Source organism: Scopulibacillus darangshiensis, assembly GCF_004341035.1.
GTDB lineage: Bacteria > Bacillota > Bacilli > Bacillales > Sporolactobacillaceae > Scopulibacillus > Scopulibacillus darangshiensis.
This window is the reverse complement of record NZ_SLXK01000001.1, coordinates 1-230686: the sequence shown is the minus strand read 5'-3', so window position 1 is coordinate 230686 and position 230686 is coordinate 1. Positions and strand designations below refer to the sequence as shown.

Genomic DNA, 230686 nt, shown 5'->3' with positions numbered 1-230686 from the left:
CATCATAGGAGAGCAGTGGAAATTCCGTTACCCACAGGAAATTTAGCGCCTCTTCGTTAATTAGCCCAAGCTCTTTACCTAATTTTAAGCGGAGCGCCCCGAGACTGTCGGCCACAACTTTGGGTGAATCAGCACAAAATAATAGTAAATCACCGTCCTTAGCACCCATTTTTTCGATGATGGCGGCAGACACTTCTTCTTCAAGAAATTTTGCAATCGGCCCTTTTAGACCTTCACCTTCAACCTTTAACCATGCCAAGCCCTTTGCACCATATGTGGAGATAAATGCAGCCAAATCATCAATCATTTTTCTTGAATATTTCGCTGCTTGGCCTTCCACATTCAAAGCCTTGACTTGACCGCTGTTTTCTATAGCCTGCTTGAAGACTTTAAACCCGCAGCCCTTTACTGCTGTGGATAGATCAATCAATTCCATACCGAACCTTGTATCAGGTTTGTCACTGCCATAACGCCCCATCGCTTCTGCATAGGTCATGCGTTGGAAAGGCTTTTCAACAGATTTTCCTTTTATCTCAGCAACAAGCTCTGTCATCATTTTTTCAATCATGGCGATGAACGGCTCCTGTTCAAAAAAGGACATTTCAATATCCACTTGAGTAAATTCAGGCTGACGGTCGGCTCGCAAGTCCTCGTCCCTAAAACAACGGACAATCTGATAATATTTCTCCATACCGGCAACCATTAACAGTTGCTTAAAGATCTGCGGTGATTGTGGAAGCGCGTAGAATTCACCCGGGTGGACGCGGCTAGGCACCAAGTAATCCCGCGCACCTTCAGGCGTGCTTTTCGTAAGCATTGGTGTCTCGATTTCTAAGAATGCTTCATCATCAAGAAAATCACGAAGTTTTTTTGTGATCTTATGACGCATTTTAAATGTTTCAAGCATTTCTGGTCGCCTTAGATCCAAATAACGATACCTTAACCGGACATCCTCTGCTGTATCCGGCTGATCTTTAATAGCAAAAGGTGGGTTTTTGGCTTTATTTAAAATGGCAACCTCTTTTGCGGCGATTTCAATTCGTCCTGTTGCCATTTTGTCGTTAACCGATGATTTGTCCCTCAGAATAACATCACCTGTCAGCTCGATAACAAATTCGCTCCGAATCTTGTCAGCGATATCCATCGCTTGCTTAGATCCCTCAGGGTTGAATACAACCTGGACGATGCCTGAACGATCTCTGAGATCAATAAAGATCAATCCGCCTAGATCTCTTCTTTTTTGGACCCAACCGGCTAGTTTAACGGTTTTACCGACTTGTTCTTCTGTTAATTCCCCACAATGTGCTGTGCGATACATGAGATTCACCCCTTATATATGTTGTCCGATATAGGCGGAAAGCTCTTCAAGTTTAACTTCTTTCTGCTCTCCTGATGTCATATTTTTAACATTAATGATTTGCTTATCAAGTTCTTCTTCGCCTAGAACGGCGACAAATGTGGCATTTAACCTGTCCGCCTGCTTAAATTGTCCTTTCACCTTGCGATCCATATAATCCATGTCGGCCGTTATGCCTGCTTTTCTGAGATTATATAAAATGGCAGGCGTCTTTTCTTTTGCTTTATCACCAATCGCAGCTATAAAGCAATGAACACCTTTGTTAACAGGCAAGCTAACCTTCTCAGCCTCAAGTGCGAGCAAAAGCCTTTCAATACTTAACGCAAAACCAATGCCAGTTGACTCCGGACCGCCGAGCTCCTTAACAAGTCCATTGTAACGGCCGCCACCGGTTAAAGTTGTAATAGCACCGAATCCCCCGCCCATGATTTCAAATGTTGTGTGATTATAATAATCCAACCCTCTGACTAGATTCGGATCGAGCTCGTAGGAGATGTCCATATTATCAAGCAAATTCTTAACCTTATCAAAGTAATCCCTTGACTCTTCGTTAAGAAAATCGACAATGGAAGGTGCCGTTTCCATTAGCGGATGGCCGCTGTCAACCTTGCAGTCAAGGATCCGAAGCGGATTCTTTTCTAGACGGTTCTGGCAGTCTGAGCAAAATTCATTTATAGACGGCTCAAAATGTGCAATCAATTCATTTCGGTGGACTTCTCTGCTTTCCGGATCCCCAAGGCTATTCAAAACAAGCTTCAAGTTCTTAAGCCCAAGGTCCTGATAAAATGTCATAGCAAGCGCGATCACTTCCGCATCAATGGCGGGGTCAGCGCTGCCGATGGCCTCGACGCCAAATTGAGTGAATTGACGGGTCCGACCAGCTTGTGGCCGTTCATAACGGAACATTGGGCCAATATAATATAGTTTGGCCGGCTGATCAGGCAAACCATAGAGCTTATTTTCCACAAAAGACCGAACAACAGAAGCAGTTCCTTCAGGACGTAACGTTAAGCTCCTTCCGCCTCTGTCTTCGAAGGTGTACATTTCCTTTTGTACGATGTCTGTCGTATCACCGACTCCCCTTTGAAATAAATCGGTTGATTCAAACATCGGCGTCCGAATTTCGTCGTAATTATAAAGCTTGCATATACGTTTGGCTGCATCTTCAATCACATGCCATACTGCAACATCCTTTGGCAAAATATCCTGTGTCCCCCGTGGGATTTGAACGCTCATAAATTACCCTCCTTTTTAAAACAAACAAAAAGTCCCCTGCTCATCATCACATGATGAACAAGGGACGTGATTACTTAAAATCCGTGGTGCCACCCTAATTCGAAGCTCACATACGCTTCCTTAATTAAGCTGCAGTTAACGCCTGCCAACGTTCTCCCCTACTCTATCCAAAAATATTTCGGAGAGACACCTCCTGAAGTGTCCTTCATTAGCGCTATGCGGAAAATACTCTCAGCCTTAGATATTTCCTCTCTTAACACACGCTGTAGCTAACTACTTTTCTTCGTCACTGGTTTCTCGTAAATAATTATTATTTTCCTATCATACGGATTAGAAAAAAATTTGTCAATACTTTTTTCATTAACGGGTAAATTTCCTTTTAATCGCTGTAACATTTTCCCGCTCTTGCCTCATTGGATCTAAGGCTTCTTCACCTGATTCCATTAAGAGTGCCGCTTCTTTTTCAGCGTGCTGCTTATGATAAGTTCTAGCCAGATGTGTTGGGCTTAACCTCATAGAAAACGATCCCTTCTTTTTCCCTAGGATCGCCTAATGCCTCACAAAATAAACATATTTTTTACCCCTTGCTTTCAACGATGATGGTGACTGGTCCGTCATTCGTGAATGACACGTCCATCATTGCGCCGAAGATCCCGGTCTCAACCGTCAGCCCTTTCTCCGCAAGAAGCTGATTGAAAGCCTCGTAAAGAGCTTTGGCCTGTTCCGGTCTCGCAGCTTCGGTGAAGCTGGGACGACGGCCTTTGCTGACATCACCATATAACGTGAATTGGGATACTGATAAAATGTGACCCTCAACATCAATAACAGAATCATTCATTTTGCCGTCCGCATCCTCAAAAATTCTTAGACCGGCGATTTTGTCAGCGACATATTTTAAATCTTGTTCGTTATCATCGTGTTTAAAGCCAACAAGAAGCATCAAGCCGTGTTCAATTTGGCCAACAATTGTTTTCTCAACGGAAACCGAAGCATTCTTCGCTCGCTGTACGACAACTCTCATGTTATCTCCCCTTTATACTTCCTTATTGCATCACGCGTTTAACAGCATAAATATCAGGGATCTTCTTGATTCGTTCAACGACCCGCTTAAGGTGGCTGATATTATTTATTGATATCGTCATTTGAATATGAGCAACTTTGTTCTTGTCTCCTCTTCCGGAGGCAGCATTAATCATTGTATGTGTTTCAGCCACAGACTGAAGGACATCGTTTAGCAGACCGCTCCGGTCAAAACCAGTAATCTCTATGTCTACATTGTATTGCTTAGACTTTTCGGTATCATTTTCCCATTCCACCTCAAGAAGCCGCTGATCAGCATTTTCATGGGCTATATTTGGACAATCCGTGCGGTGAATTGAAACGCCCCGCCCCTTAGTAATATAGCCAATAATGTCATCACCGGGCACCGGATTACAGCATTTTGACAGACGGATTAAAAGATTGTCAACACCCTTTACCCTTACGCCTGAATCTGCCCTCCTTTTGGATGTATAGCTTTTGACATCGGGGAAGGATTTCAGAATTTCCTCGGCACTTTCCTCCTGCTCTTTTCGTGCCTTTTCCGTTAAGCGCGTGACAACCTGCTTTGTGGTAATGCCGTTGTATCCAACCGCTGCATAGATTTCTTCCTCGGACGTAAAATTGTATTTGTTTGCAACGTTTGAGATGTTTTCTTCAGTTAATATTTCCTTTGGATCATAGCCTTGTGCTTTAAGTTCTTTCTCAATGGACTCACGGCCCTTAATAACATTTTCCTCACGGCGCTGTTTCTTGTACCATTGACGAATTTTGTTTTTTGCCGCTGAGCTCTGGGTGATTTTAAGCCAATCCTGGCTTGGACCATATGAATGCTTGGATGTCAGCATTTCAATGATATCACCTGTTTTTAATTTATAATCCAATGTCACCATTTTACCGTTTACTTTAGCTCCGACGGTCTGATTACCGATTTCTGTATGAATACGGTAAGCAAAGTCGATCGGCACTGAGCCTGCCGGCAATTCAATGACATCACCTTTTGGTGTAAAAACAAACACCATGTCGGAAAATAAATCAACCTTTAATGACTCCATAAATTCTTTGGCATCTTCAGCATCATTTTGCCATTCAAGGATTTCACGGAACCATGCGAGCTTGTCTTCAAATTTATTATTATACCCCTTACTTTTGCCTTCCTTGTAAGCCCAGTGCGCGGCAATACCGTATTCTGCCACCTTATGCATCTCTTCTGTACGAATCTGAACTTCCAGTGGATCACCTTTTGGGCCAATGACCGTCGTATGAAGTGATTGATACATGTTGGCCTTTGGCATAGCGATATAGTCTTTGAAGCGGCCTGGCATTGGTTTCCAATGTGTATGAATAATGCCTAAAACAGCATAACAATCTTTAATGCTCTTAACTATTATTCTCACTGCAAGCAGATCATAAATTTGATTAAATTGTTTGTGTTGATATTCCATTTTCCGATATATACTATAGATATGTTTGGGCCTGCCTGATATTTCCGCCTCAATATTGACTTCTTTTACCCGTTCAGTTATCTCGTCTGTGACTTCAGATATATATTCCTCACGCTCATTGCGCTTTCGTTTCATTAAATTAACAATTTTATAATACTGTTGAGGATTTAAATAGCGCAGCGCAATATCCTCCAGCTCCCATTTAATAGCGGAAATCCCGAGTCTATTGGCCAAAGGAGCAAAAATCTCCAATGTTTCATTTGCTTTTTGCACTTGTTTCTCTGCAGACATATATTTCAGTGTCCTCATATTGTGCAGCCTGTCGGCAAGCTTAATTAAGACACAGCGAAGGTCCTGAGCCATGGCTACAAACATCTTCCGGTGATTCTCCGCCTGCTGATCTTCTTTGGATTTAAATTCAAAGCGCCGAAGCTTTGTTACACCATCAACTAGCAACGCCACTTCACCGCCGAACTTTTCTCTAATATCATCAAGAGACACAGATGTGTCTTCAACGACATCATGTAACAGTCCGCTGATAATCGTCGTCGGATCCATTTCCAAATCTGCAAGGATGCAAGCAACCTCCACCGGATGCATTATATAAGGATCTCCTGATTTACGATATTGGCCATCATGCGCCTTTTTGGCAAAATTATAGGCCCGTTCAACATTATTCACTTGTTCAGGGCTAAGGTAGGATCCCGCCTTGGCCAATAAATCTTCTATAGTCATATACCCATCACCTTATAAGGAAACTCATAAACATTATGATATGATTTCTTCTATTATCAAAGAAATTGCAGTTAATGTAAAGCAAAGTAAGAAAAATGTCGAAAATTGGTCCCAATCACCATTTGTCTATTCTTTTTCAATTAAACAAAGAGCGCTCAGTTTAACGAGCACTCCGGGATCCATTAGTATTGCATCAATGTGAAGATATCATAATTTTTCAACTTCTCTCTGCCTTTAAGATTAGTTAATTCAATCATAAAGACGAGACCGACAACAACACCGCCCAACTGTTCTACCAGATCAATAGTCGCTTCAATTGTTCCGCCTGTTGCCAATAAATCATCGGTTATGACAACCTTTTGACCAGGTTTAATAGCATCCTTATGCAGAGTCAGGACATCTTTTCCATATTCTTTGCCATAATCGACTTTAACAACCTCACGAGGCAGCTTCCCTTGTTTTCTAACAGGAACAAAACCCAAATCAAGCGCATAAGCAACCGGGCAGCCAACTACAAAGCCTCTAGCCTCAGGTCCGACAATCACATCGGCATTCTTTTGTCTTGTATAGACAGCAATGTCCTCAATAGCTGCCTTATACGCTTCACCATTTTGCATCAATGGTGTAATATCTTTAAAAACGATGCCTTCTTTTGGAAAGTTTTCAACAATGCTTATATATTCTTTATAATTCATTTACGTGCAAGCCTCCTCAGGGCGCTCTCCGTCAACCAGCTTTCGATCCAGCCATGTTTTTAACGATTGATAGGAGGAGTAACATAATATATCTTCTAATTCCATTTTTTCCTGCTTTTTCTGGTATGCTTTAGAAGCCGTCAATGGCTGTTTCCCTGACTCCTTATTTATCGTCACGACACCATCATCTATTTTAACAAAATCTAAATCAAAAAACACCTCTGCCATAAATTTAATCATATCCGGATGCCAGCCTTTATGCCGTGCAATTTTATTTAGCATCTGCTCAAGGTGAAAGGGCTGCTGCTTATTGATTAAACCATAAAGCCATTTAAAGTGATCTCTAGTAGGAAACGAAGAGAAGTAATTTTCATCATTGTGATGAAAGACAGTATAAATCCTTTCTGGAAATGCGCCATTTTGCAATAACATTTCCAAGTTTGCTTTATGATCAGGTAAATCTAGCAAAATGATATAACTGTTTTCAATTAATGATGGTGTGATGTCTTTAGCATCTTTAACCTCATCCTTCAATTCTTTCAAGCCTAATTGATCCACTGTATCAGATTGAAAAGCAATGATAACCCTCTTGCTTTCAGGAAGCTGTCGGATTCGTTGAATTAACTTTTGTTCATTCCGCAAATCAAACAGTTGCCACCCATTGACGCTAAGGTCGCGAATCATTAATTGTGGTTTTCTAAAACCGTTCCATTCATTTATTGATAATTCACCTACGGCTGAGATGAGGGCATCCGGAGTGATGTGATTATATTTATCACCCATTCGAAACCCAACACCGTCCAGTTTTGCACCATTATTTTCAAAAACAATTTTAATATGATTATTATCTCTGCCTATTTGTTTCATTTGGGAAAAGGCTGTATCCCGTACAACAAACTGGGGTTTAGGATTCGCAACCCCAAATGGTGCCAGCTTGTTTAATGTTTCAATAAGCTCAAGATTAATATTTTCGACGCAGCAATCAACATCGACTGCCGTCACTGGTGTCAGTATGTCCTCCGTCAGGACGTGTTTTGCAAACTCATTGAGTCTTTCCTGAAGCTGCGGTAAATCATCAGCTTTTAAGGTCATGCCCGCGGCCATAGGATGCCCGCCAAAATGAGGGAGGATATCCCGGCAGCTTGACAGCGCCTCGAAAATATCAAATCCTTCGATGCTGCGGGCTGACCCCTTCGCAAGGCCCGTTTCTGAATCAATGGCCAAAATGATTGTTGGTCTATAATACTTTTCCACAATTCGTGATGCTGTTATACCGATCACCCCTGCATGCCAGTCATGCCCGGCTATAACAAACACACTTTGGCCGCTTTTTGATAATGCTTCAGCCATGTCGGAAGCTTCAGCAGTCATTTGATCAACGATGGTTTTTCTTTCACTATTCAAATTATCCAGCATTCCTGCAAGCTCTCCCGCTTCTACTGGATCATCAGAGAGCATTAGGTCAACGGCGGGGCCGGCATGATCCATTCTTCCCGCGGCATTCAGCCTTGGACCAATGCCAAAACCAATGTGATCAGCATCAACAAGACCGTTATCTATGCCGCAAACAGCTGTGAGCGCTTCGATCCCAATATATGACCCCTTGTTAATTTCATTTAACCCCCATGAGGCGATTAAACGGTTCTCATCTATCAACGGCACGAGATCGGAAATTGTGCCGATCGCGGCCAAGCTTAAAAGCTCATGGGGCAATTCCCCACCCTTTAATGCTTGGATAAGTTTAAAAGCCACCCCAACGCCGGCTAATGATTTAAAAGGGTAGTGGCACCCAGGTTTTTTTGGATTAATGATACTGTAAGCTTCCGGTAAAATCGGCGGCGGTTCATGGTGGTCAGTGATGATATAGTCCAGTCCCAATGCCTTGGCATAATCTGCCTCTTCACAGGCGGAAATGCCTGTATCGACAGTAATAACCAAATCTATTCCTTTAGATTTGGCTGCCTCTAAGGCCGGCTTATTTGGGCCATAGCCTTCGGTGAATCGGTTTGGCACATAGTAAGAGACGTCGGCGGCCATAGCCCTTAATGCCCTGACCATAAGAGACGTTGAACTGACGCCGTCAGCATCATAATCGCCGAAAATCAATATTTTTTCATTTCCATTAATGGCACGTTGGATGCGCTCAGCCGTTTCTTTCATCCCATCCATTAACATGGGATCGTGACATGTCCCTTCATTTGTATGTAAAAAATCAGCAGCCTGGTCAACCTCTGTCAAGCCGCGCCCAACAAGCAGGGCCGCAATAATCGGGGAAATGCCGAGTGAACGGGCGAGTATGTCCGCTTTTGATTTATCGATATCTTTGACTTGCCATCTGGAATTTGCCTTAAGCATGTTATCACCTCATATAAAAACAATAATAATTATACATGAGGTTTATTTTTATTTAAACAGCAAATTAACAGCGACACTAGGTATTCGCCTTCAGGCCGCTGTTATTTTTTTCTTGACCGGCGGGATACCTGTGTCTGTTCATTACTTTCCTCTATCTCAAAGTTTTCCGGTATATGTTGGTCAATATTAGGTTCTGAAGACTCATTTTCGTTTTGGGCTTTCTTTAACGCCCGCTGCAGACGATAAATCTTAACCATCCCAATTGATCCGACAAATAAAGCGCCCAAAATAACAGAACTAATGATAACGAGAATCAACGGCCATTCAGCTGTTCCAAACAAATAGTTTACTGAAACAGGATCAACATTAATAACGGAAAAAATCGCGATAATCAAAATAAAAATAAGTGCTAAAATCAATCCCCATTGCCCTTTCATCGGCTCCACCTCTTTTTTAGTTAATCAGAAAGTATAACTTTCTGACGCACATAAGTGCAACTACGCCTCTGGCTTCGCCAATCGGCGAGTTTTCTTTAGTTAATCAGAAAGTATAACTTTCTGACGCACATAAGTGCAACTACGCCTCTGGCTTCGCCAATCGGCGAGTTTTCTTTATGATATTCTGTCTGTTTAGAAATATATTCCCCTAGTTTATTGCAAATAAACAATGAAAAGAGCCAACCCTTTGAAAGAGATTGGCTCAGTAGAAATTAAGTTTGCGGCTGCGCCGCCTTTTTCTTTTGTTTTCTTTTTATATGACCGGCTTTCATAATGGCCCACAGCGGTGAAGCAATAAATATAGATGAGTAGACACCTATTAACAGACCAATGAACAGTGCTATAGTAAAGGTTCTGATTGATTCACTGCCAAAAATCAACAAGGCAATAACCGGAAGCAATACAGTTAAAACGGTATTGATTGAACGTGTGAGCGTCTGACGAATACTGTTATTGGCGATCTCGCTGAATTCCTCGAAAGTCTTAGGCTTTTTCTTTCTGAGTTTCGTATTTTCCCTAATTCTATCAAAGGTTACTATTGTATCATTAATCGAATAACCGACAATTGTTAGCACTGCCGCAATAAAGACAATGTTGACTTCAATTTGCAGCAGACTGAATATCGTAATGATAAAAAAGGCGTCATGCAAGAGCGCAATTATCGCCGTCAGCCCTTGCAGAAACTCAAACCGAATCCACACATAGATGATAATAAAGATCGATGAAATGATCACGGCATAAAAGGCATTTTTAGCCAAATCACGGCCAACTTGGGGAGATACCGTGCTGATATTGACATTATTTTTATCTACGCCTACTGAATCTTTGAAGGCCGTTTTCATTTCTGCAATCTGTTCTTTGTCAAGAACCTCATTCAACCTAATCGTCACGATATCCTTGTTGTTTCCTGAAAGAATCGTTTCTTTAGGTTTGTACCCAAGCTTCTGAACTTGCTGGTCCACCTTTTCTGTTGAGAGGGCATGCGTTCCTTTAATATCAATTCGTGTCCCCTTTGAAAAATCGATGCCAAGATTCATGCCGAAAACAAAGAGGAAGATGATACCAATCACTGTTAATACAGATGAAAAGATAAAAAACTTATTACGGTGTTTGACAAAATCAAAATTTTTAAAGATCACTGATATCACCCTTTTTCACACCAAAGTAACCAGGCTTTTTGTTAAGTGCTTGACTTTGAACCCACAGCCACAGAAAAAGTCTTGCCCCATAGACAGCGGTAATAAAGCTGACAACGATACTGACAATCAGCATGACAGCAAACCCCTTAACAGCGCTTGTTCCATAGACAAACATAACTGCAGCTGCAATGATTGTTGTCAAGTTCGCATCAAAAATCGTTCCGAGCGAACGCCGGTTACCAGCTCTAAAGGCTGATAAGATTGTTTTGCCTGACCTAATCTCTTCCTTAATTCTCTCCAGCGTAATGATATTGGCATCAACCGCCATACCAACCCCTAGAATCAATGCCGCAATACCCGGCAGGGTCAGCACCGCCTTCATGCCGACAAAGACAGCAAGCACAAGGTAAATATAGACAATTAGCGTAAGAATGGCAATGAATCCGCCAAACCGATAGAACAATAACATAAATAAGAAAATCGCTGCAATGCCAATGATTCCGGCGAAAACTGTTTTCTGCATCGCATCTTGACCAAATTGTGCTCCGACAGAAGTCGAATAGATTTCCTTCATCTTGACCGGAAGTGAACCGGCATTAAGTAAATCCTTCAGTGTTGTCGCCCGCTCCATTGTAAATTGGCCTTCGATGACAACGTCTTTCGTGTTAAGGACTTTATTTACACTAGGAGCCGATATATATTTGGGATCCTTTTTCTGTGATTCTTCTTTATAAGAATCACCCTTATTATAGTCAAGCCAAATGACCATAAGATTTTGCCCCGGCGGCATCGAGGAAATTTTCTTAGTCACTTTGGCAAACTTATCGGCGTCCTTAAGCTTCAAGGACACGATTGGCTTGTTAAGATCATTAAAAACAATCTTTGCCTTTCCGGCTTGCAAATCGGAGCCATCGAGCACAACGTTGTCATTAACATCCCGGAAGGTTAGGTTGGCTGTCGTTGACAAAAGCTTCCTTGCTTTTTTTTGATCTTTGACGCCCGGAAGCTGCACCCTTATGCGGTGGCCTTTTTCAATTGAAATTTCCGGTTCGCTGACACCAAGGACATTGATCCTTTTATTGATCGCAGCGACGGCGTTCTTCAGTGTATCATTCGTAACCTTCTGTCCTTCTTTCAGCGGTTTGACTTGATAAAGCACCTCAAATCCGCCTTTTAAATCCAATCCAAGCTTTACGTTATGTATAATGGGCTGAATGGTAAAACCAATAATGACAGCCAGTACAACAAGGATTGCGAAAAAGGATACAATCCGTCCTTTTTTCACCATATGTCATGTTCTCCCTTCTGTAAACCCCACCCTATGTATGTTTATTATAGCTATTTTTGAATTTTTATGTCAATTTGAATTTAATTGAATAAATGACCAATGTTCGTAAGATCAGCGTCTTTAAACATTTCCATTCGAATCCGATTCATATAGTCATTGACTGACAGCGACATAACGAAATTAACAAATTGATTCAACGACAACTCATTTTGTTCTTTTCTCTTAGCCAGGCTTTCGTTAATAAAAAGCCATAGTTCATCTATTGTCAGACGTTTCAGCCCAAAATGATGAAATTCTTCAAGCTTGCTTTGAAGAAAAGGCCCAATATGCTCCCGCCATTTACCGTAACTATTCTCTTGTGACATGTCCACCACTCCCAAGTTCCATCATAGCATATCTTGCTTGATTACAAAATAACTGAAAACATGATCCGGCAACTCCTTGTCATGCTTTGTCCCCTTTTAGGCATATACATGTTATCAATGAAGTTGTAATTCCATATAAAGGGCGTGACAGGTCATGACAAAACAATCCTTTTTAAAAGGTACTTTTATATTAATGGCAGCGGGGATGATCACCAAAATACTTGGCGTAGTTAACAAAATTGTCATTGCCCGAATTATCGGTGATGAGGGAGTCGGGCTGTATATGATGGCTTACCCGACACTGATCTTAACAGTCACGTTAACCCAAATGGGACTGCCGGTTGCAATTTCCAAAATGGTCGCGGAAGCGAGTGCATTGAACGACCGAAATAAAATCAAACGCATTCTCACCGTTTCCTTTATGGTTGTCGGTGTTTTAAGCGTTGTTTTTACAACTGTTATGGTTCTGTTGGCGCCATTACTTTCAAGAACTGTCTTTACCGATGAACGCACATTGTATCCACTCATTGCGATTGCCCCGATTGTGCCGATTGTCGCTGTTTCTTCAGTCCTGCGCGGATACTTTCAAGGACTCAGCAATATGAAGCCTTACGCCTATTCTCAGGTCATTGAGCAGGTTGTCAGGATATCCCTCGTTGCCTTTTTAGCCACATCATTATTGCCTTTAGGCATTGAATACGCGGCAGGGGGAGCAATGATTGCCGGGGTGATTGGCGAGTTCGTTTCATTGATATACATGCTGACAATGTTTAAAGTCAATAAGAAAATTAAAATCCGAAAAGGGTTTTGGAATTATATCAATCGCGGGAGGGAAACCTTCAAACAGCTCATGAATATTGCCCTGCCGACAACCGGAAGCAGGCTGATTGGCTCCCTATCCAATTTTCTTGAACCCATTGTCATAGCTAATAGTCTGACATTGGCGGGGGTATCAACGGCATTAGCTACAAGGCAATACGGTGAACTTGCGGGATATGCGATTCCACTTTTGCTCTTGCCAAGTTTTATTACGCATGCCCTGCATGTCTCACTTGTTCCATCAATTAGTGAAGCCCATGCAACAAAGCGATTTCAAGTGATCCATTACCGGCTGAATCAGGCGCTGAAAATCGCGATGATCACCGGTGGGATTACCATCGTGATATCGTACATTTTTGCCAAGCCCATCATGACATTGATGTACCATTCTCCTGGATCAGCTGTTTATGTCTATGTGATGGCCCCATTCTTTTTCTTATTTTACTTCCAGGGACCTCTTGCAGCTGTACTCCAGGCCCTGGACCTTGCGAAGGCGGCCATGATTAACAGCTTTATTGGCGCTGCCTTGAAAATCGTTACTATAATCGCACTCGCTTCCCGGCCTGATTTAGGGATCATCGGCGCTGCCTTAGGATTTGTTGTCAGCGTCGTCCTCGTAACGTTATTGCACTTTGCGACTGTCATTAAAACAATTGGTTTTTCCTTAGTTGTAAAGGATTTTCTCAAAGGCGTCATATGCATAATTTTGACCGGTCTCTTTGCTGGTTTTCTTATGAAGAACACACTGCTTGAATGGCCGCTTCTTATTAGAACGGCAAGTCTCATCATCATTGTGCTTGTTTTCTATTTTGTTCTGATTGTCTTATTTAGACTTTTAACTAAAGATGAACTTAGGCATTTTCCGATAATAGGTAAATCGCTTAAATAAAAGATGGGAATACTCTTCCTCCTTATTTGGCGTTTTAGAACCGTGATCGCCAATTGATGATTTATTCTAAACAATAAAAAAACCCACGCCGCTTGTGTCAAATACGCGGCATAGGGTTAAAATTCATCCTTTAAATCTATATAGAATGTGCCATGACTATCTAAAATACAGTAGGATATCTCCTTTATGTCGCGAAACCCTAATTTCCTTAACTCCTGTCTTAACCAAAGGGGTGTTTTATCAATTTTATCCAGGTTCCCCTCCTGAACCTTACCATCTAAAATCAATGGAAATGGCATGTCTTCCTCTTTTTCCTGATCCTTTTGGTTGCCTTGATCTGTTTTTAGAACCGATAAATTCCCAGTTGGTTCTAATACAGCAAATTCGACATCACTGATATTCTTAACATTTTGTTCTCTTAATTGGGTGAGCAGGTCATCAAAATTATAACGTTGTTTCCTCATTTCATGCTCGTCGATTTTCCCTTTTTTAATAATCGTAGCGGGCCGCCCATCGATGATATGGCGTAAGGGATTGCTTTTCAGCGAAACGAAGGCTAATAGCAGCTGGATGACAATGAGTAAACCAATTGGAACAATGCCCATCCAAAGCGGCTTATCCGGGTCTTCTATCGAGACAACTGCAAGTTCGGCAATCATAATCGACACAACAAAATCAACAACGCTCAGCTGACCGATTTCTCTTTTTCCCATAAGGCGAAAGGTCACAAGAATGATGACATACAGAAATATGGTTCTTAAGATAACGGTCGCCAATCCAACATCCCCTTTCATCACTTAGCCACTCTGTTAGTATGAGCAGAAACATAAGGAATCATGAATCAAAAAGATTAGCAATTAACTGTTAAAGACATGTTTTGCTTCTAAAATGGCCAAGCGTGAATAAGCATAATTAAAAAAGGAATATAAGGGGTGTTTTGATGACTAGACGATTATTCACCGCCGCCTGCTACGGTATGATTACTTCTTTTATCATTATTATAATCTCGGCATTAGTTCTTGCCACATTACTTAAGCTAACGACCATTTCCGAGTCATCTGTTAATTTAATGCCAACAATCATTTCGTTTACTGCATTGTTCATCGGCGGGCTTATCGCAGGTGTAAAGATGAAAGAAAAGGGATTGATGATCGGAGCGGTTACCGGCATACTTTATTGCTTTCTTATTTTTGCCGTAAAATTTTTGGGTTTTGACAACTCCGGTTCATCCCAACAATACCTCTTTTACGGTGCTAATATCGTTGTAACGGCACTAGGCGGGGCCATTGGCGTCAACCTCTTTGTGCGGAAATACTAAAAAGCTTGCCAAAGAAAAAGCGCGCCCCATATATAATAAAGGCACGCTTTTCTTTCTATTCTTGTTCTTTCACCTGAGTTTGTTCAACGACATCGCGAATCGCCGCGCGATCAAACGTTAGCTTGGAAGTATGACACTTCATTGTCACCGATTGATCATCAATCGTGTCGACGATACCATGCAGTCCGCCGATCGTTACAATCTTGTCGCCTTTTTTCAAGCTTGACTGCATTTCACGCGTTTTCTTTTGACGCTTTTGCTGAGGTCTGATCAGCAAGAAATAAAAGATAACGAAAAAGATAATAAGTGGTCCAATCGTTGTTAACCAGCTAGATCCCATATACAACCCTCCTTTAAAAAATTAAAAATTTCTGGCATTAGGCTTATTAAAACCATATTGTTCAAAGAAAGCTGCCTTAAAATCAAGCAAACGGTCTTCTTTAATGGCTTGTCGGACTTGCCCCATCAATTTTATCAAAAAATAAAGATTATGGTAAGTTGTAAGCCTAAATCCAAATGTTTCATTCGCTTTGACCAAGTGCCTGATATAAGCTCTTGAATACGTTTGGCAGACATGGCAATCACAAGCCTCATCTAACGGGCCAAAATCCCTGGCATATTTGCTGTTTCTGACAACTAAGCGCCCGGTGCTTGTCATGCATGTCCCATTTCTGGCAATCCGCGTGGGCAAGACACAATCAAACATATCGATGCCACGAATCACGCCATCAATAAGCGAGTCAGGTGAACCAACTCCCATTAAATACCTTGGCTTATTTTGCGGCAATAGCGGTGTTGTGAATTCTAGGACACGATTCATGACGTCCTTCGGCTCACCAACCGACAAGCCGCCGACAGCATAACCCGGAAAATCCAGTGACGTCAGATCAGCTGCTGATTGCTTCCGCAGCGCCTCATATTCTCCCCCTTGTATAATGCCAAATAATGCCTGGCGATCAGGGCTTTTGTTTGAATGAAGGCATCTTTCTGCCCAGCGGCTCGTCCTTTCCACAGAGGCTTTCATATAATCAAATTCGGCTGGGTACGGAGGGCATTCATCGAAGGCCATCATTATATCAGACCCTAACGCATTTTGTATCGCTATCGACTTTTCGGGGCTTAAGAACAGCTTTTCACCGCTGAGATGATTCCGAAAGTGAACCCCTTCCTCAGTGATTTTTCTTAAATCACTAAGACTGAAAACCTGGAAGCCGCCAGAATCGGTCAAGATACCCCGGTCCCAATTCATAAATTGATGAAGGCCGCCAGCTTCTTCAACAATGTCCTCACCGGGACGGAGCCATAAGTGGTAAGTGTTGCTCAAAATAATACCGGCGCCCATCTCTTTCAGTTCTTCAGGACTCATTGTTTTAACTGTTGCCAGTGTTCCAACCGGCATGAACATTGGGGTGTCAAACGATCCATGGGGGGTATGGATTTTGCCCAGCCTGGCACCCGATTGTCCGCATTCCTTTATTAATTCATAGGTCACTGCGCTCATTCTTCTAAATCCTCTCTGTTATTAACATAGCATCCCCAAAGCTGAAGAAGCGGTATTTCTCCTCCACCGCTTGCTTATATGCTGAAAGTAAGAAATCCCTTCCTGCAAAAGCACTGACAAGCATAATCAGCGTTGATTTTGGCAAATGGAAATTTGTTATCATGCCATCGATCGCTTTATATTTATAGCCGGGATAAATAAAGATATCTGTCCAGCCTGATGCTTCTGTCAGCCTGCCATTAGACTTAGCTGCAATGGTTTCCAGAGTGCGAATAACAGTTGTCCCGACAGCAATAACCCGGCCGCCCTCTTCTTTTGTACGATTTAAAAGCTCCGCGGTTCCCTTAGTCATTTGATAAAATTCAGCATGCATCGAATGCTCTTCGATCTTTTCGGCTTTTACAGGGCGAAAAGTGCCGAGCCCTACGTGTAGCGTAATAAAGGCAACAGTGACGCCTTTTGCCTTGAGGGCGTCCAATAGCTCATCTGTAAAATGAAGCCCGGCGGTTGGTGCAGCCGCTGAACCGCGATTTTTGGCAAACACTGTTTGGTAACGGTCCTGATCTTCTAATTGTTCTTTAATATAAGGCGGCAAAGGCATTTTACCCAATTCATCCAATACTTCATGGAATATTCCTTGGTAACGGAATATCATCATCCGCCTGCCCTCGTCCTTTACACCAGTGCACTCCGCCTGCAGTTGCCCTTCACCGAATACAACGGTTGAACCAACCTTTATCCGTTTTGCCGGTTTCACAAGGCATTCCCATTCATCACCAACTGTTTGTTTCAGCAATAAGACCTCAATCTTGGCGCCTGTATCCTCTTTCACACCAAGGAGTCTTGCCGGCAGAACTTTCGTATCATTCAACACAAGACAATCTCCGGGATTAAGGTATTGGGTCAAATCCGTGAAATGGCGATGCTGAACCGTCCCATTTTCAGGGCTTAGAACCATTAGTCTTGAAGCCGTCCGTTCCTTTAATGGGGTTTGGGCTATTAATTCTTCTGGTAAATCAAAATCAAACATTGAAACATCCATTTCTGCAACTCACCTTTTTATTAGCGAAATCGATTAATAATATAAAAAATAAGCGATAAAACAATACTAATCAACAAAGACGTGACAATCGGAAAATAAAACGTTGTGTTTCCTTTTTTTATGAATATATCACCGGGAAGTTTTCCGATAAACTGCCATAATAGCCCGATAAAAAACACAACGATGCCGATAATCATAAACATTTTTCCGAAATCAGACATGTCCTTCCGGCCTTTCAATATTAAAATGCTCATAGACAGCAGCCGTTGCCATACGTCCTCTTGGTGTCCTTTGAATAAAACCAATTTGCAGGAGATAAGGCTCGTAGACATCCTCAATGGTATGTCTCTCCTCCCCTATAGTTGCTGCTATCGTATCCAAACCAACCGGACCGCCGTTAAACTTTTCGATGATTCCTCTTAGCAGCTGATGGTCGATATGGTCGAGTCCGCGTTCATCGACCTGCAATCTCTTCAAAGCTTCTCGGGTCACGATTTGGTTAATCACGCCATCATTTGTAACCTGGGCAAAATCGCGGATACGCCGCAGCAATCGGTTAGCAATTCGCGGTGTGCCCCTGGCTCTCCTGGCAATTTCGTAGGCAGCCTCATCCTCTATCGGTGCACATAATACTTGAGCCGTTCGTTTTACGATAAAGGCGAGCTCTTCCGTTGTATAATATTGCAAACGGCTGACCACACCGAACCGGTCCCTTAACGGGGGTGATAAATAACCTGCCCTGGTTGTTGCTCCAATTAATGTAAATGGCGGCAGGTCAAGTCTGACCGAATGGGCTGTATCGCCTTTCCCAAGAACGATATCAAGGCAAAAATCTTCCATTGCCGGATACAAGACTTCTTCGACATGCCGATTCAGACGATGAATTTCATCAATGAAAAGAACATCACCCGCCTCCAAAGCGGTTAAAACCGCAGCGAGGTCCCCGGGCCTCTCTATTGCCGGTCCAGAAGTTGTACGAATATTAACGCCCATTTCATTGGCAATAATCATCGAAAGTGTAGTCTTGCCAAGTCCAGGCGGGCCGTACAGCAAGACATGATCCAAGGGCTCCTGCCGTTGTTTTGCAGCTTCGATAAAGACACTCAGATTTTCTTTTACCTGTTCTTGGCCAATATATTCGGCCAATTTTTGCGGCCTGATCGATCCTTCCATCACTTCCTCTTCAGGAATCGACTCTCCTGAAACCATGCGTTCTTCCATCGTCAGGCTAACCTCCCTATTCGTTTAACATTAACCTCAGGGCTTCTTTGATGTATTGTTCGGTTGTTAACGATTGATCCTTCAATTTAGGCAAAAGGCGTTTGATTTCCCGCTCGGAATAGCCAAGCGCGCCTAATGCCGCAACGGCTTCATCCAATGCACTGTTAACAGGTTCTTCGGTTTCTGCAGGCGAGAACAAACCAAATTGATCATTAAACTTGCCTTTAAGATCCAGAATGATTTGCCGTGCTGTTTTTTTGCCGATCCCTGGGAATTTTATAAGCACTTTTTCATTTTCATTCTCAATAGCCTTGATGATATGTTCAGGCTGTCCCGAGGCGAGGATGGCGAGCCCCCCTTTTGGACCTATACCTGAAACACTTAAAAGCTGGATAAAAAGCGAGCGCTCCGCTCTTGTCTTGAATCCGTATAAGGCTAAAATATCTTCCCGGACATATTGATATGTATAGATCGTTGTTAGCTGATCAAGGTCTTTCTGATATGCGTATGGATTGGCGCAAATGATCTGATATCCAATCCCATTATTTTCAACCACAATATTATGGCTTGATATATATTTAATAACACCTTGGATATAATCGATCAAAACACGTTTCCCCTTTTTTATTTACCTAATAAAAAATTCCTAAGATCTATCATACCATATAAATCATGTTTCTGATACACTTTACCCTGGGGAAACCCAAACGGACATTCGAAAGCTCGAATGCCCATTAATGTTTCTCATATTTCGCAAGCGACTTCATAATAGCCGTAAAATGCTGCTTATCCTTCACTGGAAAGCCCTTAAGCAATTTCTGTACGTCAGCTGCCTCTAGCGCTTGGGTATCAATTTGAAAAAATGTTTGGATGATTTTATGGTTGTTCGGATCGCCTTTAAAAATGGTTAATGTTGTATGATCGGTTAAGCCAAAAATCCCCTTTGTCTTAGCGATCGGCGAGATATCATTGATTTTCTTTTTTAAATAAATTTGTCCGTCACTTTTCTTTACCATAACCCAATCTTTATATGACTTCCAAAAAACCTCCATTGATAATGGATGTTCTTCTTTGGATTCTTCTATTGAAATACCGTCCAAAAAAATCTTTTCCAAATGGACATGAACGATGTGCGGCTTTTGTGTGTAAGACTGACCTGCTGCTGCAATTCCGCCATTTGCAGCCAGAAGACCAATTATACTTAAGATTAGAAATAAGGGCCGTATCATTTCACATCACCTCTAACTTCAGGTTGTTTTTACATTATAATTATTACCTGAATAAATAAATGTTATGCAAAACTTGAGCAGGGGTCATATCCCCTGCTCAATACATTTATTTAGAGTTATTTTGAAACGGACGTTTCGCTGCATCAGCAACATCATTGATAATCCCTTGGACATCAGATTGGACCTCGTTGCCGTTATTTCCATTTACTATCTGATTATTTACGTTTGTGATCCTCTGAACCAAACGTTTGTCTGTCACAATATGAAGTTCCTTGTTGCCAGTCGTCTGATTTTTGACGATGGTATCAATTTTTGATCTCAGCTTTGCTTTGTTCATATCCTTATCGGCATCAAGACCAACGACAACATAATTTTGGGTAATCAAAACGTGAGCATCGCGTACACCGCTTAATTTTTTTACTTGATCGGCAATTGACCGTGAATTTCGCGTGCCATTTACACCATTATTATTGTTGTTATCATTGATATCCAAATTATCGTTATTGTTCCTGACGCGGTCGGCTACATTATAGCGGTCATTACGATTATTTAAATCATTATAACCGCGGTTATGATCTGTATAGTAACCGACATCGCGCATCCCCATTTTATTGCCTCTGCCGTTATCGCCGTTGTTAGCTGTACAGCCAACAAGAGCACCGCTGAACATTAAAGCTGTGGAAAGTGTCAAAATTGATTTTTTCACATTAAAAACCCCCTTTCACATATATCTTGTGTGGAGGAGGCTTGACTTAAACTGTTACATAGAGGTGATACTGTCAAAATTTTGATAGCCATATCCTAATATTATCCGTCTTTTTAGCATAAACTTGGGACGTCATACCTATTCGGAAGTTTTTTGATCAAAAAGAAAAAAGTGACGAGATGGTCGTCACTCCTCTTCATTATTTTTGATTGGAAAACCAGGCTGATACGGTGGTTCCTCGTAATTAGCATAACTGTCCCAGCGTTGATTGGCACTTGCTCGCCACATATCTTGTTGTGGATAGGCCGGGTAAGGTGTTTGCGATTGTGGAACGAGTTGTTGATCAGGTTGGTACATTGGCTGAAACCCGGGCTGCATGAAATCAGCTGCGTTGTATCCTTGTTGTTGGTATCCAGGCTGTTGGTATCCAGGCTGTTGGTATCCAGGCTGTTGGTATCCAGGCTGTTGATATACAGGCTGTTGATATACAGGCTGTTGTGGGTATACCGGTTGTTGCTGATATACAGGCTGTTGAAAGCTCGGTTGCTGATACTCGGGCTGTTGAAATTCAGATAGCCCTTGGTAATCCTGCCAATCATCCTGCGGTTGGTGATATTCTTGATGCATATACTCCTGATAAGGCTGGTCGTAGGCAGGCATTGGCTGATAGGTTTGCGGTGGCATATAATCTGTGCTCGGATAACTCCCCTGTATCCCTTCAAGTGCTGTATAACCATAAGGCATCATAGCTTTTCCACCGCTGTCACATCCGCATGGCGAATAACCATAATAAGGGGGTGGAGCCATTGGCATTTGCTCGGCAGGCATTGTCGCCTCAGGCATCATATGTTGCTCATGATTTGGCCACTCATTGCTGCTCTGGATTGGAACTTCATGCCATTTAGGAGATGGCATTTTATTTTGCTCGGCATTCTCCAGATGCTCATGATGCTCATTTACATTTCCAGCATTCGGCCAATCCCACATCGGCATGGTATTCAAACTATCCTGTTTGTTAGCCTTTTGATTAATCGGCATTTGATGATCGGGTTTTGGCATCATCACATTTGGGAAATTATTATCCATCAATGGCAAATTCTGCTTTTTGTTTTCCATGCCAGCAAGATTTTCACTAATGTTTTCATCCATCATTGGAAAGGTCGGAGCCGTTTTCTTTGAATGTTTGTATTTTGGCACTTCCTTTTCTTCCATTTCCATCATAGGCATTTGCTTCTTGACTGGTGCCTTCTTAACAGGAACCTCCTTTTTAGTTATTGGTGCCGTTTTTTTAGGCAATGGTTTTTTTTGTTCTTCCTTAATTGGCATCTCTTTTTTCTTTTCTTTTACTGGCATTTTGTTGTTAGGAGCGATATTTTCCTTTTTTCCTTTTTTTATTTGTGCTTCCTTTTTCACCTGCTGTTCTTTCTTTTTTGCAGGCCCGCCGGCAACAGGCACCTTTATCTTCATTCCGGGCATGATCATATCCGGATTCTTGAGCTGTGGGTTCATTTTTTTCAGATCAGCTAAGGAAATCCCGTGCTTTTGGGCGATTTCATATAACGTATCACCCTTTTGGACAACATAAATTTTCACAATCTCATCCCTCCTGCACAAAGTCATTACAGTATATGGTGAGATTGGGCGATTTGCCACTCTTTTTTTAACCCTGCAAAACGTCCCTATTTTCAATTATAATAAAAAGAAACTTGTTGAAAAAATGGAGCTGGCATAATGAAACAAAATAAAAAAATCCTTGGAGAAGATAGACGCGCTTTCATCCTGAGGCATTTATTGGATAGTAATCAGCCTATAACAGGAAGCGACTTAGCCAAACAAACAAATGTGAGCAGGCAGGTCATTGTTCAAGACATTTCATTATTAAAAGCTAAAAATCATCCCATCATAGCAACCGCCCAAGGCTACATTTATATAAAAAAGACGAACAGCACCACTCAAACAAAAGTGATTGCCTGCCGTCATTCGGAGGCTGATACTGAAGAAGAATTAAACATCATTGTGGATCATGGTGTGTTGGTTAAAAATGTGATAGTTGAGCATCAGGTATACGGCGAGATTACCGCTTCCCTCATGCTTCAAAACCGGCGGGATGTGGAGCTGTTTATGAAAAAGAAAAAGGAGACAAATGCACAGCTTCTTTCCGCACTGACGGAAGGCATCCATCTCCATACCATTGAGGGGGCGAATGAAAACATTCTTGAGGACGTTTGTCATGCCCTTAGTCAGGCGGGCTATTTGTTATAGCCGCCTGATCCGATAATATCCACTTGATCAACCGCGTCAAGCTTTAGTAACCGATCGATAACATCATTGAAGTCAATGGTTATAGAACTTGTATCAATTGATAACGTGACATTTGCCCTTCCTTGAAGTGGAATCGTTTGATGTATAGTGAGCACATTACACCCTGCTTTTGCAACGATATCTAGAAGCAGCGATAATGTGCCGCTTCGATCTTCAAGATGCAAAAGGAGGGTGACGATGTTTTCTTTTACAATCTTATGGAAAGGAAAAATGCCGTCCCGGTATTTGTAATAGGCGCTTCTGCTGAGCCCCACCCTTTTGACTGCATCCGTTACACTTTCTGCCTTACCCCGCTCAAGCAATGTTTTTGCTTGAAGCACTTTAAGCATTGATTCTGAAAGAACATCTTCACGAACTAAAAAGAACTGCTGCTTATTATCCATTGGATTCCCCTTACCCGATTCTAATCCATAAACTCAAACTCAAAATCCAGGATCCGAACAATATCCCCGTCTTCAATGCCTTTAGCACGCAGAGCATCATCAATGCCCATGCTTCTTAGTTGACGGGCAAATCTGCGCACGGCTTCGTCATGATTAAAATCAGTCATTTTGAACAGCTTCTCAACCTTCGGACCGCTGATAACATATGACCCATCATCGTCACGGTTAATGACAAAAGGCTTTTCTTCTTCCTCGAAACGGTATGTTACATGACCCGTTTCCTGCTCAATTTCTTCTTCGTAAATTGGGAATAATGGTGTTTTTTCCAGAAGATCTCGAACAGTGTATAGAAGTTCATTGATTCCTGCCTTTGTTACGGCTGAAATAGGGAAAATTGGTATATCCTTATCCAACTTTTCCTTAAAAACAGATAATTGCTCTTCGGCACCCGGCATATCCATTTTGTTTGCCGCAATAATCTGCGGCCTCTCTAGTAAACGCCATTGGTATTCCTTTAACTCATCATTAATTTTAACATAATCCTCATAAGGATCGCGTCCTTCAGTTCCCGCCATGTCGATGACATGAATGATGACACGGGTTCTCTCAATATGACGCAAAAATTGATGGCCAAGCCCTGCGCCCTGGCTTGCACCTTCAATCAAACCAGGCAGATCGGCGATGACGAAGCTTCCAGCATCCTCAAGGGATACAACGCCAAGATTTGGTTTAATTGTTGTAAAATGATATTCGGCAACTTTTGGCCTTGCTGCTGTCACGACCGATAGAAGCGTTGATTTTCCAACACTTGGAAATCCGACTAACCCGACATCCGCGAGAAGCTTCAATTCCATAACAATTTCCCGATCTTCACCTGGTTCCCCATTTTCCGCGATGTGCGGTGCTGGATTTGCCGGTGTTGCAAACCTGGTATTCCCTCTGCCGCCTCTGCCGCCTTTCGCAATGACCGCCTTTTGTCCTTGTTTAGTTAAATCGGCGATATTCTGATTGGTTGCTTTATCAATAACAATAGTTCCAGGGGGAACCTTAACGACCATATCTTTCGCGTTCTTTCCATGCTGGCTCTTCGATCGCCCATTTTCTCCTCTTGGCGCCTTAAAATGCCGCTGAAAACGAAAATCCATTAAAGTTCGAAGCCCTTCATCTACTTCAAAGACAACGCTAGAACCATCTCCTCCGTCACCGCCAGCCGGCCCGCCGTTCGGTTCATATTTCTCTCTTCTAAAGGCTACCATTCCGTTTCCGCCATCGCCGCCTTTTACATATATGCTAACATGATCGACAAACACATGCTCCACCTCAATACTTTAATTAATTTCAAACGTGATTACTGCCTCATTTGTCTTTATGTAGTGTTCAACCAAATGAATAGATTGATTCAATTCTTCCTTTTCTACTTCTACGAATTGTTCGATTTGTTCGGGATAATTTAACTGCCCCGTGAAATCAAGTGTTAAGCATGCTGATGTGTCCATAATATGGATCAACAAAGCCATTGTATTTTCGGTACGGTTTGAAGCATGTTCATCGAAAACATGAAGCATGTTCTGGAGCAGTGATGCCAGCTGACGATCATAGACCGATAGCCTGAATCCTTCACCAGTAACCTCTAGGTCAAGCTTAAAGGTATGTTGATACCAGTTAAACGTCAGAACCAAGGCCGAGAGAAGCGGGATATCCTGGTTTGATAATTTGGCCTCATTTCTAGATTTCATAATGAGTCCTTCAATAATACCTTCAGCATTGTCTAACTGATTTAATGTAAGGTATCCTTTTATAACCTGCAGTTCGTTCAGCCACTCATGCCGGGCGTTACGAATAAGATGAATCAATTCAGTCTCGCTTATCATGATATGACTCCTATGTTTGACTTCATTGAAAGAACAGCTTTATTTCCCATTATACCAAAAAATACTTAACGGATTGGAAAAATATAAAAAGACAGTGAATTAATTCCTTGTAGAGAATCATCCACTGCCTTTATTAAGATCACTTGGTCAATAGCTTAAGCTTCTTGTGCTACAGGATAGACACTCACTTGTTTACGATCGCGGCCGACGCGTTCGTATTTTACAACGCCGTCAACTTTTGCGTAAAGCGTGTCATCACCGCCACGGCCTACGTTAGTACCAGGGTACACCTTAGTACCGCGTTGACGGTAAAGGATTGATCCGCCGCTGACAAACTGACCGTCTGCACGTTTTGCGCCAAGGCGTTTTGCGATTGAATCACGGCCGTTCTTGGTACTACCTACACCTTTTTTTGAGGCAAAAAATTGAAGATCGAGTTTAAGCATCCTTTCCACCTCCTTGATCATTAATCTGAATATGTTCACCATAAGACGCTTCAATTGTCTGAAGGGAGACAATCATGCCTTCCAATAAAATTTGGACCTTCCGCTGTGTTTCTAGATGTAATGTCATGGGAAGCTGGCAGCGAAGATAGCCGCCTTCAGGAGCTTGCCAGACATCAAGTTCAATACCTGCTATAGCTTGAACAGCGTTAAGCGATCCAAATGAAACAGCCGACGCGCCGGCACAAACAAGGTCGAAGCCATGTGGCCCGCTGTCAGCGTGTCCCTCCATTGTGAAGGATTCAATGTTGCCTCTATGGTCACGATGAACGTTTACCTTAATCATGTATAAAGGTCCTAAGCATTAATTTTGTCAATCGTTACTTTTGTGAAAGGCTGACGATGACCTTGCTTACGGCGATAATGCTTTCTGCGTTTGAATTTAAACACAACAACCTTCTTGCCGCGGCCATGTGCTTCGACCTTTGCAGTAACTGAGGCTCCTTCAACCGTCGGTGCGCCGACTTTAACATTGTCGCCGCCAACAAAAAGAACTTTGTCAAATGTTACTGTTTCGCCTTCTTCAGCTTGAAGCTTCTCAATGTAAAGAGCTTGGCCTTCTTCCACTTTAAGCTGTTTTCCACCTGTTTCAATAATCGCGTACATTTCTGCACCTCCTCAAGTTCTCAGACTCGCCAAAATAGGCAGCATGTCGCATTTTAAGGCCTATTTTTGTGCGGTTGGAGCGGGTGCGCTTTCGCACTGCATCCAATAGACTAACAGAAAAATCATACCATAAATGAAAAAGCCATGTCAATCAGGTTTTGATAAATCATTGATCACAGCATTTTGTAAGCTGTATCGTTGTTTTTTTCTTGTCATCTCGAATAAACCAAGATTAGTAAAACCAAAAAGCTTTACCGTAACAAAATCATCTGCCAGCGATGCCGCCATTTTTTTCGACACCTTTTCTCTATGTTCCGGATCCTTCATATTAACAAAATCAATAAGAATGATGCCGCCGATTTGCCGCAAGCTTAGCTGTCGGCAGATTTCTTCGACAGCAGCCATATTCGTTTGAAAAGCGGTCGTTTCCCAATCGGCATCCCCCGTAAACCCCTTAGTATTAACATCGATTACGGTCAAGGCCTCTGTGTAATCAATGACAATTGACACGCCTAACTTAAGGTAGACAGTCCGTTTCAATGCGCTTTGATAGTCCTTTTCAATACCATACATTGAAAAAAGATCCGGTTTCACTTGCTGAGTGATTTTAGGTTGGGGTTTTGTAAAACTAATATCAGGCATCGCGTTCAGATCGACGCCGTTGTTCAGAATAATTTCATCAATTGTTCCAAATCTTTGTCCCTCATTTAGCACCTCAGCCAAAAAGTGCTCTTCAGTATATAGTGCTTTAACTAACTGATCCTCTTCGCAGCCTGATGTCAACCTTCCCCATTCGGTGCGAAGCCTTTGCAGTTCCGCTTTTAGCTTTACATCGGTTTGCTTCGCTGCTTTTGTCCTTACTATGACACCCTCAGAACCTTGACAGGCTTCCTCCATGACATCCCTTAGACGTTCTTTTTCCGTGCCAGCTATTTTTTTGGAAACCCCGATATAACAACTATAAGGGAGATAAATAAGATCTTCTCCCCGAAGCTGAACATGCTGGGTTAACTTAGGGCCTTTACTGCCCATGGCTTCTTTTTCAACCTGAACAACCACGAAGTCGCCTTGCTTCACATTGTTAAAAGGCACAGACACCATATCGGATTTATTAATAAAACCGTGTTTTTTTGTTCCGATATCTACAAACAATCCTTGAAGTCCCTTGTGAACGTCCGTGACTCTTCCAATATATATATTTCCTGCCGCATGGTCTTTATTTTTATTTTTTATATAAAAAGTTATCGGGGAATCATCCCGCAAGAAAGCAGCCCTGGCTCGCGATCCGCAGGATTCAAACAAAATTCTGTTCATTGACGAACCTCCGGAGAATGCGAATCTTAAATGACTTATATTCTATTTAAAGCATTCTCCTATCGGTTTGTCAAAGCATTTTCCGCTGAAAAAAGCATTTAATATATCTTTTTCTTCGATGTGACGACGTGTTTCCTCGATTATAACGGGATGGAGGGAGCCTTTTTTAAATAACCCTAAGACGGTCGCCACAGGCATTTTTGCTGTTACAACAATTGGGGTTGTTGAATGAAAGGGCACAGGGTCTCGCCAGCGTGATAATAAGAAACGCATAAAAACATAGCGCCTTTCCTTCCATTCTTTAATGATTGAGAAGCAAATAAAGCTGCCTACAACAAAATAGTTTAAGGTGAATGGTGTAGCCACGCCAACGTAGATTGAGAGAATAATTAAGATAAAGCAAGATAGAATGAGTGTTATGTCGTAAGCCCGTTTGAAAGGGAAAGCTTTTAATAATAGTAAAAACATTAGCTTGCCGCCATCGAGCGGCCAAATCGGCAGGCTGTTAAAGAGGAGGATCATAAAATTATAAGTTATAAATATCTGATGATTGGTTTGATCCCAGTAGTCGGTTAATAAAAATAAGTAGGATAATAGCGGCAGCCAGAGATGTTGAACGGGACCCGCCAAGGTTACGATGAGATCCTCATGCATCGGGCGATTGCCATGATCATCAACCTTTGCCACACCGCCAAAAGGCAATAATTGAATTTCTCTCACTCGCCATCCTAATAACAATGCAGCAATGGCGTGTCCGCATTCATGGATGAAGACGATGAAAAAGACACTGGCAACCTCCCAAAAATGACCTGTAATCAAACCCGCTGCAACAACAAACCAGAACACCGGATGAATTTTAATTTTTAGAAGTGAAAATCTGCCGGTATTCTGAATCATATTAGGAATTTTATTCAAATTTAAACACCTGAACAGGATCAATAAACTTCTTATCTTCTTTTAATGCAAAATAGAATGATCCGGATTTCCCCTTTTCAGCATCAGAAACCTTGCCAATTTTTTGGCCCTTTTTTACGAAATCATAATTTTTCACATTAACCTCTGATAATTTTCCATACCATGACTCAGTGCCGTCACTATGTTGGATCACGACTGTTTCCCCAGTTTCATCCTTCTTACCTACGAAGGTAACGAGCCCATCCTGAACAGCGGTCACTGAAGAATTAGCTGCCGTCCGAACCATCACACCTTTCTTGGCTTTGGAAAATTCCTGTACCCGACCGCTGACCGGTGCGGCAAAATCGGCACCCTTTTTTTCCTTTTCAGCTGCCTTATCTTCCTTTCCTCCTATAACCGGCAGAAAGGCCATTGGCTTTCCAAAGATATCCTCATACCAGTTAGACACGCGGGCAAATTTAAAATCATTTGACAAACTGCTGGCAACAGCAGTCTGTATCGGTTTAAAACTTGCACCAGACTGTTTATACACGATCCCCACGGCTAGCACGAGGCACGCCGCAACCATACATTTAAGAATGAAGATATTCGTTCGAAACAAAGGATGCGGTCCCTCCGAATCACCCCGATCTGGTCTCGGTTCCGGCGGATGGTGATCATAAGAATCGGAGCTGTCCCCATTCAAGGGATACCTGCTTCTGCCTTCCTTTTTACGGTTTTGGTGTCTCCGCTTAATCTCATCAATACGGCTCATAACTTCCCTTCCTTTGCAAAAGAGATAGCATCCCCAAAAGTAAGAATGCCGCTTGTTTTTTCTATATGTATGTCCAAGGGAGACAAGTTATGATAAAGAAAACTTGCCGATTAACAAGCCTTTGGCGAGCCTTTGGCAAAGAAACGGACCAAACTAAAAACCCCGGATCATGGTCCGAGGTTTATCTCATGCCTAACAAACGTTTAATTTTTACAATGAAGCTTGGTTTATCGTCAAGCGACATTAAAGGTACGGATTCGCCAAGAATTCTCCGGCCAATGTTCCTGTAGGCAATAGAGGCTGCAGTGGAAGGATTTAAGGAAATCGGTTCCCCTTTGTTTGCTGCTGAGATCACGGCATCATCATCCTTAACAATGCCAAGCAAGTCGATTGCAAGAACATTCATAATCTCGTCAACATCAAGCATGTCGCCATTTTTCATCATATGGCTGCGAATCCGGTTGATAATTAACCGCGGTGATTTGAGTCGGTCATCCTGCTCAAGAAGTCCGATAATACGATCAGCGTCCCTAACAGACGATATTTCAGGTGTGGTGACAACAATCGCCATATCGGCACCGGCAACAGCATTCTTGAATCCCTGCTCAATCCCAGCGGGACAGTCAATAACGATATAGTCATAATCGCGTTTGAGTTCATCAATGATTTCCTTCATTTGTTCGGGACTAACGGCGGATTTGTCTCTTGTTTGCGCAGCAGGCAATAGACTCAAGTCATCAAAACGCTTGTCTTTAATGAGAGCTTGATTAAGCTTGCAACGTCCATCGGCAACATCCACGAGATCGTAGATAATTCGGTTTTCGAGTCCCATCACGACATCAAGATTACGCAAACCAATATCTGTATCTATAAGACAAACTTTTTTCCCTTGCAGGGCAAGAACCGTCCCAATATTCGCCGATGTTGTTGTCTTCCCGACGCCCCCTTTTCCAGATGTTACTACAATTGCTTCCCCCATTTGTCAACACCTCACTAATGTTTACAACCTTGCTAACTGTTTAGATCTCTTAAAATACGATTGGATGCGATCAATGGCGATTTTTTTATAGGATGAGTCAAGAAAGGCGCATGCCATCGTTTGTTCAGGATTGCCATACTCAATCATATCGTCAGTCGAACGGCTGATAACATCTCCAATTCTCAGCTGTGTCGGTTTCATGAGAGATGCCGCAATGATGGCGTCATGATCGCCTTCAACGCCGGCATGGGCGATCCCGCCAAGCGAACCCAAAACGTATATATTTCCTGTCGCTGTGATTTTTGCCCCAGGGTTAACATCACCAATAAGTAAAAAGTCCCCTTCTATCTCTAAAACCTGACCGGAGCGAACAACCTGCGTCAGCGATGTAAGCTGACCTTTTCTTTGCTTTTCTTCACACTCATCTTTCGTCATAACGTTCGTTTCAATATCAGCAACAAAGAGTTTTTTTTGCGAACGAATAATCTCGGTGATTTCTGCCCGCTGTTCTTTTGACAGATACCTGTTGCCGCCTTGGACCTTTACAGAAATAAGCGGGCCTTCTTGGTAATGCTTTTTATTTACAGACAGCTTCTCCCTTAATTCTGCAATTAAATGATGGTATGAACACATATCATTTAATGAAAGGATAAGGCCGTCTTTAGTTCCCTTAATCGTTACGAGCGGCTGTGTCTTTGACATAGGATATCGTTCACCTCAACATTGTTATATTCCACATCAAAGTTGCGGAATCCTTTTTCACGTCATCATTCTTCTGAAGAGTCCGTTTCCACTGTCTCTAAAAAACGGCGCAGCGGATAAAAAACAATGACAGCAAACACGCCGTTTAATATCGCTGTCGGGGGCAGGCGCCATTTAACAAAATTAGAAAAGCTTTGGTCCGCCATGCCAATTAAAGAATAAATGCTGTAAACTTCCAATTCCAAAAGTGAAACGCCAAACATGCAAACAAATAGAACAACATATATGTTCATATGAAAAGCTTTCGTTAGATAAGACAATATGTAGGCCGTTAAACCAATGCAAAAAGCATAAACACCTAAAACGGTTGTATAAACTAAATCAATCATAAAACCAAAGATAATACCATACTTTAGGGCCTGCCCCCGATTAACAAAAAAGGCAATAAAAAGCACAGTTACCATAATGAAATGAGGAATCATAGGGATATGATAGCCAAACCATTCAGGGGAAAAAACGGTCATCACTGTCCCCTGAACAATGAATAAAAGAAAGAGGATAAGAAATAATTTCACCTTTTTCAAGACTTATCCCCCTTCTTATCTAAATTGTTGGCAGCAGGTGTTCCCGCTTCCCTTTCTACAATGACGACGTGGGTCAGGTCATTGAGATTGGCTGCCGGCTCCACTTCTGCAATTTTTGTTAAACCATATTGATCAGTCGTTACCTTTTTAACTTTCCCTATAGGAAGACCCCTTGGGAAAATTTGGCCTAGACCAGATGTAACAACCATTTGTCCTTTTTTGATCTTAGCTTTCACTGGGATTTTCTTGAAAAGAAGGACGTTTTTCTCAGGATCATACCCTTCAATCATGCCGTAAATTCTGGACCCTTGTACCATAGCGGCTATTTGATTGGCATTTCTCGTATCGGTCATAAGAATGACTTCACTCGAAAATTGGCCCGCTTTTCTTACCTTGCCTATGAAACCGTCCGGTGTAATAACAGCCATGTCGGGTTTGATCCCGTCCTGTTCACCTTTGTTAACTGTGACGAGCTGATTCCATTTATCATAGGAACGGCCAATAACAAGCGCCGGGTGTTTCTTATACGCACTTAAATCGGGATCATTTAATAAATCCAATTCCTTCTTAAGCTCTTGATTATCGTGCTTAATTTCTTTGTTCTCTTGTTTGACTTTGGCATAGTCTTCCAGATCGGCTTTTAAGGCCTTGTTTTCCTTATATGCGTTCTCGATATCATCAATTGTCTCAAAGAAACCCGCTACGTATTGAGCGGGTCTATTGAATATGACCTGAAACCATCCGACTGTATCATGGACGAATTGCTCCGGCCATGTCATTTGTTTTCGTTCTTTGATGGAAAAACCGACGAGAGCCACGAGGACGATAAGACTTGCCAAAAGGATGATTAACTTTTTGTTTGAGAAAAATGGCGGCATAAAGACACCTACTTATTTGACGTTACTTTGAACGAGATCTCGATGTAATTCCTGCTTTAGACTTAAAAAGGTGTAAATTTTCAAGCGCACGGCCAGTTCCGATTGCAACACAATCCATTGGATTTTCTGCAACAATAACCGGCATTTTCGTCTCTTCACTAATGACATGATCTAAATTGCGCAAGAGTGCGCCGCCGCCTGTTAACACAATGCCGCGATCCATAATGTCCGCCGCTAATTCAGGCGGGGTCTTTTCTAATGTTACTTTCACAGCTTCAATGATTTGATTAACCGTATCGCCGAGGGCACTCGAAATTTCCTCAGCGGTGACATCAATGGTTTTTGGCAAACCAGTTAGCAAATCACGGCCGCGTATTTCCATGCTGTCAAATTCCTCAGGCTTGCCTGCGGATCCGATCTGAAGCTTCAGGGCTTCCGCCGTGCGTTCACCAATCATCAAATTATACGTCTTTTTGACATATTGAATGATGGCTTCATCAATATCATCACCGGCGATGCGGATCGACTGGCTTGTCACAATTCCGCCGAGTGAGATAATAGCGACTTCGGTTGTTCCGCCGCCAATATCAACAACCATGCTGCCTGTCGGTTCCCAAACAGGCAAATCGGCACCGATGGCTGCGGCAAACGGTTCCTCAATCGTATAGGCTTCCTTAGCGCCTGCTTGCTTAGTGGCATCTTCTACCGCACGCTTTTCAACAGCGGTAATACCCGATGGCACACAAACCATGACATTTGGTTTGCGTGAAAAAACAGAACGTGTTTTTTGTGCCTCCTGGATGAAATACTTCATCATTGTAGCCGTTGTTTCAAAATCGGCGATGACACCATTTTTCATAGGCCGAACAGCAACAATATTGCCCGGTGTTCTGCCTATCATATTCTTTGCTGAATTACCTACAGCTTCAATTGTGTCAGTGTCCGTGCGCAAAGCAACAACGGAAGGTTCTCTGACAACAACACCTTTACCTTTGACGTAGACGAGCGTATTCGCCGTTCCAAGGTCGATTCCCATATCTCTAGAAAATCCGCCAAACATCTATGTAATCTCCCTTCATGATGCAAAACTCATAAATTTTATTATATCTTAAAGCTTAGCAAAAAAATAGTGTTAAACAATACCTTTTTCTTTCAAACTAACAAAACTTTGGTCACCTATAATAATATGGTCAAGAACGTCAATGCCAAGCATTTTTCCGCATTCGACTAATCGCTTGGTTACCTCAATATCCTCGCGGCTCGGCGCTGGATCTCCGCTCGGGTGATTATGAAAACAAATGATTGAGGCCGCCGAGCGCCGGAAGGCTTCCTTAAAGACTTCACGCGGATGGACGATGGATGCGTTCAGGCTTCCTATAAACACAGTTTGTTGATGCAGCACTTGATTTTTTGTATTTAAATACAAACAAACAAAATGCTCCTGTGTCAAAAACCGCAAGTCTTCCATCACGTAATTTGCACCATCTTCCGGAGAACGAATGACGTGGCGATCACCATATTTCATTTGATTGATTCGTCTGCCGAATTCGAGGGATGCCATAATTTGAACCGCCTTAGTCATGCCAATTCCCTTTACCTTCTTCAGTTCTTCAACACTTGCGTCTTTCAAAAGCCTAAGTCCTTCAAAGTCATGAAGCAGGCGTTGGGAAAGCTGAAGGACTGATTCTTGTTGGCTTCCGGTTCGGAGGACAATAGCAAGCAGCTCTTGGTTGGATAAAACATGTGCACCTTCTCTAATTAATCGTTCTCTGGGCCGGTCTTCCTTTGGTACATCACGGATCATTAACACATCACTCAAAACATTCATTCCTCCTCTAATTTTTTTCCGTGACTGACAATGATGATGACACAGCCTTGTACCTCAAACCAACGATAGGCGTAATGACATATCATCCATCCGAATATGATTCAGACCACTTTAAGCACATACCTCGGCTAGGCTGCAGCAGGAGAACATGTATGATCAGTGCACAATGAAAAAATAGGAGGAAATGCATCAGGATGGTTAAATCGAGGATTTCAGCAGGTCAAACGAGGCCATTTTGACTGGTATAACTTCAATTTAGCATAACCCAAGTGACCTGTCATCAAAAAAATCCCATCCATAATGTCCCAATCCGAACAACTTGACATAGTAACCTAATACAATTTATTCGACAAATCTAACGGGTTTATGACAGGTCTCAAGCAAAAAGGTTGAATTTCTAAAATTTAAATGACAAAACGGCGACCTAACACAATGCAAGCTTCTACTCATTTTATATAGGACTCAGATTCCGCTATTTGTACGAAAAGAGTCACTTTTTCGATGTTATAGGACTTAATAAACAAGGAGCTTAAACTTTGCTCCCCGCTGCAGTTTAAGCTCCCTTATTAATAAAAGTAAAACCTTCTTTTGACACAACCTTTTGAGGGATTTTAGCCGTCTTCTTTCTTCGTTCCTTCTTGATTTGTATCCCGTTTGGCAGTGAGGCTCTGATCCCTTCAAGCATAAAGTTTAATGCGAGAATGAGGAAAGCAAAGGCAAACAATGGCACGAGAACGATCCACGGTGAGATAAAGATATATTTGAAGCTATTGCCGATTAATCCCGACCATTCGCCGCTTATCGAAATAAACTTAGGTGGTGAATCACCTATCGCACTTCGTATGACTTGTGTTCCGCCAAACAATAAATGGAACAGGCCCAAATGGACCAATAATATTAAGGTTTGAATCATTTGCTCAAAAAAACTGATAATTAGTTTGGGCCAAAGTAAAGGTAAAATATGTTTTTTCGTAATATAAAGCCGATTTCCCCCTAATAGCTTCGCTGAGGTAATAAACTCATTTTTATTAATTTGATTAGTTTCAGCGGCAAAGTACACAGAAAGTGTTGGCATCGCGATCACCGCCAAGATAATAAATTCAAATATGATCCGCGCAGTGAAGCTGTATGTGAAATTCATCTCTAAGCCATGGCTGAACAGGACATTGATCAATAGCAGATATGCTGCAAGCGATATGGGAACATAATGAAAGGCATCGATTATTCCTGAAACATATTTATTAAGTCGCATCAGAAAATTGCTGTAAAACAAACCTATAATTAATGACAAGAAAACTCTTAGTCCCGCAACAACAAAGGCAATGGTGATTGTATACTTTGCGCCTTGGATCAACTCCACAAAAAGATTATTTCCAGAGCTGTCCGTTCCAAGAGGGGGAATGACAGATGGAGGAAAGGCCGGCATGCCGACGAACTCACCATTGTGATCATATAGCATCGTCTTTTTTGGAACATAGCCATCAAAAAAGACAGCATGACAGATGCTTGCAATCAGTAAAATGGTGATGAAAGTAAAACCGATTAAAAACAATGGGTGCTTGAATAACTTTTTTATCATTAGAAGTCCACCTTCTGTCTCGTGAACCATTCAATGAGCAGCTCCCCGATTGAGAAGATAAGGAAGATAGGCAGAAAAAGCATGAACAAACCCATTGTAAAAAACAGCGCTTCTGTGTTATCCATCAGAAAGTTAAGTATGCCCTCGATGTTAAATAGGAATTCAACAACCAATAAGTTAGACAGCATGAACCACAAACTAAGTTTGGAATGAGAAAAAATGCTGATTAGTGCGTTTCGGGAAATATGTACGATAAGAATTTTGTGCCTTTGAAGCCCTTTACTTTGCGCCAACTCAACATAAGGCTTCGTCGCTTCATTTTCAGCATCGAGAACCATCATCCGGTAAAAGAGTACGATGGGCAGCAGCGTTAAAGCGATGATTGGAAGCCCGATCGCGTTTTCCTCACCGAAGCTGGCAATATTGAAGAATAGGACCCCTGTTTTTTGATAAATCCAAATAACAGTCAACTGGAAAATGCCAATGACCAGAACATCCGGCATTGACTCCAAAACAAAGAGGACAAACTTTATGCTCCTCCTTATTTTATTGGGAAGCAACATAGTCAAATACGTCAATATAAGACTTATTGCCAAGGCAATAATGAAAGATGGCAACAGAAGCAGCATGCTCGTCTTCCAGCCTTCATATAAAGCGGGCAAAAGCGGCCGTTCCGTTCCGACTAAATTGTAAGTGAGTGAAAAAGGATGGAACAAGTCTTTTAAAACCTGAACAATCGACTGAAAATAAACAGGAAAATCCGGTGTCATGCCATCGAACAATGAAGGAACCGAGCCGATCAGCAAGAGGCCAATACATATTAACACAAACTTCAGTGATAACCGAGTCACACTTTGAACCAAACAAACTCCCCCTTTTTATGTCTGCTCTATCTATATATTTAAGCATAACCAATTTTTAGATAATTTTAAATAGAATATAAAAAATAGCCACTTCATCTTTAACTAGAAATGACCTTTAATGTTGTAAATTTATTGGTTTTATTTTCCCAATCAAAAAAAAGAGCAATCCATCGATCACTCTTTTCCTCCCACCAAGTCTTTATATAGTTTAACAGCATCCATCAGGTTTTGCTCCAATGCCGAGACTTTCTCCTTTGTCGCCTTGTTTTCCAGTTTGTTTGCTGCCATGGTCGCGTCTGACAATGTGCTGTGGAAATCCCGTACCTTGGCTCTTTCCTTTTTGGATAACCCGCTCATTTTGTTGTCATCGATCATGTCCCAGCCGACTTTTATTTTATTGATGTCCTTCAACCGGCTGTTTTTTGGATGATCACCTGAAACCATCACTTTATTATTTAAGGTTAAAAGTTTCCCGAGCAATTCTTTGCCCTGATAGAAAAATTGATTTAAGGGCGCTTCTTTTGCCCAAGACTTTGTTGACTGTATATCCCATGTCTTTGCATAGACATCGATACCCTGATTTTTGAAGTATTCTTTCAATCCGTCGACTTGATCCGCATCACTTGCCAAACCGGCAAAAACATAGAAGTTATCATTCTTTGTTGTTAATGACGCTAGCCCTTTATCTTCTAGTTTGTTGGCCAGTTCCTTAGCTTGATCTTGCTTTGAAAACGCCCCAGCCTGGATCACATTGAGGTCAAGCTCGAGATTTTTTGCCGCCTCTTCGGATGGCTTTGATGTTGTGTTTTCCGATTTCACCGCACTGTTTGCCTGGATTTTAGATGTTGTTTGTGCTTTGTCATCCCCTGAAAATAACAGGAGGATCGTAAAGCCGAGTCCAAGCCCGACAATGACAGCGGAAAGGAGTGGAATCCAAATATTTTTTAAGATAATAATGAGCTGGGGGCTTGACTCCCTGTTGTTTTTACTTGCAACCGTCCGTTTTTTCTTCTTTTTCTTTTTCTTTTTTCCTTTGGGAAAGTATATGGGATCGTGCCCGGCGGCATGCTGCATGTCATCTTCTTCAACGTCATGAATCGACTGCTTATCGGCCGTTTTTGGAAAAGTGTCACGCCAATTCAGCATCTTATCTTTATCAACAGCTGCTACCTTCGATTGATCTTTCTTTTCTTCAAGCTTCCGTTCTTCCCCATTGAAGCTGACTTTCATATGATTGTTACTATGATGTTTCTCAGTCACCGTTCGGGTCCCCCTTTCTAATGGTGTCTATTAATCCGAAGAATATCATAAGAACACAGAAAAAGGACAAGACTTTTGTCGTCTCGCCCCCAATTCTTTTCGTCAATTTTTTTAAATTCATCTCTGAACATAACGCAAAAGTTTTTAGATACAACACTATCATATGCCCAAGATACCATGCACATTAACTAGGCAGGGAACATAAATAATTTAAATGAATATTTTAATAAGGACAATAAATATAGGGGGAATGTTCATGGCAAATGTTAAATATATCCCGCTCCACGATATGAATGAATTAAAAAAACATCTTAATAAACCTATAAAATTGAGTACGGTTGACGGGAAACTTTTTGATGGCATTCTTGGCCATGTTGACGGGCAAAACATTCATATCGTTGTTCCAATAAATATTGGCAGCAATCATGTCGGTAACATAGGGACTGATCATGTTGGTGATATTTATGAAACTAGGCCTTACGGAACCCCATATGCAGGAGGGTATAGTGCCAGGGGCAACAGTACCGGTTATTATTATGGAAATTTAACGCTGCCGCTTGCATCACTTGCGGGTCTTTCTACATTATATTAAGAGATAAAATTGATATTTCGCTGGGGTCCGAGGTCTATAACAGGATCCCTCTCACGTCCTTAACCAAGAAAGGAAATATACCATTCAAGAAAATGCTCACCAAAGAAATAACAAATGACACTTCCTGCGAAAATGAAGGGGCCAAAGGGGATGGCCTGCTTGCTTCTAAAGCGTCCAGAGGCGAGCCCAACCAGGCTGAACATTGTCCCGCAAATAACCGCGAAGAAGAAAATGAGTAAAACCTGCTGCCAGCCTGTTAAAATACCAATGACAGCAAAGAGCTTAATATCCCCACCGCCAATATTCCCCCTGCTAATAATGTAAATAAAGTTCAACAGCAAAAAACCTGCACAAAATCCCAAAATCGGCCCCCACCATGGCGTCATGGGTATGATGATGCGGTAAAAGATAAAAATCAAGAGAAAGACGAATAGGACCTTATCTGGAATCATCATGGCTTTAAGATCCGATACTGTAATGATGAGCAGCAATGAAAAAAGCAGCCAGCCTAAGTACATATAGGATAAGGAGTCAGCGGCTACAAAAACAACCGCAAATAGGAGCCCTGTTAAAAACTCTAGTATGGGATAAAGCGGGGAAATCTTAACGTTGCAGCTTTTACACTGACCTTTTAAAAGAAAATAAGAAAAAACCGGGACCATTTCCAAATAAGTCAACTTGCGGCCGCAGGAATAACAATAGGAGCCAGGGAAGATAACGGATTCGCCCTTCACAGACCGCAGACCGACAACATTATAAAATGAGCCTAAGACCAATCCCACGAGGAAAATCGACATATAGTTAATAATCATCAAACTAGCCGGCATATATACCCTCCTTTTTTCCTATTCCCATTTTTCAAAAAGTCCGACTAATTAACTATTAGATCTATCATACAAATTAATCTAGAAAATTTAAATACCTTTAGGGAAGTTTTTTTAGGTTTAACAATTTACAGCTCGAGGAATGATTCATATATAACGCATTAGCAAAATTTAGACTAGGAGTGATTGTTTGTGAAAACATTGTATACAGCAGTTTCCACTGCGCAAGGGGGCCGAGATGGCCACGTCGCATCCGATGATAGGGTTATTAATATGTCACTTGATACTCCTGAAGGTCTCGGGGGTAAGGGTGGAAGCGGGACAAACCCGGAACAATTGTTTTCCGCAGGCTATGCCGCTTGTTTTGACGGCGCATTAAACCTCATGGCAACCCAAAAGAAAATTGATGCCGGCCAAACAGAAGTGACAGCCAATGTGTCAATTGGAAAGCAATCAGATGGGCTCGGACTTGCCGTACAGCTTGATGTGCTCGTGCCCGGTGTCGATCAGGAGACAGCAGAAGGTTTAGTCGAAGCAGCACACCAATTTTGCCCCTATTCAAAAGCGACAAGAGGGAACATTGATGTGACTTTAAACACGAGGACAAAATAGCAATGGCAAAAGCCGTTATCTTTTATGATAACGGCTTTTCGCTTTTTAGAAGATATTGCCGGGCTTCTGATATAAAATACAGTGAACCCGTAATAAGAATCACGCCATCCTTTGATGTTTGAGCCCTCGCCTGATCAATCGCTTCCTTCCAATTTTCATTGGACTCCTTGTTTGTATGATCACATAGGCTATACAAATCATCAGGTAAAGCTGCCCTAGGGAAATCAAAAGTGGTAAACACCATTTTACTTGAAATCCCGGCAATGTTCCTGGTCATGGCATCATTATTTTTATCTGCAAGAGAAGCAAAAATTGTCGTGACATCCTTGCCTTTATAATACCTATTCATCGCACTGGCAAGAGCTTCGGACCCTTCAGGATTATGGGCCCCATCAAGCACAATTTTGGGTGTTTGTGACACCGCTTCAAACCGCCCTGGCCAAACGGTGTCCTCGAGACCTGCAAGAATATCAGCCTCGTCAACCCAGACAGCAAAATACATATTTAGGACATCAACAGCCATCAATGCGCAAGCCGCATTTCTTAATTGATGCGCACCTATAAGCCCGATTTTCAGATTATCATGGTGATGAAATACTGTATGACAATCGAATGCTTGAAAATCCTCAGAGAATTCTCCTGTATCAATCTTAATTTCTTTGCCGAACTCATAGAGCTTGGCCTGCTTTTCTTTTGCTTTTTGGCGAATGACCTCAAGCGCCGGAGCTTGCTCAACAGCGGTGATTACGGGAACACCCGATTTGATAATACCCGCTTTTTCAGAAGCAATACTTTGAATCGTATCCCCAAGCTGGGCCATATGGTCCATCCCAATGCTCGTTATGATCGAAACCAAAGGGGTGATGACATTCGTGGAATCGAGTCTCCCGCCCAAACCAACTTCATAGATGACGAGATCACAGCGTTTGATTTTTGCAAAGTAAACAAAGCTAAGCATGGTGACAACTTCAAATTCTGTTGGTGTCCCCATATCTGAGTCTTCAAGTTCTTTTACAAGAGGATAGACGATGTTTGCGGCTTTAATAAGGTCCTCATCACTTATCCACTCCCCGTTTACCGCAATCCGCTCGTTAAAATGCGTTAAGTAGGGTGATGTAAATGTGCCAATAGTGTATCCCGCTTTTTGATAGATGTGCTTTAGAAAGCTGACCGTCGACCCTTTTCCATTCGTTCCGGCGACATGGATCGTCCGTAATTTCCGTTCCGGGTGATCCAGCTGTTGAAGCATCCACTCCATCCGTGTTGTACCCGGCTTAATACCATGTGGAAGCAGATCATGGATCCAGGAAAGTGTTTCTTCGATTGTTGATAACATCATGCATTCCTCCAAAAGGGATGGCGGACTGGGTTGTCCGCCATCCGCTAAGCCATTTATGCGTTAAGTTCTTTTATCCTGACCTCGACCTTTTGCCGTTTGTCAAGGTAGTCTTTTTCCTTCGTTCTTTCCTCATCGACTACATGTGCCGGCGCTTTATTAACAAAACCGGGATTATTCAGCTTTTTCTGTACCCGCTCAACTTCAAACGTCAATTTCTCATGTTCCTTCTTAAGACGTTCAATTTCTTCATCAATGTTAATCAAGCCTTCAAGCGGCAAGTAGATTTCCGCCCCTGTAACAACAGAGGAAACGGACTTTTCCGGTACTTTGACAGCCGTGCCGATTTCTAAACTTTCCGGATGGCAAAATTTCTCCAAATAAGCTCGATTTTTCGATAAAATGTCCTGTTCTTTATCTGATGCCGCCATGATCCGGATGTCAATCGGTTTGCTTGGGGCAACATTCATTTCAGCCCTTATATTACGGATTGAACGGATGATATTCTGCAGCAGGGTCATTTCTTGAACAGCCGTGTCATGTTGATGCGATATTTTTACCTCTGGCCAATCAGCTAAAAGAATCGTTTCACCTTTATGCGGAATATGCTGCCAGATTTCCTCTGTGACAAAAGGCATTAAAGGATGGAGCAGTTTTAAGATTTTGTCTAAAACATAGGCTAAAACAGACTTCGTTGTCCGCTTCGCTTCTTCATCTTCTCCATAAAGGGGCAGCTTTGCCATTTCAATATACCAATCACAAAAATCATCCCATATAAAGGAATAAAGGTGTCTTCCAGCTTCACCGAAATCGTAGGCGTCGAAGAATCGCGTCACCTTTTCGATCGTGTCGTTCAATCGGGAAAGAATCCATTTATCACTCACCGACTTGTCACCTGACAAGTCGATATCATCAAAGGTGAAGTCTCCAAGGTTCATAATCGTAAAGCGTGAGGCATTCCAAATTTTATTGGCAAAGTTCCAGTTGGCCTCAACCTTTTCCCATTGGAACCTGAGGTCCTGACCAGGCGTCGTGCCCGTTGCCAACGTATATCTGAGAGCATCGGCACCGTATTGATCAATGACTTCCATCGGGTCAATGCCGTTCCCGAGTGACTTACTCATTTTACGTCCCTCAGCATCACGGACCAGCCCGTGGAACAGCACGTCAGCAAACGGTTTTTCACCAGTAAACTCGAGTGATTGGAAGATCATTCTGGCCACCCAGAAGAAAATGATGTCATAGCCGGTGATGACGACATTAGTCGGGAAATACCGCTTAAAGTCAGGATTTTCTTCATCAGGCCATCCTAAAGTTGAGAAAGGCCACAAAGCGGAACTGAACCAAGTATCCAGGACATCCTCATCTTGTGTCCAATGCTCTGGATTCTCAGGTTCTTCTATACCGACATAGACTTCTCCTGTCTCCTTATGATACCAAGCTGGAATGCGATGTCCCCACCACAGCTGTCTGGAAATACACCAGTCGCGGATGTTATCCATCCAATGAAGGTAGGTGTTGTTGAACCGTTCAGGGACAAAATTGACTTTCTCTTCTGTTGCCTGTTGCTTGACGGTTGCATCCGCCAGCGGCTCCATTTTAACAAACCACTGTGTTGATAAATAAGGTTCAACAACAGCCCCGCTTCGCTCCGAATGGCCGACAGAATGGGTGTGCTCTTCGATTTCTTTCAGAATACCATCCTTTTCAAGATCCTTTATGATTTGTTTGCGGCACTCGAAGCGATCAAGACCTTTATATTTGCCGGCATTGTCATTCATTGTTCCCGATTCGTCCATAACCAGGATTCGGGATAAATCGTGGCGATTGCCCAAATCAAAATCATTAGGATCATGTGCCGGCGTAATTTTAACAGCGCCCGACCCGAACGACATATCCACATAATCATCCGCGACAATCGGAATCTCACGGCCCACTATTGGCAAAATCGCCTTTTTCCCTACCATTTCTTTATAGCGGTCATCATCTGGATGGACCGCGATGCCGCTGTCACCAAGCATCGTCTCTGGACGCGTTGTGGCAATCTCAATTCTCCCTGAGCCATCAGCCAAAGGATAGCGTAAATGATAAAGCTTTCCTGGAACTTCTTTATAGATAACCTCAATATCCGATAAGGCGGTCTTTGTTGCAGGGTCCCAGTTAATGATATATTCCCCGCGGTAAATCAAGCCTTTTTTATACAACTTAACAAAAACTTCCTTTACCGCCTTTGACAACCCCTCATCCAGGGTAAACCGCTCGCGGGAATAATCGAGCGAGAGGCCAAGCTTTGCCCACTGTTTGCGAATAAATTCCGCATATTCCTTTTTCCATTCCCATGAGACGTCAAGGAATTTCTCGCGTCCTAAGTCATAACGTGATGTGCCTTGTTCTCTCAACTTTGCATCAACCTTTGCTTGGGTTGCAATCCCCGCATGGTCCATGCCAGGGAGATAGAGAGCATCATAGCCTTGCATCCGCTTAAAGCGCGTCAACAAATCCTGCATCGTTGTATCCCAAGCATGCCCCAAATGAAGCTTTCCGGTAACGTTTGGAGGCGGAATGACAATGGTATAAGGCTTCTTCTCTGGGGCATTGCCAGCTTTAAAATACCCCTTTTCCTTCCATATATCGTACCACTTTTCTTCAGTTTGGCCAGGGTTATACTTTGTGGCCATCTCCTTCGTATCTGTCATTTTATCTCCTCCTAAACCTTTATTTCATGGCAGTAAAAAAAGCCCTCTTGTCTCGAAGGACGAAGAAAGCTCCGCGGTACCACCCTTATTTGCATAGGCTTATAAAAAACCATGCACTCTCAAACTAAGATAACGGCTAAACCGGCTTTTTCTACTTAGACGGTCATGTCCGTTCAAAAAAGCTGCTCAAAGGGCGACTTCCACCTCTGTATTAGCTAAAGAGACCTTCCAGCCTTTCGGTCTCCCTCTCTGGTAGCACCAGATGATGTACTGCTCCCTATCAATGCATTTATTCACTTAATTTATTTCAGTATATATAAAACTATGGCAGATCGTCAACATTGGTTCATATTATTTATTGCCCATTATAAAAAAATATATCCCTTCACCAAATAGCTTGAAATTAATAACATAATATTAATAAGTAAAATAGGAGGAGATATTGTGTTCAATCGTCACCGGATGCCACCATGGTTAAGGCGATGCAGGGACGGATTGGAAATTATTATCCTGCCATTGTCCATTTTTCAATTAATGAGAACCCTTTTGCTGCCTACAACCTTTGATGTCATTTTGCTCGCATTGCTCGCCCTTTGTTATATTTCCTTTCTCAAAAGATGGTTATGAATCATCAGGATTGTCATCATCCCCGCCCGCGCTGTTTGCTTTACTTTGGAAAAAGCTTATGAGTGCTTGATGCTTTGCGAAGGCATCCGTCCATTTTTCTATGGCACCCAAATCATCTTTTTGATCTTCTTGGTACCGATGAAGGATATTATAAAGCTGCCTTGGACGGTATAAAAAACTGCCGAGCAGCACAAGTTCATGGGTTGTTAATGGAAAAGCCGACTCATAGTCGTCAAAAAAGCGCCGCCACTCTTGACTATCCAATGGCAAATCATAGCCTGTTTGCTGCATGACAAGAGCCAGCTCCCTAGATGGATGTGTTACTCCACCCCCGCGGGAGCCGCTATTGCCGTTTTGAAAAGTGTAAACAATTCGTTCCTCGTTTTTACTTTCAGATTTCCACCGGTCTAGATTGTTTTTTGCTTCTTGATAGTTATTCATAAGATGTGAAAGTGTTTCCAGAAAAAATTGTTCAAACGGCGAAGGATAGACCCGATGTTCAGCCTGCTCAGTAAATTGCTCAAAAAATTGCTGTTCTGAAATCAGTTCTTGTAAATAGTGTTGATACATTTGGTCGTGAAATGCGCTATCCCAAGGGGTATTCTGAACCGTTTGCCGATGAAATGCCCCCGTGTCCATATATAGCTGGTGATATCTTTGATGGATTTGGTTTCTCCCTTCCTGGTTCATAACTTTTAGTAGCCCCCTGAATTTTTGGCTATTTTAACTCTTCGATGTTACAGGAATGTAGAGGACTTGCCCTTCATCTATAACATCTGAATCAAGTTGATTTTTCCTTAGAATACTGGACACAGGAACTTTGTAGCGTTCAGAGATTGTTTCTAAAGAATCACCGCCCTGAACAATGCACATTTTCACTCTTGAAAACCGTTCATTTTCATTTGTTAACATACTGGTCAGATATAAGGCATTTTCTTCTCGCCTTCCAGGCTTTTTGGCACTATTTTCAGGTTCGTTTTCTAATTCAGCCTGATCTGCTCCGCTATCCGCCTTTTCCTCTAACTCGTGCTCATACATATCAGTCGTATCTGAGACTGGGACTGCAGGTGTTGGGATTGTCTGATATGGATGTTTGGTTTTCTCTTCCCTTGCTTCCTCAAATTCATTCAAGCTAACGTCATCATCCTCTTTTCTTTTCTTTAAATCAATATGCGGACCTTCTGCCGCTTCTTCTTCTTCCGGATCACGATAGGCTTCATATTGAAACTTATCCTGAAATGGAAATTGTGTAATATTATGACTTAATTGCCCGTCATCCTCATCGTATGGATCGTCCTCCACACTGTCATTCTCCCCAAATTGAACCGTTTCATCTTCATCACCATCATCGGCATCACTATATCTCATGTTAATCTCTGGTGAAATCTCGTCTTCATACGTATTTGTTCCACTATCTTCATGATCATCAATAGCCTCTGGGTAGGCGCTATCCGCGCTATCCTCTTCTTCTTCCTCTACAATTTCTTCATTTTCTTCATTGTATTCATCATAGCGCATTGTTTCATGCCCATACTCAATTTGTTCAGCTAGACCTGTAATAGCGATATCAGCCTCTAACTGGATGCAGCCTCTTTCGGGTAAACTGTAATCAAAAGATTCAACTGTGACAAAGATATTTTCAATGTCACTGATCCTGTTTGATGGAATGGTGATATCGACAGGAAAATGGTGGTCCATCAGGGCTGTTCCGACATCCGTTTCTGTGATATCATCCACCGTCCTTACCCCTGGAGCATGCGAATAATCGCTTGCCTCTGCTCCTTCTACAGGTTTATACTCCCCTGATAATTTTAGACCGCCTTTTATTGTGGCGTAATTCCGATTCTCCTCTATCGTGATGTCCGGTTCCAGAGCCATCGAAAGGATCTCCTCCGCGAGCTCTCCATCCTTTAACCAAATCGTTTCGTTGATTGAGAATTGCAAACTTCCGTTCGAAGATTGGGACACCTATCTCACCCTTTCAGTGTTTATCATTAAAGGTCTATGCTGCTAGTCTGCTTTTATGCCAATATATGAAGAAATCTATTAATAGTTATTTCTATGATCTGACATATAAAAAAAGAACTCCAGATCCGTTACGGCCTGAAGTTCCTTTTTCATATTGGTTATCCTATTTTGCCATTGACCTAAACGAATTTTCCGCCGATTTGATTGTAGCCTCAATATCATCCATCGTATGAGCAGTTGAAAGGAACAATCCTTCAAATTGGGATGGGGGAAGGGAAATCCCCTGTTCGAGCATCGCTTTAAAGTATTGTTTAAAGTAATCTAGGTTAGCACTCTTAGCTGTGTCATAATTAACAACATCTTGATCGGTAAAGAAAACCCCGATCATAGAGCCAGCTTGATTAACAGTTAAAGGAATGCTGTATTTTTCAGCCGCCTGAGTATAACCTTCAGCAAGGCGGTCGGCAATGTTCTTAAAAGCAGTGTAGTTATCCTGGCCTAATTGTGATAGTGTCATATAACCCGCAGCCATAGCGAGAGGATTGCCCGAAAGTGTTCCGGCTTGATAGATAGGTCCTTCAGGCGCGATTTGTTCCATAATTTCCCGCTTCCCGCCATAAGCACCAACTGGTAAACCGCCGCCGATGACTTTTCCGAGGCAGGTCAAATCAGGCGTGACATTGAAATAGCCTTGGGCACAGTTATAATCAACCCTGAAACCAGTCATAACCTCATCAAAGATCAATAGTGAGCCATGATCCTCAGTAACAGCCCTAAGTCCTTCAAGGAAACCAGGCTGAGGCGGCACCACGCCCATATTTCCAGCGACGGGTTCCACGATGACCGCTGCTATTTCTCCACCAAATTGTTCAAAAGCAAGCTTAATACTGTCAAGATCATTATATGGGACCGTAATCGTATTTTCAGCAACACCTTTAGTGACACCTGGGCTGTCGGGAAGGCCTAATGTTGCCACTCCTGATCCTGCTTTGATCAACAGTGAATCACCATGACCATGGTAACAGCCTTCAAATTTAATGATTTTATCACGGCCTGTATACCCGCGCGCAAGCCGTAAGGCGCTCATTGTTGCTTCCGTGCCTGAGTTTACCATTCTGACGACTTCTATGGACGGAACGCGGTCAATGACGAGCTCAGCAAGCTTAGTTTCAAGGACATGCGGACTGCCGAAGCTTGTCCCTTTTTCAGCTGTTTCCTTTAGAAAATCAATGACTTGATCATCAGCATGCCCTAGAATTAGCGGTCCCCATGAAAGTACATAATCAATGTATTCGTTGCCATCGATATCATAAATCTTTGAACCCTTACCCTTTTCCATATAGATAGGATTCATATCAACAGAACGAAACGCCCTGACTGGACTGTTCACCCCGCCTGGCATAAGACGCCTGGCTTCTTTAAATGCTTGAACTGAACGTTCATTATTCATCCCGTTTTGCCTCCTTTAAGTCTTATTATTGATTCAGCCACCTTGCAGCATCCTTAGCATGATAAGTCATTATTAGGTCTGCGCCAGCCCGTTTCATACTGATCAGTTTCTCAAGAACAACGGCTTTTTCGTCCAGCCATCCTTCTCTGCTTGCCGCCTTGACCATCGCGTATTCACCGCTGACGTTGTATGCAACAAGAGGCAAATTGAAGCGATCTTTGACTTCGCGCATCACGTCTAGATAAGAAAGGGCCGGTTTAACGATAAGAAAGTCCGCGCCTTCCACCACATCGGACTCCGCCTCCCTTAACGCTTCCAGACGATTAGCCGGATCCATTTGATATGTTTTCCGATCACCGAATTGTGGTGTGCTTTCGGCAGCATCGCGGAATGGCCCGTAGAATGCCGAAGCGTATTTTACCGCATAGGACATAATCGGAATATGTTGGTACCCTGCTTCATCTAATGCAGCGCGGATGGCTATCACAAAGCCGTCCATCATATTGGAAGGTGCAATGATATCAGCTCCGGCTTCCGCTTGGGATACGGCAGTCTTGGCAAGCAGAGAGAGGCTTGCATCATTATCTACATCACCGTCTTTGATCACACCGCAATGCCCATGATCCGTATACTCGCATAGGCACGTATCCGCTACGACCACCAACTCGGGAAAGCTTTCCTTGGTAAATCGAATCGCTTCTTGAACGATGCCATGCGGATGATAGGCGCCCGAGCCGACATCATCCTTTTCATTCGGAACGCCGAAAAACATGATAGATGGTATACGCAATGCCGTCACTTCGGCCAGCTCTTCACCAAGTCGATCCATCGAGAATTGGAAAACACCGGGCATTGAAGGGATTTCTTTCTTAATATTTTCTCCTTCAGCAACGAATAAAGGATAAATAAAATCATCTGCTTTAAGGGACGTTTCCCTTATCATATTTCTTATCGCAGCAGTTTGACGCAGTCTTCTATGACGATCGAAAGATAAAGGGTTCATTTTCATTCCTCCATGTAAAATTTTGCAACAGCTTGAATGAGTTCTTTTCCTGTATAATGTTCCGGCACAACACTTGGTCTGAAACCATAACTTGCCGCCTGTTCGGCTGTAACCGCCCCAATACAGGCAATCACTTTATTTCTAAGCAAGTTGTGATAATCATATCCCTTTAAGAGTTCAGTAAAAAAGGTAACAGCAGAGGGACTGGCAAATGTAATGACATCAATTTTATCCCCGAAAACCAGGTCGGTTAATAATTGTTGTGATGCTTTGTTAATCATCGTATTGTAGACAACTTTTGTTTTAACCTTAAAGCCAGCTTCAGTTAATTGGCTTTTTAGCTTTGCCTTAGCCAGCTGACCCATTGGAATAAAGACCGATCCCCTTTTGGATCCGTCCTTGCAAAAGATGTCAGCTAGGGCATCTGCCGTGAAGGTATTTGGCACGAAGTCGACCTTCAGGTCATATGTCTCAAGTACGGCTTTTGTCTTTACGCCAACAGCCGCTATTTTCACCTGGTGCAAATCCTTTTGTGGATCTACTAGGTCAAAAAAGAACTTGACAGTATTGCCGCTTGTAAAGACTAGCCAGTCGCTGGACTTAATATCATTCAAAAGCTGGCATTTATCATTTTTATCGAATAACACCGGCTCATAAGTCATCAAAGGGACTTGGACAGGCTCGCCTCCATAATCAAGAATCATCTGCTCCATATCACGGGACTGCCTGGCGTTCCGAGTAATCATGATTCTCTTCCCTTTTAGTACCTGCGTCACGATTGATCAAGGTCCTCTTTAATTAGATCAAGAATGTCCTTTGCTCCGCGCGACATTAGACGGCTCGCCAATTCGGTACCCAGTTCAACCGGCTCCCTGCCGGATAAAGTCTCTTTTAAAATCGTCTTCCCATCGGGAGTGCCAACAAGGCCTGTTAATTCAAGCAAGTCGCCATCTATTTTGCGGCAGAATGCAGCAATCGGCACCTGACACCCGCCTTCAAGTGTTTTCAAAAAGGCACGTTCTGCCTGCACTGTCACATATGTCTCCTCATCGTGAAGTGCGCTTAACAGCCGATGGATCACGCCATCATCCGCCCTGCATTCGATCGCTAAGGCACCCTGTCCAACTGCGGGCAACGAAGTTTCCACAGAAAGATATTCTGTCACAATGTCGTCGGACCAGCCCATTCGCTTTAAACCGGCCGCCGCCAGAATGATCGCATCAAAATCTTCTTCTTGAAGTTTTCTTAACCTTGTGTCGATATTTCCCCTTATTGAACGGATTGTTAAATCTGGTCGATCAGATAGAAGCTGTGCCGACCTTCTAAGGCTGCTCGTTCCGACGACAGCCCCTTCCGGAAGATCTTTAAAGGCAACATGTCCTTTGGAAATAAAAGCGTCCCTAAAGTCTTCTCTTACAGGCACGCAGGCAATCGTAAGCCCGTCCGGGAGAATTGACGGCATATCCTTCATACTATGAACGGCGAAATCAATCTCTTTATCAAACAGGGCTTGTTCAATTTCCTTAACAAACAGTCCCTTGCCTCCGACTTTTGAAAGGGTGACATCTAATATCCTGTCCCCTTTCGTGACGATATGCTTCAAATCAAACATTAAATCATCATTTTGCTCTTTTAATTGATTAATGACCCAATTCGTTTGCGTCAAAGCAAGCTTGCTTTTTCTTGATCCAACCTTTATCCTTTGCATCATGCACCTCCGGTTAACTTGAACACATTTACCATAAATGAAAGTTTGTTAGCGCCTCTGATAAAAACACGTTAATTAGAACTAATAAAAAACCAAGAGTGTTCCAAAAAGTTAATGGCTTCCCATAGACATTCTTACCTAGACGGAGGTAGAGATACAAGCAATAGATTCCGAATACGATAAAAGAAACAATGACTTTAGGGTCAAACCAATTAAAATCCGGATAAATAGAATAGGCTCGCATAATGCCTAAAACAAGACTTGTTAGTAAAAGAGGAACACCCACAAGGTTACAAAAAAATGAAAGCTGGTCGATTTTAGATAAGCTTCCGAATCTGACAAGCCGCTTGCCCCATTTCTTTTTCTTCAGCATGTTGTACTCGACGAGATACATGAGTGATAAAATAAATGAAATTGTAAAAGCGGCATAAGAAATAAAAGCGATTGTAATATGTATAACTAACAGATCGGACATTAAGTGCTGGGCCAAAACACCGGATATCCGGTCCTTCGATTTAAATAAATTGATTGCCATGATAGTAAATCCAATTAAATTGGCAAAGAAAACAAAGAAATCGACACGCAGCAACCTATTGATTAATAGAGACAAAGTAACAATTAGCCATGACAGAAAAAACAAACCGTCTTTTGTGGTCAAGATTGGGAATTCCCCGACATGGTAAGCTTTTGCAAAGAAAATAACCGTTTGTAAAAGCCATACAATAGAAAGCAACCAGAAGGCAATGCGATTGACCCTCCGGTTGTTCTCCAGGAAATCTATAAAATATCCGCAAACGCTTAAAGCGTATAGGACGATTGTCACATCATACAGCCAGTTGATTGTCATAAAGATGTGAACTCCTCTCTAGGAGCTTTTTTGCATGATCAGTATACCTTAGCTGCATCTGATTCTGCAGTCTTGGGCTTTGAGGTGTCCAACGTCACTTGCTTGGCCCGCTCTTTCCGATCCTGCAAATCCTTTTCTTCCTGAACATCATCCTCGATCGCGAATATGTCAATTAACATTTGCAGGGAAGCATTAGCATCAGGTCCGGCTGCCAACTCTTTTGCTTTTTGTATCGGATCTCTAAGTAATTGATTGACAATGCTCTTGGTATGCTTATTAATAACTTTCCGTTCTCTATCGCTCAGATCAGGAATTTTCCGCTCTATGCTTTTCATCGTTTCCGCCTGTACATTCAAGGCCTTTTTTCTTAATGCTGAAATTACTGGAACAACACCCAAAGTTTGCAGCCATTGCTTGAAAGTCATGAGCTGTTCTTCTATAAATAATTCGATTTGGAGGGCGGCTTCTTTTCGATCCGCCAGATTAGCCTGGACGATCCCTTCCAGATCATCAATGTCATATAAAAAGACACCGTCAATATCATTTATAGCCGGTTCAATATCCCTTGGCACGGCGATATCAACCATAAATAACGGTCTGCCCTTACGCTGTTTCACCGCTTTTTTGACAAAGTCACTATGCAAAATGGTGTCCCGCGAACCGGTCGAACTAATTAAAATATCAGCATCAGCGAGTGTCTCAGCCATCTCCGACATCTTAGCGGCTTGTCCCGAAAACCTTTTTGCCAATTCAAGCGCTTTTTCGACAGTCCTATTCATTACCGTAATTTTTGACACACCTTGGCTGTCAAGATGTTTTGCTGTTAACTCACTCATCTTGCCCGCGCCAACAATTAGAATATGCTTGTCATCCAGCCGGCCAAAAATCTGCTTTGCCAACTCTACAGCGGCATAGCTAACCGATACGGCATTATCGTTAATAGCTGTCTCGGAATGAGCCCGTTTGGCAAGTGTAATGGCTTCCTTAAACAACTCATTGAATATTGTCCCTGTTGTCTGATGACCTTGGGCGGTTAAGAAGCCGTCCCTAATTTGCCCAAGAATCTGTGTCTCGCCGAGAATCATGGAGTCTAGGCCACAGGTGACCCTGAATAGATGTTCAATCGCTCCCTCATCCTCTTTAATAAATAGGAAAGGTGTCAGTTGCTCTTTCTCGATGCCAAACCATTCGGCCAAAAATGTTTTGGTATAATGGCGGCCGGTGTGGAGCTGATCAGCAACGACGAAAATTTCCGTCCGATTGCATGTTGAAACAATGACATCTTCAAAAATGCTTTTGGTATGGCGAAGCCTGATCAGCGCTTCATGAAGTGTCGATGCATCAAAAGTGAACTTTTCCCTTATATTGACAGGGGCTGTCCTATGATTGATTCCGATTGAAAGGATATGCATTTATGGTCCCCCCATAATAATCCAAATAACCCTCTTCATTATAACATGTCCCAAAAAAAACAAATAATAAATGATGTGAACAGTATATGAAAGTATTATGATATGATAAAAATAGACATCAAACTCTCTAAAAGTATAGCAAAAGTATAGCAAAAAAAATGGTCAAAATCAAAATGTTGGTTTAAAGAAAAGAGGGAAAAGATGAAAAAACAAAATCTCTTTATTGGGGTTATTATTATAGGCATTGGGCTGTTATTTTTGTTTGACCAATGGCAGATCCCTTTTCTTCAAGAACTTAATTACTGGCCCATGTTTCTCGTGATCGTGGGACTCGCCTTTCTCATCCAGTCACTATTCAGCAAGGATAAAAACAACATTTTTCCCGGAGTCATTTTGCTTGGCCTTGGTATTCACTTTTACTTCAGAGCGTTCATTCCTATTTGGCCTGACAGCTGGGCCGTCTATACGCTGATCATTGGCGTTGCCTTCTTGGCGCTCCACTTTGGAGCAAAAAAGAAAGGGCTGTTTACAGGGACCGTCTTATGTTTACTTTCCTTACTCGTTCTCCTCGCAGAAATGAGCTCTATGGTTTTCCATCGTTATTTGCCATCCATCACCCAGCTTTGGCCGGTCGCCCTCATCCTTGTCGGACTGTATTTTCTGTTCGGGAAGAAAAAACACTAAACTGCAAGGTTCCCTTCCTTACAGTTTAGTGTTTTCTTTATAATATAGAATTCAAAAAGTCTTTGGTCCGCTGTTCTTTGGGATTGTCGAACACATCATTAGGATGGCCGCGCTCCACAATCCTGCCATCATTCATATACACGACCCAATCGGCGACCTCACGTGCAAATCCCATTTCGTGGGTCACGACAACCATCGTCATCCCCTCCTTGGCAAGCTCCTTCATGGTAGCCAGCACTTCGCCGACGAGCTCGGGGTCAAGGGCTGATGTCGGTTCATCGAATAACATCACATCTGGTTTCATTGCTAATGCCCTCGCTATCGCAACACGCTGTTTTTGCCCTCCCGACAATTTTGACGGATAGACATCAAGCTTATCGCCAAGACCGACTTTATTAAGGAGCTCTTTTCCTTCTTTTATTGCATCTCCTTTTTTGACGCCTTTTACCTTAACGGGTGCTTCAATGATATTTTCCAGCACCGTTTTATGGGGGAACAGATTGAAATGCTGGAACACCATCCCTACCCGCTCGCGCACCTTATTTAAATTGTGCGTTGATTTTTCTACCTTTTCACCCTCGATGATAATGTCACCGCTATTTTTCATTTCCAGGAAATTCAGGCAACGAAGCAGGGTGCTTTTGCCGGAGCCGCTTGCCCCGATCAACACAACAACATCGCTTTCCTTTACCGTCAGATCCACATCCTTTAATACGTGCAGATCCCCGAAGGATTTATTTAATTTATCAACTTTAATCATGAGATTATCTATTGTAGTCAAAGTGTCAACCTCCTATTTTTCACTGGCAGCTAATTTCCGTTCAATCAGATTAACGAAAAGCGTTAATAAAAGAACAAGCACCAGATAATAAACGGCAACAATAAGAAGATATGTTAAGGTATCGAACTTAGCAGATCCAAGGGTTGTTGCAATGTTAAACAGTTCGCTCATACTTATAAATGCGGCAAGTGAGGAGTCCTTCAAACCTATGATAAATTGGTTTCCAAGCGGCGGCAGGGCTCTGCGGAATGCTTGCGGAAGAACGATTCTTCTCATAGTAAGCGATGTGCTCATACCTAGCGAACGACCTGCTTCCATTTGGCCGCGGTCAATCGATTGAATTGAACCTCTGAATATTTCAGCAATATACGCGCCATTGTGGAAGGCAAGCGCTATACTTGCTGCCCAAAAGGCGTCCATTTGGATCAGCTTTGTTATACCAAAAAAGAGGACAAAGATTTGCACGATTAATGGCGTGCCCCGGACCAAATAAACATAGATATTAGAAATCCATTCCAATATTTTTATATTAGACAACTTAAGGAGGGCAAAGACAAGCCCGATGACAATCGCAAATAAAATTGATACGACTGTTAGTTCTAAAGTCAACCACATTCCTTTAAGAAAAATTGGGTACGAATCAATAAAGGCATTAAAAAAGTGGGTGAGTGATTCCAAGTAAATTCAATCCCTTCTCTCTTGCAAGATGTGCGCCGACATGAGCCGGCGCACAAGCTAAAAGTTGTGTGTTATTATTTGTCTACTTTTTGTTCCTTCGTAATATCGGAGCCAATGAATTTCTTACTAAGCTCAGACAATTTACCGGATTCTCTTAGACTCTTAAGTGCTTTATTAATGTCTTTTAACAGCTTTTCTTTCTTTTTGGAAACAGCAACAGCTTGTTTGCTTGAACCGAGGCGATCTTGCGCTTTAATTTTAAAACCCTCTTTGATCGCTAATTGCCCTGTGACAAAATCGGTGACAACCGCATCATGTTTGCCTTTGGACAAAGCCTCTAATGCAGTAACATCGCTATCATATGTTTTAATATTATTCGTATATTTTTTCACCATACTTGCATAAGTGGAACCTTTGGAGACAGCGACTTCCTTGCCTTTTAAATCTTCAGCACTTTTAATGCCGCTATCAGGGCGTGTGTAAATTTGTGGGCCAGAATAATAATATGGGGTACTAAAATTGGCATGTTTCTTTCTGTCGTCGGTCACAGTGTGACTAGCTACAGCTGCATCAAAACGACCGCTTTCGATACCGGCAATTATACTGCCAAACTTGTATTTAACAGGATGGGGCTTCAAACCGAGCTCCTTAGCAATTGCCTTACCAACAGCGATATCAAAACCAGTCATTTTAGTCGGGTCATCCGGATCTGGATAACTAAATGGTTTGAACTCACCGGAAGCCGCAAAAGTAAACTCCCCGGGGTTCACTAAGTCATATTTTTTGTCTGCTTTGCTCGATTTGTCAGCTTTATTGTCACTGTTCCCACAGGCAGCCAAAGCAAAAACCATACTCAATACAAGCGCTAATAAAATTGTCATCTTTTTCTTCATGTTTTAGAAATCCTCCCCTTTTTTTGTTAATAAGAAAGTTTAAACTTTCTTACGCACATAAGTGCAACTAGCCTCTGGCTGCGCCTATTCAAGGCTTGCCAATCGGCAAGTTTTCTTTAAGTGTTAAAAAAATGCCGTTTTGAGCGGCATATACATATATAATTTTAACAAGTCGAAAAATTCAAGACAAACTCATTATAGTTGGTTATTAAAGCAAATATTGGCTCTAGGACTGCTCATTGCCATTTATCAAGGATATTCACCCATTTACGCGTGAATATATACAAACCCCATGTGTCTAGACTAAAAAAAAGAGAAAAACCCCAAAGGATTTTGTCCAATGAGGTTAAGATTTAAATATAAGAATTGATGGCTCGCCATAATTGATCTTTTCCGTAGCCAGATTGTGATGAAAAAAGGATGATCGCGTCTTCCTTATCCATCTGTAAATCTGTTTTGATCACTTTTTTATGTTTTTCATATTTCCCTTTTGATATTTTATCAGCTTTCGTTGCCACAACGATGGTTGGCCGATCAAAATACTTAAGGTAATGGTACATTTGAATATCTTCTTTTGACGGAGGATGGCGAAGATCAACAATTTGAACAACTGCTTTCAATTGCTTGCTCGTCGTAAAAAAAGTTTCAAGCATTTTCGCCCAAGCCTGCTTTTCTGATTTAGACACTTTGGCATAGCCGTAGCCTGGGACATCGACAAAGTAAAAAGCGTCATTGATTTTATAATAATTTAAAGTTTGGGTCTTACCAGGCCGCTGCGAGGTTCTGGCCAGACTTTTGCGGTTAAGCAGTCGATTAATTAATGATGATTTCCCGACGTTGGATCTGCCGGCAAGCGCAATTTCCGACAATCCATCATCAGGGTATTGTGAGGGCGCTACGGCGCTGATAATAAATTCTGCCTGATTGACCTTCATTTCCGCGCCACATCCTTAAGTGCTACTTTTAAAACTTCATCCAAATGAGCGGCAGGGATAAATGTCAAATCATCTTTCACACTTTCAGGAATATCATCCAAATCCCGTTCATTTTCTTTTGGTATTATGATTGTCGAAAGTCCCGCTCTATGAGCGCTTAATGTTTTTTCCTTTAAACCGCCAATCGGCAATACCCTTCCTCTTAGCGTAATTTCACCAGTCATCCCCACCTCTTTTTTGACCGGCTTATTCGTTAATGCAGAAACAACCGCGGTGGCGATCGTTATCCCTGCGGAGGGACCATCCTTAGGTGTTGCCCCCTCAGGGACATGGATATGAATATCGTATTTCTCATGGAACTTCGGATCAATTGTTAGCTCTTCCGCCTTTGACCGAATATAGCTGAATGCCGCCTGGGCAGATTCCTTCATAACATCCCCGAGTTTTCCCGTTAAGGTTAATTTCCCTTTGCCAGGTGAGAGGGATACTTCGATCGATAATGTATCACCGCCAAATGCCGTATAGGCAAGGCCTGTTGCGACGCCAATTTGATCTTCCGTTTCTGCAAGTCCATACCTGAATAATGGTTTACCCAAAAGATTTTCGACTTGCTTGTCCGTGATCGTCATGCTCTTCTTTTTGCCTGAAACGATGATCTTAGTCACCTTGCGGCAAAGGGAAGCAATACGCCGTTCCAGATTTCTGACACCTGCTTCTCTTGTATAATGACGAATCAAAAACAAGACGGCATCATCGCGAAATTTCAACTGACTCTTTTTCAAGCCGTGTTCTTCCAATTGCCTAGGAATTAAATGCCCTAGGGCAATATGCTGTTTTTCCACTTCTGTATAACCGGCAATTTGCAATATTTCCATTCTGTCAAGAAGCGGCCTAGGAATTGTTGCGATATTATTTGCTGTTGTGATAAACATCACTTTACTTAAATCATAAGGTTCTTCGATATAATGGTCACTAAATGTATTATTTTGTTCAGGATCCAATACTTCCAGCATGGCGGATGCTGGATCGCCCCTAAAGTCATTCGACATTTTATCAATTTCATCAAGGAGGAAGACTGGGTTTATCGTTTCCGCTTTTTTCATGCCCTGAATGATACGCCCTGGCATTGCACCAACATATGTCCGCCTATGACCGCGGATTTCCGCCTCATCCCGAACCCCGCCAAGCGAGACACGGACGAAATGGCGCTGCAAGGATTTGGCTACAGATCGTGCCAGCGATGTTTTACCTACCCCTGGCGGCCCTGCCAAACAGAGAATCGGCCCTTTCATGGAACGTGTCAGCTTCTGGACAGCCAGGTATTCTAAAACTCTTTCTTTTACTTTTTCCAAACCGTAATGATCCTGATTGAGAATCTCTTCAGCATGATTGATATCGAGATCATCCTCAGTCTGATTTGTCCATGGCAAACGGAGAAGCCAATCTATATAATTGCGAATAACGCCGCTTTCAGCGGAGCTTGACGGAATCTTTTCATACCTATTCAATTCTTTAAGTGCGGTATCCTTCACATTTTGGGGCATTTCCGCCGCCACAATCTCTTCCCTTAGCGATGTCACTTCGCTATCCTTGCCTTCTTTTTCCCCTAGTTCCTTTTGGATCGCCTTCATTTGTTCCCTTAAATAATACTCTTTTTGGGTGCGTTCCATGGACTTCTTAACCCGCTGGCCGATCTTTTTTTCAATGCCCAAAACTTCTTGTTCGTTCGTTAATATTTCTATGAGTTTCTGTAACCGGTCTTTAACATTAATGACTTCGAGAATCTCTTGTTTTTCTTTTATCTTTAAAGACAAGTGTGAGGCAATGACATCGGCCAACCTGCCTGGCTCCTCTATATCAGACACAGTTGCAAGCGTTTCCGGCGTCATCTTTGAGGAAAGCTTGATATAGCCATTAAATTGGTCTAAAGCATTCCTCATTAAAGCCTGTGTTTCAATATCTAATTCTTCTTCATCTTCAATAAGATCAACATTCACTTCAAAATAATCATCCGTTTTATCAAAAGATGTTATCTGCGCTCTCTGTTCACCTTCAACAAGAATGCGAATGGTTCCATTCGGCAGTTTTAACATCTGTTTCACCATTGATATTGTCCCAACCTCATAAATATCCGAAGACTCTGGGTCTTCCAAAGAAATTTCCTTCTGAGCAGCAAGAAAAATGCGGTGATCATTAACCATGACTTTTTCTAGCGCTTCAACTGATTTATCACGACCAACATCAAGGTGAAGCACCACCGATGGATAAATCAGCAGCCCACGCAGAGGAAGGAGGGGGATTGTAAGATTTTTTTCATTATTCATTGGAAAAATTCACCTCCAGGACATAACCTCTGTACAATTCTATCCTATAAGGCTGTGGATTGTCTAATTTTAAACGACATTTTTCCACAAATTATACCGATTCCGGAGGTATATAAGACCTTAGGCCGGCAGCAGGTATGGATGGTTTTTCGATCACTTCCTGCAACAGTGTTTTATCAAGAACTTCCTTCAAGTGGGTCACCGAAATAATATCAATATCCGTTATTTCACGAAGAATTTCCTGATCATTTTCTTTAGGAATAATCACCCGCTTTGCCCCTGCTTCCTTCGCGGCGATAATTTTTGCAATGACTCCGCCGATTGGTTTAACCGCTCCATGAATGCTTAACTCTCCAGTCATAGCAAGCTCTGGATCCGTAGGGACATCTTTTATAGCGGAATATACTGCTGATGCAATAGCGATGCCAGCGGAGGGCCCATCCACTGGTGCGCCTCCCGGAAAATTGATATGAATATGGTATTGATAGGCTCTGACACCCATTTTATTTAATACCGTTAAAACATTTTCAACCGAACTTTTGACAAGGCTTTTGCGCCGAATCGACTTACTTGAAGAACCCATTGTTTCTTCTTCTACAATCCCGGTAATTGTTAGGCTGCCTTTTCTGCTTTTAACCGCTGTGACTTCGATTTCTAAAAGGGCGCCACGGTTTGGGCCATAAACTGCCAATCCGTTAACGAGCCCAACCCTGGCTTCATTTTCGATTTTTTTGTTTGGCTTAGGCGTCAACTGGCTTGAGTGAATGACCCATTCGATATCTGCGAGCCGGATCTTTGTAGATTTTTTCGACAAAGCCATCCCTGCCGAAATCTGCATAATATTCACCGCTTCACGGCCATTTCTTGCATATTCAGCTATTTTTTCAATACAATTGGGGGCAACATTTAGTTTCAATTTTTCCGCAGCACGCTTAGCAATAATCTCAATATCATTATTTTTTAACTCGTTAAAGAATACTTCCAGACATCTCGAACGAATGGCTGGAGGGATCTCCTCCGGGGACCTTGTTGTAGCACCAATTAACCTGAAATCAGCAGGCAAGCCATTTTGAAATATATCGTGAATGTGCGATGGAATCTGATTGTTTTCTTCGCTGTAATAAGCGCTTTCCAAGTAGACTTTACGGTCCTCCAAAACTTTTAGCAGCTTATTCATTTGAATAGGGTGCAATTCCCCTATTTCATCAATAAATAGGATACCGCCGTGAGCATGGGTGACGGCTCCTTGTTTTGGCTGGGGAATTCCAGCCTGCCCCATAGCACCAGCCCCCTGATAAATCGGATCATGAACCGAACCGATAAGGGGATCAGCAATCCCTCTTTCATCGAAACGAGCAGTTGTTGCGTCAAGTTCCACAAAAACAGAAGAAGGCTTAAACGGGGATTGGAAATTCTTCTTCGCTTCTTCGAGAACAAGTCTGGCAGCTGCAGTCTTACCTACTCCCGGAGGGCCATAAATCAGCACATGTTGAGGGTTTGGCCCGCATAAAGCTGCTCTTAATGTTTGAATACCATCCTCTTGACCAACGATATCCTTCATTGATTTAGGGCGAACCTTTTCGGCCAGCGGTTCTGTCAGTGATATACTTCTTAGTTTTCTAAGCTGTTCCATCTCCTTTTTGGATTCACGATCTATCGAGACTTTCTGTGTATGCTGATTCCGTAGCAAATTCCAAAAATAAAGTCCGATAATAATGCCAAAGAAAATTTGTATAAAAATTAACAAAGTCGTCCAATTCATGTCCTAACCTCCCTAATTGCTTCTTTCGGTTAGTATCTCCGACCATGGATTGGACTAAACAAAAATTAAAGGAATTCATGGGGAAATTATCATTTTCTTTTTTGCATAAATGCAATAAAGAAAACTCGTCGATTGGCGATCCTTTGGTGAAGACAGAGGCGTAGTTGCACTTACGTGCGTCAGAAAGTTATACTTTCTGATTAACCTAAAAGAACGGCTGCTTTCAAAGCAGCCGTCCCTTATATTTTTTTATTCAAATTAAATTATAATCTTGATTATGCACTTTCTTTTGGTGTTTCCAGATTCTTTACTACAGTGCCATCATTCATAATTAAAGTTGGTGCTTCCTTGTCTGTCACTGTTTCTCCGGTAATAATGCATTTTTCAATGTCATCGCGGGATGGCAGTTCATACATAACATCCAGCATCATGCCTTCGATGATTGAACGCAAACCGCGGGCTCCCGTCTTTCGTTCGATGGCAAGTTTGGCGATTTCCCGAAGCGCCTTTTCTTTAAATTCCAGCTCTACATCATCAAGTTCCAAGAGTTTTGTATATTGCTTGACAAGAGCATTCTTTGGCTTAGTTAATATTTCAACAAGAGCTTGCTCATCTAATTGCTCAAGGCTTGTGACAACTGGAAGGCGGCCGATAAATTCAGGGATTAAACCGAATTTAAGCAAGTCTTCAGGCAATACCTGCTTGAGATATTCATCTTTATGGAGCTCTTTCTTCTTAGCATCAGATCCAAAACCGATGACTTTCTTTCCAAGACGGCGCTTAATAATCTGCTCAATCCCGTCAAAGGCACCGCCGCAGATAAAGAGTATATTTGTTGTATCGATTTGGATAAATTCCTGATGAGGATGCTTTCTGCCCCCTTGCGGCGGAACACTTGCAACCGTTCCTTCAAGAATTTTCAACAGCGCCTGCTGTACGCCTTCACCCGACACATCTCTTGTAATCGAAGGGTTTTCGGATTTTCTGGCAATCTTATCAATTTCATCAATATAAATAATGCCCTTTTCCGCTTTTTCAACATCATAATCCGCGGATTGGATCAGCTTAAGCAAAATGTTCTCAACATCTTCACCAACATAACCAGCTTCTGTCAGGGAGGTCGCATCAGCGATAGCAAAAGGCACATTCAATATTCTTGCCATTGTTTGCGCGAGCAAGGTTTTACCGCTACCTGTCGGACCGATCATAACAATGTTACTTTTGGCGAGCTCAACATCATCGTTCTTTTGCTTTGCATTGATCCGTTTGTAATGGTTATAAACTGCCACAGACAGGTTTTTCTTTGCCTCTTCCTGTCCAATGACGTAATCCTCTAAGATCGAACGGATTTCCTGCGGTTTTGGGATATCCTTAAATTCAACTTCCTCTTCAGCACCCAATTCTTCCTCAACGATTTCTGTGCATAATTCAATGCACTCATCACAAATATAGACACCTGGTCCAGCAACAAGTTTACGGACCTGATCTTGTGTTTTTCCACAAAAAGAACATTTTAGTTGTCCTTTTTCTTCATTAAATTTAAACATGTTTTCACCCCTAAACAATTCTGTCTTTGACTTTTAAAGCAGACAAGAGCGAAGCATTATTATCTATAGCATAACGAATTGTCATCAACCACTTCAAATCTTTGACCTTCCACTTTAACTGGTATATGTACGCATTGTATCACAAATGGTTCGATGAAATAAAATATTTACTATTACAAGGTTATGTATGATCTACACAAAATAAACGCTTTTTTGAAGTGACAGCATAAAAAATATGTATTGTATGAAACAAGGCACGAATCCTCGCGCCTTGTTTTAGTCATTATGCTGCTTTTACTTTGCTGTTGTCAACAAGAAAGTCTAAAGCTTTGCGAAGCTTAAGGTCAGATTTAATAACATCGCTTCCGCCTTGCATTGCTATCATTTGCTTCACTTGATCAAGTTCTATTTTATAGCTTTCTGCCATTTTCTCTAGTTCTTTTTCAACTTCTTCTTCACTTACTTCAATGTTTTCCGCTTTGGCTATAGCTTCCAAAGTTAAGTTGGCACGGACGCGTTTCTCGGCATCATCCTTCATTTGGTCTTTAAGACCATCTTGATCTGTGCCTGAGAACTGATAGTACATATCCATTGTTAAACCTTGTGATTGTATGCGCTGTTCAAATTCACGAAGCATGTTCTCAAGTTCATTTTCAACCATAACTTCAGGAAGGTCGATCTCAGCGTTTTCAGTTGCCTGTTCTACGAGAGCATCGCGCTTGCTGTTATCCGCATTCGTTTCTTTTTGTTCCTTTAATCGCTTTTCAAGCTTTTCATTTAATTCGTCCAGTGTTTCGACTTCTTCATCAACATCTTTCGCAAACTCATCATCAAGTTCCGGAAGCTGCTTTTCTTTGATTTCGTGAATCTTCACTTTAAACGTTGCCTCTTTACCTTGAAGTTCTTCAGCATGATAATCTTCAGGGAAGGTTACGACAACATCTTTTTCCACATCAGTTGAAAGCCCGATGACCTGCTCTTCAAAGCCCGGGATAAAAGTATTTGAACCTATTTCAAGGGAGTAATTCTCAGCTTTTCCGCCCTCAAACGGCTCATCATCTACGAATCCTTCGAAGTCCATGACAACGGTATCGCCTTCTGCAACTTCTCCGTCTTCTTTAACTGCAAGCTCTGCAAAGCGTTCTTGAAGTTGTTTGATCTCGTTGTCCACATCTTCCTTTGTGACTTCAACATCTTGCTCTTCAACCTCAAGACCTTTGTAATCCCCTAATTTCACTTCAGGTTTTACAGTGACTTCCGCTTTAAAAATAAGCTCCTTGCCTTTTTCAACTTGTTCAACATCCACATCTGGACGGTCAACAGGTTCGATGTTCGTTTCCTCAATCGCTTTGGAATAGGCTTCAGGAAGGACAATATCCAGAGCATCCTGATAAAGTGATTCAACACCAAAGCGCTGTTCAAAAATCATGCGTGGAACTTTCCCTTTACGAAAGCCTGGGACATTGACCTTCTTTACAACTTTTTGGAAGGCCTGATCAAGCGCTCCTTTAAAAGTCGCCGCATCAACTTCAATCGTCAATGTGCCTTGGTTTCCTTCTTGTTTCTCCCACTTTGCGTTTACATCCATTTATTCTTACCTCCAACATGTATCTTCATACTATATTTTTCTTGAACGGCAAACTGCCTTTTCCCCTGATATACGGCGGATATTAGCCGGTCAAGTTTTTTACAGCCCACTTGCAACCACTTCATTATAACATAATAGATTCCTATTTCAAAAATCAAATCAAACGGCTTCTACAGTTTTTTCCCTGAGGCACTTTCCTCAACCCGTTTAATCAATCCGACCGCATTTTGAACGTCTCTCTCGAAGACATTTAGCAATTGGATCAAAGCGTCCTGATTCGTCTCGATCCCGTTAATTTGGTATGTATACAAAGAACATGCCGCAGCCCAAACGTCGGTATTGTCGGGCTCGAGCGGTTTTGGGTAGACGGCCACGATAAAATGCTGCCAGATTTGTTCAGCCAGATCACAAAGGGTCGGATTATCGGAGGCGAGCACTTCTTTTATCTTCACCTTGACTTCATCCGAGAACCCTTCATAAAAAAGGATATCAATTTCTGGTGTTAACTCATATGTATCGCCAAACTTTTTTACCCTTATAATGCCATTAAATCCACTGTCCTTTATTGTTTTAAGAACAATACTTTTAATAAAGGGATCGCCTTCATCCGATGTTAAGAAATCTTCCAATTGAGGATAATCCTCAGGTGAAAGAGAGTGCTGGAGCTTTTGAATGGTCAGCCATTGCTGCTCAGGGTCAATACTGCTTAAACCTGACAGATCGATGTTGTCACGCGGCTCCCTTCCAATATGCGGAGCATGACCTTCATCCTGAATCACCTCGCTAGTTGTCTTCTCTTCCATCCTAACCTTGGAAAATTCGGCAAGCTGCTGAAATGTGACTTCCAAATCCGGTGGGACATCACCCTCTTCCAAAACCGCCTCGATCATTTCGATAACCTTCTTATAACGGCGCTTCTGAATGAGGACAGTGATGTGGAGCCTAAGGACATCGAAGTAGTCGCCAACATCCCTCTTTAACATATCTTCCGTAAGAGCTTCCGCACGCTCATATTCACCAAGCTCAACATAACAGATTGAAAGCCCATAAGCCGCTTGCGGATGGTCAGCATCCAATTCATGCAGCTGTTCAAACAAGTCCCGCGCCTGCACATATTGCTTGTTTTTTAACGCCTGAACACCCTTTTCCACAAGCCTTTCATCTAATTGCGGGAAAAAGAATAGATTATCTTGTCTCCTTCGTCGCGAGTTATCATTTCGTCTCATGTTATGGCCGTCCTATCCTTATGTACTTCTCTATAGTTTAGCAGGTCACTTGTGAGTTGACAAATGAGATATATTTTTTAGTAAAAATGCAAAAATCCCCCTTATTGAAAGGAGGAATTTTGTCATTTATGTACGGATCATTTTAATTCACAGATGGCGTCCCAGGAGGACGTATATAATAGGAAGAAACACGCCTGTTTTATAGGGTTTTACGATCATCACGTGTAAAATATGTGTAAAAAGGTTTTTTTAGGTGAAAAAAGCAGCAAGGAGGATCAGTGCCCTCTTTGCTGTTTATATTTTTATTTATGCCGATACATTCAACCTGTCAGTCTTTTTAGCAACCATCATAATGCCAGCGATTAGAAGTAGTATTCCTGGTACAAAATAAACGGACAGAGTATAAAGGACTCCCATTACCAGGATAAAAATTCCCCATCCCTTACTGTTGTTTTTTATCTTAAACGTAGCCATCCAGATTAGCACCAGCAACGGAATAGATAATAAGGTGTAAACCATCAGGTATATAAACCAACCGTATCCGTCTGTGGATGGCGTGAAGCCTACTAAAATCGTGACGACGCCAGTAAAGACCCATCCAATCGTTAAAAATATTGTCGCTATAAGCGATAAGGTAAACTCAGCATTCCTTTTCATTAATCATTTCCCCCTATTTAATATATTCTTAATGTACTCTATACGGAAATACTTGGCAAGATGTTTCAGGAATTAAAAATTATTTTAACTCAGGATACCTTCTAAATCTCTCTTCCATCACTCTTATATATTCTGTCTCCTTTTCTAAATACTCCGGGAAGGGTGTAACTTTAATAGCGAAGTGATCCAGGCAATAAATAAGGAAACAATCCTTGTGAAATGGCTCACGTTCGTCACTTATAACAACATCATCTTGTTTCTTAAAACCACATTTACAGTGTTCACATATAATAGATAATTTGCTTTCTACCTTATTTCCATAAACCTTTTGGCCTTTATATTTAATCATTTTAAAATCCTCCCTTATAATTCAAATTAATAACTCAATTTCGTCCTCATCGTCGATTTCCCTAACATCACCATCATCAATGTAAAAAGATTCATCAATAGGGTCGTAAATGACATAATCGCCTTCTGGTGTAGCTATGAAGTAAGTGCCGTCAAAATCTTTCTCACCTTCGTTTTTAAATCGTTCTCGAAGATCCACGCAACCACTCCCTATATAATGTCATCCCGCAAGAACACTTTAATTTTAAGTTTTAATTTATTTGCCGCAGCTTCCAGGCGTTCCCGCCGAACATTAGAGATAGTGAGCCAAACAATCTCCGGGAAATAGCCAAACTGTTTGTGGACTGCTCTACTATCACTTAATTGTTTATAACGTTCAAGCTTTTTTACATTTGCTACCATATACTGCGTGTGGTCAATTTCCACAAACATCCGCTGACCCGTACGGTCGTGTTTAAAAAAGGCATCGGGCTGAACAATCAATCCCTGTTCGACTACTTTAAACCGCGGTTCATTTTTCCATAGATCAGGCTGCCCATAGTATATATAAAGGTCATTCCGCATAAGTGTGTGAGTATAGTTCATTTTTTTAGACATTGCCGCGCCTGGGTGCCCTATCACCTGAGCGCCTTTTTTATTTAGGTAAAAGATTGATTCACCGTCCACAAACTTATTGACATACTGCTTTAACTCGCTCATGACGCGACAGGCATTGCGGTCACTCCCTAAACTGTGGACTTTCTGAAGCTGACTCCGGCTGGCAAACCCTAAACTACTCAATGACAAGAGTATTTGCTCCTGGCGTGTTATCTTTATGGCTGACGAATGGTGCATCATGATCCTCCTTAAGATGGTCTTTAGTTAATTCTAAGATCTGGTCATCCTCTACAAACGGTACCTGTACCTCATGGACCCTGTCGCTTTGATACACAGCTCTACCGGGGATATGAGGTAAATCCTCTGCCATCCCCACATCATCAAAAACAACATTATTTGCAGTGCTGTTACGCAGCCTGAAAGATATTACAGCGTCACAATTTGCTTTTACCTGTTGGGGCAATGTTTTTGTTGTTGGATACTGTGTACAATAGATAAGATGGAAACCAAGACCGCCCCCAACCTGACCAATGTATTCAAGCAGCCTTTCGCATTCACGATATATTAATTTTTCCTTTCCTGTTCTCCCGTTGCTCATTAATTGGGCCGCTTCGTCTATGATTATGAACACTCTTTTCTGTCTCTTTCCTGCCTGTTGAATTTTTTGTATGCCCTTTTCTTTAAACCATTTTTGCCTGCCTTTTATCTCGTCGGCAATCTCCCTGAGAGCTTCCACGGATTCTGCAATGTCAGACGCCACGCAATGCGTCTGCTTGAGCTTTTCAAAATCCATGAAAGATAATCCCCCTTTAAGATCGATGGCAACTAATTTTGACTGTTTAGGCTGTTGCAGGATGATCGACAACATAAGCAACCGCAGCCAAACGGTTTTACCATACCTAGTTATTCCCGCGGCGAGTATGTGTGGAATCTTATTAAAATCATGGTAGATCATCCCTCTAATAGATTGACCAATTGGAATTGACCATTTACCTTTGAGCATATCCTCTTTAAAAGGCAGCATCTTAGGTAATTGATCCGCGATAATGACATGTAGTAATCCGCCTACGAAATCCAATTCCACTGCATTAAATGGAAATGACTCATTAAACGCATCTTCCTTGGCTTTCATTTGGTCGAATACTAGACCCATCGGCAATTTAAACTTATACACCACACCCTCCTTACCTTTGAATACCGGCAGCGCCTCCCCTGCCATAAGCCCCCAATTTTTAAATATTTTATTAAGCTTAGATAGGTTTTTGTCATGGTTCCAAATTAAATAGCCGGCAAGGCTGACAGCAGTGATAATGGCTAGTTCCGGACCCATTGATCTAAATACTCCTCAAATTCTTTTCGTGCTCGGTTGTAACTATCCATGTACCCTATAGTCCATCCTCCGGCGAAAAATAAACACGCACCGGCAACCATTGAAACAAATAAAACCATTTAGAATCTACCTCCTTTTTATAATTGTCTGACTATTCAGACACACGCTTTAATGAAATGGAGAAGGAGAGAGAGAAACGAACGACACTTCATGTAATGAAATTGCATTTTGAAAGAAGGACTATATACAAGCTATAACGTATATAAACAGTAAGAAAACTTAATACCAACTGCCATTCATACCCCGAACAATTGCCGGAATATCACCAGGAACACAATTAAGCAAGCTGTGATATAAGCTGGTAGGACAATCTTAGAAAGATGAACCAAGCCTTTTTGCTTTAAAATTATTTGCAATAGACAAGCGCTAAGACCTCCAAATAACATAGTAGTCATGTGGGTTAACCTCCTTTCGTCTGACTGTGCGTCGGGCAGTGCTTCCGACTGGTCTTAGTTTAATATATGGGCGATTTTAAAAATATTGCCTGTCCATTTAATTTTTTTTATAAATATTAATAAGGTGGAATTAATTTGAAATTAAAATGTAGGCTGAGAATAATTTTGGCGGAGAAAAACATTCCACAGGGGGAGTTTGCTGATAAAGTAGGGATCGCTCAAACAACAATAAGTTTGTTAGCCAGGGATCGCACTTTACCGGGGTTAATGAATGCTTATAAAATAGCCAGAGGATTAGATATGCCAATCGAAAAAATATGGGTGATTGACGATGACTAACACACTCCCAGACATCGAACGTAAAGTATTGAGGATATACGTAAATGAATCACTGCACGGTCGGCAGCCCACACTTAAGCAACTAAGCACGTACACAGGCAAAAGTGAAGATGATCTGAAAGGGATTGTGAAGTCTTTAATGGAGAAAGGCCATCTTGTGGTTAGGGATGGGAAGGTCGAAAGGATCGTGGAGAATCCGGTTAAGTTTTAGGCAAAAGAAAAAGCCGCCTGATGGAGGTGGCCTTTTACACTTCGTGTTACGGTTCTAAGGTTTAAATGATAAATAATTGTTTAAACATAATAAATCATTTATACATTTAAATACACCATGTGGTACGGTTTAGAAATATAATACAATATTCCAACTACTTGCGCAAGTTTTTAAAAAGGCCTCTCCACTTCTTGCCCTTGAACTATTTGCAAATTTTCGTATAGAATATGATCGATGTCACCTTCTCTATAACCTACACGCCAATTCCACTGGAAACATTCGTAATCCATTTTTAGAAGTTTGTTTGGCATTACAAGCAGTTTGTCATTGTCTAATTTTAAAGCCACATTCCCATCTACGTATCGAAAAGTGAATCCTTCGCCATTTGGTTTTATATTACCTGCATAATCTGTTTTATTTGTTTCTACCTTATAGGTTAAGGCTTCCCAATCAATTGTAATATTGCCCCTTATTCCAGTGTAAGATGTGAATCTGTATGTTCTTTTCATTTTAATTTTCCTCCTTTAGTTTACCGAATAATTCGGTCATTTATATTTATCTGCCCAATCCTCACCGGATAGGTCATACCCACTTGGATTGAGGTACCCTTTTTGCCCATCAGATGCACGGTGATACTCAATATATACATACATTTCTTTGTGTTCTTCCGCCCATTTTTGGGCTAATTCCATTGCTTCGGACTCATCGTAAACTGTATCGCTGTATTCCACTTCGTCCATCCAGTCTTCTTTTTTAACAACAACGGCAAACGTTTCTTTATGTCTCACATAATTTCTCCTTTTGGGGTTAGGTTGATCCTTAAAAATGATCCATGTCTTACCAATTTTTTTTGCTTCAATGTCTCCGGCCTGGCATAATCCTTTTACCCGATCGGGCGAAAGGCCCCACAATTCGCCCGCTTCTTTTACGCCCATAATCTGATCTAAAATACTCATGTCATCATCCTTTCTGGTTAAACAAGGGAGAGGGGCCGTTTAAAGTGCGACCGCTATATCAGTTTCAGAAATTTTTGCAATTTCGCCATTAGTGACTTTAATGTATTTACGATCGCCGCCGTCGCAGACATCATATACACCGTCATCAAGTGTATAAATGCGACCGCTGAAACCATCCTCTTCAAAATCGTTAACAAAAGAGCGCTCGTATTTATAAGTAGAATTTTTACCAGTGAGTTTTGCGACCCAAGTTTTATGCTTACGGCTACCGGATTTTGTTTCAAGTTTCGCTGTCATCTTAACAAATCCTCCTTTTACTGCTTTCCAAGCTAATTTAAGGGCTTCGGAAAAGTAATCTTTAACCTTCCCACCAAACTTCTTAGCGCCGTGTCTTGCCATCTTCCAAGCGATTGCCATAACTGATTTTTTCATCTTAACCTCTCCCTTTGTTTTAGCCGTTATCGGTTGGTATACTTATATTATAACCGTTGACGGGTAAATGTAAACCCCTTTTTAAAAGTTTTTTAAATTATTTTTAGGCAAATAAAAAAAGCCTGCATCCACACAAAGGACACAGGCTTGAATGTTACTTAGATTTAATTGATTTTAAATAATGGTCGGCGCGAATAGCCTTTTCCGTGAAGCTGTTATTTTTCCACCAAGCTACGATTGTAGCACCTACCGTCAATACGCCAGTGACCACTGTGTAAATAGACTCGTCCGACCAAGGCAGGGGATTCAGACCAGCCATTGTTAAGACTTGGTTAACCAATGCAATAATTAAAACTGCTGTGCGTGCGATTGTACCTTTATTCATATTATCAAACCCTCTTTCCATAATTTTCATTGACATAAGCGCGTTGACCTTTATAAATGACTTCCCACCATCCGGGAACGCTGCCGCTGATTGGCAAGACTGACCCTTTTTTTGCTGTAGATAGATTCTTGGAATGATCCGATGGACGATCACAAATAAACGCCGCACGAGCAACGTTGACAATCTTGATATGACCTTTTACCGGGATGCCTGATACCTTTTTAGATGAATGTTTTGGCTTGCTTTTCTTTTGGTCCCGGATTTCCTCTTTTAATTTTGCGTAGGTATGAGGGCCGGCTTTCCCGTCCACCTCATGCGGCAGATTGATCTTTTGGAACCGGGCAACAGCGTCCTCTGTGTCCTCTCCATAATAACCGTCCACACCATTGTTTTTTGCATGTTTATCCGGGTAAAAATAAAGCTTACACAACATTTGTTGTAATTGCTTGACCGGCTCCCCGTGATCCCCCTCTTTAAGGGTCTGTCCATGCCAATTGCCCGTTACTTCGTGCCATTTGCTCTTTGGCTTTGGTTTTGGCTCTGGTTTTGGCTCTGGTTTAGGTTTTTGTGGTTTTGGATCAGCAGTCTCATGATCTTTATCCCAACACTTCCACTTGCCGCCGGGAATGTTCATGTCAATTGGGGTGATGTCTCCAATGTCACCTTTGCTCGTATTCTGCCATAAAGCAATGTCTTCTAGGTCCATATTTATTGGCCCTATTTTTGAATAACGGGCGTGCCAGTAAGGGTAATCCTTAACCAGCTGCTTATCTATACGGTCCCGGAAAAAGTTGCCGAAGCTATATAGCATAACGGGATGACCTGTCTTTTCCTTAACCCTTTCAAGGAATGCTCTGGCTCCGGCGTTCATTTCCTTGTCGGATTTGCAGTGATTACTCTCAAGATCAAGGACAAAAGGAAGTGTAATCGGCAAACCCCGAGTATTTTTAATAAACCAATCAGCTTCATTTCTGGCGTCTCCCACAGAAATAAACCGGGCGAAATGATAAACGCCCACCTCAATACTTACCGAATGGGCTTGTTTGACGTTATATTCTAATGTTGGGTCAACATAAGCCGATCCATCCTCACTGCCCTCTGTGGCTTTACAGAAAGCAAATGTGACACCGTCCTCCGCCATCCGCAGCCAATTGATTAGACCTTGGTAATGCGATACGTCTATACCCTTAGACATGGTATCCCCCCTATTTTAAAATTGATGGGTCTTTGACTAACAACCCGATGACAGCCAAAATAATCGCGCCTATGATAATCCTTAAAATCCACGTCGTGTTATTTTTGATAGATGAAATATCTTCCTTTATGTCTTGTATGTGGGATTCAGCAACGGCCATCCTGGTTTCCAGGGCAGTTACACGATCACCTAGTTTCTCGTATTGCACGTTGTTGGCCATCTCCTTTTCTTGTGCCATAGTAAGCCCCCTTTCACCCTTTAATCCAAAATAAAAAAAGCCCTTTTTAAGGCTTCGTTGCGTCTACTGCTGGTTCTGATTTGGCTGTTTGTGGCATTTCTGTTTTAGTCATTGACTCTTTAATCTCAGCAATGTCTTTTTCTAACTTACGTATATAAACATCCTTAACAGCATTATCCACCTCCAATTGGCTGATCTTTTGACCCAATGATTGGATAACTTCATTTGCATCAATGTTCATATTTAAGCAGCTCCTTTCAATTCATTAATTTGGTTTTGTAAATCCTTAACTTTTGAAGACAGTTCCTGTACAGCTTTCCAAGACAGGCTATTCATAGCATATTGTTCTACACCATCGCCATCTATTACTTCAATGGGTGTTTCACGACCAATCACTAAACCATGCCGTAGTTTATTTTTTCCAGCATCTAATTCCGAAATGAGGTTATATTCGTATACCTTAGAGGCATCAATGATATCTAATGCACTTACTGTCATTTCTGTAATATTTGTTTTGTATTTTTCCAAAGATCCTGTGGGAAATGAAGAAGCGCGGACAGGAACATATGAACCGGTCGTTCCTGTTACTGTCGCAATAACTTCTGCACCGCTGCTTGGTCGAATATAAACATTTTGTGCCGCACCGATCGGGTTAATATCGACAGCTGTAGTATAAACAGTATTTGTTCTTAAATTGCCGTAGGTAAAACCACCACTACCCCATTTGTCGGAACCGGAATTAGTGATCCTAACCTCATCGGCCGCCGATAAATAGAGGTTAGTGTATCCGGTTATTACACCGTTTGTACGGACAGGACGATAATATATATTATTAGGGTCGTCAGCCATTCCGCGAGAGGTAACGCGTAATTCTAAATCAGTACCAATATATACATTAAGGTTAGGATCAGCCGCTACGAAGGAACCGTAATAACCATTTGCCCGTACATTACGGTAAACCACACTGCTAGGGAAATTGTCAGCATATCCTTTATTGACCATCCTTACTTCATTATTGGCACCAACATAACAATTTTCACTATTAGTAACAAAGCCGTCTGCCCACATTTGTCCACGGGTATCAACTCTTACACCGTTAGCATCTAAAATTAGGTTATGGTCGGGCGCGGTCCGTAGAGCAACATGTCCGTTTTCGGAAGAAATCGTTACACCAGCTGAATCACTATATTCATGGCTGAAAAATTCAATGGCTCCAGATCCATCCGTACCATCAATAGTTGTAGCAATACCAAAATCCGATACGTAAATTGAACGATTCAATGATTCGTTTCTTGCACGGAAATAACCATTTTCAAACTTAAGTTTGATATCGTTATTACTCTCTGTTTTACCGTTCCAAGTCCTTGTAAATTGGCCACGCGATTCTAAGAATGCACCTTGGATTTTTGTGTAGTTTGTTGCGGTACCGCCGGAAACGTTGAATTTATTCGTGTCAATGGTTCCCGCCTTAAGAGCGTTTGTGCTCACTGAATCATTATAAAGAGCACCACCATCAATATAAGTGGTCCCTGGGTATCTCCAACCGTAAATTAAAGCAGTATCACCTGTATTTGGCTTCCATGATGTTTTCTTGGTACCATCTTCAAATTGAAAACCGGTTTGCCATATGGTCCCTGCAAAGTCACACCTGATTGTAATCCTCATTGTTTTTATATTGGTTGCATCAGGAATTGTACTCAAATCAACAGGAAATACAATATCGCCACTATTTACATCGTAAGTTGGATTATCATTAAAATAAGCTTGTTGATCGTACAGTGTTGCAGTATCGTAGGTAACTCTTACATATACTTTGAATGTCCCACTTGTAATACCCCCACTTGTAGAAAAACAAGAAAACATATACTTTTCATATGGAGATGGTGAAGGGGAATCAATGTCTTGGTATACATATCTTGAAGTAGTGTCAGGGTTTTCAATTCGTATATAATTGTTACAAACACTTGATTTCTCAATCCAATTGCCTTCAGTAGGAGGATTTGTAATAATTAATCCCGCACCTGCAACCCAGTGATTCATTCCATCCCTAAAATCACTATTTAAAATATAGTTTCTAGCAACTACGTCGATCACATCAACAGCATTTTGCACATCTTCTGGAGTTGCCTTTTGTGTTGGATCAAATCCATCTGCAAATATTGAATCTGAACCAATAGCTACTTGATTAGCACGAAGGCGGCCAATAATCTTGGCGTTGGTAATCGTTGCATCACCAATCTTAGCGCCGTCAAGATTGGCATTTGGCGCTATCAACTCATCCGTAATAACGGCCTTTTCAATCTGGGCAAATCCAACAGCGGCAGTGCCAATTTTGGCATTTGTAATAGCACCATTCTGAATGGCCGCATTACCCACAGCTAAATTTGCAATTTTTGTTTCTTCTACCGATCCATTAGCAAGTTTTGCGGCATCAACCGATAAATTAGCCAGTATGTCTTTTGTGACTGATCCAAACAGCATGTCATCCGTCATTATCTTTTGAGTTTGTGCTGAGATCTCCGTTGTAAATGCGGACACCGTGCCGTGAGTATTTATTGTGCGAATTCTAAAGTACCACTGTTGGCCTACATCAGCTTTGTGGACGTAACCTCCACCACGCCCCTTCCACACAAGATTTGATTCATCTGGGGTAAACCCTTGGATTTGTGATGCGTAAACCTCGTAGGCAGCGATATAACCGCTTGCGTCATAATCCCACGACACCATAATGTTTTTAAATAATCCATCCACTATAAAGTTTGTAGGAACAGGCGGCACTTTATCAACAAAATTACCATCTTCAGTCGCTTCAGTCATTTTATCCCACACACCGGATCTATCATACAACTTTGATTCAACCTGATCCAGGCGTTCCGAATCCCCAAATAAATTGATAAACTGTCCCATTTCTACTTTGCCTGTATTATCAGGATCGGAGACGCTATATTCGAAAGATATGACCCTTTCTTCAATCTCAATTGGCTTAGCGAAATTTCGATTAATGGCAATGGATGTATCACCGAGACGGACCTTTTCGTGTTCATATCCTGTTAATTCTTCAAGTAGGAAAACGTCTGATTCAAAATTATCAAGTTGCTTTTGTTGCTCTTGAAGAGCATCCCATGTTTTCTTAAGGAGGCCAGCCGGATCTTTTTCTTCTCCATCTTCAAAGATGCCTTTTCGGTGATGTAGGGAACCATCGGTATTAAGATGGCCAAAGGCTTCTAACGCTTCTGGATCACCGACCCATTCCTGCCCAAGTGGCTTATCCACCGGATCACCATTAGCAACCGACCATTCCACATCAGCGAAGTCAATTTTCCTTGTAAATCCACCTGTTTCTTCTATCTCTAAGCTTGATCCACGCCCGTAAAGCGCTGTTTTAGGATAGGATTGGATAGCACGTTTGATTGATAATATATCCTTATCCATTTCCCATATCTTTCCCATATCAGCGCCGCGCCGTGGGAGGATGTCAATATAACGACCAATAATACCTGCCTCATTAATTTCAACACGATCTTGCAGTTCTCCGCCCCAGGTACTGATTATTTCGCTAATAGCATCTTTTACGGTTATATAATAGAAAGAAGTTGATTGTGCTCCTAATTCAGCAACCTTTCCGACTTTCCATCTTGTATCTTCTAAAACCTGACCTAATGCATAAAATGCAGCTTTATTCTGTGGACGTTTGTCTTCCACAATCTCATCGTTTAATTCGAGCATTGAAGGTTCACATGTCGCAAAGATTATCGGTCCATTGTCATCCTCTGAATCCTCAATTTCTCGGATAACGAATAAACGGAAAATATCATCCTTATCATAGAAGCCAACTTGATTTTCAGCAATGACATGCCGTGAATCCTCATGATTCCCCTGGCAGGTAAATGAAAAAGAAGAACCATTATTAAGTTTCTCCTTGAATAAATCGCCCCAAAATGGACATGCTTCTTCAGCTTCATTGGATAGAATCGTAATAAGCTTATCGAATGGATCGAAAATATATAAATCTGATATAGTGGTCACCTCCCTCCTAAAAGGTAAAATAAAAAGAACCCGGAGGTTCCTAAATAGTCAATATATTGGGTATCAATGTTGAACTAAAGATCCCCAGTTAGTTTCACATCTATTCATCTTCTATATAAATACTAACTTCCAAATTGCCATCGTCTGGCACTAATTCACTCGATACTCCTTCAACCATTTCACGAATATATTTAAGACGTTCAGCACATTCCTGGTCACTCATTGTAGTGTAGTCGGCCTTATCTTCGTCACTGACCGGCGAATTAATCATTACTTTTGTAACTAATTTCAATTATGCTCCCCCTCCCATCTTAGGGATCCCCAGTTAGTTCAAGATGGACACAAGTAAATATATTACATAAATTAACAATATCCATAAAGGAATTGAAAATATCAATCCAATCATACATCCTTTAGAAAAGTTATTGTTTTCCAAATAACCACCTCTATAAAAAGTGTAAAGGACTTAATAAAACATAACATGAGTAGATTGAATTAATTATTGATTTAGTATATAGCCTAAAATTGTATTAGCTATGTCCCTGTGTCCTTTATTATTCGGATGGACGATTTCTCCACTCTCAAAATAACCCTTTGCAAGAGCATCCTCATACGTCCCCCATTTCTTATTGATATCAATCAAAGCCACATTTTTTTTCGATAGCTAGTTCGTAAAGTGAGTTAGAATACCACTTTTGATCTAGTTGTTTCTGGACACCCCTTATACCGTTGTTAAGTAATATAACTTTACCGCTGAGTAAACCTTTATCAATAAGCTGACCGATGTATGATTTATAACTGGAAAGGGAGGTTTGCCTGTCATAATCGTTTGCCACTAGAGCGATAATTGACAGTTTTGGGTTTTCTTTAAATTCATTATCGACTGTATATGCGATATCGTAAGCCATCTTGCTAAACCATGAACCATTGTCCAGTCGTACCCCGGTATTTCCTGATATCGGTATAGCGCCAAATAGGTACAAATTACCTGTTGTGCCTACTGTTAATAAAAGTGTATGACTACCATTAGTCAGTCCAGTAATGGTAAAAGAACCAGTTCCCGAAGCACCATTAGAATCATATTCCGTGGCTGTACCGCCATCTATGGATGCTGAAAATTTTCCTGCAAGTCCACCCTTTTGATATAACACTTTTACCCCTGTGCCTATAAAGGTTAACGATATAGTCGCCCCCGAGCCGCCCTGCCTACCGTAGTTACTATCCTGCCAAGTTCCTGTTTCCGTCCAAACTTTCGTAGGAACTGAATCTTTTCGCCGCCAAGAAGTCATCAAACCTACGCCGGCATTACCGTATTTTGATTGGAGGACATCACGGATAATTGCTCCAAAGCTGTCTGCTAAATAATTTGCGCTGTTAGCACCCTCACCGATTGAGTCGCCGTATAACCCTATATTAAAGATCCCCCGTTAGTTCAATATCGAGCCTTTCATCAACTCATTAATCAAATTTTCTTTTTCAACATTTTCATTTAAAAGTTTGGCAATTGTTTCACTTTGACTTTTGATGACTTGACCTTGTTGTTCCACAAGATCAGCTAATTCAAAATAAGTTTTAGATTGGCAGTTCTCCTCCAAATTCATCACCTTCTGTAATCTCTAGTTGATGTATTTCTACTCCGACAAAGATAACATCTCCTTTATCGAGGGGCGTAGCTTGTGTAATATACTGCGTCAATTGGTCAAAATCAGCCGGGATTTCGGCATATTCAACTGGCTTATAGCCATTAAGTTGACGGGAGCTCAATAACAAATCCCCGTTCTTGATAATTCCGTAGCTTTGCATTCGTGCTCACCACCTTCTTAGCCAAACCTATACTAGCAATTGGCTTAATGTATTTATGATAAAAATAAAAACTATTGCTTCGTTTAATCCAACCCCAATATGATATTAACGCGGCAGAATCCTTTTCATTGAGATATCCTTTCTTGCGATAATTGGTTCTAATTGAAGCATTAGTGACCAATGAATAATCTTCAATGATGTCATCTCTTTCTTATTAGCCTCAAGGTCTTTCGACAAACACTACTAAACCCTGCTCTTTGTGGCGAATTTTTACCAAGCGGTATGGACTATAGAATGCAATGTAATTTTAATAAATCAAATAAGAGTCTGCCTGCCATAATTCACGTTCCGATTCCCTGAAGAATTATTCAAATTCCATAACGAAATTCCGGCATTAGAGCCATTGTTCCAGTTACCACCAACGTGGGCAAGCGCGCATCCTATAACCCTGTTTTTATATTTTAAAATACAAAACCCTTGAAGACCTTGGGTGACTTCGTCCACCAAACCCCCTAAAGAGCCTTTTTAAGAAGCCGCCCGCCAAAATTCACGTACCGATACCCTGAAGAAGAAGACAGAGCCCATAACGAAAGACCGGCATAAGAGCCATTGTACCAGGATCCACCAACGAGGGCAACGCATTGCCCGGTGTTTTGATAATAGTAATCGCTATAGTACGTGGATGAACTTCCTCCGACTTTATTCGGGAGGTTAGCGAATGGTAATTTAGAGTAAAATCCCATATCCATCGGATATCCGTTTTCGGAAGCATTTACGTATCCTAATTTTTCATGAGGTGATGTAAACACATTACTTGTGTAATCTTCTGCATTTTTAGCAACCCAAGCTTGTCTAGCATCGATATTTATCCCGTCTACCCACTTATAGACATTACCCCATATGTTTTCGACCCCTCTGTAGGAACAAGGGTATTTACCATCTGTATTAGATCCAATGCTACCGCTTGCTGCTAAGATATTTTTAGAGAATCCTGTAATCCACCCGGTATTATAAAGGTAATTTCCTACAGCGATATTAACTGGATCGCCATCGAACAAAATTGCTTTATTATTAGTGTCATAATTTTCTATAGCTGTTATCGTCCGTCCATAAAAGACTTGATTGCCGCCTTGAGATGTCCCAACACTAATTACCTGTCCTATTCGATATTGATCAGCTGTCGCGTTTGCCACAATAATTCGATTAACATTTGTTTCTGCAACAGTAGCCAATTCGGAATCAGTATATCGACCTGCGGTGAACCCTTGCATAATCGATTGAGAGTTTAGTGTGGCAAACTCAATATGGAATAAAACAGCCAACAAATCTTGAACGTGAACATCGTGCTGCTGATAACCTTTTAATCCAATTGCGTTATTTGCTTTTGCGTAATCTCGAAACTCGACAATGTTTTTATTTATTAATGGGTATTTGTTTGGCTTGGATTCTAGTTTGTTGTCGTCCGAAAGACTAGCTTCGTGTTTACCGACCAATATATAGTCAAGCTCTTTATTATTCTCGAAATCCCAAAAACACCATGGAAGATAAAATCCGGGATGTTTAGTTTTCGATAATTTTTCAAGAAGAAAGTCTTTTCCAATGTGTTTACGGATGTACACCTTAGGAATTTTTATGAAGACATTTCCGTACTCGTCCTCGACTTCTTCAATCTCTCCCCAAATCGGAGCGTTGTCGAAGTCGTTTTTGACTAGTTGCCCATCGACACCCGCGTTTGCTACCATGTCAACCGCGGCATCTGTACGTGTCATGGTAGGGTCGGAACCCTTATTCCAATACGCTCCGTAAATGAGTTTATCTTGAGGATTACTCCCCGTTAGTTTCATACTACCTGGGTTAGAATCAGTAAATAACGGCGTAACCCCATCTGCCCCCACAGGCTTTGATGGCATGTGAAATGTAGTTCCATCTTCATTTTCCACACCCGCATATTTTATCTCTTCATCATCTCTGGGTAAATTAACAGGCATATGATATACCTCCCTTTATAGCCATCTCGGGCTATATGTTATTTTTGTTTCTGCAACACTAACTTGATCAATGGTAAAGTTGTTATTGCCGGGCTGCAGATTAAACCACCGGCTACCGGACCAATCAAATATAGTTCGGTTGACTGCGCCATTTACTGATATTTTCCTTTTTGAAACATCAATTTCTAAGATGTCCGAAGCACTGAAATTATAAATAACCCGGATATATTTCCCGCTTTCTTGATGCGTAATTTTATATTCGGTTGCTGCCCCGGAAAAAGTCACTGTGAATTTCGGTTGTGCATCCACAGGAGATAAGTTCATTGCATATGGTGATGACTGCGACGCGAACAGGGTAACAAGCGAATTGTTTTGGTCCAGTGTTTGGGTTATTTTTTCACCATAGGCATACGGTTTAGGACAAATCAAGGTGAGTTGTCCCTGCCCGGCCTTAGCGATATTATCGAGCCTTTTAATACTCTGTTCGGATAAAACGGCGTAATACTTTTTATCAGGCTCATTATCATCAACCAACTCGCCTTCACCAAGATCCGGCCGCAACCATTCCGCTAATGCACGAAACCTAGAAAGATAATCTGATAAGTTGTTTGCGACAAACCCAATTTCCAAAGGAATAGGACGCATACCATATTTGGACTTAATAAAATAAGCCCCATCCCTATTAGGTACACCTTGTGTAATTAAACTAAAATCAGGCAGCAGGGAAGGATTGGTTTTTACGGCAAGGCCAAACGCATCTGAATGGTTTCCACGATAGGTAATACCCATTATGCCAACCTCCCTTTAAATGACCGTCTGTTATGGTTCTTGTGCCTCTCTTGTTCCACAGTTATAGGCTTTGCCATTACCCTAGCAATCCTATCTTTATCCAAGTGTAGATCTACAAGAACATATTCAGGCGCATATGAATGTTGATCGTTGACTCCCAACCGTCTATTAGTATCCTCTAATAAACGTGTTGCTCGCTCTCTTTTATTTAAAGAGAGAGGGATAATAGCCTCTGGACCGTTTTCAGCAACCCAGGCAAGTTGTTTGCGGTTGACGATGCCGCCGTTTTCATAACCGAGATAACCGCCGCCACGAGCCATGTTGTGAATACCGGGATGATTCCAGATAGAGCCGTAACGGTCTATGATATAACGAATAGCAGCAACACCACTAGCGATAGGATTAGTGATGCCTCCAAGCCCTGGTATTTTATATGCATTAAATGTGGAAGGTATGGTTTGGAATAATCCCTGTGAGGGATGTCCTGCTCTGGCGTTAGAATCCCACAGGTTTATGGCATTAGGGTTACCGCCAGATTCCTTCATAGCAATTGTGATAAGAGGTTTAAACCATGATGAAGGTGTTCCTGTGATAGCCATAGCCTTAGCAATCCACGACTTGACGCTTCCACTTACATTACCACCGAATGACATAAAACCAGATATCTTATCCTTTATCCAATCCAATCCCCAATCTTTTACTTTAGTAATTGCGCCTTTTGCTAGAGATGAGAATTCGCCAGGGAGATTAAAACCTATACCGAATTTACTCAGTGAATTCTTTAATAATGTGGCCGGTCCTTTAATTAACCAATCAAACCATTTTCCCACACCCCCCGCATAACCGAAAAGTTTTCCAGACATGATTTTTTCAGTGTCTTTGTTTGGTAAAACCGACGATCCGCGAGGTAAATTTAATAATTGTTGTCCTTGTGTACCAACCATCGTCATGCCAAAACCAGGAATGTGAGCCATTTCTCGGCCCTTTTCACCCACAATTGCTGGGCCGCCGGGATGAAAATCTGTTCCTTTAGCATAATGATCCGCTGAGTTTAAGCTGCCATGTGCCCTTGGTTTGGGATTTGGTTTTTTTCTTTTACTTCTTTTTATACCAAATAAATCTTTTAACCAATCAAGCCAACCAGATATTTTGTTTGTAAACTGATCCCATTTCGATAGGATGTCGCCGGTCTCCCAATTAACCTGATCAATATGCCCTTTGGCTTGTTTTTTCGCTTCGCTGACAACTTTTTTGTGCATATTTTCAGCATTTTTCTTGGTCTTATTGTAAGTATCGTTTGCTGCCTTTACGATTTTGTCATGTTGTTCTTTGGATATACTGCCAGTTTCGTAATACTCATAGTCTGCAGCTTTAATAACCTTTTGACGCTTCTTCTCGGCATCAGCAATAGTTTTGTCTTTTGTCTTCTTGGAATTCTTTACAACTGTCGCTGCTTGCCGTGCAGATAAAATACTTGCTTGTGAGCTAAGCTGTGTATAGATAGCACGTTGCTCTTGATAAGATTTTGACAGGGTTTTGACGGCTCTCATTTTCATATCTGATTGCCAAAAATTAACGTCGTCACGAGTCTGTTTAGTAATTTTGGTTATTTGCTTTTTCTCATCGTTTTTGATCTTTGCTATTTTATCTTTTTCAGATTGATATAAATCGCGATGCTCCTTTGATGCTTTTTTCTTTATCGCATTTATGTCATCTTCAGCTTTTTGTGATACCTTTTTTTGCTGTGAAGATCCCTGTTTTAATATATCAGCAATCTTCTTTTGATCATTTTTAGTTTCTTGTTGGTTAATTTTATGGGATTTTTTTATGTTATTTAAAATGTCTTGTTGGTTTTTACTGGAAAATGACTTATTACTATTCATAAACCCTTTTAAAACATTTGAATCTCTCTCGAAATTTTTCTGATCTGCAGAAATGATTTTTTTACCCATTTGATCAAAAGTTTTTGTCAAAGAAGCTGCAGTATTTTTGCTGATTCGTTTCCCGGAAATTTCAAGGGCCATTAACTGTTGTGTTGCCTTATCATTCAATTTCAAATATGACTTTACCGATTTTTGTGTGGATGCAGAAACTTCTTTGCCGAATTGGTTAACGCTAGGGATAGCCTTTTCTTTAAAATGTTTATAAAGCTTAACCCCACCTTTTATAAGTAAAGGAATGCCTACGGAAGCCAACAAGCCAATTGGACCACCAAGAGCTGACAGGCCAAAACGGGCGACACCAAGAATCTTGCCAAATTTACCAAACTTACTAACAGCACCAAGGACCTTTCCGCCTAATCCTGCTACTTTACCGCCGCTTTTCCCAATTGCTCCCCCAAATATTTTAGAGAGTAACCCAGCTTTTTTTGTTGTTTTTCCGAGAGCAGAAACACCTTTTTCAGCCTTTGCAGCACCTCCGCCGAATCCACTTGCTACGATTCCGGCTGCTTTTGCAGATCTGTTGAACTTGCCAAATTTAGTAGTAATAAAAGCTAGTCCGCCAGACAAACCGCTGACCACACGTAACATAGAACCTAGGGTAAAAGTAAGAGGGCCAATGACAGCAACAGCCGCACCTAAACCAATAACCCATTCTTTTTGTTTTGGAGTAAGTTTCTCTAAAAAACTATTGAAAGTTTCTACACTATCCGACAAAACGGGAAGAAATTTAGATCCAATTTTAAGTAATTGAGTGCCAACGGGAACTAAAGCTTTTTGAAACTTACGCCATTCCTGCTGAAGTTTTGCCGCATCATTATTCTTAAGGGATTTGTTGAGCTTATCAGTAGCTCCTGTTACTTTGCCTATGCTGTCTTTAGATGCATCCATGGAAAGAATAACTTTTTCTTTTACGTCTTCCCACTGAGTGCCAAATAGCGCTACACCAGCCTGTTGTTGTTTGACATGATCTTTCATATTTGCCAAACCTGCAATAGTTGCAGCAAAAGCCCTCTGAGCAGATTCCCCACCTTTTCCGAAAGCTTCACTCATTTTTTTGGTGTTAAGCCCGATTGCCTTAAAACCTTCATTAGTGGTTTTTGATCCGTCCACAACACGAACGCCTAATTCTTTTACTGCGTCCCCAACTTTATCGAGATTAAAAGCACCGTTTTGAGCACCTTGAATAAGGATATTAAGCATACCTTTTGCCGAAAATCCCATACTAGCAAATTGCGGACTATATTCCCGAAGTGTATCTAAAAGTTCCCCTGAAAAATCGCCGCCTTTTTGGAATCCTACTGTCATAAGGTCGAAAGCATCTGTGCCGCTCAGTTTAAAATTCTTCATCAAAACCGACGCGGTCCGTGTTGATTCGTTGACATCAGCTTCAAAAGCTTCATTGAGTCCTAAAGCCCCTGTGGTAACTTTCTTTAAATCTTGATCATTTATATCTTGGATATTACGTTTTACCGTGGTGAGCGTATTTCTAACTTGTTCTGTGGTATCACCAAATCCTTGCTTCCACACTCTGGAGACGATGCCGTTTAATTTCTTAGCTTCGGACCCTGTAACCCCTAATTGAGCTTGAATGGTTCCCTGTGACCGTTGAAAGTCACTAGCAGCTTTAAGCGCTCCCAAACCTACACCAGCAATAGGAAGAGTGATAGACTGGGTCATATTCCTTCCAACATCTTTAAACCGCGTACCAGCAACACTCATTTTTTCTTGAAATGCGCCGATCCGTTCAGTCGCTATGTTCCATCGGTTAGAATTTTTCTTTATTTGTTCATTGTTGGCCCTTATTTGACCATTAACATCATCTAATTGGGATTTAAGGCGATTATAAGAGCCTATGGTATTGTTTAACTTCGTTCCAACTCTTAGAGTAGCATCAGCATTTTTCCCCTGAGTCTGAACAAGTTTATCGTATTGTTCCCTGAGTTGTTTTGCCTTTTCGCCTTGGAGCTGCAATTGCCTTTCTAAGGAGGCGGCCTTGGTATTCATTTCATCTGTGGACTTACCAAAAGACTTCATGCCGCCTGACGCAGCCTTTAATTCAGATTTCGCTAATTTCATTTGGGAATTAATATTTTTAATTCCTTTATCGAATCCAGCGCCTTCTATACCGACTTTTACTATCAAATTTCCGATTTCTTCATTGTTAGCCAATACCTCACCTCCTTAGAAAACACGATCAATAGGCACGACTTTTGTATGGGCCGGTTCTTCATTTTCCAATTCAAAAAAGAAATGAATATCCATTGCGTCGATTTCCGGCAATTTATATCCATTTTTCATTAATTCCCGATATTTGGTTTTTATTTTTTCATATAGTTCGGAATAACTTACTCGTACGCCGCCGCTTGTCTCTCCAAAAAATCCGCTACCTCTTCTTCACTTGGCATTCCTAAAATTTCCTGAGCGACAATTCGATTAATTTGCTTAATAAAATTTCCATTCGCTGCGTTAACACCGTTAGTATAATCCTCAGATGTAAATTGGTTGCCGAATACTTCACAAACAAAATCGACATATTTATCAATTAGTTTTAAGTCCAAGCCCTTTTTTTCTTCTTCTTTGCTTAATTCAAGCGCTTTTCTGAAATAATAACCGGATACAAAGTGTTGGGCGAATTTTTTATCCTTACCATCTATTTTTAAAGTAATTTCCATCAATTAATCTCCTTTAAATTAGTTTTGTGCAAAAAGAGTGGGGAGGGGTACCCCCACTTTTAGACCCCACTGGGAGTTGGCGCGTAAACCTTTGTGTACCACGCATCGGCAATTGTCGAAGTGAATCCAGTCGCTTCTTCATCGCCAACAGCTTTAAAGTTTTTATCAAACTGCCTTCTGATAAAGTTTCCTGACATCGTCGGCTCTTGGAATTCTGTTTTATCTTCTTTAGTCTTCCAATCGTCATCCGGAATTCCAAAACGTCCTTTGTAAAGCCACACGAAGCGTCGTTTACCATTTTCTTTTGTACCCTCGAACCCAAGCGCAACATAAGGCGCTACAACATCCTGATTAAACTCAATGACACCTTCACTGTTTAATGTTTGACCTAACAGGTCAGCTTGTATTGAAAGCGGAATATCAGTAACACCAATTTCTACTTGTGTTTCACCAATTTGCGACGCTACAGCTACCGGACCATCATCCGCATATTGCGTGGCCGAATCCGATGCTGTTGTCACTTTTGCTGACTTAGCTGGCGCTAGTTTTTTTGGCGTTTCATAAACAACACCTGTGTCATCATCAGATGTTAATTTGGCATAGTAAAGATTTTTCATACCGACAATACTTGAGTAAACTTCAGCCATTTATTAAAACCTCCTAAATCATCTTTGTTGTTCTAAAACGCATAATTTTTCTAACCGATAAAACCTCTGTATCCCAAGTTGGGACACTATAGTAGCGAGAGAAACCTAGTGACTTCATGATTCTCTCAATCTCGTTTGCAATTTCATTATGCTTGCCGCTTTTATCCCACATATCGATTTGATAACTGATTGCACTTGAGACCTCATTGTCATCAGCGAAATTATCATTGTAATTATTGATCTCAGCTATACGGATAAAAGGAGGATCCACCCCTTGCGGGATAACAAATTGCCAGGTTTTGTTCTTACCTTCAGTCAAATTTAAAAGCACCGGATCCTCTCCAAGCGCTTTAAGTACGTCTATTGAAATATCAATCATAATTTCAACCCTGCTTTGATGGTGTTTTTAATCGCTTCATTGACTTCTTTTTTGGACACAACAGCGGCACGATCCATAAAATCATCAGGTTCCATGTTAACCGTACCTTCAACTAAAAACTTAGCACGCCAGGCGACTTCCTTATTAGGACCTATCTGTACATGTTTAATACCATCTTTATTACTGATCCCGCTGACAACGATATTGTCTCTAATGTGTGGATGATCAATATCTGAATAGGCTACTTCCTGCCGCATCGATTCAGCAAGTGGTTCAGCGCCTGCCTTAATCGCTTTATTTTCCACACGAACGGCCTTTTTACCAAGCTGAGATAATCGTTTCTGCAATTCGGCCATACCCTCTAATTCAAACCCATCAGCCATTAGATCACCTCTTTACACATGACACGCATATAACGTTTATTGTCATAGTCAGGTAAAATGGAGTCAATATTAAACTTTCTTTCTTTTTCATTTCCCAATAAAAAAAGATCAAGAGAGGACTCTAAATCTTTTTTATACCGAATTGTAAATTTCACCGTATTTTCAGCTTGCACAGCAGCAGCCGCAAAATATTCTTTTCCGCTAACAGCTTCCATTGCAGACCAGCAAGTATAAACGGTTTCGCCACCTTCTGTTGGAAGTCTTGTAACAGGATCAGTACCGGCTTGTGTTCTGAAAGCGACCCTATACTTTAATTTACCGGGATTCAAGTGGCATCAACTCCACAGTATTTGAGCTGCATAATTATGGATTCAAGACTGAATATTAAAGCCTTAGCTTGCCCCACAGGTTCTCGTCTATCATACCAATGGCTAACTAGCATTTTCTTAGCGCCATCATATAATTCCTGTTGAGTAGCAGCCGCTCCCGCATTCGAAAGGTACTGATCAGCCATTGTCATCATTACTGTTATTTCATTATCATCATCAGCACCATCCACACGGAGATAATGCTTCATTTCATCAAGAGTCATTTAATTCACTCTCCTTCAAGGAGGGAGGGGAGTTTTACCCCTCTTAAGCCAATGCGATTTGTCCATAAATAGCAGCAGCAGTATCCCATCCCTTAACATCCTCACGTTCAATCGCGCGAATTTTAGTTTGGTTAGTCTCAAATGCACCGGCGCCGATATTTGTGGAAAGAATAGAATATTGTTGTCGGTCAAACATAACAACGGCTTCTTTAAGGTCGCCAACAATGATTGGAGCCCAATCTTCTGCTACACTATCTCCGGTAATATCGCTGTTTCCATTTGCGAAATATGTGTTCGAAAGAACGACAACAGGCTTACCAAACAATAGTTTGCGAGTTAATGAAGTAGGATCAGGCTGCATAAGATAACGTCCTTGGCCATCCTTCTGCTCATCAAGGAAATTAAATCCGCTTTGGTTTGTAATAATGGCAGCACCTTGAGCAATCATAGGATCAATGTCCAAGTTAAGTGATTGCTTAACTGCATCTAAACCATCAAAAGTCTTCTTAGTTAGTCCATCAAGTTTTGCCAAAATCAAGCTGTTACGAGTAACAATTGACTTTTTAGCAATCCAACGAGCGATGTAATTAGTAAGGTTTTGATCAGTATCAGACAAAAGTGTATTTGATACTGGTAGAATACCGGCATAGTCTTTAATCGCATAAGTCATGTTTTGGAATTTTGGACCATTAATTTCAGCAATAGTAGCCAGTTCAGCAACATTTGCAAAAGGCGTCATAGTAGCCAGTTTTTCAAGAACACGAGAACCGGAACGAGTTGATACTGGTTCTACGCGAACATAATTTTCAAGCGAATCAACTTCACGCTTGAATTCATTAATTTTTGTTGTAATATCCTGTGGAATAATTAAGCCACCATCGGCATCATTGGCACCACTCATTGCTCGGAATTCATCTGATTCTAGCAGCGAGTGTTGCTCTGATGATAAACGTTTACCGCGAAGGGAGGTTAGAAAAGCACTACGATATTCCGCCTGTTTTTCTTCTATAGTTCGTTTTTCTTCATCTTCACCTTTACCAGTATTAATCATAGGAACCTGCTGCCGCTGTTCTGGTTCATTTTTTAAACCCTCTTCCATTGACCGCAGTTCAATATGAGCATCCAATTTTTCACGAAGTTCCTTTGCCTTATCACGGGTTGCACGGGCTTCTTCCATTTTCCCTTCACCAGTTAATTTTTTTGCTTCTTCAATCTTTGCACTTAAAGACTGACGCAATTCACGTTCCACAGGATCCTGCGACGCGAAATATTGAATGTTTAGCCTAAACGGTAAATAATTTTCCAATGAAAATCCCTCACTTTATTTGTTATTTGGCAATAAAAAAAAGACCAATTAAATATTTAAAAGGTCCAATTCCATTAGTAATTTTTCTTTTTCCAATTTCCTTTGTTCTTTCGGAACGACACCAAGATCTTCAAGACTTCGCTTTGCTACTTTGCTATCTGGGTATGCCGGGAATGGTGTTGGAGAGACTTCTCTTAAGTCCACATCTAAAAGGGTCCGCTCATAGATATCCTCATCTTTAATGTACTGCCATGAATCAGACCTAACATTAAAACCAAAAGATACGCCGTCCACATCGCCTCGACTGATAGATTCATAGGCATCCTTACCCCATGAATTATTAGGTAAGTCAATTTCAAACCGAAGCCCGGCAGAATCTTCTTCAAGCCGTAAGGTTTTATTATTGTTGGATCCTAAAACATAATCCATTCGGTGATTCCACAAAGCCTTTATTGTATTTTCTTCTAGGCTTTTGGCGAAGGCGCCTTTTGCAACCCTTTCATAAAATTCCCCCCAAATAAGACCGCTTCTCTGATCCCATTTGACAACATATCCGCCAATGGACATCGTGCCATCATCTTGTGTCCTTACATCTAATTTAGGAACTGTTAGATACCTTATTTCCTTGTCCGTTATCATCACCCCCTTTGCCACCTTTAGCAGCTATAATAGATTCTAATTGATCGACCGGCGCAAAACTCATATTAATAAAATGCTTGTCACCGTCTACTCCGATACCATCACGATCCTCTAATTCACGTATTTCATTGATTGAGTAGATACCGGCGTATAACATTTCTTTGTAATAATCTGCCCGGCTTTTGCTATCGCCGCGAAGCTCGCTAGTAACATTAAATTTTGTGTAAAACTGTTTTTGTTCTTTATCAGTAAACAATTTAAAATTGTTTTCCTGCTCCCAATTCGTAATAATGGGCTGTAGAGTATTTTTCACATAATCCAATGACTGCTGTTCAATATTACTAAATGTCGCGCGGTCAAGCTGTCCCAATTTGTGTGGGGGAATCTTATAAAGTTTGGCAATCTCTAAAATCCCGAATTTCTGAGTTTCTATAAATTCCGCATCTTTTAATGGCATTCCTAAATCTTGATATTCTAGTCCGCCATCTAAAATAGCGATCTTATGAGAATTGTCTAACCCGCTATTAGCCTTTTGCCATTCTTCACGAACTTTGTCCTTAGCTGGCGACTTTAAAGGTTGTGGGACTTTCAAAATACCCTTGGTGGTTGTCCCATTTGCATAAAAGGAACCAATAAATTTTTTTGAAACTTGTTGATTGGCAATTTCTTCACGAAGCACTGAAATAGGTGTAATACCTTTTAATCCGGATTTGCTTATGCCCTTATAATGCAGAACGTCGTACCAAGGTATTTTCCTAACATCGTTACCTGGAACCGTGGTAACATACCAAACTTGATTAGTATTGGTATCCACAAGAACATCGGTTAATGACGGATCCAAGGGCCATAAGGCAACGGGATAACCATCGGGACCCCAATCGATATAAGCGTAACCATTGCCCCACACAGCGGCATGGACTTCCATTAATTCTTTAAAAGTGTAGGCGCTCATGTATGGATTCGGGCGTGTACCTAATAGCTTCGCAACGGGATGTTTTGTGTCCTTTTGAACGCCATTCCGCGTCTTTTTAAAAACTTGAATAGGTAACTTTCCGATATCGCCACCAAGAATAGATGCGCAGGTAAAAACGTTGCTATTCATTAATGCGTTATCACCATTTATACTGATGCCGCTGGAAGTGGGGGTCCCTCCTATGCTGTCCACAAACCATTGCTGCGGATTGGTTACGTCTGTAGGATTCAATTCTCTTTTCTCAAATAAATTTCTTAATAACAATTAATCACCTCCTTTTTGACGAAGGTTTTCGGCTTAAAAGCAATCCTACTAAAATCAAAACAATACCAATAGAGTAGATTCCCGCTGTTTCACTCCACATAAATGTTGCCTTTACGATAAAAACAAATCCGACAAAAACAAAAAGATCCTCAACAAAAAGAGCGAGAATCCTTAATATTATTGGCATTTTTTCTTTTGTGTTAGAAAGAAAATTCTTCAGAAAGGATGTGATCATTTAAATTCACCTCCGGTACAGCAACCCGGGCGCGAGCGAAACCGTTAATAACTGCAGCAATAGGGTCAATTCTGTTTTTTGATTTTGATTTACTAATCATAATATTTTCCTGATCATCTATCTTAAGTACAGCGTTATTTATGGCCCATCTAAGAAGAGGATCCTTTTCATGTGTAATATTTTTTTGGAATACCTCTGTTCTAAACGACTTTGTCGGCTCTGATAATTGTCTAATAGCCTGTGGAATTTCCACTGGAAGAAAACCTTCATTCTCTAAATTTTGAGCAAGATGGGACGCGTTCCATTTATCATATGGGACCTCTACGATGTAAAATCCTTCACTCCTGAGATTGATGATATATGATTCAATATAGTTGTAATCCACGACGGATCCAGGCGTCAACGTAAGATAACCCTGGTCAGCCCACAGATCATACCTGACTTTATCCGTTCGCATTCGCTCTTTAAATTTTTCTTCAGGCATGAATGAGTGTTGCCTTATGTGATATTTACCATCACCAAGATTAAAAACCATTCCAATACTTGTTAAGTCTGTGGTTTGCGATAAGTCAAGACCGGGGAAAAGCATAAATTCTTTCACATCCGGCGCCTCATCTACACCACATTCATCCCATTTACTCATCGGCATATAGCCGTTTTCCTTCATATCAACCCATATATCCATATTTTTAGTAAGAAATGATCGCATTTTTTCAGGAACTTCTAATGCTATTTTTAATTCTGATTTAATTGATTCGATGCCTTCGGGATAAGTTGCTACAATTGGATTGGCTTTTATCCAGTTCGATTCGTTTTTAATGTCATCATCTTTATCAAGCTCACAAATCATTACGAAATAATCATCATTTTCAACTTCGGAATCTGGATCTAGTATATTACTAACATATTCATATTCTCGAAAGCATGGTCTAGACAAATCAAATCCCGCTGTTGTAATAATAAACATTAAAGGTTCTTTCCTGGCTACCATTCCTGATACAAGAACATCGTAAATTTCGCTAGTTTCATGGGCGTGATATTCGTCCACAATTCCAACAGAAGGGTTTTTACCATCGCCTGTTTTTCTTGCTTCTTTTGAAAGCGGAATGATAACAGAATGATTCCTTAAAATTTCAATCTTTCCGTATGCTTCTTTCCATTTACCTTCTAGTAATTCGCTTGATTGAATCCCAGTTCTCACAGCTTCATAAACTTCTGACGACTGGTCTCGGGTCCATCCCGCTATAAATGCACGTTGTTTTTCTTCTCCAAGAAAATTGATATACGCACTAACAATGGCTAGGAATTGCGATTTGGCATTCTTACGAGCGACTTGATCATAAATTTTTCTAAATCGCCTGGCATTATTATGTCGCTTTTTAAAGCAAAAAATATTGACCGCTTTAAATAATTGATAATCAGTTAACTCGACGGGTTCGCCTGCTAATACACCCTCAACATGTTTAAACTCTCGTGCAAACCAATAAAAGTCTTCCGCAACTTCTTCGTCAAAATAAAAAGGACTGTCATCTTTTTGACAATCCTCAAAATCCTTTATAAAGCGTTTAACCGCCCATATATGTTTTTTACATGCATTTATCTTGCCGTTTAATATGTCGTCGCAATAGCTGAATACGCGTTCAAGAACCCAATTCACAAGCGGCCACCAAAGCGCCTTTCAGCTTCACTTTTCGGTTTTTCATATTCCGTTTTCGGAATAACCAATTTTAAACGAGATGTAATCGTTAAGCCTAAATCACCGGCAGCAGAACGGCACTCATTGAATAATAAGTTTTTTGTACGCATTAGTTTTGGATAATCATCGTTGGCTATAGTTATTTTCGTACCATCCTCTTGATGGGCTTCAATTGTCGGCTTTACCTTTTTAATATTTTTGATTAGCTGAATATATTGATCTCGTGAATCAATATAACGCGCCAGACTATCAACGTCCAAATTACTAAAAATGTTAAGCCGCAATAATTCCTTGGCTATTTCTTCAAACTCTCTTTTTTGAACTTTAGTCAAATATTTAGGAGGAGCTATGTTGTCGGTAAATCCATTCATCGCATCTTCTTGTTTTTTCCGCTTGGAAATCTCATCTTTTGTAAGATGATGGGACTTACCTTTTCCCTGAATAACAGCCAATGGTTGTTTATTTCTTCCAGGCATCGATTACACCTCCTTTAAAAATATTTCAAAAACGGATTTTTGTGTGTACTTGAGGGGCATGCGGTCTTTTAGGAAGGGATTACCAGCGATTTACTCCCCCCTACCCTCACCAACTTCCCATATCTTCCCTCGCGGTCTTGCGATTGTGGTGCATCTCACATAACGGCTGCCAATTGTTTTTTGAATCCCAGAACAATGTCTTGTCACCCTTATGGGGTGTAATATGGTCAACTACTGTTGCAGCGGCATACACACCATGATCTAAGCAATGTAAACACAATGGATGTTTGGCAAGATAAGTTTTCCTTGCCTTTTGCCATCGGCTGTCATAGCCGCGTTGTGCTGCATTACCGCGTTGCTTATCGTAGGCGTGACGCTCTTGCTTGTGTAGTTCACAGTAGCTGTCAGTGGTAAGTTGTCCGCATGTTGGATAGTTACATGGTCGTTTGGGTTTGTTAGGCATCGGGTGAATTAATCCTTTCGGCTTTATAAAATGGTCTTCCATTACTATCTGTTTCAATGCGCTCAATACGGATGTAAGGAGATCTTATACCTTTATCATCCGCTGTCTGCCAATCAAATGAAATGCATACCTTATTATTGATCTCCTCACCTTTATAAGTAACTCTAGGTACACTACCGATCTTATCTAACTCTATTCGCAACAATGGTGATGGTTCACCACCAAATTCTACATAATCGCTCACACTCAATCACCTCCGCCTAATCGCACCCTTATGGCGCTTATAAGTATCTCTATCCATACCCATCAACTCACGCAGATCAGCATCAGATAGTTTAATTGTTTTATTCTTTTTATTTTTAATTGGCTTGGTCTTATCCAAGATCATCACCATCTTTGATTACAATATAAAAAGGCACCCACACGATTTGTGAGCGCCTTTCGAGAGGAGAAGGAAACAATGGAAAAGGATAAACTTTGATACTAACATTATATAATAGATTTGCAGGCAAAAATCACAATGTTATCACACTAACGCCATCCTAATTTGTCTGCAATCAATGTAATGACCTCGCTTCGCATCTTAGTAGCTGTATTGGGATGGACAAAACATTCATTTGCAACCTCTGACCATTTGAAGTTTTTGTTGCTCCAATACTTGATATTAATCATTTCTTTATAATGATCTGGAACGCTATCATAGATATTGTCTATAGCTTCCACAATCTCTTCTAAGTTACGAAGGCGCTTATCAGTCATTAACCTTGTGGCGATCCGTTCTGTCGGTCTCCCTGGAGTTCTTGTGGAGTTAGATCCTGCTCCAGTGTTGTCATCATCATCCCTTTGTCCGCCTGATAGGATTTCTTCTCTAAGCCGTCTAATCTCTTTCTTTGTTTCATGATAACCATATAATTCTGCTTCGATGTGTTTAAATGTTGCTGGACGCGGCTTAATTGCTGTTGTCAATCGCATCACCCCACGCTTTCTTTGTGTTTCTTAACAATCCTGTAGATATAAGCTATATCGCATTTAAATTTCTCGGATAGTTCTCTTGCGCTAACACCTTTGTTTCTCAGCCTGACAACTTCATTTTTGTCAACTCTTTTATCCTTTGTTCTGCCACGATTAGCTGTCTCGTTGTAGTCTGGGAAGTTCTTTCTAAGATGATTACGAATGGATGTAACATGACACTTAAAATGATTTGCTAATTCTTGGCTTGTATATCCTTCTTTGTACATGCTTATAATTTTTTCCGTGTCAAGAAATATTCTCTTTTTCTTTATAACTTTTGGGACGTATGGTTTATTCCACAAAGTATTACCTAATGTTAATAATTCAGCTTCAATTTCCGTAAGGTCCTTACCCTTTTCATGCAATTCCCGACGCTTTTCCAATAGATTGCCGATTTGGACGAAGGTATCATGATTCTTTCTGTTCATCATCATAGAATTGTCCTCAGTTTTACTTTGATAGTTTCCAGGTAAATGATATGATCCATTGATTCCTGTTGGGCGTGATCAATCCACTCTATGAGACTGTAATCGTCAGGGTTAACAGTCGCCCCATATTTTTCTAAACCTTTCAATGTCTGCTGATCAATCAGAGCACGAACATTTTGCAATATTTCGTTATCTTGACCCGGAAGTTGTTTAGGTTGGCTAATGTAAATGACGGGTTCGCAGCTACCATGTGCCGTCCACACTGATTGACCCGTGACATCCATTTCTAGATTAACCCCGTTTTCGTCCATATCAATGACCTTAGCTAGACATCCACCATATTTAACCTGATCACCTATTGCTGGCATTATCGACCACTCCTATACCTTAGTTTTGGTATTTCAGTACCACCGAATCGATTACACTCAGAACCTAATCTTGATGAGCATTTGCGATAAAGAGGGCAACGCTGACAGAGTGCCAACGCATCCTCCCTCCTAATCCACAGAGGGCGAGAGTCTGTTATGGTGATGTTAGTAGCCATTAACTTGTCTCGTGTGATTTACGGTGTTTTTATCAATGTAACCCCGTAAAATATCCTTCCGTGTGAATCCAAGCATTTCTGTGATATTCATAAAGATTCCGAATATGATCATATAATTTTTCTTACTTGGCCAAAACCAAAAGTCTCCAATTTTATTAAAAAGACTATTAAACTCTTTTATAAGGTCAGACGACTTCGACACTTCCAAATACCCTCTGTAACCCTTAGCATTACCGATACTTAGAATAAAATGTAAGCAATCTACGCACTCTTCAAGCAATCCAAGCTTGGGTTTGGGATTAACCTTCCAATGCTTAAACCCCTGCCATTCGTTACAGAATTCACCGACTTCAACCTGTAGAGATAAAATTAAATTTGGTAAAAGATCCTGACTTTCAAGCCCATGTTTTTGAATAATGCGGTCATCCAATTGCTTTTGCATGTCATAAAGTTTTGGTAAATCCATCTACCTTACCCCTCTCATCCTCTTAATCCTCTTAATCTTCTTACCCATCTGCACCCTCTGCCGCTCACAGCCGTCTATGTCTATGATATTTAATAGCTTCCTTAGCCTAGATATTCGGACAGTCTTCTGTGTCGCAAGGAGCCTTGTGAGCTCCCTGCGTGCGTCATGCCGATTCATTTCCCAAACACCGCCATGTAAAATGATCCATACTGCCCATGCATAACTCTAGTCTCGTCTTTGGGTGTCCATCCTTCGTCCAAGGCTTGGTTATATTCTTTGTCGAATTTATGCTTGTCGCCACTGCGGACGGTTTTCTTTAATAGTGTTTGCATTGGTTCACCGCCTTTTTAATGCTTTCTGGACAATATCATAAACACTATGTGTCTGATTGGTATACTCCGATTTCCCTACAATAGCGCGAACCCTTGTCAAATCCCATCTTAACGAATCATTTTCCTTCTGTTGCTGTTCAATGCAATTAATCAACCAATTCATATCAGCAACATCAATGTCATAAGAAGGTAATGTACCACCGTCTGATAATGCTATATCAATGGCGTTGGAATAGTTTTCTTTTATCTCTTTCAGCCTATCTTCCATCTGGTTCACCATCCAAGCAGTCCTTATCAACCATTATGTTGCAGTCAGGACATTCATAGATTCCTTGGTTCCAATGTTTCATTTCATCTCCACAGATAGGACAGAGTGGTTCATTCACCACAGCCACCACCTTCCAACAAGTCTGGATTGATTGCACCTGTACCGTCACATTCTAGACATTCAACAATCTCTGGAAAATCTTCAACCCAACCGCAACCACAGCAAATGGGGCACTCACGCCCTGCTTCCATCCCTGCATCCTCCTTCAATATCAATAATCGCTTTAAATATCGGGTAAATCTGCTGTGGCACTACGGCGTTTCCTAAGACTCCACTTCTGTCCACCCTATCGGGAATCCCATCATCCACTCCAGGTACTCCGGGTTTATATACATCCCAATAAGATCCGGGTACCTTTCTCCGATACCACCGGGCAAGATCACGCCATGAGTCCCTTTCTTTTCGCTTGGTGCTAATGGCCTTATTGGTTTGTGGTTCTGACTTGTTGCTGGTGTAGGCAACAATGAACGTCCTGTATCTCCTGTGCGGCGCACCGACTGTTGAAGCCGCCATAATGAACGGTTGTGTTTGGTAACCGATACTTTCCAGGTCTTTGTGGACTTGTTCATGTTCATCAGATCGGGAGAAGTCTGCAACATTCTCACCAACAACCCAATTTGGTCTAAGTTCGTCAATGAGTCTGAACATTTCCGGCCACAAATATCTTTCATCGCCACTTCCTTTTCGTTTTCTATTAACTGTGGCAAATGGCTGGCATGGCCATCCTCCCGAGATAATGTCAACTGTTCCTCCACGTTCAATCACCCCTGATTCTTCTAAGACTTGTCTATTTAAAGTACATACATCATCAAATATCGGAACGCCTGGCCAGTGTTTCTTTAGTACCTTTTGTGGGAATGGTTCTCTCTCACAGAAAGCTATAGTCTCAATCCCTGCCCATTCAGCAGCTAAAGAAATTCCCCCTATCCCGGCGAATAGTTCAATGGACTTCATCAATCCTCCACAACCCTCTCCAACTCAGTTTCCATTTTCCTTTTAATTTCCTCAATAATCTCCTTAGCCTCGTCCACACTATAACCATGTGCAATTAACTGACAGTAAGCGTATAGGTGTTCGGTGAGTGTCATTCCGCCGCATCCCCCAATCTATCAACCTCACTTTCTAATTTTTTAATGTCCTCCTTAGCTTCTTCCAACTCGGCATCTAAATCTGTAGCATCATTATTTAACTGCTCATAAATTCCCACTAATTGCTCATGTAACTTTGGTCCAATATAGTCCTCATTGTCATCAATAAATGCTTCTAGTTCCTTTGTTAATTCTGTTTTCGAACCTGATACCATCCTTCATTCCTCCATTTGCCCACAATGGGCGATTATTTATTCAAACGTTCCTGATATTCCTGTTCCAATTTCTCATCCGTCTGCTTCTCCCAATATTCTTTGGCGTATCCCGATAACATGGTGAGTATTTCAATCATTTGTTCGCGTTCGGAGGGCATCATTTAGATTCCACCTTTCAACATTTCACGAGCGCGGTATAACATAGAATGGAAGATGTAATTACCACTAGTAGTTGGATTGATAAATACAGTTGAAAAGTTATAACGTGCTTCAAACGTTTTTAAACTGCCAAGCAATGCTTTTGGATCATACTTTGACCGATAGTTACCATTCAATATTTTTTGATATCCCTCCAGGTCTTCCACAATGAGGATGAATGGATGACGGGAAGCTCTAATCAATTCATTCTCGAATCTTGATCTATCTTTAATCGATTCAACAAGTTCATTGACACCGTTTTTCCTTTCAATGGCTGCATTTAAAAATAAATCCCTGGTGATACCTAATTCAATGTTTTGTGGGATGACTGCGGAATAGTCAGCAGTTTTCATTGTTTGGAATTTGAATGCTACATCTTTTTTTCTGAAATAATCTAATATGTGTTGGTTTCTTTGCTCCCTGGTATCCACAGTGATGATGAGGGTGTCCAGAACAGCTTTTAATTCCTTATCAGTAAACTTGTAATGATAATGTATTGCGTTCAATTTATGCCCCCTTAAAATGCGACATAGCCCGGTCAAATATTTCTTGAGATAATCTATCAGTACCTGGGGTTTCAAAGTTTACGACTGGTTCATCAAACTTTTTCCAACCATTTTCATAAAACATTTTTAAGAGTGTCATAATCTTGTCCACGGATTCATAGTCTTTATAAAGCCAGTCATTGATAGCCTTGTTCGAACAGCCGGACATGTAATCCACAATCTTGTCGATGGTCTGATATAAGGCATGGTCCTTTATTGAATAATCACCTTGTAAGTGTTTTATAATCCTCCGCTTGTATGACTTAGCCAAGCGCTCAAGCTCATGGTAAATATTTTCTGGATTCTCGATATACAGATCATCACCGTCTAAAACTATCGGAGATCCCATTTTGGCAAAATCAGAGCATAATGTTTTAGGATGCAAATTATCACCTTCAGTTTAATTTACAAAATATGGTGTTACTTTTTGATTTTAAAAAGTAACAAGCACGAAGCCCGTCATATCAACGTTTCTGGCAATTTTGTTACTTTTGTTACCTTTTTTCCTATTCGGCTCTATAAAGAGTACGTATATTTATTTAGTTTTAAAATCCTCATGGGAATGGAACAGGTAATTTAAGTAACAAAAGTAACACCATATATTTACAATCTATTAAAAACATTGATATACCAATAGTTTCAGAGTCTTTTTCTATTAATATTTGTGACCTTGTTTTTGTTACTTTTGTTACTTTTTAAATCTCCTTCCTCATCCAAATTTCCTATTATACCCATATTCTTGGATTTTTCTAAGTTTTGTCTGATCAACCCCAGGCCGGAAAAATAGTTTTTATTAAAGTTCCCCCTAACTTTTTTAAACCCCCTGGTTTCTATTTGTCTGTAAAAAGCCCTATTTTTAAATTCAAATTCATTGTTTTTGAAACACCAGTCTTTGTATTCTTCATACAATTCCTTGGCCTCCACACTGACGGAAGAATGGACAATGCATTTTTCTTGTATGAATGGGCCCATAATATCCATATCTTGACGATATCCTTCTGTGGCTTGCTTGACAGCCTCGGGTTCTCCCAAACCCTCTGCCCGCCACTTCAGACACCCTTCCACAGCCCAACGAAGGATACCAGGCATTTCTTTTTCGAGTTTCTTTGGTAAATCTTTGTCAATGTCCTCTTTAGGTATTGTTACAGTAAAAGGGATAAGCCGGACCCTACGCCAAATACCTGTGTCGTTATTTTTAATTATTGGTTTATGATTTGTGGTAAAGAAAACTTTGAATTCCGGTGCAAACTCGAAAAATTCTTGTCTAAGGAAACGAGCGGACATCTTTTCGCCGCCGGTGATCTGCTTTACCAGCGACTCCGACAGTTGCTGCCCCTCTTCACTTTCCACAGCTGAGACAAATCGGGCGCCGTCTAATCTTGCAATGTCATTATTGATAGCATTGTCATTTTTCTTTTTGATAAAGGTATCGCTATTTGTCTGCCGTCCGTAATCACCTAATAAGGTTTGTACGGTATTGATAAAAGTAGATTTACCATTTCGCCCGTTGCCGAAAAGGAAAAACATAACTTGTTCGCTTATGTCACCAGTAAGGGAGTATCCAACAGCTTTCTGCATAAAATTGATAACCTCATGGTCGACATTACCGGATTCATCTTTGAAAATACTTTCTAAAAATGCTTTCCAATTTGGACAATCAGCATCTTTTTCATAAGCAACATGAGAAATTTTAGTGAAAAGCTTTCCCCTATCATGTGGCATGATTTTCCCTGTTTTTAAATCCACAATTCCGTTCTCGCAGTTGAACAAAAATTTGTGGGAATCAAACTCATTTTTCTTGACGGATACCATAGGACGAGAATCCAATATACTATTGATCCGTACTGACCGCCGTTCGCATTTCTGCGCCCATTCATATAATTGCTTGCGCCTGGTCTTATCATCCTCATCAGTTTCAGCAGCTTCTTTATAAAGCTTTCTGAAGGTCCCGGCGGCTATTGATTCGATTTGTCTCTTGTTGTCCTCTTCCCAATACTTTCCGTTCCACACAAGCCATTCAAGCTCATTACAGTATCGAATATTTTTACCATGGTGATAAACAAGCCGTTCAGCATTTCCTAATTCGGTAAGGCGGAAAAATGGCTTTTTTTCATCTTGGTTATCATTTTCATTGGAAAAAGTGTTAGTGTCATCTGTTGAAATGTAAACCTCATATGGCTTTCTATATTCCTGTTGATCTAACAATTCAGATATTGTTGATGGTGTTGTCTGTATGGCTTCATTGATGGTCATTTGCCCGTATGTACTGCCATCAGACGAGTGCTGTTTATCCCATTTCTCCCGGTAAAGATTTGATTCTCGGAACATGCTATCCATTTTGGCTGCGTCTTTATCTGTCCAGAATGCCAAGTGATTACACAAAGCCATATCTGTGGATGAATGGTCACCATTGATTAACTGTCCTTGAAATAAAGCCTGTATATCACTACCTTTTCGACTATCAAACATCCTATTCCATAATTCAGAATTCGATAGATTATCAGTAGATGGTGTTACATTAATTGGCTGCTGTTTCTGAATGGGTTTCTTTTCTTCAAAATAATCTTGAAAAAGTATGCGTAACTCATCCGACCGTTCGTTAACCTCACCGATATCTAAGGAGTCGCCAGTAAAAGTGAAGTATCTGCCGTGCCTATATACCTCAAGGCCTATTTTGGGATTTTTCTTTCCTGTCCCTGTTTTAATGGGCAATTCGCCTTTTACAATGACATGGACACCTTCACCGCTGGGGGAAAACTCTGTATACGAATCCATTAAATCCACAACATAATTTGCTAGTGTGGATAGTTCCCCGTCCCTAACACAGTGATCAATGTCAACTCCTATAAAAGGATCATCCTTCGAAAACATGAAGCCAATTCCATCAAATCCGCCGTTTTCGTAGGAAGCGGTAGCCGTTTGAAAAGTTGACCATGTTTTCTTATCGTTCGATTTTGCCATGTAACCGTTAGATTGATATGGAACCTTAGTCGGTTTACCTTCTCGTTCTTCAGATCGCCAAAGAATCCATTGCGGAGAGCTTTGTAATTCGATTGGTATATTGTTGAAATTCATTGCTACCCTCCTTGGGAAGGGGAGAAAAACTCCCCCATTTATTCAATGTCTTTGGCTTAAAACGGCACATCCGATTCACTGATATTAACTTGTTCCATAGGTGCTGCTTCAGACTCTTTAAAAACATTTACCTGTGGGTATTTCTTGCCATTGTTTCCGTCTTGCTCTCCTACTACAACCCTTAACGGCTTATTGATAAAAGCATCTGCCCATTCTTTATAAGATGAAAATTCAACACCATCTGGGAATTGCGCGGCCTTAGAAGCTGACTGGAAACGCCACATTGAATTTTCTGTAACAACGAAGTTATCGTATAAAATCTTTTGACCTTGGTTTGGCTGGTCCACATCAGAACGGATTTCATAATCAACAACAACCATATTGCTTCCTGACTTTGCGGTTTTTAATTCATAATTAACAGGTATAACCTCATATTCACCTGGCTTGATTGGTTCAAATTCCTTAACTTGTGAGTGGTCGATTTTAAACATAATTATTTGTCCTCCTTGGATTTAAAAGTTTGTAATCTATCTAAAGCGGCGTTTGCCAGCCTGATATTAAAATCGTCAAGTTTCATATTTGCCTTGAATTCAAATTCTTCAACTTTCTTTTGCGCTTCGATACTGTGCAAGGCAATATCTTTTATTTCGTTGATAAGGCTTGTCCTCTCAGCGGCTTCTTCCGCTTTTACATCCACACCTTTTTCAAGCCACTGGTAAAGCTTGTGACCAACTTCTGGAGTGATCTTTATTTGCTCGCCTTCAAACATCCTGGTATTGTCCTTTGATGTTTCAGCCACGTGATCGATGCCAATATTAAAATTAAGCATAAACTCATATTCCATTTCATCTTTTTGCACTGGCCTTGTCCCGACTTTACGGGGGGCCATTTTCCCATCGCTGTTTGATTCCACAACATATTCTTGCTTAGTCCTAAGTGTCGTTAGTATGTGGACATCATTTCTTGTTAACGTTTTGATAAGCTGCGTTGTCTCCGGTGCAAGCTTCCCCCAATTCTGAAATGAGTTCCCGGCCATTTGACCATGTGTTTCAACTATTCCACCCTCTCCCTGCCAATTGTGGGATAGACTGTCCACAATTATGACTTCACATCCAGCACCTTTTAAAGCAATTACAGCTTCGTTATACCGCGCTGTGGAGTAGGGCGGATCAAAATCCACATGAAGAAACTGGCCAATCAATGTATCATCAAATTTCAAATCAGCATATAACTTAGCCCGTCCATGCTCAGTGTCAACTACACCAATCTTGGCCCATATCTCGTCATCATCAATATGTGGATGGGCTTCTTTCATCATGCCGTATGCTGTTAACAATGCCCCTGCCGTTTTTCCACTTCCGCTGCAGCCGATGAATCCGACCACAGCTTTCATTTTCTCACGACGGGCTCTTTGTACTTGGAAAGCCATTTATTTCACCTCACCTTATCCTTAATGACTGACCCTGCCTAATTTCAACTCCTTCAACATCACTACCTGAATTTAGATGATTTAGCAAAGCTTTTCTGTTAAGGACAGGGTTAGGTTGAATAAAAAATTCTTGTGGAATAATTCCTTCATTCGACACATGTACTGTAGGTGGATTATTTTGTATTGAGACAGTCAAAAGCGGACCCTTTATTTTTTCCATTCCTGCAGCCATCAAATTTTGTTTTAAATATTCTTTCATGTTTCTTGCCCGATTTTCTAAAGCTTTCCGACGGTCACTCAATCGCTTTTCTTCATCCTTTAGGGCTTTAGCTTCAGCTTCGATGGTTTTTATGACCTTAGCGGTGTTTTCGCATTTATCCTCAATAGCATCTTCAATGGATTCTAGTGTGTCTTGATAAGTATCAGAATCAACATCCTCTGTGGATTCAAGGAGACGTTGGTAAGAGTCTGTGAGAGCATAGAGTTTCAATGTATAACCTCCGTTATTTGTGATATAATATGAAAAAGTTAATTCTTAATTTCCTGTGACACGTTCCCGCGTGTCATTCTTCATTTTCGTAATATATAATTTCAACACTTATGAGATAATCAGTTGCGTCTTCGATGTCCATTTCTAACGAATCGCTATTTGGATAAAAGAAATATATCCCCTCAACCTCTGCAAACTTACGATTTTCCTGAAGGTCATCTAAGAAAAACCTACAGTGTTTTCGATTGACACTTTCTTTTGATCTAGCAGTAATCCCACAATCTAAATCCGTAAATCCGTTTAATATTGATCCACCACAGACATTACCACCCATTTCAGCGATGACTTCAGCTTTGGCATTTTCATATAAAAACTTTAATTTAACGGTGTGTTTCCCAAACCCACTAGGGTTGTAATTTTCCATAAATACCCTCCTTATTCTTGCCCAGCAATCTTTCTAATCCCATCGTGATAAATATAATCCTTAAAACAATTAAAACTGTCATGAAGATGAACGCTTCCCATATCAACCATCTCATCACCTTCCACAATGCAAAATCCGCAGCCATCACATGTGGATATTTCACGGGGTTCATATTCCTGTGGATCTGTTAGTGTCATGCCTTTTGTGAGCAATATTCTTCAACCTCCCTCGCATCGACTTCCACACTTACTAGCTTCATACAGCTGTATAGTAAAACTTCTGATTGTAGCTTTTTGCTGCGTTGACCCTCTGTTTCTCCTAACCATTCAATGCCGTGTTGCATTAATATAGGGTTCATGTTTTCACCTCCTTAAAATTAATCATTCATCATATAATAGATAGCTACTAGAAGCAGGAAACCTATTAAAGCAATCAAGATAATTAATAGAGTGAAATGATCTACTAGATTCGGATTAAAAATTTTTCAGTTACCCCTTTTCTGATCTGATTTTTTCGTACTCAGCGACAACAGCTTTTAAATCGTCGATTGTTCCGAGATCGGCCACAGACTTTACAACGCCGATAAAGTAATTATCAAAACCATCCTTTCTTTCGTAACTCCTTAGCAAGTCGACGAAATATTTTGTTGAGATCATTAGATCACCTCCCCGCAAAAATACTACTAAATTTTTTGTCCAGAAACTCCGACATTTTAGAAGCTTGGAAAGACCATGTTTGACCTTTTGATTTGGGATAAAAGACAAAACCGCCATTGTCACTATCCAAAATCTTGCGAAACCTTGATGGATAAAGAATGTTATCCTTTATCCATTCCGATTTCCGATTGGTCCGTTTTTCTAAGTCCTTCATGTTCCAGTAGACGCCCGTTAAATCTTTCTGCTTTAACTCCTCCAACTCAACTTTAGAAATTAAAACGGAATCAGAAGGAATCGGAATAGTTAAAGCGACATTCAGTTGTTGCGCAGCTTGAATAGTCATTTTATTTCAAGCCCCTTTCTTTTATACAACTTGCTTGTTTCGTATTGTACGAATAAACTCGTACTCATTGCCAAAAAAAATAGCAGACTTTGGCATATGATAAACTCTAGGTATGTCTTCAATAAACTCAAAAGAAACTTTCGATGAATCTTTCTCATAAGATGATAGTGTTTGAGGGTGAATACCGAATAAACAAGCTGCTTCTTTAAGTGTATACCCAGCGTTATGTCTTGCTGCTCCTAATGTAATCTGCAACATTTTTGTTTTCCTCCTTTCTTGGCTTAACTTCATATTATACGAATTAAATCGTACTGTCAACGAATAAATTCGTACTAATATTAATAAATCTACTAAAATACTATTGCAAATACGAATTTATTCGATATAATATAGAAAGTAGATAATAAGGAAGGAAGTCGTAAATTATGCCTAGACCAGCTCAAACAAGTATAGATAAAAAAATTAGAGAAACCATTTCTAACAATCTAACAACCCTAACAGAATCTCAAAAAATGACACAAGCAGACCTAGCAGAAAAAACAGGGATTAAAAAGACTACATTGAATGGTTATTTCAAAGGTACATCGACTCCTAATCCAGGAAATAGTCAAAAGATAGCAGATGCGTTAGGGGTCTCAAAAGAGGTGCTCGATCCAAGGTTTTCTAATCATGTTCTTGAAACACTTGAAAGCGAAATTCAAGATAAAAGTTCTATCCCTCTTTACGGGTCAATTGCAGCTGGTGCACTTGCCACAGTGGAAGGTATCACTAAGGATAATGTGGAGCACTTGACCATACAAAAAGAGCTACTGGGTAAGCATCAAAACAGCACAAGTTTGTTTGCCATGAAAGTTAACGGTGAAAGCATGAATAAAGTTGTTCCAGATGGATCATTTGTTGTTGCCAAACCTATTAGCTACTTAGAAATGAAAGATGATGACATTGTTATTTTTAGTCATGACAGAGAATACAGCATGAAACGAGTAAGAAGAGATGAAGAGGACAAGGTCCTTGTATTTAGCCCTGAATCAACAAACAAGAAATTTAGAGATATAGTTGTTCCTTATGACACTGCAAACGATCTTAAGATCTACGCAAAAGTCGTTTGGTATTCTGTTGTTTTAAATTAGTAAGGGGGAAATATCATGGCAAGCTATACAAACCGAGGGACGAAGAAAAAACCATCTTGGCAATATACAATCAGTCACAAACCAAAGCCCATCCGAAAGGGTGGGTTTAAAACAAAAAAAGAAGCCGAAGTGGCCGCTGCTGAAATAGAAGCTGAATTGCGTAAAGGTGTAGTTCCACAGCTAAAATTCGAACCCTTTGATGATTACTTTGAGTCGTGGGTTAAAGTTTATAAATCAGGCATTGGAGATAATACACGGGCACGCTACAACGATACGCTTCAATCCATTCGGGAATACTTCGGCAATAAACCTATCCAGGAGATCAATAAACGCTCCTATCAGGAGTTTTTAAACGAATATGCTAAGAAACATGCTAAGTCAACGACACGCAAGCTGAACACCCATATAAGGGCTTGTGTGAGGGACGCGGTTGACGAAGGGGTAATTCGTGTGGATTTTACAAGGGGGGCGATTATCTCCGGTGATAATAAAGAAAAACGTCCAGAAGAAAAGCATTTGAACTTTGGGGATAGCGAGACGTTGTTAAAAGAGCTATATAAGCGTTTAGAGAAAGGTTTGAGTTATTATGTACTTTTACTCGGTTTGACCTCTGGAATGCGTTACGCGGAAATGATGGGCCTCACACGAAAAGATTTTAACTTTGATAAAAACGAGATCAACATTGATAAAACATGGGGTTATACCAAAAAGATGCACAAAGGTTTTGGCCCGACTAAAAACGACCAGTCTGTTCGTAAAATTAAAATGGATCATAAAACGATGCAAGCCTTTAAAAGATTATTTGAATTAACCCCAGATAACATTCACAGGCTTGTGTTTTTCAGCCCTAGTTCCAAATATAATGTCATCAGCAACACAGGATCCAATAAATTATTAAAAAACCTATTGAAAGAATTAGAAATCGAACGACAAATTAGTGTACACGGTTTAAGACATACCCACGCAAGCGTGTTACTATACCAGCAGGTATCACTATACTACGTATCAGAACGTTTGGGACATGCCGACATTGAAACCACAATGAACACATACACTCATATCGTTAAAGAACTTCGTGAACAAGATGAAGAAAAAACAGCAGATGTATTTGAGAACATGGTTGTGTAAAAAATGTGTAAAACGGTTCCTATTTTATATCTTTTTCAAACGTGTTCTTATTTTATTAAAAATACTCATGAATGCCTTTAAATCAACATTCATGAGTATTTTAACTTTATTCAAACGTCTTCTAATTTAATGTAATGGCGTCCCAGGAGGGATTCGAACCCCCGACCCACAGCTTAGAAGGCTGTTGCTCTATCCAGCTGAGCTACTGGGACAATAGATGGAGCGGGTGATGGGAATCGAACCCACGACCAGAGCTTGGAAGGCTCTTGTTTTACCACTAAACTACACCCGCACCTTTTTGGAAAATGTGTCTTCATCGTTTGTAACGACAATATCTAATATAAATGATAAATGGAAAACTGTCAATACATTAATTCAAGATTTTTTGATTTCAAGGTTGTAAGATTTACATAATGCATCGACGCGCTTTCCCTTATCATTATAATAAATGACCGCGACTTTTTGCCCCGCTATCTCACAGATCACGTAGGTCTTTTCAACACTATTTCTAGGCAGGCGCAGACTCCCTGGATTGATGAAAATCCGATTATCTTCTTTAAAAGAACCAGCTATATGGCTATGACCAAAGCAAACAATATTGGCTCCGACTTCTTCAGCTTTATACATCAAGTTCATAACTGTCATTTTTACATTGTATAAATGGCCGTGAGTCACCAAAAATGTCACTGGCCCGATTTCTTTTACAAAATCATTTGGATACCCGCCGCTAAAATCACAATTCCCATTGACTGCAAAGAAAGGTTTCATTTCCTCAGCATCGGCCGGAAGCTCGGAATCGCCGCAATGAATCAAAGCGTCAGTTTCATGGCCATGTCTTTTCACAAGCATCAAAAGCTCATCCGTAAGTCCGTGGCTGTCGCTCGTTATCAATACCTTCATTAATTGTCGCCTACCCAATCGCGCCAATGTCTTTGCAATTCTTTTAATGCATTTGCCCTGTGGCTGATCTTATTTTTTTCTTCCTGAGACATCCCGGCAAGAGTGGTGTCAGCCCCTGGGAAATAAAAAATTGGATCGTAACCAAAGCCATTATCACCATAAGGCTTGTCTTGAATAAAGCCAACACATTCTCCTTCAGCAAACTTCGTTTCTTTACCCGGGACGGAAACGGCAAGAACACAAACAAATTTTGCCGATCGTTCCGCTTCTGCTACAGATTCTAATTCTTTTAGAACCTTAAGAAGGTTAGCCTTGTCATCTTTTTCGGGACCGGCGTATCGGGCCGAGTATACCCCCGGCCGGCCGTCCAGAGCATCAATGACTAACCCGGAATCATCGGCTATGGTTATCATATTCGTTTTTTTGCAAATAACCTCAGCTTTTAGCCTGGCATTTTCGTAAAAAGTGTCTCCTGTTTCCTCTACATCAATAGCTTCGGGCAAATTTTGAAGTGAGTATACTTCAGCTCCGAATGACGATAGCATAGCTTTAAACTCTTTGACTTTTCCCGCGTTGTTAGAGGCAATCATGATTTTCTGCATATGATTCACTCCGATTCACTGATTTGACCGGCGATGCCGCTTCCGATAATTTCCTTTTGGTAACCAATCAGTTCATTGATCCCCTTTTTGGCCAGGGTTATAAGTGAGGCCAGTTGCTCCTCAGTAAAAGTAGCTTCCTCTCCAGTCCCCTGTATTTCCACAAATTCACCTTTTCCCGTCATCACAATATTCATATCAACATCAGCGCTTGAATCTTCCTCATAGCAAAGATCCAAGATCGGACCACGTTCAGGATGAACACCCACAGATGTTGCAGCGAGATAAGTTGTGACCGGCATGGTATTGATCATTTTTGCCTCCAATGCCTTTTGAAAGGCCATGACCATTGCGACATAAGCACCCGTAATGGATGCTGTGCGAGTACCGCCGTCGGCCTGAATGACATCACAGTCAATCCATAGTGTCCTTTCACCGATTTTATCCAAATCTACAACCGAACGAAGGGCTCTTCCGATCAAGCGCTGTATTTCCATAGTCCTGCCGCCAATCTTTCCTTTACTTGATTCCCTAATGTTTCGCTGCGGGGTTGCCCTTGGGAGCATGGCATATTCAGCTGTTATCCATCCTTTTCCTTGTCCTCTCATAAATGGGGGTACTCTGTCTTCTATTGTTGCACTGCAAATCACTTTCGTATTGCCAACTGATATAAGAACCGATCCCTCGGGGTGTATTGTGAAATTTGGCTCAATATGTATGCTTCTTAATTGGTTATTGTCTCTTCCGTCTTTTCTCATATAAATCCTCCTTGCATGGTCTACTGTAAAGGGTAAAGGGGCGGCAGACGCCACCCCTATCACTATAACATATTTTCCTCTTATTTATGCCTATACACCTGTTTTATTTACAGTTGGGCGGGATACCGGTTCAGTTAACGGTTCTCCTGTTTCTTTCATGACTTTTGTTGATCCATCAACTTCTATTGCAACTTTTTTAATATTATTTTGTCCAGTTAAAGTCAGTGCTAAACAATTGATGGCTTCACTGCTGATTGTTTTATCTTTTTCATTTGTCAGAAGTGCTTTGTTGAAGTTAAGGGTAACAACACCGTCTTTGACAACCGGATCGTCCTTGAGGGCAACACCCGTGCCGAATGGTGATGATAGACCTTTGCCCGATGGTCCGTTAAGCAATGCATTAACAGCCTGCGCCACATTATTTTTATTAGAATTAACCCTTGTTGTTACAGGGACATAATAAGATATGTCATCATGTTCAGAAAGGTAGTAGACCGTGATGTTATCACTTGCCGCAACATCGACGACATTCCCAAGCTCGGTATTAATGCCATCTGAACGGCTCAGTCCTTTGCCGATAGGTGTTTTGCCCACTGGCATGACCTTCTTATTTTTCCCATCAATTTGAATTTGCACTCTTTTAATATTATCAAATTGTGTTAAAGTCCAAGTGATTGCTTCAAGAATATCCTTTTCCTGATCTGCCTTATAATCTAAAAAGTCCTTGGAAAAGTTTGCAACGAGGGTTCCGTTATCTAGATTAACCCCGTGAATCGTCGTACCTGAAGGAATAACTGCTTGAAATCCATTAGGTAATATATCGCTCACCGGGCCGTCTTTTATAAGGTATTTAAGTGATTGTTTGGCAACGGATTTGGTTTGCGGCAGCTGGACAACTTGGGGACTGATTCGACCGTTCGCATCCAGAAGATAAAGTGTTGCTGATCTTTCCCCTTTTTTAGCATCCGCTTCTGATGCTTTTTTATCCTGTTCATCTGCCTTTTTCGATTTGTCCCCTTTGACATAGTCAACTTTTTTATCCGGCCCTGGTTTAACCGACCCACTGCTCCCTTTATCAAATCCGCACCCCGACAGCACGAGCGGGACGACAAGCATTGTCGCGAACATCGCCGTTTTAACCGAAACTCGCATGGCTATTCCTCCTCCAATAGGTTTGTACTACCATTTATACGAGCTCCAGGGTAAAATAGACCAAAAAAAATTACCCTTCAATATTAAAATGAAGGGCTTTAAAATAAAACCTTACTTACACTCTTTTGTATGACAAAGGAAGAGAGACAGTTGTTACTGAAGGCAGAAAGCCAAGCCATTCTGATGCCATTGCACCCATCATTTTTGGCGAGCCTGTTGTATAAAATCTATGCCGCGGTACATAGTTCGACTGCCTTGCAATGCCCTTATGGTACAAAATCGTACTAACCTCACGTGCTGTTTCTTCTCCGGAGTCTATAAGTTCTATCTTATTGCCTAGTACTTTTTGGATGGCAGGCCTTAATAAAGGATAATGTGTACAACCCAAAATAAGCGTATCGATTTTGACATCGTCCTTCAGAGAACACAGCGTTTCCGATATAATCCGCTCCGTTTTTGCCGAATCCAGTTCGCCGGACTCCACTAATGGAACAAACGGCGGGCAGCTAAGCCCCGTAATCCGGACATTCCCGTCAATGGACAGCAAAGCCTCGTTATACGCCTCGCTTTGGATTGTTCCGATTGTACCGATGACACCAATATGCCCCGTTTTTGTTACTTTTATCGCGGATCTCGCACCGGGATGAACAACCCCAATGACAGGAATCGGCAAGCTCCGCTTAATTTCTTCATATACAGCAGCCGTCGCGGTATTACATGCGATAACGAGCATTTTTATATTTTTTTCTTCAAGCAAAAAGTCTGTCATTTCCCATGTGAATGATCGAACCTGTTCAATTGGCCGCGGCCCGTAGGGACACCTCGAATTATCCCCTAAATATACAATTTCTTCATAAGGCAGCTGCCTGATGATCTCCCTCGCCACTGTTAATCCACCAACACCAGAATCTATAACACCGATTGGCTGATTCAAATAAAACGCCCCATTTTTTATTAGAATTCATGTTGTATGTGTTTATATATTTCGTCAAGATTCTCACGCAATGACCACAGTTGATCATCCGTAAGAAAACTAAGCTTGTCTGCAAGATAAGTTTGACGTTTTTTTATCACTGTTTCAATAAGTTTTTCCCCTTGAGGTAACAGGTGAATCCGCACAACCCGCTTATCCTGTTCATCCCTAGTCCGTTTGACAAGCTCCTTCTTCTCCATCCGATCGATAAGGTCAGTTGTTGTACTGAAAGCAAGGTACATCCGAGTTGATAATTCTCCAATCGTCATACCTTCTTGGTCTGAGATCCATTGCAATGCAACAAACTGCGGCGGCGACAAATCGTATTCCTTCAAGGCTTCCCTGCCTTTTTCTTTAATAACAGCTGCAATATATCGTAATCTTTTTTCAATGATTGTAATTGAAGTTGGTTTCACCGTTTTCGTTTCGGCCACTGTTTAACCTCCTTGGCAGGACAAATGCACCACTTTAAGTATCGGCAACTTATCATTTATGTAGTGATCTTAAATAGTGAACTTAAATATTCTTAAAGTATAACATAAAAAACATACCGGCTTCATTAGCGAAGCCGGTTTGATACTTTTGAAATATTTGCAGCTTCCTTATTGGTATAAAGTCATGGCTTCACCTTTAAGGTAAGCCAATCGGCGAAGTTTGCATTAAAGTTCCAATTCTCCGAGCCGAAGTAACTCAACTACCGCTTGGGAGCGTCCCTTTACCCCCAATTTTTGCATGGTGTTTGAGATATGATTTCGAACTGTTTTTTCACTGATAAACAATTCTTGAGCAATGTCTCTTGTAGTTTTGTCTTGAACAAGCAGTTCAAAGACTTCTCTTTCCCTTTTTGTCAATAAAGGCTTTGGACGATGGTAATTCTCCTTCAACAATTCCCCCTCCTTGCTCGAATCAAAGAGCTGATGGGGAAGGTATTTAGTCATGATATCATATGATTTAAAATGACTGACTGTGACATGACTTCGCAAAAACAGCGCGGAATGCGGGTAACTTTATATTCTATGTTAATGACAAATTAAAAACCTCCCATTTGGGAGGTTTTTAATAATTATTGATGGTCGCTGCCGAAGAAATCACGGAATGATTGCAATGCAGAATCTCTATTAAGTGCAGCAATTGATGTTGTCAGCGGAATGCCTTTAGGACAAGATTGCACACAGTTTTGCGAATTCCCGCAGGCTGCAAGACCGCCATCACCCATAATCCCATGCAAACGTTCTTTTTTGTTCATTTTACCTGTAGGATGGGCATTGAACAAACGAACTTGTGACAATGGTGCAGGACCCATAAAGTCAGATTTGCTGTTAACATTTGGGCATGCTTCAAGACATACTCCGCAGGTCATACATTTTGACAGCTCGTAAGCCCATTGACGGCTTGTTTCAGCCATACGGGGACCAGGTCCCAAGTCATACGTTCCATCAATCGGAATCCAAGCCTTTACTTTTTTGAGAGCATCGAACATTCTGCTGCGGTCAACTGCTAAGTCCCTGACAACAGGGAATGTCTTCATAGGCTCAAGGCGGACAGGCTGTTCAAGTTTGTCAACTAATGCTGTACAAGCCTGACGCGGTTTACCGTTGATAATCATTGAACATGCTCCACAAACTTCTTCGAGACAGTTCATTTCCCATTGAGGAGGTGCCGTTTCCTCGCCCTTAACATTGACGGGAGTTCGGCGGATTTCCATTAAGGCTGAAATAACATTCATATTTTGTCTATATGGAACTTCAAATGTTTCCTCGTAAGGGGCAGCATTCGGACCATCTTGTCTTGTTATGATGAAACGAACTTTTTTTCCTTCGCTCATGATTTATACCCCCTTATTTTTTCTTTGAATAGTCACGTTTACGAGGTTTAATGAGAGAAACATCGACATCTTCATATTCAAAATCAGGGCCGTTTTTCTCAGGATTAAACTTCGCTTTGGTTGTTTTTAACCATTCATCGTCATTACGATCAGGAAATTCCGGCTTATAGTGTGCCCCGCGGCTTTCGTTCCTGTTATAAGCACCTTGAGTTATAACCCTAGCTAATTGAAGCATATTCCATAATTGACGCGTAAATGAAGCACCGCTGTTGCTCCACTTAGATGTATCGTTGATATTAATGTTCTGATAACGTTCCATTAATTCTTTGATCTTATCATCAGTTTTAAGAAGATTTTCGTTATGACGAACAACCGTAACATTGTCAGTCATCCATTCTCCCAATTCTTTATGAAGGACGTAGGCATTCTCTTTTCCGTCCATACCCATAATATGATCAAATTTTTCTTGTTCGCGTTTCGTATTTTGTTCATATACCGAAGACGACACATCATCACTGTGCTTGTCTAAGTTATTAACATATTCAACCGCATTTGGTCCGGCATGCATACCGCCAAAGATGGCAGAAAGAAGCGAATTTGCACCTAGTCGGTTTCCACCGTGATATTGGTATTCACACTCACCGCATGCAAACAGACCTTTGATATTCGTCATTTGGTTGAAATCAACCCACATACCACCCATTGAGTAGTGAACGGCAGGGAAAATTTTCATCGGGACTTTGCGCGGGTCATCACCGACAAATTTTTCATAGATTTCAATAATCCCGCCAAGCTTAACATCCAGTTCTTTAGGGTCTTTATGGGAAAGATCCAGATACACCATGTTTTCACCGTTAATGCCAAGCTTTTCGTTAACACAGACATCAAAAATTTCACGGGTCGCGACGTCGCGTGTTACAAGGTTACCGTAAGCAGGGTATTTCTCTTCTAGGAAGTACCATGGTTTGCCATCCTTATACGTCCAAATCCGTCCGCCTTCACCGCGTGCGGATTCACTCATAAGACGAAGCTTGTCATCCCCAGGAATCGCTGTCGGGTGAATTTGAATAAATTCACCATTAGCGTAATATACGCCCTGCTGATAAACAGCCGAGGCCGCTGTACCAGTATTAATCATAGAGTTCGTTGATTTGCCGAAAATAATTCCGGGGCCACCTGTCGCTAAAATAACCGCGTCAGCATCAAATGATTTGATTTCCATCGTTTTAAGATCCTGAGCGACAATCCCGCGGCAAACTTCCTCTTCGTCCAACACAGCTGACATAAACTCGAAATACTCATATTTATTAACAAGACCATTGACCTCATGGCGGCGAACCTGTTCGTCAAGTGCATATAAAAGCTGCTGACCTGTCGTCGCGCCGGCATATGCTGTGCGGTGATGCTGCGTGCCGCCGAACCGTCTAAAGTCAAGCAGTCCTTCAGGTGTTCTATTAAACATAACGCCCATTCGGTCCATTAGGTGAATAATGCCCGGCGCCGCTTCACACATTGCTTTAACCGGTGGCTGGTTAGCCAGAAAATCACCGCCATAAACGGTATCATCAAAGTGCTCCCAAGGTGAATCACCTTCACCCTTCGTATTTACAGCGCCGTTAATGCCGCCTTGCGCACAAACGGAATGTGAGCGCTTAACTGGAACGACGGAGAATAGGTCGACAGCTACGCCGGCTTCAGCAGCTTTAATTGTTGCCATAAGCCCCGCCAAACCGCCGCCTACGATTATGATTTTTCCTTTACTCATATTGGCTCACTCCCTTACATAAATGCATAACTTGAATTAGTGAATGCGAAAAGCGCTCCAACGCCAACAATTGATAACAGAATAAATACAACGACTGTTGCATATGTAGAAATACGTTGCGCGCGCGGGGATACCGTAATACCCCAAGTGACCATAAATGACCATAGACCGTTCGAGAAATGGAATACTGCCGCTAATACACCTACGATGTAAAATACCAGCATGGCTGGATTGCTTAAAATGTCCGCCATCATTCCAAAGTCCAGTGCTTGGCCTAGTGCCATTGCGATTCTCGTTTCCCAAACATGCCATGCGATAAAAATCACAAGAAAAATTCCAGACCAACGTTGGAGAAAGAACATCCAGTTGCGGAAGTAACCATAACGATTAGCGTTGTTCTTCGCTTGAAAAGCGATATAAACACCGTAAATAGCATGGAATAGAATTGGCAAGTAAATGAGAACAATTTCTAAAACTAATAAATATGGAAGATCTTCCATGAATTGCGAAGCCTTATTAAAGGCATCCGGTCCTCTTGTCGCAAACCAGTTTACTGTTAAGTGGACAATAAGGAACAATCCTATTGGAACGACTCCTAAGAAAGAGTGTAGCCTACGATTAACAAAATCTCTTCCTGCCATTAAGTTTCCCCCTTTGCATAATTTTGATGGTTTGTTGGATTAATTTTTTGCGTCAAATGGCGGAGTCCTGCAAACCTTTAAAAGATAACTTAATGTGACAAATACATTGTACTCCCATCGATTTAACCAGTCAAGGGAACGAGACATACGCTTTCTTTACCGGCACCATAGAGGTTTTTAAAGAAAACTCGCCGATTGGCAAGCCTTTGGCGAAGGCAGAGGCGTAGTTGCACTTAGGTGCGTCAGAAAGTTTTAACTTTCTTATTAACTATAAAAACCGTTATAATGTTCTATGGAGGAGATATTTTATGACACAAACGATCGTACACCCGAAAGCCGAACACTACGGTGACCTTCAAACCACAGCGTTTGGTTATGAGCTGATAAGGAACGCCTTAATTCCAGAGCTCCTTGGCGAAGAGTCGGCTTCAATACTCTACTGGTCAGGACGGAAGATTGCCCGTCAATACCCCTTGGACACAACAGATGCCGCTGTCCTTTTTTTTGAACAGGCTGGATGGGGAACACTGGAATTAATCGAGAAAACAAAGAATAATATGATATTCGATTTGGGTTCGGATATTATTCAATCCAGAATAAAGGACAATCCAGATGCCGTTTTCACCTTAGAAGCCGGCTTTTTGGCAGAACAAATCCAACAGCAAACTGGTTACATAGCTGAGGTCTATACTGAAATAAAGACCGGCAAAGAAAAGAAAGTGAGCTTCACGGTAAAATGGGATCATAAGGATCAGCCGATAAGTAATTTTTTCGAGCAGCCATAAGGCTGCTCTTACTTCAGCCTAAAGATGGCTTCATGGTTAATGCCTCTTTTTCCGCCAAGTCAAATGCACAGTGCAGCGTCTTTAATGACACCGGAAGATCCTTCTCATGAATGATTGTCGAAACTTTAATTTCAGAAGTGCTGACCATTTTAACCTTAATATTATGTTGTGTTAATGTATCAAACATTTTTGCAGCTACTCCTGGGTTAGATACCATTCCCGAGCCAACGATCGAGACTTTTGCTAGGTTCGTTTCAATGTTCAAGTCATCATATTGGAGTCTTGCTTTATTCCTATCAAGAATATCCAGGGTTTCTCCCAATGAACCATTTTCAATTGTAAACGACAGATTGGTTCTAGATTCATCAAGTGCATTTTGAATAATCACATCAACATTAAGTTTGTTTTCCGCCAAAATGTTAAACACATTTGACAGTGTAAAAATCTCATTCGGCAAACCCAAAAGTGTAATTTTTGTGACGTTTTTTTCAAAAGCAATGCCTCGGACAGATTTTCCCTTTTCCATTGCAGCCCCCTCCTTTATAAATGTGCCCTCTTCATCGGAAAATGATGCGCGGACAGTTAACGGCAATTGACTGTTTTTTGCATATTCTACAGCTCTTGGATGAAGAACACCAGCACCCAAATAAGCCATTTCCAACATTTCGTCATAGCTTATTTCCTTTAGTTTGCATGCCTCCTCTACATATCGGGGATCTGTTGTGAATACACCTGTGACATCTGTGTAGATCTCACATAATGATGCACCGCATGCAGAGGCAAGAGCAACAGCTGAAGTATCTGATCCTCCTCTTCCCAATGTGGTAATTTCACCCTTATCGGTTATTCCTTGAAAACCGGCCACAATAACAACATGTCCTGAATTCAAATGCTGTTGAATGAGCCTCGTGTCAATATCCTTAATCTTTGCATTTCCATGAAAAGCTTCCGTTGTAATTCCCGCTTGCCAGCCTGTTAATGACACCGCCGGTTGGCCCATCGTTTGCAAAGCCATCGCCATTAACGCACTCGTTACTTGTTCGCCTGTCGCCAGCAGCATGTCCATTTCCCGGGTATTTGGTCGCTCCGTCAACTCCCCTGCCAAGCGGGCAAGATGATCAGTCGTTTTGCCCATAGCTGACACAACAACGACAACATCTTCTCCCTCAAGGCTTTTCTTAATAACTTTTTTTGCAGCATTTCTGATTTTTTCAACCGCAGCGACGGATGTTCCGCCAAATTTCATTACCGTCAGACTCACTAAGTGTTCTCCTCCTTAAATGGTTTCACGAGAACCTCAGGCCACATCATAGAATTAATCGATTTACCTTTTTTTACTTTAAAAAAAGCAATAAAAAACAGCAGTGAACTTCTCACTGCTGAACGATGCGATAATTCCGTCAACATGCTGAGATAGTTCTCCACACCTTTCTTGTGTGACAGCCCTGCACTTCTTCAGTACAGACCCAGCATAAAAACGATTGAGCATTTTTACACTTCGGCAAGCATCCCTTTCAATGATCATCTCGGAACCTCAATGTTCTCAGACCATTTACTCATGATAACCCGCACCTCTAACTTCAGTCATTCAAATATTAAATTAAAATGCAAAAAGATTATGTTTTTTAATATAGCAAAAATTGATCTAATAAACAATCATTATTTAGTTATTTTCAAAATAATCTTTTGCGGCTTTTGCCAGATTTTCCGGTAAGCCAGATGCCGATAATTCTTCAACCGATGCTTCCTTTACCTTTTTGATAGAGCCAAAGTGCTTTAATAACGCCTGTTTTCTTTTTGGACCGATTCCAGGAATATCATCCAAAACTGACTTGGTCATCGTTTTGTCCCGTATCTGCCTATGGAAGGTAATCGCGAATCTGTGAACCTCATCTTGAATTCTCTGAAGCAAATAAAATTCCTGGCTGTTCCGGGCCAGGGGAATAAGCTGCGGCGGTTCCCCCATAACAAGCTGTGATGTCTTATGCTTTTCGTCCTTAACCAAGCCGCAAACCGGTATAGAGAGTCCGCATTCATTTTCTAGAACATCAATAGCCGCCGACATTTGTCCCTTTCCTCCATCAATTAATATGAGGTCCGGAAGCACACCGGCTTCCTTTAACACTCTTGTATAGCGCCTCCGTATCACTTCCTTCATTGTTGAGTAATCATCAGGACCTTTAACCGTTTTAATCTTGTATTTTCGGTATTCCTTTTTGTTTGGCTTGCCGTCCTCAAAGACGACCATCGCCGATACAGGATGAACGCCTTGGATATTGGAATTGTCGAATGTTTCGATTCTGCGCGGCGGGTCAATATTGAGATGTTCCCCTAATTTTTCAACAGCTTTAATTGTTCTGGCATCATCACGTTCAATAAGAGCAAACTTTTCTTTAATGGCAATTTGGGCATTCTTTTCCGCCAACAGGACAAGATCCTTTTTGCGCCCTCTTTGCGGTCGATGAACGGAGGCGTCAAGCATTTCAGAGATTAGTTTGTCATCTACATTATTAGGTATAAGTATTTCTTTAGGTTTTAGATGATTCTGATGCAAGTAAAATTGTCCGATGTAAGTCAGAAAATCTTCCTCGGGCTCCTGATAAAATGGAAAAATGGAGACATCCCTTTCGATCAGCTTTCCTTGCCTCATAAAAAAGACCTGAACACACATCCAGCCTTTATCGTATGCAAAACCGAAAACATCGCGATCATTTAAATCACCGAACATCACTTTTTGCTTTTCCATCACCGTTTCAATATGGCGGATTTGGTCCCGCAATTCCTTGGCATGTTCAAAATTCAATTGTTCGGAAGCGTTCATCATTTTGTTTTGCAAATCCCGCTTAACTTCCTGATGACCGCCATTTAAAAATCGGACAATCCCTTCTGTCATATCCTTATATGTGTCTTGAGTGACCTCATTCACACAAGGAGCCAGACATTGGCCAATATGATAATAAAGACAGACCCGGTCTGGAAGTGTTCGGCATTTCCTAAGCGGATAAAGTCTGTCGAGCAGGCGTTTTGTCTCGGCAGCAGCAGTGGCGTTTGGATAGGGTCCAAAATATTTGCCGCTGTTTTTTTTAACCTTCCTTGTTATGATTAGTCTCGGATGTTTTTCGGCAGTTAACTTAATATATGGATAACTTTTATCATCCTTCAACATGATATTATATTTTGGATCATGTTCTTTAATAAGGTTCATTTCAAGAATCAAGGATTCGATTTCAGAAGAAACAACAATGTACTCAAAATCCTCGATATCATTGACCAATCGCTGGGTTTTCCCATCATGAGTTCCGGTAAAATATGAACGGACTCGGCTCCGCAAATTTTTCGCCTTGCCAACATAGATGATTTGTCCATGGCGATTTTTCATTAAATAACATCCCGGCTGGTCCGGCAATAAGGCTAGCTTTCCTTTTATTGAAGGCATCGCTTGTTCATTCCTTTATGATTTGTAAGTCTTCCTCTTATCATATCAATTTTTTGTAAGAAATAAAGATTTGATCTTTTTAATGATACGCTGATGTTTATAACTTAAAGTATAAAAAAGAAGCCTTGCAGCAAGGCTTCTTTTTTGCCGTTCAATTATTGATGTTGTTTGATGCGCTCAACCAACGCTTCTTTGGGCTGGAATCCGACGATCTTATCAGCGATTTCGCCATCCTTAAACAGGATCAGCGTCGGGATGCTCATAACCCCGTATTCGCTTGCTGTATTTTGGTTTTCGTCAACATTTAATTTGACGATTTTTACGGAATCAGCCATTTCTGAATCAATTTCTTCAAGGACTGGAGCGATCATTTTACATGGACCGCACCATGGCGCCCAAAAGTCGGCTAATACTAAGCCGCCGGAAGTCTCTTCAGAAAAATTGTTGTCAGTTACATTTGAAATTGCCATTATTATAACAGCCTCCTTTGAATCGATAGCAAATGCTCTTTATGTGACCTCAGTATATCATCACCGGATAGGTTATGCTATTGATTCAACTTGTAAACATTTTAAAGCCGGCGCTTAAGCTTCCTGAAGAGCTTCCTTAAAGTATTTCGTGAGCAGCGGCACCACTTCAAACAGGTCCCCAACAATGCCGTAATCGGCGACATTGAAGATGTTAGCTTCAGGGTCCTTGTTGACCGCGACAATCACCTTAGAGTTGGACATACCCGCCAAATGCTGGATGGCTCCGGAAATGCCGCAGGCAATATATAGATCGGGTGTGACAACTTTGCCTGTCTGGCCGATTTGCAATGAGTAATCGCAATAATCGGCATCGCAGGCACCGCGGGATGCGCCTACAGCGCCGCCCAAAACATCAGCGAGCTCTTGCAGCGGTTCAAAACCGTCTTTGCTCTTAACTCCGCGGCCGCCGGATATAATGATTTTCGCTTCAGATAAATCTCCGCCGGATGATGTCTTTTTCACAATGTCTTTGACAATTGTACGAAGATCCCGAATAGCAACGTCAAATGGGCTGACAGACACATCCTTAGATTCATCCTTCTCCAAAGCTTCAATGTTATTTGGACGAATCGTAACGAATACTAATCCCTCTTTAAAGCGTTTTTTCTCGAAGGCTTTACCTGCATAGATTGGTCTTGTGAATGTCAGGTCACCTTCAGCGTCAATTTCGGTCACATCGGATACAAGGGCACTGTTTAATTTGCCTGCCAAGACAGCTGATAGGTCTTTGCCTATTGCAGTGTGGCCCATAATGATCGCTTCAGGCGTTTCACCGTCAATCACCTGTTTCAAGGCTTGTTTGTAACCATCAGGTGTATAATTCTTTAAATTTTCATCCTCTACAGTTAAAACACGATCGGCGCCATAATGTCCCAATACAGGCGCCAGGGATGAGACGTTGTCTCCAAGCAAGACCGCGATGACTTCACCGCCATCTGCAACTTTTTTGCCGGCTGCAATTGCCTCATAAGACACTTGACGAAGTTGATTTTCACGAGCTTCTGCTAAAACTAATGTTTTGCGTCCCATTTTCATTCCCCCTAATTTATATCACTTTGGCTTCTGTTCTAAGTAATTTAACGAGTTCTTGAACCTGGTCTTCCATATCGCCTTCCAGCACTTTACCAGCTGCTTTTTCCGGTGGCAGGAAGACTTCCACGGATTCTGTCAAACCCTCAGCATCATCCTCATCAAGATCAAGATCATCTAATTCCAGGACTTCCAGCGGCTTTTTCTTAGCCTTCATAATTCCCGGAAGGGACGGATAACGCGGCTCATTCAAACCTTGCTGCGCAGTCACAATGACGGGAAGGGAAACCTCGATCACTTCGGCATCGCCTTCAGCATCCCTCTCTACAGTCAGCTTTTCTCCCTTAAGCTTAAGATCAACAATGGTTGAAACATGTGCGATGCCAAGTTTCTCAGCAAGACGCGGACCGATTTGTCCTGTCCCGTTATCCATCGTCACATTCCCACCCAAGATAATGTCATACTCTTTATCTTCGAAGTACTTTGCCAAAATAACTGTCGTTGAGAATTGGTCATAATCCTCGACATCTTCGTTATTAATGAGTACTGCTTTATCACAGCCCATTGCCAGCGCCGTTCGGAGTTCTTTTTCGGCTTCCTCTTCACCGACGGTCACGACTGTTACTTCCCCGTCATTATCGTCACGAAGCTTTATAGCCTCTTCAATCGCGTATTCGTCGTACGGGTTGATGATAAAGTTTACCCCGTCATCAGAAATTTCGCCGTTTTCAATGGCTATTTTTTCCTCAGTATCAAATGTTCGTTTCATAATGACATATATATTCATGGATGAATCCTCCTCTATTATTTATCCTGAAAAGCCGGCTTTCTCTTTTCAATAAAAGCTTGAATGCCTTCCTTGGCATCTTCTGAATTGAAGGCTATGCCAAAATTCACCGATTCCTTGGATTGTCCTTCTAAATAGTCACCGCGTCTAGCATATGACAAGCATTCTAGCGCCAAAGCTGTCGAGACCGCGCTCTTGGATACGATACGAGAGGCAAGCCCCAATGCTTTATCAAAAAGCTCCTCTGGTTCTACTACCTGGTTAACCAGGCCTAACGCTTTCGCTTCTTCAGCTTCAATAGGCTGACTGCTTAATATTAACTCGGTAGCCTTTGGTACCCCTACAAGTTGGGGGAGCCGTTGCGTACCTGCAAATCCAGGGATCAGCCCAAGCTGCAGCTCAGGCAATCCAAATTTTGCCCCTCTGGCTGCCATTCGGATATGACATGCCATGGCCAGCTCCAAGCCGCCGCCAAGTGCTGCTCCATGGATCGCAGCAATAATCGGCTTTTTAAAGTTTTCCATCCGATTAAATAATTCCTGTCCTTTTGCTGAAAGCCTTGCAAAGCCTTCTGTATCTTCAATTTCGGTAAATTCCTTTATATCCGCGCCGGCAGAAAAAAAACGATCCTTTCCATGAATAACCAACGCTTTGATCTCCGCTTGATCTTCAAGCTCATTAATAACACTGTTTAGCTCTTCAATAACTTCCGATGAAAGAGCATTCGCCGGGGGACGGTCAATTGTTATAACCGCGGTCCGGTTTTTTGTTTCCAGATGTAAAACCGTCATTTTCAAGCCTCCTTTTTTAAGCGCTTTCATATATCGATAAAATGGATATAAACTGGTTAAGTTAATCCATTTATCAGCAAATCAGCAACAGGTTCTGACAAAGCAACTAAATCATACTTATGCTCATTCATCACCCAGTTCGTTACGGTCTCATCTATTGTCCCGAAAATCATTTGCCTCGCGAGACGGCTATCAATGCCTGCCCGAAACACACCTTTTTCTTTGCCTTCCTCGAGAATACCATCGATAAGTTTGAGATAATCTCTAAGTATATCGTTAATTTTAAGGCGAATCTCAGTATCAGATTGCCTAAGCTCCAACTGAGTCACAATTGCAAGATGATGATCCGCTGCAAGCTGTTTAAAATGCATTTGGACCATCGTTAAGAATTTCTCTTTAACTTCCTGTTTTCCTGCTATTTCTTGTTCGATTTTCTCAATAAATTGGCCCATTTTTTCTTGGAACAAGGTAATGAGCAGATCCTCTTTGTTCTTAAAATAAATATAAATTGTTCCGTCAGCAACGCCCGCCCGCTTGGCTATTTTTGAAATCCGCGCTTTGTGAAAGCCGTTTTCCGCAATGACGTCAACTGCCGCGTCAACAATCAGTTTGAATTTTGGACGGTTACGTGTTGACATATGGGAGCTCCTTTTTTAAGAAATGAATGACTATTCATTCACCTCTTATTATAATAAACTATTAATTCAGATGTCAAATAGGAAAATGACGGAACATCTTCTGTTGCAAAACCATATGGACAGAGCAAGCTTTTTCGCATCTTCTGCCCATATGGTTCATTTAGGCGCTAGACACCAGTGGAGGCCTTACGACGTTCCTCAGCTTCAAGTGAGCGTTTCAAAACTTTTCCGACCATTGTTTTTGGCAGTTCTTCCCGGAACTCATAAATACGCGGAATTTTATAGGCCGCCAAACGCTTACGACAGTGCCTTTCCAAATCCTTCTCATCAAGTGTTTTTCCTTTTTTCAGAACGACAAAGGCTTTAACTGTTTCACCTCTGTATTTATCAGGAACACCGATAATGGCGGCTTCCATAACATCGGGATGCTCGAATAACACCTCTTCCACCTCGCGTGGATAGATATTAAAGCCGGATGCAATAATCATATCCTTTTTCCGGTCAACGATATAGAAATAGCCTTCCTCGTCCATATAGCCCATATCACCGGTCAAAAGCCAGCCGTCTTTTAAAACCTTATTTGTCACCTCAGGCCGCCTCCAGTAACCTCTCATCACTTGAGGTCCCTTAACCATTAATTCGCCAACCTCATTAACCTCAGCTTCTTCACCGGTTTCTGCAGAAAGAATCTTCGCTTGTGTATTCGGATAAGGAAGACCGATGCTTCCCGGTATACGCCGATCCCATATGAGATTGCAATGAGTAACCGGTGATGCTTCACTAAGACCGTAACCTTCAACAAGCTTGCCTCCGGTTAGCCGTTCAAACTTTTCCTGAATTTCAACAGGCAACGGCGCGGAGCCGCTTATACAGGTTTCAATCGATGACAAATCAAACTTTTGGATGTCAGGATGATTGATCAATGCGATATACATGGTTGGTGCACCCGGAAAAAGTGTCGGCTTCTGCTTTTCAATCGTTTTCAGTGTTTCTTTGGCATTGAATGTTGGCAATATAATCATTTTCGAAACATACATAATAGAGAGATTCATCACAATCGTCATGCCGTAGACATGGAAAAAAGGCAAAACACCTAATATAGCCTCTTCGCCATATTTGGTACGGTACATCCAGTGACTGGACTGAATCGTGTTTGCGATCAGGTTATGGTGTGTCAGCATGACACCTTTTGCCGGACCGGTCGTCCCTCCAGTATATTGCAAGAGTGCAAGATCCTCTTTTGCATCGACCTCTACCGGCTTATACATTAGGTCTCCTGTCCGTATCACGTCATCGAAAGCCCGAACAGAATCAGTAAACATGATCTTTGGCATAGGTTGTTTTTTCTTTTTTTGAACTAGCGGATACAATAGGTTCTTTGGGAAAGGCAAGTAGTCAGGTATACCGGTCACGATCACTTTCTCTAAATTAGTCTTCCCTTGAACACGTGCAACTTTTGGATACACTAAATCCAGACAAATGATGATTTTTGCTCCGGAATCCGCTAACTGATGTTCAAGTTCACGTTCCACATATAAAGGATTGGTCTGAACGACAACAGCCCCCGCCATAAGTGCGGCATAATAAGCAATAACACCTTGTGGACTGTTAGGAAGCATGATCGCTATCCTATCGCCTTTGGATATGCCCATCGCCATTAATTGGTGCGCCAATCTAATGGCATCCTCATGAACTTCTTTATAAGTCATTTCCTTGCCGAGAAAATGAAGGGCCGCTTTCTCCGGATATCGTTCTTTTGCCTCAATCAAATAGCTGTACAAAGGTTTTTCCTCATAATCGTATTCCGGTTTGATCTCTTTTGGATAATGCCTTAGCCATCTCTCAGATTCGACTGCCATGTCAGTCGCCCTCCTTTGTTCCGCTCCCTTCAATTAACATATTCCAATAACATATTTATATATTCTTTTCTTTTATATTAACCGCTTACAAAATTATATCACTTAAATAAACCTTTTTAAATATCTATCTATTTTAAAAATTAATACACGTATAAAAAAAGCTTACACACGTCTATATGTGCAAGCTTCATGCTGTTATGATACAAGAAGATAGACGACGCCTGCCAGTAAGAAAATACCGCAGCAAACCATAAGCACCTTCGCAAGGGTTTCCATTTTAAGAACCCTCCCCTGTTAGTTAAGACTGGAACCAATCACATAAGAAAATCCTACTGAAATGACCATGGCTATGAAACCTACAGCTACATTCCCTTTTGCTATTTCGTGATCGATATTAAAGGTAGGCGTTAAAAACTCAAAAATAAAATAGCCGATTAAAAGCAGGGCGAAACCGAATGCCCCTTGGGTGATCGTCTGCAGCAGCGGTTCATGATGATCAATTGAAAAACGAAAAACGTTGGCAATACCGAAAATTTTCCCGCCTGTGGCTAAAGCAACAGCCGCATTGCCATTCTTAATTTCATGCCAATTTCGATACTTCGTCAATAATTCGAAGACTGCCAAAAAAAGTATCGTACACAAAATCACTACACTATAAAATGCAAGTGTACGGATATATTCATTTTCGAGAAGCTCTGCCAAACGCGCCACACCCCTTACTTAAGTTCAACAACGGTTACACCGCTTCCGCCCTCCCCCGCACCTCCGAGGCGGGAACTTTTAATTCTTGAATGGTTTTTAATAAAATTTTGGACGCCTTTCCGCAACGCCCCTGTCCCCTTGCCATGAATGATCGAAACCTGATGGTAACCCGCGAGCAAAGCCGCGTCAAAATATTGCTCCAGCTTGGACATGGCATCTTCGTATCGTTCGCCTCGTAGATCCAGTTCTGTTTTTGTTGTCCGATTTGCTGTTCTGACGTTAACAACAGGCTTAGTTTCCTTTTCAGCCTTAACTCTTTTTAAATCACTTGCAGGCAAGTTCATTTTCATAATGCCGACTTGTACGAGATACTCATTCCCGCTCAGTTTTTCTACTATATGTCCTTTTTGCCCAAAACTTATCACCTTAACCTCTTGACCAGGCTTGTAAGTCTCCGCCTTTTTCTTATACGGATCACTTTCTCTTTTGGTTTCGTTCGGCGTTAGAGCATCAAGTGCATGGTCCAAACGGCTTTTGGCATCAATTAATTGATGCTCTTTAACATTTTCGGACTTTGACTTAAATTGTCTTAACTCCCGAATAATGTTTTCGGCTTCCTCTTTCGCTTGATCAACTGCCGATTGCGCCTTTTCCCTCGCATTGTTCATCACGTTCTCTTTATTTCGTTCAAGCTGATCTAACTCACCCGCCAACGCTTTTTGCTTTTGTTCAATGTCTTCCTTCATACGCTTCGCTTCCTGCTGCATAAATTCCGCTTCCTTACGATTTTTTTCCAGCGAAGCAATCATCTTATCAACTTGGTTTGTTTCACTGCTGATATGTGATTTGGCCTGTCTAATGATTTCCTCATTCAATCCAAGTTTCCGGGAAATCTCAAATGCATTACTTCGGCCCGGAACCCCCATCAGCAAACGGTATGTTGGCCGCAATGTTTTGACATCAAATTCGACGCTCGCATTCATGACACCGGCTCTTTCATACGCATACGCCTTTAACTCACTGTAATGTGTTGTTGCAACAACAGTCGCTCCCCTATTGTAAACGGCATCAAGAATAGCGATGGAAAGCGCAGCGCCTTCTTGCGGGTCCGTTCCAGCGCCAAGCTCATCGAAGAGCACAAGACTATGATGGTCGACGTGTGATAAGATCCCGATAATATTTGTCATGTGCGAGGAAAAAGTGCTGAGACTCTGTTCGATCGATTGCTCATCACCTATGTCTGCGAAAATAGCTTCAAAAACATTGATCTCTGAATCTTCTTCGACGGGAATGTGGAGACCTGATTGAGCCATCAGTGTCAGCAGACCGAGCGTTTTCAATGTGACCGTCTTCCCGCCGGTATTCGGTCCTGTAATGATAATCGCATGATAATCATCACCGAGCCTGATATCGATCGGCATCACATCATCAGAAGGAATCAGCGGATGACGGGCTTTTTTTAAATTCATGTTTCCATTGTCATTCAAGACAGGGCGTGTCGCTTTCATGCTTTTTCCAAACTTTGCTTTGGCAAAGATAAAATCTAAATGGGCGAGCCGTTCAACATGTTCATATAAAATGAACGCTGCAGCAGCCGTTCCTTCAGAAAGATCAGTCAAAATCCTTTCAACTTCATGTCTTTCCTTAGCTCTCGCTTCACTCAATTTGTTATTAAGATCAACAATGGCTTGCGGTTCAATAAATAACGTCGCACCTGAAGCGGATTGATCGTGAACAATCCCTCCGAAAACCCCGCGATACTCCTGTTTGACCGGGACCACATGACGGTCATTCCTAATCGTGACAATCGATTCCGACAGCATTTTTTGATAATTAGAAGACCGGACAATCGCTTCCAGCTTTTCTTTGATCCTAGAGTCATACGTCCGAATCTGAGTGCGAACACCCCTTAGCTTGTCGCTTGCTGTATCGAGCACATAACCTTGATCATCTATACAGCTTTTAATTCTTCGCTCCAATTCACCCTCGGGCTCAATCGTTTCTACTATGTCCGATAAAGCAGGAATCGCAATCGCCTCTTCCTGGGCAATATCTTCAATAAACTGTTTGATCAGCCTTGTCCCACGTATCGTATCAGCGATATCAATCAGTTCCTTTGCATTAAGCATTCCGCCGATTTCAGACCGTTTTAAGCTTGCGCGAATATCTGTAATCCCGCCAAAAGGAGCATGGCCTTTTAACCGCAAGACATTTGCCCCCTCATCTGTTTCCTGCTGCAGCCTCTTAACCTCAGAAAGTTCGTGCTCAGGTGTCAACTGTTCGACCACCTGAAGCCCAAGTGAGGATGAGGCATGTGCCTCCAGCTGCTTTTTGACTTTATGAAATTCCAATACATTTAACACACGTTCTAACAAGACGGCAACCCCCTATCATCAACCAAATAAAACTTTATTGCCCTATAAGCGCCTTTTTTCCTTTAAAAAAGCTTCAAATTCCGGTCGTGCCATTGTATTCAAAACATTTTTACTGCTAATCAAGCCTTTTATGGCTGTTGATACTCCTACTGTCATGTGATGCAGCATGTCGATGGAATGGGCATCGGTATTTATGGCAATGTTAACACCAGCTTCTTGTGCCTTCTTCACCCATTCGGCGGATAAATCCAACCGGTTTGGGTTAGCGTTAAGCTCAAGTGCGGTGCCGGTCTTTTTCGCCACGTCAATCAGCCCCGCCAAATCAACATCATATCCTTTACGGCCGCCGATAATTCTGCCTGTCGGATGGGCAATCAATCTGACATACGGATTCTCGCAGGCATTCGTTAATCTTGTCATGATTTTTTCCCGATCTTGGGAAAATGATGAATGAATCGCCCCGATTACAAAGTCAAGAGATGCTAGGACATCATCATCATAGTCCAGGGAACCATCGGGGAGAATATCCATTTCTACCCCTGCAAAAATTTTAAAGTCACGATCGGCTTCATTCAGCTGATCGATCTCCTCGCGCTGTTGTTTCAGCCGCTCCGCTGTTAAACCGCCCGCGACTCTAAGGGACTTCGAGTGATCAGTGATGACAATGTATTCATACCCCTTAGCTTTGGCAGCCTCAACCATTTCCTTTATAGTATAAGCGCCATCACTCCACGTCGTATGCATGTGCAGATCACTTTTAATTTGGTCAAGTGAAATGACATCAAGATGTCCCTTGGAAGCTTCTTCAATTTCTGTTATACCTTCACGCGCTTCGGGCGGAATATAATTCAGGCCGAAATGATTAAAAAAAGCGGTTTCTGAACTAAAAGTATAGATTTCCCCCGTTTCATTATTTTCAACACCATATTCACTGATCTTCTCATCATTCTTTTTGGCCAGCTGGCGCAGTTTAACATTGTGATCTTTGGAACCCGTAAAATGATGAAGAGTTGATACAAATGCTTTTGGCTGAACAAAGCGAAAATCTATAGACACCTCATAATCATCATTTAGAACCACGGACATTTTGGTCGATCCCTGACCCGTGATATCTTTGATATTCAGACGTTCGGCTAGCTCCTTCGCAACCTCCTCCGGACTTTTTGTAGCAATAACAAAATCCAAATCCTTTATTAATTCTTTTAAGCGCCGCAAACTTCCTGCCCTTGAGTACCGTTCAACTGAATCAATCTCCCCCAAGATCTTTTCGATTTGTTCTGCTAAAGGGAGCATATAACTGACCGGCAAACGGTCGGGTCTGATATTGAATTCTTCAATCGCTTTAAGGATTTTTCCCTCGGTCTTTTTGCCGAATCCCTCTAAATGCTGGACACGTTCTTCCGCACATGCTTGCTTTAAGCTATCCATATCTACAACACCCAGCAGCTGATATAACTTCCCTATCTTCTTTCCGCCAAGGCCGGGCAGCTTTAAGAGCTTGAGCAGCCCTTCCGGAATGTCTTCTTGAAGCTCCTTTAAAAGCTCCGACTCTCCAGTATCCAACAATTCCTGAATCACCTGAGCAGTGCCCTTTCCAATCCCCTTTAATTTCGATGGGTCGTCGATTTGCACCATTGACCGGTCATCCGTCTCCAGCGCTTGCGCCGCTTTTCTATAGGCTGATATTTTAAATGGGTTTTCACCCTTTATTTCCAAGTAAATCGCAATCGCTTCTAATACTTTTATAATTTGCTTTTTATTCATGCTCCTCACCCTTCCTCACTCTAAGTGAAAAGACTTCCCCTTAGGAGAAGCCGATTGTTAATGGATATAGGCCATCCACATATTTTTTATCTTTTCCGACAAGACCGGTGTATTCTCAATAATCAAATGAGCCATAAAAGAGTGATCAATGGCTGATTCAATGCCGGCGTACGGAGTCAGTGATCCCAAATATAACAGGATAAAAAGGACAAGGTAGATTTCGAGGAAACCTAATATTCCGCCAAACCAGCTGTTGATCGTTCTTAAGATCGGCAAATCGGCAAGAAAATCCAGCATCGAACCAATGATGTGCATGATGATTTTAACCGCAATAAATATTATAACAAAGGCAATCGCACGGTAGTAAGCTGCTTCCATGCTCATTGGGCTTAAGTGTTCGAAAAAGCTGTTATGATCTATTGCTGATGGAAAAGGAATCCATAGTTTGAGCTTAGGTGCCAAGTCATCATAGTACATATAAGCCGCAACATAAGCGACGATAAAACCCGTTAAATGAATGAGCTGCAGGATAAAGCCCCGGCGCAGTCCAATAAATAATCCCGCTATTAAAAGAATGATAATAATGATATCCAGCATATCGTTTGTATTCCTCGTCTTTCCCCGGATGCGAACCTAAGGCCGGCACCCGATAGTAGAATCAAGTTATATCTTATCAAAAAGCATTCGTTTTGAAAAACATTATTCGACCCGCCTCGTTAAAATTCTCCCGAAATTAGTATATAATAAGTAATCGTAATCAGTTCATACTATTGGAGGAGAATACTTATGGGTCACGCTGTTCTTAAAATGGATCAAAGCCAAATCCTTAAAATGAAGGCTTTTTATAAAAGTCATTTACTTGATAAAAACGCGCCTGGCAGCCTGTTTGTCGCCAAATCGGGAAGCACCACAATCACCGCATATAAATCAGGAAAAGTTCTGTTCCAAGGCAAAACTGCTGAGGCTGAAGCGGCAAAATGGGGCACTGTGCAGGCGACCGCAAAGGGAAGGTCAAAAAAAAGCCGATCCGTCTCGGGGCATAACAATGCTCCTCCGAAAAACATCAGTGAGTTGGCGATTATCGGTTCCGATGAGGTAGGAACGGGTGATTACTTCGGTCCGATTACCGTTGCTGCGGTATTTTGCGGTCCTCAGGAGAAAGAGATGTTCACCCAGATCGGCGTCCGGGATTCTAAAGCCTTAACCGACCCGCAAATTGTAAGAATGGCAAAGACACTAATTAGCCATGATGTGATATACAGTCTATTAACACTTAATAATGAAAAATATAACGATTTGCAGGCAAAAGGGTTTTCCCAAGGCAAAATGAAAGGGATTTTACATAACCAAGCGATCGGTCACGTGATTAGCAAATTGGAAGACCAGCAAAAGGGATACGATGGCATCTTAATCGATCAGTTTGCCATGCCTAATGTGTACTATTCATATATAAAAGATGAAAAACAGCAAATCAAAGACCGGGTTTATTTTCAAACCAAGGCTGAATCTTACCATCTTTCAGTAGCGGCCGCATCCATTATTGCAAGGTATGCCTTCCTAAATGAAATGGACCAGCTTTCCGATACAATCAGCATGAGATTGCCTAAGGGTGCGGGATCAAATGTTGACGCTGCCGCAGCCAAGGTCATTCGCGATCACGGGGAAAAGGCGCTTTATTCGCTTGCAAAAGTGCACTTTGCCAATACAAAAAAGGCTAAACGGTTAAGGGGTCAGACCCCTTAGGTCTGACCCCAATGCTTTATCCCCTTAATACTGCTCCAAGCTTATCTTGGCAAGCATTTAAAATGTCTTCATGCGTTTGATTAATTTCCTTATCTGTCAACGTCCGCTCAGGATCGAGGTACTTTAATGAGAAGGCAAGTGATTTTTGACCTTCTTCCAGATGCTCCCCTTGGTAGACATCGAAAAGCTGAATATCATTCAAAAGCGATCCTCCCGCGGTCCGGATCACATCATAAAGCTCACCTGCTTTGACATCTTCTTTGACGACTAAAGCAATGTCCCTTGTAATCGAAGGATAGCGCGGCAGGGCTTTATATGTGATTGCACCCATATCCACATTAAGCACCGACTGAAGATCACATTCGAAAACAAAAGTATCTTGTAAATCATTTGCCTTTTGAACGTTAGGATGCAGCTGACCTAAATAACCGATAACCTTGTTATTTAAGTATATATCAGCTGTGCGGCCAGGATGCAAGCCGTCCCGCTTAGCAGGTTTGAAGCTGATGGAAGACAGAACATCCAATTGATTGAACAGACCTTCAAGGACGCCCTTTACAGTGTAGTAATCGACCAAAAGCGGCTGGCCTTCCCATATCCGCTCTTCCCTTGACCCAGTAAAAATACCTGCGACATGTTCCCTTTCGATTGGAAGATCATTTTTCTCTTCATTCGCAATAAATATCTTGCCGATTTCATATAACTTAACATCGCCCATTTGCCGGTTAAGATGATATTGCACAACCTCGATCAGTTGAGGCACGATGCTCATTCTTAATGTGCTGCGCTCCTCACTCATTGGCATAGCTAATTGAACAGAGCCACTGGCACCTTGATTATTAATTCTTAATTCTGACGCCTTTTTCCCGGTGGTCAGTGAATAAGTTATCGCTTGTTGCAAGCCTTGCCCCTCAAAATACCGGTGCACTCTGCGGCGCTTTCTTTGGTACGCGGTTAAAGTGCCTTGGGTTGAAGGACCTTCAGGTAATGTCGCTGGTACATGATCGTATCCATAAATTCGGCCGACCTCCTCGACAAGATCTTCCGGAATCGTCACATCAGGTCTACGGATCGGAATACTGGCATGCAAGGTGTCACCATTTAATTCAGCCTGGAAATTCAATCGGCTTAAAATGGATAAAATGGTATCTGGTGCAAGATCTGTGCCAAGAACATCATTCACTTTTTGCCAAGGCATCTTAATAACTTGAGGAGAAACTGTCCTGACACCGTCTTCAACAATCCCGCTAAGGACGTCACCCCCTGCTATCGTTTGGATCAGCTCTGCTGCACGGTCTGCTGCTTCTGCGACTCGATTGCGGTCAATTCCCTTCTTTTCATAACGGCTGCTGGCATCTGTCCTCATTTGCAAGCGTGAAGCCGTCTTTCTAACGGTAAGTGCATCAAAGATGGCAGATTCAAGTAAGACAGTACGGGTTTCCGATGAAACCTCGGAATTGACACCGCCCATAACACCAGCGACTGCGACAGGGTCTATTCCATTCGTTATGACGACATCGCTTGTTGTCAGCGTCCTTTCTTCATCATCCAAGGTCGTGATCATCTCGCCATCATTTGCATGTCTGACGAGAACACGGTCTGAGCCGAAACGTTCATAATCGAACGCATGGAGCGGCTGCCCATACTCGAGCATCACATAGTTTGTAATATCAACAATGTTGCTGATCGGTCTGATGCCTGCCGCGATTAGGCGGTTTTGCAGCCATTGCGGGGATGGCTTAACATTAATATTTTCAATAACCCGCGCCCCGTAATACGGCACAGCATCTTTCGCTTCAATATTGACCCTAATCTTTGATTCCGCAGGCATTGGCGTCTCATTAACCAATACCCTTGGCAAATCAACATCTTTATTAAGAATAGCGGCCACTTCATATGCAACCCCGATCATATTCAGACAATGGGCGCTGTTCGGCAAAATATCTAATTCGAGAACATGATCATCCAGATTAAGATACGAAAGCGCATTCTCCCCAACAACTGCATCCTCTTCAAAAACATATATGCCGTCAGCAAACTCCTTAGGAACCAATTTGGCGTCTACCCCTAATTCCGAAAGGGAACAGATCATTCCGTTCGATGTCTCGCCGCGAAGTTTTGATCGTTTTATTTTAATATTGCCCGGAAGTCTGGCACCTACTTTCGCGACCGGAACTTTCTGACCTTTGGCAACGTTCGGTGCTCCGCAAACAATTTGAACGGTTTCATCTCCTAAGTCAACCTGACAAAGGTTTAATTTATCCGCATTCGGATGCTGCTCACACGACACAACATGTCCGACTGCAATGTTTTTCACACCTTCACTCATTGCATGAACATGTTCAACCTCGATCCCCGCTTTTGTGATTTTATCTGCGAGCGCTTCGGGTGACACGCCATTGAGATCAACATAATCTTTTAACCAGTTATATGATACTAACATCCTTTCATCCTCCCTTATGCCCGCTTAAATTGCTTAAGAAACCTTGTATCATTTGTATAGAAATGACGAATATCATCAATGCCGTATTTCAGCATCGCAATTCTTTCTGGTCCCATACCGAAAGCAAATCCCGTATACTCCTTTGAATCAAAACCAGACATCTCCAATACATTAGGATGGACCATACCGGACCCAAGAATTTCAATCCAACCTGTTCTTTTACATACAGAACACCCTTCACCATTACAATGGAAGCACGAGATATCCATCTCAACGGAAGGTTCCGTGAATGGGAAAAAGCTTGGGCGCAGCCTGATTTGCCGTTCTTCACCAAACATTTTTTTGGCGAATGCAGTCAAGATCCCTTTTAGGTCACTAAGCCTAACGTTTTTATCAACATACAACCCTTCAATTTGCATAAACTGATGGGAGTGAGTTGCATCGTCTGTATCTCTGCGGTAAACCTTGCCTGGACAAATAACTTTAACTGGTCCTTTGCCTTTATGCTTCTCCATCGTTCTCGCCTGAACAGGAGATGTATGAGTTCTAAGCAGAAGCTCCTCGGTAATGTAGAAAGAATCCTGCATGTCTCTTGCTGGGTGGTCCTTGGGTAAATTCAAAGCCTCGAAATTGTAATAATCCTTTTCAACCTCTGGACCTTCGGCAATGGAAAAACCAAGTCCGATGAAGAAATCCTCAATTTCTTCAATGACAGCCGTCAGAGGGTGATGATTGCCTGGAGATGATATTCTCCCAGGGAGGGTCACATCGATGGTCTCAGAGGCAAGCCTTGCTTCAATAGCCTCATTTTCTAAAATCCCTTGTTTCCCGTCGATTGCTTCTTGAATGCTTGCTCTGACATCATTAGCAAGCTGTCCGATCACCGGGCGTTCCTCTTTTGACAGCTTCCCCATCCCCCTGAGAACCTCGGTAATAGGGCCTTTTTTGCCAAGATATTTCACACGAAGATCTTGCAATGTTTTGAGATCCCGAGCACCTTGAATAAGGTCCTTTGCTTCATTTTTTAGTGCTTGCAGCTTTTCCTGCATCATGTTTGCCTCCTTATTAAACTAAATTAAAAAAAGCCTCCTCCCTGTAAAAGGGACGAAGCTTCGCGGTACCACCCTAGTTAACAGCTTCACGGCTGTTCACTTTATTGTAGATAACGGCAGACTCGCCGGTCCATCTTTAACGGATCGTGTTCAGATGACAGCTCCAGAGCGAATTCCCAATGTTCAGCCATAAATATGCTTCCAGTCTCCGGCATATTCTCCCTGTATGGTGAGGCGCAAAGGTACTACTCTCTTTCATTGCTTTAAACATATAAAATTATTATTTGCTTTCTTTAGTATATGCAAGTTTTCCTCTTCATGCAAGCGGTGCTGTGCGAAGCGAGTACATTAAAATGCCTGATGCGACAGCGACATTCATAGATTCAGCTAATCCGTATATTGGAATTTTCACATTGACATCTGTGAGGGAGAGAAGCTCTTCATCAACACCGTTGCCTTCATTGCCAATAATTAAGGCAAAATTTTCGCAGGAATGTGCCACATTTTGTAAAGTTGTGCCTTGAAGCGAAGACCCGTACACCGTTGCCCCCGCCTGCTTTAGGTCATTAACGACCTCAGTTAGATCTGATTTAATGATGGGAAGATGAAAATGTGAACCTTGTGCAGACCTTAAAACTTTTTGATTATAAAGGTCAACACAGCCTGCACCCAAATAGACACCATCCATCCCACAAGCATCAGCTGTTCTAATGATCGTTCCCAAATTCCCAGGATCTTGTACGCTGTCAATAAGAAGAAATCGGCCTTGTTTGACAATCAGCTGTTCGTCCATTACTCTGCAAACAGCTAAAATGCCTTGGGGTGTTTCTGTTTGCGCGAGCTCCTTAAAAAGCTTGGTGTCCACGATAAATTCATCGGCATTATTCTTCATCCAGTTTTCACGCTGCCGGAATCCTTCATCATAAATTAATGAAATAACGATATCCGGCTTTTTCATAGCCTCCTGAATAAGGTGCGGGCCTTCTAAAAGATATTCACCGGTTTTTTCCCGCCATTTCCGATTATGAAGTTTTTTCCAATGTTTAAAATGCTGATTTTGCGGTGATTCGATTCGTTTCAATTTCAGGACTCCTTTTTTCAAACAAGAGCTTACATAATTCTTTTATTTTAATCAATACTAATACAAAAAGTAAAGGAGTGTTGGACATGGATATCAATATTCGAAAAGCAGTTAAACATAATATTTCCGATAATGATAAGGATCAGCTAGAAGGCACCATCGTTGACGCCATTAAAGACGGCCAGGAAAAAATGCTTCCGGGCCTTGGCGTTCTATTTGAAATCATCTGGCAAGAGTCCGATGATCAGCAAAAGCAATTAATGGTCGATAACTTAGCAAAAGGGGTTTAAAAAAAGCTCGCCGATAGGCGGGTTTTTTTTATACTTTAAGAATATTTAAGTTCGCTAAAGCGAAAAAGCGGAATAAAGTATAAAATAGTGCTCCTGCCCTTAGCTTTGTCGCAAGGCAGCATAGACGAGTATTCAAGCAGAAGCCTTGCAGCTAAGGCTTTCGCCATTAAAGCTTGCCGATAAGCCAAGTTTTCTTTTCTTCTTAAAATCTTTTCTTCCACATTTCCACTGCTTCCCTTGTCTTTGACAACTGTTCAACTGTATGATCATATTGTGATGCGGCGTAAGCAAAATAAAGGATATCAATAACTAAAAGTTGAGCAAAACGCGATGTTGTCGCCGCGCTTCGAAGTTCCGCTTCGGGCGCACGCGCTGTAAAAATCATAATATCTGCGATGGAGGACAATTTATTATTCCCATACCGCGATAAACCAATGGTTGTTATCCCGTATTCCTTTGCCATTCTCACCATATTTATAACTTCGGGGGTCGCACCGCTGTAGGAAATGCCAAAGAATACCGCTTTTGGCGGAGCGGCCGCTAAATTCATCGCGAGGTCATGACAGTCTGATTCAGTGACCATATGTTTCCCCAGGCGTGTCCATTTTTGGGCAACGTCCTCGGCAACAATAGAAGAAGCGCCAACACCAAAAACATAAATAACCGATGCTTCTCTTATAGCCTCGATGGTATTTTTAATGGCAGCCGAATTTAATTGCCCCGCAGTGTCCTGCAATGTTTGAAGAGTGTTGGAAATCACTTTATTAATAATCGATTCAACATCTTCATTCGATTCAATATCCAAATAGCCAGGTTTCAATGTCCCGGCCAATTCTACAGAAAGCCGCATTTTCAAGTCTGGAAAGCCGTTCAAGCCCAATGACCGGCAAAAGCGGACAACAGCCGCACTGCTTGTACCCGCCTTTTCAGCGACTTCATGAATGGTCATTTTCGTTACTTCACTCGGAAACTTTAGAAGATAGTCTCCGACTTTTTTCTCTGAAACAGGCAATTCAGATAATGCTGCTTGAATTTGTGACGTGATACTGCCCATCGCCATTAAACACTCCACCTTTTTATATAAGAATACGACTGGCTATTAAGCACAGTCGCATCATCTTAAGCTGTTTTTTTCTCATCTACTTTATTATGCTCTATTAACATGGCTTTTGTAAAACCAAAAAAGTAAGTCAAAAAGAATCCAGCAATATAAGAAGTGATAAGACCTAATAAATATACAAGGATAGTCTTGAGAATGCCCATCGGACCTGTCACAAGCGGCAACAATACGAGCCCCGAAGGCCCAATGGCAACCGATCCGACAAAATGACGTGACATCGCAAAAAATCCAAGCACGGCTCCGCCAAAACCGCCGCCGAGACAAGCCGTTATAAAGGGACGGCCGAGCGGCAGACAGACGCCATAAATCAACGGCTCACCGATACCAAGAAATCCTACAGGCAATGCGCCTTTAATAAGGTTGCGTATCTGTTTATTATGTTTGAGCCTAATGTAAATGGCAATAGCCGCACCAACTTGTCCTGCTCCCGCCATGGCAAGAATAGGTAATAATGCTGTATAACCGACTTGGCTAATAAGCTCCGCATGGATCGGGATCAGGGCTTGATGGAGCCCGAACATCACAAGCGGCAAGAAGAGGGATGCCATAACAAAGCCTGAGAATGGCCCGCCATATTGCAGAAGCCATGTTGCCCCTTTTCCAATGCCCTGTGAAATAATGTTGGCAACCGGCATTAACACAAAAATCGTTGCCAATCCCATGACCAAAAGGGCGATTGTCGGTGTCACGATAATATCTACGGACGAAGGGATGCGCTTTCGGATCCATCTTTCTAAATAAGAAATTAAAATAGCAGCAAAAATAGCGCCGATGATCCCGCCTTGCCCTGGGCTAAGCTCAATATGCCCGAATAATGGATAAGTGTACGAGATATCCGAAATGTTAGGGGCGATAATGATCGCACTTACTGCACCGCCAAGCGCTTGTGTCCCGCCAAATTCCTTGGCTGCGTTAATACCGGCAAAGATGGTTAAAAACGCGAAGAAGCTTGACCCAATTATACTGATAATCGGCTGCAAGGTTACAAGCCAGGCTGCATCAGCTCCCCTTTCGATAAAATTGGACATCAGTCCGGCAATCCCGTTCATAAGTCCTGCGCCGATAAGAGCGGGGATTAACGGAATAAAGATGTTCCCGATCTTTCTTAAAAGGTTCTTAAATGGTGTATTATTCTTTTTCTTGAGTTCCGTTCTTATTTCCTGACCGGTTTCTTGCAGGCTTTGCTTGCTGTCATCATCAATGCCTGTATGCAAGGACAGCTCTTTACCGAACTGTTCCGCTACTTTATTCACTGTGCCCGGACCTAGGATAATTTGATAAGTTTCATCTTCAACAACACCCAGAACTCCCTCAATAGCCTTCACTTCAGTTTCATTTATTTTTTCTCTGTTAATCAGATCAATCCGAAGGCGTGTCATACAGTTTGTAAAACTTTTAACATTGTTTGGACCGCCAATTCCGTCCAAAATCGAAATGGCTATTTGTCTATGCTTGTCCATGTCATGCCATCCTTTCCATTAAAGTTTTTCAACCGCTTTTCTAACGAACCCGTTTCCTTTCTCTAGACGGTGGACAGCCTCCTGGTAAGACATTCCTGCCAAAAGCATGACAATCGCAATCTTTGGTTTGTTATGCGCTAGTTGCAAATAGTGCTCTGCCGTCTCGATATCACAAGATGTTGCTGTCATAATAATTCGTTTCGCCCGTTCGATCAGTTTTTCATTAGTTAGTTGTAAATCAACCATCAGATTTCCGTAAACTTTGCCAATTCCAATCATTGACGCTGTGGACAGCATGTTGCAAATAAGTTTTTGAGCTGTACCCGCCTTCAACCGAGTTGAACCTGTTAATACTTCTGGTCCGGTCACAGCTTCAATGGCGATCTCCGCGGCTTTCGATAAATCTGAAGGCTTATTGCAGCTGACTGAAACAGTTGATGCTCCGATACTCCTGGCATATTCCAGGCCAGAAATAGCATAAGGTGTCCGGCCGCTGGCGGCGATACCCACGACAATATCTTTTTTTGTTAATGTGATTTGTTGCAAATCACTGACAGCCAATGCCTTGTTATCTTCCGCCCCCTCGACGGCTTTGATAAAAGCATTTTCTCCTCCAGCAATTAAGCCAATAACATCATCAGGGTTTGTGCCAAACGTGGGCGGGCATTCAACAGCATCCAATAGCCCTATGCGGCCGCTTGTTCCCGCTCCAAGGTAAATGAGACGGCCACCAGCCTTAAAGGCGGCTATGGTTTTTTTTACCGCTTCAGCAATTTGGGGGATTTGTTCTTTGACTGCCCTTACCACTGATGCATCCTCTTCGTTCATGACCTGTAAAAATTCCTCTACACGCATCTGATCCAAGTGCATTGTTCTATTATTCCTAGCTTCTGTCGTTAATCGGTCTATCATAAAATCACCCTTTTTCGCAGAAATGATATCGCTTTCTATAACCTTATTATAAGTGCAATGAAATTTAGTTTCAATATTATCCTGTAAATTTTTGAAATAAGTTTTAAACAAGACAAAAAAAAGAGGCCGCAGCCCCTTTTTTTAATCAAATGTAATTTCTTTCACCTTATCGCTATCAAGGCGCTTGATGACCTCAACAAGCAGCTTCACTGCATTTTCATAGTCATCCCGGTGGATGATAGATGCGTGTGAATGGATGTAGCGTGTCGCAACAGTGATCGAAAGTGCCGGGACACCGTTTGCCGTTAAGTGAATTTTACCAGCATCTGTTCCGCCGCCAGCAAGAGCATCCAGCTGATAAGGAATTCTTTTTTCATCGGCAATCCCTGTCACAAAGTCACGCAGCCCTTTATGTGTGACGATGGATGCGTCATACATAATAATTTGCGGACCTTCCCCGATCTTGGAAAGGGCCTCTTTATCAGAAATGCCCGGTGTGTCCCCTGGGATGCCTGTATCAACGGCAATGCCGATATCAGGCTGAATCATATGTGTAGCCGTCGTTGCACCGCGAAGCCCAACTTCCTCTTGTACAGTACCAACACCATATACAACATTCGGATGGTCTTCATTTTTTAAATGCTTCAACACATCGATGGCGATTGCGCAGCCTATCCGGTTATCCCAAGCTTTGGCCATTAGATATTTAGGATTTTTCATCACCGTGAAGTCGCAGACCGGTGCGACGGAATCGCCTGGGCGAATCCCAAATGAGAGGGCATCCTCTTTGCTTGCAGCACCGACATCAATGAACATGTCCTTAATTTTGACAGGTTTCTTGCGTTCTTCCGGTGCCAAAATATGGGGCGGTTTGGAACCGATGACACCCGGCACCTCGCCATCCTTTGTTTGGACAATCACACGCTGGGCGAGCATGACTTGCTCCCACCAGCCGCCGACAGTTTGGAATCTCAAGAAACCGTTTTCATCAATTTGCGTCACCATGAAGCCGATTTCGTCAAGATGTCCTGCGACCATAATCTTTGGTCCGCCTGCTTTGCCCTTTTTCACAGCAACAAGACTGCCAAGGTTATCATAAGTGAGTTCATCGGCATAAGGTTCTATGTATCTTTTCATGACGTCGCGAGGCTCACGTTCGTTGCCAGACACACCTTTGGCATCAGTTAAATCCTTTAGCATTTGCAAAGTTTCATCAAGTTTTTCCATGTCCGTACCTCCCTTATATGTATCATCATTATTATACAGAATTAACTATTTAGTCACAAACTTCCTGACTCCTTTTTGACACGCTTTATTGTTTGGCATTTTACACAGGATTATTCTTCCCTGACGACCCAAAGCCGCCTTCGCCTCTTTCCGATGGTGTCAGCTCCTCAATTTGGGTCATCGTCACGTTCGCAACGGGAGCAACGACCATTTGTGCTATTCGCATCTGCTTCACAATTTTAAACTCACTTTTGCCATGGTTAATTAATATGACTTTGATTTCTCCTCTATAGCCTTCGTCAATTGTACCGGGGCTGTTCAATACCGTTACAGAATGTTTTAAGGCCAAACCGCTTCTCGGCCTCACTTGTGCTTCGGTCCCTTTAGGCAGCTCAATCTGAATCCCTGTACTAATCAGAGCTGAATCCCCTGGTTGTATCGTCGTTTCTTCGATTGAATATAAATCTAATCCTGCATCACCTTCATGCGCTTGATAAGGCATGTGGGCATCATCATGTATTAATCTTACTTTCAAATTGTAGTTCATGTTCAGCCTCAATTCCGTTTGTTGGTTTGTCATTAGTGACTCGTGGTAAATTATATTAAGAAACCTTTTTCAAGTAAAGCCGTATATCATAAGAGGGTGGTGAAGGAAGATGACTATTGTCTTGTTCTTATTTATTTTACTTGCCGCAGCCTGCATCGTATACAGCATCTTGCGCTATAAACAAAGCGATCAATACCGCTTTACAAGAGCTGAGAGGACCAATGACATATATATGTATGAAAAAAACGGGAAAATATTTATGACAACAAAAGGTGTCACCTTCCAAGGTTATATACAGATTGAACCAAATGAAACGGTGTATAGCGTCGCGCAAATCAACATCGTGTTTGACGGGCCAAAATCGCGGCTTTTGGACATAACCAGGAATGACTTATATGATATCGAAAAGCAATTATATACAAAATACCCAAACACGCAAGTTGACTGGCAGCCGCCCATGTCCGATTTGCTTAATTCAATTTAGTAAAGAGTGCTGCCAAAATGACAACATAAATAAGACAGACGAGCGGCATGCCCATTTTGAACAAGGCATGCTTTGTTTTATGGCGAAACGTGCGCATGCCAAGATAGCTGCCAAATGCCCCTCCTATAGCTGCGACTGCCCATAGCTTAGCTTCCGGCACCCGCCATTCGTGACGCCTTGCCTTCCTTTTGTCTGAGGCCATTATGGCGTATCCATATAGATTGATGACAATCATATAAATAATAAAAACGAGCTGCCACGATACTACCATTCTTATTCCTCCAATAAAAAACATGGCTTATGATCCGGTTTCTGGCTTTTATGAGCCCGTTCGGGGTAAAAAGAGTAAAACAATTATACGGAAAATTATATACAACAATTGTTGTATATAATTGTTTTTCATCGCCTTTATGAAAGACATTTCTCCCGGTCAATTGCTAAGTTTTGTCGTTCATCCGGCTTATGAACGACCTCGACACCGACTTTTTATCGATTTCGGGCGTTCATCACTCTTATGAACGACCTCAACACTGACTTTTTATCGATTTCGGGCGTTCATCAACGCTATGAACGACCTCAACACTGATTTTTTACCGTTTTCGGGCGTTCATCACTCTTATGAACGACCTCGACACTGACTTTTTACCGATTTTGGTCGTTCATCAACGCTATGAACGACCTCGACACTGACTTTTTATCGATTTCGGGCGTTCATCAACGCTATGAACGACCTCAACACTGATTTTTTACCGTTTTCGGGCGTTCATCAACGCTATGCAGACACTTTCTCCCGCCTTTTCCCCAATTTACTGTCTTCATCACCACGATGAAGACAGTTTGCTTAATCCTTGTTGTAATCTAGGCGGACATAAGCTCTTAAAGTAAAGCAAAAGGCCATTCATAATTATGAACAGCCTTTTCAAAGGTTAGCTTTTATTTACTTCACTGCTGCTTTTGCTTTTCCAGCAAGTTCAGCAAATGCCTTTTCATCATTTACAGCAAGATCTGCAAGCATTTTACGGTTAACATCGATACCCGCAACTTTAAGTCCGTGCATCATGCGGCTGTATGAAAGACCGTTCATACGAGCTGCTGCATTGATTCTTGCGATCCACAATTTGCGGAAATCACGTTTAACTTGACGGCGATCCCTGTATGCATATTGTAAGGATTTGAAGACTTGTTGCTGAGCAACTTTAAATAATTTATGTTTTGCACCATAATAACCTTTTGCTAGCTTTAAAACTTTTTTACGTCTGCGACGCGTTACGTAACCGCCTTTTACTCTTGGCATTTTGAAAACCTCCTAGTATATTAAATTATCCGATTAGATAAGCTTTTTGATTCGTTTTTCGTCCGCACTGGATACGATCGCGCCTTTACGCAATTTACGTTTTTGCTTTTGTGTCTTGTTCTTGAACATATGGCTTGTATAAGCATGGCTGCGCTTCAGCTTGCCTGAACCCGTCTTTTTAAAACGCTTTGCAGCACCTTTATGTGTTTTCATTTTTGGCATGATAACTTCCTCCTATCAGCTGTTATTATTTCTCGTTCGTCGGTGCAAGGACTAGGAACATGCTGCGTCCTTCCATTTTAGGCTTCGCCTCGATCGTGCTGACCTCTTCACATTCTTTAGCTAGGCGCAAGAGAACTTCTCTGCCAAGCTCAGAGTGTGTGATGGCACGGCCGCGGAAACGAATGGACGCTTTTACCTTATCACCTTTTTCAAGAAACTTTCTTGCATTGCGAAGCTTCGTGTTAAAATCATGTTCTTCAATATTCGGGCTTAAGCGAATCTCCTTTATATTGATGACCTTTTGATTTTTGCGAGCCTCTTTTTCCTTCTTTTGTTGTTCATAACGGTATTTTCCGTAATCCATGATACGGCAAACAGGGGGCTTAGCGTTCGGTGCCACCATCACTAAATCAAGATTCACATTTCTCGCCATGTCCAGTGCTTCATGCTTCGATTTAATGCCAATTTGTTCACCGTTTTGGTCAATGAGTCGAACCTGTGAGGCACGAATTCCCTCGTTGACAATCATATCTTTGCTAATATTGAGCCACCTCCACCATTTTAGGCAAAATTATAATGAAAAGAATGAGCAAAACTCAGGGCAAATTAAAAAGTGTGAGCGCACGACGGCACCCACACTAATGACATTCATTAGATGTATTCCTCATACCAGCCAACAGCCCTAAGGCGTCGATCAGGTGAGAAGCCGGGTGCTTCTGCTTTTGCTCGATATCTTTATTCACTTTTTATAATATAGCATGGTTTGATCCATTAAGCAAGCACTAATGATTTTTTCTGCCATTTGTTCTATACTGCTATTAAAAGCAATCCAACTTTATAAGGGGGGCAATTATCGGTGGCCTAGTGCTGCAAATTTACGATTTAAAAAGGGAACGCAAACGATCAGAAACTTATTTGACTGTTATATCAATAATCTTTTTCAGTTTAGTCATAATAATTTATTCCACTGTTAGTTATTTTCGATAGTTTTTAAGAACCCTGTTGGTCATCGACCAACAGCGTTCTTTTAGCTTCACTTATGATTCTTCACGGCATCTTCAATTTGGCTAACGAAGGCGTCAAGTCCAACGGAATCGGATTTGTTTTCGCCGTAGCGGCGGACGTTGACAGCCTCATTCTCGATCTCTTGGTCGCCGACAACAAGCATGTATGGAATCTTTTGCGTTTGCGCCTCACGAATTTTATAGCCAATTTTTTCATCGCGTTCATCAATCTCGACGCGAATATTGCTGTCGCGAAGTTTTTCAGCAACTTTGTTAGCGTAGTCTTGATGGACACCCGCGACAGGGATCACTTTGGCCTGAATCGGGGCGAGCCAAGTCGGGAAGGCGCCTTTATATTTTTCGATTAAGAAAGCGACAAAGCGTTCCATCGTTGAAACAACACCGCGGTGGATAACAACCGGCCGATGCTCTTTGCCATCTTCACCGATATAGGACAATTCAAAGCGCTCAGGCAAGTGGAAGTCGAGCTGCACTGTTGAAAGTGTTTCATCTTTGCCTAAAGCTGTTTTCACCTGAACATCAAGCTTAGGACCGTAGAAAGCCGCTTCACCCTCAGCTTCAACATAATCTACACCGAGTGTGTCCATCGCATCACGCAGCATGCTTTGCGCCTTTTCCCACATCTCATCCTTATCAACATATTTCTTCTTGTTCTCCGGATCACGATAAGAAAGACGGAAGTAATAGTCATCAATCCCGAAATCCTGATAGACCTTTTGGATCAGCTTAACAACGTTAATAAACTCATCTTTAATTTGATCCGGACGGCAGAAGATATGAGCATCATTCAATGTCATCGAACGGACCCGCTGGAGTCCGGCTAAGGCCCCGGACATTTCATAACGGTACATCGTGCCAAGCTCAGCGACTCTGACCGGCAGCTGGCGATAGCTGTGAAGCTCATGCTTATACACCATCATATGGTGTGGACAGTTCATCGGCCTTAAGACAAGCTCCTCATTATCAAGCTTCATCGTCGGATACATATCCTCCTGATAATGATCCCAGTGTCCGCTTGTCTTATAGAGCTCAACATTGGCTAAATGTGACGTGTAGACGTGCTGATAACCGCGCGCAGTCTCCAAATCAACAATATAACGTTCAATCAAGCGCCGGACAGTCGCCCCTTTTGGCAGCCAGATCGGCAGCCCCTGGCCAATTTCCTGTGAAATCGTAAATAGATCAAGCTGTTTGCCTAATTTCCGGTGATCGCGTTCTTTTCTTTCTTCGAGCTCATGCAGATGCTCGTCTAATTGCTTTTTCTTCGGAAAAGCTGTGCCGTATATTCTTTGCAGCATCTTGTTATCACTGTCACCGCGCCAATAAGCACCCGCAATGCTCAATAGCTTAAAGGATTTGATCTTGCCCGTCGACGGCAGGTGCGGACCGCGGCATAGGTCAAAAAATTCGCCTTGTTCATAAATCGTCAATGTCTCACCCTCAGGAATATCCTCGAGCAACTCAAGTTTGAGATCATCGCCAATTTCTTGATAACGGCCAATCGCTTCACCGCGGGATACAGCTTCACGCTTTATCTCAAAGTTCTGATCAATAATCTTCTGCATTTCCTTCTCAATCTTCTGCAGATCTTCAGGTGTCAGTGAATGCTCCATATCAATATCGTAGTAGAAACCCTCATCAATCACAGGTCCAATTCCCAGCTTTACATCATTAAAGAGACGTTTGATCGCCTGTGCCATAACATGTGTCGTCGTATGGCGAAGTATCTGGGTGCCTTCAGGGTCTTCAAGCTTTAATATTTCGATCGTTCCATCTTCCGTTAATCCTCTTTTTAAATCAACAGGTGCACCATTATATTTACCGGCAACAGCTTGTTTTTTTAAACCAGAGCTGATTGACGCGGCGATGTCCTCTGTTGTGACGCCTGATGGGAATTCCTTCACATTGCCATCAGGAAAAGTAATCTTAATCATGTCAGCCATTTGTCCCACTCCAATTCTAAAAATAAAATAAACTAAAAAACACCCATCCCTGGAAAAGGGACGAGTGTTGATCTCGCGGTTCCACCCTTGTTTCTGCAAGACATGCAGCTCAAGTAAGATAACGGTTATTCACCGTCGGCGGATACTAGTGTTCCCCGCCAAAGTTCAGAGGTGGTAAGCTATTTCTCTCCGTCAGGAAGTTCTCACCTAATCTTCCCTCTCTGATAACGGCTGTAAAATAACCCTTGTCCTCATCATGACTTATAATCGAATATAGTATGTAAGGTATTATAGCCAGTTATCTAAAGAAAATCAAGCCTCTTTTACAAAATCCAACAACTTCCTCATGTTTTATGCAGGTGTGATCCAGCGGTCCAATCCTTTAGTGAAAAACAGACCCGGTCCTCAAAGACATTTTGCAGCGTTTTCATCATACCGTGATCAGGGCGGTCAGTATATACCACAACCTTTTTTGGTGCTAAACTGATTAGGCTCAGTAAAATAGATGGCTCCGCCTCAATGCCCCACTGCTTTAAGATGGGATAAAAAGAGCGGACGGATTGGCTGTTATTGATTGGTTTATGCTTGTCATCATAAAGCTTAAAAGGCTCATCATCTACCACATAGATCGTTTGATGAAGCGGGTGGTATGTCGTAATAATCTGTCTTAACTTTTCAACAAAAGCCAGGTATTCTTGCTGCAGCTTATACTCATCGATGGCAAGCTCCACATATCTTTGCAGGCAAGTCCTGAATCCAGTCAAACGAAAGGTTGTCAGTGATTCAAAAGAAAAGGATGACTGGCCCTCAATGAGATCAAAAATCGCTTCCCTTAACACACCGTGTTTCGAAGGCAAGGCATCAACCCTCGGCAGATCGCTTTTTTCCCCGTCAAAAATAGCGTAGACAATATCTAATATCGCTTCCTGATCATGCTGCTCGCTAAAGTAAAAGTTGCTCTCAATAATATCCAGCAGCCACTTTTCTTCATACATGTTAATAATAAAATCGACGAAAGTGTCCGTTAAGGCCTTTTGGGTTGCAGCCGGCAGCTTTTGACCTTCCGTGCCGATCATCACCATGTCATTGCTTAAATACAGCTCGATCATATCCCCAAACATAGCACCTATACATGTATGTAAAGACACTGCCTCGTGTCTTGACTCAAATGTTACTGAAATCAAACCGATCCCTCCTTCTCTCTTTCCATACACTATATGGGACCAGCTATTAAAACATGTCTTTTTTATAATAAAGAATAAAGAAAACTTGCCGATTGGCGAGCCTTTGGCGAAGACAGAGGCGTAGTTGCGACGCACAGGACGTGCTAGTACTGGCGTTGTAACAGGATGTTACGTCTTTAGCCAGTGCACTTATGTGCGTAAGAAAGTTTATACTTTCTTACCTAAAAAAATGCCAGGGATATGAACAGATTAATCCCCGGCAGTTCTGCGATTTGTTCCTTCAATCGTTACCAATTTCGTATAATGACGGATCCGTTCCATAATCCGCTTTGCTTTCAAACTTTCCGTCCCGCTTTTTTGAGAATAAGACAAGTGCTCTTCAAGCTCATCATAATCATAATTCGACGTATACAATGTCGGCAGTTTCTCCATCATTCGATATTGCAGAATGCTTCCAAGCAGTTCATCGCGGGTCCATGGCGTCATCGTCTCCGCACCAATATCATCTAAAATCAACACCGGCGCTGTCTTAATGTAATCCAGCTTTTCATCAAGTGTATGATCCTGAATCGCCCCTTTAAGCTCCCTAATGAAATCCGGTGTGTACACCATTAATGACGGCACTTGCTTTCTTTCCGCCAAAGCATTCATTAAGGCACCCATAATATAGGTTTTTCCGACACCAAATTTCCCATAAAAGTAAAGGCCATTTGCACTTTCCGGATGGTCAATATAGGCTTTAACAAAATCCCCCGCTGCCTTGAGTGCTCGATACCGTTCAGGGTCCGACTTATCAATCGATTGGAATGTTGCCTGCAGAATGTCTTTTGGTACATAGAAGCTTCTTACAAGTCCCGATTGTTTTTTTCGCTGTTCTTCCGCTCTTTTTAAGGAGCAGGGCTTGAACGTCAGAGCGATGGATTGTTTATCATAAATCAAATCAGGTTGGTAGCCCTTCAGCATATTAGGGCAATTGTTCAAGCCTGGACATTGCTCACAATTATTATGCTCAGTCACATATTGGTAAAGCTTTGGGATACTTTTATAAAAGGTGTCTTCATTCATGTCGGGATGTTTTTTTAAAAAAGACTGGATCCGGGGATCTTTCATCAGGGATTCAGCTAACTTTTGATTGACCGAATCAATCGGCATTCCTTTTGCCAGCTCACGAATGGCGGCTTTTATTGACTCCAAATTGACACCCCCTTTTTAACGTCATAAATTATTTAAATACTCTTCTAACCATTTTTCCTTTTGCACAGCTTCCTCTTTTGATATTTTATTTTCACTGGACTCTTTAGCTTCCGTTTCACCGGTCATCCATTTAGGAAGCTTGTCCTGCCGGCTGTTTTTTCCAGCTTTTGTTCTATGGCCTTTTTTGGTTGCTGACCATTCCTGAGTCTTTTCAAACTCAGACTTGGCAAGGGCCATCGCCTCACGAACCGTTTTTATCTTTTTCCTTGCCCAGTGTCCTGCAAGTTTCTCAACATAAGATTTTATCAGCTTCTGATCATTCGTTACCATAACATAATGGATCAGAACATTAACAACACCCGGATTCAACTTTTGTTCAAAAAGAATTTCTTCAACAAGCCTCAAATCCGGTGCAGCCGGCTCTCCGCCATCTGCCATTTGTTCAAGAATATCATAAGGTGACATTAGCTCGAATTGCTGAATCTGGCGTTCAACATCTGTCTGTGGTGTTTTCCCGGCCATTTCTTGAGCGGATAGCGGCTGCAGACGGCTGCTTAGAGCTGGAAGCTGAACGCCCGCTTCCAAGCGATAATAATTCCGCACTTCCTTCCGCAAGACCTGTATATCAATCTCCCCTGTGTGGATGAATGCCTCTTGGATCACCTTGCTCATATCAAGCGGTGTAAGCTGGTAGACAAAGCTGAGTTTTTCAATTGCTTCTTTTACTTCTACCGTAAAAGCTTCTTTAGATATAATGACACTTGATATATAACGGTACAGCTCATCAAAATCAAAGCTTCTTTTAAGAATCGGCTCCGAACTTTGCTCTCGATCGAGCCAAACGTTGCTTTCTTGAAGCTCTTGATCGTTATTTTTTAATTCTGATGGATGAACGGATTGAAAAATGTCATTAAAATCAACCGTGACGTTTTCAATGTCTTGCTCTGATAACTTATCTTGAATAAAAGACTGTTTTAAACGGTTGTAATCCTGATGGCCGATGCGATTATAAAGATAAATATTCAAGAGGCCATCAGTGAAAAATTGTTTTGGCGTTAAAGGCGGCTGCAGCTCGTAAAACAATACAAGCTGATCCTTCTCTTTTTTCTTAAACGTTTTTAAAAGTCCGATTGCTTCAAGCTTTTTTCTTTCCTGAAGCAGGGTGCTTAATGGGGTATTCGTACTGACCATTAAATGATGGTGTGTCAGTGTCCCGCTTATAAAGAGGCGGTCATCAACCTCATGCCAAAGTGTTGTATATAAACTGCTTGCTCCGGGGCCAATCAAGGGCTGATAAAGACGTGTAATTACTTTTTGATCAAAAAAATGCAAAAGCCCATTCAGTCTGACAACATAACGGTCACCTGGGAGCATGTCCTTCCAGTGGTGTTGCAAAACCTTTCACCTCACAAAAAGGCGGTATGTCATAACAGAGAATAAAGAGCCTATGTCAGCTCTTTATTCGTCAGCTTTATTCGCTTTTTTCAGCAAATCCTTAAGCTCGTGGATAAAAACATTGATATCTTTAAATTGGCGATAGACTGATGCAAATCGAACATATGCCACTTCATCAACCGTCGCCAGCTCATCCATAACAAGCTCGCCGATATCGTGACTTTTCACTTCAGAAATACCGTTACCGCGCAAATTCTTTTCTACATTTCCAACGATCTTCTCAAGTCTTTCTAAGGGTACGGGGCGTTTCTCGCAGGCCTTAATTAAGCCTCGCAATATCTTATCCCGGCTGAAGGCTTCCCTGTCCTCACCTTTCTTGACAACGATCAGAGGGATTTCCTCAACGGTCTCAAATGTTGTGAAGCGATAATGGCATGACTCGCACTCGCGCCTTCTGCGAATTGAGCCGCCTTCGTTTACAGGACGTGAATCCAAAACCTTCGTACCCGTTTTTTTGCAATTTGGACAACGCATAATCCACCTCATCGGGAGTTTACCGTTTTATTTTAGTATAACATTAAGCCATACAGCAATCACTTTCTGTTATTCACTCACAGGAAAAACGTGATCCAATTTTTGATAAAACGCTTCAATCTGTTTCTCGCAATAGTTGAAATTCATCCCTTTTTCCAGGGACAATGAAAAATCGACAGCCGTGTGAAAGGCTCTAACCATTATAATAGTGATTATTAATAGACCGTTTTTTTTACCTGTAAGCTGAACAGATATCTCACCCCGCTCATGTGATTCTGCCACGACTCTCATATCCGCTTCACGTTCTATCATTTGCAGACATTCTTTATATAATTTATCCTTTGTTGTTCTATAATAATGAGTGCGCAGCCGCTGATCATCATGGTGGTCAGCTGTCTCTGAATGATTGTCGAATAACCGACTGATTTTGCTTAACAATGTCACGTGACTCCTCCTAACCTAGGGTGGTGTATATTCTATTATAGTAAAAAAAGGGCTACCCGCGGCACCCCTTTTATTAAATACCTATTTTGTTGTCGTGATTTCCCTGTGCTGAACGCCAACCGGACCCATACCTCTTGGCAGTTCCATTTTCTCGGACACTTCCGAGCCAAGGGCTTCAGCAATATATTCGGCGGCAACATTGGGATCAATGCGATCGCCGCAAGTATATACATCAATGCTGGCATAGCCATGTTCAGGAAAACTGTGGATGGTTAAATGTGATTCAGAAATAATGACCACTCCGCTGACACCCTGAGGCGCAAACTTATGAAAGGCAACTTCCCGTACCTCCGCACCAGCAGCCAATGCCGCATCTACAAAAACTTTCTCGATATAATTCATGTCATTTAATTTGTTGATATCGCATTTCCATAGTTCGGAAATAACGTGTCGTCCCATAGTATCCATATAAAGCCCCCCTAGGAAAAAGTTACATGCTTCATGTTCGCATGCTGGATTGTTCGTGCACCACGGGGGATAGTTAGTCCGATGAGGTCCTAACCCTTTAAGTGCAAACAAACCCTTTAATGTACACTTTTTGTATTAACGAAGAATAGTATACTTGTTTTAATTTGATATTGCAATGTTTTTTTAAGTTAGGCGCGTGAAGCTAGACAAAGCCAATAAAAGAAAAAAGAAGCCCGTGGCGAATGCAGGCTTCCTTTCTTCGGCCTTTTATTTAGTTAATCAGAAAGTATAACTTTCTGACGCACATAAGGGCAACTACACCTCTGTCTTCGCCAAAGGCTCGCCAATCGGCAAGTTTTCTTTAGTTAATCAGAAAGTATAACTTTCTGACGCACATAAGGGCAACTACGCCTCTGTCTTCGCCAAAGGCTTGCCAATCGGCAAGTTTTCTTTACGATACTTTAACGTTTTTTTTATTCGCAATACCTGCCGCGATGAGTTTTGCCAAATCAACGACTCGGCAGGAATAACCCCATTCATTGTCATACCAGGCAAGAACTTTCACTTTGTTCCCATCCATTACCATTGTAGATAACCCATCGACAATCGCTGAATGCTCATCAGTATTGAAATCAATGGAGACAAGCGGCTCATCTGTGTATGCTAAGATGCCATGGTTTGCAGGTGCTTCCGCTGCGGATTGCAGAGCATGATTGATGTCATCAACTGTCACATCTTTCTTGAGCTCAACCACCAGGTCAACAAGGGACACGTTTGGTGTTGGAACACGAAGAGCCATACCATTCAATTTTCCCGTTAATTGCGGCAGCACTTTTGCGATCGCTTTGGCGGCCCCGGTGGATGTTGGGATAATCGACTCCGCGCAAGCCCTTGCTCTTCTTAGATCCTTGTGCGGGTTGTCGATATTCTTTTGATCATTTGTATAGGAATGGATGGTCGTCATCATTCCTGATGCGATGCCAAAAGCTTCATCCAAGACCTTAGCTACAGGTGCAAGACAATTGGTCGTACATGATGCGTTAGAAACAACATGGTGCTGATCTGCATTATATTGGTCATCATTCACACCCATGACAATAGTAATATCTTCATCTTTACCTGGGGCAGTAATCACAACCTTCTTTGCTCCTGCTTCAATATGATACCCGGCTGTCTCGCGGGATTTGAATTTCCCAGTTGCTTCAATAACTAATTCAATATCCAATTCTTTCCACGGGCACTGTTTTGGATCACGTTCATTAACAATTTGTATAATCCGGTTGCTTACCTTTAATGTATTATCATCAACAACATCAACATCACCTTGAAACCGGCCATGGACACTGTCATATTTAATAAGATGGGCTAATGTTTCCGCTGGATAACTAGCATTTATTGCCACTATATTTAATTGAGAATCATTTACAGCTTTTCTGAAGACCATACGGCCAATTCGGCCAAATCCATTGATTGCGACGTTCACAGACATGAACCATCAACCTCCGTAATATGTTATACAATTTGTTGTCTTTACTAAAAATAGTATAACATATACCGAACAAAATGAAAGCGTTTTTACCATTTTTTAAAAATTTGGGCATCCTTAAATGCAAAATGCCCGGTTTTATGGTTATTTCCCTACTCCCCATTGCTTCAAGGCGGCCATAAGCTGCCCCCGTGTATCGCCTACTGATCCGTTATTATTAATGACGGCATCTGCAAGCTGTTTCTTTTCCTCGAGCGGAAGCTGTGATTGAATACGTGCCAGCGCTTCTTTCTCTGTGCTGCCATCACGCAACATTAACCGCTTTAATTGCACATCAGGTGTCACATAGACGAGGAGGACCTTATCTGTCCACCCTGTTAATTTGCTTTCAAATAATAATGGGATGTCGAGGACGATCGCTTCGGTGCCTTCTGACTTATAAGCCGCTATTTTTCCACTCATTTGCTTCCGAATCTGGGGATGGACAATGCTGTTCAGTTTTTTTCTTTTGCTTTCATCCTGAAAAATAATACTTCCTAGCTGCTTGCGATTCAAGGTGCCATCAGCAAATAAAACGTCGCTTCCAAATGTCTCAGCAATCTCATCATAAGCAGGTTCTCCCGGTTCGACGACCTCCCGGGCAATCTGATCAGCATCAATGAGCGGGATATGCTGTTCCTGAATCATCTTAGAGACCGTGCTTTTACCGCTGGCAATGCCGCCGGTTAATCCGATGATTATCACTTTCCATCCCCCCTATTCTGACAAACTGGGCAGAAATGCGTGCCCCTTCCCCCTGCTTTAATTTTTTCAATAGGGGTGCCACAGTTTGGGCAGCTGTCACCCTGACGGCCGTATACATTTAACCTTTGCTGAAACATGCCCATTTCTCCCTGACTGTTAAGATAAGTGCGGATCGTACTGCCCCCAAGCCCCACCGCTTCACGAAGTGTTTCTTGGATACTGGCATAGAGTCTTTCACTGTCAGCCGCTGACAGATGCTTGGCTTTGGTTAAAGGATGCAACCTTGCACAAAATAAAGCTTCATCGACATATATATTGCCTAAACCGACAACAATGGTTTGATCCAAAAGAACTTGTTTGATCGTCCGCTCCGTTTTTTGGCACTTACTATATAAATATTCAGAAGTGAACACGTCGCTTAAGGGTTCTGGACCCAGCTGCCTAAGCGGGCTTGAATTAAATTCTTCCCCCTTGTTAAAAAGGTGCATCGTTCCAAATTTCCTTACGTCCCGATATCTCAGTTCGGTTCCATCTGAAAAACGGAAGATGACATGGGTGTGTTTGTCTATAGGTGTATCCTGTTCCTCAAGCCGGTATTTCCCTTCCATTCTCAAATGAGAGACCAATACATAATCATCAAGGTAAAATAACAGAAATTTGCCCCGGCGCGCGATTGTATCAATGGTTTGGCCTTCCAAAAGCATTTGGAAGGCTTTTATGTCATCAGGACGCTGGATAATATTCGGCCAGCGGACATCAACATGGCCAATGGTTTTGTCGGTGACAAGCTTATTTAATGTTTCTTTGACCGTTTCTACCTCAGGTAATTCAGGCACTGCCATCTTCCTCTCTTACTTTGCATCATACCAGGTTGCGCCATAGGCATAATCGACCTTTAACGGCACATTCAATGATACGGCGTTCTCCATGACTTCAGGTACAATTTTCTTTAACCGATCAATTTCATTTTTTGGCGCTTCAAATATCAGTTCATCGTGGACTTGTAGAAGCATATTGGCTGTTAATTCCTCTTTTTCAAGACGACCTGCCATATTTATCATAGCCTTTTTGATAATATCGGCTGCACTGCCCTGGATAGGTGTATTCATCGCCGTACGTTCAGCAAAGCTTCTGCGATTAAAATTCCTGCTCGTTATTTCAGGCAAATACCTTCTCCGATGAAGCAATGTTGTCACATAGCCGTCATGCTTGGCCTTCTGGACTATATCTTCCATGTATTGTTTTACACCGGGGAAGCTATTCAGATAACGGTCAATAAACTCACCGGCTTCCTTTCTAGTGATGCCAAGATTCTGTGACAGACCGTAATCACTAATCCCGTATACAATACCAAAGTTTACAGCTTTAGCCTGCCGCCTCATCAAATCAGTGACTTCCTCTTCTCCTACTCCAAAGACATCCATTGCGGTTTTTGTATGAATATCCATTTCATTTTCAAAAGCATCAATCAGATTTTTATCCTCAGCAATATGGGCTAATACCCTTAACTCAATCTGTGAGTAATCGGCGGAAAAAATGACCCAATCGTCATTTGCCGGTAAAAAGGCTTTACGGATCTTCTTCCCTTCCTCAAGACGAATCGGGATATTTTGCAAGTTCGGGTCGGTTGAACTAAGCCTGCCGGTTTGGGTTAATGCCTGATTGTATCGGGTATGAATTTTCCCTGTTTCCGGATGGATAACTTTAAGAAGGCCATCGACATAGGTTGAACTGAGTTTGCCTAATTGGCGATAATCCAATATTTTCGAAATGATCTCATGCTTCGGGGCAAGCTTCTCCAATACGTCAGCTGACGTCGAATACCCTGTTTTCGTTTTCTTAATGACTGGCAGTTCAAGCTTTTCGAACAGCACTTCACCAAGCTGTTTTGGGGAATTGATATTAAATGTCACTCCTGCAAGCTCATGAATGTCTCTCTCTATTTCATCAAGCTTCTTATGGATCTCCTTACCCATTTTTTCAAGTGTCTCCCTACTTGTTTTTACTCCCATGACTTCCATGTCAGCAAGTACAAGTGATAAAGGCAATTCTAATTCATAAAAAAGGCTGCTCTGCCTGTTTTCCTCAAGTTCTTTTTTCAAGGAAGGCATTAATTTAAGCAAAGCTTCCGCTTTTCTAATAAGATGATCTGCAAGCTTTTCATCTTCAGGTATCGTACGTTTTGCCCCTTTACCGTAAAAGGCCTCATCTGAGAAAACATAATTAAACTTTTTTCTTTTGGCAATGGCTGAAAGATCATGATTCGATTCAGATGGATCAATTAAATAAGAAGCCATTTGAATGTCAAAGGTCACACCATTTAAATCTATATTCCGCCATTTCAAAGCAACAACATCCCGTTTGCCGTCAAAAACAATCTTTTTTTGGTTTTCATCAGCAAGCCACTTTTTAAATTTGTCGGATCCAAAGGCGGTTTCACTTGGAACGAAATAACGGCCGTTCTCATTGGCAAGGGCAAAACCAAGGATATCTGCGTAGTGGTAGTTATCTTCTAGCACCTCAACAACTAATGCACTAGGAGAAGTTAAGTGCTCTTCCTTTATTTCAGATAGGGATTCAAATTCTAATTTCTCTTCTTTCGTATCCTGATCTATGACCTCTTCAAAGCCCATGCGTTCAAGCAGTGAATGGAATTCAAGCTCTTTAAAAAGGTCAACCATTTGTTCTGTCATCTCTTTTTTGAAAGCAAGGTCATTCAGCGTGACATCCACCGGCGCATCGCAGTCAATGGTAGCCAGCTCCTTACTCATAAAGGCCTGATCTTTATTTTCTGTCAGACGCTCCTTAAGCTTTTTGCCCGAGATATCTTCGAGTGATTCGAAGATTTTTTCCATCGACCCGTATTGTTTGAGTAATTTTATCGCTGTCTTTTCACCGACACCAGGCACCCCAGGGATATTATCTGAGGAATCGCCCATTAGACCTTTAAGATCAATTATTTTTTTTGGTTCAATTTCATAGCGTTCGAAAACTTTCTCGTTATCATAATCATCAACATCGGTAATCCCTTTACGTGTCAATGACACTGTGATGCGGTCATCTACGAGCTGCAAAAGGTCCTTATCACCGGTAACAACCTTCACATCCCAATCCTTTTCTTGAGCCTGTTTTGATAGGGTTCCAATGATATCATCCGCTTCATATTGATCCCGTTCATACCGGCTGATGCCCATGCTGTCAAGTAACTCATGGATAAAAGGCAGTTGCTCTGACAGCTCCGGCGGCGTCTTTTGCCTTGTTCCTTTATATTCCTTATAAGTCTTATGGCGAAATGTCGTCTTTCCCGCATCGAAGGCAACAAGGAGGTGTGTCGGTTTTTCCTCTTCAATGATTTTCATCAGCATGGTTGTAAAACCATAGACAGCGTTCGTATATACACCTTTATCAGTATTCAGCAAAGGAAGGGCAAAAAAAGCGCGATAAGCAATGCCGCTTCCATCAACCAAAATAAGCTTTTTCAAAATGAAACCTCTCCTTTAGGCTATAGGTTTTTTAAACGTTATTTCAAATGTTGTTCCTTCTCCCGGCTTGCTTGCGACATCGATCCGGCCGCCGTGCGCCTCAACAAGATGCTTGACGATCGCCAGCCCAAGGCCAGTACCGCCTAAATTTCTGCTCCTTGCCTTATCAACCCGGTAAAACCGTTCAAAGATTCTTGGGATTTGGTTTGGTTCAATACCGATGCCAGTATCGGAGACAATCAGCTTTACTCCATCTCCCATGTTTTTTATTTCGGTTTGAATTTTGCCGCCTGCCGATGTGTAGGAAATCGCATTTGTAATTAAATTTATCATGATTTGCCGGATCCGCTGCGGGTCACCAAGAGCAATTCCTGCTTCTTTCGTACTATCTGTTAATGTAATACCTTTTTCTCCAGCCTTCTCTGTTAAAACCATGATAGTATCATCCAACAGCTCAGTCATTTGGACATGCTCCCATTTAATTTCAAAGTGTTCCTGCTCTATTTTGGAGAGCTCCAACAGCTCGCTGATCAATGTTTGCAGCCTTTTGCTCTCGCTGAGGATAATATTTAAGAATTTGTCTTGCAGCTCTGGCTCTTCCATTGCACCGTCCAACAGCGTTTCGGTAAACCCGATAACTGATGTGACAGGTGTTTTCAGTTCATGGGAGACATTGGCTACGAAGTCTTTTCTCATTTTTTCAAGCTTTTTCAGTTCAGTTATATCATGGAAGACTACAACAATGCCCCTGAGTCTTTCGTTTTGATCTAAAATAGGTGCACAGGACACATCAAAATGCTTTCTTTCGATGCGGATAGGTAATTTTAATTGTTTGGTTAAAGCCGTCCCGCTTTTAAAAGTTTCGGTGATCAGCAGGGTCACCTCAGAATGAGGTATCACATCCTGATATGTTTGATTCAGCCAATTTTCGGTCGGCGCTTGAAAAGTCTCCCGGTAAGTTTTATTGACTAAGCTAATTCGTCCGTTGCCATCAATAAAAATAAGTCCGCTGCCGATGTTTTCGATCAGTGTTTTCAAGCGATCCTGTTGCGTCAAATAAGACTTAGCTATTTTTTCAAGACTGCGTGCCAGAACATTTAAAGAGTAGTTAAGCCTGCTCACATCACTATCCTCTATGTATTCGGAAGCCCTCTTTTGATAACGGCCTTGTGACAGATCTTCAGCCATGCTTGCCGCCTCGCGAATAGATCGCGAAAACTTTCTTACCAGGCGATCATAAAGCAGCACCAAGAGAATGCCGGCAATAAAGAGGATGACATAGAAAATCAAAAGTCCCTTAACCCTTGGAAGCTCACCTTCCATTTTAATAAAACCAGTCGTCTTTTTTTGCTGAATCATGGGTTCAATGATGGTGAAAGCACCATGGCTATTTTGGTATAATGGCAGTTTTTTTGGCGCCTTTAGCTGATGGGGATGCCGGCGTGTGGAATAGACGGCCTGTCCATCGGTATCGTAGATGGTTAGACTTCCTCCTACATTCTTTACATATCGATTTAGGCTTTTATTACTTTCAGCATCAATATGAAGATGACCTTGTTTCAAAGCTATGGCTTGGATACCCGGCACCCGTTCTTTAAGCACATTTTCATATTGCTTGGAATTGGCGGCCTTGATCGTTTCATTGATGATAAGGATTAATCCTGTCAAGCATAATAATATGACAATCCACCTTATCCATTTATAATGATTTGACATCATTTGCTGGTTCCTCTAGCTTGTATCCAAGCCCGCGCACAGTCTTAATATATTGCGGTTTTCTTGTATCTGCTTCAATTTTTTCCCGCAAATGACTGACATGAACATCAACAATCCTGGTATCGCCCGCAAAATCATAATGCCAGACAGCATTCAATAATTGCTCTCTTGTTAAAACTTTGCCAAGGTGCTGAACTAAATATAACAGCAACTCAAACTCTTTTGGTGTTAAAGTCATTTGTTTCCCTTTGAAAATAGCTTCATAATTCTCAGGAAATACGGTGATGTCCCCAACGCTTAACCGCTGCTGTGCCATAGCATCGGCGTGATGAGATCTTCTTAGTATCGCCTTAACACGTGCAACAACTTCTCTTGGGCTGAAAGGTTTGGTCATATAATCATCCGCACCAAGCTCAAGACCGAGAATTTTATCAAGTTCATCATCCTTCGCCGTAAGCATTAGAATGGGCACCAAGATCCCTTCTTCTCTAAGTTTACGGCAAACATCTATCCCATCCATCTCAGGCAGCATTAAATCCAATACAATCAGATCAAGCCGGTTATCTTTGGTTTTCTGCAGAGCATCGGTTCCGGTTTCGGCTGTTAAAACCTCAAAGCCCGCCTTTTCAAGATTAAAAGACAATAAAGTGACAATGGATGGCTCATCATCCACAACAAGAATCCTATTTGGCAAGTCCCTACCTCCTGATATTCATTGCTTATAATTGTTCGTAACCAAGTTAATCATACTATTTTTTCACCTAATAAAAAAGAAAACTTAGCCGAATGCCAAGTTTTCTCTCTATTTTGAACGACCTCTATCTAAAAATTATCAAATGTTGATGATGTTACAGGTTCCGGGGGATAGGGGGGACTAACTACCAATTGTCCCTTAATAACCATGTCACCCTGATCGTCTTCAGCGGTAACATCGATTGTGACCGTTCGTTCATTCTTGTCAACATCTCGGACGGTTAATAAGAAATGGATTTCCGAGTAATGATGCACAGGCTTTGGAAATTGCAATGTCTGGCTGAGAATGCTGCTTCCCGGCCCTGGCATAATTTTCGACACTGCTCCCGTAACCATGCCTGTCAGCATAATTTGGGGCACAATAGGTTTTTTATATGGTGTAAGAGAGGCATAGTCATGTTGAATAAAAAGCGGGTTATTATCATCAGTCAGACCAAGGAAAAGCAACAAATCCTTATCCTCAATTTTTTCTGATAGTCTCACCTTTTCACCTGGATTAATTTCATCAATCATTCGTCCGAGCTTTCGTTTTTTTCCTAATAGCATGAAGCCCTTGCCTCCCACTAAAGGTTGTTTAAAAAGGATTCGGAGAACCCCCTCCGAATCCTTTTTATCATCTTTTAATTCAACGCGTTCATAACATTTTTGACCGAGTCAACGGATTTAGAAAGGGATTGTTTTTCATCATCTGTTAAATCAAGTTCAATAATCTTTTCCAATCCGTTGCCGCCCAAAACAACTGGCACGCCTAAATATAGATCCTCATAGCCGTATTCACCTTCCAGGTAGGCAATCGCAGGCAGAACGCGGCGCTTATCTTTTACGATCGCTTCAACCATCTGAGTGAGTGACGCAGCAGGTGCATAGTAGGCACTGCCATTCCCTAGAAGACTGACGATTTCACCGCCGCCTTTTCTCGTTCTCTCAACAATGGCATTCAAGCGGTCTTGAGGGATTAACTTTTCCAATGGAATGCCGCCGGCATAGGAATATCTAATAAGCGGAACCATATCATCACCGTGCCCGCCAAGGACGAATCCTGTGACATCTTCAACAGATAGATTCAGCTCCTGAGCAACAAATGTTCTGAACCGTGCAGTATCAAGCACACCTGATTGTCCAATGACACGACTCTTCGGAAATCCGGATTCTTTGAAAGCCGTGTAAGTCATGGCGTCAGCGGGATTAGTCAGAACAACAATGACGCAATTTGGTGAATGCTCCACGACTTGGCGTGTCACATCTTTCATGATTTTGGCATTTGTCGCTACGAGATCATCACGGCTCATACCAGGTTTTCTAGCGATACCAGCTGTTATCACAACGACATCTGAATCTGCGGTGTCTTTATAATCTGATGTACCAATGACGTTAGAATCAAACCCTTGCACCGGACTTGCTTCAAGCATATCAAGAGCCTTGCCCTTTGTAGGGCCCTCCATTTGCGGAATGTCAACAAGCACAACATCACCAAGTTCTTTTTGGGCTAGGAGAAAAGCTGTTGTCGCCCCGGTAAAACCGGCACCGATAACGGAAACCTTTTTACGCTTGATCGCCATATTTAGGACCCCCAAATTACATATTTTTAATTAATTGATCACCAAATTCAGAGCACTTCACTTCAGTTGCACCGTCCATAAGACGCGCAAAATCGTATGTTACTACTTTACTTGCAATTGTTTTTTCCATTGAATTCATAACAAGCTTGGCGGCCTCATTCCAATTAAGGTGTTCAAGCATGAGGACACCTGAAAGGATCACTGATGATGGATTAACTTTATCCAAACCAGTATATTTTGGCGCAGTACCGTGAGTTGCTTCAAAAATGGCATGGCCCGTTTCATAGTTAATATTCGCCCCAGGAGCAATGCCAATACCGCCGACTTGAGCTGCCAAAGCATCGGAAATGTAGTCGCCATTAAGGTTCATTGTCGCAACAACATCGAATTCAGCCGGACGTGTTAAGATTTGTTGTAGGAAAATGTCAGCAATTGAATCTTTAACGATGATTTTTCCGGCTGCTACTGCGTCTGCTTGCGCTTTATTCGCTGCATCTTTGCCATCATTTTCAGCAATACGGTCATATTGAGCCCATGTAAATACTTTTTCACCGAATTCCTGTTCAGCTAGTTCATAACCCCAGTTCTTAAAAGCACCTTCTGTAAATTTCATAATGTTGCCTTTATGAACGAGTGTCACGCTTTTGCGGCCTTCATTGATTGCATATTGAATTGCCGCACGAACCAGACGTTTCGTTCCTTCTGAAGAAACCGGTTTAATACCGATTCCAGATGTTTCAGGGAAACGGATTTTGTTAACGCCCATTTCATCTTGTAAGAAACTAATCAATTTCTTCACTTCATCTGATCCACTCGCATATTCAATCCCGGCATAAATATCTTCCGTATTTTCACGGAAAATGACCATATCCGTATCTTCAGGACGTTTTACAGGTGAAGGAACACCTTGGAAATAACGGACAGGACGTAAACATGTAAACAAATCTAATTCTTGACGAAGGGCAACGTTCAATGAACGAATACCGCCGCCAACTGGTGTTGTTAAGGGTCCCTTAATGGCAATTATGTAATCACGGATTACATCTAATGTTTCAGCAGGAAGCCATTCACCTGTTTGATTAAAGGCTTTTTCACCTGCAAGAACTTCTTTCCAAGCAATTTTCTTTTCACCATTATAAGCTTTCTCTACGGCTGCTTCCAGAACTCTTGAAGCGGCAGCCCAAATATCGGGACCGATACCGTCACCTTCGATATAAGGAATGATTGGATTGTTTGGTACATTCAAATGACCATCTTGTACTGTAATGCGTTCTCCGTTTGCCAAAATGCATACCTCCTGGTTGACTTTAAAGTCTCATCATCATTATAACAGGTCGGGGAGTTCCCCACCTGTTATGATGCTGCTTTTATTTTAACAAAATTCACCCCATAATGGGCAATTATTCATATTCTAACGGTTTTCAATTGCTGTGTATTCTCTCGCTTCTGGGCCATTATATTCAGCACGAGGGCGGATTAATCGGTTGTCCGAATATTGCTCGAGTATATGAGCAAGCCAGCCTGATACACGGCTTACGGCAAAAATTGGTGTGAAGAGATCATGCTCAATCCCTAAACTGTGGTAGACACTCGCTGAATAAAAGTCAACATTCGGCAGTAAACCTTTTTCCTTCGTGATAATGTCTTCAATCTTCAATGACATCTCATACCATTTTGAGTTATCGGTGCCTTCTGTTAACTTACGGGACATTTCTCTAAGGTGTTTGGCACGGGGATCACCGTCTTTATAGACGCGGTGGCCAAATCCCATAATTTTTTCTTTGTTTGCGAATGCTTTTTCAAGGTAAGGGTCAATGTTGTCAACTGAGCCGATATCGCTAAGCATTTTCATAACACGTTCGTTAGCGCCGCCATGCAATGGGCCTTTTAGTGCTCCGATAGCTGCGGTAACGCCTGAGTAAATATCAGAAAGCGTTGCTACACAAACACGTGCTGTAAAGGTTGAAGCATTAAGCTCGTGGTCAGCATGTAAAATGAGCGCCTTATTAAAAGCTTTTTCTTCAATATCGCTTGGCACTCTGTCATTTAGCATATATAGGAAATTCGCGGCCAAACTAAGGTCCTTATGCGGTGCAACAGGCTTTTGGCCATTTCTTATTCTCGCAAAACCCGCTACAACTGTAGGAAGTTTCGCTTGAATTCTAAGGGCTTTTGTTTTATTTACTTCTTCATTCATTTCGTCCGCTTCTGAATCATAAATACCAAGTGTCGAAACAGCAGTCCGAAGCACAGCCATTGGATGAACACCATCTAACGGGTATTCCTTTATTTGTCTGAAGACTTCTTCAGGAACCTCCGCATTTAATGACAATTCCTTCCTAAATTCATCCAATTCCGCCTTATTTGGCAGCGTATCGTTCCATAGTAAGTAAATAACTTCTTCGAATGTGGATTGAGAGGCTAAATCATCAATATTGTAGCCTTTATATCTCAACACACCATCAACAATTGAGCTGATCGCTGACGTTGTAGCGACAACTCCTTCTAATCCTTTAGTGGATGCCAAAATAAATCTCCTCCTTAACAACTAACAACTTGCTTTACTTGGCTTTATGCGGGTTATATTTAAGACCGCAAAGAATTATATTCAATATTTAAGAATTGAATGTAATTGAAGGATAAGTATGTCACCTTTAATTATAAACAAACAAAACACATTTGTGAACATAAAAGCCCATAAATGTAGATACAGATAGAAATAGAGAGATTTAATTCGATGAAAATGAACACAACATAATCAAAAATTGAAAAACTGCTTTGAGATGTGTAAAATAGTTTCAATAAAAATCAAATTTCTCATGGGAGGAAGCCATGAATTCGCATTACATCAACAATCTACTGAGATATCTTTTTATATTCTTCCGCTTTATTTTTGTTGTATTTATTTTATTTTTGATTGGTGTTGTATTATATTATGTGGGTAATCTGGCCTATCCCTTTATTATCGCTTTTATCATCTCCTTTTTGCTCAACCCGATTGTGACTCTTATAGAAAAAAAGATTAGTCTCCCAAGATGGCTTGCTACATTGGTTGTTATTATTATCGTTTTTGGATTAATCGCCGGTCTTGCCACCTTGTTTGTGTTCGAATTGATTAACGGTTTGACTTACTTAACCAATGTTGTACCGGATCACGTTCAACAGCTGATCAAATATTTTCAGGATTTCTTTTTTACACATATCATTCCATTGTGGGAGAGGATTACTCATCTTTTTAACAGTTTGTCAAAAAACCAGCAATTAACCATTCAGGATAACATCCAAAATGTCGGGCAAACAGCCGGTAATACTCTGGCTGAAGCGGGGAAAAGTATCATATCCTGGCTGAGTAACGTCGTTGTTTCCTTGCCAAATCTTCTAACCGTACTGATTTTCATTCTTCTCGCCACTTTCTTCATTTGTAAAGATTGGCATAAACTTGGTCTATTGGTGAAAAAGAAAACACCCCCCCGTATTGGCGATAATATTAAAACCATTTACGAGGATTTAAAAAAGGCGCTGCTCGGGTTCATTCGCGCGCAGCTGACCTTGATTTCCATTACTGCTGTTATCGTTTTGATCGGTCTTTTCATACTAAGAGTCGACCACCCTGTCACCATTGCGGTCGTCACCGGGATTGTTGATCTTATGCCCTACCTTGGCACTGGAGTCGTTTTTGTACCTTGGATCATTTACAGTTTCTTTACAGGAAGCTATGCCTTTACAATCGGCTTGTCTGTTCTATATGCGATTGTCATCATTCAGCGCCAACTTATGGAGCCGAAGATTCTGTCCTCATCAATTGGACTTGATCCTTTAGCAACACTCATCTCCCTTTTTGTTGGCTTTAAGCTGTTCGGCTTTCTCGGCTTAATCATCGGTCCCGTCACTCTGGTTATAATTAAAACATTAGCTAAGGCTAATGTTTTTACAGACATTTGGAATTATATCCTTGGAAAAAATACCGCAAACAAAAAGGACTAGAGAAGCTGTAAAGTCCTCTAGTCCTATCTCCTGTAATGAAAGGTAAAACGGCCTTTAGCCATTTGTTTTCTCAGCCAATTAAGAATAAAATCCTTTGCTTTGCGGCGAACTGGCGGGATTAACAACAGAAATCCGCAGAGATCCGTAAAAAAACCGGGTGTTAACAATAGCATCCCGCCGATTAATATGCATAGCCCCTCGACAACCGTTTGCCCCGGCAATTTGCCCATGGCAAGCTCCGCCTTAATGTGCGCCAGCACCGCACCGCCTTCGCGTTTCATTAACCATGCTCCCAAGAGACCAGTTCCAATAATCAATAAAAAAGTTAAAGGAAGACCAATATATCGACCGACGATTATAAACAAAAAAATTTCAATGGCCGGAACAATAATAAAAACAGCGAGCAGTCCCCTAAGCATGTCATTGCTCCTTATAAGCCGTTTCGATTTGCCCATGGTAATTCGGCGCTGCTTTTCTCAAAGAAATCGGCTTCATGGCCTTATTCGTCCAACAATGTTCTGTCGTCCCAAAAACAACTAGTGAACCGTTTTCTTCCTTATAAACGGAATACTCAAACGTCATACGAATCCCATTGTATTCCTTTATCCTCGTTTTGATGACCACTGCATCCTCGTAAACCGCCGGAGACTTATAGTTGACCTCCACCTTTATTACAGGAAGCCACAGCCCCTCTTTCTCGAACTCATTATAGGATTTACCCAATTTTTTTATAAAATCCGTTCTGCCGACTTCAAACCAATTGACATATTGGCTGTGATGAATAATGCCCATTTGATCCGTTTCACTATATCTTGCGATTAACCGCGTTTCAGATTGCATCCTTTTCACCCGCATTTATAAAAGTTTTAGGGAGAAGGCAAAGGTACCTTCTCCTTTTAACTATAGCACTTTTGCGTGACCATCATAAATATATCCGCGTTCGCCGTCGATAGTAATTTCTTGTCCGGATTTTAAAACTTGCGTAGCATTTTTGACACCGACAATCGCTGGGATTTCCAGGTTAAGTCCGACGACCGCTGCATGGGATGTTAACCCGCCTTCTTCAGTAATGATCCCTGAAGCGCGGTGAAGGGCAGGCATCATATCCTTATCCGTACCGGTTGTAACTAAAATCGCCTTGTCAGGCATATTATTAATTGCATCCTCAGCATCATTTGTCACATACACGAGTGATGTCGCCGACTTCCGCCCGATGCCCTGGCCTTTTGCCACAACTTCACCGACAACGTGTACCTTCAGAAGATTGGTTGTTCCGACTTCACCTACGGGGACACCTGCGGTAATGACAACCAAATCACCATGGCTGACTAGCCCTGAATGAACGGCCTCATCAACAGCCACCTCAAGCATTTCATCTGTTGACGTTGCTATTTTACCTAGCTGAGGGAACACGCCCCAGACAAGCGCTAATTTTCTCATCGCCTTTTCCGTGCTTGTGACAGCGACAATATTGGCTTTTGGACGATATCTGGATACAACACGTGCGGTATGACCGCTTACGGTTGCGGTCACGATAGACGAAACGTTAAGATTTAAGGCTGTATGGGCAACAGCCTGTCCGATGGCATCGGTTATCGTATTGTTGCTTGCCCTGCTGCAGTTAGCCAGAATGTCGCGATAATCTAGGGCTGTTTCCGTTCTGGATGCAATGAGGTCCATGGTCTTCACTGCTTCAACAGGGTAATCACCGGCAGCGGTTTCCCCCGAAAGCATGATCGCATCCGTGCCGTCAAATATAGCGTTGGCGACATCACTTGCTTCCGCTCTTGTCGGCCGAGGATTTCTTTGCATGGAATCAAGCATTTGCGTTGCTGTGATCACCGGTTTTCCCTGTACATTGCATTTCTTGATCAGTTGCTTTTGGACGAGCGGGACTTCTTCAGCTGGTATCTCAACGCCCAAATCCCCACGGGCGACCATTAAGCCGTCGGATACATCCAATATTTCATCGATATTTTCGACGCCTTCGCGGTTTTCAATTTTTGGGATAATATGAATATCTTCAGCTTGATGGGTTTCCAGCAGCTTCCGAATATCTAATACATCTGATGCTCTTCTAACAAAAGATGCCGCAATAAAATCAACACCTTGTTCGATACCGAATACAATATCATTTGCGTCCTTCTCGGTAATACCCGGCAAATTGACGCTGACATTTGGCACATTGCAGCCTTTCTTGCTTTTCAAATCCCCGCTGTTCATGACTTGTGTCACAATTTCCTTGTCCCTTTTTTCAACAACCTTAAGTTCGATTAAGCCATCATCCAGCAAAATCGTCGAACCAATTGTTATATCATTAATGAGGTCTTGATAGGTCACGGAAATGATCTCACTTGTGCCAAGAATTTCATCCATTGACACAATTAATTGCTGCCCCTTTTCCAGATGCACCTTTTCCGTCGCCATGTTGCCCGTTCGAATTTCGGGCCCTTTGGTATCCAAAAGGATTGCGACACTTTTGCCTGTCATTCTGGAAGCTTCACGAATATTTTTGATCCGCGCACCATGCTCGGCATAATCACCGTGTGAAAAATTCAGCCTGGCAACATTCATTCCGGATTCAATAAGCTGTTCCAATTTTTCAATACTTTCACTTGCAGGACCGATTGTACAAACAATCTTTGTCTTTCTCATCCTTTTCCCTCCCAATTTAATTCCGAAATTATATCGAAAGCTCCTTCGCTAACTGAATTAACTCTTGATCTATGTCATGTTTTTTCGTCAAAACATCTAATATATCATGGTGGACGATTTGATTATTTTGTATACCAACCATTTTCCCTTTTTCACCCGCTATTAAAAGATCGACCGCTTTAGCACCCATTCGGCTTGCCAATACCCTGTCAAAACCGGATGGCGAACCGCCCCGTTGGATATGGCCAAGTACAGTGACCCTTGTATCCATATCCGCTTTCTCTTTTATTTGCTGAGCAACATCGGCTGCGCTGTGGGCGCCTTCGGCAACGACAATGATGCTATGTTTTTTTCCGCGCTTATGACCGTTTTCCAGCCGTTCAATCACATCATCAATATCTTCAGTTTTTTCGGGAATAATAATCGATTCGGCACCATCAGCAAGGCCTGACCATAAGGCGAGATCACCTGCATCCCTGCCCATAACCTCAATGATAAAGGGGCGTTCATGAGATGTCGCTGTATCCCGGATCTTATCGATTGCATTAATGACTGTATTTAAGGCTGTATCAAATCCGACAGTAAAATCAGTGCCTGGAATATCGTTGTCAATCGTCCCAGGCACACCAATCGTCGGAAAGCCTTCCTCCGTCAATTTTACGGCACCTCTAAAGGAACCATCGCCGCCAATAACAACTAATCCCTCAATACCGCGGTTGTTAAGCTCTTCTATCGCTTTCTTCCGGCCTTCTTCGGTCTTAAATGCCTCACACCTTGCACTGTATAACATCGTTCCGCCCCGGTGGATGATATCTCCGACCGAACCAAGCTCAAGTCTCTTTATATTTCCATTAATTAATCCGGTATATCCCTGATAAATACCGTAAACCTCAAGGCCATGATAAATGGCCTTCCTGACAACCGCTCTTATTGCGGGATTCATTCCAGGCGAGTCGCCACCGCTTGTTAATACACCTATCCTTTTCATCTTCATCACCTCATTTAAGTACGAAAAAGTGCTTTCTAAAGTTCAGAAAGCACTAACCTTGATGAATGTAATCGCTTGCAACACCATATTGTCCGATTTTACGATACTTTTCAAGACGTTTTTGTACAAGCTCTTCGCTTCCGAGATCCAGAAATGACCGCAGAGCTTCCTGCAAATAGCCGTCAATGGCATGAGCTTGCGCTTTGGGATCATGATGAGCCCCTCCCATAACTTCGGGAATAAGCTGATCTATGATGCCGAGATCTTTAAGGTCCGGAGCAGTAATTTTCATAGCTCTTGCTGCTTTCTCCGCCTGAGCCGCATCCTTCCACAAGAGCGCCGCAGCTCCTTCAGGTGAAATGACAGAGTACCAGGAGTTTTCAAGCATCAATATTTGATCACCAACGCCAATTGCCAAGGCGCCACCGCTTGCTCCTTCGCCAATAACAATACAAATAATCGGAACGTTAAGTCCGGCCATTTCAAACAAATTTCTGGCAATCGCTTCACTTTGTCCCCGCTCTTCCGCAGCTTTCCCTGGAAAAGCTCCCTTGGTATCAATAAATGAAATAACGGGACGGCCAAACTTTTCCGCCTGCTTCATCAATCTTAGGGCTTTACGATACCCTTCGGGATGGGGCATCCCGAAATTACGCCGGATATTTTCCTTTGTATCACGCCCGCGCTGTTCGCCGATGACTGTAACCGGCATTCCGTGATATTTTGCAATCCCTGCGACAATTGCCTCATCGTCGCCGTAAAGACGGTCACCATGACATTCTATAAAATCAGTAAATAAATGCGGAATATAATCAAGTGTTGTGGGACGGTCCATATGACGGGCTACCTGGACACGATCCCAAGGTGACATGTTGCCGTAAATTTCTTTTTCAAGTTCCTTTAACCGATTTTGCAGTCTTTCCAATTCATCCGTAAGGTCTATGTTTTTTTCTTCCATAAACCCTTTGAGTTCTTTGATTTTATCCTGCAGCTCTACAATTGGTTTTTCGAACCCTAATCCTGGTGCCACTGTTTTTCACCTCCCTCGCTATGGATAGATAAAACGGTCCCTATGGTTTGTTTTAATTCATTTCTTGGAATCACTTTGTCAAGCTGACCATGTTTCAAGAGAAACTCGGCCGTCTGGAAATCATCTGGCAGATCCTCCCGAATGGTCTGTTCAATAATTCTTCTTCCAGCAAATCCTATGAGCGCACCTGGTTCAGCAAAATTAAAGTCACCAAGTGACGCAAAGCTTGCGGTGACACCACCAGTCGTCGGATGTGTCATGACGGTAATAAATAGCCCGCCGTTATCACTAAACTTTTTTAGTACCGCGCTTGTTTTTGCCATTTGCATAAGGCTGAGAACCCCCTCCTGCATGCGGGCTCCGCCAGAAGCCGTGAAAATAATCATTGGCAACTTAAGCTCTATGGCCTTCTCAACCGCTCTTGTTATTTTTTCTCCTACAACCGATCCCATACTGCCCATGCGGAATCTGCTGTCCATAATGGCAACAACAGTTTCTAAGCCGGTGATCTTCCCTTTACCGGTCACTACCGCTTCATTTAAATTCGTTTTCTCTTTGTCCTTCTCCAGTTTTTCTAGATAACCTTCGAATTCCAGAGGGTTTTCAGATACCATATCTTTGTCGAATTCAATGAACGTCTCATCATCAAAAAGCATGTCGATTCTTTCGAATGCTGAAATAGGATAATGATAGCCGCACGATTGGCAGACAAGCAAGTGTTTCTTAAGCTCTTTGGCATACATAATCGTTTTGCACTTAGGGCATTTTTTCATAATGCCCTCAGGAACATCTTGCTTTATTTTACTTGAGGGAACGGTCGCATACTTTTTCTTTTTTACAAAAAAGTCTTTTAGCAAAGCAATACACCCTCTTAATTGGCTGATCATCTGTCTTATGTATCACAGCCGTTTGTTTTATACTACTACTTATTATCGTCTATTTGCGCCAGCTGCCTTGTTTTGTCAGCAACCTTCGCGGGGTCGATCCTTTTTCTGGCGACGCCTGTTTCCATGGCCGTTTTGGCTACACTGGCTGCTACAGCAGGTGCCACTCGCGGATCAAATGGTGCAGGAATCACATAGTCATCATTTAATTCCTCATCTTTTACCAAATCGGCTATGGCATAGACGGCGGCAGCCTTCATTTCTTCATTGATATGTGTTGCTTGGACATCTAATGCGCCGCGGAAAATACCGGGAAATGCTAGAACATTATTGACCTGGTTTGGAAAATCGCTCCGGCCTGTCCCAATGACTCGGGCTCCTGCTTCTTTGGCAGCTTCAGGCATAATTTCCGGAACCGGATTTGCCATTGCGAAAATGATGGGATCATTGTTCATAGACTCAACCATTTCTTTTGTTAACGCGCCTGCAACAGATACCCCGATAAAGACATCCATCCCTTTAACAACATCTGCAAGCTTGCCTGTTTCGTTATTACGGTTGGTAAACTTCGCAACTTCAGATTTGACATCATTCATGCCATATTCTCTGCCTTCGTAGACAGCTCCTTTTGAATCACACATGATAATATCCCTTACGCCAAAACGGTTCAATAGCTTTATAATGGCTACGCCCGCTGCCCCTGCGCCGTTGACAACGACCTTAATCTCAGACATTTCCTTGTCAATAAGCTTCAGAGCATTAACGAGGCCTGCAAGTGTAACGATCGCTGTGCCATGCTGGTCATCATGAAAAACGGGGATATTGACCTCTTTCTTTAATCGTTTTTCGATAATGAAGCAGTTAGGTGCGGCGATATCTTCCAAATTAACGCCTCCGAAATTCGGTTCCATCAGCTTAACCGTCTCTATAATCTTATCAATATCTGTCGTTCCCAAACAGATAGGAAAGGCATCCACTCCAGCAAAGCTTTTAAAAAGGACCGCTTTACCTTCCATAACCGGCAGCGCCGCTTCGGGGCCGATATTCCCCAAGCCAAGCACGGCGGTGCCATCAGAAACGACAGCAACCATATTGCCTTTCATTGTATATTCAAAAACTTTTTCTTTATTGTTATAAATCTCTTTACAAGGTTCTGCAACCCCCGGTGAATAAGCCAGGCTCAAATCGTTTGCGTTGCGAACCGGAACCTTTGATTTTGATTCTAATTTACCTTGGTTAATACGGTGAATATGAAGTGCTTCCTCGCGGGTAGTAGGCACTAATGCTCATCTCCTTTAAATAGTCGACTCCTTTTTTTGACCGATAACAACTATTATATCAAAACTTGAAAATCATTTGAAAGTCTTATCTCTTTCCATATTCAAAAAAACTTTTGCTGTGTGTCAGTCATTTGCTTTAATAATAACATTTTCCGGCCCAAGCAGTCTCTTAATTGCTTCGATAAACTGTTGATCACGTTTGACAGCATAGTCCTTCGGCAATTGAATCGTCTTGCCGCTCTGACCATAGTGAATAATAACAGGATGCTCGCCCCGGTGCAAATGTAACAATGATTTTAGCTTGTGCAATAATGCGGGGTCTGCATGGTTTTCATCCACTTTCAAATAAAATATTTCTTTCGCTGCGCTGGCAACCGACGCAAGATCAGCAGCCCGGCGGATGAGGAGCTTTCTTTCTTGCGACTCTTGTTCAATTCCTGCTTCAACATACAGCAGTCTTCCTTGCTGAAACATGACCGTTTGTTTTTCGTATTCTCTAGGGAATACAACAGCATCCATTTGTCCTGTTTGATCACTTAATGTTAAAAATGCCATTAAATGTCCCTTTTTTGTTTTGATTTGCTTGGCCTCATCAACCAATACACCCAGCTTTACAACATGATTGTTTAACTGTCTTTTGACCGATTCAATCGTTTCCGATCGGTTGCCAAGGACTTTTTTATAACGGTCAAGCGGGTGTTTAGTCAAATATAGACCTAATATGTCCTTTTCAAACTTGATCTGTTCTTCTAGAGAAAACGGCGGAACATCAACATAAACATCCGTGCCAACATCATCATTCAATAATGTTGTCTGGGATTCTGCCCTTCTCGCGCGATTTTCTTCCGCTCTCTTGAAGGCTTGATCCAAGGATGCCAAAAGAACTGCCCTGTTAACGCCAAATTCATCCATTGCTCCGCAAAAAATCAAGGATTCCATAGCACGGCGGTTTACCTTTTTCAGTGATACCCGTTCGCAGAAATCGTAGAGATTCTTGTAAGGTCCCTTCTCCCTCGCACAAACAATCTCTTGAACAGCCGCATTCCCTAGATTTTTTACGCCATTTAAGCCAAAAACAATACCGTCATTTACCAATTTAAACTTAGGAACACTTGCATTAATTGAGGGGGGATAAAGCTTCAGGTTTTTCCCTTTCAACTCATGTATAGCGCCTAATAGTTTGTCCTGTTGGTGTATGACACTTGATAATAATGCCGACATGAAGGCGGCGGGATAATGTGCTTTCAAATAAGCCAGCCGATAAGCGATGAGACTGTAAGCCACTGCATGTGAGCGGGGAAAGCCATAATCAGCAAAGCGGACAATCAACTGATATATACGTTCTGCAATATCCCTTGAATATCCTCTTTCGACACAGCCTTCGACAAAAAAACGCCTTTGTTCTTCAAGGGCCTTCCGCTTTTTTTTCGATACTGCCCGCCTCAATATATCAGCTTGGCCCAGTGTGAATCCAGCAAGCTTAGCTGCAATCTGCATGATTTGTTCCTGATAAACAATGACACCATAAGTCGATTTTAAAATCGGCTCCAAATCCTGATGGAGGTAGCTGACCGGGCGCCTTCCATGTTTCCCGTCTATATACACTTTGATAAATTGCATTGGTCCCGGCCGGTATAAAGCATTTACCGCAACAATATCATCGAATTCACTGGCATTCAGTTTTTTTAGTACATCCCTCATTCCGGACGATTCAAACTGAAAGATGCCCATTGTATCGCCTTTGCTTAAAAGGCTAAAAGTTTTCCGATCATCTATGGGGATTTGTGCCAAATCCGGCTTTAGACCATCTATTTCCTTAATGGTATCCAATATGTCTTCAATTAACGTCAAGTTCCTCAAACCAAGAAAATCCATCTTTAGCAAGCCCAAAGCTTCGAGCACATCCATCGGATACTGGGTCAGCGGAATATCGTCATGCCCTTCTTGAAGCGGCACAAGTTCAGTAAGAGGGTTGGCACTGATCACAACACCTGCAGCGTGAATAGATGTATGCCTTGGAACACCTTCAATTGTCTTAGCCAATTGAAATAATTTGCGGAGTTCATCTGAATCCTTCAGCAATTGTTCAAGCCTTGGTGTTTCTAGGGAAGCTTGTTCAAGCGTGACCCCCGGTCGAGAAGGAATAAGTTTTGCCAGCTTGTCAACCAGCGCCGATGGTGTGCCAAGAACTTTCCCCGTGTCACGGATTGCCGCTTTGGCAGCTAGAGTGCCAAAGGTAATAATTTGCGCAACATGGTCCCTCCCATATTTTCTGCAAACATAGGCAATCATCTCGTCACGGTCTTTGTCAGGGAAATCAATATCGATATCGGGCATGGTTACGCGTTCGGGGTTTAGAAACCGTTCAAATAACAAATCATGCTTAAGGGGATCAACATCAGTGATTTCCAGCGTGTAAGCGACAAGTGAACCGGCAGAAGATCCTCTCCCTGGACCCGGAAATATGCCGTTTTTTCTTGCATAGGCGATAACATCCCAAACAATAAGAAAATAGTCATTAAAACCCATTTGATCAATTACTGTGAGCTCATGATCCAGTCGCTTCCGAGCCCGGTTTGTGATCTCCTGATATCTATTCTGCAAGCCTTTTTCACATTGCTCCCGCAAAAAATCCTTTGCCGATTTCACTGAAGGTGTAGGAAAGCATGGAAGTATATGTTCATCAAATGAGAATGACACATGGCAAGCAGTTGCTATTTTTTCGCTGTTCGCAACAGCATCAGGATAGGCCTTGAAAATATCGGCCATTTCTTGTGGTGTCTTCAAATAAAATTCCTTGTTAAAACCTGCTTGTTCTTTTTCCTCAAGCTTGGTGCCGGTCTTAATGCATGTCAGGCATTCATACGCAAGAGCATCTTCCTTTTCTATGTAATGGACATCATTCGATGCAACTAGAGGGATCCCAAACTTTCGACTGATTTCCAGAAGGTCAAGCTGGACATCTTTTTCATTAGCAAGACCATGGTTTTGCAGTTCAAGAAAAAAACGGCCGTTAAACATTTTCTTATAGAGGGCGGCCCGCTCAGCAGCCGCTTGTTTTTTTTCGCCAAGAAGCGCTGTTTCAATGTCGCCATACTGACCTGAAGATAGAGCAAACAAACCACCTGCATGCCTTTGCAGCTCATTAAGACTAAGCCGCTTATTACGTTTCAATTGGACAAGGGAACTAATTTTCACAAGATTTGTGTAGCCCTCCTGATTTTTGGCTAATAAAATGAGGGAATGATCAGCCGGCTCCTCATGTCTTGGTTGTTTGTCACCACCCTCAAATGCCATATACACTTCCATGCCTATGACAGGATGAAGCCCTGCAGCTTTGCAAGCTTTATAGAATGGGACAGCACCATATAACGCATTCTGATCCGTTAATGCCAATGAACGATATCCAAGCCTTTTGGCCTTATTCACAAGCTCTTGGATTCGGCAGGCGCTGTTAAGCAAGCTGTATTCACTGTGAACATGCAAATGAACGAAGCCCATGTCTCGTCACATCCTTCATAGACGGTTTCTCATAATTATTATAGTACACACCCTCCCAGATGGAAAACTGGTATAATCATCCGCCTTGTCCCATATCATGATATAAAGAGCGAGGGAGGGGAGCTGCCTTGGATTTTCGGATGTTCGCAAGCACAGCCATCATGAACTTTTTCATCGCTTTTGGTGTTATAATTGGAGGTTGTTTTATCGGCGGAATCGGCGCGTTTCTTGTCAGCCGCCCCCCATTAAGCGAGATGAATAACCTTGCTGACAGCATGAAAATATGGGCAGTCGTCACTGCCATCGGCGGGACATTTGATGTCATAGACCGCTTGGAAAAAGGCTTTTTGGACGGTACGCCCATTGAAGTTGTCAAACACTTGCTGCTGATTGTTTCTGCCATGTCAGGCGCCCATACCGCCGCAATGATCATTCATTGGTTCACACAGGAGTCTTGACATGCGTATACCTCCATACTACAAGCGTCCGGGCTGGCAAAGGTTTTTGTCGGGGATTACCGTCGGTTTAATCTTTGGGTTTATTTTTTTCATGTCTTTATATGGCATGGCTCAAGAAAGGCAAATCGATAAGATTAAAGAACAGCAAACGGAAATTAAATCCCTTCAGCGCCGGAATGAAACATTGATGGATGATAAAGAAGAAAAGAATGAACAGCTGGAAAAAAAGCTGCTAGTGCAAGATGTCAAAGTCAACATTTTGGTTAGCAAACAGAAAGAGATCGACCGAATTATCCTCTTTGAACTGAAAGAAAAAATCGAAGAGCGGCTGCATTCTCTCATTAACAATGATATTGAATCAATCTCATCTAACTTAGACCTTATTTATAAAGCGATCGAGGGTCATCCCTTTATGATAGATAAGGTAGCCTATCATTTTAAAATCCAAGACCTTGTCATCAAATCCGTTGTTGAGGTTAGTGTTAAGATCATTGATGCTAAAGGGAACAATTTAGCAGATTAACCGGGGCCTGACCCCGGTTATTGGTATTTTCTGCATGCCTCTTTTAAATCTGCAAGAACCTGTTCAGTCTCTTCCCACGTATAAACGGTAGCGCCTGATGCCATAGGGTGGCCGCCCCCGTTATATTTTGCCGCGAGAGTATTGACAACAGGCCCCTTAGAACGAAGCCGAACCCTGATTTGATCCTTTTCTTCAATGAAAAAGACCCATGCCTTTATATTCTCTACATTGGAAAAAGCATTCACAAGGAGTGAAGCATCCTCTGGCTTAACTGAATAGGTATCCATTAAGTCCTGTGTTATCGTCATATACCCCGCACCTTCATCACTTAATTCAAAATGCTGAAGGACATAGCCGTTTAATCGGGTCAGGTTCAGATTCGCCTGATAAAGCCGGTCATATAATTCTTGGCGATTGAAATTCTTCTTAATTAATAAAGAAGCCCTGTTAAACGTTTCATTCGTTGTATTTGAGAAAAGAAACCGTCCGGTATCCCCAACAATACCTGCATACAAAAGGCGGGCCGCTTCATCCGACATTGTAAATTCAGGCCGCGATTCAAAGATTGAGACAATCATCTCACTTACCGAGCTCGCCCCCGTATTCACCCACATCATATCACCGTATGGATCTTCATTTGGATGGTGGTCTATTTTGATAAGCTTCTCCCCAAGGTTATATCTTTGGTCACTAATGCGCGCCTGGTTCGCCGTATCACAAACGATAACCAAAGCCCCTTCATAGACACGGTCTTCAATGACATCCATCCGATTTAGGAAGGTCAGCGATGGGACATCTTCACCCACTAGATAGATGCTTTTACCCGGGAAGTTATCTCTGATAAAGCAAGCCACGCCTCCTTGGGAGCCGAGCGCATCCGGATCGGGACGAACATGCCGGTGGATGATAATCGTTTCATAGGCTTCTATCGCTTCAATTATCTTTTCAATCATTATAAATCCCCTTCACCTATTTATATATGGTTCGCATTTATCTGAAAAAGCCGGTAAAATAAAATTATGGACTACTGACTTGGAGGTTCCAAACATATGCCCACTCTTATCATTCTAATTATCATGTCTTTTATTATCTTTGCGTTTTTCCGAATTAAAGCATGGCGTACAAAAGAGCCCTTTAAAAAGCAATGGACTTTGTCCAAAGCGCACGCTGCTCTTGGTTCCTTTTTGTTGCTTTTTGGTATTAACCGGCTGTTCGTTGGCCACGGCACCATTGTTATCATCGTTTGTGCTGTCTTTATCCTTTATGGCGCATTTTTTGTGTACGGAGGCATAAGAGCATACCGCCACTATTTTCCATTAGCCGTTCAAGAGGCTGAAGAAAAGTATAAGCAATCGCTTAATAACGGTCAATAAATTGGGCAATTAAAAAGGCTTTTCCGACAATGGCGCCATTATGGTAAACTTCGATATCAAGCTTGCCATTTCGGCGCGTCACTTCCAGTATTTTCGGTTTGATATCAATAGATGCATCAATTTGAATCGGCCGAAGGAAATAAAGGGTGACATTCTCTACAACGAGATCACCCTTTTTTTGTTCGTTTAAAACCCTTCGACCAACAGTTGTTAAGACGGATGTTAATATACCATAAGACAGCGTGCCTAAATAATTCGTCATTTGCGGCGTTACATCGAATCGAAATAACGCTTGATCCGGTGTGGAGGAATCTGTCAATTGTGCTGTAATACGATCATCAATCGTTTCTCCGACCTGAGGCTGACGCTGGATCATTTGCATGGCCTTTAGCACGTCCTGACGGGTGATAATCCCTAACAGCTTATTTTGAGAATCAATAACCGGCAGGCATTCGATCCCTTCCCAAATCATCATATGTGCTGCAGCAGCCACAGACGTTGTAGGATTGACAACCATCGGATTCTTCGTCATGACTTTCTCAATTGGCAAAGAACGATCAATTCCGATGATATCTTTGGCTGTCACCATACCTTGCACCTTCATATCCCGGTCAACAACGGGGTAACGGCTATGTGTCGTTTGCCTGTTCATGTCATGCCAATCTCTAACCTGAACATCATTATACAAAAAGCTTGTTTCTGAGGTTGGAATGAGGATATCCGAAATGAGCAGAATTTCCTTCTTAATCAATTGGTCGTATATCGCACGGTTGATCATAGCGGCGACGGTAAATGTATCATAAGAGGTTGAAATAACGGGTAATCTTAACTCGTCCGCTAATTTTTTCACCTCATCTCTTGTGTCGAAACCGCCTGTTATTAAAACAGCTGCTCCCGCCTGCAAACCGTACTCATGGGCTTTATCACGGTTACCGACAATTAATAAGCCGCCGGCATCAACATACCGCATCATGGCTTCAAGCTTCATCGCACCGATGACAAACCGATTCAGGGTCTTATGAAGCCCTTCCCGCCCGCCTAAGACCTGTCCATCCACAATATTGACAACCTCAGCATACGTCAGCTTCTCGATGTTGCCTTTGTGTTTCTTTTCAATCCGGATCGTCCCGACTCTTTCAATTGTGCTGACATAGCCTTGCGTTTCAGCATCTTTAATTGCCCGATAAGCTGTCCCTTCACTGACTTGAAGCGCTTTGGCTATTTGACGCACTGATATTTTATAGCCGATTTCTAAATTCTTTATATGTGATAGTATCTGTTCGTGCTTTGTTGCCATTTTCCTCACCAAACTTTCCGATATAATGGCGAAAGCCTTAGTGGCACTTATGTGCGTAAGAAAGTCTACACTTTCTTATAACTCAATATAGAAGGAGCGGACCGTAACAGATCCGCCCTTCTTTATACCTCTATTGATTCGCCGGAAGCTATCATTTTCCCTTTTCCATTCAATTGAGAGACAAAAGCTTCGGGGTCTTGTTTTATCACAGGAAAAGTGTTGTAGTGTACAGGTACGACTGTTTTTGCTTTAACCCATTCCGCCGCCTTTACGGCATCATCGGGTCCCATCGTAAAGTTGTCGCCGATCGGCAGAAAAGCTAGATCAATATCGTGCTTTTCACCCAGCAATTTCATATCGGAGAAAAGCCCAGTGTCGCCGGCATGATAAATTTTCTTGCCATCAATGGTCAGGATTAGCCCTGCAGGCATTCCGGTATAGATGATTTGCTGATTATCTTCTTCAGTAAAGCTTGATCCGTGAAAGGCCTGAGTGAGTTCGACCCTTCCAAAATCAAAATCATAACCGCCCCCGATTGACATCCCGTGTGTCTTAAGACCTTTCCAGCCTAAATAGGTTGCAAGTTCCGCGATCCCGATCACTAGCGCGTCATTTCTTTTCGCTAAATCTATTGTATCACCAACATGATCGTTATGCCCGTGGGTCAAGATGATGACATCGATATTAGGCAAATCAGCCGCCTCTATCCTCGCCTCACCGTTCCCCGTTATAAAAGGATCAATAATAATATTTGCCTTTGAAGACTCAATCAACACAACTGAGTGGCCATGGTAAGTAACTTTCATAGTTATATCCATTCCTTTCTCCCTCCTAAAATTGTCTTATTAATAATATAACCAAGCTTTCTCGTACATTTCAATTAAATTGGGATGAATCAATGTGTTCGGAACTAGTTTTACCCTTTTTCCTTTCTCATAAATCACACCGTCCTCATCCTTTCCAAACTGATCAAGGGAATGGAGCAATGAAGTAGACAAATAGCGCATATCAACCTTTCTAAGTTTGATATTATCAATATCGAAAGAATGCCTTGCAGCCATCACATAGCCCCAATCACCGAAACTTGGAATATCGGCGTGCAGATTTTGGGTATACAATCCTGCTGCTTCCACCGTTTTATTAATTGTCCAATAGACTTTCGTTGCAAAGGTTGGGCTTGTCGCTTGGATCATCACAGCCCCGGATGGAGTCAGATGCTGTTTAACCTGGGTATAGAATTCTTCCGTATAAACTTTATTCAAGCTTTCATTGTTCGGGTCGGGAAGATCGACCAAAATCACATCATATTGTTTTGAATGATGCTTTAGATATTCAAAAGCATCTTGATTTGTAATATGGACCCTGGAGTTTGTCATCGACTTTTTATTTAACTTGACAAGCTCAGGGGAGGTCTGTGCCAAATGGGTCATTTGAGGGTCAAGATCGACCAGCCTGATATTTTTTATGTATGGATACTTTAACAACTCCCTGGCTGCCATTCCGTCACCGCCGCCAAGAATGAGTGCATTTGTTGGATGCCCCGCCAAAGCGACGGTGGGATGCACCAGAATCTCATGATACCGGTACTCATCGCTTGAGCTGAACTGCAGGTTACCATCCAAATACAGCCGTGTATCACCTTGTTCTTTGGTAATAATAATTTTTTGATACTTCGTTGACTTTTCAAAGATAATCGGATCCCGATACAGCTTTTGCTCAAACATAAATGCGGTTTCATCACCAAACAGGACTCCTGCAAACAAAAGGAGACCAATGATCGTGCCAAATCCCGCCATTCTTTTGAATGCACGGATCTCCTTTCTAAAGCTGAATAGCATCCAAACAGCCACACTCAGATTTACTAAAGCAACAAGAAAGGCTGTTTTAACCAAACCAAACTCCGGACGCAGCCAAAAGGCAAACAAAAGCCCGCCGATCAATCCGCCCGCATAATCGGAAAAAAGCACTCTTGCCGTACTTTTATTGATCGCCACACCGATTTCATTGGCTTTTCTTATTAGCAGCGGCAATTCAAGCCCTGTCAATAGGCCGATCACAATGATGACAAAATAAAGGAAGAAGGCATCGGTTCCTGAAGATAGGTAAGCTGTGATGCCAAACATGAGAAAAGATGAAAAGCCGCCGATAACAGCGACCAAGAATTCAATCCATATAAATGTCGATATCAGTTGTTTCATCACTTTCTCACTAATAAAAGCACCGATCCCCATACCAGTAAGAAAAAGGGAAATGGTTAGGGTATATTGCGTGACACCATCACCCAAAATATAAGAACCCAATGCGCCGAACAGGACTTCGAAAATGATCCCGCAAATCGACACAATGCCCGATGCCCAATAAATTCGTTTGCTCTGTTTCAGTGACATCTCTGACATAAAATAAAAATCCACCCTTATCTAATTTATGAACTTAATATTGGATAATCATGTAATGGATGCGCCAATCACCAATGCTACCCCTACTGACGCACAGAACGAGATAACCCCTACGGCTGTATTCCGTTCCTTAAGCTTATCTTGTACTGAAAATTTCATTGTCAAGAATTCAAAGAGGTAGTAGACAATCAGCTGCAATACAATACCATATGCGCCCCACAGCAGGGTGGCCCAAATTGAATCATTCTCAATGATTGAGAATAATAAGATGATGGATAAGCCAATGATTTTGCCGCCGACTGAAAATGCTACAGCAATATTGCCATCAGCTATTTCTTCCCAATCCTTGTATTTGGTCGTCACAAGTTCAAATAAAAGAACACCAATAAAGACAATAACAATCGAAGCAATAAAATATAAAAAGGTTAATAATACAGCACTTCCGCTCAATGAATGTCACCTCTCAATCACTATTTTCCTGCGTTAGGTCCCCCGCCTCTAATAGACGAGCTGCGAAACAACGGTTTTGATCCAGGTCCTTTATAATGCCCTCCCGAATGGTTATACCCTTGGTAACAACCATTTGTTGCATAACAGCGTCTCCCTTGTTTTCTATGCCAATCGTCAACATCAAATAAGTTATCAAGTATGTAATAAGCAAGTAAGCCATCAAAAAAACTAGGACGATAATTATCTCTGACAAAGCCATATGTTGCGACCTCAATATTGGTATCCTTAGGATCTTTATCATCTTTCGTAAGGGTGACAAAATAGTTTTCATAAACAAGAACCTTTTTATTATCAACCCTGTTACTCGCACGGTCAGGCTTCTTTTCCTTTTGCAAGGCTTTTGATACGTCATCAATACTTTGATTCTTTGCGAGGAAAATCATGGCCGTATCGTCTTGATTAACGCTGCTTTTGACCGTATCATCAATTTGATATTTATCCTTAACAATATCTAATATTGTGTCCTTATTGAAAAGCCCTGTGCAAGCTGAAAGAAGGCAAGTCGAGATCAACAAGCAAAAAACCATAAAAGCCTTCATAATGACACCCCATTAAAAAGGGGAAAGGATTATTCTTTCCCCAATTTTTTCTTAAGTTCTGCCAGTTCATCATCAACACCGTCTTTATCATCCAATGCATCCAGTTCATCGTCCAGGCTTTTATTGGCAGAACGCATATCTTCACTGGTCTCCGCTTCAGCTTCAAAACGAAGCACTTTTTCTTCCATGCGACTGAAACCTTGACGGGATTCATCTGAGCCAATAGATGACATCGACCGGTTGATTTTTGTTTTGGTCTTCGCTGTTTCGGCACGGGCTTTCAATGAGTCGCGCTTAAGATCCATTTCTTGATATTCATTTTTCATTTCTTTCAGCTTTTGACGGAGATCATCTGTATCTTTATTCGCCCTCTCCCAAGCTTCCTTAAGCGTTGTTGCCTGTGATTCGTGCTGCTTTTTATCTAGGAGAGCACGCTTTGCTAAGTCCTCATTGCCGGCTTCAAGTGCTTTAACGGCTTGATTTTGCCTTTTCTCAACTAATTTTTCAGCATCTTGGTATTTTTTATGCAGCATTTTTCCATTTGCCATCTGCTTAGCAACCGCGGTTTCGGCCTCGCGAATATCCTCAGCCATCTCCCGCATGAATTGATCAAGCATTTTTACCGGATCTTCCGCTTTATCTAGCATCGCATTTAATTCCGAAGACATCACTGTTTTAATACGTTTAAAAAAAGTAAACATCGATTTTTTTCCTCCTTATTTTTAACTGCCGGCAATGATATTGAAATCATAATCCTCGGCGGCTTGCCCTTGGCTTACTTCAATATCGCCGCCCCAAATTTCAACAGATAGGTAATGCTCATCCTCTTTATCACAAAAGTCGTAGTAGGTGACTTGCTGTCCGCTGACATTAGCGCTGCGCCCTTGCCCGGAGACGTTCGCTGTCCCTTTTTCATCCAAATAATAGGCTATGCCATCAGATTCTATTTTATCAGGTATCGGTTCGGAAAGCTTCAATTTGATTTTCTTATACACACTGACTTCTAATTCGTCATCCAGTTCTACGTTGACCCAAATCGTGTCATTCGTGCCTTCGAGCTGATACTCATGCCACTGATAGCCATGATCATTAAAGGTCAGCTTCCCCACGATCTGATAATCTTCCAGTTCATAAGTTATCATGTCACCCACCTTTATATTCATTAAGGTGCGTTTTTCAACCTTGGGAATGTCCTTCTTCTTCTGAAATAACCGGGATAAGAGCCCCATATTGTCACCTCACTCTCTTTCTGTGGTCCTTATGTATTACGATATTCAATAAAAAAGGTTTCAATCCTTTTTATTTGGGTGAATCTTTTTTATGTAGCTGGCGATTGTGTTAAATTAGATATAAGTCTTAAGTCTTTAATTTTTGATAGGAGTGAAAAAGTTTGACAGAACGAATCGGCCATGTAGAGAAATGGCTTCAAACTAACAATTTGGCGTTTGCATTTATTTCGGAACCCAAAAACGTCTTTTACTTTACTAAATTTATGTGTGAACCGCATGAAAGATTGCTTGGATTGTTCATTTTCCCAGAAGTTGAGCCATTCCTAGTTTGCCCAAAAATGGAGGCAGGCCAAGCCAAAGCAGCAGGCTGGTGCCATGAAATCATCGGTTACCAAGATCACGAAGATCCATGGGAGCTGATCCATAGGGTAATGAAAGACAAAGAATTCAGCGGCAAACAAAAGGCGGCCATCGAAAGTGCTACACTGCCTTACCAAAAAGCCCTTTCTCTTCAAAAGTTCAATGATCGTCTCATGTTTGAACCTATCGATGCTTTCCTTGGTTCATTGAGAACAATTAAGGATGAGCAAGAATTGACGACATTGAAAAAGGCGGCCGAACTTGCTGATTATGCCGTTTCAGTCGGTGTTAATGCCATCAAAAAGGGAAGAACTGAACAAGCAATCATCGCTGAAATCGAATATGAGCTGACCAAACGCGGCTATCCAGAAATGGCTTTTGACACAATGGTTCTGGCTGGAGAAAACAGTGCAGCACCGCATGGCAACCCGGGCAAGCGCCAAATCAAGGAAGGCGACTTTGTGTTATTTGATTTAGGTGTGGTTGTTGACGGTTATTGTTCTGACATTACGCGGACTGTTTGTTACAAGCATGCCAGTGATGAACAGGCTGAAATTTATGATACTGTTCTCCAGGCTGAAACCGAAGCAATCAAAGCGTCCAGGGCTGGGTTGCGGATTGGCGACCTTGACCGGATCGCGAGAAACATTATTACTGATAAAGGTTACGGTGACTATTTTCCCCACCGCCTTGGACATGGTCTTGGCTTAGGGGCTCATGAAGCGCCATCCATGAGTGAGAATAATGATGATGTTTTAAAAACAGGAATGGTCTACACCATTGAACCTGGCATTTATGTTCCGGATGTCGGCGGTGTCCGCATCGAGGATGATGTATATTTAAGTGAGCAAGGCCCTGTTACCTTAACGAATTATCCAAAGACACTGCAAATCATTCCTTAATGTTTTAATAATGAAAACCCTTAGCTCCTACTAAACTAAGGGTTTTCATCATCTTCATTTTGCCAACAGCTGATGATATAATTCTTTAGCTGCTGCCGGATCCTTCGTGCCGTGAATAAGCGCACGGCCGTCATTAAACAGAACAATGCGATGGTTTTCAATGTTTGCCTGTATCAGAAAGTCGTTTTCTAAGACATCCATGCATTCTTCCTTCAACGCTTTTTTGATCCGATCAAAATTGACTGGTGAGTTTTGACCAGGCCTAATCTGCACAGTGTCTCTCCCGCATAAAATGGTTGATTTCGTTTGATTTCCAATGTCCAAATGAGGAAATACAGCATTTTCCCCGCATGACGGACAATCTTCTTTTTTAAGTCGACTAACCTTAATAGAAGATGAATGATTTTTCCAGATGTCGTGAAATAACAGCGTCATTCTCAATTCGTCATTAGCACCTGTAAGGATTTTCAACGCTTCTGTCACCTGCTGGGCAGTAACCCATTGAACAATTGGTGCAATGATCCCCACTGTATCACAAGTTTCCGCCTGGAACGGCAAATTCCCCATCAGACAGGATAAGCAAGGCGTCAGATTAGGGATGATGGTGAATGTCATCCCAACACTACCCGTACAGCCGCCGTAAACCCATGGGATTTTGTGTTTCTGCGCCATATCATTTATGACCAACCGTGTATCAAAGTTATCTGTGGCATCAAGAATAAGATCATACTGCCGAAAAAGGTCTTCTGAATAATTCGGGTTAAATTCCCCTGCAATACCCTCTATTTCAACAGACGAATTGATTTTTCTAAGATGGGCCGCTGCAGCTGTCGCCTTAGGTACAGCTTCCTGTGCATCCTTTTCTGTATACAATTGCTGGCGCTGGAGGTTGCTCCATTCAACAAAATCCCTGTCAATGATTGTCAGCTTACCGACTCCGGCCCTGACGAGCATTTCGGAAATATTTGTTCCTAATGCACCCGCTCCGACGACCAACACTTGTTTTTTTTGCAGCTCCTGCTGTCCTGATTCACCAATAGGGCGAAAACGGACTTGCCGGGAATATCTGTTATTCAATAATACTCAACCCCTCCAAGGGGCTGCTGGGAACAGCGTAAGACCTCTTGTCTATTCTACCCGCCTCAAGGCCAAGCCTGCCAGCTTCAACCGCCATTTTCATTGCTTTTGCCATTTTGACAGGATTATCTGCCCCGGAGACTGCCGTATTCAATAACACAGCTTCAGCACCCAATGACATTGCTTGTGCAGCATCCGCGGGCGATCCAATTCCTGCATCCACAATGACCGGTATATTCATTGTTTCAGTCATTAGCTGAAGATTGACCGGATTTAGAATGCCTTGACCCGAGCCAATCGGTGAAGCTCCAGGCATGATCGCATGAACGCCAAGACTTTCCAATCTTTTAGCCAATACAACATCATCAGAAATATAAGGTAATACCGTAAAACCCTCTTTAAGGAGCTCTTCGCATGCTTTATATGTTTCAATTGGATCGGGAAGCAATGACCGGTCGTCGCCAATCACCTCAACCTTTATCATATCGCATAAACCGGAAGCCTTTGCTAATCGTGCCGTACGGACTGCTTCTTCCGCAGTTGCCGCTCCCGCGGTGTTCGGAAGAAGCGTGTACCGATCAATATCAATCATTTCAAGGAAATTTGGCGCTTTCGGTTCGAACACATTCATCCTTCGCACCGCAAACGTAAGGATTTCAGTTCCAGAAGCCTCAACAGCTTGTTTTTGAATGTCGAAGTTTTCAAACTTGCCAGTACCTAATAATAAGCGTGACTGGAATGATTTTTTCCCAATTTTAAGCATTGCCTCTCATCCTCCTCCAACAAAATGGACGATTTCAATGTGATCGTCGTTGTTTAATTTTTTTAATTTGAATGCTTTTTGATCGATAATTTCCCGGTTTTGCTCTACAATCATCATTTTGTTTTGCAGGTGAAAATGCTGGAGTAAATCCTCTATGGTTTTAATGCTGTCGGGCAGCTCTATATGTTCACCATTTAACCTGATACTCACGTCTGTTCACCTCCTTAAGCCGGTCATATTGAAACGGTGTTAACAGGTCAATGTTTTCATAACCTTCAGTAATCAAGCGTGCGGTTATCAAACCTGTTATAGGACTTAGTAAAATACCATTTCGATAATGCCCAGTGGCATAAAACAAGTTTTCAAGCTGGGTGTCCTTGCCAATAAAAGGCAAACCATCATTCGTCATGGGACGCAGCCCCGACCATACCTGCTTCACGTCGGCATCTGCGAGACTAGGAAGCAGTCTTTGTGCCTTTTCTAATAAAGAGCTTAATCCGTTGACAGACACTGACTTGCTGAAATCATAAGGTGTCATTGTCGCACCAATGTAGATGTCATGCCCTTTTTTCGGAGTAATATAGCAATCTTTCGAAAAGATTGTTGTTGTTAGTAGTGGCGTGCTCGTTTCGACACACAATGCTTCACCTTTGACTGGGTAGATATCAACATGGGGCTGATGACGAAACCACTGTTTGCTCCAGGCTCCTGAAGCAATGATCACCGCTTCTGCCAAAAATGTGCCTGCAACGGTGTCCACTCCTTTTATCTCCTGATCTTCTATATGAAGTGATAATACATCGGTAAATTCTCTGATTTTCGCACCATAATATTGCGCTCCTTTAACTAAAGCATGGGTTAAATCTACAGGCGACACTTGAGCCTCATTAGGAAAGTATAAGGCACCTTTCACATCGTCAGTGAGAGCTGGTTCTTTAGTCAAAACATCATCTTTATTTAACATGATTGCTTTTTCGCCATTCTGAGTTTGCCATGATGCTGTTTGTTCGAAAGACTCCAATTGTTCGTTTGTAAATGCCGGCTTTAACGCTCCCGATTTAATTAAGGCAATATCTATCCCTGTGATCTCCCTAAGCTCCTGCGCAAGGTTAGGGAACATATCACGGCTTTTGCGGGCAAGTTGAAATAACGGACCGTCTTCTTCTAGTTCAGCCTGAACACCAAGCATTCCCGCTGCGGCACTTGACGCTTGTGATCCTATGCGGTCTTTTTCGACTAGCAGCACATCCTTCCCAACTTTCGCCAAATGGTAGGCAATGGAGCAGCCAATCACACCGCCGCCGACAATTAGGGCATCATACCTTTTTCCCATTGTACTTCACCTCCTTTAGTTGATTAACATATTGACGGCACATTTCCATGGGACGTTCCGCTTCCATCACACCTGACATGACTGCGATTCCCGAAGCACCATGCTGGAGGACGTCCTGGGTGTTGAGGGGCGACATGCCGCCAACTGCTATAACAGGCACTGGCGCTATTTTTGCCATTTCAGCTAATTCCCTCAGTCCCCTACCCTTAAGCCCGGGCTTGCACTTTGTCGGAAAAATGTTACCGTACATCACATAATCCGGCCCTAGCGATATTTTTTCTCTGGCACTTTGTCCAGAATGAACCGAGCAGCCTACGATGAGTTCGGGGTATAACTGTTTGATGATATGGGGCGGCGGACCATTTTCCGGAAGATGAACTCCTCTTATTCCCATTTTTCCGGCCAAATTATAATATGTATTGACCACTATTTTTTCTTTTGGGATGCCACTTGCAATAAGATGATCAACCCACATATTTAGTTCTGTCTCAGATCGATGTTTCTCGCGAAGATGGAAAGCCGTGATGTTATGAATAAGAGGATTTATGATTTGAGTAATCTTTTCTATCGTCTGGTTTCCAGTCGATAGAATATGACATTCAGACATCGTGTGCTGCCTCCCTTCTAAAAACGGCAAAAAACCCGGATCCAATTTGGACCCAGGATGGTATTCAAAATGCTTCAACAAAGCGAAACAATATTGACTAACTTCCCCACGCTGGTGTGAACCAGATCAGGTCCCGAGGGTTAAAGAACCTCAATGCGTTCTTCTCTCAGCCCAACTCATTGGACACCCCTAGTTCTTATTAACTTGTCTTTTCATCATAACCTAATCGCAAGAGGAAAAAAAGGGGGTAAAATCAGTTTTTGTGCCATACCCAAGTGAACAAGGCGTCATCACGATCAATAACTCTGACATCTAACCGATCAATATCATTGTAACCATGCTTTTTTAAAGCTGACACCATATCTTCAACCTTAGCATCCTTCGAAATGTGTAAGAGGTTATAGATGTCTTTTACCTTTGCTTCTGCTTTATTGCCTTTAATGACTTTATTCCCTTTTTCGAATTCAAATTCATTAGGATTGGTGTACTCCCATTCATACTCATCACCATTCATCCAAACTGTCACCTTTAAAGAACTTTGATTCGCAAGGCTTGAGGCATGAGCAATTACCATTGGAAAGGCAGCAAATATAAACAACCAGACAATTAACCGTTTCATTCTGATCACCTCTTCGTTAACTTGAGGCAACCGCACTTATTTTATTCATCGAACGAGGGCCGAAAGCGATTAATAACCTCAAGCGTGCCAGTCATATCCATCACGGTGCCAGAAATCATATCGGATTGTTCTTGACACAAAAAGAGAATCGATCTGGCAATATCTTCTCCAGTCTCAGAGCGGCCCATAGGTGTTCTTTGTTGTCCTGATCGTTTGGCTTCCTCAATCGTCGCTTCCTTCATATCAGGTAAAATAATGCCTGGACATACCATGTTAGCTGTAATGCCATGCCCTGCTTCCTCAATCGCCAATGTTTTTGTCAAAGATACCAACCCGACTTTCCCTGCCGCAAAAGCCCCATGATCAAGCCAACCAGGAGCTGAATCAGCATTTTGGAAGCCATATGTAATAATCCTGCCAAAACGTTGCTTTCTCATCACCGGAACGATTTGCTTAACCAAATGAAAAACACTGCTTAAATTCCCTTCAATCATTTCCTTCCATTCGCTCTCGGTATGATCAACGAGCTTCTTACGTTCAAAAACAAACGGACCGGCATTATTAATCAAGCAATCAACACGGTTAAACCGTTCCAGTGTTTGGCTGACAATCCGATCGATATCATCCCTTTTTGTTATGTCACCTTGCAACAATTGGATATGTTCAGCATAAGGCCCGAGCTCCTGATTAAGCCTATGAGCGGCCTGGTCGTCACTACGGTAGTTGATTGTTACCGAATAGCTTTTATCTAAAAAGGCTTTAGCGACCATCTTTCCAATTCCTTTTGATCCCCCTGTAATCAATACATGACGCATCATTCTCACCTGCCCCCTTAATTGATCTTCTTATATAAAATTATAAACGAAAGGATCTATTGTTGAAAAATAAAAGACTGCCTTTCGGCAGTCTTTTATTTTTACTATTCTTTTGGATCCACATCATCCGCCGGCTCACCAGTGAAAACATTTTTGTCGGTAATAAAACTGTCCACAACACCGCTTTGATAAGCTTCCGTTAACTGCTGCTGCACGAGACTTTCACCGTCTTGGTCAAACTCTAATGCTGTGTTTCTGTTTTTTTTATCAGGCACGCTGCTTCCCCCTTAAGCTAAAGTAGAAAAGCCTAAGCTCTTCGTGTTTAGCTTTTGAGAAAATATTAGGATTTATGTAGTTAAGATATTTATTTGTTCAATTCATGAATGATATGATGCAATTCGGGAAGAATCAATTTTTCCATTGCTAATTTAACTGCGCCCGAAGACCCCGGCATTGAAAAAATAACTGTCCTGCCAATGGTACCCGCTAGAGCACGACTTAAAAGAGCAGCCGATCCAATATCTTCAGTATAACTAAGCATTCTGAATAACTCGCCAAACCCGGGGAGTTCTCTTTCAATCAATGGTTTAACCGCTTCCAGCGTGACATCCCGCGTGGCAATGCCCGTTCCGCCGTTAATCAGGATGGCATCGCTTCCCGCAAGACGGTATGTGATGGCATGACGGATCGCTTCTTTATCGTCTTTCACAATGGCGTAATCCGCTACAGTAAAATCTTTTTCCAAGAGGAGCTGTTTAATTAACCGGCCGCTTTTGTCTGATGCCTCGCCTCTCGTATCGCTTACGGTTATGACAGCAGTGCGGCAATTAACATAACGCTTTGACTTATGTTCATTGACACTCATTTTATTAAACCGTCCTTTCCATCAAACAACGCTTTTGATAAAAGTGATGGGCAATATCAGTGACCTGCCGTGCTTGGGCATAGTTAAGCCCTGCTCCAAACGCAATGCCCAGAATGGGAACACCCTGAAGCATTTTCTTTTTTAAAGAGCTGATCACGACCGTCTTGCCTATTTGTTTGATGCCGCTCCCGACCCATGAAGGATTCATGATTTCCTGTCCTTCATAAAAATAGGGATTGACTTCCCCCTCAATGACTTCCTTCTCAACTTCAATCCAGGCGGATCTTTTCAACCTTTTTGGCAAAAGACCGATATGAAAAACCTTTAATGCCGTCATCATCTCCCCAGGAAGCATGACCTCATAGCCATAAGTTAATGCAATTAATTGAACGGCGTACAATTGTAACGCTATCGACAACGGAACATCCAGCGTTAAAAGGAAAAGCCCCCCTGTTCCGGTCATTCCCCCTTGAAGTGATGAGATAAGGCGCTGTTTGCCTATATGCTTTTGCGCAATAAAAGCCAGTTGATGGACGGATAATTGTTTCAAATCATCGATATCTTTAATGCCGCTATCAATGGCTCGCGCTTCTGTTAATATCTTATCCCTGCCATTTTTCATCCACTCGGTACTTTGAATCAGGGATTGCAAATGAAAAACAAGCCGATCTATTGTATGATTTGCTTTCGAAACCCATTCAGGAGATAGGTTGTCCTGTGAGCGACGAATCCATGATTGATAAAGGACGCTAAAGTCCGTTGGTTCATAGTGAAAAAAACGATTTTCCCATTTATTAATCCGTTCCAGCATTTCTTCTTCCGCTTTAGTCAATGCCACGAGATCTCTCCTTATAAAAGACGTTTCTTTCATTATAAAAAACTTGGCGCGAAATCGCCAAGCTTTCTAAATCACTGGGATAACCGGACTGTATCCCTAGCTATCATGACTTCTTCATTTGTCGGGATCACGATGACTTTTACCGGTGAATGCGGATAATTAACGAATGTTTCCTTACCCCTTACCATATTAAGAGCTGGATCCCAATAGACACCCATAAATTCCAATCCAGTAAGCACTTTATCCCTTATGGTTGTGCTATTTTCACCAATGCCGGCTGTAAAAATGATCGCATCAAGACCATGCATTTTTGCAGCGTATGAGCCTAAGTATTTGTGAATTCTTGCAGCGAAAACCTCTAAGGCAAGTTCAGCACGCTCATTGCCATTCTCCGCCTCTTCTTCGATATCCCTTAAGTCACTTGAAAAGCCGGATACACCAAGTAAACCGCTTTTTTTATTTAAGGTATCAAGCACTTCAACAGCCGATTGACCGGTCCTTTCCATAATATAGGGGATTAAAGCGGGGTCAATGTTGCCAGAGCGCGTCCCCATCATAACTCCCGCCAGCGGTGTGAAACCCATTGATGTATCGATTGATTTTCCGCCTTCAACAGCAGCAATACTTGCACCATTTCCGAGATGGCAAGAAATGAGACGCAATTGATCAAGCGGACGACCTAAAAGTTCAGATGCGCGCTGAGTGACATATTTATGTGATGTCCCATGGAATCCATATTTACGGATGCCATATTTTTTATAATAATCATAAGGTATGCTATACAGAAAAGAGCGGTTCGGCATTGTCTGGTGGAAAGCTGTGTCAAAGACAGCAACCGCCGGCACGGTTGGAAGCACTTTTTTAAATGCCTTAATTCCCACAATGTTGGCTGGATTATGGAGCGGAGCCAAATCGGATACCTTTTCAATCTCACTCAGAACATGATCATTGATCAAGACTGAATCGTTAAATATTTCGCCGCCGTGTACAACACGATGACCGATGCCATCTATTTTGTCTAAGGAAGAAATTATCCCTAGGGATGTCAGCCTGTCCAATAAAATCTTAACGGCTTGCCCATGGTCCGGTATGGAAATGACCTCTTTTTTCTTTTCACCCTTAACCTCAATGGTAAAAATCGATTGAGACATTCCGATTCTTTCAATTAAACCTTTTGTTATGACTTTCTCTTCAGGCATGTCCAAAAGCTGAAATTTCAGCGAGGAGCTGCCTGCATTAATGGCCATTATTGTTGCCAATCGTTGTCACTCCTTCTTGCTAGCACTCATTTTTGTTTGGACCAATGACTATGGAACCAATCGTTTATTCTCGTCATCATTTCAGATAATGCCCGTTCATTTGAAAAGCTGGGCAGTTCAGCCAATAAGGCTTGCTTTGGCGGCTCAACATCAGGCCCTTTCTTTTGCATGATCATGATGCTTTTGGCGTGTCTCTGATCCTTGAACATTGATGCCGGTAATTGGAGCAGCCCTATAATAACAGCTTGATCCTTCAAAAAGCCATGAAGCTTATTACCCTCATCCTGTGAGAAAAGGTCATTCGGCACTAAATACATAAGGTAACCAGCCTCCTTAGTATATTTCAATCCCTGTTCGATCATTAAAAAGTGGCTGTAGATTTGGCCGTTTATATTACTCAATGTAAATTGACTGGCATTTTCCTTGTCGGGATAATAGCCGACCGGCACATCGCAAACGGTGATGTCAACAGGGTCAATAAGCATTGGCCTGAGGCTGTCCTGATGGAAAAACTCTATATTTCTTTGTTGTAAGTTTGCATTATTATAAGCAACTTTTATAAGCAAATCATCAACTTCAACGGCATACCCCTCTATAGTCTCTGACTGGGATTGGTTTATCATACCCGTCAGCAAATTACAAGTGCCCGCGGCCGGGTCGAGCATTGAAAATGTATCGGAAGGCAAGAGCTTCGAAAGCAAATAACCCATGAATAAAACGATACTATCAGGGGTCATCTGATGGTTCAGCTGTGTACCTGTCTTCATTCCCTTTAAAACGGCGAGCTGATAGGCACGTCGGACATCTTCAGCTGTCATGCCTTCGCGGAAAAACGTATCATATAAAGGACCAAGCTGTTTTTCTAAATCCTTTTGTACGATTCTGTCCTGATGAATATTTTCAGCTGTCATACACAGTGCTTCAAGATAGGTCACGGACTGACTTTCCTCAATGAGAGACGCTGATTGATCTAACACATCAAACAGATGCTGAACAATGGATGGCTCGTTCATAAGTATCCTCCTTAAAATCCGCATGTCACTTCATAAATGATACAAAAATTCTCAGTGACATTCAAAGTGAAAACTCCGGTTTATACGAAACCGGAGTTTTTCACCTTGTTAGATTTATTAATTTATTCCGCTGCCTTTGCGGCCTCGATTGCTTTTTCATAGTCGGGATGGTCTGTGCCTTCCTTAACGTATTCGGCATAGACAACATTGTCGGCACTGTCTATGACAAAAACTGAACGGGCGAGCAGCCTAAGTTCTTCCATCACAACCCCGTATGCCTTTCCGAAGGATAAATCCCTGTGATCCGATAAGGTAACGGCATGTTCCAAACCCGCTGATCCGCACCATCGTTTTTGTGCAAACGGCAGATCCACACTGACCGTAATGACCGTTGCATTATCCACTGTCGCCAGTTCTTCGTTAAAACGGCGTGTTTGCGCGTCACAAACACCTGTATCAAGTGACGGCACGACACTGATGATGCGTATGCCTTGATAATCATTAAGCGTCTTTTCAGCAAGGCTGTTATCTAAAGCGGTGAAATTCGGTGCCTTAACACCTGCCATAACTTCGTCACCTAACAATGTGATGGGATTCCCTTTAAAAGTCACTTCCACCATATGTATGACCTCCTTTTATATTCATCATCATGTACAATCATAGCTTGAAATGCTTTATGATATCAACTAAAAAAACTCCCCTTCGAGTGATCTTCCAACTCGGGAGGGGAGTCTGTCATTATTGCGGACGCTTTGTGGCGATGCCATCACCCTTGACAACGCTTCGTTTTCTTTTAGGCATTCGGTTATCGGATTGTTTATACCCTCCTGCAAGTTCTTCAATCTGATCCTGAGTGAAGCGTTCTTTTTCATTTTTCGGCATGACAGTTGCCTCCTTTTTTCCTATTCAAAAGTATTATCTTGCTGCTCAGATTGGCTCTTTCTTTGTCTTATTATTCCGCGGCTTGGCTTGTGAGATTCTTTAGATTGGGAATCTTGACCTTGGCCTTGTCTTTGGCCAGACCTTTTCATTATCATTGACTGAATTTTATCAACAGCCTGAGGCGCTAAATCCAACAGTTTTTCATATAAATGGGTACTGTTGTCAAGATGAATCGTCCGGATTCCCGAAGGACCAACAATTAGAAAGGCGATAGGTGTTATGGACACACCGCCGCCGCTTCCTCCGCCAAATGGAAGACCCGAACCCGAATCACTCTCTTCTCCTGATGACTGGTCACTCCCTGACCCCTGATCGCTAGGATTAAATTCACTTCCCCCAGCCGCAAATCCAAATCCTACTTTTGAGACAGTTAGAATCACATTGCCATCAGGTGTTTCTATTGGATCCCCTATAATTGTATTGACATCTGTCATTTCTTGAAGGCTTTCTAAAGCGGTTTTCATCAAGCCTTGTATTGGATGTTCTGACATGATGTTTGTTGCCTCCTTTTCCAATATTTCGCGAACCGATATCCTGCGATGATAGCCTGCCCCATTCGGAAGGATATCATGCATGACACTCTCGTTTCGGCATAAGAGGCTTGAAACAGCGGATTGACATGTAATTTGGGTTGTTCTTTTAAAACAAACCATTGGCTGATCATTCGTAGAATATTTGACTTTACAGCCCAAATCATGCCTGATAAAACCGCTGTAATATGGGCTTCGCCGCCACCTACTGTCGTCACCCAAGATAACCTTTTTAATTTAAACACCTTTAAGAAGCTTTCTTTTTCCTTTAGAAAATTTCTTATAAGGTTAAAAGAATCTTCCAATTGATGGAACCACTTTCCAAAATCATTTTGCTCTATTTTTATTTCTTCATCGGAAATTGGCAACTCTGCTTCCATTGAGGCTTTAAATGGGATCATATTGAAATCCATTTCAGGAACACGCAGCTTTAATAGGGTAATAAACCAAAGTTTCACTTTAATTTCCAACTCTGAGTTATTTACTGAAAAACAGCCGTTAAATTCTACGTTAAGAAAACCAAAGAACCACAAAAACAGGATTATAATCACGATAAATGTTATAATGCCAATCACAATGAACAATATCATAGAAAATCACTCAGGTCCTTTCAAATATTTACATTATCACCTAGTTCATTAAAATTAAACATACAGGTAGGTTATACTAACAATAGGCGAATTTTAAGGAGGCACATAATGGAAGCACGGAATAAACTTTATTTTTTTTACAAAAATACAAAAAAATTGCATCCTCAAGTCGAAGAACTGAAGGCGTTTGCCGAAAGCCAAGACTTTCATCTTGTTAATGATCCTGCGGAAGCAAACATTATTACAAGTATCGGCGGGGACGGCGCCTTTTTGCAGGCTGTCCGCAAAACCGGCTTTAGGGATGACTGCCTGTACTTAGGAATCAGTACAGGCCAGTTAGGATTTTATTGTGATTTTAATATTAATGCACATAAGGACATGCTTGAGGCAATCAGAAATGAACAAATTGAAGTCAGAAAATATCCTATTATTCAAGTGGAGATTGATGGGGATACAAGACTTTATTGCCTCAATGAATGCTCGATCAGAACATCGACAATAAAGGTTTTTTCGATAGAGGTATATATTGATAATTTGCATTTCGAAACATTTAAAGGTGACGGTATGATCATATCAACACCTACCGGCAGCTCTGGTTACAACAAGTCAGTTAATGGGGCTGTTATCGATCCAAAAATCCCTTGTCTTCAAGTCAGTGAGCTGGCTTCCCTCAATAATAATTATTACCGGACACTAGGTTCTGCTTTTGTACTTAATCAAGAACGGGAGCTTACTCTTAAAATAAAAGAAAACATCAATAATTACCCGATTATCGGTCTGGACAATGAGGCATACAGCATCCGCTCAAACAAGGAAATTAAAATCACACTCCCTGATCGCAGAATAAAGACCGTAAAGTTAAAAGACAACTCATTCTGGCATAAGGTGCAAAGAAGTTTCTTGTAATTTAAAGAAAACTTGCCGATTGGCGAGCCTTTGGCGAAGACAGAGGCTTAGTTGCGACGCACAGGACGTGCTAGTACTGGCGTTGTAACAGGATGTTACGTCTTTAGCCAGTGCACTTATGTGCGTCAGAAAGGCTACTGCTTGCTACACTTCTTTGCTGCCTTGCGACAAAACGAAGTGGAGGAGCACTTATACGCTGTTTAACTCAATAAGACGTTTGAAGATATCACACTTCAAACGTCTTTCTTATACACAATTTGGTTATCGACAACCGTCATAAATACTCTGGCAGATAAAAAAGCCTCGGGTTGGATGGCAAATAAGTCTTTGGTAAGCACAGTAAAATCCGCTTGATAACCAGGTGCAATTTTTCCAGTTGCATTTTCTTTGCCAATCGCATGGGCGCTGCCCATTGTATATAATTCAATCGCCTGAAAAACACTCAGTTTCTGGCCCGGATAATAGGCTGTTTGATCATTGTATCCTGTGACACGGGTAACAGCGGCATGTATCCCCAATAAAGGGCTTGCATATTCAATTGGCGCATCTGAACCGCCCGCACATATTAGTCCATCCTCAATCAGCGTCTTCCATGCATAAGCATCCCACATCCTTGACTCGCCAAGCCTTTCCATTACCCATGGGAAATCTGATGTGACGAACAATGGCTGGATATCTATAATGGCCGGGAGTTGTTTGATCCTATGCCTTAGGTCAACCGGGACAAGCTGGCCATGAATGAGCCGATCCCTTAATCCGCTTGGCGGGGGATAAGCTTCAATAGCTGACACAGCATAATCAGTTGCCAAATCACCAATGGCATGAATGGCGACTGGCATATTAAAGTTGCGGGCTTTGGCTACCAATGCCTTTAAATCATCGGGTTGATGGATTGCCACCCCATTCGTTTCCGGGGCATCATTGTATGGCTGTCTCAGCAAAGCCGTTCTGCCGCCAAAGGCACCATCTGAAAATATTTTCATCGCTCCGAACTGGATATCACCAATTTCTTCACCTGCATGATAGCCTTCTTCATGCATATCATCGATAACCCCATGATGAACCAGAAGATTTAAGCGGAAACGGCGGTTTGTTTGGTTAAGGACACGCTGATAAGTGTCAAACGTGCGTTTAAACCCGCCATAACTATTTAAATCTTCACTATGACCTCCCACACAACCCAATGAAATAAGGTGGTCAAGAGCGATCTCACAAATCCGGTCAAGCTCATCATCAGACAACTCCGGGACGGCACAATCCAGCAAAAACTGGGCTTGATCAAGTAAAAGCCCTGTGGGCACACCTTTTTCGTCCCTGACAATAACCCCTCCGGGAGGATCTAGGGTATTTTCATCAATACCTGCGGCGGCAAGCGCTAACGAATTCGCCAATACTGCATGCCTGCATATTCTTGTCAGCATCATTGGATTGTGTGGTGCTATTGTATCTAATTCCCTCCTATGGAAAATTTTGCGGTCAATAAAATTATTCTCATTCCATCCTTCAGCAAAAACCCATTTTCCCGGAGGTGTTTCATGGACCCGCTCCAACAGCCGGTCCTTCATTTGTTCAGAAGACTTTACATGCGAAAGGTCAAGCCTTGTTAACTTTAAGCCGTAAGCAAGTATATGAAGATGGCTGTCAACGAAACCGGGATAAATGGTGTTTTTACCAACGTTAATGACATCAACAATCTCACTATTATAACGGTGCCGTATCTCTTTTTCCGTCCCCGTCATTTGGATAATGCCATTTTCCACAAAAATGGCTTCAGCGGTATCATTCTCGTCCTGCATCGTTCGAATATGGCCGATCCATAATGTTCCCATGCTATCGTCACTCCCCCAATGTTAAATGAAATGCCGATACATTATCGGCATTTCATCGTTCCATATAATTAAAAAATAGAGTAACCTTTAGTTCTGCGCTTCTTTTTGGCGAAGCTCTACCCTGCGGATTTTTCCTGACGTTGTTTTTGGAAGATCGTCCACAAATTCAATTCTTCTGGGGTATTTATATGGCGCTGTCAGCTTTTTGACATGATCCTGAAGCTCCTTTACTAGAGCTTCGTCCATGGCATCATCATTTTTTCTCAAGATCACATAGGCTTTAACGACATGTCCGCGAATTTCATCCGGAACCGCGATCACCGCACATTCCTTTACCTTAGGGTGTTTGACAAGTGCATCCTCCACCTCGAAGGGTCCAATTGTATAACCTGAGCTGATGATGATATCGTCAGAACGTCCTTCAAACCAAAAATAGCCGTCTTTATCCTTTGATGCCTTATCCCCGGTAACATAATAGTCTCCTCTAAATGCTGCAGCTGTTCTTTCCGGGTCCTTATAATATTCTTTAAAAAGTGCCGGTGTACTTCTATGTACAGCAATATCTCCTGGCTGCCCAACGTCGGCTGCATCACCTTCTTCGGTAATAATCTCCACTAAATTTCCGGGTGTTGGTTTGCCCATAGACCCCGGTTTGCCGGCCATATCCTTCGTTGTTCCGACAAGCAATGTATTTTCTGTTTGACCGTAACCGTCCCGGACCTCAACACCAAATACTCGCTTGAAGGTTTCAATTACTTCTCGGTTCAACGGTTCACCAGCTGACACAGCACTTCGAAGCTTTTCTAAATTATAGGATGATAAATCATCGACCTTGGCCATTAAGCGATATTCTGTCGGGGTACAGCATAACACGTTTATATTGTTTCTTTCCAAAAGCTGCAAATAATCATTTGGATCAAAAGGTCCTTGATAAAGAAAGCCCGTTGCACCCGATCCCAATGTTGAGATAAATGGACTCCAAATCCACTTTTGCCAGCCAGGTCCTGCTGTTGCCCAAACGACATCATCATTTTCAATACCTAACCAGCTTGATGATGCTGTTCTTAAGTGAGCATATGCCCAGCCGTGTGTATGGACCACGCCCTTAGGCTGCCCTGTTGTGCCTGAGGTATACGATATGAAAGCCATATCATCACGAGATGTGTCAGCTGCCTTAAAGTTCTCGGATTGGTCCAGGACTAAGGTGCCAATCGATAACCATCCTTGTTGTTTGACGGGCTGGGAGCTGATCTTAAGCGCTAAGCAGGCTTCATCATCTTTAGCAATCCTATCAACTAATGAATGGTGAACGACCACGGCCTTTGCTTCAGCATGGTGAATGCGATAATTCAAATCTTTCGGCCGCAGCATCTCGGAACATGGGATCACCACTAGCCCCGCTTTTAGCGCTGCAATATAAACCGCATATGTGTCAAGATCCCTTGGCATCATTATTAGAATACGGTCACCTTTTTGCATGCCTTTTGCAATCAATCCATTGGCCAGTTGATTCGCTTTTTCAATAAGATCTGTATATGTAATGGATGCTTTATTTCCGTCGTGATTCTCACATATTAAAGCCAGTTTCCTTGGATCCGCCGCGTGTTTTTCAATTTCTTTAGTCAAATTATATTTCTCAGGTGCGATTAAATTTTCCACGATGATCCCCCCAATTGTTTCAATATACCTCTATTATATAAAATACTATCAATATTTTGAAGATTTACGGCGTAACTTTTGATTATAAAATTATTCCATAGAATTTGAAAAGAGCGGCTGATTGCCGCTCTTTTTAAGCCATTAATTATAAAATTGTTATTATGCTTGACGTCCACCGAATTGTTGTTGTGCAGTCGCAACAAGACGCTTAGTGATTTCACCACCAACAGAACCGTTGGCGCGAGAAGTCGTGTCAGCACCAAGTTGTACGCCGAACTCCTGAGCGATTTCCATTTTCATTTGGTTAAGTGCTTGTTCAGCACCAGGGACAAGAATTTGATTGCTATTGTTGTCAGCCATTTATCTCACCTCCTTGTGTCTTTAGAATCTGCTTTAATGAGTTTTCTCATTCATTTATTTCTTGGTAATTATTTCTTTTTTGTTACATTAAAAAGGGGGATCCTAGCCATTGAAAAGTTATAGGACTCAGTTTCCGCTATTTGCTCAAAATCCACGCAAATAACCTCTCAAATACCCGAATAGCTGGACCACAGTACGATAAAAATCTTACTTAGACGAATAACTTATGATCTATCCAAAAGTTACAAAGAGTCTGCAGCATTTCTGCCGCAGACTCTTTAAATTTAAAGTAATTGATCGATAAAATCCTTATCATTATGCTTTCCAATTTCAATTGTCTCAACCCCCGAGATGGCTTCTTCAATTAGGTCATCAATTGGGAGATACTGCTCGAATTTATTGGCATTTTTCCGGTTTGGCTTAGTTTTGGGCGCAGCAGGGAGAAAAATAGTGCAGCAATCTTCATAAGGACGGATGGAAATATCATACGTTTCGATTCTATTTGCTATCGCCATGATTTCTATCTTGTCCATTGACAATAATGGCCGCAGAACCGGTAAATTTGTCACCTCATTAATTGTATTCATACTGTCAAGTGTTTGACTTGCCACCTGCCCTAGGCTCTCACCGGTCCCGATAGCGAGAGCATTTCTTTTTTCAGCTAATTTTTCGGTTATGCGCATCATCATTCGCCGCATAATCGTCATGCTGTAATTTTCCGGCATTTTATCTCTAATGGCGATTTGGACATTCGTAAATGGCACAATATGCAGCTTTACCTTGCCCCCGAAGTCTTGGAGCTTTTCAGCCAGATCAATGACCTTTTGTCTGGCACGGTCATTTGTATAAGGCGGGCTGTGAAAATGGACAGCTTCAATTGTTACACCGCGTTTTAGAAGAAGGTAGCCTGCTACTGGGCTGTCAATTCCGCCTGATAGCATAAGCAAGACTCTTCCAGCAGTACCAACAGGCAATCCGCCTGCCCCCCGATATTCTTTCCCGTAAATTCTTGTTTCGTGGTCCATAACTTCAACTCTCAGATCAAGATCGGGATGATGAACATCAACGGTAATATTCTCGGTATTTGTTAAGATGTGTCCGCCAAGAACGTGATTTAATTCATTAGATTTAACAGGAAATCTTTTGTTCTTCCGCTTTGCAGAAATCTTAAACGTTCTGACATTAGGTTCGTTTTGAATAATCTCCAGTGCTTTTTCTTTTATGCTTTCAATATTGTTTTCAACCTTCAAAGCGGGCCGGATGAGGTGGATGCCGAATATTTTGGTAAGAACCTCGGCAACCTCTTGATATGATTCCCCGTTCAATTGAATGTCGATATTATCAAAATGCTTTTTTATCTTTAAGTTGGGAAACGGCCTTAGTTTTTCTCTCACCGTTTCATCTAATTTATATATAAACCGCCGTTTATTTTTACCTTTTAAAGACAGCTCACCGAATCTGATGATTAAGTAATCATAGATCAAACAAATCACCCCATTACACTTTTCAATTCGTTTATTTTTTTATTAAAAATGTCTAAAAACCTGTCAATCTCATCACTGGTATTTTCAAGAGATAAACTGATCCTAATAGCATGTGCTGCTTCATCTTCTGGAATACCCATGGCTAAAAGCACTCTGCTTGCTCCGCCCTCTCTTGAGGAGCAGGCGGATTTGGTTGACACGTAGATATCATCCTCTTCCAGGGCATGGACAAGGACCTCTGCTTTAATGCCCTTAATAGTGACATTAATAATATGTGGCGCAGAGAACTCAGCAGGTGTATGAATGATCAGATCATCATTGGTTTCGAAGGATCTGATCATCTTATTTTTTAGGCATTTGAGGTCATCAAGATGTCTCTTAGACGTCTCCAAATTGATTCTAAGGGCTTTGACCATCGCTGCAATACCAGGCAGGTTTTCTGTTCCCGCTCTTCGATTAAGTTCTTGGCTTCCCCCTGAGAACAATGGAGACAACGAGACACCGCCTCTGACAAACAGCAGCCCCGTCCCCTTTGGGCCATGAAATTTATGGCCGGAAATGGTGCACAAATCTATACCGTATTCTTTCAGGTTCAAAGGCACCTTGCCAATCCCCTGAACATGATCAACATGGAAAAGTGTCGCCCGCTGCTCCTTAAGCCACTCACCAATCTCTTGCAGCGGCTGAACAGTTCCGACTTCGTTATTGACATGTATAATTGAAATTAATATCGTATCTTTTCTGCATGCTTTCTTCAAGTCTTCAAGATTTACTCTGCCTTTATGATTAACTGGTAAATAGGTGACTTCAAAGCCGGCGTTCTCCAGCTGTTTGAAGGCATTATAAGTGGCAGCATGTTCAATTTCGGTTGTGATGATATGCTTTCCCCTTTGGCTGTATGAAAGTGCAACACCTTTAATTGCCAAATTGTTCCCTTCTGTTCCACCGGATGTAAAAGTTATCTCACTTGGCTTGACGCCGAGAAGCTCTGCCGCCTGGGTTCTTGAGCGCTTCAGCATTTCTTCTGACAGACCACCTAATCCGTGAATCGATGACGGGTTGGCAAAAAACTGGTTGGATACAATATTAAATGTTTCAAGCGCCTCAGGATAAGGCTTGGTTGTCGCGCTATTATCAAGGTATATCATTGCTTTTCTCCTTTATATCCTTATTATCTACATAGTCAATAAGAAAGACTCCCTTTGTATCTAGGAGCCTCGCCATTTATCATTCAGCAGCATAAAGTTCGATTTTTTTAAAAATATCGGGTTCTACCTTTTGAACTGCCGCTGCCGCAATTTCAACCGCTTCGCTAAAATTATAACTTCTAAAATATTCTTCAGCACGCTTGAGTTCGTCATTAATCTCTGGATTGCCGCTGCGGTAACGATTGCCGTATTGTATAAGCTGTTCAGCAAGCTCCGCATCATCAACAAGACCATTTGTTTTTTCGCAAACATTTCCAACCTTTTCGTCGGCATCATCTAGGACCTGTAAGACCGACGACATTTCTAACGGTTTTTGTTCAAGCTTATTGTTAACTTCTGAAAGAAGATCTTGTGCTTCCTCCAAGATTGTTGCATAAGAATAAGGGATACCAGGCAAATTGCTTTTTTGGACAATCCTTCGAGAATCCTGCAATTTTTGGCGGAGTTTTTGCAGTGTCTCTTTTGCCATTAGTTCATCTTTTCTTAGTGTTGTCATGCGTTCCTTGAATTCGTCGGCAGAATCCCGCAAAGCATTTATGTCGTGGCGCATATCCTCCAATTTTTCTAGAACGATACTGAACGCTTCTGTCTTTTCTCTGAAAACATCATCAACTTCGGAAAAGTCTCTTTCCAATTTTTCAAATGCTCTTCCAATATCATATTGCACCTTAAGATCCTCTGATTCAATGCGGTAGCTCTGCTGAACAATTTTTGTCTCATCATCGAGTTCAGTCACTTTTTTTCGGACGATCGCTAAATCTTGCTCGATAGCCGGGGCCGTCTCAAGAAGCTGTCTTCTCGCTCCGACCTCTTTTTCCATATGTTCATATAACCAATCCACTTGTTGATGCATCATGGCAACACTTTCTGCCGCTTCACCAAACTCTGAGTGCTCCATAGCTTCATCTAAAACAATCAGCTGTTTCTCCATTTCATCCACCTGCTCCTCCACTTGAAGGTGGCGCAGGACATAACCTTGTCCGCTCATCTCATAGTAGCCTTCACGGAGTTCCTTCAATTGATCGGGCAGTTTATTGTGCAAATCCTTATATAACTTGGGAATGGTTTCCATTTTATCCCTGATCGATTCCAGCTGATTTTTAATATAAATTAACACTTCTCTTGCTTTAATATAGTTGCCATTTTCTGTTTCGTTTTCATATTCTTTAAATCCCAGTTCAATATCATGAATCGTTTTTTCAAGATAAGGCACGGTGTTTTTAAATTGGCTTTGTTTTGTAATCATATCCTTTTTGGTTTGATGGTAGACCTCTTTAATTTCAACAATGTCGGTCCGATTTTGGTGTTCACTGTCCACAACTTCATGAAGATCATTCAGCATTTGGGCAATCCGTTCTTCAGCGCTGTTCAGGTTGGTTTCCAGTTGCGAAAGGATATGCCCCGCCTTTCGAAAGCGGTATTTGTCGGCTGCTTCTTCTGCATCAAATAATTTTTCTTCGACAGCGGGCAGTTCGCTCGTTACGATTTCATCCCAGTCGGATCGCCATGTTTCAAACTTCTTTTCTGTCTCTCCAACCATTTTGAGCTCTTTTACCCTGGCAATTTCTTCTGTAACCGGACGGTTCGTAATATCTATTTTCCACGATTCATATCGATCAATTTGACTGTATACTTTCTTCCTCATCCACGTCCCATAACCTATAATTAGAATGAGTAATAAAATGAGTGCTATAATGACATAAAGCATTTGGAAGTTCCCCCATTCTCCCACGTGACAATCGCTATAATAAGTTAAAATACTATTAAATCTATATTCTAGATATGTATAGTCTTAAAAGTAATACAAAAAGCGACGAAAAACAATCATTTACGCAATTATAATGATACCATGGATTACACTTTTTGACTAAATTAATTTATGCTTTTCTTTTAGACATTTGGCCATAAAGAAAACTCGCCGATTGGCGAGCCTTTGGCGAAGACAGAGGCGTAGTTGCACTTATGTGCGTCAGAAAGTTATACTTTCTGATTAACTAAAGAAACCCCCCGCTGGTTAACAGGGGTTCTTCATGTTGCGATCAAATTAGTATGCTCTTGCATGCGGCAGCACATTCACCCGGTAATGATCATGACTTTTCAAGATCTGTCCGACCCAATGCTCAATAAACTTGAGATACGACCGCCTAAAATATCCATCGTTCGGCTGTAAGAAAAAGACCTTTCGAATATATTGAGGCTGCAGGAATGGCATAATAATCATGTCCCTATATTGCATTACAAGCAAATCGACCGGGATTTTCCTTATTTGGCGCCTTTTTGCGGCTTCAAGGAAAATTTTCTCCAAAAGATACTTCTCCTTCATTAAATAAGTTGCCATTAGCTCTCTGACCAAGACCGTATCAAGCGTCATTTCCCTATGAACAAACCGTGATAAATAAAAGCAATCCTGTTGATATGCAATTAGACGGTCAGCAATTTTCATTAACCTGCCGCTAATTTTTTCCTTTTCTAAGTCTGTTTCCTGGAAGGCTTCCTCCAGCGTCTGAATATAACCCTCCAAAAAAGTGGACATCAAATGCTCAAGCAGACCGCTTTTGCCGCCAAAATAATAGGAAACCAAAGCAATATTCACACCCGCTTCTTTTGCAATCGCCCGAATTGAGGTTCCGCTGTAACCATTCATGTTGAACAACTTTACCGCTGACGTGATCACTTCTTCCTTAGTCTGTTGTCCCTTGCTTTTTTGAACCATACGATCACCTCATTATAGTTTCTATATTATTAGACATTCGAGGACAAATGAGACTCACCTTTATAAATCGCTCGACAAATCAGCTGAAAGTTTCTGCACATTTTGATAAAATATTATTATTTAAATAGGAAATCGGGGGAATTATGATGTTTTCTGTCAATACTTATACCGGAACACTGGAAGAAAATTACGAGCTTGTCATCAAACAGCTAAAAGCGCTCATTGAAGATGAGCCAAATCAGGTGACAAATTTGGCTAACGCTTCCGCACTGCTCAATCAATTTCTAGACAATATTAATTGGGTCGGTTTCTATCTCACTGAAGGCAACCAACTTGTTCTTGGACCATTTCAAGGTTTGCCTGCATGCGTTCGCATTCCGAATGGGAAGGGTGTATGCGGGACAGCGGCAAGTGAAAATCGAACGATGCGGGTTGCTGATGTTAATCAATTTCCTGGTCATATCGCCTGCGATTCGGCTTCACAGTCGGAAATTGTTGTTCCCATAATAAAAAATGGCACGGTCCTTGGTGTCTTGGATATTGACAGTCCGACAACAGACCGGTTTACTGAAACAGATCAGCTTTATTTAGAAAAATTTGCAGAGACCCTGACAAAATACCTTTAAACAGCAATAGCTTCTTGACATGATCTAATAAAAGAAGCTATAATGTTCTTTGTGTAAAATGAGGCAGTGCCCAACTGACCTATGAAGATACCCTCTTTATTATGTTCCTCATAACCTTGAGGTGCATCGCGTAACTCTTCACTGCCGAGTGAGGGTGCATGAAAACATAATGACTTCATAGATGAATGAGTTGGATCTGTCATTTTATGCAACTTTAAAATGACAAAGGAGGAGTCATCATGGCTCGCTATACTGGTCCATCTTGGAAGAAATCACGCCGCTACGGCATATCCTTGAGCGGAACGGGTAAAGAACTGGAAAAACGCCCTTATGCTCCAGGTGAACACGGTCCAAACCAACGCAAGAAACTGTCTGAATACGGTTTGCAACAACAAGAGAAGCAAAAGCTTCGTTTTATGTACGGTCTTAACGAAAGACAATTCCGCCGCACATTCGACGACGCAGGCAAAATGAAAGGTGTACACGGTGAAAACTTCATGATTCTTCTTGAATCACGTCTAGATAACCTTGTTTATCGCCTTGGTCTTGCCCGTACACGCCGTCAGTCACGTCAGCTTGTTAACCATGGCCATATTACAGTTAACGGGGGCCGCGTAGATATTCCATCTTACCGCGTGTCAACCGGCGATGTCATTGGTGTGAGAGAGAAATCCCGCAACCTTGACATCATTAAAGAAGCGATTGAAGTAAACAGCTTTGTTCCCGAATATGTTACGTTCGACGAAGATAAGTTAGAGGGTACTTACAACAGACTTCCTGAACGTTCCGAACTTCCTGCTGAAATTACTGAAGCGCTTATTGTCGAATTCTACTCTCGTTAATTGAACGCGAAAAGCTGTCCGGTCGATTATATCGTCCGGACTTTTTTTCTTTCTTTTTTAAGAATAATTAAGTTCGCTAAAGCGAAAAAGCGGATTAAAGTATAAGAGCAACTAAGGCATTCGCCATTAAGGGCTTGGCGATAAGCCAAGTTTTCTTTACATCCACATTAAATTCTGCAGAATTTGTCGTTTTTTCCATGCTAAGACTTGCAAGATATTCGTTTTAAGATAAGATAAAAAGAGCTTCTATTATGACCAGATCATAATAGTTCTTACATACTAGCATCGTTTACTAAAGGTGTACGAGGAGGGGTGTCATGGCTTTTCAGCCAAAAGATATAAAGACATTCTTTGAAAAAACAGCGTCATGGCTGACTGAGAAAGGGGTACTACGCTCCGCGCGGTTCGGGTCCAAAGTCATTTGGAATTCATTCCTAATTATTGTGTCTGTTTGTTTTGTCGGGACCTTCTTCGCGGGCGGTATAGCAGCGGGCTACTTTGCCTCCCTTGTAAAAGATCAGCCTGTATTAAATTATGAAACGCTAAAAAAAGATATCTATCACTATTCGGAGACGAGTGAGCTCTTTTTTTCCGGAAATGTGCCGCTCGGTAAGCTTCGTTCAGATTTAACCAGAACAAATATCAGTCTAGACAAAGTCTCGCCTACGCTGATCCATGCCCTGCTTTCCACAGAGGATGAACTCTTTTATGAGCATGAAGGTGTTGTCCCTAAAGCAGTATTTCGGGCCGCATTTCAAGAACTGACTCACCAGCCGATTGTAACCGGCGGCAGTACGCTGACCCAGCAGCTCGTAAAAAACCAAATATTAACCAATGAGGTGTCCTTCGAGAGAAAAGCAAAAGAGATACTTCTGTCACTAAGGGTCGAAAACTTCTTCAGCAAAAATAATATATTAGAAGCGTATCTGAATGTTGTGCCATTTGGCAGGAATGCGTCTGGCCAAAACATCGCCGGAATCAGTGCCGCAGCGCATGGTGTGTTTGGCGTGGCACCTAAGGATCTTAACCTGCCCCAGGCAGCTTTTCTTGCCGGCATGCCAAAGAATCCTTTTTCCTATACGCCATTTGAAAATCATGGCGGTGTAAAAAAGGATATTTCATCAGGGGTTGCCAGAGCTCATTTTGTATTAAAAAGAATGCTTGTTGCGGGTTATATTAATAAAGGTCAATATGAAAAAGCCTTAGCCTATGATTATAAGAAACATTTCGCCAAACCAAAACAGAGTCCAATGGAGGAGTATCCTTATCTTACGAATGAAGTCGAGAACCGATCCAAAATTATTCTGGCCAAGCTTGACGCGAAGCAGCAAGGATTGAACGGTGAACAAGTATACAAAGACTATCGTACCTATAAGAAAATGGATTACTTGGCCAAGACAGATCGCCATCATAGAAGCATTAAAGAGATTACCAAGGCCAGAGGCTTTAACTATAGCAAGCTTAAGGATCAGTACGATCTCTTCAATGAGCTGCTCAAAAACGCCGATAATCAATTACGGGTTAAGGGCTATAAAATTTATACAACGGTAAATAAAAAGATTTATGATGCGATGCAGAAAGCGGAGAATAACTATTCCAATTATGAGCCTGATAAAATTGAGATCGTAACAGATCCGAAAACAGGCAAAAAGAAAAAGGTCCACCATCCTATGGAGCTTGGTGCCGTTCTCATCAAGAATGACACGGGTGAAATCATCAGTTTTGTCGGCGGCAGGGACTTTAAGCTTTCCCAAGTTAACCATGCGACCCAAACCAAACGGCAAAACGGCTCGACAATGAAGCCGCTGCTCGTCTATGCTCCGGCATTGGAGAAAGGTGTAATCCAGCCCGGGGAAATTGTTGCTGATTTGCCGTATAAACGCTATATTAACAGCTCGGGCGATTTTTATGAACCACACAACTACGGGGGACGATACCACGGCTTCGAAACCGCGCGCAGAGCGCTGGCAGAATCGCACAATGTCCCTGCGGTCCGTCTCTATACCAAGTTACATCCGGCCAGTGGGAAACCGGCCCAGAATCTTAAGAAGATGGGCTTTACATCTCTGTTTAATTCCGACATGCACAATTTGTCGACAGCGCTCGGTGGTCTGACAAGAGGTGTTACGGTGGAGGAAAATACCAATGCTTATACCACCTTTGCCAACGATGGCAATTTCATTGATGCTTTTATGATAAATAAAATTGTTGACAAAAACGGCAATGTCATTTATCAGCATAAAGTGAAGCCAGTCCATGTCTATTCGCCGCAAACGGCCTACCTTATGCTTGATATGATGCGGGATGTCATCCATGGCGGAACAGCCAGAAGCTTGTCCTCCTATTTGAAGTTTTCAACGGATTGGGCAGGTAAAACCGGAACATCACAGGATTGGCGTGATTCGTGGTTCGTCGCCACCAATCCAAATGTGACTATGGGCATTTGGACTGGCTATGACAAGAAATATACATTGAATCATGATCTATATTCGAGGCATACCCAGCAATTATGGGCTAGATTTGCAAATGCTGCCTATGATATTAAACCCAATCTGATGGACCCTGCTGAGCGGTTCCATATGCCTGCGGGGATCGTCCAAAGAACATTCTGCGGCATCAGCGGTCAAAACGTGACCAATTTATGCCAAAGGGCCGGTTTCGTAAAAACGGATCTATTTAATGAAAAATATGCACCATCACGTAACGGTCATGCTCTTGTGCAAAACGGCTCTGGTGTGACATTGAGGAAGTCATTTATCAAGTCCCATTATCCGTACCTCGATGAAAGCGGTATGACTGACGAGCTATGGGGAACGCTTAATCCGCGTGCTCCAATACCTAAGGAGCAGCCTAAGGCTAAACAAAGGAAGAAGCCTGAGGAAAAGCCTAAGCCTAATAACAGGACCAAGCCTAAAGAAAAGCCGAATAAACATAAGCCGGCGGATAAAAAGAAAAAACCGGAAAATTAATTCAAAAGAACCCCCTCAAAGGGGGTTCTTTTAATATATTGTTTAATCTTCCATAGTTGATAAATCACCCGTAGGAAGATCCAATTCCCATGCCTTTAAAACACGGCGCATGATTTTCCCGCTTCTTGTTTTCGGCAGCTTATCACGGAACTCAATTTGACGCGGTGCTGAATGAGCAGCCAAACCCTTCTTCACGAAAGTCCGAATCTCTTCCTTCAAATCATCATTTTCATCATAACCGTCACGCAGGGCAATAAAGGCCTTAATGATTTCGCCTCTGATAGGATCAGGAATGCCTATAACCCCTGCTTCGGCGACAGCTGGATGTTCGACAAGCTTGCTTTCAACCTCAAATGGCCCGACCCGCTCGCCGCTCGTCATGATCACATCATCAATTCTGCCTTGGAACCAGAAGTAGCCATCCTCATCCATATAAGCTGAATCTCCTGAGACGTACCAGCCGCCAGATGTAAAATAAGATTGATATTTTTCGTCACGGTTCCAAATCGCTCTCATCATGGATGGCCAGCCTTTTTTAATGGCAAGGTTGCCCATGGTATTCGGTTCAACCTCATTGCCTTGATCGTCAATAATCGCCGCTTGAATGCCAGGAAGCGGTTTCCCCATTGAACCAGGTTTTAACGGCAGTGTCGGGTAATTGCTGATGACCTGAGCACCTGTCTCCGTCATCCACCAGTTATCATGAATCCGTTTTTGAAAGACTTTATAACCCCACTTAACCACTTCGGGATTAAGCGGTTCACCGACACTCAAGACATGTCTTAGACTTGACAGATCATACTTCTCAACAAGTTCTTCTCCCGCACCCATGAGCATCCTGAAAGCGGTCGGAGCACTATACCACACCGAAACGCCGTAGTCTTCGATTGTTTGGTACCAATCCTCCGGACTGAAGCGCCCGCCCCGAATAACATTGGATGCACCATTAAGCCAAGGCGCAAATATACCATATGACGTTCCCGTTACCCAGCCTGGGTCCGCGGTGCACCAATAGACATCATCCTCTTGTAAATCGAGGACCCACTTGCCTGTCTGGTAATGCTGGATCATCGCGTTATGGACATGGAGCACTCCTTTTGGCTTGCCTGTTGAACCGGATGTATAGTGGAGAATAAACCCGTCTTCTCTATCTACCCACTCTATATCAAGATTCGTGCTGGCCTCTTCCATCCATTTATAATAATTAATAAAGCGCCCTTCCTCCTTCACATCATCCCCTACCAGAACAATATGCTTAAGATGAGGCAGGTCTTCATAAGGGACACGGTCGATAAGGTCAGGCGTTGTAACAAGAACCTTTGCTTCACTATCTTCCAGACGGTCTCTCACCGCATTTTCCATGAATGCTTCAAATAGGGGCCCAGCAATAGCACCGAGCTTAACCGTACCTAATAGGACAGCATAAAGCTCCGGGGATCTAGGCATAAATATGAACACCCGATCACCCTTTTCCACATCTGCAGCGCTCTTTAGAACATTCGCTGCCTTATTGGTTAATTTTTTCATTTCATGGAAAGTGTATTTTTCATTCCTTGAAGAATCAGAAAAATATAAGGCTACTTTATTTTTTCTTTCACTCTCAGCATGGCGATCAATTGCTTCGTATGCCAAGTTAACCTTTCCAGTCTTGCTCCAAGTGAAGGCTTCTTCTACCTGTTCCCAGTTAAAGTTCTCTCTTTCTTTTTCGTAGTCTTGTAAATTATGCTTTCCTGAGCTTGCGGGTAATGTATCGTAACTCATTAACTATTCCTCCTTACCTGAATGCTTTTACACTTTCATTATAGTATATTGTTAATCATTTCTCAAAAATTTAAAATAATATTACTCATTTGGCAATTTGGTTTGTAACCCCTTACAAAACCTATGTATAATAGAATAGAATGAATAGTTAGGTGGTGGACAGATTTGCTATACTCAAAAATATATAATGCAGCCGAATTGAAAACACCTAAGGCTAAGCTCATTGTTGAGGGGCCTGTCTCAGCTGAAAGGCTTACAAGCTATCGTTTCCATGAAGACCTTACCGCATTCCGCCCCCCCGAAGAGCAGTTTAAAGCAATAATGGAAATCGCCAAGCTTCCCGAAGGCCGTATCATTATTGCCAGTGATCACCAAACCATTGTTGGGTATGTTACCTTTCTCTATCCCGACCCGCTTGAACGCTGGTCGGAAGGCGCTAATCCTTTCCTTATGGAACTCGGTGCAATTGAAATCATACCTGAATATAGGAAGTATAAGGTGGGAAAGAATCTTCTTCAGATTTCGATGATGGATGATTTTATGGACAATTATATTATTATAACAACCGAATACTACTGGCATTGGGATTTAAAAGGCACAGGACTAACCGTATGGGAATACCGAAAAGTAATGGAGAAGGTTATGCAGGCAGGTGGCCTTGAAGTATTTGCCACGGATGATCCTGAGATCTCATCCCATCCAGCAAACTGTCTCATGGTCAGGATCGGAAAGCATGTACCTAGGGACGCCGTTGAAGCCTTTGATCTCTTGAGATTCAAAAACAAATATATGTATTAATACTATCTTTTTTACAAAAGTATTTTGATAAAGGAAGGTTGGCTTATGAAAAAACAAGCATTTGTGTATTCAACAAATTTACTAAATTATAAATTTAATAATTGCCATCCTTTTAATCCGCTTAGGCTGGAGCTCTCTGTGGACCTTTTAAAAACGTGCGGCGCACTCGATGACTCCCATATTTTCCAGCCTCGGAAGGCTGCTGAAGAAGACTTGCTCCTGATCCATGATCCCACTTACATTGATATTGTCAAACAATCAAGTCTCCCTGGCGTGGACGTTAAAAAAGCCAATGTCTATGGTCTTGGAACAGAGGATACGCCTATTTTTGAGGGGATGCATGATGCAGCACTGGATGTTGTCGGAGCCTCTTTAACATGTGTGGATTTGGTCATGTCCGGCAACGTTGACCACGCTCTCAACCTTGGCGGCGGGCTTCACCATGGCATTAGGAACCGCGGTTCGGGATTCTGTATCTATAACGATGTCTCTATTGCTATAAAATATTTGCGAGATCATTATAAAATGAGAGTACTATACATCGATACCGACGCCCACCATGGGGATGGCGTCCAATGGGCATTTTACGATGACCCTAATGTCTGTACTTATTCCATTCACGAAACCGGCCGCTATCTTTTCCCAGGCACCGGTGAAGTCGAGGAACGCGGCAATGGAAAGGGCTACGGCTATACGTTTAATTTACCGGTTGATGCCTTTACTGAGGATGATTCTTGGCTAGAGATATTTGAAAGGTCGGTGAATGACATTGCGGCTTTTTTCGGGCCGGATATCATTGTTACCCAACATGGCGTTGATGCCCACCTTTATGATCCTTTAACACACTTGTGTTTATCTATGAAAAGCTACCAGCAGATACCCCGCATCCTTCATAGGCTAGCCCATAAGCATGCGAATGGGAAATGGGTTGCGGTAGGCGGAGGCGGCTATGATCTCTGGCGGGTCGTTCCTAGAGCGTGGGCCATGCTTTGGATGGGGATGACCGAATATCAGCATCACAGTGATCATCTGCCGAAGTCATTCCTAAACAAGTGGAAGGATACTTCCGAAGAAAAGCTTCCGGAAAACTGGCTTGATCCGGTTGATCGTTATCCTGACATTCCAAGGAAGGAAGAAATCACGAATAAAAATCAAATTGTGCTGCGAAGAATGCTGCAGCCAATTCATAAATTATTGTAAAGAAGAAAACTTGGCTTACCGCCAAGTTTTCTTTATCTTTCTTTTGTCGAATGACGGAATTCTATTCGATGTGGAAGGACGACGGTACGGTCTTCAACCTTTTCATTATTCATGTATTTAGTAAGAAGCCGCATCGCAACAGCTCCTATGTCATACATTGGCTGAACGACTGTTGATAATGTCGGCCTAACCATGTGAGCAAGTCTTGTGTTATCATTGCTGATAACTTCAACATCACCTGGGACATTCATCCCGCGGTCTTTTATTTCATGGACGACGCCGATCGCCATCTCATCGGCACTGACGAAAATAGCCGTCGGAGCCTCATCCTGCTCCAAAAAGGCGGCAGTGGCTTCCTTACCTGATTCGTAAGTGTAATCACCTATTGCCACATTTTCCTCACTATATTGAAGCCCATGCTCATCAAGAGATCTCCTATATCCGCTTAGCTTATAACCGCCATTGATAGGATCCTTAAGCGGGCCTGACACAAACCCAATTTTTTGATGGCCATTTTCTGCTAAATAAGAAACAGCATCAAAAACAGCCTGTTCATAATTTATGTTAACGGATGGGATTTCACCTTGCTCATCGATGGTTGCGGCCAATACGATCGGCACAGGCGATTTCTTAAATTCATCGACGTGTTCTTCAGTAATTTTACCGCCCATAAAAACAATGCCATCGACCTGTTTCCCTAGCAATGTATGTATAAGATGGATTTCCTTCTCCTTATTTTGATCAGAATTACAAAGAATAATATTATATTTATACATGGTCGCGATATCTTCAATACCCCTTGCAAGCTCTGAAAAAAATACGCTCGAAATATCAGGAATAATCACACCGACAGTCGTTGTCTTTTTACTTGCCAGCCCTCTGGCGACTGCATTAGGACGGTAACCCAGCCTTTCAATGGCATCCATGACTTTTTTCCTTGTTGTAGGCTTTACATTAGGATTGCCATTAACAACTCTGGAAACCGTTGCCATTGAAACACCGGCTTCTCTTGCTACATCGTAAATTGTTGCACTCATGTTCGATTTCCTCCTCTTATCTTCAGCTACTATTATTATTGCCACTCAATAATCATTTTTTACTTTTTATTATATTAACAATAAGGAGATCTTGGTAAGATGTCAATGCTGTTAAAGGTCTTTTGTGTGAAGTCCTTTCCTTTTTAGCTTGGTAATCTGTACAAATCAATTTAAAGAAAACTCGCCGATTGGCGATCCTTTGGTGAAGACAGAGGCGTAGTTGCACTTATGTGCGTCAGAAAGTTATACTTTCTGATTAACTGAAAAAGACCTTGAATAGGTTCAAGGTCTTTCGCTGCTGTTATCTTCTGGCTCATCAAATGAGCGATCGTCATAATCCTTTGGAAACAGCTGGTCAGGATTTTCTGATTGGGAGGCCTCGGGAGTTGTATTTATCTTTCCGCTCTGAACCGATTTCCAGTCCTTTACTAAATTCACAACATTGGATTGTGAGACCGTCTTAGCGAGCGTAGATGACTTTTCTTTTGCTATCTGGGCGAAATCAGTGCTTTTCTTTTTCAATGTTATCGTTTGTCTGTTGAGGTTGCTTCTAATTTCATTTCCGGATTTTGGTGATAGCAGCAAAGCGGCTGCAGCACCCGTTAAACTCCCGATGACGAAACCAAAAAGCAGACCTCTTCCATTGCCTTGCTTTCTTTTACAACCCACGGTAACAACCCCTTACATCATATTATTCTCTGACGCCTTTTTCCCTTTCCACTTGTTCCATAAATCGATGCAGGCTTGTCCCCACTGAATAGCTTTAGCCACCTGATCAGAATGCTCTTCACTTTTTCGGGTAACCGTATCCGTGACTCTTTCAACTGACGAATTGATCCCCTTTAATGAGTTGCCAAAGCCCTGAACGGATTCAAAAACCGTATTAAGGTGCTGGGACTTTGAGTGAACATCTTTTGCGAGTTGGTTGGTCTTATGTAACAACTCGGTTGTTTCACGCGTGATGCCCTTCATCTGATCTTCAACTTGATCAAGTGTATCAGCAACACTGTCTAATGTTTTTTGAACAGATGTTAGCGTTTTGGAAACAAAATAAACGAGTACTGCAAAAGCTATGGCCAGAATAGCAACGCTCAAATATAGAATAATTTCCACGGCGGTACCTCCCTTTTTTCTTTTACTACCCGTCATAGTTTTAATATAAACGGTTTTTTCTATTCATGCTTACAGATCTAACGATGCTTCATATGAAGCCTGGAACTTTTGTATATCTCCCGCGCCCATAAATAAAAGGACACTGTCTTGATGTTGTTGCAATACCCGAACGTTTTCCTCTTCCAATAAAATAGAACCCGGCACTCGATCCTGTAAGTCTTGAATGGTCAGCTTGCCGTCTGCTTCCCTTGCCGAGCCAAAAATATCGCATAGGTAAACATAATCCGCTTCTTTCAGGCAATCGGCAAAATCGTCCAAGAACGTCATCGTTCTAGTGAATGTGTGCGGCTGGAAAATAGCGACGACTTTTTTGCCCGGATATTTTTTCTTAGCCGCCTCAATCGTTACCTTAATTTCGGTTGGATGGTGCGCATAATCATCAATCAGGACTTGGGACCCTTTTTCCTTCTCACTAAAGCGCCTTTTCACACCTTTAAAAGTAGATAGGCGCTCCTTAAGGATATCAAGTGGAACATTTTGATATTGGCAAAACGCGATAACGGCTAGTGCATTAAGGACGTTATGATCCCCGTAACCCGGAATGATAAAATTGCCGTAAAAATCATTTCGGACAAACACATCAAAAGCTGTTCCATGATTTGTTACCACAACATTTCTTGCTTGGAAATCATTTTCTTCATTGAACCCATAATAAATAATTGGGACATTAGATTTGATGCTTTGCAATTTTGAATCATCACCGCAGGCTATGATGGCCTTCTTAACCTTTAGTGCCATTTCCTGAAAGGCATCGACAACATCATCAAGACCTTTATAATAATCTGAATGATCAAAGTCTATATTTGTTATGATGCAATAATCCGGGTCATATGAAAGGAAATGCCTTTTATACTCACATGATTCGAAGACAAAATATTTGCTGTCTTTGTTTCCCGCCCCTGTGCCGTCTCCAATTAAATAAGAGATCGGTTCGAAGCCGCCAAACACGTGTGCCAAAAGACCGGTTGTCGATGTTTTCCCATGTGTACCCGTTACAGCCACACTTTGATACTTCTTAACTAATTGATCCAAGAAGTCAAAATAACGGTACATCGGGATCCCCATTGCTTTAGCTTGAACAATTTCCTCATGTTCATCTGGGAAAGCATTCCCGGCAATAATGGTTTGGTCACCCTCAATATTTGTCTTATCAAATGGTAAAAGCTTTATATTTTTATTTTCCAAAGCCTGTTGGGTAAAAAAGCGTTTATCAACATCGGATCCTTGGACTTCATCATTCATATCGTAAAGAATTTGAGCTAAAGCGCTCATACCTGTGCCTTTAATGCCTACGAAGTGGTATTTCGTCATAAAATGACCTCCAAAAAGCTTCCTTTTGTTAGTCTCCATACACTATATGCCTAAGTGTATAGATTGCTAACTAAATCTCGTATTTTATTCATTCAACCTTTTCCAATCTTGGGTTAGGATGGTAAGCTCTACCCGATTTTGCTTCGGGCTTTCCGTTTAAAATAACATTATCTCCTGTAAATCCAATATTAATTTTCAACAGACTGCTGCCAACACCATACATGTCTATAGGGACATGACTTTCTTCATATCTTTTGATTCGTTCCATTGTAAAGCCGCCGCTTGCAACAATTTTAACATGCTGGTAGCTTTCTTTATCAAGTGCCTCCCTTAAGGCAAAAATCAGTTCCGGGTTTGCTCCGCGCGGGTCAAATTTGCCAAGAAGGTCAGCATTTCTAAGGAAATAGTTGTCAACCATATTTTTCGATGTATCGATCCGCACACCTTTTAATTTGTCGCCGAATGCCCTTGCCAGCTTTAAACTGTCGGTAATCACGTCATTATTATAATCTACAAGCGAAACAAGGTCATCATCGGGATAGCTGTCATGGTAGGCACGGGTCGCTTCAACAATATCTCCCTCAAAAAGTTGAATGAGGGCATGAGGCATAGTTCCCATCCCATGTTTTCCCCACCATTCATTCATGGCGTGTGTAGCCTGCGCCGTCGATCCGCCAATATATGCAGCGTAGCCATCGCCAGCTTGTTGTGTAAAATGATCATCACGGTCTCCCATAAAGATCACCGGTTTTTGCACGCCCGACTGCCTAGCGGCTTTTGCCACATTATAAACATTCGTTGCGACGGATGTTCTGCGTGCGAGCATTCCATCGATAATTCCTTCCAGAAAGCCAAAGTTCTGATAAGGACCGGTAATCGTCAACACGGTCTCGTAAGGGGCAATTTTATCTCCGTCCCTAAGCGAATAAATCTCAAGCTCCTCGGGATTCTTTGCGAAGGTTTTGATTAACGCAATAGCTTCATCAGTTCCGCATAATACGGCGTGGCCTTTTTGAAAAAATTGTGTTGTAACAATGTTATCTGGCTTATAATTTTCAGCTATGCGGCATGATTTCAGGAAATAGACGGCTGAAAACCAGCCTTCCTCCACGCGTTTATCAAACTTAAACGTGCTGTTCGTCAACCTTTTAATCTTCCCTTGAAGCTTGAGCTCAATTTCCTTCATGTCCTAGTTAATCTCCTCCGAATTTCAAAAGTATGTTTTTTTCCCGACATCTATTTTAACCCTATTATCCTGCATTGTAAAAAATTTTATCGTCTTGCATAGTCCCCATTAGTATACCTCCTGACCGGTGATGTGCGCATCAAAGCTTTCCTTGGTCTTAAGAATTTGCCGCGGCTTGCTGCCATTAGCCTCAGAAATGATACCTAAAGCCTCCAATTGGTCAACCAGCCTTGCGGCGCGGTTGTACCCGATTCGGAACTTCCTCTGGATGCTTGAAACCGAAGCTTGTCCTTGTTCTATGACAAAATAACCCGCTTCCTCAAAAAGGTCATCTTCCTCATCAATCTGTTCCTGCTTTGCCTGAAGGATTTCTTCCTTATCAAATAAATACGGTGGGGCTTCCATTTGATCAAGCGTCCCTGTTATTCTATCAATTTCTTCATCTGTCACGAAGCAGCCCTGGAGCCGCTTGACATCCCTTGCCCCATTTTCGACAAACAGCATATCCCCTTGTCCAAGCAAACGTTCTGCACCACCTGAGTCTATTATCGTTCTTGAATCAGCCTGTGAAGAAACACTGAATGCAATTCTCGTTGGGATATTCGATTTGATTAAGCCGGTAATAACGTCAACTGAAGGGCGTTGTGTCGCAAGCAGCAAATGAATCCCAGCCGCTCGGGCTTTTTGTGCAATCCGGCAAATCGCCTCTTCAACATCTTGGGGTGATACCATCATCAAATCCGCCAATTCATCAATTACAATCACAATATAAGGCATTTTTTGTTCTTTTCCTTCATCCTTGTCCGCTAATTGGTTGTAACGACTGATATCACGGACACCTGTCTGGGCAAAAACCTGATATCTTCTCTCCATTTCGGAAACCGCCCATTTTAATGCCGCTGAAGCTTCTTTAGGCTGGGTAAGAACCGGCGCTGCCAAATGTGGCAGATTCTGATAAGCAGCAAGTTCAACAACCTTTGGATCAATTAGGATCAGCCTTAACATGTCAGGGGTGGTTTTGTAAATCAAACTTATGATTAACGAGTGAATACAAACACTTTTGCCGGATCCTGTTGCTCCAGCTATCAAACCATGCGGCATTTTTGACAAATCGGTTACCGTATTTTGACCCGAAACATCTTGACCAAGGACCGCCGCAAGCGGCGAATGGTGCTGTTTAAACTGAGCGGAATCCAATAACCGCTTCAAGTATACCGCCTTGCGAATGTCATTTGGTATTTCGATGCCGACGGTGTTTTGTCCAGGTACGGGTGCAATTCTGATTTGCTTGGCTGCCATGCTCAGTTTGATATCCTCAGTCAAATTGATCACTTTATTAATCTTAACACCGGGATGCAGGCGAATATCGAATCGCGTTACAGCCGGGCCTTGAACATGGCCGACAATTTCAGCCTTAACATGGAAGTTTTTGAGTGTTTCTTCAAGGATCTTCTGTTTGTCCTCGATCCAATCATTGCCGTCTTGTTTATCAGCCGGCGGAGCATCAAGTAAATCGACAGATAATTGAACGGGTTTGGCTGAGTCGGTTTCAGCGTCTTCCGTGATCGCCTGACTTCGCTCCTTTACATTTTCTGGCTTCACCTCCTGATTCTTTGTCTTTCTTTGCAACGCATTTCGATCAGAACGAAACATTAATACATTATATGGCACTTTAGATGACCGTCGAAGTGCTTTATAAGGCGGCACTGAATATGTTGCTTCATGATTGTCTTTTTCGTCAGGAACAGATTGCGGCTCCGCTTCTTCGATGTCTCCATTGTCATCAGTGTCCTTAACGTATGTATTTTGCTCATGCTTAACCTCCTCTGCACCGGCATAATCCCGTTCATCTTCGGCCAGATCATCCTTTGCAGGTGCTGCCTCACTAACCGGCTCCGAAACACTTTGATGAACCAGCTGTTCGTCAAATTCAATTGTTGTTTCCTTGCTTTTCAGTGGGCTTTCCCCGATCTGGTTTGTTTGGGCTGATTCATCGATCTTTTCCTTTTCCCCTTGAAAAGTCCTCTTTTCAGTGCTGTCATCGTTCTTTATTTGTTGCTCTTTTTTTCGTTCGGGAGGCTTCCTGAAACCATATACCGGCGAGGGCACTTCGGTCGGTTTAAATGGTTCCTTCTTCTTTGGCTCCGCTTTTCTTTCCGAGCCATTTGCCCTCCTATTGTTGGACCCGCGCCTTTCCTTCCTCACCTGCTTCAAAGATGATTCATAACGGTCCTGCAGCTGATATTCGGGATATTTATGCATCATTCTCACCCTTACGTTTCTGTGGTGATCCTGAAGGCGGCCAATTTGTTCTTTGGGGGATGAAGCGGCTGACGAAGGATCTTGATCTTGTTCCTCCCAGTCATCCTCATTATCCAAATTAAATAACTTTTTCCACCAACTATTTGACAACTGGTTTCACCTCTTTTCATTTATTTTGCCTAGCGGAAAAATCACTAGCGCGTTGGACTAGTGATTTTTTCACCATGTTATGTTCCGGCTTTTCTTATGACATGCTCGCAGAGAAATCTTCTCCGATCGGCGTTTTTTCGTCGAGAACGAGTATGCCCTTTTCCTGAGGGGCATCTGGCAAGGCAAGCTCCTTGGCAGAGCAAATCATACCGTAAGATGCCGTTCCGCGAAGTTCGGCCTCTTTTATCAGCATCCCACCAGGCATACGAGCGCCAACACGCGCCACAACAACCTTTTGACCTTTGTCAACATTAGGAGCGCCGCATACAATTTGTAGCGTTTCATCGCCTATGTCCACCCGGCATATATTCAGCTTATCAGCGTTAGGATGTTTTTCCTTTTCAGTGACATAGCCGACAATGAACAATGGCCGGTCATCATAAAATAAATCGCCGTTAAACCCAGCACTTTCAAGCAGCTCGTTAAGTGTTTTAACAAATGCTTGATCCACATCAACTTTCCCATTTGCTCCTAATGAAAAATACTTTGAGCCTTCCGATAAATTATAACCAGTCGTCTCAGATGTAGCCGAATCATAAATCCGGGTAATATTACCTTTCTTTTCTATCTCTGACTCGGCGAATCCGCTGTCCCTTAATTGAATAAGCAAGGTATCGCCTACACCCTCAAGATTATAATAAACGTTCATTATTTTACCCCTTCCAAATCATCATTTATCTTCCACTGGTCTGTTCTTTGCTAATATAAATATCGGTTCGAGCTTGCCGTCTTCATATATGAACGGCAGTGATGTGATAGGTATGTTGCCTGTTGTAAAAAAGTGCATCGTCATTTGAGCCAGAACGTCATAGCCTTGATTATTAACAATATCTCCAAAAATCAACACATCCTGGTGCGGCACGGCGACCGTTAATTGGCCTTTTGCGGTATCCGCCATTTCCTCAAGTAAATGCTGATTTAAAATACGGCTGGCATCATAACCGTCGTTATAGTTGATAAAATAAAACGTATTATCCGCTACAACATCTTTCTTCCGTTCGTTTGTAAGAGAACGCAAATTAAAGCCTGCCATTTCAAAAATCGCTTGTTCCGTAACGCCTTCATTGTCCATAAACGCCCGGTCAATCAGACGATAGGATTGTTCCAGATCAACAGCATAGAAAATTCGGGTTTCTGCTGTATGGTCTTTGTATAACAACTTTTTGCCGTCCTGTGTTTCTGTAGGAAAGGATGTTGAGCGAATGACGGGAAAGATTTGGTGCTCTTTGCCCGACAAATTTTGCGACTTGTCCATGACGATCAGCGCCTGATCAATATAATAGACAACATCATCAATCGCCTTTTCCTTTTCAGTCTCATAGCGGCTGACAATACCCGGAAGAGACAAAGTTATCCCTTTATTTGTTTTCACACTTTCTATTCTAAGTTTATCCTGTTTTTTATCATACGAGATTTGTCGTTCTTTAGTCTTCAAGCGTTCTTCTAAAATTTTCTTCAACTTTTTGCTATCCATGACTCTCACTCCAAAACTTACCGATTGGCAAGCCTTTAAAAAGGCACCGCCAGAGGTTTAGTTGCGACGCACAGGACGTGCTAGTACTGGCGTTGTAACAGGATGTGACGTCTTTAGCCAGTGCACTTATGTGCGTAAGAAAGTTTATACTTACTTATTAACTAAGAATTACAGGTTCTTCCCCATTTTATCATGTTCCCGGAAGATTTATAAGGAAAATCCCTAAAGCCCAGCATTAAAAAATACGATATTACTTATGTGGAAGTGTCCGTTACGGATAAAGGTTATTGAATATGTTTTATATTTTAAGGGGGAATTGCTTTGAACTGGACGATGAAGCGAAAGATAGGCGCTATACTTATTATGGGAATCGCCGGTATGGTTACTCTAGGTTTATTTATGAGCTATTCATTTTTTATGCAAAAGGGGAACAGGCAAAAAATTAGCACATTAAATCAAAATGTTTACCTGTCTCAACGGATCAACCTTAATATGCAAAAGGCAAGAAAGAATGAACAAGCCTATTTGAGCAATCCAAGTGATGAACAGGCGCAAAAAATATTAACAAATATAAAAGAAATGGAAAAAGATACAAAACGGCTTGATAAAGGGGCCTCTCAAATCAAAAGTAATATTAAAGCTATCGAAAAAGGCATCAGAACTTATAAAGATGGTGTGAACCAACTGATTTCAATTAAGCGACAGGTAGGCTATACAGAAAAAGACGGCCTTCGTGCTTCGTTAATTGCATCGAAAAAAAAATTAAGCAAGTTGGTTTCAAAAATTAATAGTAAAGAGTTGAAAGACCAGTTAGATAACACGATTCTAATTGAAAAAGACTTTCTTAGTTATCCAACAAAAGAACAGTTCGAAAGATTAAGCAAGGAATTAGGCAAATTCGATAAACTTAATGATCTTATTCCTGATGAATATGCGACAGAGTATAACCTTACTTTTCTCAACTACAAGAGCCAAATCGATTCATATAACAGCTCATTAAATTTTTCTTCGGACATGGTAGAGCAGTTCAACAAATTTTCTTCACAAGTTCAAACAACAATTGACAAGGTGATGAAAAAGTTTAATGAACAAAAAAGCAAGTTAACCGGCAAAATTACTGTAGCCCAGAACACGACATTTATCATTATTCTTGTTGTTAGTGTCCTGCTGATTCTCACTCTCGTTATATTTGGCATGTTGCTGCTCAAATCAATTGCCGAATCCCTTAAAGTATTGAACAAAGGGGCTAGGGAACTTAGTAACGGCAATTTAAATCATCGTGTCCCTATTATTTCAAAGGATGAGTTAGCGGAATTTGCGAAAGGCTTCAACACCATGGCTGAAAGCATGGAGAATACGATCCGCAAAGTTTACGAATCCGCACAATCGTTATCGGCTTCATCTGAAAACCTTGCGGCTATTTCACAAGAAACAATGGCTCAATCAATGGAAGTTAATGATGCTGCTAGCCAAGTCGCTGCTGGTGCTCAGGAACAGGCTGAGCATCTCGATCAAGGCATGGGGCTTCTTTCAAATGTTACGAGTGCTATTAAACAAAGCGAAGGCTTCAGCCGCCAGGTTTATGAGCAGACGGTTAAGACCGAGACGAAAAGCAAAGAAGGTCTTAATACTGTTCGGTTGCTTGAATCAAGTTCCAAGCAATTTTTGGATGTGGCTTCAACACTCATCAGCGATATAAAAGAAACAGCAAAAGCATCCGAACAAATAACAAACATTATTAAGACTATAAGGGAGCTTTCCAACAGTACAAATTTACTTGCACTCAATGCGGCGATTGAATCCGCAAGAGCTGGGGAAGCAGGAAAAGGCTTTGCCGTTGTTTCCCAAGAAATTCGCAAACTAGCAGAAAGATCGAAATCTGAGACTAACCATATTGAGGAGGATATCAAAAAGATAACCAGCAAACTCCACCATTTATCCGAACTCGCTGAAAGTTTGAATTATTACAGTGCTGAGCAGGACAGAAATGTCGCATTAACAAAATCATCGTTTGGAGATATCACTGATCACGTGATCTCTATTAATCAAAAAATGGATCATATCAACCAGACCGTTTCCGATGTCAACAAGGCTAATCAAGAGTTAACTGTGAAGCTTGAAGGGATCAGTGCCATATCTGAGGAGACAGCCGCAAGCACAGAAGAAGTGTCGGCTGCAAGTGAAAATCAAAAAGATGCCATTGGCCATGTCAACATCGCAGCAACTGAGCTGCAGGATATATCCTTGCTTTTAGAGCAGGAGGTTCTAAAATTCCATATTGGTAATGAGAAAATACCCCAAATGGACAATGAGACAAGCTATGATGAAGCGGCTGCGGGTTTATATCATGGTGAAAATGATAATCTATCTGACGAAGGAAATCATCCGACAATATCTTAATTTTTAGGAACCCTGGACAAATATTTGCCCAGGGTTTATTTGGTGATGTCCACCGAATGGAGAATTTCAGCCATCATCTTGACGTTATCATCTAGATCATCCAAGGACATTTTTGCCGTTATTTTCATCCCCCCGACACCAACAATCACCTCATATTGTTTTTTGTTTGGTTTTATCATTAAATAGACAAACTTATTTTTTACCGGGATCTTTTCTAATGAATCTTTATCTGACTTATCCTTTTGATCAGCATTATAATTTAAGCGGCTCATCGGTCCCTCCTTAGGATTAACAAATAAAATATACGCCTCACCATCCTTGCTAAAAACAACACTGTTTACTCCCTTATTGGTTATTTCCAACCTGTTAGGCTTATAATATTCGAACCTGGGCATGGAGGTATTTGGATCTTTCTTTTTTGAAATGAGGACGTCCTTAACCCCCTCATTGGCATCCTGAATGGTTTCCTGCTTTGATTTATTGCAACCCGATAAAATCACAAAGATGCTTAGCAGAACTAGCACCGTCCGATAATAATGTTTCATCCCTTTACTCCAATCCGTGATGGCATAAGTGCTTTTCTCCTTATTGTTTTACATTGATCGCTTATTTATGTTTCAAAATATTCCTTGTGATAAACTAAAAAATGAAGGAGGGATTTAGGATGAAACTTATGATTTACTTGGCCGGTCAAATCCATGATTCATGGAGAGAGGACCTTCGAAACAAAGCTGGCGAGATGAAACTTAATGTGGATTTTTCAGCGCCGATGGAAAATCATGACCGCTCAGATCAGATCGGTGAAGAGATTCTTGGCCAGCAGCCCAATGCTGTGTTAAAAGATGAAGCCGCTTCAGCAATTAATAACCTTAGAACCAAGGTTCTGTTAAATAAAGCGGATCTCGTCATCGCTAAGTTCGGAGAATCATACAAACAATGGAACACAGCTGTCGATGCGGGGGAAGCGGTCGCGATGGGAAAGCCGCTTATACTTATACGGCCTGAAAAGCTTCATCATGCATTAAAAGAACTTTCGAATAAAGCACAGGTTGTCGTCGAAACCGAAGAGCAAGCATTGCAAACGATTAAATATATTTTTGAATCCGAATAAGAAAAAGCGCGGATGAGCTATTCACTCGTCCGCGTTTCCGTTATAAAATTGATATTGGCCATATAATATTTTCATCACGTGGAAAAACATGTCATCCCGCGTGACTAAACCCTTGGTCAGAATGCCTACGGTGCCTTCTTTTTTTCTAACATTCAGCTTTTGGGTGTAGTCATCAATGACGACCCCAAGCTCCCTGCCTTCTCTGATTTCAGTAACTAATAAGTCCGGAAGTTTTATTCTGGCGCCACCTGCGGTATATATACGCCCCATTTTATCTGCCAGTGCGCCCCAGTTGCATACAAAGACCTGATTACCGATTTCCATAATCCCGCCTTCAAGGCCAATGCCGATCACCGCATCACTTTGCTGAAGAACGGCTTCAGCCCTGTTCACAGCGCCGGCCAATGTCTCTTCATCGGTCATTGGCTGATCTGATACACCCGAAGGCACAGAAAGGCTTTCCACGGTGTAATCGAGCTGTTTTAATGCGATTAATCGCTCAACAGCTTTAATTTTGGCTGGATTTTGGGATCCTATCCCTATACATACCAAACAGCATCCCTCCTATTAGGATCATTCACTTTAGGGTTTACACATTTTGTTTAATCGTTTGAACAGTCTGCCTGTCCGTCTTCTTAACAAGTTCAATAAGAAGTGCTTTAGCCGCAGCATAGTCCTCAACATGAATGATTGAAGCTGAGGTGTGAATATATCTTGAGCAGATACCGATAACTGCAGATGGGACACCGCTCTTCGATATATGTACTTTGCCTGCATCCGTTCCGCCCGGAGAAACAAAATATTGATATGGAATACGATGAGTCTCAGCTGTATCTAAAATAAATTCCCTTATGCCGCGGTGAGTCACCATTGTTCGATCAAAAATTCTTAACAGCGCACCGTTGCCCAATTGTCCGAAGCTCTTTTTATCTCCGGTCATATCATTTGCAGGGGAGGCATCAAGCGCATAAAAAATATCCGGCTCGATCATGTTTGCTGCTGTCTGTGCTCCGCGAAGACCAACTTCCTCCTGAACGGTTGCACCGGAATAAAGCTTATTCGGCAACTCCGCTTTCTCATCATGAAGCGCTTTCAATAGCTCAATTGCCAACCCGCAGCCATAACGGTTGTCCCATGCCTTGGCTAAAATTTTCTTTTCATTAGCCATTGGGGTAAATGGACAAATTGGCACAATCGCTTGGCCTTGCTTAATCCCCATCTCTTTGGCATTCTCACGGTCGTCTGCTCCTACATCGATGAGCATGTTCTTGATTTGCATCGGTTTCTTCCGTTGTCCTTCCTCGAGCAAATGAGGGGGGATGGACGAAATGACACCTACGACAGGACCGTTATCCGTTATAACTTGTACGCGTTGGGCAAGCAGCACCTGTTCCCACCAGCCGCCAAGAGTTTGGAATGTCAACATGCCGTTCTCAGTAATCTGGGTAACCATAAAACCAACTTCATCCATATGGCCGGCGACCATAACCTTTGGGCCCTCTTCTTTGCCATTTTTCACGCCAAAGACGCTGCCAAGCCGATCCTGGATGATGTCATCGGCATATTTTTCAAGCTCACCCTTCATAAACTTTCGAACATCATGCTCAAAACCGGGTGCGCCGTTTAATTCTGTTAATGTTTTAAATAGTTCACGTGTATCCCTCTCCATATCTTTTGGATCCAGACAGCTTCTATATTTCAAGAAGATATCAAGAACCCCTTCACATCCTTTCGAAGATTGATTATAGATTAATTTTATCTGAAAAACAAAGTGCTTTCCAATATTAGAATCATTTTTTTGAATAGTATGGCCATGCTTCTCTTGGTTTTGGATTCATTCTTATTCCTAGATTATTCATAGAAAATCCTCAATAAGACAGAAATGCTTACCCATCAAGCGATTTCGTCATACTATTACGCATCAAATAAATGAAAAAAGA

246 protein-coding genes, 2 tRNA genes, 1 pseudogene, 2 riboswitches and 6 other annotated features (1 of these 257 cut by a window edge) are annotated in these 230686 nt (G+C 41.9%); of the genes and pseudogenes, 28 read left to right on the top strand and 221 right to left on the bottom strand.

Annotated features, from left to right (window positions below):
- From aspS to EV207_RS01145, 10 genes and pseudogenes are all read right to left on the bottom strand, one after another.
- Nucleotides 1–1318 carry the 5' portion of an aspartate--tRNA ligase gene (gene aspS, locus EV207_RS01185; protein ID WP_132742777.1) on the bottom strand. The gene continues 470 nt to the left of window position 1, outside the view, so 1318 of the gene's 1788 nt are visible here — the first part of the coding sequence; it begins with the start codon at nt 1316–1318; its stop codon lies beyond the left edge, outside the window.
- A 12-nt stretch (nt 1319–1330) separates the two neighbouring features.
- Nucleotides 1331–2593 carry a histidine--tRNA ligase gene (hisS, locus tag EV207_RS01180; RefSeq protein WP_132742775.1) on the bottom strand — a complete coding sequence of 421 codons (1263 nt, stop codon included), beginning with the start codon at nt 2591–2593 and terminating at the stop codon, nt 1331–1333.
- Nucleotides 2594–2650: 57 nt separating this feature from the next.
- Nucleotides 2651–2892 (bottom strand) — a binding site (T-box leader).
- Between the two features lie 61 nt (nt 2893–2953).
- Nucleotides 2954–3109: a hypothetical protein gene (locus EV207_RS22910; protein ID WP_165886798.1), complete on the bottom strand. Its 156-nt coding sequence runs from the start codon at nt 3107–3109 to the stop codon at nt 2954–2956.
- A 61-nt stretch (nt 3110–3170) separates the two neighbouring features.
- Nucleotides 3171–3614, bottom strand: coding sequence for a D-aminoacyl-tRNA deacylase (dtd, locus tag EV207_RS01175; RefSeq protein WP_132742773.1), 444 nt, complete (start codon nt 3612–3614; stop codon nt 3171–3173).
- Between the two features lie 22 nt (nt 3615–3636).
- Entirely contained in the window at nt 3637–5811 is a 2175-nt protein-coding gene (locus tag EV207_RS01170; protein ID WP_132742771.1) for a RelA/SpoT family protein, read from the bottom strand.
- Between the two features lie 182 nt (nt 5812–5993).
- A complete protein-coding gene (locus tag EV207_RS01165; RefSeq protein ID WP_132742769.1) occupies nt 5994–6506 on the bottom strand; it encodes an adenine phosphoribosyltransferase in 513 nt (170 codons plus the stop codon).
- Nucleotides 6507–8861 (bottom strand): single-stranded-DNA-specific exonuclease RecJ, encoded by a 2355-nt coding sequence (gene recJ / locus EV207_RS01160; RefSeq protein ID WP_132742768.1) that lies wholly within the window; start codon nt 8859–8861, stop codon nt 6507–6509.
- A 101-nt stretch (nt 8862–8962) separates the two neighbouring features.
- Complete coding sequence (locus tag EV207_RS01155; protein ID WP_132742766.1) at nt 8963–9298, bottom strand: LapA family protein; 336 nt, start codon at nt 9296–9298, stop codon at nt 8963–8965.
- A 272-nt stretch (nt 9299–9570) separates the two neighbouring features.
- Nucleotides 9571–11785: pseudogene (gene secDF / locus EV207_RS01150) on the bottom strand (protein translocase subunit SecDF).
- Nucleotides 11786–11865: 80 nt separating this feature from the next.
- Nucleotides 11866–12150: a post-transcriptional regulator gene (locus EV207_RS01145; RefSeq protein WP_132742764.1), complete on the bottom strand. Its 285-nt coding sequence runs from the start codon at nt 12148–12150 to the stop codon at nt 11866–11868.
- Nucleotides 12151–12304: 154 nt separating this feature from the next.
- Here EV207_RS01145 and spoVB point away from each other — a divergent pair, with 154 nt between their 5' ends.
- Nucleotides 12305–13858 carry a stage V sporulation protein B gene (gene spoVB, locus EV207_RS01140; RefSeq protein WP_132742762.1) on the top strand — a complete coding sequence of 518 codons (1554 nt, stop codon included), beginning with the start codon at nt 12305–12307 and terminating at the stop codon, nt 13856–13858.
- Nucleotides 13859–13974: 116 nt separating this feature from the next.
- On the opposite strand, the gene EV207_RS01135 is transcribed toward spoVB, so the two are convergent.
- On the bottom strand, nt 13975–14634 hold the full coding sequence (locus EV207_RS01135) for a DUF421 domain-containing protein (protein WP_341539790.1): 660 nt from the start codon (nt 14632–14634) through the stop codon (nt 13975–13977).
- Between the two features lie 164 nt (nt 14635–14798).
- On the opposite strand from EV207_RS01135, the gene EV207_RS01130 reads away from it, so the two are divergent.
- Nucleotides 14799–15176: a TIGR04086 family membrane protein gene (locus EV207_RS01130; protein WP_132742758.1), complete on the top strand. Its 378-nt coding sequence runs from the start codon at nt 14799–14801 to the stop codon at nt 15174–15176.
- Between the two features lie 55 nt (nt 15177–15231).
- On the opposite strand, the gene yajC is transcribed toward EV207_RS01130, so the two are convergent.
- The 9 genes from yajC to EV207_RS23275 all read right to left on the bottom strand — a co-directional run bounded on the left by yajC (nt 15232) and on the right by EV207_RS23275 (nt 22468).
- Nucleotides 15232–15516 carry a preprotein translocase subunit YajC gene (gene yajC / locus EV207_RS01125; RefSeq protein ID WP_132742756.1) on the bottom strand — a complete coding sequence of 95 codons (285 nt, stop codon included), beginning with the start codon at nt 15514–15516 and terminating at the stop codon, nt 15232–15234.
- A 21-nt stretch (nt 15517–15537) separates the two neighbouring features.
- Nucleotides 15538–16677: a tRNA guanosine(34) transglycosylase Tgt gene (tgt, locus tag EV207_RS01120; RefSeq protein WP_132742754.1), complete on the bottom strand. Its 1140-nt coding sequence runs from the start codon at nt 16675–16677 to the stop codon at nt 15538–15540.
- Nucleotides 16678–16681: 4 nt separating this feature from the next.
- Entirely contained in the window at nt 16682–17719 is a 1038-nt protein-coding gene (gene queA, locus EV207_RS01115) for a tRNA preQ1(34) S-adenosylmethionine ribosyltransferase-isomerase QueA (RefSeq protein ID WP_132742753.1), read from the bottom strand.
- A 20-nt stretch (nt 17720–17739) separates the two neighbouring features.
- The gene (locus EV207_RS01110; RefSeq protein ID WP_132742752.1) at nt 17740–17940 is read right to left on the bottom strand and encodes a DUF2905 domain-containing protein; all 201 of its coding nucleotides are present in this window, start codon (nt 17938–17940) and stop codon (nt 17740–17742) included.
- Entirely contained in the window at nt 17933–18940 is a 1008-nt protein-coding gene (gene ruvB / locus EV207_RS01105; protein ID WP_132742751.1) for a Holliday junction branch migration DNA helicase RuvB, read from the bottom strand. The genes EV207_RS01110 and ruvB overlap by 8 nt, the downstream gene beginning before the upstream one ends.
- Before the next feature lie 16 nt (nt 18941–18956).
- Complete coding sequence (gene ruvA, locus EV207_RS01100) at nt 18957–19547, bottom strand: Holliday junction branch migration protein RuvA (RefSeq protein WP_132742750.1); 591 nt, start codon at nt 19545–19547, stop codon at nt 18957–18959.
- A gap of 127 nt (nt 19548–19674) precedes the next feature.
- Entirely contained in the window at nt 19675–20169 is a 495-nt protein-coding gene (locus tag EV207_RS01095; protein WP_132742749.1) for a BofC C-terminal domain-containing protein, read from the bottom strand.
- A 106-nt stretch (nt 20170–20275) separates the two neighbouring features.
- Nucleotides 20276–20875 (bottom strand): YhcN/YlaJ family sporulation lipoprotein, encoded by a 600-nt coding sequence (locus EV207_RS01090; protein ID WP_132742748.1) that lies wholly within the window; start codon nt 20873–20875, stop codon nt 20276–20278.
- A gap of 186 nt (nt 20876–21061) precedes the next feature.
- Nucleotides 21062–22468: a LysM peptidoglycan-binding domain-containing protein gene (locus EV207_RS23275; protein WP_207902898.1), complete on the bottom strand. Its 1407-nt coding sequence runs from the start codon at nt 22466–22468 to the stop codon at nt 21062–21064.
- A gap of 138 nt (nt 22469–22606) precedes the next feature.
- On the opposite strand from EV207_RS23275, the gene EV207_RS01080 reads away from it, so the two are divergent.
- On the top strand, nt 22607–23137 hold the full coding sequence (locus EV207_RS01080; RefSeq protein WP_132742746.1) for a transcription repressor NadR: 531 nt from the start codon (nt 22607–22609) through the stop codon (nt 23135–23137).
- Here the strand turns inward: EV207_RS01080 and EV207_RS01075 are convergent.
- From EV207_RS01075 to EV207_RS00990, 18 genes are all read right to left on the bottom strand, one after another.
- Nucleotides 23125–23580, bottom strand: coding sequence for an ACT domain-containing protein (locus tag EV207_RS01075; RefSeq protein ID WP_132742745.1), 456 nt, complete (start codon nt 23578–23580; stop codon nt 23125–23127). The two genes, EV207_RS01080 and EV207_RS01075, sit on opposite strands and share 13 nt — an antisense overlap.
- Nucleotides 23581–23600: 20 nt before the next feature.
- Nucleotides 23601–24890, bottom strand: a complete 1290-nt coding sequence (gene obgE / locus EV207_RS01070) for a GTPase ObgE (RefSeq protein WP_132742744.1) — start codon at nt 24888–24890, stop codon at nt 23601–23603.
- An 18-nt stretch (nt 24891–24908) separates the two neighbouring features.
- The gene (locus tag EV207_RS01065; RefSeq protein ID WP_132742743.1) at nt 24909–25451 is read right to left on the bottom strand and encodes a Spo0B C-terminal domain-containing protein; all 543 of its coding nucleotides are present in this window, start codon (nt 25449–25451) and stop codon (nt 24909–24911) included.
- Nucleotides 25452–25606: 155 nt separating this feature from the next.
- Entirely contained in the window at nt 25607–25897 is a 291-nt protein-coding gene (gene rpmA, locus EV207_RS01060; RefSeq protein ID WP_132742742.1) for a 50S ribosomal protein L27, read from the bottom strand.
- Nucleotides 25890–26240, bottom strand: a complete 351-nt coding sequence (locus tag EV207_RS01055; RefSeq protein WP_132742741.1) for a ribosomal-processing cysteine protease Prp — start codon at nt 26238–26240, stop codon at nt 25890–25892. Before EV207_RS01055 ends, rpmA begins: the two co-directional genes overlap by 8 nt.
- Before the next feature lie 11 nt (nt 26241–26251).
- Nucleotides 26252–26560 (bottom strand): 50S ribosomal protein L21, encoded by a 309-nt coding sequence (rplU, locus tag EV207_RS01050; RefSeq protein WP_132742740.1) that lies wholly within the window; start codon nt 26558–26560, stop codon nt 26252–26254.
- A 12-nt stretch (nt 26561–26572) separates the two neighbouring features.
- Nucleotides 26573–26646: a sequence feature (ribosomal protein L21 leader region), on the bottom strand.
- Nucleotides 26647–26707: 61 nt separating this feature from the next.
- Nucleotides 26708–27874 (bottom strand): ribonuclease E/G, encoded by a 1167-nt coding sequence (locus tag EV207_RS01045; protein WP_132742739.1) that lies wholly within the window; start codon nt 27872–27874, stop codon nt 26708–26710.
- A 42-nt stretch (nt 27875–27916) separates the two neighbouring features.
- On the bottom strand, nt 27917–28789 hold the full coding sequence (locus EV207_RS01040) for a M50 family metallopeptidase (protein WP_132742738.1): 873 nt from the start codon (nt 28787–28789) through the stop codon (nt 27917–27919).
- On the bottom strand, nt 28782–29543 hold the full coding sequence (locus tag EV207_RS01035) for a M23 family metallopeptidase (RefSeq protein ID WP_132742737.1): 762 nt from the start codon (nt 29541–29543) through the stop codon (nt 28782–28784). Before EV207_RS01035 ends, EV207_RS01040 begins: the two co-directional genes overlap by 8 nt.
- A gap of 181 nt (nt 29544–29724) precedes the next feature.
- Complete coding sequence (gene minD / locus EV207_RS01030; RefSeq protein WP_132742736.1) at nt 29725–30522, bottom strand: septum site-determining protein MinD; 798 nt, start codon at nt 30520–30522, stop codon at nt 29725–29727.
- 21 nt (nt 30523–30543) lie between these two features.
- Nucleotides 30544–31224, bottom strand: coding sequence for a septum site-determining protein MinC (gene minC / locus EV207_RS01025; protein WP_132742735.1), 681 nt, complete (start codon nt 31222–31224; stop codon nt 30544–30546).
- A 65-nt stretch (nt 31225–31289) separates the two neighbouring features.
- Nucleotides 31290–31799, bottom strand: coding sequence for a rod shape-determining protein MreD (mreD, locus tag EV207_RS01020; RefSeq protein ID WP_243646905.1), 510 nt, complete (start codon nt 31797–31799; stop codon nt 31290–31292).
- Between the two features lie 5 nt (nt 31800–31804).
- A complete protein-coding gene (mreC, locus tag EV207_RS01015) occupies nt 31805–32686 on the bottom strand; it encodes a rod shape-determining protein MreC (RefSeq protein WP_132742733.1) in 882 nt (293 codons plus the stop codon).
- Nucleotides 32687–32708: 22 nt separating this feature from the next.
- A complete protein-coding gene (locus tag EV207_RS01010) occupies nt 32709–33746 on the bottom strand; it encodes a rod shape-determining protein (RefSeq protein WP_132742732.1) in 1038 nt (345 codons plus the stop codon).
- A gap of 72 nt (nt 33747–33818) precedes the next feature.
- Nucleotides 33819–34490, bottom strand: coding sequence for a RadC family protein (radC, locus tag EV207_RS01005; protein ID WP_424511331.1), 672 nt, complete (start codon nt 34488–34490; stop codon nt 33819–33821).
- 577 nt (nt 34491–35067) lie between these two features.
- Nucleotides 35068–36093 carry an ABC transporter permease gene (locus EV207_RS01000; RefSeq protein WP_165886797.1) on the bottom strand — a complete coding sequence of 342 codons (1026 nt, stop codon included), beginning with the start codon at nt 36091–36093 and terminating at the stop codon, nt 35068–35070.
- Complete coding sequence (locus tag EV207_RS00995) at nt 36093–36956, bottom strand: ABC transporter permease subunit (protein WP_132742730.1); 864 nt, start codon at nt 36954–36956, stop codon at nt 36093–36095. Before EV207_RS00995 ends, EV207_RS01000 begins: the two co-directional genes overlap by 1 nt.
- 174 nt (nt 36957–37130) lie before the next feature.
- Entirely contained in the window at nt 37131–38216 is a 1086-nt protein-coding gene (locus EV207_RS00990; protein WP_132742729.1) for an SPOR domain-containing protein, read from the bottom strand.
- 256 nt (nt 38217–38472) lie between these two features.
- Between EV207_RS00990 and EV207_RS00985 the strand changes: the two genes are divergently transcribed.
- Complete coding sequence (locus tag EV207_RS00985; RefSeq protein WP_132742728.1) at nt 38473–38808, top strand: hypothetical protein; 336 nt, start codon at nt 38473–38475, stop codon at nt 38806–38808.
- Between the two features lie 59 nt (nt 38809–38867).
- Here EV207_RS00985 and EV207_RS00980 read toward each other — a convergent pair whose 3' ends face one another.
- Nucleotides 38868–39635, bottom strand: coding sequence for a prepilin peptidase (locus EV207_RS00980; RefSeq protein ID WP_243646902.1), 768 nt, complete (start codon nt 39633–39635; stop codon nt 38868–38870).
- A 189-nt stretch (nt 39636–39824) separates the two neighbouring features.
- Here EV207_RS00980 and EV207_RS00975 point away from each other — a divergent pair, with 189 nt between their 5' ends.
- Nucleotides 39825–40244, top strand: a complete 420-nt coding sequence (locus EV207_RS00975) for an organic hydroperoxide resistance protein (RefSeq protein ID WP_132742727.1) — start codon at nt 39825–39827, stop codon at nt 40242–40244.
- A gap of 22 nt (nt 40245–40266) precedes the next feature.
- Here EV207_RS00975 and EV207_RS00970 read toward each other — a convergent pair whose 3' ends face one another.
- Together EV207_RS00970 and EV207_RS00965 are read right to left on the bottom strand one after the other, a co-directional pair.
- Nucleotides 40267–41583 carry a bifunctional folylpolyglutamate synthase/dihydrofolate synthase gene (locus EV207_RS00970; protein ID WP_341539789.1) on the bottom strand — a complete coding sequence of 439 codons (1317 nt, stop codon included), beginning with the start codon at nt 41581–41583 and terminating at the stop codon, nt 40267–40269.
- 53 nt (nt 41584–41636) lie between these two features.
- Nucleotides 41637–44276 (bottom strand): valine--tRNA ligase, encoded by a 2640-nt coding sequence (locus EV207_RS00965; protein ID WP_132742726.1) that lies wholly within the window; start codon nt 44274–44276, stop codon nt 41637–41639.
- 52 nt (nt 44277–44328) lie between these two features.
- Nucleotides 44329–44569 (bottom strand) — a binding site (T-box leader).
- 151 nt (nt 44570–44720) lie between these two features.
- Between EV207_RS00965 and EV207_RS00960 the strand changes: the two genes are divergently transcribed.
- Nucleotides 44721–44903, top strand: coding sequence for a hypothetical protein (locus EV207_RS00960; protein ID WP_132742725.1), 183 nt, complete (start codon nt 44721–44723; stop codon nt 44901–44903).
- Here the strand turns inward: EV207_RS00960 and EV207_RS00955 are convergent.
- The 8 genes from EV207_RS00955 to hemA all read right to left on the bottom strand — a co-directional run bounded on the left by EV207_RS00955 (nt 44898) and on the right by hemA (nt 53291).
- Complete coding sequence (locus EV207_RS00955) at nt 44898–45593, bottom strand: hypothetical protein (RefSeq protein WP_132742724.1); 696 nt, start codon at nt 45591–45593, stop codon at nt 44898–44900. The two genes, EV207_RS00960 and EV207_RS00955, sit on opposite strands and share 6 nt — an antisense overlap.
- 33 nt (nt 45594–45626) lie before the next feature.
- Nucleotides 45627–46871, bottom strand: coding sequence for a LysM peptidoglycan-binding domain-containing protein (locus EV207_RS00950; protein WP_132742723.1), 1245 nt, complete (start codon nt 46869–46871; stop codon nt 45627–45629).
- 163 nt (nt 46872–47034) lie between these two features.
- Entirely contained in the window at nt 47035–48321 is a 1287-nt protein-coding gene (hemL, locus tag EV207_RS00945; protein WP_132742722.1) for a glutamate-1-semialdehyde 2,1-aminomutase, read from the bottom strand.
- Nucleotides 48322–48346: 25 nt separating this feature from the next.
- The gene (gene hemB, locus EV207_RS00940; RefSeq protein WP_132742721.1) at nt 48347–49324 is read right to left on the bottom strand and encodes a porphobilinogen synthase; all 978 of its coding nucleotides are present in this window, start codon (nt 49322–49324) and stop codon (nt 48347–48349) included.
- Nucleotides 49325–49326: 2 nt separating this feature from the next.
- Nucleotides 49327–50070, bottom strand: coding sequence for a uroporphyrinogen-III synthase (locus tag EV207_RS00935; RefSeq protein WP_132742720.1), 744 nt, complete (start codon nt 50068–50070; stop codon nt 49327–49329).
- Nucleotides 50071–50096: 26 nt separating this feature from the next.
- Nucleotides 50097–51032 carry a hydroxymethylbilane synthase gene (hemC, locus tag EV207_RS00930; RefSeq protein WP_132742988.1) on the bottom strand — a complete coding sequence of 312 codons (936 nt, stop codon included), beginning with the start codon at nt 51030–51032 and terminating at the stop codon, nt 50097–50099.
- A 28-nt stretch (nt 51033–51060) separates the two neighbouring features.
- Nucleotides 51061–51879, bottom strand: coding sequence for a cytochrome C assembly family protein (locus EV207_RS00925; RefSeq protein WP_132742719.1), 819 nt, complete (start codon nt 51877–51879; stop codon nt 51061–51063).
- A gap of 38 nt (nt 51880–51917) precedes the next feature.
- Entirely contained in the window at nt 51918–53291 is a 1374-nt protein-coding gene (gene hemA, locus EV207_RS00920) for a glutamyl-tRNA reductase (protein ID WP_132742718.1), read from the bottom strand.
- A 201-nt stretch (nt 53292–53492) separates the two neighbouring features.
- Here hemA and EV207_RS00915 point away from each other — a divergent pair, with 201 nt between their 5' ends.
- Nucleotides 53493–53975 (top strand): LiaI-LiaF-like domain-containing protein, encoded by a 483-nt coding sequence (locus tag EV207_RS00915; protein WP_132742717.1) that lies wholly within the window; start codon nt 53493–53495, stop codon nt 53973–53975.
- Nucleotides 53976–54012: 37 nt separating this feature from the next.
- Here EV207_RS00915 and EV207_RS00910 read toward each other — a convergent pair whose 3' ends face one another.
- The 15 genes from EV207_RS00910 to EV207_RS23635 all read right to left on the bottom strand — a co-directional run bounded on the left by EV207_RS00910 (nt 54013) and on the right by EV207_RS23635 (nt 68760).
- A complete protein-coding gene (locus tag EV207_RS00910; protein WP_132742986.1) occupies nt 54013–54735 on the bottom strand; it encodes an amino acid ABC transporter ATP-binding protein in 723 nt (240 codons plus the stop codon).
- Between the two features lie 33 nt (nt 54736–54768).
- Nucleotides 54769–55434 carry an amino acid ABC transporter permease gene (locus tag EV207_RS00905; protein ID WP_132742716.1) on the bottom strand — a complete coding sequence of 222 codons (666 nt, stop codon included), beginning with the start codon at nt 55432–55434 and terminating at the stop codon, nt 54769–54771.
- Between the two features lie 74 nt (nt 55435–55508).
- Nucleotides 55509–56327 carry a transporter substrate-binding domain-containing protein gene (locus EV207_RS00900; RefSeq protein WP_132742715.1) on the bottom strand — a complete coding sequence of 273 codons (819 nt, stop codon included), beginning with the start codon at nt 56325–56327 and terminating at the stop codon, nt 55509–55511.
- A gap of 353 nt (nt 56328–56680) precedes the next feature.
- Nucleotides 56681–57262 carry a ribosome biogenesis GTP-binding protein YihA/YsxC gene (yihA, locus tag EV207_RS00895; protein ID WP_132742714.1) on the bottom strand — a complete coding sequence of 194 codons (582 nt, stop codon included), beginning with the start codon at nt 57260–57262 and terminating at the stop codon, nt 56681–56683.
- A complete protein-coding gene (gene lon, locus EV207_RS00890; protein ID WP_132742713.1) occupies nt 57259–59586 on the bottom strand; it encodes an endopeptidase La in 2328 nt (775 codons plus the stop codon). Before lon ends, yihA begins: the two co-directional genes overlap by 4 nt.
- A 91-nt stretch (nt 59587–59677) precedes the next feature.
- The gene (lonB, locus tag EV207_RS00885; RefSeq protein WP_132742712.1) at nt 59678–61348 is read right to left on the bottom strand and encodes an ATP-dependent protease LonB; all 1671 of its coding nucleotides are present in this window, start codon (nt 61346–61348) and stop codon (nt 59678–59680) included.
- A gap of 275 nt (nt 61349–61623) precedes the next feature.
- Nucleotides 61624–62895 (bottom strand): ATP-dependent protease ATP-binding subunit ClpX, encoded by a 1272-nt coding sequence (gene clpX, locus EV207_RS00880; RefSeq protein ID WP_132742711.1) that lies wholly within the window; start codon nt 62893–62895, stop codon nt 61624–61626.
- Nucleotides 62896–63178: 283 nt separating this feature from the next.
- Nucleotides 63179–64483, bottom strand: coding sequence for a trigger factor (gene tig / locus EV207_RS00875; protein ID WP_132742710.1), 1305 nt, complete (start codon nt 64481–64483; stop codon nt 63179–63181).
- Between the two features lie 170 nt (nt 64484–64653).
- Nucleotides 64654–65709, bottom strand: coding sequence for a tetratricopeptide repeat protein (locus tag EV207_RS00870; protein ID WP_132742709.1), 1056 nt, complete (start codon nt 65707–65709; stop codon nt 64654–64656).
- Between the two features lie 306 nt (nt 65710–66015).
- A complete protein-coding gene (locus tag EV207_RS00865; RefSeq protein ID WP_132742708.1) occupies nt 66016–66366 on the bottom strand; it encodes a DUF4064 domain-containing protein in 351 nt (116 codons plus the stop codon).
- 79 nt (nt 66367–66445) lie between these two features.
- On the bottom strand, nt 66446–66715 hold the full coding sequence (locus EV207_RS00860; protein ID WP_132742707.1) for a hypothetical protein: 270 nt from the start codon (nt 66713–66715) through the stop codon (nt 66446–66448).
- Nucleotides 66716–66736: 21 nt separating this feature from the next.
- Complete coding sequence (locus EV207_RS22900) at nt 66737–66913, bottom strand: hypothetical protein (RefSeq protein WP_165886796.1); 177 nt, start codon at nt 66911–66913, stop codon at nt 66737–66739.
- Between the two features lie 11 nt (nt 66914–66924).
- Complete coding sequence (locus EV207_RS00855; RefSeq protein ID WP_165886795.1) at nt 66925–67500, bottom strand: replication-relaxation family protein; 576 nt, start codon at nt 67498–67500, stop codon at nt 66925–66927.
- A complete protein-coding gene (locus tag EV207_RS00850) occupies nt 67487–68641 on the bottom strand; it encodes an FtsK/SpoIIIE domain-containing protein (RefSeq protein ID WP_132742705.1) in 1155 nt (384 codons plus the stop codon). The genes EV207_RS00855 and EV207_RS00850 overlap by 14 nt, the downstream gene beginning before the upstream one ends.
- Nucleotides 68626–68760 (bottom strand): hypothetical protein, encoded by a 135-nt coding sequence (locus EV207_RS23635; protein ID WP_279389151.1) that lies wholly within the window; start codon nt 68758–68760, stop codon nt 68626–68628. Before EV207_RS23635 ends, EV207_RS00850 begins: the two co-directional genes overlap by 16 nt.
- A 471-nt stretch (nt 68761–69231) precedes the next feature.
- On the opposite strand from EV207_RS23635, the gene EV207_RS00845 reads away from it, so the two are divergent.
- On the top strand, nt 69232–69435 hold the full coding sequence (locus EV207_RS00845) for a helix-turn-helix transcriptional regulator (protein ID WP_132742704.1): 204 nt from the start codon (nt 69232–69234) through the stop codon (nt 69433–69435).
- A complete protein-coding gene (locus EV207_RS00840; RefSeq protein ID WP_132742703.1) occupies nt 69428–69646 on the top strand; it encodes a hypothetical protein in 219 nt (72 codons plus the stop codon). Before EV207_RS00845 ends, EV207_RS00840 begins: the two co-directional genes overlap by 8 nt.
- 170 nt (nt 69647–69816) lie before the next feature.
- On the opposite strand, the gene EV207_RS00835 is transcribed toward EV207_RS00840, so the two are convergent.
- The 52 genes from EV207_RS00835 to EV207_RS00620 form a co-directional block, all read right to left on the bottom strand.
- Complete coding sequence (locus EV207_RS00835; RefSeq protein ID WP_132742702.1) at nt 69817–70155, bottom strand: hypothetical protein; 339 nt, start codon at nt 70153–70155, stop codon at nt 69817–69819.
- Nucleotides 70156–70191: 36 nt separating this feature from the next.
- Entirely contained in the window at nt 70192–70602 is a 411-nt protein-coding gene (locus tag EV207_RS00830) for a helix-turn-helix domain-containing protein (RefSeq protein ID WP_132742701.1), read from the bottom strand.
- Between the two features lie 39 nt (nt 70603–70641).
- On the bottom strand, nt 70642–71034 hold the full coding sequence (locus EV207_RS00825) for a hypothetical protein (protein ID WP_132742700.1): 393 nt from the start codon (nt 71032–71034) through the stop codon (nt 70642–70644).
- Between the two features lie 154 nt (nt 71035–71188).
- On the bottom strand, nt 71189–71419 hold the full coding sequence (locus tag EV207_RS00820) for a phage holin (RefSeq protein WP_207902897.1): 231 nt from the start codon (nt 71417–71419) through the stop codon (nt 71189–71191).
- Nucleotides 71420–71423: 4 nt separating this feature from the next.
- The gene (locus EV207_RS00815; protein ID WP_132742699.1) at nt 71424–72614 is read right to left on the bottom strand and encodes a GH25 family lysozyme; all 1191 of its coding nucleotides are present in this window, start codon (nt 72612–72614) and stop codon (nt 71424–71426) included.
- A 10-nt stretch (nt 72615–72624) separates the two neighbouring features.
- Nucleotides 72625–72852, bottom strand: coding sequence for a hemolysin XhlA family protein (locus EV207_RS00810; RefSeq protein ID WP_243646901.1), 228 nt, complete (start codon nt 72850–72852; stop codon nt 72625–72627).
- Nucleotides 72853–72898: 46 nt separating this feature from the next.
- Nucleotides 72899–73093: a hypothetical protein gene (locus EV207_RS00805; protein WP_132742698.1), complete on the bottom strand. Its 195-nt coding sequence runs from the start codon at nt 73091–73093 to the stop codon at nt 72899–72901.
- 2 nt (nt 73094–73095) lie between these two features.
- A complete protein-coding gene (locus tag EV207_RS00800; protein WP_165886794.1) occupies nt 73096–76878 on the bottom strand; it encodes a phage tail spike protein in 3783 nt (1260 codons plus the stop codon).
- A gap of 100 nt (nt 76879–76978) precedes the next feature.
- A complete protein-coding gene (locus EV207_RS00795) occupies nt 76979–77170 on the bottom strand; it encodes a hypothetical protein (RefSeq protein WP_132742696.1) in 192 nt (63 codons plus the stop codon).
- Nucleotides 77171–77513: 343 nt separating this feature from the next.
- The gene (locus tag EV207_RS00790; protein WP_132742695.1) at nt 77514–78167 is read right to left on the bottom strand and encodes a hypothetical protein; all 654 of its coding nucleotides are present in this window, start codon (nt 78165–78167) and stop codon (nt 77514–77516) included.
- Nucleotides 78168–78305: 138 nt separating this feature from the next.
- On the bottom strand, nt 78306–78473 hold the full coding sequence (locus EV207_RS22895) for a hypothetical protein (protein WP_165886793.1): 168 nt from the start codon (nt 78471–78473) through the stop codon (nt 78306–78308).
- Complete coding sequence (locus EV207_RS00785) at nt 78451–78681, bottom strand: hypothetical protein (RefSeq protein ID WP_132742694.1); 231 nt, start codon at nt 78679–78681, stop codon at nt 78451–78453. Before EV207_RS00785 ends, EV207_RS22895 begins: the two co-directional genes overlap by 23 nt.
- Before the next feature lie 105 nt (nt 78682–78786).
- The gene (locus tag EV207_RS23630) at nt 78787–78918 is read right to left on the bottom strand and encodes a hypothetical protein (protein WP_279389150.1); all 132 of its coding nucleotides are present in this window, start codon (nt 78916–78918) and stop codon (nt 78787–78789) included.
- Between the two features lie 275 nt (nt 78919–79193).
- Nucleotides 79194–80669, bottom strand: a complete 1476-nt coding sequence (locus EV207_RS00780; RefSeq protein WP_132742693.1) for a hypothetical protein — start codon at nt 80667–80669, stop codon at nt 79194–79196.
- 15 nt (nt 80670–80684) lie between these two features.
- Nucleotides 80685–81458, bottom strand: a complete 774-nt coding sequence (locus EV207_RS00775) for a distal tail protein Dit (RefSeq protein ID WP_132742692.1) — start codon at nt 81456–81458, stop codon at nt 80685–80687.
- The gene (locus EV207_RS00770; protein WP_132742691.1) at nt 81458–85570 is read right to left on the bottom strand and encodes a phage tail tape measure protein; all 4113 of its coding nucleotides are present in this window, start codon (nt 85568–85570) and stop codon (nt 81458–81460) included. Before EV207_RS00770 ends, EV207_RS00775 begins: the two co-directional genes overlap by 1 nt.
- Before the next feature lie 176 nt (nt 85571–85746).
- Nucleotides 85747–86073, bottom strand: coding sequence for a phage tail assembly chaperone G (gene gpG, locus EV207_RS00765; protein WP_132742690.1), 327 nt, complete (start codon nt 86071–86073; stop codon nt 85747–85749).
- A 59-nt stretch (nt 86074–86132) separates the two neighbouring features.
- Entirely contained in the window at nt 86133–86720 is a 588-nt protein-coding gene (locus EV207_RS00760) for a major tail protein (protein ID WP_132742689.1), read from the bottom strand.
- A 13-nt stretch (nt 86721–86733) separates the two neighbouring features.
- Nucleotides 86734–87099, bottom strand: coding sequence for a tail completion protein gp17 (gene gp17, locus EV207_RS00755; protein WP_132742688.1), 366 nt, complete (start codon nt 87097–87099; stop codon nt 86734–86736).
- Nucleotides 87096–87482, bottom strand: a complete 387-nt coding sequence (locus EV207_RS00750; protein WP_132742687.1) for an HK97-gp10 family putative phage morphogenesis protein — start codon at nt 87480–87482, stop codon at nt 87096–87098. The genes gp17 and EV207_RS00750 overlap by 4 nt, the downstream gene beginning before the upstream one ends.
- Nucleotides 87482–87811: a phage head closure protein gene (locus EV207_RS00745; RefSeq protein ID WP_132742686.1), complete on the bottom strand. Its 330-nt coding sequence runs from the start codon at nt 87809–87811 to the stop codon at nt 87482–87484. The genes EV207_RS00750 and EV207_RS00745 overlap by 1 nt, the downstream gene beginning before the upstream one ends.
- Nucleotides 87808–88074: a head-tail connector protein gene (locus EV207_RS00740; RefSeq protein ID WP_132742685.1), complete on the bottom strand. Its 267-nt coding sequence runs from the start codon at nt 88072–88074 to the stop codon at nt 87808–87810. The genes EV207_RS00745 and EV207_RS00740 overlap by 4 nt, the downstream gene beginning before the upstream one ends.
- Nucleotides 88075–88117: 43 nt before the next feature.
- Nucleotides 88118–89380 (bottom strand): phage major capsid protein, encoded by a 1263-nt coding sequence (locus EV207_RS00735; protein WP_243646900.1) that lies wholly within the window; start codon nt 89378–89380, stop codon nt 88118–88120.
- A gap of 48 nt (nt 89381–89428) precedes the next feature.
- Nucleotides 89429–90019: an HK97 family phage prohead protease gene (locus EV207_RS00730; RefSeq protein WP_132742978.1), complete on the bottom strand. Its 591-nt coding sequence runs from the start codon at nt 90017–90019 to the stop codon at nt 89429–89431.
- Nucleotides 89979–91256: a phage portal protein gene (locus EV207_RS00725; RefSeq protein ID WP_132742684.1), complete on the bottom strand. Its 1278-nt coding sequence runs from the start codon at nt 91254–91256 to the stop codon at nt 89979–89981. Before EV207_RS00725 ends, EV207_RS00730 begins: the two co-directional genes overlap by 41 nt.
- Nucleotides 91257–91260: 4 nt before the next feature.
- The gene (locus EV207_RS23820; protein ID WP_424511330.1) at nt 91261–91443 is read right to left on the bottom strand and encodes a DUF1056 family protein; all 183 of its coding nucleotides are present in this window, start codon (nt 91441–91443) and stop codon (nt 91261–91263) included.
- A 13-nt stretch (nt 91444–91456) separates the two neighbouring features.
- A complete protein-coding gene (locus tag EV207_RS00720) occupies nt 91457–93148 on the bottom strand; it encodes a terminase large subunit (protein ID WP_132742683.1) in 1692 nt (563 codons plus the stop codon).
- Complete coding sequence (locus EV207_RS00715) at nt 93145–93663, bottom strand: phage terminase small subunit P27 family (RefSeq protein ID WP_132742682.1); 519 nt, start codon at nt 93661–93663, stop codon at nt 93145–93147. The genes EV207_RS00720 and EV207_RS00715 overlap by 4 nt, the downstream gene beginning before the upstream one ends.
- Nucleotides 93664–93769: 106 nt before the next feature.
- A complete protein-coding gene (locus EV207_RS00710; protein WP_132742681.1) occupies nt 93770–94126 on the bottom strand; it encodes an HNH endonuclease in 357 nt (118 codons plus the stop codon).
- The gene (locus tag EV207_RS00705; protein WP_132742680.1) at nt 94119–94370 is read right to left on the bottom strand and encodes a lipocalin/fatty acid-binding family protein; all 252 of its coding nucleotides are present in this window, start codon (nt 94368–94370) and stop codon (nt 94119–94121) included. The genes EV207_RS00710 and EV207_RS00705 overlap by 8 nt, the downstream gene beginning before the upstream one ends.
- A 287-nt stretch (nt 94371–94657) precedes the next feature.
- Nucleotides 94658–95092, bottom strand: coding sequence for a transcriptional regulator (locus EV207_RS00700; protein ID WP_243646899.1), 435 nt, complete (start codon nt 95090–95092; stop codon nt 94658–94660).
- A 5-nt stretch (nt 95093–95097) separates the two neighbouring features.
- On the bottom strand, nt 95098–95571 hold the full coding sequence (locus EV207_RS00695; protein ID WP_132742678.1) for a hypothetical protein: 474 nt from the start codon (nt 95569–95571) through the stop codon (nt 95098–95100).
- Nucleotides 95568–95933 (bottom strand): hypothetical protein, encoded by a 366-nt coding sequence (locus tag EV207_RS23335; RefSeq protein ID WP_243646898.1) that lies wholly within the window; start codon nt 95931–95933, stop codon nt 95568–95570. Before EV207_RS23335 ends, EV207_RS00695 begins: the two co-directional genes overlap by 4 nt.
- Before the next feature lie 165 nt (nt 95934–96098).
- Entirely contained in the window at nt 96099–96575 is a 477-nt protein-coding gene (locus tag EV207_RS00685) for a dUTP diphosphatase (RefSeq protein ID WP_132742677.1), read from the bottom strand.
- 173 nt (nt 96576–96748) lie between these two features.
- Nucleotides 96749–96907 carry a hypothetical protein gene (locus EV207_RS22890; protein ID WP_165886792.1) on the bottom strand — a complete coding sequence of 53 codons (159 nt, stop codon included), beginning with the start codon at nt 96905–96907 and terminating at the stop codon, nt 96749–96751.
- A 4-nt stretch (nt 96908–96911) separates the two neighbouring features.
- Entirely contained in the window at nt 96912–97175 is a 264-nt protein-coding gene (locus EV207_RS00680; RefSeq protein WP_132742676.1) for a hypothetical protein, read from the bottom strand.
- A gap of 234 nt (nt 97176–97409) precedes the next feature.
- On the bottom strand, nt 97410–98189 hold the full coding sequence (locus tag EV207_RS00675; protein WP_132742974.1) for a DNA cytosine methyltransferase: 780 nt from the start codon (nt 98187–98189) through the stop codon (nt 97410–97412).
- Entirely contained in the window at nt 98189–98323 is a 135-nt protein-coding gene (locus EV207_RS23625) for a hypothetical protein (protein ID WP_279389149.1), read from the bottom strand. Before EV207_RS23625 ends, EV207_RS00675 begins: the two co-directional genes overlap by 1 nt.
- Nucleotides 98320–98538: a hypothetical protein gene (locus tag EV207_RS00670; protein WP_132742675.1), complete on the bottom strand. Its 219-nt coding sequence runs from the start codon at nt 98536–98538 to the stop codon at nt 98320–98322. Before EV207_RS00670 ends, EV207_RS23625 begins: the two co-directional genes overlap by 4 nt.
- A 32-nt stretch (nt 98539–98570) precedes the next feature.
- Nucleotides 98571–98699: a hypothetical protein gene (locus tag EV207_RS23620; RefSeq protein ID WP_279389148.1), complete on the bottom strand. Its 129-nt coding sequence runs from the start codon at nt 98697–98699 to the stop codon at nt 98571–98573.
- Nucleotides 98700–99242 (bottom strand): ERCC4 domain-containing protein, encoded by a 543-nt coding sequence (locus tag EV207_RS00665; RefSeq protein ID WP_132742674.1) that lies wholly within the window; start codon nt 99240–99242, stop codon nt 98700–98702.
- Between the two features lies 1 nt (nt 99243).
- On the bottom strand, nt 99244–99666 hold the full coding sequence (locus EV207_RS00660) for a hypothetical protein (RefSeq protein WP_132742673.1): 423 nt from the start codon (nt 99664–99666) through the stop codon (nt 99244–99246).
- A gap of 254 nt (nt 99667–99920) precedes the next feature.
- The gene (locus tag EV207_RS00655) at nt 99921–102356 is read right to left on the bottom strand and encodes a phage/plasmid primase, P4 family (protein ID WP_132742672.1); all 2436 of its coding nucleotides are present in this window, start codon (nt 102354–102356) and stop codon (nt 99921–99923) included.
- A 56-nt stretch (nt 102357–102412) separates the two neighbouring features.
- The gene (locus EV207_RS00650) at nt 102413–102847 is read right to left on the bottom strand and encodes a DUF669 domain-containing protein (RefSeq protein WP_132742671.1); all 435 of its coding nucleotides are present in this window, start codon (nt 102845–102847) and stop codon (nt 102413–102415) included.
- A gap of 2 nt (nt 102848–102849) precedes the next feature.
- Complete coding sequence (locus tag EV207_RS00645; RefSeq protein WP_132742670.1) at nt 102850–103785, bottom strand: AAA family ATPase; 936 nt, start codon at nt 103783–103785, stop codon at nt 102850–102852.
- A 10-nt stretch (nt 103786–103795) separates the two neighbouring features.
- Complete coding sequence (locus EV207_RS00640; RefSeq protein ID WP_165886791.1) at nt 103796–104275, bottom strand: siphovirus Gp157 family protein; 480 nt, start codon at nt 104273–104275, stop codon at nt 103796–103798.
- Nucleotides 104276–104348: 73 nt separating this feature from the next.
- Entirely contained in the window at nt 104349–104699 is a 351-nt protein-coding gene (locus tag EV207_RS00635; protein ID WP_132742668.1) for a hypothetical protein, read from the bottom strand.
- 11 nt (nt 104700–104710) lie between these two features.
- Nucleotides 104711–104911, bottom strand: a complete 201-nt coding sequence (locus EV207_RS00630; RefSeq protein WP_132742667.1) for a hypothetical protein — start codon at nt 104909–104911, stop codon at nt 104711–104713.
- Entirely contained in the window at nt 104893–105057 is a 165-nt protein-coding gene (locus tag EV207_RS22885) for a hypothetical protein (protein WP_165886790.1), read from the bottom strand. The genes EV207_RS00630 and EV207_RS22885 overlap by 19 nt, the downstream gene beginning before the upstream one ends.
- Nucleotides 105058–105187: 130 nt before the next feature.
- Nucleotides 105188–105355, bottom strand: a complete 168-nt coding sequence (locus EV207_RS22880) for a hypothetical protein (RefSeq protein WP_165886789.1) — start codon at nt 105353–105355, stop codon at nt 105188–105190.
- Nucleotides 105356–105359: 4 nt separating this feature from the next.
- Complete coding sequence (locus tag EV207_RS00625; RefSeq protein WP_132742666.1) at nt 105360–105698, bottom strand: DUF771 domain-containing protein; 339 nt, start codon at nt 105696–105698, stop codon at nt 105360–105362.
- A 21-nt stretch (nt 105699–105719) separates the two neighbouring features.
- Nucleotides 105720–105956, bottom strand: a complete 237-nt coding sequence (locus tag EV207_RS00620) for a helix-turn-helix domain-containing protein (protein WP_243646897.1) — start codon at nt 105954–105956, stop codon at nt 105720–105722.
- A gap of 167 nt (nt 105957–106123) precedes the next feature.
- On the opposite strand from EV207_RS00620, the gene EV207_RS00615 reads away from it, so the two are divergent.
- Together EV207_RS00615 and EV207_RS00610 are read left to right on the top strand one after the other, a co-directional pair.
- Entirely contained in the window at nt 106124–106828 is a 705-nt protein-coding gene (locus tag EV207_RS00615; RefSeq protein ID WP_243646896.1) for a LexA family transcriptional regulator, read from the top strand.
- Nucleotides 106829–106843: 15 nt separating this feature from the next.
- A complete protein-coding gene (locus EV207_RS00610; RefSeq protein ID WP_132742665.1) occupies nt 106844–107956 on the top strand; it encodes a tyrosine-type recombinase/integrase in 1113 nt (370 codons plus the stop codon).
- Between the two features lie 135 nt (nt 107957–108091).
- Here EV207_RS00610 and EV207_RS00605 read toward each other — a convergent pair.
- From EV207_RS00605 to EV207_RS00550, 12 genes are all read right to left on the bottom strand, one after another.
- Nucleotides 108092–108168: transfer RNA gene (locus EV207_RS00605), tRNA-Arg, on the bottom strand.
- 6 nt (nt 108169–108174) lie between these two features.
- Nucleotides 108175–108248: transfer RNA gene (locus EV207_RS00600), tRNA-Gly, on the bottom strand.
- Nucleotides 108249–108331: 83 nt separating this feature from the next.
- Nucleotides 108332–108856, bottom strand: coding sequence for a metallophosphoesterase family protein (locus EV207_RS00595; protein ID WP_132742664.1), 525 nt, complete (start codon nt 108854–108856; stop codon nt 108332–108334).
- A complete protein-coding gene (locus EV207_RS00590; RefSeq protein ID WP_132742663.1) occupies nt 108856–109458 on the bottom strand; it encodes an XTP/dITP diphosphatase in 603 nt (200 codons plus the stop codon). The genes EV207_RS00595 and EV207_RS00590 overlap by 1 nt, the downstream gene beginning before the upstream one ends.
- A gap of 5 nt (nt 109459–109463) precedes the next feature.
- Nucleotides 109464–110213 (bottom strand): ribonuclease PH, encoded by a 750-nt coding sequence (gene rph, locus EV207_RS00585; protein WP_132742662.1) that lies wholly within the window; start codon nt 110211–110213, stop codon nt 109464–109466.
- Between the two features lie 90 nt (nt 110214–110303).
- Nucleotides 110304–111365 carry a GerMN domain-containing protein gene (locus EV207_RS00580; RefSeq protein ID WP_132742661.1) on the bottom strand — a complete coding sequence of 354 codons (1062 nt, stop codon included), beginning with the start codon at nt 111363–111365 and terminating at the stop codon, nt 110304–110306.
- A gap of 115 nt (nt 111366–111480) precedes the next feature.
- Entirely contained in the window at nt 111481–112299 is an 819-nt protein-coding gene (gene racE, locus EV207_RS00575; RefSeq protein WP_132742660.1) for a glutamate racemase, read from the bottom strand.
- A 20-nt stretch (nt 112300–112319) separates the two neighbouring features.
- A complete protein-coding gene (locus EV207_RS00570; protein WP_132742659.1) occupies nt 112320–112772 on the bottom strand; it encodes a MarR family winged helix-turn-helix transcriptional regulator in 453 nt (150 codons plus the stop codon).
- A 225-nt stretch (nt 112773–112997) separates the two neighbouring features.
- Nucleotides 112998–113222, bottom strand: a complete 225-nt coding sequence (locus tag EV207_RS00565; protein WP_132742658.1) for a helix-turn-helix domain-containing protein — start codon at nt 113220–113222, stop codon at nt 112998–113000.
- 179 nt (nt 113223–113401) lie between these two features.
- Complete coding sequence (sdhB, locus tag EV207_RS00560; protein ID WP_132742657.1) at nt 113402–114163, bottom strand: succinate dehydrogenase iron-sulfur subunit; 762 nt, start codon at nt 114161–114163, stop codon at nt 113402–113404.
- A gap of 13 nt (nt 114164–114176) precedes the next feature.
- Complete coding sequence (gene sdhA, locus EV207_RS00555) at nt 114177–115928, bottom strand: succinate dehydrogenase flavoprotein subunit (RefSeq protein ID WP_132742656.1); 1752 nt, start codon at nt 115926–115928, stop codon at nt 114177–114179.
- A 14-nt stretch (nt 115929–115942) separates the two neighbouring features.
- The gene (locus EV207_RS00550) at nt 115943–116569 is read right to left on the bottom strand and encodes a succinate dehydrogenase cytochrome b558 subunit (protein ID WP_132742655.1); all 627 of its coding nucleotides are present in this window, start codon (nt 116567–116569) and stop codon (nt 115943–115945) included.
- Nucleotides 116570–116877: 308 nt separating this feature from the next.
- Between EV207_RS00550 and EV207_RS00545 the strand changes: the two genes are divergently transcribed.
- Nucleotides 116878–117354, top strand: a complete 477-nt coding sequence (locus tag EV207_RS00545; RefSeq protein ID WP_132742654.1) for a YslB family protein — start codon at nt 116878–116880, stop codon at nt 117352–117354.
- Between the two features lie 13 nt (nt 117355–117367).
- On the opposite strand, the gene EV207_RS00540 is transcribed toward EV207_RS00545, so the two are convergent.
- From EV207_RS00540 to EV207_RS00480, 12 genes are all read right to left on the bottom strand, one after another.
- The gene (locus tag EV207_RS00540) at nt 117368–118615 is read right to left on the bottom strand and encodes an aspartate kinase (protein ID WP_132742653.1); all 1248 of its coding nucleotides are present in this window, start codon (nt 118613–118615) and stop codon (nt 117368–117370) included.
- 145 nt (nt 118616–118760) lie between these two features.
- Nucleotides 118761–118939: riboswitch (Lysine riboswitch) on the bottom strand.
- A 78-nt stretch (nt 118940–119017) separates the two neighbouring features.
- The gene (gene uvrC, locus EV207_RS00530) at nt 119018–120790 is read right to left on the bottom strand and encodes an excinuclease ABC subunit UvrC (protein ID WP_132742651.1); all 1773 of its coding nucleotides are present in this window, start codon (nt 120788–120790) and stop codon (nt 119018–119020) included.
- 155 nt (nt 120791–120945) lie between these two features.
- Entirely contained in the window at nt 120946–121260 is a 315-nt protein-coding gene (trxA, locus tag EV207_RS00525; RefSeq protein WP_132742650.1) for a thioredoxin, read from the bottom strand.
- Between the two features lie 114 nt (nt 121261–121374).
- The gene (locus EV207_RS00520) at nt 121375–122349 is read right to left on the bottom strand and encodes an electron transfer flavoprotein subunit alpha/FixB family protein (RefSeq protein WP_132742649.1); all 975 of its coding nucleotides are present in this window, start codon (nt 122347–122349) and stop codon (nt 121375–121377) included.
- Nucleotides 122350–122365: 16 nt separating this feature from the next.
- Nucleotides 122366–123136 (bottom strand): electron transfer flavoprotein subunit beta/FixA family protein, encoded by a 771-nt coding sequence (locus tag EV207_RS00515; RefSeq protein WP_132742648.1) that lies wholly within the window; start codon nt 123134–123136, stop codon nt 122366–122368.
- Nucleotides 123137–123153: 17 nt separating this feature from the next.
- Nucleotides 123154–123927, bottom strand: a complete 774-nt coding sequence (locus EV207_RS00510) for an enoyl-CoA hydratase (protein ID WP_132742647.1) — start codon at nt 123925–123927, stop codon at nt 123154–123156.
- A 56-nt stretch (nt 123928–123983) separates the two neighbouring features.
- Nucleotides 123984–124565, bottom strand: a complete 582-nt coding sequence (locus tag EV207_RS00505; RefSeq protein WP_132742646.1) for a TetR/AcrR family transcriptional regulator — start codon at nt 124563–124565, stop codon at nt 123984–123986.
- Nucleotides 124566–124732: 167 nt separating this feature from the next.
- Nucleotides 124733–126424 carry an AMP-binding protein gene (locus tag EV207_RS00500; protein ID WP_132742645.1) on the bottom strand — a complete coding sequence of 564 codons (1692 nt, stop codon included), beginning with the start codon at nt 126422–126424 and terminating at the stop codon, nt 124733–124735.
- Nucleotides 126425–126718: 294 nt separating this feature from the next.
- Nucleotides 126719–127126, bottom strand: coding sequence for a DUF350 domain-containing protein (locus EV207_RS00495; RefSeq protein WP_132742644.1), 408 nt, complete (start codon nt 127124–127126; stop codon nt 126719–126721).
- A gap of 14 nt (nt 127127–127140) precedes the next feature.
- Complete coding sequence (locus tag EV207_RS00490) at nt 127141–129501, bottom strand: endonuclease MutS2 (protein ID WP_132742643.1); 2361 nt, start codon at nt 129499–129501, stop codon at nt 127141–127143.
- A 42-nt stretch (nt 129502–129543) separates the two neighbouring features.
- On the bottom strand, nt 129544–131265 hold the full coding sequence (polX, locus tag EV207_RS00485; RefSeq protein WP_132742642.1) for a DNA polymerase/3'-5' exonuclease PolX: 1722 nt from the start codon (nt 131263–131265) through the stop codon (nt 129544–129546).
- Between the two features lie 57 nt (nt 131266–131322).
- Nucleotides 131323–131862, bottom strand: a complete 540-nt coding sequence (locus EV207_RS00480; protein ID WP_132742641.1) for a CvpA family protein — start codon at nt 131860–131862, stop codon at nt 131323–131325.
- Between the two features lie 189 nt (nt 131863–132051).
- Between EV207_RS00480 and rnhC the strand changes: the two genes are divergently transcribed.
- The gene (rnhC, locus tag EV207_RS00475) at nt 132052–133008 is read left to right on the top strand and encodes a ribonuclease HIII (RefSeq protein WP_132742640.1); all 957 of its coding nucleotides are present in this window, start codon (nt 132052–132054) and stop codon (nt 133006–133008) included.
- 16 nt (nt 133009–133024) lie between these two features.
- Here rnhC and pheT read toward each other — a convergent pair whose 3' ends face one another.
- From pheT to EV207_RS00460, 3 genes are all read right to left on the bottom strand, one after another.
- The gene (gene pheT, locus EV207_RS00470) at nt 133025–135451 is read right to left on the bottom strand and encodes a phenylalanine--tRNA ligase subunit beta (protein ID WP_132742639.1); all 2427 of its coding nucleotides are present in this window, start codon (nt 135449–135451) and stop codon (nt 133025–133027) included.
- A 14-nt stretch (nt 135452–135465) separates the two neighbouring features.
- The gene (gene pheS, locus EV207_RS00465) at nt 135466–136500 is read right to left on the bottom strand and encodes a phenylalanine--tRNA ligase subunit alpha (RefSeq protein ID WP_132742968.1); all 1035 of its coding nucleotides are present in this window, start codon (nt 136498–136500) and stop codon (nt 135466–135468) included.
- 48 nt (nt 136501–136548) lie between these two features.
- Nucleotides 136549–136771, bottom strand: a binding site (T-box leader).
- 48 nt (nt 136772–136819) lie between these two features.
- Nucleotides 136820–137584 (bottom strand): TrmH family RNA methyltransferase, encoded by a 765-nt coding sequence (locus EV207_RS00460; protein WP_207902896.1) that lies wholly within the window; start codon nt 137582–137584, stop codon nt 136820–136822.
- A gap of 86 nt (nt 137585–137670) precedes the next feature.
- Here EV207_RS00460 and sspI point away from each other — a divergent pair, with 86 nt between their 5' ends.
- Nucleotides 137671–137874, top strand: coding sequence for a small acid-soluble spore protein SspI (gene sspI, locus EV207_RS00455; RefSeq protein ID WP_132742638.1), 204 nt, complete (start codon nt 137671–137673; stop codon nt 137872–137874).
- 35 nt (nt 137875–137909) lie between these two features.
- Here sspI and EV207_RS00450 read toward each other — a convergent pair whose 3' ends face one another.
- The 6 genes from EV207_RS00450 to dut all read right to left on the bottom strand — a co-directional run bounded on the left by EV207_RS00450 (nt 137910) and on the right by dut (nt 143140).
- A complete protein-coding gene (locus EV207_RS00450) occupies nt 137910–138095 on the bottom strand; it encodes a hypothetical protein (protein WP_132742637.1) in 186 nt (61 codons plus the stop codon).
- A complete protein-coding gene (locus tag EV207_RS00445; protein WP_132742636.1) occupies nt 138077–138934 on the bottom strand; it encodes a MurR/RpiR family transcriptional regulator in 858 nt (285 codons plus the stop codon). Before EV207_RS00445 ends, EV207_RS00450 begins: the two co-directional genes overlap by 19 nt.
- Before the next feature lie 59 nt (nt 138935–138993).
- On the bottom strand, nt 138994–140454 hold the full coding sequence (locus EV207_RS00440; protein WP_132742635.1) for a PTS transporter subunit EIIC: 1461 nt from the start codon (nt 140452–140454) through the stop codon (nt 138994–138996).
- Nucleotides 140455–140472: 18 nt separating this feature from the next.
- Nucleotides 140473–141366: an N-acetylmuramic acid 6-phosphate etherase gene (gene murQ / locus EV207_RS00435; RefSeq protein ID WP_132742634.1), complete on the bottom strand. Its 894-nt coding sequence runs from the start codon at nt 141364–141366 to the stop codon at nt 140473–140475.
- Nucleotides 141367–141507: 141 nt separating this feature from the next.
- Complete coding sequence (locus tag EV207_RS00430; RefSeq protein ID WP_132742633.1) at nt 141508–142593, bottom strand: M42 family metallopeptidase; 1086 nt, start codon at nt 142591–142593, stop codon at nt 141508–141510.
- A 100-nt stretch (nt 142594–142693) separates the two neighbouring features.
- Complete coding sequence (gene dut / locus EV207_RS00425) at nt 142694–143140, bottom strand: dUTP diphosphatase (protein WP_132742632.1); 447 nt, start codon at nt 143138–143140, stop codon at nt 142694–142696.
- A 109-nt stretch (nt 143141–143249) separates the two neighbouring features.
- Between dut and EV207_RS00420 the strand changes: the two genes are divergently transcribed.
- Entirely contained in the window at nt 143250–143624 is a 375-nt protein-coding gene (locus EV207_RS00420; RefSeq protein WP_132742631.1) for a hypothetical protein, read from the top strand.
- On the opposite strand, the gene EV207_RS00415 is transcribed toward EV207_RS00420, so the two are convergent.
- The 21 genes from EV207_RS00415 to citZ form a co-directional block, all read right to left on the bottom strand.
- Nucleotides 143611–143895 (bottom strand): DUF1294 domain-containing protein, encoded by a 285-nt coding sequence (locus tag EV207_RS00415; RefSeq protein ID WP_132742630.1) that lies wholly within the window; start codon nt 143893–143895, stop codon nt 143611–143613. The two genes, EV207_RS00420 and EV207_RS00415, sit on opposite strands and share 14 nt — an antisense overlap.
- A 666-nt stretch (nt 143896–144561) precedes the next feature.
- Entirely contained in the window at nt 144562–144918 is a 357-nt protein-coding gene (gene rplT / locus EV207_RS00410; RefSeq protein WP_132742629.1) for a 50S ribosomal protein L20, read from the bottom strand.
- Between the two features lie 33 nt (nt 144919–144951).
- The gene (gene rpmI, locus EV207_RS00405; protein ID WP_132742628.1) at nt 144952–145140 is read right to left on the bottom strand and encodes a 50S ribosomal protein L35; all 189 of its coding nucleotides are present in this window, start codon (nt 145138–145140) and stop codon (nt 144952–144954) included.
- A gap of 25 nt (nt 145141–145165) precedes the next feature.
- Complete coding sequence (gene infC / locus EV207_RS00400) at nt 145166–145669, bottom strand: translation initiation factor IF-3 (RefSeq protein ID WP_132742627.1); 504 nt, start codon at nt 145667–145669, stop codon at nt 145166–145168.
- Nucleotides 145670–145741: 72 nt separating this feature from the next.
- Nucleotides 145742–145868 (bottom strand) — a sequence feature (ribosomal protein L20 leader region).
- A gap of 305 nt (nt 145869–146173) precedes the next feature.
- A complete protein-coding gene (thrS, locus tag EV207_RS00395) occupies nt 146174–148108 on the bottom strand; it encodes a threonine--tRNA ligase (protein WP_132742626.1) in 1935 nt (644 codons plus the stop codon).
- Nucleotides 148109–148161: 53 nt separating this feature from the next.
- Nucleotides 148162–148375: a binding site (T-box leader), on the bottom strand.
- A gap of 77 nt (nt 148376–148452) precedes the next feature.
- Nucleotides 148453–149292 carry a sporulation protein YtxC gene (ytxC, locus tag EV207_RS00390; RefSeq protein WP_243646895.1) on the bottom strand — a complete coding sequence of 280 codons (840 nt, stop codon included), beginning with the start codon at nt 149290–149292 and terminating at the stop codon, nt 148453–148455.
- 249 nt (nt 149293–149541) lie between these two features.
- Nucleotides 149542–150486 (bottom strand): primosomal protein DnaI, encoded by a 945-nt coding sequence (gene dnaI, locus EV207_RS00385; RefSeq protein WP_132742625.1) that lies wholly within the window; start codon nt 150484–150486, stop codon nt 149542–149544.
- 21 nt (nt 150487–150507) lie between these two features.
- Entirely contained in the window at nt 150508–151881 is a 1374-nt protein-coding gene (locus EV207_RS00380; protein ID WP_132742624.1) for a replication initiation and membrane attachment family protein, read from the bottom strand.
- 63 nt (nt 151882–151944) lie between these two features.
- Nucleotides 151945–152415: a transcriptional regulator NrdR gene (nrdR, locus tag EV207_RS00375; RefSeq protein WP_132742623.1), complete on the bottom strand. Its 471-nt coding sequence runs from the start codon at nt 152413–152415 to the stop codon at nt 151945–151947.
- A gap of 69 nt (nt 152416–152484) precedes the next feature.
- Nucleotides 152485–152859, bottom strand: a complete 375-nt coding sequence (locus EV207_RS00370; RefSeq protein WP_132742622.1) for a cytosolic protein — start codon at nt 152857–152859, stop codon at nt 152485–152487.
- Between the two features lie 81 nt (nt 152860–152940).
- A complete protein-coding gene (speD, locus tag EV207_RS00365) occupies nt 152941–153327 on the bottom strand; it encodes an adenosylmethionine decarboxylase (protein ID WP_132742621.1) in 387 nt (128 codons plus the stop codon).
- A gap of 451 nt (nt 153328–153778) precedes the next feature.
- Complete coding sequence (locus EV207_RS00360; protein WP_132742620.1) at nt 153779–154816, bottom strand: glyceraldehyde-3-phosphate dehydrogenase; 1038 nt, start codon at nt 154814–154816, stop codon at nt 153779–153781.
- Nucleotides 154817–154957: 141 nt separating this feature from the next.
- A complete protein-coding gene (gene coaE / locus EV207_RS00355; protein ID WP_132742619.1) occupies nt 154958–155557 on the bottom strand; it encodes a dephospho-CoA kinase in 600 nt (199 codons plus the stop codon).
- Complete coding sequence (gene mutM / locus EV207_RS00350) at nt 155554–156393, bottom strand: DNA-formamidopyrimidine glycosylase (protein WP_132742618.1); 840 nt, start codon at nt 156391–156393, stop codon at nt 155554–155556. The genes coaE and mutM overlap by 4 nt, the downstream gene beginning before the upstream one ends.
- A 15-nt stretch (nt 156394–156408) precedes the next feature.
- Nucleotides 156409–159039, bottom strand: a complete 2631-nt coding sequence (polA, locus tag EV207_RS00345; RefSeq protein WP_165886788.1) for a DNA polymerase I — start codon at nt 159037–159039, stop codon at nt 156409–156411.
- A 15-nt stretch (nt 159040–159054) separates the two neighbouring features.
- Complete coding sequence (pnpS, locus tag EV207_RS00340) at nt 159055–160758, bottom strand: two-component system histidine kinase PnpS (RefSeq protein WP_132742616.1); 1704 nt, start codon at nt 160756–160758, stop codon at nt 159055–159057.
- Complete coding sequence (locus tag EV207_RS00335; protein ID WP_132742615.1) at nt 160739–161449, bottom strand: response regulator transcription factor; 711 nt, start codon at nt 161447–161449, stop codon at nt 160739–160741. The genes pnpS and EV207_RS00335 overlap by 20 nt, the downstream gene beginning before the upstream one ends.
- 128 nt (nt 161450–161577) lie before the next feature.
- A complete protein-coding gene (locus tag EV207_RS00330) occupies nt 161578–162054 on the bottom strand; it encodes a MaoC/PaaZ C-terminal domain-containing protein (protein WP_132742614.1) in 477 nt (158 codons plus the stop codon).
- 74 nt (nt 162055–162128) lie between these two features.
- Nucleotides 162129–163067, bottom strand: a complete 939-nt coding sequence (mdh, locus tag EV207_RS00325) for a malate dehydrogenase (RefSeq protein WP_132742613.1) — start codon at nt 163065–163067, stop codon at nt 162129–162131.
- 16 nt (nt 163068–163083) lie between these two features.
- Nucleotides 163084–164355, bottom strand: coding sequence for an NADP-dependent isocitrate dehydrogenase (icd, locus tag EV207_RS00320; protein ID WP_279389154.1), 1272 nt, complete (start codon nt 164353–164355; stop codon nt 163084–163086).
- Nucleotides 164356–164478: 123 nt separating this feature from the next.
- The gene (gene citZ, locus EV207_RS00315; protein ID WP_132742611.1) at nt 164479–165594 is read right to left on the bottom strand and encodes a citrate synthase; all 1116 of its coding nucleotides are present in this window, start codon (nt 165592–165594) and stop codon (nt 164479–164481) included.
- Between the two features lie 305 nt (nt 165595–165899).
- On the opposite strand from citZ, the gene ytvI reads away from it, so the two are divergent.
- Entirely contained in the window at nt 165900–167051 is a 1152-nt protein-coding gene (gene ytvI, locus EV207_RS00310) for a sporulation integral membrane protein YtvI (RefSeq protein WP_132742610.1), read from the top strand.
- Nucleotides 167052–167074: 23 nt separating this feature from the next.
- Here the strand turns inward: ytvI and EV207_RS00305 are convergent, their stop codons facing one another.
- From EV207_RS00305 to dnaE, 8 genes are all read right to left on the bottom strand, one after another.
- Complete coding sequence (locus EV207_RS00305; RefSeq protein ID WP_132742609.1) at nt 167075–167470, bottom strand: FxsA family protein; 396 nt, start codon at nt 167468–167470, stop codon at nt 167075–167077.
- A 1-nt stretch (nt 167471) separates the two neighbouring features.
- Nucleotides 167472–167891: an acyl-CoA thioesterase gene (locus tag EV207_RS00300; RefSeq protein WP_132742608.1), complete on the bottom strand. Its 420-nt coding sequence runs from the start codon at nt 167889–167891 to the stop codon at nt 167472–167474.
- Between the two features lie 60 nt (nt 167892–167951).
- Nucleotides 167952–169706, bottom strand: a complete 1755-nt coding sequence (pyk, locus tag EV207_RS00295) for a pyruvate kinase (protein WP_132742607.1) — start codon at nt 169704–169706, stop codon at nt 167952–167954.
- Between the two features lie 28 nt (nt 169707–169734).
- Entirely contained in the window at nt 169735–170694 is a 960-nt protein-coding gene (gene pfkA, locus EV207_RS00290; protein ID WP_132742606.1) for a 6-phosphofructokinase, read from the bottom strand.
- A gap of 52 nt (nt 170695–170746) precedes the next feature.
- Complete coding sequence (gene accA, locus EV207_RS00285; protein WP_132742605.1) at nt 170747–171724, bottom strand: acetyl-CoA carboxylase carboxyl transferase subunit alpha; 978 nt, start codon at nt 171722–171724, stop codon at nt 170747–170749.
- Complete coding sequence (gene accD, locus EV207_RS00280) at nt 171709–172581, bottom strand: acetyl-CoA carboxylase, carboxyltransferase subunit beta (protein ID WP_132742604.1); 873 nt, start codon at nt 172579–172581, stop codon at nt 171709–171711. The genes accA and accD overlap by 16 nt, the downstream gene beginning before the upstream one ends.
- A gap of 65 nt (nt 172582–172646) precedes the next feature.
- Nucleotides 172647–173888, bottom strand: a complete 1242-nt coding sequence (ystJ, locus tag EV207_RS00275) for an NADP-dependent malic enzyme (protein WP_132742603.1) — start codon at nt 173886–173888, stop codon at nt 172647–172649.
- A gap of 123 nt (nt 173889–174011) precedes the next feature.
- Entirely contained in the window at nt 174012–177389 is a 3378-nt protein-coding gene (dnaE, locus tag EV207_RS00270; protein ID WP_132742602.1) for a DNA polymerase III subunit alpha, read from the bottom strand.
- A gap of 128 nt (nt 177390–177517) precedes the next feature.
- Here dnaE and EV207_RS00265 point away from each other — a divergent pair, with 128 nt between their 5' ends.
- Together EV207_RS00265 and ytrI are read left to right on the top strand one after the other, a co-directional pair.
- Complete coding sequence (locus tag EV207_RS00265) at nt 177518–177847, top strand: YtrH family sporulation protein (protein ID WP_132742601.1); 330 nt, start codon at nt 177518–177520, stop codon at nt 177845–177847.
- A 1-nt stretch (nt 177848) separates the two neighbouring features.
- Nucleotides 177849–178370, top strand: a complete 522-nt coding sequence (gene ytrI / locus EV207_RS00260; protein ID WP_132742600.1) for a sporulation membrane protein YtrI — start codon at nt 177849–177851, stop codon at nt 178368–178370.
- 17 nt (nt 178371–178387) lie between these two features.
- Here ytrI and EV207_RS00255 read toward each other — a convergent pair whose 3' ends face one another.
- Nucleotides 178388–179323: a DHH family phosphoesterase gene (locus EV207_RS00255; protein ID WP_132742599.1), complete on the bottom strand. Its 936-nt coding sequence runs from the start codon at nt 179321–179323 to the stop codon at nt 178388–178390.
- Nucleotides 179324–179419: 96 nt separating this feature from the next.
- Here EV207_RS00255 and EV207_RS00250 point away from each other — a divergent pair, with 96 nt between their 5' ends.
- The gene (locus EV207_RS00250) at nt 179420–179743 is read left to right on the top strand and encodes a YtpI family protein (protein WP_132742598.1); all 324 of its coding nucleotides are present in this window, start codon (nt 179420–179422) and stop codon (nt 179741–179743) included.
- Here EV207_RS00250 and EV207_RS00245 read toward each other — a convergent pair.
- The 7 genes from EV207_RS00245 to EV207_RS00215 form a co-directional block, all read right to left on the bottom strand.
- Nucleotides 179727–181040: a DRTGG domain-containing protein gene (locus EV207_RS00245; protein WP_132742597.1), complete on the bottom strand. Its 1314-nt coding sequence runs from the start codon at nt 181038–181040 to the stop codon at nt 179727–179729. The two genes, EV207_RS00250 and EV207_RS00245, sit on opposite strands and share 17 nt — an antisense overlap.
- A gap of 122 nt (nt 181041–181162) precedes the next feature.
- Nucleotides 181163–181846, bottom strand: a complete 684-nt coding sequence (locus tag EV207_RS00240; protein WP_132742962.1) for a metal-dependent hydrolase — start codon at nt 181844–181846, stop codon at nt 181163–181165.
- Nucleotides 181847–181885: 39 nt separating this feature from the next.
- A complete protein-coding gene (locus EV207_RS00235) occupies nt 181886–183436 on the bottom strand; it encodes a polyamine aminopropyltransferase (RefSeq protein WP_132742596.1) in 1551 nt (516 codons plus the stop codon).
- Nucleotides 183437–183484: 48 nt separating this feature from the next.
- Complete coding sequence (locus EV207_RS00230) at nt 183485–183886, bottom strand: DUF350 domain-containing protein (RefSeq protein ID WP_132742595.1); 402 nt, start codon at nt 183884–183886, stop codon at nt 183485–183487.
- Nucleotides 183887–183906: 20 nt separating this feature from the next.
- Nucleotides 183907–184485 carry a DUF4247 domain-containing protein gene (locus tag EV207_RS00225; RefSeq protein ID WP_132742594.1) on the bottom strand — a complete coding sequence of 193 codons (579 nt, stop codon included), beginning with the start codon at nt 184483–184485 and terminating at the stop codon, nt 183907–183909.
- Between the two features lie 29 nt (nt 184486–184514).
- Complete coding sequence (locus tag EV207_RS00220; protein WP_132742593.1) at nt 184515–185186, bottom strand: PspA/IM30 family protein; 672 nt, start codon at nt 185184–185186, stop codon at nt 184515–184517.
- Between the two features lie 21 nt (nt 185187–185207).
- Nucleotides 185208–185627 carry a DUF4178 domain-containing protein gene (locus EV207_RS00215; RefSeq protein ID WP_243646894.1) on the bottom strand — a complete coding sequence of 140 codons (420 nt, stop codon included), beginning with the start codon at nt 185625–185627 and terminating at the stop codon, nt 185208–185210.
- A gap of 248 nt (nt 185628–185875) precedes the next feature.
- Here EV207_RS00215 and EV207_RS00210 point away from each other — a divergent pair, with 248 nt between their 5' ends.
- Nucleotides 185876–186976 carry a M24 family metallopeptidase gene (locus EV207_RS00210; RefSeq protein ID WP_132742591.1) on the top strand — a complete coding sequence of 367 codons (1101 nt, stop codon included), beginning with the start codon at nt 185876–185878 and terminating at the stop codon, nt 186974–186976.
- A gap of 54 nt (nt 186977–187030) precedes the next feature.
- Here EV207_RS00210 and EV207_RS00205 read toward each other — a convergent pair whose 3' ends face one another.
- From EV207_RS00205 to EV207_RS00140, 16 genes are all read right to left on the bottom strand, one after another.
- A complete protein-coding gene (locus tag EV207_RS00205) occupies nt 187031–188053 on the bottom strand; it encodes a ThiF family adenylyltransferase (RefSeq protein ID WP_132742590.1) in 1023 nt (340 codons plus the stop codon).
- Nucleotides 188046–188816: a thiazole synthase gene (locus EV207_RS00200; RefSeq protein WP_132742589.1), complete on the bottom strand. Its 771-nt coding sequence runs from the start codon at nt 188814–188816 to the stop codon at nt 188046–188048. The genes EV207_RS00205 and EV207_RS00200 overlap by 8 nt, the downstream gene beginning before the upstream one ends.
- Nucleotides 188817–188822: 6 nt before the next feature.
- Nucleotides 188823–189026 (bottom strand): sulfur carrier protein ThiS, encoded by a 204-nt coding sequence (thiS, locus tag EV207_RS00195; protein ID WP_132742588.1) that lies wholly within the window; start codon nt 189024–189026, stop codon nt 188823–188825.
- Nucleotides 189004–190149 carry a glycine oxidase ThiO gene (gene thiO / locus EV207_RS00190; protein WP_132742587.1) on the bottom strand — a complete coding sequence of 382 codons (1146 nt, stop codon included), beginning with the start codon at nt 190147–190149 and terminating at the stop codon, nt 189004–189006. The genes thiS and thiO overlap by 23 nt, the downstream gene beginning before the upstream one ends.
- On the bottom strand, nt 190133–190756 hold the full coding sequence (locus tag EV207_RS00185; protein WP_132742586.1) for a thiamine phosphate synthase: 624 nt from the start codon (nt 190754–190756) through the stop codon (nt 190133–190135). Before EV207_RS00185 ends, thiO begins: the two co-directional genes overlap by 17 nt.
- An 86-nt stretch (nt 190757–190842) precedes the next feature.
- Nucleotides 190843–190957, bottom strand: a riboswitch (TPP riboswitch).
- Between the two features lie 52 nt (nt 190958–191009).
- A complete protein-coding gene (locus tag EV207_RS00180) occupies nt 191010–191375 on the bottom strand; it encodes a hypothetical protein (RefSeq protein WP_132742585.1) in 366 nt (121 codons plus the stop codon).
- 41 nt (nt 191376–191416) lie between these two features.
- Nucleotides 191417–192190, bottom strand: coding sequence for an SDR family oxidoreductase (locus EV207_RS00175; protein ID WP_132742960.1), 774 nt, complete (start codon nt 192188–192190; stop codon nt 191417–191419).
- A 104-nt stretch (nt 192191–192294) separates the two neighbouring features.
- Nucleotides 192295–192465 (bottom strand): hypothetical protein, encoded by a 171-nt coding sequence (locus EV207_RS22875; RefSeq protein WP_165886787.1) that lies wholly within the window; start codon nt 192463–192465, stop codon nt 192295–192297.
- An 89-nt stretch (nt 192466–192554) separates the two neighbouring features.
- Nucleotides 192555–193055 carry a MogA/MoaB family molybdenum cofactor biosynthesis protein gene (locus tag EV207_RS00170; RefSeq protein ID WP_132742584.1) on the bottom strand — a complete coding sequence of 167 codons (501 nt, stop codon included), beginning with the start codon at nt 193053–193055 and terminating at the stop codon, nt 192555–192557.
- A 4-nt stretch (nt 193056–193059) separates the two neighbouring features.
- Nucleotides 193060–193893: an EcsC family protein gene (locus tag EV207_RS00165; RefSeq protein WP_165886786.1), complete on the bottom strand. Its 834-nt coding sequence runs from the start codon at nt 193891–193893 to the stop codon at nt 193060–193062.
- A gap of 71 nt (nt 193894–193964) precedes the next feature.
- On the bottom strand, nt 193965–195152 hold the full coding sequence (locus tag EV207_RS00160) for an acetate kinase (RefSeq protein WP_132742582.1): 1188 nt from the start codon (nt 195150–195152) through the stop codon (nt 193965–193967).
- A 26-nt stretch (nt 195153–195178) separates the two neighbouring features.
- Nucleotides 195179–196165: a class I SAM-dependent methyltransferase gene (locus tag EV207_RS00155; RefSeq protein ID WP_132742581.1), complete on the bottom strand. Its 987-nt coding sequence runs from the start codon at nt 196163–196165 to the stop codon at nt 195179–195181.
- 122 nt (nt 196166–196287) lie between these two features.
- Nucleotides 196288–196785 carry a thiol peroxidase gene (gene tpx / locus EV207_RS00150; RefSeq protein ID WP_132742580.1) on the bottom strand — a complete coding sequence of 166 codons (498 nt, stop codon included), beginning with the start codon at nt 196783–196785 and terminating at the stop codon, nt 196288–196290.
- 118 nt (nt 196786–196903) lie between these two features.
- On the bottom strand, nt 196904–197047 hold the full coding sequence (locus tag EV207_RS22870; RefSeq protein ID WP_165886785.1) for a hypothetical protein: 144 nt from the start codon (nt 197045–197047) through the stop codon (nt 196904–196906).
- A 20-nt stretch (nt 197048–197067) separates the two neighbouring features.
- On the bottom strand, nt 197068–197598 hold the full coding sequence (ytfJ, locus tag EV207_RS00145; RefSeq protein ID WP_132742579.1) for a GerW family sporulation protein: 531 nt from the start codon (nt 197596–197598) through the stop codon (nt 197068–197070).
- Complete coding sequence (locus EV207_RS00140; RefSeq protein ID WP_132742578.1) at nt 197571–198227, bottom strand: DUF2953 domain-containing protein; 657 nt, start codon at nt 198225–198227, stop codon at nt 197571–197573. Before EV207_RS00140 ends, ytfJ begins: the two co-directional genes overlap by 28 nt.
- 108 nt (nt 198228–198335) lie before the next feature.
- On the opposite strand from EV207_RS00140, the gene EV207_RS00135 reads away from it, so the two are divergent.
- Entirely contained in the window at nt 198336–199133 is a 798-nt protein-coding gene (locus EV207_RS00135) for an NAD kinase (RefSeq protein WP_207902895.1), read from the top strand.
- A gap of 233 nt (nt 199134–199366) precedes the next feature.
- Here the strand turns inward: EV207_RS00135 and EV207_RS00130 are convergent, their stop codons facing one another.
- The 7 genes from EV207_RS00130 to refZ form a co-directional block, all read right to left on the bottom strand.
- On the bottom strand, nt 199367–200962 hold the full coding sequence (locus EV207_RS00130; protein WP_132742576.1) for an amidohydrolase: 1596 nt from the start codon (nt 200960–200962) through the stop codon (nt 199367–199369).
- 87 nt (nt 200963–201049) lie between these two features.
- Nucleotides 201050–202621, bottom strand: a complete 1572-nt coding sequence (gene mbcS, locus EV207_RS00125; protein WP_424511329.1) for an acyl-CoA synthetase MbcS — start codon at nt 202619–202621, stop codon at nt 201050–201052.
- Between the two features lie 159 nt (nt 202622–202780).
- On the bottom strand, nt 202781–202981 hold the full coding sequence (locus tag EV207_RS00120) for an alpha/beta-type small acid-soluble spore protein (RefSeq protein WP_132742574.1): 201 nt from the start codon (nt 202979–202981) through the stop codon (nt 202781–202783).
- 284 nt (nt 202982–203265) lie between these two features.
- Nucleotides 203266–204465: a tRNA uracil 4-sulfurtransferase ThiI gene (gene thiI, locus EV207_RS00115; RefSeq protein ID WP_132742573.1), complete on the bottom strand. Its 1200-nt coding sequence runs from the start codon at nt 204463–204465 to the stop codon at nt 203266–203268.
- Between the two features lie 5 nt (nt 204466–204470).
- The gene (locus tag EV207_RS00110) at nt 204471–205613 is read right to left on the bottom strand and encodes a cysteine desulfurase family protein (RefSeq protein ID WP_132742572.1); all 1143 of its coding nucleotides are present in this window, start codon (nt 205611–205613) and stop codon (nt 204471–204473) included.
- A gap of 79 nt (nt 205614–205692) precedes the next feature.
- Nucleotides 205693–207381, bottom strand: coding sequence for a septation ring formation regulator EzrA (gene ezrA / locus EV207_RS00105; protein WP_132742571.1), 1689 nt, complete (start codon nt 207379–207381; stop codon nt 205693–205695).
- Nucleotides 207382–207717: 336 nt separating this feature from the next.
- Nucleotides 207718–208386 carry a forespore capture DNA-binding protein RefZ gene (refZ, locus tag EV207_RS00100; protein WP_132742570.1) on the bottom strand — a complete coding sequence of 223 codons (669 nt, stop codon included), beginning with the start codon at nt 208384–208386 and terminating at the stop codon, nt 207718–207720.
- 146 nt (nt 208387–208532) lie between these two features.
- On the opposite strand from refZ, the gene EV207_RS00095 reads away from it, so the two are divergent.
- The 3 genes from EV207_RS00095 to EV207_RS23330 all read left to right on the top strand — a co-directional run bounded on the left by EV207_RS00095 (nt 208533) and on the right by EV207_RS23330 (nt 212823).
- Nucleotides 208533–209012, top strand: a complete 480-nt coding sequence (locus EV207_RS00095; RefSeq protein WP_132742958.1) for a GAF domain-containing protein — start codon at nt 208533–208535, stop codon at nt 209010–209012.
- A 239-nt stretch (nt 209013–209251) separates the two neighbouring features.
- Nucleotides 209252–209854, top strand: coding sequence for a 30S ribosomal protein S4 (rpsD, locus tag EV207_RS00090; protein WP_132742569.1), 603 nt, complete (start codon nt 209252–209254; stop codon nt 209852–209854).
- Between the two features lie 317 nt (nt 209855–210171).
- Nucleotides 210172–212823, top strand: a complete 2652-nt coding sequence (locus EV207_RS23330; protein WP_243646893.1) for a transglycosylase domain-containing protein — start codon at nt 210172–210174, stop codon at nt 212821–212823.
- Between the two features lie 42 nt (nt 212824–212865).
- Here EV207_RS23330 and acsA read toward each other — a convergent pair whose 3' ends face one another.
- On the bottom strand, nt 212866–214584 hold the full coding sequence (gene acsA / locus EV207_RS00080; protein ID WP_132742568.1) for an acetate--CoA ligase: 1719 nt from the start codon (nt 214582–214584) through the stop codon (nt 212866–212868).
- A 165-nt stretch (nt 214585–214749) separates the two neighbouring features.
- Between acsA and EV207_RS00075 the strand changes: the two genes are divergently transcribed.
- Together EV207_RS00075 and EV207_RS00070 are read left to right on the top strand one after the other, a co-directional pair.
- A complete protein-coding gene (locus EV207_RS00075) occupies nt 214750–215382 on the top strand; it encodes a GNAT family N-acetyltransferase (protein ID WP_132742567.1) in 633 nt (210 codons plus the stop codon).
- A gap of 45 nt (nt 215383–215427) precedes the next feature.
- Nucleotides 215428–216582 (top strand): acetoin utilization protein AcuC, encoded by a 1155-nt coding sequence (locus EV207_RS00070; RefSeq protein ID WP_132742566.1) that lies wholly within the window; start codon nt 215428–215430, stop codon nt 216580–216582.
- Between the two features lie 32 nt (nt 216583–216614).
- Here the strand turns inward: EV207_RS00070 and ccpA are convergent, their stop codons facing one another.
- The 8 genes from ccpA to EV207_RS00030 all read right to left on the bottom strand — a co-directional run bounded on the left by ccpA (nt 216615) and on the right by EV207_RS00030 (nt 225235).
- Complete coding sequence (ccpA, locus tag EV207_RS00065; protein ID WP_132742565.1) at nt 216615–217619, bottom strand: catabolite control protein A; 1005 nt, start codon at nt 217617–217619, stop codon at nt 216615–216617.
- Nucleotides 217620–217901: 282 nt separating this feature from the next.
- Nucleotides 217902–218288, bottom strand: a complete 387-nt coding sequence (locus EV207_RS00060; RefSeq protein ID WP_132742564.1) for a YtxH domain-containing protein — start codon at nt 218286–218288, stop codon at nt 217902–217904.
- Between the two features lie 12 nt (nt 218289–218300).
- Nucleotides 218301–218732, bottom strand: coding sequence for a DUF948 domain-containing protein (locus EV207_RS00055; protein WP_132742563.1), 432 nt, complete (start codon nt 218730–218732; stop codon nt 218301–218303).
- A 69-nt stretch (nt 218733–218801) separates the two neighbouring features.
- Entirely contained in the window at nt 218802–220103 is a 1302-nt protein-coding gene (gene murC, locus EV207_RS00050; RefSeq protein ID WP_132742562.1) for a UDP-N-acetylmuramate--L-alanine ligase, read from the bottom strand.
- An 88-nt stretch (nt 220104–220191) separates the two neighbouring features.
- Nucleotides 220192–221289 (bottom strand): nicotinate phosphoribosyltransferase, encoded by a 1098-nt coding sequence (locus tag EV207_RS00045; RefSeq protein WP_132742561.1) that lies wholly within the window; start codon nt 221287–221289, stop codon nt 220192–220194.
- A 108-nt stretch (nt 221290–221397) separates the two neighbouring features.
- Nucleotides 221398–223701, bottom strand: a complete 2304-nt coding sequence (locus EV207_RS00040; protein ID WP_132742560.1) for a DNA translocase FtsK — start codon at nt 223699–223701, stop codon at nt 221398–221400.
- A 94-nt stretch (nt 223702–223795) separates the two neighbouring features.
- The gene (ytpR, locus tag EV207_RS00035) at nt 223796–224410 is read right to left on the bottom strand and encodes a YtpR family tRNA-binding protein (protein ID WP_132742559.1); all 615 of its coding nucleotides are present in this window, start codon (nt 224408–224410) and stop codon (nt 223796–223798) included.
- Nucleotides 224411–224431: 21 nt separating this feature from the next.
- Nucleotides 224432–225235: a DUF1444 domain-containing protein gene (locus EV207_RS00030; RefSeq protein ID WP_132742558.1), complete on the bottom strand. Its 804-nt coding sequence runs from the start codon at nt 225233–225235 to the stop codon at nt 224432–224434.
- 321 nt (nt 225236–225556) lie between these two features.
- On the opposite strand from EV207_RS00030, the gene EV207_RS00025 reads away from it, so the two are divergent.
- A complete protein-coding gene (locus tag EV207_RS00025; protein WP_132742557.1) occupies nt 225557–227635 on the top strand; it encodes a methyl-accepting chemotaxis protein in 2079 nt (692 codons plus the stop codon).
- Nucleotides 227636–227670: 35 nt separating this feature from the next.
- On the opposite strand, the gene EV207_RS00020 is transcribed toward EV207_RS00025, so the two are convergent.
- Nucleotides 227671–228180 carry a hypothetical protein gene (locus EV207_RS00020; RefSeq protein WP_132742556.1) on the bottom strand — a complete coding sequence of 170 codons (510 nt, stop codon included), beginning with the start codon at nt 228178–228180 and terminating at the stop codon, nt 227671–227673.
- Nucleotides 228181–228299: 119 nt separating this feature from the next.
- Between EV207_RS00020 and EV207_RS00015 the strand changes: the two genes are divergently transcribed.
- Nucleotides 228300–228746: a YtoQ family protein gene (locus EV207_RS00015; RefSeq protein ID WP_132742555.1), complete on the top strand. Its 447-nt coding sequence runs from the start codon at nt 228300–228302 to the stop codon at nt 228744–228746.
- 21 nt (nt 228747–228767) lie between these two features.
- Here EV207_RS00015 and EV207_RS00010 read toward each other — a convergent pair whose 3' ends face one another.
- A complete protein-coding gene (locus EV207_RS00010) occupies nt 228768–229298 on the bottom strand; it encodes a DUF84 family protein (RefSeq protein ID WP_132742554.1) in 531 nt (176 codons plus the stop codon).
- Between the two features lie 37 nt (nt 229299–229335).
- A complete protein-coding gene (locus EV207_RS00005; RefSeq protein ID WP_132742954.1) occupies nt 229336–230415 on the bottom strand; it encodes a M42 family metallopeptidase in 1080 nt (359 codons plus the stop codon).
- Nucleotides 230416–230686: the final 271 nt, after the last annotated feature.

Bases quoted from the DNA above. Each gene is read 5' to 3' on its own strand.
- infC (WP_132742627.1), bottom strand. From the start codon at position 145,669: ATGATTGTCAACGAGGGAATTCGTGCCTCACAGGTTCGACTCATTGAC.
- EV207_RS01080 (WP_132742746.1), top strand. From the start codon at position 22,607: ATGAAACAAAATAAAAAAATCCTTGGAGAAGATAGACGCGCTTTCATC.
- EV207_RS00110 (WP_132742572.1), bottom strand. From the start codon at position 205,613: ATGATATACCTTGATAATAGCGCGACAACCAAGCCTTATCCTGAGGCG.
- EV207_RS00910 (WP_132742986.1), bottom strand. From the start codon at position 54,735: ATGATTAAAGTTGATAAATTAAATAAATCCTTCGGGGATCTGCACGTA.
- EV207_RS00300 (WP_132742608.1), bottom strand. From the start codon at position 167,891: ATGCAATCTGAAACGCGGTTAATCGCAAGATATAGTGAAACGGATCAA.
- EV207_RS01000 (WP_165886797.1), bottom strand. From the start codon at position 36,093: ATGATAAAAAAGTTATTCAAGCACCCATTGTTTTTAATCGGTTTTACT.
- EV207_RS00815 (WP_132742699.1), bottom strand. From the start codon at position 72,614: ATGTCTAAGGGTATAGACGTATCGCATTACCAAGGTCTAATCAATTGG.
- EV207_RS00440 (WP_132742635.1), bottom strand. From the start codon at position 140,454: ATGGACAAGCATAGACAAATAGCCATTTCGATTTTGGACGGAATTGGC.
- EV207_RS00185 (WP_132742586.1), bottom strand. From the start codon at position 190,756: ATGTCTGAATGTCATATTCTATCGACTGGAAACCAGACGATAGAAAAG.
- hemA (WP_132742718.1), bottom strand. From the start codon at position 53,291: ATGCATATCCTTTCAATCGGAATCAATCATAGGACAGCCCCTGTCAAT.
- trxA (WP_132742650.1), bottom strand. From the start codon at position 121,260: ATGGCAATTTCAAATGTAACTGACAACAATTTTTCTGAAGAGACTTCC.
- EV207_RS00805 (WP_132742698.1), bottom strand. From the start codon at position 73,093: ATGAACATTGATGCAAATGAAGTTATCCAATCATTGGGTCAAAAGATC.
- gp17 (WP_132742688.1), bottom strand. From the start codon at position 87,099: ATGATTGATATTTCAATAGACGTACTTAAAGCGCTTGGAGAGGATCCG.
- EV207_RS00830 (WP_132742701.1), bottom strand. From the start codon at position 70,602: ATGAGTATTTTAGATCAGATTATGGGCGTAAAAGAAGCGGGCGAATTG.
- EV207_RS00330 (WP_132742614.1), bottom strand. From the start codon at position 162,054: ATGCTATTAGGAAAAAAACGAAAGCTCGGACGAATGATTGATGAAATT.
- EV207_RS00500 (WP_132742645.1), bottom strand. From the start codon at position 126,424: ATGGCAGTCGAATCTGAGAGATGGCTAAGGCATTATCCAAAAGAGATC.
- EV207_RS00865 (WP_132742708.1), bottom strand. From the start codon at position 66,366: ATGAAAAGGAATGCTGAGTTTACCTTATCGCTTATAGCGACAATATTT.
- tgt (WP_132742754.1), bottom strand. From the start codon at position 16,677: ATGAGCGCAGTGACCTATGAATTAATAAAGGAATGCGGACAATCGGGT.
- EV207_RS23330 (WP_243646893.1), top strand. From the start codon at position 210,172: ATGGCTTTTCAGCCAAAAGATATAAAGACATTCTTTGAAAAAACAGCG.
- queA (WP_132742753.1), bottom strand. From the start codon at position 17,719: ATGGATGTTTCAATGTTTGATTTTGATTTACCAGAAGAATTAATAGCC.
- EV207_RS00610 (WP_132742665.1), top strand. From the start codon at position 106,844: ATGGCAAGCTATACAAACCGAGGGACGAAGAAAAAACCATCTTGGCAA.
- acsA (WP_132742568.1), bottom strand. From the start codon at position 214,584: ATGAGTTACGATACATTACCCGCAAGCTCAGGAAAGCATAATTTACAA.
- EV207_RS23820 (WP_424511330.1), bottom strand. From the start codon at position 91,443: ATGCCAATAATATTAAGGATTCTCGCTCTTTTTGTTGAGGATCTTTTT.
- EV207_RS00505 (WP_132742646.1), bottom strand. From the start codon at position 124,565: ATGTCAACACGTAACCGTCCAAAATTCAAACTGATTGTTGACGCGGCA.
- thrS (WP_132742626.1), bottom strand. From the start codon at position 148,108: ATGGCTGACATGATTAAGATTACTTTTCCTGATGGCAATGTGAAGGAA.
- EV207_RS00445 (WP_132742636.1), bottom strand. From the start codon at position 138,934: ATGGCGATGGGCAGTATCACGTCACAAATTCAAGCAGCATTATCTGAA.
- ccpA (WP_132742565.1), bottom strand. From the start codon at position 217,619: ATGAGTGCAACAATTTACGATGTAGCAAGAGAAGCCGGTGTTTCAATG.
- EV207_RS22910 (WP_165886798.1), bottom strand. From the start codon at position 3,109: ATGAGGTTAAGCCCAACACATCTGGCTAGAACTTATCATAAGCAGCAC.
- EV207_RS00480 (WP_132742641.1), bottom strand. From the start codon at position 131,862: ATGCTGGATATCATTATTATCATTCTTTTAATAGCGGGATTATTTATT.
- EV207_RS00070 (WP_132742566.1), top strand. From the start codon at position 215,428: ATGAAAAAACAAGCATTTGTGTATTCAACAAATTTACTAAATTATAAA.
- EV207_RS00680 (WP_132742676.1), bottom strand. From the start codon at position 97,175: ATGGAAGATAGGCTGAAAGAGATAAAAGAAAACTATTCCAACGCCATT.
- EV207_RS23620 (WP_279389148.1), bottom strand. From the start codon at position 98,699: ATGATGCCCTCCGAACGCGAACAAATGATTGAAATACTCACCATGTTA.
- EV207_RS23625 (WP_279389149.1), bottom strand. From the start codon at position 98,323: ATGACACTCACCGAACACCTATACGCTTACTGTCAGTTAATTGCACAT.
- EV207_RS23335 (WP_243646898.1), bottom strand. From the start codon at position 95,933: ATGCCAGCAATAGGTGATCAGGTTAAATATGGTGGATGTCTAGCTAAG.
- EV207_RS00045 (WP_132742561.1), bottom strand. From the start codon at position 221,289: ATGAAGGAAATTGAGCTCAAGCTTCAAGGGAAGATTAAAAGGTTGACG.
- nrdR (WP_132742623.1), bottom strand. From the start codon at position 152,415: ATGCGTTGTCCAAATTGCAAAAAAACGGGTACGAAGGTTTTGGATTCA.
- EV207_RS01145 (WP_132742764.1), bottom strand. From the start codon at position 12,150: ATGTCACAAGAGAATAGTTACGGTAAATGGCGGGAGCATATTGGGCCT.
- EV207_RS00925 (WP_132742719.1), bottom strand. From the start codon at position 51,879: ATGACAATCAACTGGCTGTATGATGTGACAATCGTCCTATACGCTTTA.
- dnaE (WP_132742602.1), bottom strand. From the start codon at position 177,389: ATGGGCTTCGTTCATTTGCATGTTCACAGTGAATACAGCTTGCTTAAC.
- pheT (WP_132742639.1), bottom strand. From the start codon at position 135,451: ATGTTAGTATCATATAACTGGTTAAAAGATTATGTTGATCTCAATGGC.
- EV207_RS00715 (WP_132742682.1), bottom strand. From the start codon at position 93,663: ATGCCTGGAAGAAATAAACAACCATTGGCTGTTATTCAGGGAAAAGGT.
- EV207_RS00965 (WP_132742726.1), bottom strand. From the start codon at position 44,276: ATGACAGATACGAAGGAGATGGCCACAAAGTATAACCCTGGCCAAACT.
- lonB (WP_132742712.1), bottom strand. From the start codon at position 61,348: ATGAATTGGACGACTTTGTTAATTTTTATACAAATTTTCTTTGGCATT.
- EV207_RS00790 (WP_132742695.1), bottom strand. From the start codon at position 78,167: ATGACTTCTTGGCGGCGAAAAGATTCAGTTCCTACGAAAGTTTGGACG.
- clpX (WP_132742711.1), bottom strand. From the start codon at position 62,895: ATGTTTAAATTTAATGAAGAAAAAGGACAACTAAAATGTTCTTTTTGT.
- EV207_RS00220 (WP_132742593.1), bottom strand. From the start codon at position 185,186: ATGTTTACTTTTTTTAAACGTATTAAAACAGTGATGTCTTCGGAATTA.
- rnhC (WP_132742640.1), top strand. From the start codon at position 132,052: ATGGGTCACGCTGTTCTTAAAATGGATCAAAGCCAAATCCTTAAAATG.
- EV207_RS00240 (WP_132742962.1), bottom strand. From the start codon at position 181,846: ATGAAAGTTACTTACCATGGCCACTCAGTTGTGTTGATTGAGTCTTCA.
- EV207_RS22880 (WP_165886789.1), bottom strand. From the start codon at position 105,355: ATGATCTCAACAAAATATTTCGTCGACTTGCTAAGGAGTTACGAAAGA.
- gpG (WP_132742690.1), bottom strand. From the start codon at position 86,073: ATGGAAATTACTTTAAAAATAGATGGTAAGGATAAAAAATTCGCCCAA.
- EV207_RS01055 (WP_132742741.1), bottom strand. From the start codon at position 26,240: ATGATTAAGGTAAACGTTCATCGTGACCATAGAGGCAACATTGAATCC.
- EV207_RS00095 (WP_132742958.1), top strand. From the start codon at position 208,533: ATGTTTTCTGTCAATACTTATACCGGAACACTGGAAGAAAATTACGAG.
- EV207_RS00860 (WP_132742707.1), bottom strand. From the start codon at position 66,715: ATGATTAAATATAAAGGCCAAAAGGTTTATGGAAATAAGGTAGAAAGC.
- EV207_RS00250 (WP_132742598.1), top strand. From the start codon at position 179,420: ATGCCCACTCTTATCATTCTAATTATCATGTCTTTTATTATCTTTGCG.
- EV207_RS01010 (WP_132742732.1), bottom strand. From the start codon at position 33,746: ATGTTTGGCGGATTTTCTAGAGATATGGGAATCGACCTTGGAACGGCG.
- murC (WP_132742562.1), bottom strand. From the start codon at position 220,103: ATGACGAAATACCACTTCGTAGGCATTAAAGGCACAGGTATGAGCGCT.
- EV207_RS00020 (WP_132742556.1), bottom strand. From the start codon at position 228,180: ATGAAACATTATTATCGGACGGTGCTAGTTCTGCTAAGCATCTTTGTG.
- EV207_RS00760 (WP_132742689.1), bottom strand. From the start codon at position 86,720: ATGGCTGAAGTTTACTCAAGTATTGTCGGTATGAAAAATCTTTACTAT.
- sspI (WP_132742638.1), top strand. From the start codon at position 137,671: ATGGATATCAATATTCGAAAAGCAGTTAAACATAATATTTCCGATAAT.
- spoVB (WP_132742762.1), top strand. From the start codon at position 12,305: ATGACAAAACAATCCTTTTTAAAAGGTACTTTTATATTAATGGCAGCG.
- EV207_RS00670 (WP_132742675.1), bottom strand. From the start codon at position 98,538: ATGGTATCAGGTTCGAAAACAGAATTAACAAAGGAACTAGAAGCATTT.
- rph (WP_132742662.1), bottom strand. From the start codon at position 110,213: ATGAGAAAAGACGGAAGAGACAATAACCAATTAAGAAGCATACATATT.
- EV207_RS01165 (WP_132742769.1), bottom strand. From the start codon at position 6,506: ATGAATTATAAAGAATATATAAGCATTGTTGAAAACTTTCCAAAAGAA.
- refZ (WP_132742570.1), bottom strand. From the start codon at position 208,386: ATGGTTCAAAAAAGCAAGGGACAACAGACTAAGGAAGAAGTGATCACG.
- EV207_RS00510 (WP_132742647.1), bottom strand. From the start codon at position 123,927: ATGACGGTTTTACATCTGGAAACAAAAAACCGGACCGCGGTTATAACA.
- ezrA (WP_132742571.1), bottom strand. From the start codon at position 207,381: ATGCTTTATGTCATTATAGCACTCATTTTATTACTCATTCTAATTATA.
- EV207_RS00545 (WP_132742654.1), top strand. From the start codon at position 116,878: ATGACACAAACGATCGTACACCCGAAAGCCGAACACTACGGTGACCTT.
- EV207_RS00695 (WP_132742678.1), bottom strand. From the start codon at position 95,571: ATGATGATGAACAGAAAGAATCATGATACCTTCGTCCAAATCGGCAAT.
- EV207_RS00955 (WP_132742724.1), bottom strand. From the start codon at position 45,593: ATGAACCAGGAAGGGAGAAACCAAATCCATCAAAGATATCACCAGCTA.
- EV207_RS01045 (WP_132742739.1), bottom strand. From the start codon at position 27,874: ATGAACAGAATTTTGTTTGAATCCTGCGGATCGCGAGCCAGGGCTGCT.
- EV207_RS00635 (WP_132742668.1), bottom strand. From the start codon at position 104,699: ATGGAAAATTACAACCCTAGTGGGTTTGGGAAACACACCGTTAAATTA.
- EV207_RS00520 (WP_132742649.1), bottom strand. From the start codon at position 122,349: ATGGGACGCAAAACATTAGTTTTAGCAGAAGCTCGTGAAAATCAACTT.
- EV207_RS00655 (WP_132742672.1), bottom strand. From the start codon at position 102,356: ATGAATTTCAACAATATACCAATCGAATTACAAAGCTCTCCGCAATGG.
- EV207_RS00810 (WP_243646901.1), bottom strand. From the start codon at position 72,852: ATGGCACAAGAAAAGGAGATGGCCAACAACGTGCAATACGAGAAACTA.
- hemC (WP_132742988.1), bottom strand. From the start codon at position 51,032: ATGCAAAGGATAAAGGTTGGATCAAGAAAAAGCAAGCTTGCTTTGACG.
- EV207_RS00870 (WP_132742709.1), bottom strand. From the start codon at position 65,709: ATGAGACGAAATGATAACTCGCGACGAAGGAGACAAGATAATCTATTC.
- ytfJ (WP_132742579.1), bottom strand. From the start codon at position 197,598: ATGTCAGAACATCCAATACAAGGCTTGATGAAAACCGCTTTAGAAAGC.
- murQ (WP_132742634.1), bottom strand. From the start codon at position 141,366: ATGATAGACCGATTAACGACAGAAGCTAGGAATAATAGAACAATGCAC.
- speD (WP_132742621.1), bottom strand. From the start codon at position 153,327: ATGGATACTATGGGACGACACGTTATTTCCGAACTATGGAAATGCGAT.
- EV207_RS00935 (WP_132742720.1), bottom strand. From the start codon at position 50,070: ATGATTACTCGGAACGCCAGGCAGTCCCGTGATATGGAGCAGATGATT.
- EV207_RS00840 (WP_132742703.1), top strand. From the start codon at position 69,428: ATGACTAACACACTCCCAGACATCGAACGTAAAGTATTGAGGATATAC.
- EV207_RS00850 (WP_132742705.1), bottom strand. From the start codon at position 68,641: ATGGGTCCGGAACTAGCCATTATCACTGCTGTCAGCCTTGCCGGCTAT.
- hisS (WP_132742775.1), bottom strand. From the start codon at position 2,593: ATGAGCGTTCAAATCCCACGGGGGACACAGGATATTTTGCCAAAGGAT.
- minD (WP_132742736.1), bottom strand. From the start codon at position 30,522: ATGGGGGAAGCAATTGTAGTAACATCTGGAAAAGGGGGCGTCGGGAAG.
- tpx (WP_132742580.1), bottom strand. From the start codon at position 196,785: ATGGTGGAAGTGACTTTTAAAGGGAATCCCATCACATTGTTAGGTGAC.
- EV207_RS00615 (WP_243646896.1), top strand. From the start codon at position 106,124: ATGCCTAGACCAGCTCAAACAAGTATAGATAAAAAAATTAGAGAAACC.
- EV207_RS00970 (WP_341539789.1), bottom strand. From the start codon at position 41,583: ATGATGTTATCAACAATCGAAGAAACACTTTCCTGGATCCATGATCTG.
- EV207_RS00175 (WP_132742960.1), bottom strand. From the start codon at position 192,190: ATGCGTCATGTATTGATTACAGGGGGATCAAAAGGAATTGGAAAGATG.
- EV207_RS22885 (WP_165886790.1), bottom strand. From the start codon at position 105,057: ATGAACCCTATATTAATGCAACACGGCATTGAATGGTTAGGAGAAACA.
- EV207_RS00985 (WP_132742728.1), top strand. From the start codon at position 38,473: ATGGCAAATGTTAAATATATCCCGCTCCACGATATGAATGAATTAAAA.
- dut (WP_132742632.1), bottom strand. From the start codon at position 143,140: ATGAACTACAATTTGAAAGTAAGATTAATACATGATGATGCCCACATG.
- EV207_RS00595 (WP_132742664.1), bottom strand. From the start codon at position 108,856: ATGAAGGTATTGATAACGAGCGACAGCCACGGACTTACGGATGAGCTT.
- thiO (WP_132742587.1), bottom strand. From the start codon at position 190,149: ATGGGAAAAAGGTATGATGCCCTAATTGTCGGCGGCGGTGTGATTGGC.
- EV207_RS00820 (WP_207902897.1), bottom strand. From the start codon at position 71,419: ATGAATAAAGGTACAATCGCACGCACAGCAGTTTTAATTATTGCATTG.
- hemL (WP_132742722.1), bottom strand. From the start codon at position 48,321: ATGAATAATGAACGTTCAGTTCAAGCATTTAAAGAAGCCAGGCGTCTT.
- EV207_RS23635 (WP_279389151.1), bottom strand. From the start codon at position 68,760: ATGGTTTTATTTGTTTCAATGGTTGCCGGTGCGTGTTTATTTTTCGCC.
- rpsD (WP_132742569.1), top strand. From the start codon at position 209,252: ATGGCTCGCTATACTGGTCCATCTTGGAAGAAATCACGCCGCTACGGC.
- sdhB (WP_132742657.1), bottom strand. From the start codon at position 114,163: ATGAGCGAAGGAAAAAAAGTTCGTTTCATCATAACAAGACAAGATGGT.
- EV207_RS00420 (WP_132742631.1), top strand. From the start codon at position 143,250: ATGACTATTGTCTTGTTCTTATTTATTTTACTTGCCGCAGCCTGCATC.
- EV207_RS00415 (WP_132742630.1), bottom strand. From the start codon at position 143,895: ATGGTAGTATCGTGGCAGCTCGTTTTTATTATTTATATGATTGTCATC.
- EV207_RS00785 (WP_132742694.1), bottom strand. From the start codon at position 78,681: ATGCAAAGCTACGGAATTATCAAGAACGGGGATTTGTTATTGAGCTCC.
- lon (WP_132742713.1), bottom strand. From the start codon at position 59,586: ATGAATAATGAAAAAAATCTTACAATCCCCCTCCTTCCTCTGCGTGGG.
- EV207_RS00825 (WP_132742700.1), bottom strand. From the start codon at position 71,034: ATGAAAAAATCAGTTATGGCAATCGCTTGGAAGATGGCAAGACACGGC.
- yajC (WP_132742756.1), bottom strand. From the start codon at position 15,516: ATGGGATCTAGCTGGTTAACAACGATTGGACCACTTATTATCTTTTTC.
- EV207_RS00130 (WP_132742576.1), bottom strand. From the start codon at position 200,962: ATGGGAACATTATGGATCGGCCATATTCGAACGATGCAGGACGAGAAT.
- ytrI (WP_132742600.1), top strand. From the start codon at position 177,849: ATGCGTATACCTCCATACTACAAGCGTCCGGGCTGGCAAAGGTTTTTG.
- pnpS (WP_132742616.1), bottom strand. From the start codon at position 160,758: ATGATGTCAAATCATTATAAATGGATAAGGTGGATTGTCATATTATTA.
- yihA (WP_132742714.1), bottom strand. From the start codon at position 57,262: ATGAAGGTCAATCAGGCAGAATTTATTATCAGCGCCGTAGCGCCCTCA.
- EV207_RS01075 (WP_132742745.1), bottom strand. From the start codon at position 23,580: ATGGATAATAAGCAGCAGTTCTTTTTAGTTCGTGAAGATGTTCTTTCA.
- rpmI (WP_132742628.1), bottom strand. From the start codon at position 145,140: ATGCCAAAAATGAAAACACATAAAGGTGCTGCAAAGCGTTTTAAAAAG.
- EV207_RS00900 (WP_132742715.1), bottom strand. From the start codon at position 56,327: ATGAAGAAAAAGATGACAATTTTATTAGCGCTTGTATTGAGTATGGTT.
- polX (WP_132742642.1), bottom strand. From the start codon at position 131,265: ATGAATAAAAAGCAAATTATAAAAGTATTAGAAGCGATTGCGATTTAC.
- rpmA (WP_132742742.1), bottom strand. From the start codon at position 25,897: ATGCTTAAACTCGATCTTCAATTTTTTGCCTCAAAAAAAGGTGTAGGT.
- EV207_RS00015 (WP_132742555.1), top strand. From the start codon at position 228,300: ATGAAACTTATGATTTACTTGGCCGGTCAAATCCATGATTCATGGAGA.
- uvrC (WP_132742651.1), bottom strand. From the start codon at position 120,790: ATGCCTTCAATAAAAGGAAAGCTAGCCTTATTGCCGGACCAGCCGGGA.
- EV207_RS00225 (WP_132742594.1), bottom strand. From the start codon at position 184,485: ATGAAGGCTTTTATGGTTTTTTGCTTGTTGATCTCGACTTGCCTTCTT.
- EV207_RS00775 (WP_132742692.1), bottom strand. From the start codon at position 81,458: ATGGGTATTACCTATCGTGGAAACCATTCAGATGCGTTTGGCCTTGCC.
- dtd (WP_132742773.1), bottom strand. From the start codon at position 3,614: ATGAGAGTTGTCGTACAGCGAGCGAAGAATGCTTCGGTTTCCGTTGAG.
- EV207_RS00005 (WP_132742954.1), bottom strand. From the start codon at position 230,415: ATGGAGAGGGATACACGTGAACTATTTAAAACATTAACAGAATTAAAC.
- EV207_RS00155 (WP_132742581.1), bottom strand. From the start codon at position 196,165: ATGAACGAGCCATCCATTGTTCAGCATCTGTTTGATGTGTTAGATCAA.
- EV207_RS00620 (WP_243646897.1), bottom strand. From the start codon at position 105,956: ATGTTGCAGATTACATTAGGAGCAGCAAGACATAACGCTGGGTATACA.
- EV207_RS01065 (WP_132742743.1), bottom strand. From the start codon at position 25,451: ATGATAAGCGAGACTGAATTGATTCATCTTATTCGTAACGCCCGGCAT.
- EV207_RS00675 (WP_132742974.1), bottom strand. From the start codon at position 98,189: ATGAAGTCCATTGAACTATTCGCCGGGATAGGGGGAATTTCTTTAGCT.
- EV207_RS22890 (WP_165886792.1), bottom strand. From the start codon at position 96,907: ATGCAAACACTATTAAAGAAAACCGTCCGCAGTGGCGACAAGCATAAA.
- pheS (WP_132742968.1), bottom strand. From the start codon at position 136,500: ATGCAGGAAAAGCTGCAAGCACTAAAAAATGAAGCAAAGGACCTTATT.
- EV207_RS00780 (WP_132742693.1), bottom strand. From the start codon at position 80,669: ATGCCTGTTAATTTACCCAGAGATGATGAAGAGATAAAATATGCGGGT.
- radC (WP_424511331.1), bottom strand. From the start codon at position 34,490: ATGATCCGTGATGTACCAAAGGAAGACCGGCCCAGAGAACGATTAATT.
- mreC (WP_132742733.1), bottom strand. From the start codon at position 32,686: ATGCCGCCATTTTTCTCAAACAAAAAGTTAATCATCCTTTTGGCAAGT.
- EV207_RS01095 (WP_132742749.1), bottom strand. From the start codon at position 20,169: ATGATACGGCCCTTATTTCTAATCTTAAGTATAATTGGTCTTCTGGCT.
- EV207_RS00550 (WP_132742655.1), bottom strand. From the start codon at position 116,569: ATGGCAGGAAGAGATTTTGTTAATCGTAGGCTACACTCTTTCTTAGGA.
- EV207_RS00255 (WP_132742599.1), bottom strand. From the start codon at position 179,323: ATGATTGAAAAGATAATTGAAGCGATAGAAGCCTATGAAACGATTATC.
- EV207_RS00235 (WP_132742596.1), bottom strand. From the start codon at position 183,436: ATGTCAGAGATGTCACTGAAACAGAGCAAACGAATTTATTGGGCATCG.
- EV207_RS00120 (WP_132742574.1), bottom strand. From the start codon at position 202,981: ATGGCTGACAACAATAGCAATCAAATTCTTGTCCCTGGTGCTGAACAA.
- EV207_RS00515 (WP_132742648.1), bottom strand. From the start codon at position 123,136: ATGAATATATATGTCATTATGAAACGAACATTTGATACTGAGGAAAAA.
- hemB (WP_132742721.1), bottom strand. From the start codon at position 49,324: ATGAACCCTTTATCTTTCGATCGTCATAGAAGACTGCGTCAAACTGCT.
- EV207_RS00580 (WP_132742661.1), bottom strand. From the start codon at position 111,365: ATGCGAGTTTCGGTTAAAACGGCGATGTTCGCGACAATGCTTGTCGTC.
- minC (WP_132742735.1), bottom strand. From the start codon at position 31,224: ATGTCAAAGACACAGCCGCTCGTAACGATTAAGGGAACTAAAGACGGC.
- EV207_RS01035 (WP_132742737.1), bottom strand. From the start codon at position 29,543: ATGAGCCGTATTGATGAGATTAAGCGGAGACACCAAAACCGTAAAAAG.
- ytvI (WP_132742610.1), top strand. From the start codon at position 165,900: ATGAATTCGCATTACATCAACAATCTACTGAGATATCTTTTTATATTC.
- pyk (WP_132742607.1), bottom strand. From the start codon at position 169,706: ATGAGAAAGACAAAGATTGTTTGTACAATCGGTCCTGCAAGTGAAAGT.
- EV207_RS00135 (WP_207902895.1), top strand. From the start codon at position 198,336: ATGGAAGCACGGAATAAACTTTATTTTTTTTACAAAAATACAAAAAAA.
- EV207_RS00730 (WP_132742978.1), bottom strand. From the start codon at position 90,019: ATGATAACGGACAAGGAAATAAGGTATCTAACAGTTCCTAAATTAGAT.
- EV207_RS00245 (WP_132742597.1), bottom strand. From the start codon at position 181,040: ATGGCAACAAAGCACGAACAGATACTATCACATATAAAGAATTTAGAA.
- EV207_RS01155 (WP_132742766.1), bottom strand. From the start codon at position 9,298: ATGAAAGGGCAATGGGGATTGATTTTAGCACTTATTTTTATTTTGATT.
- sdhA (WP_132742656.1), bottom strand. From the start codon at position 115,928: ATGAGTAAAGGAAAAATCATAATCGTAGGCGGCGGTTTGGCGGGGCTT.
- EV207_RS00180 (WP_132742585.1), bottom strand. From the start codon at position 191,375: ATGAAACGGTTAATTGTCTGGTTGTTTATATTTGCTGCCTTTCCAATG.
- rplT (WP_132742629.1), bottom strand. From the start codon at position 144,918: ATGCCAAGAGTAAAAGGCGGTTACGTAACGCGTCGCAGACGTAAAAAA.
- pfkA (WP_132742606.1), bottom strand. From the start codon at position 170,694: ATGAAAAGGATAGGTGTATTAACAAGCGGTGGCGACTCGCCTGGAATG.
- EV207_RS00980 (WP_243646902.1), bottom strand. From the start codon at position 39,635: ATGCCGGCTAGTTTGATGATTATTAACTATATGTCGATTTTCCTCGTG.
- ruvB (WP_132742751.1), bottom strand. From the start codon at position 18,940: ATGGAAGAACGCATGGTTTCAGGAGAGTCGATTCCTGAAGAGGAAGTG.
- EV207_RS00915 (WP_132742717.1), top strand. From the start codon at position 53,493: ATGAAAAAACAAAATCTCTTTATTGGGGTTATTATTATAGGCATTGGG.
- EV207_RS01130 (WP_132742758.1), top strand. From the start codon at position 14,799: ATGACTAGACGATTATTCACCGCCGCCTGCTACGGTATGATTACTTCT.
- EV207_RS00360 (WP_132742620.1), bottom strand. From the start codon at position 154,816: ATGTCTGTGAACGTCGCAATCAATGGATTTGGCCGAATTGGCCGTATG.
- EV207_RS00835 (WP_132742702.1), bottom strand. From the start codon at position 70,155: ATGAAAAGAACATACAGATTCACATCTTACACTGGAATAAGGGGCAAT.
- EV207_RS00740 (WP_132742685.1), bottom strand. From the start codon at position 88,074: ATGACTCTTGATGAAATGAAGCATTATCTCCGTGTGGATGGTGCTGAT.
- recJ (WP_132742768.1), bottom strand. From the start codon at position 8,861: ATGCTTAAGGCAAATTCCAGATGGCAAGTCAAAGATATCGATAAATCA.
- EV207_RS00430 (WP_132742633.1), bottom strand. From the start codon at position 142,593: ATGGAAAAACTTGATGAAACTTTGCAAATGCTAAAGGATTTAACTGAT.
- EV207_RS01170 (WP_132742771.1), bottom strand. From the start codon at position 5,811: ATGACTATAGAAGATTTATTGGCCAAGGCGGGATCCTACCTTAGCCCT.
- EV207_RS00140 (WP_132742578.1), bottom strand. From the start codon at position 198,227: ATGATATTGTTCATTGTGATTGGCATTATAACATTTATCGTGATTATA.
- tig (WP_132742710.1), bottom strand. From the start codon at position 64,483: ATGGATGTAAACGCAAAGTGGGAGAAACAAGAAGGAAACCAAGGCACA.
- EV207_RS00030 (WP_132742558.1), bottom strand. From the start codon at position 225,235: ATGGATAGCAAAAAGTTGAAGAAAATTTTAGAAGAACGCTTGAAGACT.
- EV207_RS00590 (WP_132742663.1), bottom strand. From the start codon at position 109,458: ATGCAGAAAATCATGATTGCCTCTAACAACGCGGGAAAAGTCAAAGAG.
- EV207_RS00170 (WP_132742584.1), bottom strand. From the start codon at position 193,055: ATGAGTGTCAATGAACATAAGTCAAAGCGTTATGTTAATTGCCGCACT.
- EV207_RS00710 (WP_132742681.1), bottom strand. From the start codon at position 94,126: ATGCCTAACAAACCCAAACGACCATGTAACTATCCAACATGCGGACAA.
- EV207_RS01110 (WP_132742752.1), bottom strand. From the start codon at position 17,940: ATGTCTGATTTCGGAAAAATGTTTATGATTATCGGCATCGTTGTGTTT.
- ytpR (WP_132742559.1), bottom strand. From the start codon at position 224,410: ATGAACGTTTATTATAATCTTGAGGGTGTAGGCGATACCTTGCTTATT.
- rplU (WP_132742740.1), bottom strand. From the start codon at position 26,560: ATGTACGCGATTATTGAAACAGGTGGAAAACAGCTTAAAGTGGAAGAA.
- EV207_RS00750 (WP_132742687.1), bottom strand. From the start codon at position 87,482: ATGGCTGATGGGTTTGAATTAGAGGGTATGGCCGAATTGCAGAAACGA.
- mdh (WP_132742613.1), bottom strand. From the start codon at position 163,067: ATGGCGATCAAGCGTAAAAAGGTTTCCGTTATCGGTGCCGGTTTTACC.
- EV207_RS00650 (WP_132742671.1), bottom strand. From the start codon at position 102,847: ATGTTTAAAATCGACCACTCACAAGTTAAGGAATTTGAACCAATCAAG.
- EV207_RS00625 (WP_132742666.1), bottom strand. From the start codon at position 105,698: ATGACTATTCAAGCTGCGCAACAACTGAATGTCGCTTTAACTATTCCG.
- EV207_RS00200 (WP_132742589.1), bottom strand. From the start codon at position 188,816: ATGCTTAAAATTGGGAAAAAATCATTCCAGTCACGCTTATTATTAGGT.
- EV207_RS00215 (WP_243646894.1), bottom strand. From the start codon at position 185,627: ATGATAACTTATGAACTGGAAGATTATCAGATCGTGGGGAAGCTGACC.
- EV207_RS00645 (WP_132742670.1), bottom strand. From the start codon at position 103,785: ATGGCTTTCCAAGTACAAAGAGCCCGTCGTGAGAAAATGAAAGCTGTG.
- EV207_RS00685 (WP_132742677.1), bottom strand. From the start codon at position 96,575: ATGGATTTACCAAAACTTTATGACATGCAAAAGCAATTGGATGACCGC.
- EV207_RS00305 (WP_132742609.1), bottom strand. From the start codon at position 167,470: ATGCTTAGGGGACTGCTCGCTGTTTTTATTATTGTTCCGGCCATTGAA.
- EV207_RS22870 (WP_165886785.1), bottom strand. From the start codon at position 197,047: ATGCCGAAAAATGAAAAAGAACGCTTCACTCAGGATCAGATTGAAGAA.